Genomic DNA, 227,226 nt, shown 5'->3' with positions numbered 1-227,226 from the left:
GTGACCAACTCGATCAACAACCTCGGCGGCCTGGTCGTCGGCAAGCTGGGCCTTTAAGCTGCGCCGGATGTCCGCTCAGCGGCAACCGTGTCCGACAGCGTCGACCGAAACGCTCCAGCCCGCCGCGGGGTTGTCCTCGCGGCGTTCAAAGCCCGCCAGGCCGTGTTCCCTGGCGGGCTTCCTGCATGATAAAAACGAAGCCGGCATGAACGGGCAGACGGGCCGACGCACCGTCAACAGCACCGCCCGCGCCCATCAGCGGCCGGGCTGATCCCGCCGCGCCTTTGACTTCCCTTCCCTGCACGCGGATCCGCTTCGCCTCGTCGAGGCGATGGCGCCGCGGCGCCAGTCATGGTGCCGCGTGGTCGCATCGATGCCCCGTTGGCCGTCGGCGCGGCAGTCCCGATGCGTTGTGCCATTCCGGATGGTACGCGATAAATTCAGTGATCCGAAGTACCTCGTGACGATCGTTGCGCCAATGCCGGTTGCCGCCGACCGTCGGCGCAGTATCGCGTCGAGGGCTTTCCTGCGCAGGCGCTCACACGCTGCGGCTACCGATCGATGCCTTCGACGCGAATCGCCAGCGTCACGTCCCGTTCCTGTTGGCCGGGATAGAACAGCAGACGCGGAAACCGTCTGGAAGAACCCGACACCGCCGTGCTCCGATCTTGCCCGGCGAACCCGGTGAAATGGCGTCGAGCGGATTGAATTTCGTTTGTTTTCATGAGGTTGGATGTGTTTCCCGCGCGTATGAGCAGAGCCTGGCACGCGCCGTGCATTGATAGCTGCGAGCGCAACGAAACGTGCTCTTTCCAAACCGCAGCACACTCAAGGAGATTGACCATGTCCGCACTGATGATCAACGATCTGTCCCACGCCCACGAACTCAGCCGCAAGGAAATGGCTTCCGTCAGCGGGGGTAGCGTGTTCCAGAACGCAGGTATCAACAACATCGTGACCGGCGGCGGATTCTCGTTCGCCAGCGCCAATACCATCACGGCGCCGGTGACGCAGGTCGATGCATCGACCCACCAGGATCTCACCAGCGTGACCAACTCGATCAACAACCTCGGCGGCCAGGTCATCGCGAAGCTGGGCTTGTAAGTTTCGCGATGCTTGCAGTCGCAGTAGTGTTTCGATCGAGTCGTACCGAAGTTCCTCAGCCCGCCGCGGGTTCGTCCCGCGGCGTTTCAAGCCCGCCAGCTCCCGCTGGCGGGCTTCTTTGCATGGTCGAAAGCGCAACCGGCCTTCATGCCGCATCCACTGCCGCGCAGCGGACTGCGTCGCGCCATCCGAGATCAAGACCCGCACGCGCGTAACTCCGTGCCAACACGGATCTGCTGCGCTCGTAGCTGTGTGTCACCCAGTCGCAGTACAGCGCGGCCAGCATGCTTGCCCGTCCGGGATGACGCGAAACGTCGACGGCCATTGCGCCCGCGCGCAGGCCGGAAGCGATGGCGAAACGCAAACCGTCTCCTGTCGCGGGGTCGAGATAACCCGCCGCATCGCCGCACACGATATAGCCCGGGCCCGCGGTCCGGCGCACGCACTGCCAGCGTCTGCCCTCGCGCCACACCGGTCCGACGGGTGTCGTGTCCGCCGGCCACGCGATCTCGCCATCGCGCAGCATCGATAGCGACGTCCAGATCCGGAACGTGGACGTCGCCCTCATCCACAGCCAGCCGCCGCGCGCGATGTTCCAGTATGTGCCGGGGTGCGTGCCGGGCCCGCGCGCGTAGCCGCGGCGAAGCCAGAACAGCGAAGAGTCGGTCGCCACCTCGAGCCGCATCGCGCGACGCAGCCACCCGTTGACGCCGGTTGCATCGATCACGGTGCTTGCGCCGACATCGCCGTCGCCGTGCGTGATGCCCACGACCGCGCCGTGTTCGACACGCGCGAGAAGCCCGCCGGCGGGCGCACGTGAATAGCGAACGCCGGCAGCCAGCGCTTCGGCACGCAGGCCGTCGTCGAGCCGGCTGCGGATGACCGCACGTCCCCGCTGCGCATCGGCCACATCATCGAGCCATGTATGCGGTTGCCGCGCGAGGCTTGGCGCCAGTCGATCGAGCAGCGCGAGCGCGGCGCCGGACACGCATTCCGGCGCCGCCCGCGAACGCCCGTGGCCCAGCATCCACACGTTGCCGCCCGCTCTTGCTGCCGCGATCGCGGCAGCGCATCCGGCAGGCCCGTCGCCGACCACGAGCACGTCGATCGCATTCATCGCGGTTCCCTTCAGTAAAGCCCGAGCGCGTCCGGCCCCGGTGCGCTGCGCAGCACGGGGCCGATCACCCGGGCCTCGGTCGCATCGCAACGGACCGCCTCACCGTAGCGCACGCGCAGCCGTCCCGGCATGTGCTGCGCCGGCGTCGCATCGGCAGCAGGCAGAACGAAAAGAAAGCGATAGCGCGCGGCAACGCCCGGCGCGTCCGCAGCGTCGGCTTCGCGAAGTGCCCGTGCGGATACCAGCCACAGCTTCGTATGCGACGGCGTTTGCCCGTGGTCGCATGCGGCGACGGCATGGCGCAATGCACCGATGCGCCGGATCAGTTCGGCCGAATCGACATGCTCGAACGCGCCGTACAGCATCTCGCCGTGCAGCGCGTTGGCGACGTAGTCCGAGCGTTCGATGTCCGCGTAATCCACGCTGCCGTCGGGCGTCAGGTACGGGCCGTATTCGCCGTCCCAGCCGCGCCGCGTGTTCGACTCGTCGCCGCGCGTGACCAGCGGATGACACGGATGCAGGCCGAGTTCATGGTCGAGCATCGGGATCGCGGTCGGCGCGTCGCTCCGGTTGAAGGTTCTGGACGCATCAGGGCTCACGGCGGGCCAGAAGCTGTTGGAGGCCGCGCACAGCTTGATATCCTCGGCGAACGGGCTGCCCAGCCCGAAGGTGGCGAGGAAGATGCCCCGCCGGTTGCCCGCATAGGTGACGTCCCAGCCGGGCGCAAACACGCCCGAAGACGCGTCCGACAGAAACGAGGTCATGCGCGGCATCTGCACGTCCCGGTCCCGCCGCCGCGCCGAGCGTGCCGCCCGGCTGAACGCGACGGCGACCGTCTCGTCACGCGGCGAAAACGCCTGCGTATGGCTGAACGGATCAACGTGATGGGGATTGGCCGGCAGGCGCTCGGCGCTGAGCGATATCGGCGAGCCGCTCCTGAACTGCGACTTCGGATCGATCCGACGGTCCTTGAACCAGCGCTGCAATTCCGCCTGGTCGGCATACGGGTAGAAGTCCGGCGCGGCAACGACCGAATAGGCCGGGTGTACCGCGTGCCCCGCCAGCTCGGCGATACGGATCGTCACGACGCCTTCGCTGCAGTGATCCAGAAACAACTGCGCGCGATAGCCGCCTTTGCCGACTTCCCCGAGGAATGCCTGTCGGTCGACGGGATGCGCGCGCATATCCGTGCAGGAGCCGTCCTCATGCGCCTTGTGCCGGATGTTGATGAACTCCGGTGCATTGCGCGGTTCGGGAAATCGAAGCCAGACGGGCGCGAAATGCGGAAAATAGTGCTGCCGCACTTCGTCGACGGCGGCCAGCACCAGCTTCCACAGATTCGTGATGATTCTCATCGTCGTGAAGCGCCGGTTGGCGAGCGGGGCCAGCCGCCATCGAGCCGGCACGCCGAAGCCGTGCACGCCGAAGTTGGCGGCGTTCACCGGCTCGATCAGCGGCCGCGCGGCCGGGATCAGGAGTACGGCCGCGCCCGAACGCTTCAGTGCGACTGCCGGGGTGCTCGCGCCGGCAGGCGGTGCCGTGCCGGCGTCCTCGGAGCAGATCGCATACGGTGCGCCGCCCAGATCGCCGGATGGCGACGGCCGCACGCCCCAGCGCGCCTCGACGGCCCGCTTCAGCTTCTCACCGCGATGGCAGTGGCCATATTGCAACGTCAACCGGCGTCCGGGCAGGCATTCATCGGGAAACAGCTTGCGCACCGGTTCGACGAAGGTGCGCCGATCGTCGCCCGCTTGCCTGCCCTCGATCAGCGCGAGCGTGCCGGGGCCGGTGACCCGGCGCACGAGAAACGCGCCATAGCGCGCCGGCATCGCGCGGACATGCTCGATCCCGTCCGGCACGTGCGGCACGAAGCTGCGGGCCTGCTCGTCGTAGCTTGCGTCGACGTCGCCGTTGCGGGCAATGCCGAGTCGCGAGAACACGAGGTCCGCATGCTGCTGATGTCCGGTACGGCGCGCGGGCCGGTACTGGTAAGCCAGCACCGCGATGTCCAGCGTCTGCCAGTCGGGCGGCAACGGCGCCAGCGAATCGATGTAATTCTCCAGCAAGTCGATTGCCTCGAGGCGCACGCCGGCATCCGGCGCCGGGCACGTGGACAGCGCAAGCATGTGATAGACGAGACTGCGTGCCGGGTCGCCGGGCTCGATCGCCCGCGTGGTGTCCGGGCAGAGATCGTGAATGCGCGGATCGTCCCAGTCGATCGGCAGCGGCCGGCTCAGTCGCTTCGCCGTCTCCTCGGGCGTGCCCGAATCGGACAGGTCGAGACCGTGACGTTCGAACGCTGCTCGCCACGGTGCCGGCAACCCGAGCAGCAACGCGTGAACCTCATCGACGAGCATCGACGGCCTCCGGCGGTGGTGCGTTCGAAGCGGCCGGCTCGATGCGCTTCGCGTCCCGGAACCCCATGCATGTCGATCCGGTCGCTGCAGGCCGCCTCTTCAGCGCTTGTTTCAAACGAACCTCACATTCAGGTTCTCGGTTGCCGAGATCAGTGACTAATATAGGTGATTGCAGCTGCAATGAAATGTCGGATTGTGTTCGAAACATTGAATGCCGGAGGCGCGTGGCGTGATTCGCCGGCGGCGCCGTGACTCGATCAACACATGTCGGCGGCCACCTCATGTTGACGCGCAGAACCTTCGTGCTGGGCAGTGCGGGCGTGGCGGGCACGCTGGTGATCGGCTGGGCGTGGTGGCGCCGCGACGACCGGCTGGCCATACCCGCGCAGCTGGCGATGTCGCGCGTCGATGTGCCGCTGAACGGCTGGGTGATGATCAGTTCCGCTAACGACGTGACGATCGTCATGAGCAAATCCGAAATGGGCCAGGGGATACATACCGGCGCGGCCATGTTGCTGGCCGAAGAGCTGGATGCGGACTGGTCGCGCGTGCGCATCGTCATGTCCCCGCTCGACACGATCTACAAGGACCGCGAATCACTGGCCGACGGCCTGCCGTTTCGTCCCGATGACGACAGCCTGCTCGCGCGCGGCGCGGCGGTCCTGGTGCGCCACGGCGCACGCTATCTGGGTTCGATGGTAACGGGCGGATCGACGAGCATGATCGATCTGTGGGGGCCCATGCGCGAAGCGGGCGCCACGGCCCGCATCATGTTGCGCAGCGCCGCGGCGCAGCTTTGGCAGGTGCCCGTCGCCGAATGCGAGACGAAAGCCGGCGTGGTGCTGCATCGGTCGGGACGCTCGGCGACGTACGGCGAACTTGTCGAGCGCGCGCGGGACGTGCCGCGCCCGGCACATGTCGCTCTGAAGGACCCGAAGACTTTCATGCTGGTCGGGAAACGGCTGGGCCGAATCGAGGCGCACGCGAAGCTCGACGGCAGCGCGCGCTATGGCATCGACGTGCTTCCGGACAAGCTCCTGTATGCGAGCGTCACGATGTGCCCGACACTCGGCGGAACGGCACTGGCGGTCGACCGGTCCAGGGTCGGCGGCCTGAAGGGCGTGACCGGCGTCTTCACGATCGCGCCATACCACGGCGGAACGGGAGGCGTTGCCGTCATTGCCGACAATCCCTTCATCGCCATGCGGACGTTGTGCGGGTTGCCGGTCACGTGGGATCACGGGCAGGCTGCGGGCGTCAATACCGCGGACGTCCGCGCGGCGTTGACGCGCGCCCTCGACGGCGACGACGGGCGCCACGTGTTCTACGCCGCCGGCGACGCCGATGCGGCGCTGGGCCACGCGAAGCCGTTCGTCGCGCAGTACGAAGTGCCCTACCTGGCTCACGGGCCGCTGGAACCGATGAATTGCACGGTGCGGGTCGACGACGACGCGGCAACGATCTGGTGCGGCACGCAGGTTCCGATGGTGGCACGCCGGGCAGTCGCGGCGCTGCTGGGCCTGGACGAAGACAAGGTGGTCGTGAACCAGCAATTGATCGGCGGGGCCTTCGGCAGGCGGCTCGAGGTCGACTTCATCACGCAGGCGGCCGCCATCGCGCTTCATGCGAAGGGGCGGCCCGTCCAGACGATCTGGTCGCGCCCGCAGGACATGACGCACGACTTCTACCGCCCGGCCTGCGTGGCGAGATACAGCGGCGCCGTGGATGCGAGCGGCAGGCTGGTTGCCTGGAAAGGCGTGTCGGCGAGCCAGTCGATCAGCGCGCAGGCGATGCCGCGCACCTTCGGCATGCCGGGCCTCGCCGCGAAATGGCTGCCCGACGCCACCACGGCGGAAGGCGCATTCGACCTGCCCTATGAATGCGCGAACATTCTCGTCCAGCACAATACGGTGACGCTCCCGGTTCCGGTTGGCTATTGGCGCTCCGTCGGACACTCGCATCAGGCATTCTTCGTCGAGAGCTTCATCGACGAGATGGCGGCGCTGGCTCGCAAGGACCCGATCCAGTTTCGGCTCGACATGCTGAAGCAGCCGGCGCACCAGCGCCACGTGGCCGTGTTGCGGGCGCTCGTCGCGCTATCCAACTGGCGTTCGCCGCTGGCGTGGCGTGACGAGACCGGCGCGCGGCGCGCACGCGGCGTCGCGATGCACGAATCGTTCGGCAGCGTGGTCGCGCAAGTCGCCGAAGTCCGGCAGGACGGTGACGGCTTTCGCGTGACGCGCGTGTTCTGCGTGATCGACTGCGGGCTGGCCGTGAATCCGAACCTGGTCGAGCAGCAGATGGAGAGCGGGATCATCTTCGGATTGTCGGCCGCGCTGGAGCAGGCGATCACGATCGAGAACGGGCAAGTCGCGCAGCAGTATTTCGACAGCTATCCGCTGGTCAACATGGAGACTTGCCCCGAGATCGTCACGCAAGTCCTGGCCGGCGGGACCGAGCCGCACGGTGTCGGCGAAGCGGGCACGCCGCCGATCGCGGCGGCCGTGGCGAATGCGCTGTATGCGCTCACGGGTGTGCGTCATCGCACGCTGCCGCTCATCAAGCCGAGCCCGCCCGGGCAAGGAGACGACCGATGGTGTCAGTCCGTATCAACGGGGAAACCGCTGACCTCGATACCGAGCCCGACACGCCGCTGCTCTGGGTGATTCGGTGCGAACGGAAGCTGACCGGCACGAAGTTCGGCTGCGGTGTCGGTGTCTGCGGTGCGTGCACGGTGCTCCTGAACGATCAGGCCGTGCCCGCGTGCCAGCTGCCGGTCGGTACGCTGAACGGCGCGCGCATCACCACCATCGAAGGGCTGGACGGCGTCGAAGCGCGGGCGCTGAAGAATGCGTGGATTGCCGTCGACGTCGTGCAATGCGGCTATTGCCAGAGCGCCCAGCTGATTGCCGCCACCGCGCTGCTGATGCGCTGCCCTCGCCCCGACGACCACCAGATCGACGAAGCCATGAAGAACATCGCATGCCGGTGCGGCACGTTTCCCCGCATCCGCCGCGCCATTCACCAGGCGGCGCAAGCGCTGGGCCGCTGACCGGCGCATCGGCCCGCTCAGTGGCCGTTGGCATGCGTCGTGATCTGGATGAAATCGGCGGCAATGCGCCCCTCGCCGTATTTGGCCTCGAACAGCTTCAATTGCCGCTCGATTGCCGCGAGATAGGCGGCGCGCGGCTCGGATGAAGGCCGTAACCCGTCGAACAGCGGCGCGGGCGTGACGAGGAGCACGATCATCTCGGTGCCGAACGGCGGCCCGATCACCCACTCGCCCATGCTGCCGATCGTCGCGGCGTAATTCGGCGGCGCCTGGTTGTCGCGTTCGCGGCTGCTCGGCACGAGATGCACGACGCTGCCGTTCAGCACGTAGTAATCGACGTTCACGTACGACTCGTAACCGGGTGTCGTGATGTCGATGACGAGCGGGCTGCCTTCCGCGAGATACGCGTCCGGCGCTCGCGTACGGAGCGACGCGGCGTGTGACGATGCCTGATTCGATCGCCAGTACGGGGCCAGCGCGCTCACGACCTCGCAATCGCGGGCATCGACCGGACGCACGTCGAGCCTCGCCGCCTGCCCGCCCGCCAGGCCGCCGAGTGCGCTGCGCACGCGGCCGATGCCGACACCGGCTTCCGTATAACCGCGCACCTGCAGCACGCGATCCTGCACCGATGCAACCAGCGCCGAACACGGTACGCGCGCCAGCGCAGCCGTCACGGCCGCCAGCGAGATCGCCGGTGCGGGTGTCGGTGCCGGTGCTGCCGGCGGCGGTGCGCTGGCAGCAGCAGGCACGGCGTTCGCGGTGGCCGCGGGCGCGCTGCCGGCACCGGCGCTCGCCGTCGCGCCATTCCCGCCGCCGGCGGTCGCGTGCGCGACCGTATCCGTTGCAGGGCGCCCGTCACCGCTGCGCGAAAGCGCCTGGTAGCCGTACCAGAGCACGGCGATCGCCGCCGCCGTGCAAGCGCCCACGGCCACCCCCACGCGTACGCCCGATGCCCGGGCGGGTGGCTTGAGCACGCCCATGCCTTCCAGGAACTGGTTGACGCTGGGCGTGCGCGCCGCGCGGTCGAACGACAACGCGGCGCTCAAGGTTCGCCATTGCGTGCGATCGAGACCGGGATGACGCTCGGGCCGCAAGTGGTCGTGACGCGCCTGGGTGGCCGACAGCCGATTGAACGGATGGTGCCCGGTCAGCAATTCGTAGGTGACGCAAGCGAGCGCGTAGACGTCGTCGCGCGGATCCGGCTCGAGATGCTCGAACATCTCCGGGCTCGCATAGGCCGGCGTGATGCCGCCGAGGCTCGCCGGGTCGAACACGGTCACGTCGGGATCCTCGTCGCGCCGCTGGAATGCGCGCGCAATCCCGAAGTCGATCACCTTCACCTCACCGCGGTCGGTCAGGAACACGTTGGCGGGCTTGAAATCGCAGTGAACGAAGCCGCGCTCGTGCGCGTAGGCGAGCGCCTGGCCCATGCCGGCGATGATCGGCAACGCGGCATCGAGCGGCATGCCCTTGAAGTCCGGCGCGCGCAGCACCTTGCTGAGCGGCCTGCCCGACAGATACTCCATCGTGAGGTAGACGAGCGGACCGTCGCGATCGAAGTCGTAGACGGTGACGATGTTGCGATGGGCGAGCGTCTGCGCCTTGCGGGCCTCACGCTGAAGCGCGATCAGCGACGTCGGCTGGCCGCGAAACTGCACATTGAGCACCTTGATCGCGATGTGCGGCTTGCGATCCGACGCCTCCAGCTTGCGCAGGTCGAGCGCCTTGTACACGGTACCCATGCCGCCGACGCCCAGGCACTCCTCCAGCACGAAGCGCCCGTTCAGCGTATCGCCGATGCCTTTCACGCGCTCGCCGTCGACGGACAGTGCGTCGCCCGACGGCCCGGGCGCGATGCCCGGACGCGCGTCCGGCCGAAGCGGGCTCTCCTGGATCCGGGTCGCGTCGCCCGCGGATGCCGTTCTGTCGCGACACCGCTCGAGGCGTCTCAGCACTTCCGCATAGATATCGTCCGACAACGGCTGCGTGGTTTGCGTCTGGTCGAGCACTTCGCGCAACCGCGCGCAATCGACCTGATCGGTCGCCAGCACACGGTCGATCTCCGAGAAGAACGCTTCCTGCGACAGCGTCCCGCTCTGGAATGTCTGAATCAGCTGCGCAAAGCTCATCATTCGTATGCCGTCTACTCAGCTTCAGCTTGCCGACCCGCTTTGGCGTCCCGCGGCGCCGCCAGGGCAAGGACCGTCCACGACGTACCCGTGCAGCGCGACATGTCGTTGATGCACCGGACACCATCGAACCTGCGCACGCTGCCACGTCATCATCAGACGAATTCGGTTGCGCGCCGCACCGGCCGCAGGCCTTCTGACAGGACGTCTAACAAATCATACTAGTCTGCGGTCACGCCCTGTGCAATCGGTGCCGGAACTAGAATTCACGTCGATCGATCGCGAACCGGCTTCAGGTTTTCGCCGTCCACGCGCGCCCGCGCTGCCCGGTCGATTTTCCAGCGCGCGCGGTCGTGCGGCGAACCTATACTGGACAGATTCCCGGTACGTCGGCACATCGCACGATGCTGCATGGCTGCCCCTCTTCCATCCGATTTCGCGGAGTCAACCATGGGCGTGCTCGTCATCAACGATCTTCCCGAAAGCGTCGACCTCGACCGCCAGGCGATGGCCGCCATCAGCGGTGGCGCGCGGGTCCGTGCGCATCAGACGATGCTCGCGCCGCAGCCTTTCCCCTATCTGCACACCGACGCCCGCGGGGCTGCACTGAAGCATGCACCGGCGGCCGAAACGGTGGCGTCCCCGGCGCGCCCGACCCTGTTGCGCTGACGGCACACCACCCGGCCGCGCACGCACGGTCAGGCCGCCTGCGACATCATCGCGGGCCGCCGATCGGCCGGCGGGAACACGCACCACGAGCCGTCGTCGTGACGAAAGAAGAAGATCGCGATCGTGCCGGCCGGATGCACGGCCTCGACGCAGACGAAGCGCCGCCGTTGCGCCGGCAGGCGGCTGAAGCGCACGATGCGCGCCGGCACGCGCGCGCTCGGCGCGAGCCACTTGTCGACCTGCATGCGCAGCGAGGATTCGGTTCCGTTCATTTGAGCCCCCTGATGACGATGTCGAACGCGCCGGGACGTCGCTCATGCGGCGGCGATGGCGGCCGCGGCAGCTCGTCCGCCCGCGCGCCGCGCCGCGAGCAACGCGCGGCAGACGGACAGCGCGAACCGGACGGCCGTCCGCGGATGCATGACGCAGGTGCGAACCTGCTCGCTGTGGCCCGTCCCTTCCACGCACCACGTGCAGAAGTGCTCGCAGTTGTTCGTGAGCAGGCGATAGCGGTTTTCGCCCAGACGCGAGCGCGCGCGCAGCACTGCGGTGCGTCCCGCATAGGCGGCGTACGGATGCGGCACGACGCGCACCGCGTGACCGGCGGCGAAGCGTTCGAGCGTGACTTCCTCGATCGGGCCGCGATGCAGCGACGTGCACAGCCCCGCGTAGTGGACGACGCGCCCGTCGCCGACGTAGATGCCGTGATGGCTGTAGGCGCCGCGATCGGAAACCAGGTGCGCGCCGAGCGGCAGTGCATCGACGCCGCCGGACAGCGAAGCTGCCTGCGCGCTTGCGTCCGCAATGCTGTTCACTGGTTGAAGGTCGCGTTCCATGACGGGCTCCGTCTGCAGGTTGGCGGCCGCCCGTGTTGCTCATGGGTCAGCCGGTTGCCAACTAACCTGCATCAAGCGTGCCACTATTCGCGGCGCCCGCCGTGCAAGGCCTGGCGGGAAGCGCCCGGCGAACCGCGCACCGCGCTGTCGCCGCGCGGCCAACCGTTTGCCGGGGATTTTGTTGGTGCGGCAGCACCAGTCGGCGCGCCCGACCGCCGTCTGCATGTGCCGGAGCAGGTGTCGGTTTCGCGACCACGTTCGTGGCCCCGACTGTTGGCTCGCGTACAACCATTGCGGGACGAGGCCGCGACGCACTAGGATGCAAGCAACGCGTGTCGATCGCGCCTTGCCTTGCCGCGCGTGGCGCCCGGGCGGATCGACGCCCGCGCCCGAGCCACGCACGCGGGTCGTGTCACGCATGGCACGAGGTTTGCACGTATCGGGTACCCGGTTCGTCGGCAAGCCCCATTCGGAGACGCATCATGACCACGCTCGCAATTACCGACCTTCACATGCAGCGCGACATCGACCGCAAGACGATGTCGTTCATCCGCGGCGCAGGCGCGCCGTGGGTATTCGGCTGGATCCAGCCGTACACGCCGCCGGCGCCTGCGTTCGGGCCCGTCGTCAACCTCTATCAGACGTACAACACGTTCTACGCGAACCAGGTTCTCAACCAGATCCAGAACATCGACGTCGCGAACTCGGCGCCTGGCGCGAACATCGTGGTCGGGGTCGGCGCGGACGGCAGGAACCGGCTCGTCTAGCGCCGGTTTCAAGCCGGCCGGCAATGCGCGTTCACAAGCCCTGATCGGCATGAACCCGCCCTGAACGAAAAGGAATGGCGCGCCGTGAGCGCAGAACTGCAATGGACTTCGGCGTCACGCACCGACGTGGGCCGGGTTCGCGAGATCAACGAAGACGATTGCCTCGCGTTGCCGCACCGTGGCCTGTGGGCCGTTGCGGACGGCATGGGCGGACATTCGGCCGGCGACCTCGCGAGCCGGATGATCGTGCAGGCGCTGGATCGGCTGGCCGCCCCGGCCACGCTGGCGGACTTCATCGCGGCGGCGCGTACCGCGCTCGATGCCGTCAACGCGCAATTGCGCGAATCGGCCGCCCGGCGCGGCGTGCGCATGATCGGCAGCACGGTTGCGGTGCTGCTCGCGAGCGGCCGCCAATGCGGCTGGCTGTGGGCCGGCGACAGCCGGATCTACCTGTACCGCGACGCGCGCCTGACGCAGCTCACGCTCGATCACAGCCACGTCGCGGAACTGCAGGCGCAGGGCCACCTGAGCGCACAGCAGGCGCGCCATCACCCGTCGCAGCACGTGATCACGCGCGCGGTCGGCGCCGCCGAGCAGCTGCAGCTCGACGAACGACGCATCGATGTATGCGACGGCGACATGTTTCTGATGTGCAGCGACGGCCTGAGCAACGAGCTCGACGAAGCCGACATCTCGGCCGCCCTCGCCTGCGGCGATTGCGCGCGCGCAACGGACGAGCTCGTCGCCCTCGCGTTGCGCGCGGGCGGCCGGGACAACGTCACCGCGGTCGTGATCCGCGCGTCCGATCCCGATGCGTCGGACCGGACGCTCGCCAATCCTTCCGTGCAACGCTGAACGATCGCGCGACGCCTACGCGTCCTTGTCGGGCGTCACGGGGTCCTGATGACGGAACGCTTTCGAACGGATGCCGTGCTTCTTGAGCAGCATCTGCAGGTGCGACCGGTTCATCTCGCAACGGCGCGCCAGTTCAGCCACGGTGCCGCCGGTCTCCTGCAACCCCCGTTCGAGAAACGCGCGCTCCGCCTCGTCGCTTGCCGCACGCTTCGCGTCGCTGAGCGACATCGGCCTGCCTGACGCGCCGTCGTCGGTCGCGCGAACGGCGGCCGACCCGGTTTTCGGCCGGATGTCCTCGGGCAAGTGCTCGATATCCGCGACCTCGCCGGCGAGGCACGACAGACGGTAGACGAGGTTGCGCAGTTCGCGGATGTTGCCCGGATACGCGTACGTCAGCAGGAAGTCGCGCAGCTTCGGCGTCGTCTTGAGTGGCCTGCGCTTCAGTGCCCCTGCCGCCTCGTCGCCGAAGTAGGCGAGCAAGAGCGGGATTTCGTCGCGACGCTCGCGCAGCGCGGGCAAGGTCAGATGAATGACGCTCAGGCGATAGAACAGGTCCTCGCGAAAGAGCCCCTGCTCGCTCAATTGCCGCAAGTTCTTGTTGGTGGCCGCGACGATGCGCGTGTCGACGCTGATCGGCTCGTCCGAGCCGACCCGCTGGATCTCGTGCGATTCCAGCACGCGCAGCAGCTTGACCTGGCCCGACAGCGGCAATTCGCCGATTTCGTCGAGGAAGATCGTGCCGGTGTGCGCGCTCTCGAACTTGCCCTTGCGATCGTTCGACGCGCCGGTGAACGCGCCGCGCCGGTGCCCGAACAGCTCGGATTCGAGCAGGTTGTCGGGAATCGCGCCGCAGTTCACCGAGATGTAGGGCCGGTCGGCGCGCGCCCCGTTCGCGTGGATGACTTTCGCCATCAGCTCCTTGCCGGTCCCGCTCTCGCCGTCGATCAGCACCGGCAGATCGGTCGGCGCGGCCTTCTCGGCGATTTCGAGCGCGGCGAGCAGCTTCGGGTTGTCGCCGAAAATGCCCTCGAAGATGAAGCTGCGCTCGATCAGCGCCTGCCGCCGTCGTTGCACCGCGGGCGCGGGCGCCTCCGGCGCGTCGGCCGAATCGGCTGCGTCGGGCGCCTGCGGCGCGGCCACGGCGGCCTCGACGAAGCGCTCCTTGCGCGACATCTGCATGACTTCGTCGCGCAGCACGTTCGCCTGATTGAGCAGCTTCTCGATGTCGACACGCTCGAGCTTGGGCGCCCAGCGCAGCATCGAGCGCAGGATCTCGATCTTCTCGAGCAGGCCGGCATACGAGACCGCGGAGTTGCCGAATCCGTGCGGGTCGAAGAGTTTCATGATGCGCCCAGCTGTTTCTGCACGAGCTGGTAATACATGCCCTGAAGGGCGACCAGCTCGTCGTGCGAGCCCTGTTCGACGATCGCGCCTTCGTACAGCACGAGGATCTTGTCGGCCCGCATGATGGTGCTGAGCCGGTGCGCGATGATCACCGCCGTGCGCCCTTGCAGGATCTCGTGCATGTTCGCGAGGATGTTGCTCTCCGACTGCGTGTCGAGCGACGACGTCGCCTCGTCGAACACGAGCAGGCGCGGGTCGTGATACAGCGCGCGCGCGATGCAGAGCCGCTGGATCTGGCCGCCCGACAGGCCCACGCCGCGCTCGCCCACCACCTGCTCGTAGCCGAGCGGCAATTTGCTGATGAAGGCGTGCGCGTCGGCCATCCGGGCGACCTCCTCCATGCGGCGCCAGTCGGGGCTCGTGTCGCCGCAGGCGATGTTCTCGGCAATCGAGCCGGAAAACACCAGATTGGACTGCATCACATAGCCGATCTGCTGGCGGTAGTACGCCTTGTCGATCGCGCTCATGTCGTATCCGTCGACCACGATCTTGCCGTCCGTGGGCGCATAGAATCCCACCAGCAGCTTCGCCAGCGTGGTTTTCCCCGAACCGCTGCGCCCGACGATGGCCACCATCTCGCCGCGCTTGATCGTGCAGTTGATGTTCTCGAGCACGTAAGGCGTTTCGTTGCCGCCGTAGCGGAAATACACGCCCTCGAAGCCGATGTCGCCCTGCAGGTCGGGCAGCAGCACGCGCGAGGCCAGTCCGGACGGCTGCTGTTCGGGTTCGAGGTCGAGGACGTCGCCGAGCCGTTCCATCGCCACCGCCGCGTCGTTCATCAGGCTCCACATGCCGACGAGTCCCATCAGCGGCGCCAGCACGCTGCCCATGAACGCATTGAAGGCGATCAGTTGCCCGATGCTGAGTTCATGGGCGAGCACGAGATTCGCGCCGACCCACAGGATCACGATGGTGGTCGCCGCATTCAGCAACTGGCTGCCCAGCGCGACCAGGATGTTGAATGCCTGCGCGCGGTACTGGACGTCGAGCGCCTTCGCATACTTGCGCTCCCACTTCAGCCGTACCGAGCGCTCGATGCCCATGCCCTTCACGGTCTCGACGCCGCCGAGCGTCTCCATCAGCAGCGACTTCGCATCGGTGGACGCGGCGAACACCTCGCGCGCATAGCCTTTCAGCTTCGGCGTCGCGAGTGCAGTGAGCGCCATGATCGGGATCACGAACGCGATCAGCACCAGCGTCATCTTCACGTTGTAGAGGAACATGATCGTGAAGTAGATGAAGATCATCAGCAGATTGAGCGCGGTGGTCACGGTGGACTCCGTCAGGAACGCCCGGATCGTCTGGTTCTCCTGGAAGCGCGCGAACACGTCCCCGCTCTTGCGGCGCGCGAAGAACGAATACGGTAGCGACATCGTGTGTTTGTAGAACTGCGACATCATCGCGAAGTCGAGGCTGCGCACCATGAAGTTGGAGAGATGCGCGCGGATCGTGGTCATCAATTGCGTGAACACGTGCGAAACGACGAGCCCGGCGATCAGCAGGTGCAGCAGGCTGACGTTCTGGTGCACGACGACCCCGTCGAGGATGTTCTGGATGATGAGCGGCGGTATGACGCCGAGCATCTGGATCACGAACGTCGCGAGGAACAGGTGCGCGAGGATCTTCCGGTAAGGGCGCAGATAGCCGATGAAGCGCACCCAGGGCGAGCGCGACTCGGCCGGCGCCGCGGCCGGCCCGCTCGCGGTAAACAGCAGGCAGGTGCCGCTCCAGCCGCGCTCGAACGCCTCGACGCTCAGCTTCCTGAAGCCGAGCGCCGGATCGGCGATCCGCACCCACGACTTCGACACGCCGTACACGACGACGTAGTGGTAGCCCTCCCAGTGCACGATGAACGGCAGGTCGAACCCGAGCAGCGCCTCGTACGTGCACTGCACGCCGCGCGTCGCGAAGCCGACCGCCTCGCCGGTGCGCGCGAGACTGTCGAGCGTCGCGCCCTGGGTCGTCACGTTCGCCAGATCGCGCAGCTTGCCGAGCGTCATCGCGACGCCGTAGTGACGGCAGATCATCGCGAGGCACGCGGCCCCGCAATCCATTTCCTCCGCCTGCTCGACCAGCACGAAACGCTTGATCATGCGCTCGCCGAACGCGGCGTCGGCGCCGATGTCGATCTGCAGCGGATGGCGGCGCCGTTCGGCGAGCTTCTTCTGCCGCTGCAGCTCCTGGTCGACGAAGCGGATGCGCTCCTCGAGCACCTCGCGCAATTTCGGGTTGCGCTCGAGCATGAAATGCACGGTCTTTTCCGGAATGACGAGCAGGCGCGTATCGGTGACGGCGGTGACGGTCGCCGCCTGCTCCTGCCGCAGCAGGCACGCGCGCTCGCCGAAGATCTCGCCCGCGCCGAGCGTCGCGAGCGGATAGTCGTTGCCGTCCTCGCGGCACGAGACGCTGACCTCGCCCTGGCGCACGACGTACAGCCGCAGGTCGCCGCCCGGGCCCTGCCGGACGATCTCCTTGCCGGCCGGCACGCGCTTCACGCCGACGCTCGACACGTATTCCTCGAGCTCGGCGCGCGTCAGCTTGCCGCGCAGGTCGAACAGCCGCGTCACGAAACCGCCGGCCGAGCTGATCGCGACATAGCTCGTCACGAACGACTGCGCGGCCGGGTTGTCGCGCAGGATCGGTTCGATCGCGCTGCGCGGGATGCACAGCACCTCGGTCTTCGTCGACGCGCGCACCGACACCTCGTGCCAGTATTCGCGCAGCATCGCCATTTCGCCGAACACCTCGCGTTCCTTGCGCACGCCGACGCTGGTTTCCTTGCCGCGCTCGTCGGCGATCAGGCGCACGGACCCGCTGCGCAGCACATACAGGCCCTCGGCGAGGTCGCCGCGATTGCAGACGGTGTCGCCGAACCCATAGGTGCGCACCTGCGCATGGGCGGCCATGCGATCGAGTTCGTCGTGCGAGAAGAGCGACAGCGGCTCCACCGACGCGAGAAACGCCGCGAGCGACGGGGTGCTGGCCGGGGCGGGGGCTTGTGCGTCCATCGATGCGGTTCTCCGTGATCAGCGTGCCTCGATGATGTGTTCCTGCGCGCGCTCGGCGAGCCACTCCTCGCGCAGCAGGCGGCGCACCTCCGACGCGACGTCGGCGTCGAGCGCGGCCGGGTGTTTCGCGGTCACCGAGAAGATCTCGAAGAACGCGCCGTCGGGCGCCGCGAACGGCCCGAGCAGGTCGCCCACGTGCGCGTTGAACACCTTGGCCTCGATATCCGTCTTCAGCGAGCCGCGCAGCACCTTGCCGATCACGCCGCCGCGCTCGCTCGTGTCGGCGATCGAATGCTCGCGCGCCATGTCGCCGAAGCAGCTCGGGTCGTCCTCGAGGATCGCCATCATCTCGCGCGCCTTGCCTTCCGAGTCGAGCACGATGTGGCTGACCTCGATGCTGTCGAACTTCGGCGAATTGAGCTTGAAGTACGCGTCGACGGCCGCATCGCTGCACACCGTGTCGAGCGTCTTTTCCTGGTACAGCGTATCGGTGATGAAGCGCTCGAACTCGTCGAGACTGACGCCGAACACGTCCAGGTAGCGGTTCATGTCCGCGGCGCGGTGCAGCCCGCGCACGCGGCGAAACTGGTCGGCACGCTCCTGGATTTCTTCCGGCGTGACCTGCATGCCCATCTTCCTTGCCGCGATCACCGTCAGCCGGTCGCGAACCTGCTGTTCGACGAGGCCCTCGAACTGCCCGCTGAGCTTCAGCACGCGGATGAAGTCGTCGGTGCCGATCACCTCGTCGTCGATACGCACTATTGCCGTCATCTCGTTCCCCTTGATCCCTGTCAGCGGCGGTTCGCCCTGATGCGCCGCCGGTGCCTCGCCTCACCGCTTGCCTGCGTTCCACTACGCCGTGGCGGCGACCGTCAGCCCGCGATCTGCCTGAACGGGTCCAGCGCGAACCCGATCAGGCGGCGCTCGCGCACCACGATTTCCGCCGTGGCCGTCATGCCGTAGCGCAGCGGGTAGGTCGTGCCGGCAATCGTGTACGCGTTGCGCACGAGCGCCACCCGGCCCTCGTAGACGGGTTCCTTCGTCTGCGCCTGCGGCTTCGTCGCCGGCGAAATGTATTCGAGCGTGCCGTCGATCACGCCGTAGCGCTGATACGGAAACGCATTGAACTTGAGCTTCACGGGCAGGCCTTCGTGAAGGAACGCGCGGTCCTGCTCCGCGATCGCGACCTTCACCACCGGCCGCGCATCCGACGGCGCGATGCTGCCGAGCGGCGTGTTGGCGAGGATCTTGTCGCCGGGCTGCGTCGTGGTCACATCGGTGATCACGCCGGAGACGGGCGCCAGCACGAGCAGGAAATTGTCCTTGTCGATGTTCTCGAAGCGGATCCGCGCGGCGGCATCCGCGGCGAGGCGCGCCGTCTGCACCTGCAGACGCAGCTTCTCTTCGGTGTTCGCGATGTCGCGCACGGTCGCGTCGTACTGGATGCGCAGCCCGGCGAGCGTCTCGCCGCTGCCTTCGAGTTGCGCCTTCGCCTGCGCGAACTCGTGGCTCTGCTGCGCCTCGAGCTGCGTGAGCCGCGCCTGCGCGACGCGGTAGCTGTCCTGGGCCTGCAGGTAGGCGCTGCGCTTCTGTTCCACCTGGCTCTGCGACACGCCGCCGCCGCCCGGCAGCGCGAACAGGCGCGCGTACTTGTCCTGTTCGTCCTTCGCGAGATCGAGTGCGTGGCGGGCGTTGTCGATATTGCTGCGCGCTTCGTCGATCTGCGCGTGCTGCGACTGCGCGAGCTTGCTGGTGCCTTCGGCAATGCGGTTCTGGTGCAGGTGCTCCTCGACCTCGATCTGTTGCTTCAGCGCGTCGGCCTTGCGCTCCATCAGCTGCTTCTTGTCCGGAAACTGCTTCCATTCGCGCTCCGCGTCGTCGAGCTTGAGGCGCGCATCGAGCGCGTTGGTCGCCGCCTCGATCGCGCCGCGCGCGTTGATCCGGCCGATCACGTCGTTCTTTTCGACCGGCTGGCCTTCGGCGATGTAGATGTCCACCAGCTCGCCGTCGACGGGCGCGTAGATGCGGCGCACCTCGGACTCCGGCGCGAGCGCGCCCGGCGCCGTCACGATGACGTCGGCGCGGCCGACGAACGACCACAGCAGCGCACACACGACGAGCCCGACCATCGCGATGATGGTCGCCTGCGTGAGCCGCCACGGCCGCGCCGTCAGGATCGCGATCCCTTCGACGCTGTGATCCTCCAGCGCCTCGCCCAGCGAGCGTGGCGGCTCCGGCGGCGGCGCCTGGCGCGCGCGCTTGAGCAGACTATCGAGCTTCACTGCGCCCTCCCGACGAAGCGAGCCGCTCCAGCGTTGCGACATGGGCGGCGAATTGCGGCGTCGCGAAGCGGAACTGCTTGAGGCGATCCAGTACGGCCGGCCCGTGGCCGGCCCGCGCGTCGCTCTCGAACTGCAGGTACTGCTGCAGGTCGGCCCGCACCGCGTCGAGGCCGCCGAGGCGCGGATAGCGCTGCTCGTCGTCGGCGAGCAGCGCCGGGAGACCGTCGAGCCGGTCGTCGTCGAGCGCCGACGCGATCGCGCGCTGCAGCCGCTCGAGCGCGGCCACGTAGACGGAGTTGTCGCTTTGCAGCCGGCGCAGCTGACTGAGCGCGTCGGCATACAGCACGCCGAACGCGGGAACGTATGACGAAATCCGGTCGAGCAGCCGCTGATGCGCACCCGGGTCGTCGTTCCAGCGGCCGGTCAGCGCCTTGATCGGCGCTTCGTCGCGATAGATGCGGATCGGCGCTTCCGCCCCGCCGCGCCCGGCGACGAACGCCTGCAGTTCGCCGATCCACGCGACTTCGTCGACGAGCGGGCGGGCGTCGGCGTTGTGGCGCGCCAGCGTGCGCATGTCCTGCACGACGGCACGGGCGCGGTCGAAGGCGCGCGCGTTCATCGCGGCGATCCAGTCCGGCACTTTCGACCGGACGAGCGCCTCGGTGCCCAGCGCGACGAACGCCGGGTCGTCGGGATGGCTGGCCAGATGGCGGTCGGCGAGTTGCGCCGCCTGCGCGGCGTCGCCGCGCGCCAGCAGCGCGTGCATCTCGCGCAGCGGCGCGTCCTGGAAATACAGCGTCGCGACCAGCAGGCCGACCGCCGCGAGCAGTGCGCCGCTCCACCCGCCGAGCCGGCGCAGGTTGACGTGCCCGCTGCCGCCGAACGCCTCGCTCAGCTCCGACAGGAAGACTTCGATCCTGCCGCGCCGGCGGCGCGCGTCATGCGCGGTTTCGGCGGCGCCATGCGCGGCGTGCGGGTTGACCTCGTCGTCCGGCTGAACGGCCGGCACCGTGCAGAAGATGTCGAGGAACGAATGCGCGGTATCGACGAAGGTGGTCCGGTCGGGGTCCGCGGCGGCCGCATGCGCGGCGGCGCCGGGCGACGATGCGGCCGTCACGGTGGAGTCCGGCCCCGGCTCGCGCTGCACCCCGACGCGATAGACGAAATGATCGCCGCCGAACGCGAGCAGCGCGCCGTCGCCGAGCGGCACCGCATGCTCGTCGAGGCGCCGGCCGTCGACGAACGTGCCGTTCGTGCTGCCGAGGTCTTCCACGAAGACCTCGCCGTCCTGCACGTAGATGTGCGCATGACGCCGCGACAGGTAGTTGACTTGATGCGGATACGCGTTCCGGTAGCAGGCGAACGTGTCGTCGGTCTTGCTCACGAGGAACGGGAAGGCGGTAATGATGACCGGTTGCAGGCCGAGATCGCCGCGCTCCGGCGCCAGCGTGACGACGGCCGGCCGCGCCGGCCGATGCGTCGCGCGCGGTACGAACGCGGCGCGGTACGCGAGCGCGCCGGCGAAGCGCAGTTCGTCGCCGTCGCGCAGCAGGTGCGGCTTGTCGCCGACCTCGACACCGTTGACGGCCGTACCGTTCTTGCTGCCGAGATCGGCGACGTAGGCCGCGCTGCCTTCGAAGAAGATGCGCGCATGGCGGCGCGACAGGTCGGCCACCAGTTCGGGCCTCGCGGACGCGAACGGCGTGTTGGTGCGCCCGACGGCGAACAGCGCGTGGTCGATCCGGATCTCGCTCAGCTCCGGATGCGAAACCGGCTTGAGCACGATGTCGAACTGCCGGTCGAGCGCGGCGTGTTTCTCGGCAATCGAAGCGGCGTCTGGAACCATGATTCGGCCAACGATCGACATGCGCCCGCCAATGGAGACGCGGCGCAGGCAACGCGACGCGCTTTGGAACCACCTGAGTGAAGCCGCACCGCCAACGCACGTGGCGGCACGATCGTGAAAAAAGTTTAGGCGACGGATGGCGGTAGTCAATCGGCTGGCGCCGATCGCACGGCTGCGCAGGGCTGGCGTGTTCATTGCAGCGCGTGGCCGGTCGGCTCGCTGCCTGCATTCGAGATTTCGACCGCGCGCCAGCCGCCGCCGATCGCCTTGTAGAGCGTGACCGTGTCGCTCAGGATCTGCTGATGATTGGCGAGCAGCGCGAGTTCCGCGGATGCCACCGAACGCTCCGATTCGAGCACCTCGAGTTGCGAGACGAGCCCTTCCTTGAGCTGCGCCTCGACCTGCGCTGCGACGGTGCGCAGACGCGTGCTCTGCTGCTGAAGCTGTATGCGCTGCTGCTTGTGCGCGTCGAGATCGACGAGTGCATTTTCCACCTCCTTGAACGCGGTAAACACGGTCTGCCGGTACTGCTGCTCGGCGACCTTGGTCTGCGCCTCGGTCGTCTTGATGTGCGCGCGCACGCCCGGGTCGAACATCGGCAGGTTGATGCTCGGCAGGAAGCTGAACGTGAACGCCTTGAAGAGATCCGACAGCGCGAACGCCGCGGTGCCGCCACGCCCGGTCAGGCTGATCGACGGCAGCTGCGCCAGCTTCGCCGCGCCCACTTCGTCATACGATTCGAGCACGCGGTACTGCGCGGCGACGACATCCGGCCGGCGCGCCAGCAGTTGCGCGGGCAGCCCCATCGGCACGTCCGGCAGCTTGACGCGCTGCCGGAGATGGCCGGCAGGCATCCTGAATTCGCCGGCCGGCACGCCCAGCAGCGTCGCGAGCGCGTTCTCGGCCGTGTCGCGCGAGCGGTGCAGTTCGATCAGTTCGTTCGCCAGCCCGTTGATCTCCGCGCTCTGCCGCAGCACTTCGGTCTGCGGCGCGATGCCGTTCGCCAGCATCGACTGGTAGATCGCGAGGATCTTCCGGTTCTTGTCGAGCGTGCGCTGTTCCTGCTCGATCTGGTCGTCGAACTGGAGGATCCGGAAATACGTGCTCGACACGTCGGCGACGAGCGTCAGGTAGCCGGCGCGCCAGTCGGCCTCGGTCGCGCGGTATTCGGCCTTCTGCGCCTGCACGCCTTTCTCGACCTTGCCCCAGATGTCGATCTCCCAGTTCACCTGGCTGCCGAGGTTGTAGGACTTCGACAGCGTCTGATGCGTGTTCTTCTCGAAGTCCACGCCCGCGCCGAGATCGGCGCTCGGCAGCGCGCCCGCCTGGACTTCGCCGACCTGCGCGCCGGCCACGCCGATGCGCGCCGCCAGCACCTTGATATCGACGTTGCCCGCGATGGCCTTGTCGATGAGCGCGTCGAGCGTCGGATCGTCGAAGCTCTTCCACCACTCGGCGTTGACCGCGTCCGACGCGGATACCGGCCCGCGCGCATGCGCCCAGGTGGTCTTTGCCGGCATCTCGGGGCGCTGGTAGACGGGCACGTTCAGGTCCATGCAGCCGGACAGCAATGCCGCGCATGCGCCGGCGGAACCGGCGATGCGGGCCAGCGAACGCATGAGGCCGCGGCAGTTGCGCGTGGCAGTCGGCGACAGGCAGGTGTTCACGATCGACTCCTTGGGCGGAACGCGGCGACGATGCGGGATCGGCGGAAGTGTTGGTGTCGATGCTGCAGCGTGGCACGCTCGCGTCTCATCTCGCATGGGGCGTGCCAGCCGCTCGCGGGGGCGGCGGCAATCGTGCCGGCAGGCTTGCCGGCGCGGGTCCGGGTCACGAAGACGGGAATTGGAGCGACGTGCGCGCGGCACCCGGATCAGCGGTGCGTGATGGGGCGTCGCAGACAGTTCGGGCTCGGGATGTCGGGTGTGCGCCGACACTTGGCGCATCGGGCGGCCGCGTCGCCGTCCGGCGCCCGCCTGCTCACCTGCTCGCGTGAGCGCGAGCGCGCGTACGTCAGCGATCGCCGATCGGCGTGCGCGACGTCACTTCACGTAGATCGTGATTTTCTTCGAGTAGACGGGGGGATTGTGCGGCACGTGGTTGGCGTCGCCCATCAGGAGCTGCAGCGTGTGCTTGCCCGGCGGAAGCTCCAGCGTGGTCTCGGTCTCGCCCGCGCCGAAATGCAGGTGATTGCGGTCGGACGGAATCGGCTGGTCCATCGGCGGCAGGTCCGTATCGACCAGCAGGTGATGGTGGCCCGTGTTCGGAAACTGCACGTGCGACGGCGCGACACCCATGTCGCGCAAGCCGAACCACACGCGGAACGGACGTCCGGCCGGCATCACCTGGCCATCGTTGGGCCAGCCGATGTAGACGACGGCCTTCGGGGGATGCGTGCCGGTCTCTGCGGTCGCCGCCCCCGTCCATAGCAGCGTCACGGCAACGGCGAAGAGGATGAGCTTGTTCATGGCGGCAATTCCCGGTTCGGGCGGCAGGCGCGGGATGGCGCGCTACTTGACCGTGATCGTGATCTTCTTCGAATACACCGGCGGATCGTGCGGCACGTGGTCGTGGTCGCCCATCAGCATCTGCAGCGTGTGCTTGCCGGGTGGCAGCTCGATACGCGCCTCGGTTTGACCGGCACCGTAATGGAGGTGATTCCGGTCCGACGGTATCGGCTGGTCCAGCGGCGGGAGATCGGTATCGATGAGCAGATGATGGTGGCCCACGTTGGGCCGCTCGATGCCTTTCGGGCAGATGCCCATGTTGCGCAGGCCCATGCGCACCCAGAACTTGCCGCCCGTGATCGTTGCGCCGTCGGACGGCCAGATGATGTAGGCCTCGGCGCCGGGCGGCGAAGTCGTACGCCCGGCGGCGAACGCGATCCTCGGCGCCAGGACGGTGGCGGCCAAAGCCAACAAGGTAGCCCTTCTTCGCATCGTGTTGCTCCTCGCGTGGATGGCGGCGCGCGGCGTCGGACAGTGGAGCGTGTCTAACAGCTTAGGACGTAATCGACAGGAAGGCACATAACGATGTTCCAGGGTAACGGGCCGGCCGCGATGCGCGGATACGTATGTCCGTTTTTTGCAAGACCCGCGGGTGGATCCGGTGATCGCCGCCAGGCGCACGTGCTATCTTGAATGTGTCCCGGCCGCGCCCGTGCCTGCCGCAAGCCGGCATTGCGCTCGCCGCGACCGAACACCCGGCAATGGCTGCGCTCCGCCTTCGGCATCGGGTCCGACGGCGCACCCTAGGGGGCTCAACATGTGGCGAATACTCCTGCCCGCATGCCTGCTTGCGTCGATCTCGGTGGCATCGAGCACGTGCTCCGGCGAGGACATGCATGCTTTTCCCGCACCGCCGTCGGCGTCCGCGCGCGCCCCGTCAGCCGAACCGCGGCGCGTCGCGCTCGTGATCGGCAACGGCGCCTATCGCGATCATCCGCTCGCCAATCCCGTTCATGACGCCGATGCAATGAGCGACGCGCTGCGCGCGCTCGGCTTCGACGTCATCACGTTGCGCAACGCAACCCGGCAGCAGATGCTCGACGGGCTTGCCGCGTTCGAACGCCACGGCGCGGCCGGCGGCACCGGGCTGGTCTATTTCGCGGGCCACGGCGCCAGCGTCGGCGCAACGACATGGCTCGCGCCGGTCGATGCCGACGTCGGCGCGCCGGCCAGCCTGTCGCGAACGGGTATCGACCTGCAAACCGTGTTCGACGCGACGTCGCGGCCGCGCGGCGACCGGATTGATCTGATCATTCTGGATTCCTGTCTGATCGCGCCTCCCGGTGCCGGCCACGTGGCGGCCCCCGAGCCGCCGCCGCATACGCTCGTCGCATACGCGGCAGCGCCGGGCGCAGGTGCGGCCGACGGTACGGCGCACGGCGTCTACACGGCAGCGCTGCTGCAGACGCTCGCGGTGCCGGGGCTCGGGATCGCACAGGTCTTCGACCGTGCCGGCGCGATGGTCGAACGCGCCACCGGGCATCGGCAGACGCCGTGGATCGCGTCTTCCCTGTCCGGTGCGGCAGCGACGTTGGCGTTCACCGGGGCGCGTCGCGCTGGAATCGGCGACGCGCATGCCGGCGGCGGTACGGCGCAACGATCCGACGTGCTGGCCGACGTCGGCATCGTGGCGCTCGATAGCCGCGGCGTGATGCCGAAAGACAGCGCCGAACAGTACGAAATCACGTTCTGGGAGTCGATCAAGGACAGCAAGGAGGCGGGCGACTACGAAGCCTATCTGAAGACCTACCCGAACGGCCGCTTCGCGCAGTTGGCGCAGGCTCGTCTCGCGCGACTGCGCGCGGCCGCGCCCAAGGCGCCAGCGGCGTCCGCGCCCGCGCAGACGGCGAGCGCCGCGCCGGCCCCCGCCGCCGTTTCGGCTCCGGCTCCGGCTCCGGCACCTGCGCCGGCGCAGCCCGCGCACACGTCCGGCTCGACGCCGAAAGCGCCGCCGCCCGCTGCCGCGGCGGCCCCGTCGGCACCGCCGCAGAAAGGCGGCGCGACGGCCGCCAATGAAATCCACGATTGCCCTGCCTGCCCCGCCATGCTGGCGGTCAGTCCGGGGGCTTTCACGATGGGCAGCAATTCGGGCGATCCGTCGGAAAAGCCTGCGCATCGCGTGACGCTCGATCACGGCTTTGCGTTGGCGAAGTACGGCGTGACGGTTGCGCAGTGGAACGCATGCCGCGACGCGGGCGCCTGCCCGCGCCTGCCCAACGACAGCAACACGGCGGCGAACGCGCCGGTGCGCGACCTGAGTTGGGACGATGCGCAACTGTACGTCAAGTGGCTGTCGAAAATCAGCGGCAAGTCTTACCGGCTGCCGACCGAGGCCGAATGGGAATTCGCGGCCCGTGGCGGCACCGCGACGCGCTACTGGTGGGGCAACGAGATGCGCCCGGGCAACGCCAACTGCAAGGACTGCGGTCAGCCTTGGCATGCCGACGCACCGGACAACGTCGGCTCGTTCGCGGCCAATCCGCTCGGCTTCTACGACATGGGTGGCAGCGTATGGGAATGGGTCAGCGATTGCTGGCACAACTCGTACAGGAATGCGCCTGCCGACGGCCGCTCATGGGACGAGCCGAATTGCCAGGTCCGCGTCATCCGCGGCGGCTCGTGGCGGGATGGTGCAGGCTACATGCCCGTTTCGACACGCTTCAAGTACGACAGCAGCGTACGTTATTCGGCAAACGGGTTTCGTGTGGCGCGGGACGTGAAGTAGAACGCGCGGGCTGCCGGGCATCCGCATTCCGGCAATCGGCAACGCGCACGTCGGTGTGACGCGCGTGCGCGTGGCAGCAGGCGCACTCATGCAACGAGACTCGTCAGGTCGTCCCACACCATCACGATGTTCTGCGATCGCCAGATCGGCCCCGCATCGACGTACTCGCCGGCCAGCCGGCCGTTCAACGACGCGTAAAAGGCGATCGCGGCGTCGTTTCCCTTGACGACACTCAACGCCGCGCCCTGGTACCGCATCGTTTGCAGATGCGTTGCGAGCCGGGCGAGCAGCGTGCGGCCGATGCCGCGACGCTTGAACCCGGGATCGACGTACAGGAACTTGATCTCGCCACGGCCGCCGAAGATCGGCTCCGACGGCGCGCCGGCCGCGCCGATGCCGACGATCGTGCCGTCGGTTTCCGCCACGAGCACCAATTGGTCGCCCGCGTTCGACGCCAGCTTTTCCCGCCATGCCCTGCCGCGATGGCGCTCGTCGAGGACGGCATGCGCCTGCGCCGGCGCGAGATCGCGATAGGTATGCCGCCAGACCTTGACGTGAAAATCGGCGATCGCCTGCGCATCGTCGAGGTGGGCGATCCTGACGGATATTACGGACATGGAAGACTCTCTCGGCTGGCTTGGCACGCGCGGGCGCGGCGCACGAGCCGGATTGTCGACGATCGGGGCGACCGTGTCAGCACCCCGCGGGCATCGCGAATCAGCGCGCAACCGCTTCCGTGTTCCGGACGCTGCCCAGGAACCGCGTCAGCTCCACCGTCTGCGGCCGCTCGAAAATCTCTTCGGCCGTCCCGCTCTCCCACACCCTGCCCTGGTGCATGAACACGATCCGGTCGCTCACCGCCCGCGCGAAGTTCATCTCGTGCGTGACCATGATCAACGTCATGTCCTCGCGCGCAAGCTGCGCGACGACGCCCAGCACCTCGCCGACGAGCTCGGGATCGAGCGCGGACGTGATTTCGTCGCACAGCAGCACGCTCGGCTTCATCGCGAGCGCACGCGCGATCGCGACGCGCTGCTGCTGGCCGCCCGACAGCTGTTCCGGAAACGCGTCGAACTTGTCGCCGAGGCCGACGCGCTCGAGCATCAGTTCCGCGATCGCGCGCGCCTGCTGGCGATGCGACTTTTTCACGACCGACTGCGCGAGCATCACGTTCTGCCCGGCGCTCAGGTGCGGAAACAGGTTGTATTGCTGGAACACCATGCCGACCTTCAGCCGCAGCGCACGCAGGTCCGCGTGCCGCGCATCGACGCGTTCGCCGTCGATCGAGATCGTGCCCGCGTCGATGCTCTCGAGTCCGTTGAGCGTGCGCAGCAGCGTGCTCTTGCCCGAGCCGCTGCGGCCGATGATCGAGACGACCTGCCCGCGCTCGACGGAAAAATCGATGCCCTTGAGCACATGATGGGTGCCGAAGTTCTTTTCGAGACCACGGGTTTCAACGAGCGGCATGCCATCTCCTTTGCAACGTGCGCGCATAACGGGTAAGCGGATAACAGAGCGCGAAATAGATCAGCGCGACGAGGCCGTACACGACGAACGGCCGGAACGTCGCGTTCGAGATCGCGATGCCGACCTTCGTCAGCTCGGTGAAGCCGATGATCGACACGAGTGCCGTATCCTTCACGGCCTGCACGCCGAAGCCGACCGTCGGTGCGATCGCGATGCGCGCGGCCTGCGGCAGGATCACGTGACGCAACTGCTCGACGTAGCTCATGGCCAGGCTCGCCGACGCCTCCCACTGCCCTTTCGGCACGGCCTCGACGCAGCCGCGCCAGATCTCCGCGAGATACGCGCTGGTGAAGAACGTGAGCCCTGCGGTGGCCGCGATCCACGGCGGCACGTCGAGCCCGACGAGCGGCAGGCCGAAGAACACGATGAACAGTTGCATCAGCAACGGGGTGCCCTGGAATATCTCGATGTACAGCTTCGCGATGCCGCGCAGCAGCGTGGAGCTCGACACGCGCATCACGAGCAGCCCGAGGCCGACGACGCCGCCGGACAGGAACGACACGATCGACAGTACGATCGTCCAGCGCGCGGCCAGCAGCAGGTTCGCGAGAATCTGCCCGAACGTGAAGTCGATCATCGCGCACCTCGCACGCGACGGGAGAACAGGCGGCGCCCCATCGAGCCGAGCGTGGCACGCAGCAGCAGCGCCATCGCCAGATACGCGAGCGCGATGACGAAGTACGTCTCGAACGCGCGGAAGTTGCGCGACTGAATGTAGCCGGCCGCATAGGTCAGGTCGGCCACCGAGATCTGCGACACGACCGCCGAGCCGAGCATCGTGATCACGATCTGGCTCGACAGCGCCGGAAACACCTTGGCGAGCGCCTGCGGCAGCACGACGTGGCGCAGCATCTGCGCGCGCGACATCGCAAGCGCGGACGCCGCCTCCAGATGCCCTTTCGGGACGGCGGCGACGCCCGCGCGCACGATCTCGACCGAGTACGCGCCGAGATTGAGCGTCATCGCGAGGATCGCGGCCGTGTATTCGTCGATGTGCACGCCGAGCGCGGGCAAGCCGAAGAAGATGAAGAACAGCTGGACGACGAACGGCGTGTTGCGGATCGCCTCGACGTACGCGCCGATCAGCGGGCGCAGCCGCACGGCCGCGCGCGCGTCGGCACTGTACGCGGCCGCGCCGAGCACGCCGAGCGCCACGCCGAGCACGGTCGCGACCGCGGTGAGCGCGAGCGTGATCGCCGCGCCGCTCGCGAACACGCCGGCGTATTCGGCGAGCTCGCCGAATTGAAGCTGGTAGCTCATGACGATGGAGTAAAGTCGGGTTCGGACAACGACACCCGCCGCGCCGGCGATGCCGGCCGCGGCGATGTATCAGGCGACACTGCGATTCGTCACAGTCCGGCCGGCAACGGCTGGCCGAGCCACTTCTTCGACATCGCGCCCAGCGTGCCGTCCTGCTTCGCATGTGCGATCGTGTCGTCGATCTTCGCGAGCAGGCGCGGTTCGTTCTTGTTGACGCCGACGAAGCACGGCGAATTCTTGATCACGAACTTGACCTCGGGCCGGCGCGGCGGATTCTTCGCGAGAATCGCCGCCGCGACGATGTTGCCGGCCGCGATCAGTTGCACTTGCCCCGACAGGAACGCCTGGATCGTCGCGTTGTTGTCCTCGAAGCGCTTGATCGTCGCGTTCGGTGCGAGCTGCGACAGCGCGATCTCCTCGAGCGCGCCGCGGGTGGCGCCGACCGTCTTGCCGTTCAGGTCGGCGGGCGCGCTGACCTTCACGTCGGCCGGCCCGAACACGCCCTGGAAATACGGTGCGTACGCGCTCGAGAAGTCGATGACCTTCTCGCGCTCAGGTGTCCTGCCGAGCGACGAGATCACCATGTCGACCTTGTTGGTCGTCAGGTACGGAATCCGGTTCGCACTGTTCACGGGCACGAGCTTCAGTTTCACGCCGAGCGACTTGGCGAGGAGTTCGGCCATGTCGATGTCGTAGCCCTGCGGCTGCATGTCCGTGCCGACCGAGCCGAACGGCGGATAGTCTTCGGGCACCGCGACGCGCAGCGCGCCGTTTTTCGCGATGGTGTCGAGCGCGTCGGCATGCGCCGGCGCGGCAGCGAACAGCGCCATCACGGGGGCGGCGATCAGCGCAGCCAGCCAGGTGCGTCGGGGGAACGGTCGAGTCGTCGGGCTCACGGTGAATCTTCCTTGTCTGGTATGTCGTCGGGCAGCGCGCAACCGTTGCGCGGCCGCGGGTACTCCAGCAAAAACCGGGCCACCGGTGCGAAACGCTTGCCGTACCGGCACTCGACGGAAATTCCGGCGCACCGCATTCCCCATTTCGGTGCGTGGGCCGGCACCGGCGCCAGCGGCTGCCCTCGCAGCGCGCGCCGGCGCACCAAATTACCTAACCGGTTCATTCCGCGAAGCGGGGCCGGTGCTTGGGGCGCATGCCGGTTCCTGGGCATCGATCCGGGACGCCACGATCGGCGAATCGCAATCGGCACTGCGTCACGCGGCACGCTCCGGGGGCGCCATAAACCAGACGAATCGCCGCTCGTCGAACGTGCACCGCATCGCCGCCGCGACTGATCGAAGACGTCGACGTGACCGCATCCGGCCCCGGGGACCACGAAGACAAACGCGCTTGACGAAAGTCAAACCCGCGGAGACGACAGGTGCAAAAAATTGCGTATGCAGGATCGCCGATTGCCACCGGGAGACATTCATGAGCGCCAGCACTTCAACCTTCCAGGCGGCGCCCGCGCTCCAGCGGGTGCTGATCGCCATCGACGGTTCCACCGCATCCGATCAGGCGCTGGCGTATGCCAGGGCGTTCGTTCCACCGAATGCATCGGTACGCATCGTCAGCGTTGCGGATAGTCCGCGCACACTCGTCCCGCGCGGGTCGAGATCCGCGGCGTTTCTCGAATCGGCCCGCGACGAATTGCTGCGAGACGCATCCGACGTGCTATCGCGCGCCCGAAGCGCAATGGCGCGCGACGACATCGCGGTCGACACGGAAGTCGTCGACCTGTCCACGCACGGCGGGGATATCGCGCATGCGCTGGCCGACAGTGCGCAAGCTTGGCAGGCCGAACTCGTGATCGTCGGGGCACGCCAGCATCACGGCCTGCGCGGATGGATCGAAGGAACGGTTTCCGGCCCGCTCGGCACGCTCGTCGGCTGCCCGCTGCTCATCGTGCCGGAAGGTTTCGGGTCGGTGGCCGAGCGCCTGCCGCGGCGGATGCTGTTCGCCGTCGACGGGAGCCCGATTGCGCTTCACGCATTGCGAACGGGATTGAAATTCTCGTGGCCTGACACCGAATTTCGGGCGATATACGTGCTCGATCGCGCCACGCAGCTGGGTGATTTCGTCCCCGTCGAGACGCTGGAAAAGGCGTTGCTTGGCGAAGGCAATCACGCACTGCAAAAAGCCATGGCCCTGCTCGACGGCATCCCCGCCGGGCGCTCGCAGTCGCAGCTGATCGAAACGGATCGAACGGGCGAAGACGTGCCGCACCTGATCGTGCACGACGCGATCGAATGGAATGCGGACTTGATCGTCATGGGCACCCACGGGCGGCGCGGCGCCACGCGCTGGCTGGTCGGCAGCGTGGCCGGACGCGTTGCGCGCATCACGAAAACGCCGGTCCAGCTCGTGAGTGCGCCGCGTGCATGATGCGTCTCGGCGTCACGCATCCGCTCCGACGGCGTGGAACAGTTCCTCCTCCTGAGCGCAATGCAGGCGTACGATCGCTTCCAGCCCGTACAGCAGGCGTTGTATCGCCTGCACCTGCGTGGCGTTCCCCGCATCGCCCGGCAGGTCCGCGACCATCTGCCTGAGCGATCGAACCATCCTGAAGATCTCCCGGTGTGCGCCGCTCATCGCCGCCAGCGGGTCCTCGCCACCGAGCAGCGGGGCGAGGCGCGCGTAGACGTCCCGATCGTCGGCGCGTTCGTGCGGCAGCAGCCGTTCGTCGAGCGAGTCGATCAGGCGGACAAGCTCGCCGGCGATGGCGGCCCCGGACAGGTGCGGCAGGCGATCCGCGAGATCCCTGATCTGGTCCAGCAACGGTGACAATGCCGTGTGCTCGCGCTTGAGTTGCTCGACGTCGACATCCGCGAGCCGGGCGTCCGTCAGCCTCGGGCGAACCAGCAACACGCGCAACGCATTGACGATGACGGCGACGTCGATGACTTCCTGAATCACCGCGCCGGCAATCGGCGGCAGGAATCCGGCCGCCGCAATCATCATCGCGACGATCGACAGCGACATGCCGGTCACCACGCTCTCGAGCGCGATCCGGCGCGAGCGTCGGGCGATTCGCATCGCATCCACGAGCCGATCGAGCCGATCCACCAGCAGAACCACGTCGGCCGCTTCGGATGACGCGGCCGCGCCCCGCGCGCCCATCGCGATACCGACGTCGGCCGCCGCCAGCGCCGGCGCGTCGTTCACGCCGTCGCCGACCATGATCGTCACGCCTTCCTTGCGCGCGGCCTGGATGGCGGCGAGCTTGTCCGTCGGCGTCTGCTCGGCGCGCACGTCGGTGACGCCCAGCAACTCGCCGACGGCCTGGGCGATGTCGCGCCGATCGCCGGTCAGCATGACGAGGCGCGCGACGCCTTCGCGTTTCAACAGCCGCAGCGCCCGCGGCGTTTCCAGCCGCACCTGGTCGGCCATCTGGATCGCGCCGATCATCACACCGTCGACACCGACGAACACGGCAGCCCCGCCCTCGTTGCCGACCCGTTTCAGGAATGCGTCGCTCCACGGGGCGGCCGTCGAGCAGGCGCGGACGTACCCGAACTTGCCGATCGCGACGGCCCGGCCGTCGACCCGGCCCGTCACGCCCTCGCCCGCCGTTTCCACGACGACCGACGGCGGCGACAGCGTGATCCGGCGCTCCCGCGCGGCGACCGTCAGCGCATCCGAAATGACGTGGCCCGAAGCCTGGGCCAACGACGCGGCGAAATGCAGCACATCGTCCGTGCCGACGTCCGCGCCGCATTCGATCGCAACGATGCGGGCGCGCCCTCCCGTCAGCGTCCCGGTCTTGTCGAAGAACAGGATCGTCGCTTGCGCGAGTCGTTCCAGCGCGCCCCCGCCCTTGACCAGGATGCCGCGTTTCGAACAGCGCGACATGCCGGACACGATGGCGACCGGGACGGCGAGGATCAACGGACACGGCGTGGCCACGACGAGCACGGCGAGCGCACGTGCGACATCCCCGGCCAGCAGCCACGCGATGCCCGCGACGAGCAGCGAAGCGAGTACGAAGAACGCGGCATAGCGATCCGCGAGACGCACGGACGGGCTGCGCTCGCGCTGCGCGCGTGCGACCAGGCGGACGATACCGGCAAACGTGCTGTCACCCGCCGTCGTGCGGGCCACCATTTCGAACGGCGCGCCGGCGTTGACCACGCCGCTGCAGGCGCTTTCTCCGGAGCGTCGCCGCTGTGTGCTCGACTCGCCCGTCAACATGGATTCGTCGAGTTCCGCATCATCGGTCAAGGTGCCGTCGACCGGCACGAATTCACCGCTTCGCACGAGCAGCCTGTCACCGGGAACGAGCGTTTCCACGCCAACGGAACGCCACTCACCGTTCTCGAACCGGGTTGCCTGCCGAGGGGCACGGCCGAGCAGCGCGGTCATCTCGCGTTGCGCGCGGTCTTGCGCATACCGCTCCAGCGTCCGCCCGCTGGCCAGCATCAACGCAATGACCGCGGCGGTCAGCGTCTCGTCGAGCGCGATCGCCAGGCCAATCGCCAGCCATGCGAGCACATCGATGCCGGCTTGCCGTCTCGCCACGGCCCTGGCAACGGATACCGTCAACGCGAGCAGGACCGGCAGCGCACCGACCAGCCAGACGACGCGCGCGAACGAAGGCAGGCCGAACGCAACGCACACGCCTCCTGCGGCGAGCGTGACCGCCGCCAGAACCAGCAACACGAGATCGATCGACCAGCGGATTCGCGACATGACGATTGTTCCGATCGCCGCGCATGGCGGCGTTCGCCGCATCCGGTTCGGGTTGCGGTTGCGGACGGCGTGGCACCAGTCTAGTAAACGCCGCGGCTCGACCGTTGACATGGGTCAGCACGACGCGCCTCCCGCGACATGCCGGCACGGCGCGCGGCTTGACGTGAGTCAAGCCGTCAGCCACTTTCCTCAGCAAAATTGAATCGTGAAACCGGATGGCCCGGAGTCGATATCGTGCTGACGCTGGCGGTACTCTTTCTGCTGATTCTGCTGCTGAATCTCATGCCGGCATTCGCCCCGCCCACCTGGATGGCGATGTCGTGGGTCGGCTTCAACCTGCCGGACGGCAATCCGTTCATCTTCGCCGTCGTGGCGGCCGGCGCGGCCACGACCGGCCGCGTGATCCTGGCGACCTTCGCAAGATCGCTCGTCCGCTCCCGCTGGATACGCGAATCGGATCGCGAGAATATCGACGTCGCCACACGCTGGCTGCGAAAGCACCGAACGCTCACCGCCGGCGCGTTCTTCTTCTATGCATTGAGCCCGCTTCCGTCGAACTATCTGTTCATCGCGTACGGACTGTCCGGGTTGCCGCTCAGGATCATCGCGGCGGCCTTCTTCATCGGCCGCGCAACCACCTATGCGATCTGGGCGCATCTCGGCCGCTTCGCGTCGACCCGGCTGGACCTGGAATCCGAACTCGAAGGCACTTATCTCGGCGGATACTTCGTCGTCACGCAACTGGTGTTGCTCGGCCTCGTGTTCGTGTTGATGAAGCTCGACTGGCGCGCGCTCGTCAACGAACGTCGGGTGACGTTCCGGCGCGGCCATCGTCCGCGCGGTTCCGATTGACGTTCGCGTATGCGGCGCCCCGGGCGGGCACGTCGGCTGCCCGGTCCTGCCTGCCGGCCGCGAATGCCGCGCATGAAGTCATGCAACGCTTTCCCGCTTGCGCGGATCGACGTGCGTCATCACGTCCGGATTCGGTGTGTCCGGTGGCGAACGCGCGATCCCGGTCGCGATCGGCCGCTTCCGGAACGTCCGGCCGCCCGGCGAACGCGTGCCGTCTGACCGGCGGCGTACATGATCGATCAGCGCGCGGCCGCACCGGCTCCATCGGCTGCATCGGCAGGCGGCCACGAAACGGCCACGCGCAGTCCACCGAACGCGGGCGAACGATCCACCTGGATGTCGGCCTCGTGCGCCGCTGCGATTCGCCGCACGATCGACCAGCCGAGGCCGCTCCCGCCCGGCCGGGTTCCCGCCGGCCGAAAGAACCGTTCGCCCAGCCTGCGCAGATCGGCGTCGCCGATGCCCGGGCCGCTGTCCTCGACCCGCAGCACGGTGCGCCGGTCTCGCTGGCCAACGGAAACGGTGATGTGCGCCAGCGGCGGGCTGTAGCGGATCGCGTTGTCGACCAGATTGCGCACCATCGCCGCGAGCAAGGCTTCGTTGCCGGCGACGATGCATGGCGACGGCGCATCGAGTGCCAGCTTCTGCTGCTTCCCGATCGACTGTGGCGCGGCCTCCGCGACCACCCCTTTCGCCAGGGCCGATACATCGACCGGTGCGCGCTCCGCCAGTGCGCCCGCATCGAGACGGGAAAGCAGCAGGAGCTGGTCGACCAGACGCGCCGCGCGGTCGCACCCTTCGAGCACGCCCCGCAACGCATGGCGGCGCCGCTCGTCATGGCGCTCCGCCAATGCAACCTGCGCCTGCGCCTTGACGGCCGCGATCGGCGTGCGCAACTCGTGCGCGGCATCGGCGGTGAATCGGCGCTCCGCGTCCATCACGGCACGAATCCGCTCGAACAAGCCGTTCAGCGCATCCAGCATCGGCCGCATCTCGAGCGGCGTCCGGTCCAGCCGGATCGTGTCGAGCGCCTGCGGATTGCGCTTCGCCAGCGTTCGCCCGAAATCGCGCAGCGGTGCCGTGCCGCGACGAACCGCCCACCCGATGGCCAGCACCAGCAACGGCAACGCAGCCGCCATCGGCCAGAATGCGCTGCGCATGACGGCGCCCAGGATCGCCTTGCGTGATTCGATTCGTTCGCCCACGAATACCTGAACGTCGCCGCGCACGCCGTGCACGACGAATACCCGCCAGGCATTCCCGTCGATCACGACGGTCCAGAATCCGGAGGCCCGATCGCGCGCGGTCAGCTCGGGCGCCACCATCGGCCGCGACGGCGCGTTTTCGGAATGCAGGCCGAGCCGGCCTTCATGAAACACCTGAAAGGCAACACGGGGGCCGTATGGATGAAGGATCGGCGCGTCGATCGCATGGTCGTCGTCATCCGGCCCGCGCGCCTGTTGCGCGACGAGCAGTGCCGCCGCCTGCGCGAGGTGGCCGTCGAGCAGCCGGTCGATCTCGCGCCGCGCATCGAGCCAGGTCAGCAGCAGCGTCGACAGCCAGACAGCCAGGACCACGGCCGGCACGAGCGTCAGCAGCCGGCCGTGCAGCGAGCGAGCTGGCAACAAGGCTTTCATGCAGCGTCCCGCATGAGCACGTAACCCACGCCGCGAACCGTCCGGATCAGCTCGCTGCCGAGCTTCGCACGCAGGCGATGGATGTGCACCTCGACGGCGTTGCTTTCCACCTCCTGCCCCCAGCTGTACAGATACTGCTCGATCTGCTCGCGCGACAGGACCCGGCCTGCATTCAGCATCAGGATGTGCAGCAGGTCGAACTCGCGCGTGGACAGCGCAACGGCCACGCCGGCGCGGCGGGCGGTTCGCGACGCGGGCTCCAGCTCGACGTCCCGCGCATGGAGCCGCTCCGCCGGCCGGCCGTGGGCGCGCCGGACCAGCGCTCTCAGGCGCGCGCCGAGTTCGTACAGGTCGACGGGCTTGACCACGTAGTCGTCGGCGCCCCCGTCGAGTGCCCTGATGCGGTCGGGCACGGCATCGCGCGCGGTCAGGATCAGGACCGGCAAAGCTATGCCGTCGCGACGAATGCGCTGCAGGACGTCCATGCCGTCCACGAGCGGCAACCCGAGATCGAGGACCGCCGCGGCATGCGCATGCGCGCGCAGTTCGCGCTGGGCCGCGTCGCCGTCGCGTACCCAGTCGACCCGGAACCCTTGCTGGCGCAATCCGGCACGGATCCCGTCGCCGAGCAGGACATCGTCTTCCACGAGCAGGATGCGCACGATCGAGCACTCCGCCTGCGGCCGTCAATCGTCGTCCCGGCCCGCCCCGTATCCGGGGCGGCCGGCGTCCGTCGCGACGGGCCGGTCGGTTTGCACGGGCTGCGGCGCCGCGTGCCATTGCGTCCACCACCAGCCGAGCACCGCCGCCGTCATGACGACGGCAATCCCCCACCCGGCACGCCGGATGCCGTCGATCGGCGCGCCGCGCTTGTAGCCCGTCACCATCGCCCGGGCCAGATTCTCCCGATGCACGACGCTGCTGACGAGTACGGCAGCGACGTGTACCGCAACGAGCGCGAGCATCGCGTTCGCCGCGCCTTCATGAAGATCGCCGAACGATGCGCCGCTGCCGGTGTAGGCCGCCCAGCCGGCGACTCCGGTGACGACCGTCATCGCCAGCATGGCGACGATCGCGACCGCGCCGGCCGGATTGTGGCCGACATGGTGTTCCGGCCGGCCTTTCGCCAGGCTCAGCGCGTAGCGGAAAACGGCGGCCGGCGAACGCACGAACGACGAGAACCGCGCATGACGCGTGCCGGCCACGCCCCACACGACGCGAAACGCGACGAGCGCCAGCATCGTGTACCCGAACGCGACGTGCATCAGCCGCCACCGCTCGCTCTCGGCGGTCAGCCACGCACCGGCAAAGGAGACGGCCGTCAGCCAGTGGAATACGCGCAGCGGAGCGTCCCAGACCAGTATCCGCGCGGGACGCGAGCGCTCCGGTTCATCGTGTGCCGGGGATGCGGACGAATCGTTCATCGAAATTTCCTTTGTCTGCCTGCGTATGACATGCGGCGCAATTCGACGGCCGCTTCACGGCGGGGCTGCGCCACACGGACGCGGGAACCTCGTCGTGCGTGGCGGCGAACCATGCCGACCGGGTAATCCGGTCTTCCGGCGGACGGCGAGCCGCGGCGCCCGTCGCCGCGTGTGCCGTCAGCCAGGTTTCCAGTTGCCCGATGGTCGCCGGGTCCAGCGTCGCATCGGTGCCGAAGTGGCGATCGAGACCGTTCACGATGCGGCGCCACGACTCGGCGGGCAGCGCCCCGGGCGGATAGGCGACATGGCAGGTCGCGCACTCCTGCTGGTACCTGGGCAGCAACGGAGTCGCGACGCTCCGCATCTCGTCTTCCGCCAGTGCCGCGCGCGGCAGCAGCGACATCATCAGCATCGCGAGCAGGCTTGCCCGCACATGTCGCAGCGGGGCGATCCTGCCCGTTAAAGTGGTCGAGTCGACGTGGTTCATGATCGTTCGCCGTCAGGGTTTCAGGCTCATGAGCCAGCTCAGGACATCTGCCTTCTCGGCTGCCGAGCATTCGCGCCCGACGACGTCCTTGCAGTTTCTGCGGAACCATTTTTCGGTCCGCGCCTCGTCCGTGAACCGCGCGGGATTGAACGCGGGCGCGAGCGGCTCGATGGTCTTGCCGGTGACGACGTGCCGGCCCGGGCCGGTCGGCGTGCTTCCGTGACAAGTCGCGCAACTCCAGTCGCGCCCATGCCGGGACGTGAAGAACTGCTGTCCCCGCGATGGCGCGGCGCTCGTGCCGGCCTGCGCCGCATAGCCGCCCAGCAGCCGGGCAGGCGTTTCGGCATGGGCGCAAGCCACGACGGCGAACAGCATCGATACGGCAAGGCGCGGGTGACACAGCGTGCGAACGCAACGGGATATCCGCATCGTGATTCTCCTGGGCGATGCGTTCATGTTCGGGCCGGCTCCTTACCGCATTCTTAAGGTTCGGACGTGCGGCCACCGGCGTGCCATTGCATCAGCGCGACGACACGTGAAGTGACCATGAATCGACCGTGGAGACATCGTGCACGCGTCCCGTCGCGCTCGCGATCAGGATCCCGCCGCCGGCTCGTTCACGCTTGACTCAAATCAAGCCTGTCGGGAAAGCAGGATGCATCGGACCGGTGAATCGGGCGCCCGTCGGCGCGCGGCACGGACTCAGTACAGTAAGAACGCCGCCCGTTCGCGCGCGAACGCGGCATTTTGCGCGTCGACGACACGTTCGATCTCGTCGAGCGAGCGCCCCGCCTCCAGCATGTCCGCCACCTCGCGCGAGCCGATCGATGCACGGATCGCATCGATCCGGAACTGCGCCGGATAACGCCGGTGCAGCGCCAGCGCGAGTGCCAACCCGATCTCGCCTGGCCGCGTCGCGCCGGGCACCCGTTCGATGCGGACGCCCTCGCACATCCTGCCGCGATACGGCCCCTCCGCCGGCACGAAGCGAACCGGCGAGAACGTCACGTCCAGCCGCATCGCGCGAAGATCGTCGGCGAGGATGCGCCCGTCGATCCACGGCGCGCCGACCACGCCGAACGGTGTCGCGGTGCCGCGCCCGACACTGACCGCCGCCCCTTCGATGAGCCCCGTCTCCGGGTAGAGCGACAGCGCGGCGCCATCGCGCAGGTTCGGCGATGGCGGCACCTGGCCGAGCCCGGTGTCGCCGAAGCGCATCGCGCGCACGTAATGCGCCATCGGCACCACGGTCAGCGCCGCGCCGACATGCAGGCGGTCGTTGAACAGCCGCGCGAGCTCGCCGAGCGTCATGCCGGGCTGGAGCGGCAACGGGTAATAACCGGTAAACGTGGCCGGCCCGGCATCGGCCACGGGGCCGCCGAACGCATCGCCGCCCAGCGGGTCCGGACGGTCGAGCACCAGCACCGGGCGCTGCGCGGCGGCGCCGGCTTCGAGCGCGTAACCGAGCGTGGCCAGGTAGGTGAAGAAGCGTACGCCGGCGTCCTGCAGGTCGAGCACCAGCACGTCGACGTCGGCGAGTAGCGCGGGCGCGATCCGGCGTCGATCGCCGTAGAGACTGTGAACGACCACACCGGTCGCGGTGTCGAGCGTGTCGCCGAACGTCTCGTCGACGTCGGTGCCGAGCCCGTGCTCGGGTGCGAACAGCGCGACGAGCCGCGCGCCCGGCGCCTGTGCGAGCAGGTCGGCCGTGCGCCGGCCGAACCGGTCGAAGCCGCTGCGGTTCGTGACGAGCGCGATGCGCTTGCCCGCGACGGCCGCGAAGCCGTTCGCCGCGAGCACGTCGATGCCGGCCAGTACCGGCCCGCGCGATACCGGCAACCGGGCGGCCTGCGCGACGGCCGCCGCCATCGCGGGCACGCGCGTCGCGATCCCCGCCGGCGTCACGGGAGCGGCTTCGCTCGATACGATGCCGAGCACGAGCGAGCGCAATGGCAGCGCCGTGCCGGTTTCGTCGGGATACAGCCGGCTCGTGAGCACGACCGCGAAGCGGCGCGTCACGGGATCGATCCACAGCGCCGTGCCCGTGTAGCCGAGGTGTTGCAGCGCGCCGACCGGCGGCAACCGGTAGCGGTTCGCGACGAGCGGCGGCGCGACCGCCCAGCCGGGCGTGTGCAGGTCGCCTTCGGCGTCGAGCGTGGCCGCTGTCTCGAGCGTGGCGACGCTGCGGCGCGCCAGCACGCGCGCCGGGCCGAGCGCACCACCGTTCAGCAGCATGCGCGCGAAGCGCGCCAGATCGTCCGCACTCGCGAACAGGCCCGCATTGCCGGCCACGCCGCCCATCGCGGCCGCGACGGGATCGTGCACGCTCCCGCGGAGCGGATGGCCATCGCGCACGGCGGTGGGCGCCACGCGCGCGAGCAGCGGTGCTGGCGGCCGGAACGCGGTGCTCGCCATCCCGAGCGGCGCGAACACGTGTGCGGCGCACCACGCGTCGAGCGGCCGGTGCGACACGCGCTCGACGATCTCGCCGAGTGTCACGTAGTTGACGTCGCTGTAGCGCACCCGTGTGCCGGCCGGCGCACCGGGCGTCATCGCGACGATGTCGGCCAGCACGGCGGCACGGCTGCGCAGCGCGCGGGACGACGACACGCCGGCCGGCAGCCCCGACACGTGCGCGAGCAACTGGCGGATCGTGATGCCGGCCTTGCCGTGCGCACCGAACGCGGGCCAGTAGCGCGCGGCCGGCGCGTCGAGGCTCAGCATGCCGCGCTCCGCGAGCTGCATGACCGCAACCGCCGTCGCCACCGGCTTGGTCAGCGACGCGAGATCGAAGACGGTATCGGCCGTCATCGCCTCGGCGTGCTCGCCCGCCACGCGCAGGCCGCGCGCGACGCGTACCCGCACGCCGTCCGCATCGCCCGTCACGACCACCGCGCCGGCAAGATGGCCGTCGGCGATCTCGGCGGCGATCGCCTCGTCGATCGAGACGGCCTGCCGCTGTGTTGCGGGCATCCCGGATTCCGCGCTTGCACCGGCCGGCGCAAGCGCGAACAGCAGCGCGCCGGTCAGCGCGGCAGCGCAGCGGGATCGTAGCGATCGAGCCTGTTCCACTGCATTCATTCCTTCGTGCCGGCCGCATCGGCGGAGTCGAGCCGCGCTCGGAGAACCGCCGCGCCGATGGCGCGAGCGCCGCGCATCGCCGCCTCGCCGGTCCTGATCGAAAGCGCGACTGGCGTGCCGGTTATTGCGGCGATGCGGAACAATCCGCACACAGACGCATAGCGCCTTGCCGTTCGGGGTCGTGCCAGTAGAAGCGCACATCGACGGCGCCGCGCGCCGGTACGACGACGTGCCGGACTTCCTGGACGGCCCTGTCGTGCGCGGACACGGTATATCGCCCCGGCGGCACGCGCGCGAACAGGAACGGCCCGTTCGTGTGCGCGTCGAGAAGCGTCGCCTTGCCGGACGACAGCGTGACGTCGACATCGGAAAGATAATGGCCCCGCTTCGACGCGAACGTGATCCGCAGGTTGTAGCGAGGCGCGACATCGCGAAACGCGGTGACCTCGTCCTGGCCGATTCCGCCGGTGATATAAGCGACACCGTTGCGCATGATCGGCTCGGTCGACGTTTCAGCCAGCGCGTTCGCACCGATATTCAGCAGGCAGGTTGCGAGCAGCAGCATCTTCACGGTTCCGGTCCACATCTTCACTCTCCTGATCGAGCACGCATGGCTGCAATGCCGCCCGTCCGGTCGCGGAACGTGTCGCGTGCGGTGACGTCGCTCGTTCGAGTCGACGACGCTGTCAGCGTCGCGCGGAACGCCGATTTCCCGTTGACTCAAGTCAAGTGCGCGCCTGTGGAAGCCGGACGAAGCCGGCATGCGCACGCCCCCACCGTTTCGCCTGCGCGATCGCGATGCGGATCGCGCTGCCCTCGGCACGCCCCTGCCGCAGCAGCGCGTTGGCAATCCCGATCGCCTTGCCGCGAACCGGCAGCGGCAGATTCCGCATCGAAGGCGGATAACGTTCGTCATTCCACGGCATGATAGATTCGCGTCCTGCGCGCCATGCGCCATGCGCCTTTACGCGTTCGCGCCGCTCCGCACGTGCCGCTCAGCGCGGCAACGCGGCAGGATCGTAGCGATTGCGCGGATTCCACAGCATCCAGCCGTCGGTGCCCTCCGCGTCGGCCGCGTCGACCTGCGCGCGAATCTCGTCGGCATCGAACGGCCGGCGATCGAACGCATAGTCGCGAAACGCCTGGAGCCACGGCCGAAACCGGACACCGTCCAGTCCGGTCCGGCGCTTCGCCTCGGCCAGCGACCGCGACACGATCTCGCCCGGATGCTCGGTCGGCTTGCGGCAACCGGGCAGGCCCCACGTGAAGCCGGACGGATACAGCATCGGCGACACATAGTCGACGACCGGTCCGAGCGCGTCGAGCCGCTGCCCGATCGCGGTGTCGTCTGCATTCCAGCAGACGTACCCGAAGATGTCGGCCGACATGTACAGGTTGTACGGCCGCAGCCGTTCGCGCGCGCCGGTCAGGAATCCGGTGATCGCCGCGACCCGGTTGGCCTCGGTATTGGGCTCGCCGAACCGGAGGCCGTTGGCGTCGGGAAAACGCAGGTAGTCGAACTGGATTTCGTCGAAACCCATGCGGGCAGCCTCTTCGGCGACATCGTAATTGTGTTGCCAGGCCGCGCGCGACGTCGGGTCGATCCAGCGCTGATGCTCGCGGTCCTGCCAGATGTCGCCGGCCGCGTCGCGCACGGCCCACTCGGGATGAGCGCGCGCCAGCGCGTCGTCCTTGAACACGACGATGCGGCCAATCACGTAAAGACCGCGCGCGTGGAACGTCCGCAGCAGGTCCGGCAGATCGGGCGGATGCACGACGGCGACGGCGGCATGGTTCGCGGCACCCGAGATTTCACGCGCCAGGCTGCGATACGGCGTCACGCCGCTGTCGCCCTTCACGTCGATGACGAGCGCGTTGATCGCCGTCTTGTCCTGGAGGGACAGCGCCGCCTCGCGCAGCGTGCGATCGGCGACGCCATAGGCGGACAGATAGACCGCCTTCGGACGCACGGGCGTCATCCGGATCGTCTGCGCGACCCCGGCCGGCGCGAGCGTGACTTCGGTTCGCGCGTAGCCCGGCGCACGCACGCTCAGGCGCGTGCCCGCCGCGTCGATCTCCAGTGAAAACGCGCCGTCGCGATCCGCGGTCCGGTTCACGCCCGACGCATGCCCGATCGCGCCGGCGAGCGGGTGCCCGTTCGTGGCGTCGACGACGGTGATCGTGACGGGCGCCGCCCGGGCAGCGAAGCCGGCGAGCGACACGAGAAGACAGATGATCAGGCGTTTCATCACGGCTGACTCCCGGCGGTTCTCAGCAATCCGTTCATGCATCGTGTGTCGCAGTCGTCCGTCATCAGATAGCGCGGCAGTGCCATTGCCGGGTCGGTGGCACGAACGGGGCGCGCGTCGAGCGTGAATGCCGCGACGTAGCCTTCGCGTGCGGCCAACTGGTCGGTCTGTTCATCATGGACGCCGAACGGCCAGGCCAGCAGCCTGACCGGCTCACCGGTTTCGGCCTCGAGCCGTTCGCGGGACCGGCCCAGCTGGAACGACACGAAGCGCCGGTAGTCGTCCGGCGTGAGCCGGGCGCGCTCGGTGCGGAAATTCGGATGCCAGTATGTATGGGACTCGATGTCGAACCCGCCGGCCCGCCCGAGCGTGCGCAGCTGGTCCCAGGTCATCGCATAGCCGGCGTTGGAGATGGCGGATGGATAGATGAACAGCGTGACCGGCATCGGATGGGCGGCCAGCAACGGGCGCAGCACGTCGTAGACGGAGCGATGACCGTCGTCGACGGTGATCGCGACCGCCCGCGCCGGCACGGCATCGGCCTGGCCGTCGTGCCAGCGCACGACGTCGGCGAGCGGCACGATGCGGTAGCCGTTCGCCTCGATCGCCTGCAGCTGGTGCCGGAAGGTTTCGGTACGCACCGTCATCGAATCCAGGCGCGCGGTGGCGAACCGGTGATAGACCAGGATCAGCACACGCTGCGGGGGCGAATCGACGGTCGCGACGTCGGCGGACGAAACCGGCGACGCGGCCGACAGCAGGAGCAGGCTGGCGATCAAGGCGGTCAGGCGAACGGCCATGGCGGACCTCGTGGAATGGCTGCCCCATTTTTCGCGATGGCGGCGCGCAATCCGCTGAGCCAGATCAACGATCGATCGCGCGTCGATGCGATCGTGCATGCGTCGGGCCGCCTGGACGTCAGCTTGCCTGCGCAACCAGTTCGGCATGAATCCGCTCGACGTCGTCGCGCGTGCAGAGCGCCGTGCCCGGATGCTCGACCGAGGCGGCGGATGCCGCCAGCGCATAGCGGCACGCATCGTCGAACGGCACGCCGCGCGCCAGCGCCCAGACCATGCCGCCGACGAAACTGTCGCCGGCGCCGACCGTGCTGCATACCGCTGCCGGCCTGCCGGGCAGGCGCAGCGCGCGATCGCGCGTGACGACCCAGGCGCCGCGCGCACCGAGCGTCAACGCAACGATGTCGGCCTGCCCGCGCGCCACGAGTTCGCTCGCCTTGCGGCCGGCCGCCGTGTCGTCGAGCGGTTCGCCGGCCAGCGCACTCAGTTCGCCGAGGCTGGGCTTCACGAGATGAACGCCGGCCTCGAGGGCCGCTTGCAGCGCCCGGCCCGCCGCATCGACGACCACCCGGCTTCCTCTTGCCCTGGCCGTGCGCGCGAGCGTCGCATACAGGTCGTCGGGCGCGCCGGGCGGCAGGCTCCCGCTCAGCACGAGATAGCGCGGCGCCGGCTGCATGGCGTCGATGCGGGCCGCGCAGTCGCGCCACTCGGCCTGCGTGACCAGCGGCCCCGGCATCACGAACCGGTATTCGCGCCCGGTCGCGGTCTCGCTCACGCAGACGTTCTCGCGCGTCTCGCCGGCGATCCGGACGCGCACCGCCGGCAGGCGCTCGGCTTCGAGCAGCAGCGTCAACACGTCGCCGGTCGGCCCGCCGGCCAGGTACAGCGCGACGCAGTCGCCCCCGAGCCGGTGAATGGTTCGGGCGACGTTGATCCCGCCGCCGCCGGGGTCGCGCCGTGGCCGTGTACAGCGCAGCTTGTGGGTATCGACGATGTGCTCGACCGAGGTCGAGACATCGACGGCAGGATTCAACGTGACGGTAACGATATCGGTCATGGTGCGTCGCTCGCAGTCGATGGCAGGCGCGCCGGGTGGCCGCGTGGCGATTCGCGGCCACCGCGGCGTGCCGGCCGTGGCTCCACGTTACGTTCGACGCCGGCCGCGGCGTTGACCGCCATCAAGCGGTGCCGCGAAAGCGCCCGGTTGCGTTCGATCAACGACACGTTCGGGCAGGCGCCTACATTGAGTCATTCGTCGTCGCCGAGCCCCGCCATGGACGAGCAGCCGCTTTGCAGCACCGTGTTCGCCGAGCGCTATGCGCAGCCCGGCGACACGTCTCGCGCGGCCGTCTTCCATCGCGTCGCCCGTGCGCTGTCGCTCGCCGAGCCGGCCGAGCGCCGTGCGCAGGCGGAGCGCACGTTCTTCTTGAACCTGCAGCGCGGTGCGATCGGCGCGGGCCGCATTCTCGCGAATGCCGGCGCGGACCACGGCGGAACGATGGTCAACTGCTTCGTCCATCCGCTCGCGATTCCGGCCGACGCCCCCGTGCACGCCCTCGACACGGCGCTCGCGCATGCGCTCGACGACGCCCGGGTCACGCTGCTGATGGGCGGCGGAATCGGCTACGACTTCTCGCCGGTGCCGCCCGCCGACGCGTACGAACGGCGCCTGTCGTCCGGACGCGGCGCGTGCGCGGCGCTCGACCGCTTCGATGCGATGTGCCGGGCGCTGCCGTTCACCGGCCCGCGCCGCGGCGCGCAAATGGGCGTGCTGCGCTGCGATCATCCGGATCTCGTCGCGTTCGTCGCGGCCAAGCGCGGACGCACGCGCTGGCCGACGTTCAACCTGTCGGTCGGCGTCACGAACGCATTCATGGAGGCGGTCCGGCACGACCTGCCGTGGGCGCTCTTCCACCACGCGCCACCCGCCTGCACGTCCGGCGCGTCGCCCCGGCTGCCCGACGGACGCTACCTTTACACAACGGTGCCGGCCCGCACGCTCTGGCACGCGATCGTCACTGCCGCGCGCGACAGCGCCGAACCGGGGCTGCTGTTTCTCGACACGATCCGCGCCGCGAATCCGCTGCGCGAGCACGAGCGGATCGACGCGACGAACCCGTGCGGCGAGCAGCCGCTGCCGCCCTACGGCAGCTGCGTGCTCGGACCGATCGACCTGTCGCGGTTCGTTCTGCACCCGTTCGGTGTCGACGGCGAGCCGCGCTTCGATTTCGCGACGTTCGCCGACGCGGTGCGCATCCAGGTCCGCATGCTCGACAACGTGCTCGATCTGACCGCGTGGCCGCTCGCCGCGCACGAGCACGAAGCGCGCCGCACGCGCCGCATCGGGGTCGGCGTGACCGGGCTGGGCGACGCGCTGACGATGTTGAGGCTGCGCTACGACCGCGCGGAAGCACGCGCGCTTGCACGCAGGATCGCGCTCGCGATGCGCGAGCATGCGTTCGCCGCGTCGGCCGCGCTTGCCGCCGAGCGCGGCGTCTTTCCGGCCTACGACCCGGCCGCCTATCTGAGCGGCCCCGCGTATCGAACGCTGTTGCCGCTGAAGGTGCATCACGCGATCGCGCGGCACGGGCTGCGCAACAGCCACCTGCTGTCGTTCGCGCCGGCCGGCAGCGTGAGCCTCGCGTTCTGCGACAACTGTTCGAACGGAATCGAGCCGGCCGTCGGCTGGACGCAGCGCCGCATGGTCCGCACCGCGGACGGGCGGGTCCGGCCGTTTCGTGCGGAGAATCACGCTTACCGGCTGTTTCGCGCACTGCATGGCGACAACGTCAGGCTGCCGGGCTATTTCGTCACGGCGGCGGATATCGCGCCGGCCGATCACGTCGCGATGCTCGCGGCGCTGCAGCCGTGCGTCGACGCCGGTATCTCCAAGACGGTGACGATGCCCGGCCAGTGTTCGCTCGCGGCGGTCGACGCGCTGTTCTTCCAGGCGTGGCGCGAAGGGCTCAAGGGCATCACGATTTTCCGGCCCGATCCGCGGCTCGCGTCGGTCGTGACCGATGACGCGTCGCACGCGCGGCGCGGCGGCCCGGTCTGCATCGGCTGTTGAGCGATGTGATGGCCTGTGGCAGGCGTCCGGCGCGATCGCGGCGGTCGTGTCTTCAGGCGGAGACGCCCGTGGTCGTTTCCGCGCCGGCTTCCGCCGGCCGGGGCGGCTCGCCGTCATCGCCCGGCGGCATGATGAGCGCCACCAGCATGTCGTGATCGATCGATTCGTGCTGCAGCAAGCTGCGCGCGATCCGTTCGAGCGCGTCGCGGTGCGCGCCGAGCGTCGCCGTGACGCGCGCATGCGCGTCCTCGAGCAGCCCACGCACCTCTTCATCGATCAGTTGTGCCGTGTGCTCGCTGCAGCGGCCGTCGCCCGGCGTCCACACGCCCGGCGCCCCGCCCTGGCGTGCGCCATCGTCGAGTGTCGCCAGGCCGATCTTCTCGCTCATCCCGTACTGCATCACCATATGACGCGCCAGCGCGGTCGCGCGGTCGAGATCGTTCTGCGCGCCGGTCGACACGTCGCCGAACGCGATTTCCTCGGCCACGCGTCCGCCGAGCAACACGTCGAGCCGGTCGAGCAACTCGCTCCTGCGCAGCACGTAGCGATCCTCGGTCGGCACCTGCTGCGTATAACCGAGCGCCGCGATCCCGCGCGGGATGATCGACACCTTCTTCACCGGATCGCAGTGCGCGCGGCTTTGCGCGACGAGCGCATGCCCCGATTCGTGGTACGCGATGGTCAGCTTTTCCTGTTCGTTCATCACGCGGCTCTTGCGCTCCATGCCCGTCATCGCGCGATCGATGGCTTCGTCGAAATCAGCCATCCCGATCGCGGGCTTGCCCAGTTCCGCCGCATGCAGCGCCGCTTCGTTGACGACGTTCGCGAGATCGGCGCCGACGAAGCCCGGCGTGCGCTGCGCCAGTTCGGCCAGGTCGACTTCCGGCGCGAGCTTCACGCGCTTCGTATGCACGGCCAGGATCTGCTTGCGTCCGGTCAGGTCCGGCCGGTCGATCGCGATGTGCCGGTCGAAGCGCCCGGGGCGCAGCAGCGCGGGATCGAGGATCTCCGGCCGGTTGGTCGCGGCCATGATGATGACGCCGGAATTGGCCTGAAAGCCGTCCATCTCGACGAGCAGCTGGTTCAGCGTCTGCTCGCGCTCGTCGTTGCCCGACATCAGGCCGACGCCGCGCGCCTTGCCGAGCGCGTCGAGCTCGTCGATGAACACGATGCACGGCGCGCTCTGCTGGGCCTGCTCGAACAGATCGCGCACGCGCGCCGCGCCGACGCCGACGAACATCTCGACGAACGCCGAGCCGCTGATCGTGAAGAACGGCACCGCTGCCTCGCCGGCGACCGCGCGGGCGAGCAGCGTCTTGCCGGTGCCGGGCGCGCCGACGATCAGCACGCCCTTCGGGATCTTGCCGCCGAGCCGCTGGTAGCGTTCGGGGCTGCGCAGGAACGCGACGATCTGCTGCAGCTCGGCCTTCGCCTCGTCGATGCCCGCGATGTCGTCGAACGTGATGCCGGTTTCCTTCTGCATGTAGACGCGGGCGCGGCTTTTGCCCATGCCGCTCAGATCCCGCATCCCGCCCGGCCTTCGCATCATGAAATTCCAGATCAGGACGAAGCCGATCAACGGGAAGATCCAGGTCGCCAGCGTCCCGATCCAGCCCGTATCCGTCGCGCCGCGGTAGCGAATCCCGGCAGTCGTCAGCGCGGCGACCAGCCCTTCGTCGCTCACCCGGTTCGTCGTGAAGCGCCACGGCGCGCCGGCCTCCTTCACGCCGGCCGCGTCGGACGCGGGCAGCGCGGCGCCGGCTTGCGGCATGCGCAGCGTGCCCAAGATCGTCGCCGGGCCGATCTCGAGATCGTCGACGAGCCGTGCGTCCACCAGGCGGTGAAAATCGCTGTAGGAAATCGACGTCGACGCCGGCTGGCGCGCCAGCAGTTGAACCGCGACCAGCACGGCGAACGCGACCGGAATCAGCAACCCGGAGTAGTCGAATGATTTTTTCACGGGGTCGAACCTCTCCGGCAGGCCAGCATCCGCTCACGCATCGTCGCGCTTCCAGTGCGCACGCAGCACGTCCTCGCCGTCGCGACGGTCGAGACGACCCTTCGTATGCGGCTGCATGTGCCTGTCGCGGCGCAGATGGTTTCGCCGGGGCCGGAATGCGGACGGTTCATCGCGGCTTCTCCTGGTAACGGACCATGCAGGCAAGCCGGTCAGGCGACGGTCAATTGGTCGACGACCTGCCGAACGCCCCTCACCGACCCGGCCGCGCCGCACGCGGCGCGCCTTTCGGCCAGCGACGCGACCGTGCCCGTCAGCGTGACGATGCCGTCGGTTGCATCGATCGAGATTCCCGCGGTTTCGCGCTGCGCGCGGCGCGCAAGCGCCTCGGCGATCCGGGCGCCGACGTCGGGCACCGTATGGTCGGCACGCACCCGGATGCGGTTGGCCACGCCGACGACGCCGATCATCCGGCTCACCATCGCTTCCGCCGCGCGGCTCTGATACGCATGATCGACTTCGCCGTCGAGCGTCACGCAGCCGTGATCGACCTCGACGCTGATCTTGTGATCGCGCAACGCCTCCTGCCAGCCGAGCGCGAACGTGATCGCGATCGCCAGTTCCTGGTCCGCGCACGCGTTCTCCGGCGGGGTGACGTTCAGTTCGAGCACCAGCGCGCGCGCGTCGGCGACGTGCAGTGCCGTCTTCTGCGCCTCGAGCTTCTGCGCCCAGCTGTCGACCGTGCCGCGCAACGTCACGATCCGGTCGTGAACCTCGACGTCGATCCGGCGCGCCTCGATCGCCGGATTCCAGAACAACGCCTGCTCGACATCCTGCTTGAGTACTGCATCGGACTTCATGTCGGTCTCCCGTCGGCCCGTGCCGGCCGCATGCCTGCGAGCGAATGCGTGCCGCACCGTGTTCAGCATCGCGCACGGCCGCGCCGGCGGCTTGACGAGGATCAATCAACCGCGGGCTCGCGACGGACGTTGCCGCACCGGGCGTGCCGCCCGTGACAGGCATTGCGCGGCCCGGTCCGGCTCGCCGTCGCGAAAGCGTCCGACGCATGCTCCGGCACGCGCGTCAAGCGAGCGGCCCCTCGAAACGCATCCCCGCCCGAGTGACACAGATCAAGGGGAAACCCGGTAATCGTCGGATATAAGTGAATCCGAAGCGGCGACGCCCCGCGGGCGGCGCCATCCCGAATTCCCGCATTTCCGTATTCGACGAGGCATTCCATGCGCGCTGCCGCGCCTCCCGTTCGCTGTCATCCTGCCGTCGTGCGGCGCATGCGTGCCATTGCGCTGGCGGCAGGCATGGGGCTGCTGTCGGGCTGCCTGTCGCTTGCGCCACCGGACGAGCGTCCCGCCGCACCGATTCCCGCGTCCTTTCCGGAGCCGTCCGCCGACGCGACACCCGCGGCGCCCGTGCCCGACTGGCAGGCTTACTTCGTCGACCCGCGCCTGCGCGCACTGATCGGCCAGGCGCTCGCCGACAACCGGGATCTGCGCGCGGCGGTCGCACGCGTCGAGCAGGCTCGCGCGGTGTACGGCATCCGCGGCGCGGATCAATGGCCGACGATCGGTGCGGGCGCGGCCTACGCGCGGTTTCGCACGCCGGGCGGCTTTCTCACTCCGGTGCCCGTCATCGGGCAGGTCTATCAAGTCCAGCTGGCCGAGACGCAATGGGAGATCGATTTCTGGGGCCGCGTGCGCAACCTGAAGGAAGCAGCGCTTCAGCGCTACCTCGCGAGCGACGCAGCCAGGCAGGCGGTGACGCTGAGCGTCGTCACCGGTGTCGCGGACGCGTATCTGACCCTGTGCGAGATCGACGAACGCATCGCGCTGACCCGCGCGACGATCGACACCCGCCGCGAATCGCTGCGGATTTTCCGGCTTCGTCACGCGGCCGGCGCGATCTCGCGCCTCGATCTCACGCAATCGGAGATCCTGCTGCAGCAGGCGGAATCGCTCGGCGTGCAGTTGCAGCAGGCCCGCGCGACGGCAGCCGATGCGCTGGCGTTGCTCGTCGGTGCGCCGCCGGCGCTGGGCGCCACGCCGCTCGCGCTCGACGACGGCGCGGTGCTGCCGTCGCTAACCCCCGGCCTGCCTTCGTCGCTGCTGACCCGGCGCCCGGACGTGATTGCGGCGGAGCGCGAACTGCAGGCGAGCCGCGCGAACATCGGCGCGGCGCGCGCGGCATTCTTTCCGCGCATCGCGTTGACGAGTGCGATCGGTTCGGGAAGCAGCGCGCTGCACGACCTGCTGTCGTCGGGGGCCGGCGTGTGGTCGGTGATTCCCAACGTCACGCTGCCGCTCGTCGACGGCGGCCGCAACCGGTCGAATCTCGCACTGGCGCGCGCGCAACGCGAAGAAGCGCTCGCCCGCTACGAGCAGACGCTGCAGCGTGCGTTCCGCGACGTGTCGGATGCGCTCGCCGCGCGCCATTGGCTCGCCGACCAGGTCGCCATCGAGCGCGCCACGCAGGCGTCGCAGGCCGGGCGGGCGCGCCTCGCGAAGCTGCGCTACGACAGCGGGGCAACCCGCTTCCTCGAGGTGCTCGATGCGCAGCGGGACCTGATGAACGCCGAGCAGCAGCTGGTCACGACCCGTCGTGCGCTGCTGTCGAGCCGCGTCGCGCTGTACGGCGCGCTCGGCGGCGGCGTGATCGACACCGGCAAGACTGCCGCGGCAACGGCGCCCCTTTCGACAGACTCGGACAACACACCATGAAAACCATCCCGCGCCCTCTTCTGATCGGTGCCGGTGCGGCCGTGCTTGCGATCGGCCTCGCGTATTACGGGTGGACGCGCTGGCACGACGGCCAGGCGGATGCGGGGCTCGTCAGCGGCAACGGCCGCATCGAGGCGACCGAAATCGACGTCGCGACCAAGCTGCCGGGGCGCGTCACCGCGATGCTCGTCGACGAAGGCGACTTCGTGACGGCCGGCCAGCCGCTCGCACGCATGGACGTCGTCGTCCTGCAGGCGCAGCTCGACGAGGCACGGGCGCGCGAGCAGCAGGCGGTGAACACTGCGGCGAGCATCGACGCGCAGGTCGCGCAGCGCCGCAGCGACAAGGCCGCGGCCGCGGCCGTCGTCGTGCAGCGGGAAAGCGAGCTGGACGCGGCCACGCGGCGGCTCGCGCGGTCCGAAACGCTGTCGCGCGACGGCGCGTCGTCGATGCAGGAACTGGACGACGATCGCGCGCGCGCCGGCAGCCTGCGCGCGACCGTGAACGCCGCGCGGGCCCAGGTGCAAGCCGCTCAGGCCGCGATCGACGCCACGCAGGCCCAACTCGTCGCGGCACGCTCGGCCGTGACGGCCGCGCAGGCGACCGTGGCGCGCGTGCGGGCCGACCTTTCGGATAGCGAACTGACCTCGCCGCGCGACGGGCGCGTCCAGTACCGGATTGCCGAGTCGGGCGAAGTCCTGCCGGCAGGCGGCAAGGTGCTCAACGTCGTCGACCTGTCCGACGTGTACATGACGTTCTTCCTGCCCGAAGCGGTCGTCGGCCGGGTCCCGCTCGGCGCCGACGTGCGGATCGTGCTCGATGCGGCACCGGAATACGTGATTCCGGCCCGCGTGTCCTACGTGTCGAGCACCGCGCAGTTCACGCCGAAGACGGTCGAAACGGCCACCGAGCGGCAGAAGCTGATGTTCCGGGTGAAGGCACGCATCGATCGCGACCTGTTGCAGCGCCACCTGAAGCTCGTCAAGACCGGATTGCCGGGCGTGGCGTGGCTGAAGACCGACTCGCACGCGGGCTGGCCGGATCGCCTCGCGATCAGGGTGCCGCAATGAAAGCGGCGCCGCCCGTCGAGACGGATGCCGGCGCGACCGGCGCTGCGCCGGTGTCGGCCGATCCGGGCTGGGTCGCACGGCTGTCCGGCGTCTCGCTGCGCTACGGCGACACGGCCGCGCTCGACGACGTGACGCTCGATATCCCGGCCGGCCGCATGATCGGGCTGATCGGGCCGGACGGCGTCGGCAAGTCGAGCCTGCTCGCGCTCGTTTCCGGCGCGCGCGCGATCCAGCAGGGCCGCGTATGGACGCTCGACGGCGACCTGTCGTCGCGCCGCCATCGCGCGCGCGTGTGCCGGCGCATCGCCTACATGCCGCAAGGCCTCGGCCGCAACCTGTACGCGACGCTGTCGGTCGAGGAAAACCTGCAGTTCTTCGCGAGACTGTTCGGCCACGATGCGGCGGAGCGGCGCCGAAGGATCGACGCGCTGACGCGCAGCACCGGCCTGCAGCCGTTCCTGGACCGCCCGGCCGGCAAGTTGTCCGGCGGCATGAAGCAGAAGCTCGGCCTGTGCTGCGCGTTGATCCACGATCCCGACCTGCTGATCCTGGACGAGCCGACGACCGGCGTCGATCCGCTGTCGCGCGCGCAGTTCTGGGAGCTGATCGGCCGCATTCGCGCCGCCCGCCCGGCGATGAGCGTGCTGGTCGCCACCGCGTACATGGACGAGGCCCGCCGTTTCGACCGGCTGATCGCGATGGACGCCGGCCGCGTGCTGGCAACCGGCAGCCCCGGCGAGCTGCTCGAGCGCACCGGTTGCGACACGCTGGAAGCCGCGTTCATCGCGCTGCTCCCGGAGGCGCGCCGGCACGGACACCAGCCGGTCGTGATCGCGCCGTTCCAGGCCGATCGGGCGGCCGGCTACGCGATCGAGGCGGACGGGCTGACGATGCGGTTCGGCGATTTCGTCGCGGTCGACCACGTGAGCCTGCAGATCCGCCGCGGTGAAATCTTCGGCTTTCTCGGCTCCAACGGCTGCGGCAAGTCGACGACCATGAAGATGCTCACCGGCCTGCTGCCCGCATCCGAAGGCACCGCAACGCTGTTCGGCCGGCCGGTCGCCGCGAACGACATCGACACGCGCCGGCGCGTCGGCTACATGTCGCAAGGGTTTTCGCTCTACGGCGAACTGACCGTCCGGCAGAACCTCGTGCTGCATGCGCGCCTGTTCGGCGTGCCGGAGGCGGACGTGCCCGCGCGCGTGACCGAAATGGTCGCGCGCTTCGGGCTGGCCGACGCCCTCGACGCGCTGCCCGAGCGCCTGCCGCTCGGCATGCGGCAGCGGCTCTCGCTCGCGGTGGCGATGGTGCACAAGCCCGAACTGCTGATCCTCGACGAACCGACGTCGGGCGTGGATCCGGTCGCGCGGGACGACTTCTGGCGGCTGATGATCGAGCTCGCGCGCAACGATCGCGTCACCATCTTCATTTCGACGCACTTCATGAACGAGGCCGCGCGCTGCGACCGCATCTCGCTGATGCATGCGGGCCGCGTGCTCGCGAGCGCCGCGCCCGAGGAACTGGTGCGCCTGCGCGGCGCCGCCACGCTCGAGGACGCGTTCATCGGCTACCTGAGCGACGCGCAGAAAGCGGATGGCGCGGACGGTGCGCCGGCCGATGCGCGGTCCGACGCCGGCTGGCTCGCCGCGCCACCCGCGGCGGCCGGCGGCGGTCGTGCGGCGGCATGGTTCAGCCCGGCGCGCGCCGGCAGCTATCTGTGGCGCGAAGTGCTGGAGCTGCGACGCGACCCGTTGCGCGCGACGCTGGCGCTGTTCGGCTCGCTCGTGCTGATGTGCGTGATCAGCATCGGGATCAGTCTCGACGTCGACAACCTGACGTTCGCGGTGCTCGACCGCGATCAGTCGATCCTGAGCCAGGACTATGCGCAGAACCTCGCCGGTTCCCGCTACTTCGTGCCGCGCGCGCCGCTCGCCGACGACCGCGACATCGAGCGCCGCATGCGCAACGGCCAGCTGTCGCTCGCGCTCGAGATCCCGCCCGGTTTCGCGCGCGACGTCGCGCGCGGCCGCCGCGTGGAGATCGGCGCATGGGTCGACGGCGCGATGCCGATGCGCGCGGAGACGATCCGCGGCTACGTGGCCGGCATGCACGAAAACTGGCTGCGCGACCAGGCGAAGCGCCGGCTCGGCGTGTCGCTCGCGCCGGCCGTCGACATCGCGATCCGCTATCGCTACAACCCGGACGTCAAGAGCCTGCCGGCCATGATTCCCGCGATCATGCCGATGCTGCTGCTGATGCTGCCCGCGATGCTGACGGCGCTCGCCGTCGTGCGGGAACGGGAGCTCGGGTCGATCGTCAACCTGTACGTGACGCCCGTCACGCGGGCCGAATTCCTGCTCGGCAAGCAGGCGCCGTACGTGATGCTGGCCATGCTGAACTTCCTGCTGATGGTCGTGCTGGCCGACCTCGTGTTCGGCGTGCGGATCAAGGGCAGTTTCGCGACGCTGGCGGCCGCGGTGCTGATCTTCAACGTCGTGGCCACCGGCATCGGGCTGTTCGCCTCGACGTTTACCCGCAGCCAGATCGCCGCGATCTTCATGACGATCGTCGGCACGCTGATTCCCGTCGTGCAGTTCTCGGGCCTGCTCACGCCGCTGTCGTCGCTCGAGGGCAGCGGCAAGTGGGTCGGCACCGTCTATCCGGCCACCTACATGCTCGCGATCAGCCGCGGCGTCTACAACAAGGCGCTGGGGCTGGCCGACCTGTCGTCCCAGTTCTGGCCGATGCTCGCGGCCGCGCCGGTCATCCTGGTCATGACCGGCGTGCTGCTGCGCAAGCAGGAGCGCTGACCATGTCGCGCCTGCTCGTCATTTTCCGGCTCGGGGTCAAGGAACTGTGGAGCCTCGCCCGCGACCCGATCCTGCTCGCGCTGATCGTCTACACGTTCAGCGCGTCGATCTACGTCGCGGCCACCGCGCGCCCGGAAACGCTGCACAAGGTGCCGATCGCGATCGTCGACGAGGATGCGTCGCCGCTGTCGGCGCGCATCGCGGCGGCGTTCTTCCCGCCGCAGTTCGCGCCGCCCCCGCTCGTCGACGCCGGCGCGGCCGATCGCGGGCTCGACAACGGCGACTACACGTTCTCGCTCGACATTCCGCCCGACTTCCAGCGCGACGTGCTCGCCGGCCGTCACGCGACGGTCCAGCTGAACGTCGATGCGACCCGCATGACGCAGGCGTTCACCGGCGGCGGTTACGTGCAGCAGATCGTGTCGGGCGAGATCGATGCGTTCGTGCGGCGCCAGCGCGGCACGTCCTTGCCGCCCGTCGATCTCGCGATGCGGATGCGCTTCAACCCGAATCTCGACGAAGTCTGGTTCGGCGCGCTGATGGAACTGATCAACAACGTGACGATGCTGTCGATGATCCTCACCGGCGCCGCGCTGATTCGCGAGCGCGAGCACGGCACGATCGAGCATCTGCTCGTCATGCCGGTGACCGCGGCGGAAATCATGCTCGCGAAGGTCTGGTCGATGGGGCTCGTCGTCGCGGCGGCGGCCGTCGCGTCGCTGACGTTCGTCGTGGGCGGCGCGCTGCACGTGCCGATTCCGGGATCGGTACCGCTGTTCGTGGCCGGCATGGCGCTGCACCTGTTCGCGACGACGTCGATGGGGATCTTTCTCGCGACGCTCGTGCGCAGCATGCCGCAGTTCGGCATGCTGCTCGTCCTCGTGCTGCTGCCGCTGCAATTGTTGTCGGGCGGCCTGACGCCGCGCGAAAGCATGCCGCCCGTCGTGCAGGACATCATGCTGGCCGCGCCGACCACGCATTTCGTCGAACTCGCGCAGCGGATCCTGTATCGCGGTGCCGGGTTCGATGCGGTGTGGGCCCAGTTCGCGGCGCTGTTCGCGATCGGTTGCGTGCTGTTCCTGCTGTCGCTGACGCGGTTCCGCAAGACGATTGGTCAGATGACTTGAGCGGGACGTCGATTCCGTGATGCCGGGATTCGTCGGTTGATACAGATCAATCGCGCCGGCGCGCGGCACGCGATCATGGCACATGTCTTGCGCAACCGATGGCATGCGCCGACGGCAACGCCGTCCACGGCGGCCGCTTCCCGGGAGAACGTCATGATGGGCCTGCGATACCGAAACGCGTTCGCGACGCTCTGCGTATTCATCGCGCTCGCATCGCTGCTGGGCGTCGTGCATGCGATGCTGATCGACGAGCGGGTCGTGCCGTACGCGATCGTTGCGCTGGTGTCGGGCATCGTGGCGTTCGTCGCGCAGCTGGATCCGGCGCCGCCCGGGCGTTAGCGGCACCGCCCGGACGCATTGCATTCGGGGCATCGCAAGCGGCATCTTACGCGTCGCGTTCAAGCCGTTCGTCATCGGAATCCCGCCATTCGTGATTTCGGTCAACCGCCGCGCGCGCGTTCGGGATGTAATCGACTTACTGTTCCGTCGACTCCCGGGGAGGCAACCCATGAAACTGACTTTTCTCGGTGCGACCGAAACCGTGACCGGCTCGAAATATCTGCTCGAGCACGGCGGCCGGCGCGTCCTGGTCGATTGCGGCCTGTTCCAGGGGACCAAGAACCTGCGGCTGCGCAACTGGCGCGCGCTGCCGTTCGCGCCCGACACGCTGGACGCGGTCGTGCTCACGCACGCGCATCTCGATCACACCGGCTATCTCCCGGTGCTGGCGCGCGAAGGCTATCGCGGGCCGGTGTACTGCACGGCGGCCACGGCCGAACTCTGCGACATCATGCTGCGCGACAGCGCGCGGCTGCAGGAGGAGGAAGCCGACTTCGCGAACCGGCACGGTTATTCGAAGCATCATCCCGCGCAACCGCTCTACACGCTGGACGACGCGCAGCGCGCGCTGCGCCGGCTGCAACCCGTCGCGTTCGACGAATGCACCGCGCTGGGCGGCAGCCTGTCGTTCCGCCTGCTGCCGGCCGGGCACATCCTCGGCGCGGCGAGCGTCGTGATGCACTGGGATCACAAGGTGCTCGCGTTCTCCGGTGACCTCGGCCGGTATCACGACCCGATCATGCAACCTCCGCGCCCGCCCGCGCATGCCGACTACCTGGTGGTCGAATCGACGTACGGCGACCGGCTGCATCCGGCGTCGGATCCCGAAAACGAACTGGCCGGGATGTTCGACAAGACCTTCGCGCGCGGCGGGGTCGTTGTGATGCCCTGCTTCACCGTCGGCCGCGCGCAGGAGATCCTGCACTACATCGCGCGGCTGAAGGCGGCCGGCCGCATGGCGCGCGTCCCGGTGTTCGTCGACAGCCCGATGGCGACGGACGTGACCGAAATCTATCGCCACCATATCCTCGAACACCGGCTGACGGCCTCCGAAGCGAATGCGCTCGGCCACGCGGCCACGATGATCCGCTCGGTCGAGCAGTCCAAGGCGATCGCCGAACACCACGGCCCGATGGTCATCATCGCCGGCAGCGGGATGGCGACCGGCGGGCGCGTGCTGCATCACCTGAGCCGCCATGCGCCCGATGCGCGCAACACGATCGCGCTGGTCGGCTACCAGGCCGCCGGCACGCGCGGCGCGGCGCTCGCCGCGCACGAGCCGACGCTGAAGATTCACGGCGAGTACGTGCGCGTGCGCGCGCAGGTCGAGTCGATCACGACGCTGTCGGCCCATGCCGACTACGAAGAGATCCTGAAGTGGCTCGGCACGATGCAGGGCGCGCCCGTGCGGACCTTCGTCACGCACGGCGAACCCGCTGCCGCGGATGCGATGCGCCGGCGCATCTCGGAGCGCCTGCATTGGCCGTGCGAGGTGCCGACCTACGAGCAGTGCGTCGATCTGGACGCGATTGAATCAAACAACACGCAGGAACCCACCGCGCTGTCGTCCTGACTGCCGGCGCAGCGCCGGCCGCGCGTGACGGGCGGCGGAAGCACCCGGTTTCCGCCACGCGCGGCCCGGCATTCAGCCGATTTCGATGATGACCTTCAGCGCGTGGGTCTGCGCGGCCCGCCCGAACGTGTCGTACGCGCTTTCCACGTCGTCGAGCGAGAACCGGTGCGTGATCAGGCGCGCCGGATCGAGGCGCCCGGCGCCTACCGTCTTCAGCAGCATCGGCGTGCTGACCGTGTCGACGAGCCGCGTCGTGATCGAGATGTTGCGATCCCACAGCTTCTCGAGGTGCAGATCGGCCTTGACGCCGTGCACGCCGACGTTCGCGACGACCCCGCCAGGCGCCACGAGCGCCGTGCACATCTCGAACGTCGCCGGAATGCCGACCGCTTCGATCGCGCAATCCACGCCCACGCCGTCGGTCAGCTTCATCACTTCCGCAACCGGGTCGCCGCCGTGGCCGTCGATGCAGTCGGTCGCGCCGAAGCGCCGCGCGACCTCGAGCCGGTTGCCGTCCGGGTCGATCATGATGATCCGCGCGGGCGAATAGAACTGCGCGGTCAGCAACGCCGCCAGCCCGATCGGCCCCGCGCCGACGATCGCGACGGAGCAGCCCGGCTGCACCTTGCCGTTCAGCACGCCGCATTCGAATCCGGTCGGCAGGATGTCGGACAGCATCACGAGCGCGTCCTCGTCCGCGCCGGCCGGAATCCGGTACAGGCTGGTCGGCGCATGCGGGATGCGCACGAACTCGGCCTGCGTGCCGTCGATCCGGTTGCCGAGGATCCAGCCGCCGGTCGTGCAATGCGAATACAGTCCGCGGCGGCAGTACTCGCAGCGGCCGCACGACGAGATGCACGAAATCAGCACGTGGTCGCCCGGCTTCAGCGAATCGACCGCCGCGCCGACCTGCTCGACGATGCCCACGCCTTCATGGCCGAGAACGCGGCCCGGCTCGCACGTCGGCACGTCGCCCTTGAGGATGTGCAGATCGGTGCCGCAGATCGTCGTGCGCGTCACGCGGACGATCGCGTCGGTGGGCGACTGCAGTTCCGGTTTGGGCCGCCGTTCGAGCGCCTTGCGCCCGGGGCCGTGGTACACGAGTGCTTTCATCGCAATTCCTCCATCGAAAGGGGGGCCTGTTCAGGCATCGGGGCGGCGTCATGCCGGACTTGCGCCAGCAACACCGCGAGCGCGCAGGACGCGACCCGGACGGCGACGCCGTCGGCGCGGCTCGTCAGCACGATCGGCACGCGCGCGCCCACGACGACGCCCGCGTTCGCGGCGCCGCCCAGGTATTCGAGCTGTTTCGCGAGCATGTTGCCCGCTTCGATATCGGGCACGACGAGGATGTCCGCACGGCCGGCAACCGGCGAGTCGATCCCCTTCTCGCGTGCGGCCCGTTGCGATATCGCGTTGTCGAACGCGAGCGGGCCGTCGACGACCGCCCCCGTGATCTGCCCGCGCTCGGCCATCTTCGCGAGGGCCGCCGCGTCGAGCGTCGAACGCATCGCCGGATTGACGGTCTCGACCGCGCACAGCACCGCGACGCGCGGGCGCGCGACGCCCAGCGCATGCGCGACGTCGATCGCGTTCTGCGTGATGGCCGCCTTCTGCGCGAGATCCGGTGCGATGTTCACCGCGGCGTCGGTCAGGATGAACGGCCGCGGATACGCCGGCGCCTCGATCAGGAAGCAGTGAGACATGCGCTTGTCGGTGCGCAGGCCCGATTCCGCGGCGACGACGGCCCCCATCAGCTCGTCCGTGTGCAGGCTGCCCTTCATCAGCGCGCCGGCGCGGCCCGACGCTGCGAGTGCCACCGCGCGGGCCGCCGCGGCGTGGCTGTGGGGAACGTCCTCGATCGTCCATTTCGCGAGATCGACGCCCGCCTCGCTCGCCACGCGCAACACCTTCGCGCGCGGCGCGACGATCAGCGGTTCGATCGATGCACCCAGCGGCGACGCGTTGAGCGCGGCAAGCGCGACGAGGCTGGCCGTGTCGCACGGATGCACGACGGCCACCGTCAGCGGCGGCGCATGGCGCGCACGCGCGATCAGGGCGGGCAGTTCGCCGTCCGCGCGCGGCAACAGGCCGGGCAGGCACGCGCCGGCGGACGGATCCGGATGCAGGTTCAGGTTCATATTCAGGTCTCCAGCACGTAGCTGCCGGGCGCCGCGCCGAAGCCGGCGGCCGGCACGCGTGCGGGCACCTCGCCCGACGAATGCGCGTGCAGCCAGTCGTGCCAGCACGTCCACCACGATCCGTCGAGCGCGGGCGTTTCGCTCACGAAGTCGCGCCGGTTGCGGTAAGGCGCGCCGGGCTCGCGCGTCGCGCAGCGATAGTGGCGTCCCGGATGGCCGGGTTCGGACACGATCCCGGCATTGTGGCCGCCGGAGGTCAGCACGAACGTCAGCGCGTGGTGCGTGAGCAGATGGAGCTTGTAGACGGAACGCCAGGGCGACACGTGATCGCGCTCGGTCCCGACCACGAACGTCGGCACGTCGATATCCGACAGCGCGACCGGCCGCCCGTCGACGCAGTAGCGGCCGGCCGCGAGATCGTTGTCGAGAAAGAGGCGCGTCAGGTATTCGGTATGCATCCGGTACGGCATGCGCGTGGTGTCCTCGTTCCACGACATCAGGTCGTTCGGCTTCGTGCGCGTGCCGAGCAGGTATTCGCTCATCATGCGCGACCAGATCAGGTCGCGCGCGTTCAGCAGCTGGAACGCGGCGGACATCTGCGCGCCGTCCAGGTAGCCCTGCCGCCACATCAGCGCATCGAGCGCGGACAGTTCGCTCGCGTCGATGAAGAGGCCGAGTTCGCCGGGTTCGCTGAAATCGGTCTGGGCCGCGAGCAACGTGACGGAGCGCAACGCCTCGTGTTGGCGGCCGTCGCGCGCGAGCGCCGCCGCGCCGATCGCCAGCAGCGTGCCGCCGAGGCAGTAGCCGACCGCGTGGACCGCTTCGCCGCAGATCGAGCGGGCGGCGTCGAGCGCCGCCATGCACCCGTCGCGCAGATAATCGTCGAGCCCGAGCTCGCGCGCTTCCGCACCCGGATTGCACCACGACACGGCAAACACCGTGTAGCCGGCATCGACCAGGAAGCGGATCAGCGAATCGCGCGGCTGCAGGTCGAGGATGTAGTACTTCATGATCCACGACGGCACGATCAGGATCGGCTCGCGCGCCACGTCGGCCGTCGTCGGGTCGTATTGCAGCAGCTCGCACAACGCGTTGCGCCAGACGACGCGGCCCGGCGTGATCGCCACGTCGCGCCCCGGCAGATAGGCGCGCGTATCGCGGGCCCGCGTGCCGTGCGTGCGCTCGAGCAGCGCGTGCGCGTCTTCCAGCCAGTGCCGCCAGCCTGCCGCGAGATTCGCGCCGCCGCTGCGCATCGTCGCGTCGAGCACGACCGGGTTGGTCGCGAGGAAATTGCCCGGCGAGCACGCGTCGAGCCACTGTCGCGCGACGAATCCGACCAGTTCCTCGTGATGCCGTTCGACGCCCGGCACGCCGCGCGTCGCGTCGCGCCACCAGCGCTGGATCGACAGGAAGCCGTCGCGGTACGCGCGAAACGGCCATCCGGACCACGCGGGCGCGGCGAAGCGCGCATCGGCCTGCCCGGCGTGCACGGCCAGGCCGCCCGCGCCGGCATCGTCGGCCTCGCCCTCGCCTTCGCCTTCCGGGTTGGCCGCGGGTGCCACGGCAGCCAGCCACGCCTGCGTCGCAAGCTCGAAGCATTTCCCCGGCGACACGGCCAGATGCGCGCCCCAGTCGAGCGTGGCCAGCGCGAGCGACACGGGCGACAGCCCGAAGGTCATCGCGGCCACGTTCGCATGCGCGGCGCGGTTCCATTGTTCGGCGGGCGACAGCCGGACCGGCATGCATCCGGCCGAACTCGACGCCGGTGCGTTCGTAGCCGTTGGCCGCATCGACTCGTGCTCGATCGGCATGCGCATGACGGATGCGTTCATCGCATGTGCATGCCGCCGTTGACATCAAATTCCGCGCCGGTCGCGAACGCCCCCGCGTCGGAACACAGGAACGCGACGAGCTCGGCGATCTCGCCGGGATTGCCGAGGCGGCCGACCGGAATCTGCGGCAGGATCTTCGCGTCGAGCACGTCCTTCGGCACGGTTTCGAGCATCGCGGTCGCCAGATAGCCGGGGGCCACCGTGTTGACCGTCACGCCGTGGCGCGCGAGCTCGAGCGCCAGCGCCTTCGTGAAGCCATGGATGCCGGCCTTCGCGGCCGCGTAGTTCGCCTGCCCGTATGCGCCGCGCGAACCGTTCACCGAGCCGATGTTCACGATCCGCCCGAAGCCCGCCTCGATCATGCCCGGCACGAACGGCTTCGTCATGTTGAACATGCCGTCGAGGTTGGTGCGCAGCACCGCGTCCCACATGCTCTTGGTCATCTTCACGAAGGTGGCGTCCTGCGTGACGCCGGCGTTGTTGACGAGCACGTCGACGCGCCCGAACTCGGCCAGCACGCGTGCCGCGCAGTGCTGGCACGAATCGTAGTCGGCGACGTCGACCTCGAACGCGTGGAACGTCCGGCCCGCCTCGCGTTCGTGCGTGAGCCACGTCGCGACGTGGTCGTTGCGCTCCGTATGCGACACCGCCACCGTCATGCCTGCATCGTGCAGGCGACGGCTGATCGCGGCGCCGAGGCCCCCCATGCCGCCCGTGACGAACGCGACCCGGTCAGCGCACATGGTCGTTCTCCTGCGCGCCGGTCGTGCCGTTCAGGCGGCGGGCGGCAACTGGCGCCCCGTCGCTCGCGTCCTCGATCCCGCGCTCCAGCGCCGTCATCCAGTCGGCCCACGGCATGCTGGCTTCGTTGACCACGGCCAGTCGCCCCAGGTCGGGCAGCCAGTCGGTCTGATAACGCGACATCGCGCCCGCGCCGTATTCGCGCAACCAGGTGCGCCATGCGCCGGCGTTCTCGTATTGCGCACGCATGCACAGCTCGGCGGCATCCTGCCAGATCGCGACGCTCGCGATCGCGTAGTCGCGCATCACCTGCCGGGTCGCCTCGCCGAAGGCCGGCCACTCGTTCGTGTCAGCCAGCGCCTGCTGCAGGTGGCGAACCGCGGCGCGGTCCCGCTCGATGCGCCGCCCTGCCAGCGCATGCCATTCATGCTGCCAGTCGCTATTCAGCGCGACCATGCGCAGCGCGAGATCGCAGCCCGCGCGGCAAGCGTCGTTCGGTGTCGTCAAAGCGTACGTACTCATCGGCGTCCCTCGTTCGATCCGGTCAATGGGTTGGCATCGCGCCTCGTGCCGCCTGCCCGGGATCGGCATCGCGACCGCTTCACTGTGCGGGCATCGCGCAGGGGAGCCGTTGATCTGAGTCAAGTACGCGGAAACCCTGCTCCGTAGACTGGATTGCACTGGCGGTTCCCCCGTCGATGGAGCGATTCCGATGAGCTACAAGAGCATGCTCGTGCACCTCGATACGAGCGCCCGCGCGCATTCGCGCCTCGAGTTCGCATTGCGCCTCGCGCGGCGCTTCGGTGCGCACCTGACCGGCCTGTTCGCGGTCTACACGCCGGAACCGCATTCGTTCTACGTAATGGCCGGGTCCGCCGATTACTTCCGTGAGCGCCGCGAACAGCGCGACGAGCGGCTCGCCGCGCTGGAACGCCTGTTCCACGCCGAGACGGCCCGCGCGAAAGTGCCGGCCGCGTGGGTGCGAGCCGACGAGCGCGCGAACCTGGCCGTGCCGCGCGCCGCACGCCTGGCCGACCTCGTGATCGCGGGCCAGAGCGACCCGAACGATCCCGAGACCTACATCGACGACCAGTTTCCGGAGAACCTCGTGTTGTCCGCCGGCCGCCCGGTGCTGTTCGTGCCGTGCGCGGGCGAGTTCCCGTCGGTCGGCGAACGGGTGTTCATCGCGTGGGACGGCAGCCGGGAAGCGGCCCGCGCCGCGCACGACGCGCTGCCCTTTCTCGAACACGCGAAGCGCACGACGGTCGCGGCCGTGGTCGACGGCGCTTCGGAAGCGGCGGCCACGCGCATTCCGGCCGCCGACGCCGCGCTGATGCTGGCGCGCCACGCACGCGACGTGAACGTGCTCGATATCGATGCCGGCGCCGGCCCCGCGGTCGGCGATACGTTGCTGTCGCGTGCTTATGAAACGGGTTCCGACCTCCTCGTGATGGGCGCCTACGGCCATCCGCGCTGGCGCGAGCTGGTGATGGGCGGCGCCACCCGCACGGTGCTGGCGTCGATGACGCTGCCGGTCCTGATGTCGCACTGAGCCGGCCGATGCGTACGCTCGCCCTGCTCGTCGTCAATGCCGGTTCGTCGAGCGTGAAGTTCGCGCTCTTTGCCTGCCCGCCGCACGGCGACCCCGCGCGGCGGCCGCTGCACGAGGGCGAAGCGGTCGCGGCCGGCAACAGCGTGTCGATCCGCTTCGACGCCGAGCCGGACGGTTCGCTGCCGCTCGGCACGGCGGACGATCCCTACCGCGCCGTGCTCGCGCGGATCGCGGCGTGGATCCGCGTGAAGTTGCCGCACGTCACGCTGGGCGCGATCGCGCATCGCGTCGTGCACGGCGGCGCACGCTACGTGGAGCCGACGGTCGTCGACGACGACGTGCTGGACGCGCTGCGCACGCTGACGCCGCTCGCGCCGCTGCATCAGCCGCACAGCCTCGATGCGATCGACGTGCTGCGCGACGCGTTTCCGGACGTCCCGCAGATCGCCGTGTTCGACACGGCGTTTCATCGCACGCTGCCGCGCGTCGAGCAGCTGCTGCCGCTGCCGCATGCGTGGTTCGACCAGGGCGTGCGCCGCTACGGATTCCATGGGCTGTCGTACGAATACCTGTCCGTCGCGCTCGACGAGTCGTTCGGCGCCCGTGCGCACGGCCGCGTGATCGCCGCCCATCTCGGCAGCGGCGCGAGCCTGTGCGCGCTGCGCGACTGCCGCAGCGTCGCGACGACCATGGGCTTCTCCGCGCTCGACGGATTGATGATGAGCACCCGCTGCGGAACGCTCGATCCCGGTGTCGTCCTGCACCTGCTCGAGGCCGGCAAGCTGTCCGGCGACGAGCTGGGACACATGCTATATCACGAATCGGGGCTCAATGGCGTGTCGGGCGCGTCGGGCGACCCGCGCGTGCTGCTCGCGCGCGAGGCGGCCGGGGACGAAGCCGCCCGCGATGCGCTGGCGCTGTACGTCCATCGCATAGTGCGCGAGACGGGCGCACTGACCGCGCTGCTCGGCGGCCTCGACATGCTGGTCTTCACGGCCGGCATCGGCGAACACTCGGCGGTGTTGCGCGAGCGGATCTGCGCGTCGCTCGGCTGGCTCGGCATCGCGCTCGACGCGCGCGCGAATGCCGATCATGCGCACGTCGTGTCGTGCGCGGCGAGTGCGGTCGCGGTGGTCGTCGAGCCGACCAACGAGGCGTGGGTCGCGGCGCGCGCCGCGGTGCGCGTGCTGCGCGCCCATCGCGACGCTTGATCCAGATCAGCGCGAGCGGCGCATACGCGCCGATGATGGTTCCATCGGCATCCGTTGAAGGGAAACGTCATGTACTCGAACATTCTGGTCGCGCTCGACGGCAGCGATACGTCGTCCCGCGCACTCGACGCCGCGCTGAACCTCGCGGCGGAGACGGGTGCGCGGCTGACCCCGGTCTACGTCGTCGACTTCCTGGTGCCGGCCTACGACACGTACGGATACGATCCGTCGATCCTGATCGACGCATTCCGCGAGGAAGGACTGCGCGTCACGGATGACGCGGCACGCCGCATGAAAGCGCGCGACGTGGCCGGCACGCCGCAGATCTCCAACGTCGCGCCGGCCGGCGAAGACGTTGCGCACCGGATCGTCGGTCTCGCCGGCGAGATCGGCGCCGACCTGGTCGTGATCGGCACGCATGGCCGGCGCGGTTTCCGGCGCATGTTCCTCGGCAGCGTGGCCGAGCGCGTGCTGCGTCAGGCCACGTGCCCGGTCCTGACGATACCGGCGAGCTGCGCCGGGCAGGCGCCCGCCGAAACCACCGCGGCATCAACCGAAAAGGAGCCGTCATGAGCTACAAGACCCTGCTCGTCCATCTCGACGACAGCGAGCGCTGTGCGACGCGCGTCGACCTCGCGCTCCAGCTCGCGCGACGCTGGAACGCCCATCTGATCGGCCTCTACGTGGTCTGCCAGGACCTCCTGGAGCCGCTGCGGCGGCCGGACGAACCGCTGAAGCTGGCCGTCTACGAACGCCTGTGCGAACAGCGGCGCAAGGAGGCCGAGGAGCGATTCCTCGCGGCCGCCGAGCGCGCGGGGCACAACCAAGTCGAGTGGCAAGCGCCGGCCGGCGAGGCGACCGCCGCCGCGGTCCTGCACGCGCGCCATGCCGATCTGCTGGTGCTCGGCCAGGAAGACCCCGACGACCGGCTGACCTACGTCGCACGTCATTTCGTCGAGGACGTCGTAATGGGCAGCGGACGCCCGGCGCTCGTCGTGCCCTACGCGGGCGACGTGCGCACGCTCGGCGAGAACGTGCTGATCGGCTGGGACGGCGGGCGCGAAGCCGCCCGCGCGCTGGCCGACGCGCTGCCGCTGCTCGCCCGCGCGCGCTTCGTCAACGTCGAGACGGTCACCCGCGGGCAACCCGATCCGGACAAGACGCCGGCGGGCGTCGACGTCGCCGCGTATCTCGAACGGCACGGCATTCGCGCGTCGTTCTCGACCACGCCGCGCGAACGGCCGGTGAGCGTGGGCGCGACGCTGCTGAACCGGGTGACCGACCTGCATGCGGATCTGCTGGTGATGGGCCTGTACAGCCATGCGCGCATGCATGAACGCGTGCTGGGCGGCGCGACGCGCACGATCCTCGAAACGATGACGGTGCCGGTCCTGCTGTCTCACTGAACGAACGAAAACGGGGCAGCCGCGCGCGGCTGCCCTCGTCCCGTCACGACCGTCACAACATGCCGGCACACGCGCCCGGCCCCTCCCGTACGACCAGCACCGGCCGGTCCGCGATGCGCACCAGCGATTCGGCGACGCTGCCGACGAACATGCGCCGGAAACCGCGCCGCCCATGCGTGCCCATCACGATCAGGTCCGCGTCGCATTCGGCGGCGGCACGCGCCAGCACGTCCGATACGTTCTCTCCGCGCGCGTCGATCGTGTGCGCGATGCCGCGTACGCCGGACAGCCGGAACGCCGTTTCCGCGTCCGAGACCGCGACCGCGGCCTCGTTCGTGTCCAGCCCGGCCAGGTCGCGCTGGTCGGCCAGCCGCGGCGCATCCGACACCACGCACATGGCGATGACCAGACCGCCCGACTCGCGGGCGAGCGAGATCGCCTCGTCGAGCGCGAGGCGCGCGCCACGGCTGGCGTCGAGTGCCGCAAAGATCCTTTGGTACATGACGCCTCCCAGTTGTCGTCAGGGGTCGACCGGTTCGTGAAGCCAGTCTGATCCTCGCAGGCGACGCTCCGTTGACGCGGGTCAAACACGCGCGGCGCCGCCCCCTTGCGCGTCGGTCCCGATTGGCGAACGTCGGCAAAACGCGCACAATTCAGGGCGATATCGCAGTTGCGGCCTGCCCCGCCTTTCGTGCCCCGCGTCCGGCCCGCCGCCAGCCAGCCGTCGACGAAATCCGCCAGGATGAACGGCAATGACAGTGAATGCGCCTCCCCTCCAGGCCGGACCGGCTTCGCACCGGATTCGGCCCGCCCGATATGCAGCCGCGGCCGCGCTGCTGACGCTGGCGCTTGGCCTGGCTGCAACGTTCGCGGCATCCCGCGTACTGCAGAACGGGGCGCAGCACGCCGCCCAGGCGAGGTTCGCGCAAACCGCGACACTCGCGACGGCCGACCTCCGGCGCAGCCTCCTCGGTGCGGCTGCCGTATTGCGCGGCGCGCGCGGCTTCGCGTCGACCCTGCCCGCGCCGCAATCCGGAGCGGCGTGGCGCCGCTATCTCGCGAGCCTGAATCTGGACGAATTGCAGTCGCCGGTCCGCAGCCTCGGAAGAATCGAGCCGAGCGCGGCGGAAGACGATCAGGCGACGCGGCAGGCGCTGCAGCGCGCGGCGGAAACCGGCAAGGTCGCGCTCGCCGCGAACGCGATCCAGGACGCCACCGATGCCGCGCTCGCGCGGACGGAGCTGACGCTGTACCTGCCGATTTATGCGAACGCTGAAGACCTCGCTTCGTCCGGGACGCGGCACGCCACGGCGACCGGATACGTTTATGCCGCGCTGAATCCGGCTCGTCTCGTCGATTCATCCGTACTCGATCGGCTGCGCGTGGAAATCATGGCCGACAATCCGGCCGCGCCGGTGTATGCGGGCGGCTTCGGCGCCGGCGACTCGAGCGCCGCCGGCGACATGTTCCGGCGAACCGATTCCGTCACGTTCGGCGGCACGCCGCTCGCGCTGCGCTACTGCGCGCCGCGCGCCGACACGTCCGGTCCGACGACGGCCGTCCTGCTGGCCGGCACTGTGCTCTCGCTGACGCTGGCCGCGCTCGTGCGGCAGGTCGTCGCGAAACGCGCGCCGGCCCCCGCCGGCGACAGCCAACCCACCGAGGCGCGGATGATGGGCATCATCCGGTCGTCGATGGAGGCCGTCATCACCGTCGACGAGCGTCAGACGATCGTGATCTTCAACCCGGCCGCCGAACACGTGTTCGGCGTCAGCGCGATGGAGGCGATCGGCGCGCCGCTGTCCCGCTTCATCCCCGAGCGCTTTCGCGCCGCGCATGCGCGACACGTCGAGCAGTTCGGCGTGACGGGCGTGTCGGAGCGCCAGATGGGGCGGCAACGCGTGCTGTTCGGCTTGCGCGCCGACGGCACCGAGTTTCCGATCGAGGCGTCGATCTCGCAGATTCGCGACGGCACCGGCAAGCTGTACACGGTCATGCTGCGCGACGTGACCGAGCGGGTGCGTGCGGAAAATGCGCTCAAGCGGTCGCGCGAGGAACTGCGCGAGCTGTCCGCCAACCTGCAGAACGTGCGGGAGGAAGAGAAAACGCGGATCGCGCGCGAACTGCACGACGACCTCGGCCAGCAACTCACCGCGCTCAAGATGGATCTGTCGGCCGTCGAGCTGGGGCTCGCGGGCATCGTCGCTCCCAATACCGGCGTGCGCGAGCAACTGAACGGCATGCACCGCCTGATCGATTCGACCGTTGCGTCGGTCCGGCGCATCGCGGCCGATCTGCGGCCGGTGATGCTCGACGACCTGGGTCTCGTTCCGGCGATCGAATGGCTTGCAAACGATTTCACGCGCCGCTACCGGATCACGGTCGAGCGGGACATCGCCCCCGTCGATACCGCGTTCACCGGCGCCGGTGCGACGACGCTGTTCCGCATCGTGCAGGAGGCGCTGACCAACGTCGCGCGGCACTCGGACGCGACGAACGTGAAACTGGCATTGAAAGTGGAAGACGGTTATTGCATGCTGCGCATCGCGGACAACGGTCACGGCGCGCCGGAGCCCGCCCGCAACGGGCAGGACCGCCCGTCGTTCGGCCTGATCGGGATCCGCGAGCGCGCGCACATGCTCGACGGGACGGTGACGATCGACAACCGGCCGGGCGCGGGTTTCACGATCACCGTGGCGTTGCCGCTGCACGCCATCCAGCAAGGAGAAGTGCCTTCATGATCAGGGTACTCATTGCCGACGACCACGCGCTCGTCAGGGACGGCCTGCGGCACATCCTGCAGAGCGCGAGCGGTTTCGAGGTCGTCGGGGAAGCGCAGGACAGCGCGTCGACGATCGCGCTCATGCGCGGCACCGATGCCGACGTGCTGGTGCTCGACCTGTCGATGCCCGGCCGCAACGGCGTCGAACTCATCAAGCAGATCAAGGACGAGAAGCCGGGATTGCATGTCCTCGTGCTGACGATGCATGCCGAGCAGCAGTACGCGGTGCGGGCATTCCGCGCGGGCGCCTCGGGCTACATGACCAAGGAAAGCGCCAGCGCCGAACTGGTTGCCGCTTTGACCAAGATCGCGGCCGGCGGCGTCTACGTCAGCCTGACCATGGCCGAGCAGTTCGCGCAGAGCCTGAACGAGCCGACCGATCTCCTGCCGCACCAGCGCCTGTCCGACCGCGAGTTCGACGTGTTCCGGCGCGTCACCACCGGCGAGTCGATTTCCGAAATCGCGCAGGCGCTGTGCGTCAGCGTCAAGACCGTCAGCACGTACAAGACGCGGATCCTCGAGAAGATGCAGATGCCGAACGACACGGCACTCGTACGCTACGCGATGCGCCACAAGCTGTTCGAGGACCCGGACGAGCTCTGACGGCGGCATCGGGCGCGGTCGCGCCCCGTCAGGATGTCCCGACGGCATCGGTGACGGCGGCCGGGGCGGCGCCGCACCGTTCATCGGCGGCCGGCACCCCGCCGCGACGCTCGCGACAAGTTGCCGCACCCCTGTAGGAAACGTCCTACAAGACTTCCGTCTCACCTACCGCAACTTCAATTCCGGCTGATTTTCTTGACGCCGCGCAACATCCATACTGGCATCAGTAAAAACGAGCAAACGTGCCTCCCGGAGCAACGGCCGCATCATCGTCGAGACCGGCGTATCGGTCTCCCGGCGCGTCCGGCGGGGCTTTTCCGAGAAGAAGGCGGCAGAGACCAAAGCCGCCGGTACAACGGCCAGCGCGACCCCGCCCGACGGCGGCCCGCCGCTGTCCCCGAACTGGAGCCGATCATGCAGAGCAGTGCCGAAGCCACGACGACCATGCCGATGCGCCCGTTCATCCCGCTGCATCGCGTCGAAGCGGCAGATCAACCCAAGCGCGCCGCGTCCCGCTGTTCGACGTGCGCATTGCGTACCGTCTGCATGCCGTCCGATCTGTCGCCCGACGATTTCGCGCGCGTCGACGCAATGATCTGCACGACGCGCCACGTCAAGCGCGGCGAAACGCTGTTTCGCGCGGGCGATGCGTTCAACAGCATCTACGCAGTGAGAACCGGGTCGTTCAAGACCATCGTGATGCATCGCGACGGCGACGAGCAGATCACCGGCTTCCAGATCGTCGGCGAGTCGCTCGGGCTCGACGGCGTGTACACCGGGCACCACAACGGCGACGCGATCGCGCTCGAGGACAGCACGGTCTGCATCATCCCGTTCGGCCAGCTCGAGCAGATGTGCCGCGAAGTGCGGCCGATGCAGCACCACGTGTACCAGATGATGGGCGGCGAGATCGTGCGCGAATCCTCGCAGATGCTGCTGCTCGGCACGATGAGCGCCGAACAGCGGGTGGCCGCGTTCCTGCTGAATCTGTCCGCGCGCTTCAAGGCGCGCGGCTACTCGGCCGCGGAATTCGTGCTGCGGATGACGCGCGACGAGATCGGCGAATATCTCGGCATGAAGCTCGAAACCGTCAGCCGCATGCTGTCGAAGTTCCAGCACAAGGGGCTCGTCGCGGCGCAAGGCAAGCAGATCCGGATCGTCGATTCGGAAGGCCTGCAGCAGATCTGAGCGCGCCGCGGCGCCGTCGAGCAGCTCAACCGCGCATGCCCAGCACGGCGGCGCCCGATACGCGGCCGCCGCGCAGGTCGTCGAGTGCGCGGTTCGCGTCGGTCAGCGCATAGCGCACCGCCTCGACCCGCAGCGGCATCGCGGCCGCGATCCGCATGAATTCGACCGCATCCGCGCGTGTCAGGTTGGCCACCGACGCGATGCGGCGCTCGCCCCACAGCCACGCGTACGGAAAGCCCGGGATGTCGCTCATGTGAATGCCGCCGCACACGACGATCCCGCCCTTGTCGAGCGCGCGCAGCGCGGCCGGCACCAGCGCCCCCACCGGCGCGAAGATCAGCGCGGCATCGAGCGGCTCCGGCGGCGCTTCGTCGCTGCCGCCGGCCCACGCCGCACCCAGCGACAGCGCGAGCTGCTGCGCGGCCGTGTCGCCGGGCTTCGTCAGCGCGAACACCTTGCGTCCTTCGCAATGCGCGACCTGCGCGACGAGATGGGCCGCCGCACCGAAGCCGTAGATGCCGATGCGGCGCGCGTCGCCCGCCATCCGCAGGGTGCGATAACCGATCAGGCCCGCGCACAGGAGCGGCGCGGCTTCCAGATCGGAGTAGCGCTGCGGCAGATGCACGCAATAGCGATGGTCGGCGAGCGCGCACTCGGCGTAGCCGCCGTCGATCGTATAGCCGGTGAATCCGGGGGTGTCGCACAGATTCTCGCGGCCGGACGTGCAATATGCGCAATGCCCGCACGTCGAGCCCAGCCACGGCACGCCGACCCGGTCGCCGACGGCGAAGCCCGTCGCGCCTTCGCCCAGCCTGCGCACCGTCCCGACGATTTCGTGACCCGGAATCAGCGGCAGCTTCGGGTGCGCGAGCTCGCCGTCGACGACGTGCAGATCGGTCCGGCAGACGCCGCATGCGTGGACGTCGATCAGCAGCTGGCCCGCCGCGGGCGACGGCTCCGGCACGCGCGTTTCGCGCAAATGCGGCGTCGTGCCGTCAAACATCATCGCAAGCATGCTCGCCTCCCTGCGCGACCGGTTTCGCGCGCTTCGCCATCCAAGGCTAGTCGCTCCGCCCCGCGTGCGTTCGGCGCGATGACCGGCGCTTGACGTGGGTCAACGGCCGCCGGACGGTTGCTGACACGATGAAGTGGCACGACGCCGCCCGCGCGGCGACCTGGAGATGATCGATGATATCCGTTCCCCCGCTTGCCGCAAGCGCCCATCCCGACCAGCAGCTGAGGGAGCTGCTGGGCTACGCGGTGCTGGCGCCGTCCAGCCACAATTCCCAGCCGTGGCGCTTCCTGGTCAACGGCGCCACGATATCGGTCTGCGCGGACCGCGTGCGCGCGTTGCCGGTGGTCGATCCGTTCGATCGCGAGTTGATCATCAGCTGCGGCGCGGCGTTGCTCAACCTGCGGGTCGCGCTCAATCACGCCGGGCTCGCCCATACGATCGGCACGTTTCCTTCCGAAGTCGATCCCGATCTGCTGGCGCTCGTCCGCGTCTGCGACGACGGCTATTCCGATGCGTCCCTCGGCACGCTGTTCGATGCAATTCCGGAGCGCGTCACGACGCGCGCGCCGTTCGAATCGACGGCCGTGCCGCACGAGATCCAGCAGGCGCTGATTGCTGCCGGCGTCGCGGAAGGCGCCGACGTCGCGTGCGTCGACGCGCTCGCGCACCGTGCGCGCGTGGCCGAACTGGTTGCCGCGGCCGACCGCCAGCAGTTCGCGGACCCGCGCTTCCGGCGCGAGCTGGCGAGCTGGATCGATCCGCGCCGGCACGCCGACGGCATGCCGGCATTCGCGGCCGGCGTGCCGGCGCTGCTGGATTTCGCCGCGCCCGTCGTGACGATGGCGGTACGGACCTTCGATCTCGGCGACGGGCTGGCCGCGCTGCATCACCAGCTCGTCGGCGCATCGCCGCTGATCGTATGCATCGCGACCGTGCGCGACGATCGCGACGCGTGGCTCGCCGCCGGGCAGGCGCTCGAGCGGATCCTGCTCGTCGCGACGCGCGCCGGTTATACCGCGTCGTACCTGAACCAGCCGATCGAGACGGCCGGGTTGCGCGCCCACCTGCGCCACATGCTCGGGCTGCGCGGCGAGCCGCAGTTGCTGCTGCGCGTCGGGCGCGGCCCGCATACGCCGCATTCGCCGCGTCGCCCGCTCGACGAAGTGATCTCCTTCACCTGATCTCGACGAGGAACCGAACATGAACATCGTGCGTTGCGCCGCCCTCTGCGCGCTCGCCGCGCTCGCCGGCACGGCCGCCGCGCAGACGACCGTGCCCGAGCCGACCGAACTCGTCAATGCGCAGCACTGCATGTTCTGCCATACGCCCGACAAGACGTTCCTCGGGCCGTCGTTTCACGAGATCGCCGAGCGCTACCGCGGCGATCCGCACGCCGCCGCGCAGCTGGAACGCAAGCTGCGCGTCGGCGGCCGTGCGCACTGGGGCGACACGCCGATGCCGTCCGCCATCGATCGCGGCGGCCCGCTGTCTCGCGACGACGCGCATCGGCTCGTGCAATGGGTGTTGAGCCAGTGACCGTCGCGTGGCGCTTCCGTTCATGTCGACCCTCGTCAAACGCGCGCCCGCCGGCATGACACGCGGCCACGCACGCCGCGGCCCCGCCCCCGCCGCGACGATCGCCAAGATGCGCGGCAAACGGCTACGCGCGAGGCCCGATGCCGTCGTCGGCAAGAACGCCATCCCGCGCCGCGCGCGGCGCGTCGCCCCATCCCCGAACCGCGTCTCGGCCGAAGCAGACGCGACCCTTCTGCGGGGTTCCGGCATGCGCGGCATCCGGCTGCAATTCGATTACTGGAAAGCCGAGGAGCGCCTGCAGAACGAACGGATCGGCCATGCGGTCGTGATCTACGGCAGCACGCGCATCGTCGCGCCGTCGGTCGCGAAGGCGCGGCTGGACGAAGCGAATCGCCTGCTCGCGGAGCGTCCGTACGACCCGAGCCGGCGGCGCGCCGTCACGATCGCCAGCCGGCTCGTCGAATACAGCGTGTATTACCGCGTCGCGCGCGCGTTCGGGCGCATCGTCGCCCATGCCGACCGGTGCACGCGCACCGCGCGGCTCGCGATCGTCACCGGCGGCGGCCCCGGCATCATGGAGGCCGCCAACCGAGGGGCGTACGAGCGCGGCGCGCCGAGCATCGGCTTCAATATCGAGCTGCCGCGTGAACAGGCGCCCAATCCGTACATCACGCGGGCGCTCTGCTTCCGGTTCCACTATTTCGCGATCCGCAAGCTGCACCTGCTCGAGCGCGCGAAAGCGGCCGTCTTCTTCCCCGGCGGCTACGGCACGTTCGACGAGCTGTTCGAAGTGCTGACCCTGCTGCAGACGCGCAAGATCGCGCCGCTGCCGGTCGTCCTCGTCGGCGAGGCGTACTGGCGCCGCGCGGTCGACCTGGCGTTTCTCGCGGACGAAGGGATGATCGACCGCCGCGACCTGGAACTGTTCACGTATTGCGAATCCGCCGAGGCGATCTGGGACGCGATAGGCAGCTGGTATGCGCGGCGTCGCGAACGCGCGCCGGCACGCTGCAACGGGTCTTCGAAGCCACGTTCCGTGTAGGAATCCGCCGACGAGACGGGTGCGATTCCTACCTCGACTTCGGGGCACGCTGATTGAATCGGGAGCGCGCGGCAACGATACTGAAACCACGGATACCGGCCGACCGGCACGCCGATCGCACAACAACCAGGAGAAGCGTCATGTCACACGCCGACTATCGTTCCGATTCGGGGATGCGGGCCGCCGCATCCGACACGGCCGACACGGCCGCGCTCGACACGCTGGCACTCGTCGCGCTCGCCCGGGACGCCGGCATGCTGGTGACACTCGACGGGCAGATCGGGCGCGAGCGCTACGAAAGCGTGACGGGATCGATCGCCACACTGGCCCGCTTCGCCCAGGCGCTGCAGCTTTCCGCGCTCAAGGTGGAGTGATACGCGACGGCGTGGTGTGGCGCCTCGGCATCTGTCGCCGGTGCGACACCCGCGTCGCCGCGCGGCTTCGCGCAGCGCGCGACGGGACCGACGCCTGCGTCGCCCCGCCCCGCTCACCGGTTCAGGTCGTGAAGGTGTTCGACTTGCGCATCTCGATCCACGTCATCCCGGCTCGCAGCGCGTCGATCGCGGCTTCGCGCTCGGTCGCATGCGTCCTGCAGTGCGCGAACGTCCGCTCGCACCTGCCGTCCGGCGATTCGAGCGTGACGTGGATCCGGCAGCGGAAGGCGCCCGTTTCGGCCGCGACCGTCTCGATCGCGACCGACCAGTCCGTTTCGTGAAGTTCGCCTGAAAGCGTCATTCGACCGCCCTCCCGGATCGCCGCGAACCGCTCCTGCGCCTGCCGGACTTACTCGACCACCAGATCGTCGATCACGGCACGCACGCCGCGCGCGGACCACGCGGCACCCCGCACGGCCTTGCGCTCGGAGAACGAGCCGACCTTGCCGGACAGCCGCACGGTGCCGTCGTGCACGTCGATCGCGATGTGCCTCGCCTCGCGCTCCGCATGGCGCATGATCGCGCGCTTGATGTTGCCGCCGATGTCGGCCGAACCGACCGTCCCCTGTACCGCGATGTGGTCGGTCACGCCCGTCACGCTGCGCATCTGCGAGATCGCGCGCACGGCCAGGTGGCTCTGGTACGCCCAGTCGACCTTGCCGGACAACGTGATCCAGCCGCGTTCGACCTGCACCTTGACCGCGTCGTCATGCAGCCCGACCGTCCAGTGCAGCACCGAACGCACCGCTTTCGCGATGTCCTCGTCGGTGCGCACGTCGTCGTCCGGCAGATGCACGGTCATGTCGACGACGAGCGCCTTGACGCCGGCCACGCGGTTCGCCGCGCGCTCGATCGCCAGCTTCTCCGCGTAGCTCGGCGGGTGCCCGGAAAGCGTCACGATCCGGTCGGCCACCTCGACGCCGATGCGGGTCGAATCGATCGCCGGGTCGGACTCCAGTTCGTCCTGGACATCCTCTTTCAACTGCTTGTCGGTTTTCATCGTCTGCTCTCCTGTGAGCCCGCGGCGTGCCTGTTGGCCGCACGCAGCCAGCGTTGCACACGCGCGGCTTTCGATCGCTGATGCAGGTCAACGGATGCCGCGCGCCGCACGTCGTAGCGCGGCGAAGCGGCGCGCGGATCGCTCCGCGCGTCGGCTCCTGCCGATGGGCGACGCGTGCCTGCCTCGCCCGCTGCCCGTCGTCCGATCAGCTGATCGTGAGTTTCTTCTGCCCGACCGGCGCCTTCTTCGGCAGCGTCAGCGACAGCACGCCATCCTGATACGTCGCCGTCGCGCTCGCATCGTCGATATCGCCGGACAGCGAGAACGAGCGGCTGATCGCACCGCTGTAGCGCTCGCGCCGGATCACGCGCTCGCCTTCCTTCTGCTCGTTGTTGCGCTCGATCTTCGCGTGGATCGATACGGTATTGCCCGTCACCTGGACGTCGATATCGTCCTTGGCGACGCCGGGCAGTTCCGCATTGACGGTGTACGCCTTGTCGTTTTCGGTGACGTCGATCTTCATCGATGCAAGATCGGGCTGGTCCGCCAGCGCCATGCCGCGCAGCGGCCTGAACAGCCCCTGGAACAGGTCGGATACGGGTTCGATCGAAAACGGATCGTAACGCGTCATGTTGCTCATGATTCGTACTCCTCATATGGTGACATGCGGCCGGTGCGCTCGTCCCGACAGCAGCGGCCGCAATGAAGATCGGAGGGCGCGACACCCCATGTCGCGCATGGGACGATTGATCCTTGGAAGTCCAGCGTACCTGCGCGCCCCGGCGCGCGCTTGACGCGCGTCAAGGGCGGCGGCCAGTTACGTACAGAAGCGGAAATAGCCGCTGTGAAGCAGGACCGGCCGGCCGCCGATTTCCTCGAGCAGGCAGCGTGCCGCCCGCTCGATGGCGGGACGATGGCGCGCAAACGCGTCGACGAGATCCTGCTCGCGAGGCGACGCCGCGCGGAAGTGATCTTCCAGCGCGGCCGCAGTGATCGAACAGCGTACGCGCCGACCTTCCACGAGCGCCGGAAAGCTCAACGCCGGGTCGAATCCGCAATACGTCGGCTGTTCGGAAGGAAACGATATCTGCATGATGATCACCTGGGGAGGTAGGCGCTGGCCGACGGCGACACTAGGCCGCCGCGACCGTCGCGGGCGCGGCATCCTCACCGCGCACGAGCAGGACCGGGCAACTCGACGCGCGGAGGAAACGTTCGGCGACGCTGCCGAGCACCAGCCGCCGGACCCCGCGCCGACCGTGCGTGCCGACCACGGCCAGATCGATCGAACGATCGACGACGTAGCGCTGCAGGCGCGCCGCGACGTCCTGGCCGAAATCGGTCTCGATGAGGTCCGTCTCGCCGTTGACTGCCGCGCGCGAGATCGTCCGGTCGGCGTCTCGCAGGATCGCGGCGCCGTGGCGCCGGATTTCGTCGAGCAAGGCTTCCGGCTCCATCCGGCCGCCGTAGGCGAACAGCGTGGACTTGTCGACGACGAACACGGCGAACAGGCGGGCGCCGCACAGCCTGGCCATCCTGAGACCTTCGTCGAGCGCGCGATGCGCCGAAGGACTACCGTCCGTGGCAACCATGATATTCGTGTACATGCGAACCTCGCTGATGAACGGACGCGCCGGCGGCGTTCGGCTTCGCTTCCATCATCGGCGCTCGCCGCGGGCAGGCGTTGACCAAGGTCAACGGTCGGGAGCCGCCGCGAAACCGGCACGCGTGGCGACTGGCGCTCGTCGCGGCATGCGGGCCGAAGCGGTCGGCGGTAGGCCGTTGGCCGGCGTCCGGCCGACCGGGAGGCGAGGCGCCGCATTGCCGAAGACCGACGGCATCCGCCGCTAGCCCGGCGGGTTCTCGTCCGACCGAAAGCCTTGCTCGATTTCAAGGATCTTCCTGGCGCACGCGTCGTATTGCCATCCCGGGCCGCCGTTGCTGTCATACATGCCCTTGCACATCGCCTTGAGCCGGATCACCGAGCCGCCGCCACCCGATTCCGCGCGCGACGCCCAGAGATAGACTTCTCCGGCCACATACGGTTGCGCCGTCTCGATCCGGTCCGCACTGAATCGCGTGATTCGGGTCGACGAATGATCCTGGACGTAGCGCCGCGTGCGGCTCCACGCACGGTCGCACTCGGACGGCGTCGAACACTGCAGCGAGGTGGCCTGACGCATCTCGAGCAGTCGTGTTTCCATCGTCCTGAAGGTCCCGGTTCGCTCCGCCCCGGCACATGCGCCCAGCGCGAGCAGCACAGCCATCGCCAACGCCCGTCGTTTCATCGTCAATGCCTCGTCCGGCCGTGAATTCCGCATACGGTCACGCGCCGCTTTGCGCGGGCGCTCGAACCGACTGTATTGCCGCCCCGGGGAATGCGGTTGACCTGCGTCAAGCGTCTGATCGCGCGTCTGTCGGGCGTCCGGCTTGACCGGCATCAAGTCGCGATACGCCGTGGTCGGCTGCAATAGGGTTCGTCGCGTCGGCAATTCCGGGCCTGCCGGCCGGATCCGGCGACATCGGGCGAACGAGAACGCGCATACTCGTTTCGTATCCAACCCGCCGGGCGCGGCAACGCGTACGCGCGCCCCGTATAACCGATCCGTTCATCATGTCCCGAGCGCCACATGTCCCGTTCGCGCCGAGCCGCGGAAACGCACGACGAAAGTCGAGACAATTCGATCGCGCGTTGAGCCGGCCAGATACCTATCCCCATCCCGCCGGCCGGATCGAGCGGATCGAAACCCATCTGTCCGTCGTTTATCTGGCCGGGCGCTACGCGTACAAGCGCATCAAGCCGGTGCGCTTCGACTTCGTGGATCTCGTGCAGCCGGCGCGGCGGCGCCGCTGCGCGCTCGCGGAGTGCACGCTCAACCGCCCGTTCGCCGGCCCGCTGTACCTGGGCGTCTGGCCGCTCGTCACGCATGGCCGGCGGTGCGCGTTCGGTGCACCGGTGCCGACCGGCGGGCGCCGGCAACGGACGGCGCCGGGCGAGTACGTGGTGCGCATGCGCCGGTTCGACGCGCAGGCGATGCTGTCGGTTCGCAGCGCATCGCGCGACGACGGTCTGGCGGATGCGGAGGCCCTCGCGGATACGCTGGCCCGCCATCATCTGCACGCGTCGCGCCGTGCGCCGCGCGGCCATCCCGGCAGCGCGGCGAGCGTCGCGGCCCAGTGCCGGCCCTTGCTCGACACGCTCGACGTCGCGGTGCCTGACGAAGCCGTGCTGCACGCCTGGTACGAAGCCGAACTGACCCGCATCGCACCGCGGCTCGCCGATCGGCATGCGCTCGGTTTCGTGCGCGCATGTCACGGGGACCTGCATCTCGAGAACATCGTGCGCTGGCGGAACCGGATCCTGATGTTCGACTGCGTCGAATTCGACGACGCGCTGCGCTGGATCGACGTGGCGAGCGATCTCGCGTTCGCGCTGATGGATTTCTCCGCCCACGGACGCGAGGATTGCGCCCACCGCCTCCTTTCCGGCTGGCTGGCGCGGACGGGCGACCATGCTGCACTCGGCGTGCTGCCGTGCTACTTCGTCTACCGTGCGCTGGTGCGCGCGCTGACCGCCCGGCTGCGCGGCGACGCAGCGGCACGCGCCCGCTATCTGCGCATTGCGTCGGCGATGGCCGACGCACGACGCGTTGCACAGCCGGCGTTGCTCCTGTGTCACGGGGTTTCCGGTTCGGGCAAGTCGCTGGCGAGCCGTGCGCTGGCCGAGCGGCTCGGCGCCATCCGGCTGTCCAGCGACGTCGAGCGCAAGCGCCTGGCCGGGGCATCGGCCGGCACCCGCCTGCCCGCCGTTGCCTATTCGGATACGGCGATCGACGAGATCTACGACCGACTGCTTTCGGAGGCTCGCGTGGTCATCGACAGCGGCTGCACGGCGATCGTCGATGCGACGTTCCTGCGCCGGCGCAACCGGGCGGCGTTCATCGCGCTCGCCGCACGGCTCGGCGTGCGCGTCGCGATGCTCGATTTCACCGCGAGCCGGGCAACGCTCGCCGCGCGTGTCGCTGCCCGGGCGGCACGCGGACGCGATGCCTCCGATGCCGATGCCGCCGTGCTGGCCCGGCAGATCGAGCATGCCGATCCGCTGACCGAAGCCGAAGCAGCGATCGCGATTCGTTTCGACACCGATTGCGATACCGCGGCGTATGAAAGCGGCGCGTTCTGGGCGCCGTTGCTCGCCGCGCTGCACGCGTAGGCACGCGGCGCGAATCCCTGCGGCACGCGGCCCGGCTCGTGCGCCGGGCGGAGTATTCCGAAAGCCAGTTCATGGTCGGTCCTCCCATGAACGGACATCGACGCCGAGGTGCGGAGCTTGCCTGCCGGATCGACGCGGTCGCGTCGACGGTTCGTCCAGCGTCGCACGCCCCGCGCGCGACGCCTGATGCCGCCCAAGCACGCGACCGACCCGCGGCCCGAGCGGTCAGCGGCCGAACGTGCGGGTATGGTCGTCGTAGTCGAACAGTCCCGCGTAGCGGCCCCAGTCGATCACGACCCTCAGCGCCTGGTCGGCGCTGCGCGGATCGAGATGATCCTCCAGTTCGAGCTCGAAACGCTCGCGCGGCGCGCGATGCCCCTCGCGTTCGCCCAGCACTTCGTCGATATGCCCGGCGAGCGGCACGAACCGGACGACATGCTCGCGAAACAGACGCCGCCGGGCGTTGTCGTCGCTTTGCGCGAACACGTGACCCGCGGCACTCAGCCGGATGCTCCGGTCGTGCCATTCGGCAAACGCGAGCAGATGGAGCGCGGCCGCCGTCGAATACAACGCGTCAACCCGGAGCGCGAGCGCCGATGCGATCGTGCCGAGCTCTGCATGCCCCTCGTACGGCGCGGCCGCGAGCGTGTCGACGAATCCGGCGAGATGATGGCTCGACACGTCGGGCAGCTTCATGGCCAGCGCGCTGCCCGCCGCTTCCCGGCCTGCCGTCGCGTCGGTGATGCGTGCCGTCAGCGTCGCATAGATCTTGCCGGCGATCGCCTGAACGGCCGGATCGTGCCGACTGCGCGGACGCGGCAGCGGCACGTTCAGCGTGGCCTCGATGCGCGCCGGACCGGCGCCGAGCACCAGGATGCGATCGCACATGAGCACGGCTTCCTCGATGTTGTGCGTCACCATCAGCACCGACCGGGTCGACAGCTGGTGCGCGTCCCACAGGTCGAGAAAATCCGTGCGCAGCGTTTCCGCGGTCAGCACGTCGAGCGCCGAGAACGGTTCGTCCATCAACATCAGCGCGGGCTCGCTGACGAGCGCGCGGGCGAAACCGACCCGCTGGCGCATGCCGCCCGACAGTTCGCGGGGAAACGCCGATTCGAACCCGTCGAGCCCGATCAGTTCGATCGCGGCGGCCGCGCGTGCGCGTGCGTCGCCCGGCGCGAGGCCCAGCGCGTCGAGGCCGAGCTCGACGTTTTCGATGACGGTCAGCCACGGGTACAGCGCAAAGGTCTGGAACACCACCGCGATGCCGTCGGTCGGGCCGGCGAGCGGCGCACCGCGATACGCGACCGTGCCGGACGAGGGCTTGACGAGCCCGCCGGCGATCCTCAGCAGTGTGGACTTGCCCGAGCCGGAGCGGCCCAGCAGCCCCAGGATCTCGCCTTCGTGCAGCGCGAGATCGATATCGGCCAGCACGTGCAGCGGTTCGCCGGACGGCTTCGTGAACGATTTGCATACGGCCCGCATCTCCAGCACGACCGCCGCCGGGTCCGGAGGCGACGCAGCCGCGCCGGCGACGTTCCCTTCCGTGTATTCGCTAAGGTTCGGCACACGGATCTCCCGTGAGTAAAGGATCGGTCGAGGGCTCAGTCGAGCCGCGTGCGGCGCTCCGCGAACGCGTACATCGGGCGCCACACGAGCCGATTGGTCGCGATCACGAGCAACGACATCACGGCGACGCCGAGCGCGATGCGCGGATAGTCGCCGGCGTCGGTCATCCGCGCGATATAGGCGCCGAGTCCGCCGGCATCCAGGCGTGTGCCGCCCCAGCTCACCGCTTCGGCGACGATGCTCGCGTTCCATGCGCCGCCCGACGCGGTAATCGCGCCGGTCACGAAGTACGGCAGGACGCCCGGCAGCATGACGTGACGCCACCAGGTCGGCGGCCGCACCCGGAAGCAGGCGGCCGCTTCGCGCAGGTCGGCCGGGAACGCGCTCGCACCGGCGATCACGTTGAACAGGACGTACCATTGCGCGCCCAATATCATCAGCGGGCACAGCCAGATGTCGGGTTCGAGCCGCAGGCGCACGATCGCGAACACCGCGACCGGAAACAGCAGGTTGGCCGGAAACGCGGCGAGGAACTGCGTGACCGGCTGGATGCGGGCGGCCACGCCCGGGCGGAGGCCGATCGCGATGCCGATCGGCACCCAGATCGCCGACGCGAGGGTGACCAGCACGGTCACGCGGACGAACGTGAGCCCGCCTTCGCTTGCGACGGCGCGCAGGTCCGTCCAGGTCAGCGTCGCGCGTCCGAGCCGGAACAGTTCGAACACCGCATACGCGCATCCCGCGCCGCACGCCGCGAACCAGAGCACGTCGCCCGTGTGTCGCGGCAGCGCGATCCGGCCGCGCCATGCCGGCATGAACCCGCGCAGCCGCGCGCGCGCCGCCCGACGCAGCACCGCCCGGACCGGGCCGACCGCACGGCCGATCCATCGCGATCGGTGGAACAGGTCGAGCATCCAGCTGCGCGGCCCGACCGTGGGCGCGGCATCGCCATAGCGGAACCGTTCCGACCATGCGACCAGCGGCCTGAACAGCAACTGGTCGTACAGGACGATCGCGACGCTCATCGCGACGATCGCCCAGCCCACGGCGGCGAGGTCGCGGCTCGCGATCGCCTGCGCGACGTAGGCGCCGACGCCCGGCAGGTCGACGTGCAGGTTGCCGACCGCGATCGCCTCGGACGCGACCACGAAAAACCAGCCGCCCGACATCGACATCATCGCGTTCCAGACGAGTCCCGGCATCGCGAACGGCACGTCGAGGCGCCAGAAACGCTGCCATGCGGACAGCCGGAAGCTGCGGCTCGCCTCGTCGAGATCGAGCGGCACCGTGCGCAGCGCCTGATAGAAGCTGAACGTCATGTTCCAGGCCTGGCTGGTGAAGATCGCGAAGATCGCTGCGCACTCGGCGCCGAGGATCCGCCCCGGAAACAGCGACAGGAAGAACAGCACCGTAAACGACAGGTAGCCGAGGATCGGCACCGACTGCAGCACGTCGAGCAGCGGGATCAACACGCGCTCGGCGCGACGGCTGCGCGCGGCCGCGGTCGCATAGGCGAACGTGAAGACGATCGACGCAAGCAGTGCCGCGAACATGCGCGCGACGGTGCGCAGCGTGTAGCCCGGCAGCGCCGCGGGCGACAGCGAAATGGCCGGGGGATGCGACACCACCAGCGGGCCAGCCATCTGGTGCGCCGCGATGCCGGCCAGCAACAGGAAGCCGACCACGATCAGCATCGCGGCGAGATCCCGCCAGCCCGGCACGGGCAACGTCCAGCGCCCGCCCCGCAATACCTCAGCATGGTGCTCCACGACGCCTCTCCCGCCGATGATGGCGGTTCATCTTCCCGGGTGGGGCGGCCGGCGGGCTTGACCTGCGTCAACCGCCCTGCAACGGGTGGCGCGACGATTGCGGCGCGTCCCCCGCGCAACGGCCATCGTTCACGCGCATCCCGCCCCCGTTCCGGCGATGCCGTACCGCGCCGGCGAGCGCGGCCGCGTCGGCTCACGCGGCCGGCCACGCGTTCGCGAGCGCCCCGGCCCGGCCCGGCGGGCAGTCAGCGACACGGCTTTCACAGGCTCCGCGGCGTGCCGCACTCGCGGCATCGGGATACGACGCGCGATAAACGAACAGCGGCAGGCAGAGGTCGTGTTCGCGAATCGGCGTCGTCAGCAACGCTCCGGCCGGGCACCCACGCGCCGGCATTCCGGCGCTGTCATGCCCGCCACGCCCCCTGCGCGCACCGGATGGTCGCAGATTGCGCCTGGCCACTGGCGCACCCGGGTGCGCGGGCCGCCGCGCCGGTCGCGTGTCATGGCGTCGCGCGCGTCCGAAGGGCGCGTCGCACCGGCATCGGGGCCGCCGCCGCGTCACGCATGGCGCGACGGAAGCGGAAACCGACCGGATCAGCCACGCTGCTTCTCCTCGAAATACGGCTGGCGGGCCGCCACGAGCCGCAACTCGTCGAGCAGCGCGGCGGCCGCGCGCAGCAGATCGTCGAGCGAGACAATGCCGACCAGGTCGCCGTCCGCGCCGACGACCGGCAATCGACGGACGCCGTGCTGGCGCATCCGCTTCGCGAGCAGCCAGATGTCGTCGTCGACGTTCGCGGTCGCGACGGGCGCCGACATGATGTCGGCGACGAACAGCGAGCCGGCCTCCGCATCGGGGCTGACCACCGTCAGCACGATGTCGCGATCGGTCACCACACCGACCGGCATGCGGTGCCCCTCCTGTTCCCGCACGACGATCAGATCGCCGGCGTGCGCCTCGCGCATCATTGCCGCCGCCTCGACGACGGTTGCTCGCGCCGAGCACACGGCGACATCGCGGGTACAGAGCATCGCGGCATTCATGTTGGTTCTCCCGGCCGGTGCGAAGCGGACCATCGATCGATGTCCGCGGCTGCCCGAGCCATCATGCAGCGGTCAGTCGATCGACCACGTCGCGATGCATTTCCATGCCGGTGCGCACTGCATCGGTCGACGGGGCACGGTCGGGTTCCTGCTCGACGCCCTTCTTCGGCCCGCTGGGGCCTTTCATGCCCATCGACGCCTGTCCGCAACCGATGAAAACAACGGTAATTCCCGCTGCACCGCGTGGCATCGATACAGGTCAGCGCACGGCGTGATGCGCGATCCCGGCCGATGTCTGCGCGGCGATCGTGCGACACGCGGTCGTGACGTCGACATTGCCCCGTTGCTTGGCGCGATCGCGTCTGGCGAGCCGCGACACCATCCGGCGCCCGTCGGCCGACAGGCAGGCGGGCGACTCCGCAAGCGACGCGGCATCCAGTCGAACGAGACCGCGATCGACGAGGCAGCGCAGGTCGGCGGGGTCGCCCTGCTGGCGTCGCGGTTCGCTGGCGAGCACCATCAGGATCGCGATTTCGTGGGGACTCAGCAGCCGGTCGCCGTCGGGGTCGATCGGCTGATGCACGCGAGACGTGACGGCCGACACGCTCGGAGCCGCTGCAGAGGAACGGGAATCGATCCGGCGATTCGACGTGTTCGCGAACGAGAGGTGCATGATGGTTTCCGTATCATGAACGTGAAGGCGCAAACGGCACGGAACATGTCGATCGCGGTCGGGATCGACATGCGAGAACATCGATATTCGCGCGTGCCGGGGAGTCGTTCTTGATGCAGGTCATCCAGCAGACGCGAACGATCGAAATATTCCGCGATTCGTCCGACGCAATGCGCTTCGAAACACCGATACGCATGCGTCGCGAGACCAGGCCGGATGGCTGGACCGGTCTTCGCGTCGAACTTCCCGTCAACCGGCGCGTGGATTGCAAGGGAACACGCGGAGCATCGCGGCGATCGACGACTCAAGCAGAACACGACGAGCATGCGTCGCGGCGTGCCCATGTTCCGCGCCGTGCATCCGTCCGCGATCCGTAGACCAGCCTGCACCGGCGATCGGGGCGACGCTGATGCAGGTCAACCCGTCGCCGCGCGATCAGGCGACAGTAGGTTTGTCCGGATTTCCCGCGATTTTCTGCCGTGCGCCATGTGGTATGACCTGATCGAACAGCAACGGCAATGGTTGCGCACATGGAACGCGGCGGCGCGGTTCACGCGCGGTCTTTGGCCCGATGCCGCATCGTCGTGCTACGCCGACCTGTTCGAACCCCTGCTCGACCTGCCGGCCGACGCGCCACGGTTCGCCATCGATTCGGTCGACGTGGACGGACGGCGCGTCGACGTCGACGAGTCGATCGTCGCGCACACCCCGTTTTGCACGCTGCGCCGCTTCGCGCGCGCGGATGCGCAACGCATGATCCTGCTGTGCGTGCCGCTGGCCGGCCATGCGGCCGTGATGATGCGCGAGACGGTCGAGACCCTGCTGGCCGACGGCGACGTCTGCGTCACCGACTGGACCGATGCGCGCGACGTGTCGTGCGACGCGGGCCGATTCGGCCTCGACGAATACGTGTCGATGCTCGACCGCTTCATCGATACCCTGCTTGCGGACGCCCGGCCGGTGCACGTCGTCGCCGTCTGTCAGGCGACGTTTCCATCGCTCGGTGCCATCGCGCTGCGCGCGCAACGTGACGCCGCGCTGCCGGCGAGCCTGACGTTGATCGGCGGCCCGCTCGATGCCCGCATCAATCCGGGTGCGCTCGGCACCGCGGCCCGGTCGCATTCGCTCGACTGGTGTCGCGCCACGCTGATCGACACGGTGCCGCACGGCTTCGCCGGATACGGGCGGCAGGTATTTCCGGCCTATCTGCAGCGCGCCGAGATCGCGGTCACCTACCCGCAACGCTACATGGCGCTGGTCGATCGCTATCGACGAGCGGTGTCGGGCGCCGACGCCGACGCACTCGCAACCGCACGCCGCGCACTGCGCGAATATCTGACGCTCCTCGACATGCCCGCCGAGTATTTCCTCGATACGGTCGACATCGTGTTCCAGCGGGCTTGCCTGGCAAACCGGACGTGGCACGTTCACGGCCAGCGGGTCGAGCCCGCCGCGCTGCGCTCGATCGTGTTGCTGACCGTCGAAGGCAAGTGCGATGCCGTCACCGGTGCCGGCCAGACCCATGCCGCTCTGGCCATGTGCAGCGGCCTCGCGGCGGATGCCCGGCAACGCGTCGACATCGACGATTGCGACCACTACGGACTCTTTACCGGCGATCACTGGCACGCCGACGTGCATCCGGTGCTGCAAGCGGCGTTCGCCCGGGCCGAACGCGGCCGGCTGCGCTCGTGCGCGGCGTGATGCGCCTTCAACCCGGCGCGGAACGGTCGTGTGCCCATCCGCCCCGTTCATTCCGACGACGCACGCTCGCCTGGCTCGCCTGGCTCGCTCGGCGCCTCGGCGTCTCCCGTGACCGGCACCAGGCACAGCGCTGCATCGCCCCCAACGTCGCCCGGGGCGGCTTCCCCCCGCTGCGGTTCGTTCACTTGCTGCAAGAAATCGACCGGGTTTCCGTTCGATCGCCCGTCGCACTAATCTGCAACACACTTTCAACCAATCGAACAAGAATCGACGAAAAAATGGGCGAGCAAAATCTCCGGTTCGCCATTAAAATGCACCGCTTGGTTAATTTCTATAGCTAACCAGGCTGCACGATCAGGACCTGCGAAGCCCGCGCCCGCGCATGCATGCCGTGCGGCGCCTTCTCCACGTGTTCGAACAGGGCCACCCACGGCGCCCTCTTCCCGCCTTTCGATGCAGCCCGGCGCAAACGGATAAGAAGACACTCATGTCCAAGCAATCCCCTGCAGAGCCGATTCGTGCTTCCGCCCGCATCGGCCTGACCGCCGCGGGCGCGGTCTCGCTGCTCCTCGGCCTTTATTTCGTCATCGGCGGCGGCATGCTCGTCGCCCGTGGCGGGAGCGCGTACTACCTGCTGGCCGGGCTCGCCCTGTGCGCGACCGGCGTCCAGCTCGCCCGGCGCCGCGCCAGTGCGGTCGCGATCTACCTCGTGATGCTGATAGCCACGGCGCTGTGGGCCGTGTGGGAAGTCGGCTTCGCGTTCTGGCCGCTCAACGCGCGGATCTTCATGTTCTCGATGATCGGCATGCTGCTCGCGCCGGCCTGGCCGCTGCTGCGCCGTGCCGAAGGCAAGGCACCCGCACGCGGCATGGCATGCGGCATTGCCGCACTCCTGCTCGCCTGCAACGGCGCATTCGTCTACGGCATGTTCGTGCCGCACGGCACGTTCGGCACCGAGACGCCCGTGCCGGCGGCCGGCAATGCAGGCACCGACGACTGGACGGCCTACGGTCACTCGGACGGCGGCGACCGCTTCACGCGCTACGCGCAGATCGATCGCGACACGGTGAAGCACCTGCAGGTCGCGTGGACGTTCCGCACCGGCGACACGCCGCTCAGCCCGGACGGCGGCGGCTCGGAAGATCAGCAAACCCCGCTGCAGGTCGGCAAGACGCTGTTCCTGTGCTCGCCGCACAACACCGTGATCGCCGTGGATGCCGCGACGGGCGCGGAGAAGTGGCGCCATGCGTTCCCGACCAAGACGACGGTCTGGGTCCGCTGCCGCGGCCTCGCGTACTTCGATGCGGACAAGCCGCTCGTGCAGCCGACCGTCGCCGGATCGACGCCGGTCCTGCCGGTCGCCGCGTCCGGGGATCCGGCCGTGTGCCGCCGCCGCATTTTCATGAACACGATCGACGCGAAGCTCGTCGCGCTCGATGCGGACACCGGCAAGCTGTGCGACGGCTTCGGCGATCACGGCATCGTCGACCTGAAGGCCGGCCTCGGTAACGCGAAGAGCCCGTTGTACCAGCTCACTTCCCCGCCGACGGTCGCGGGCACGACGGTGGTCACGGGCGGCCGTGTCGCCGACAACGTGTCGCTCGACATGCCCGGCGGCGTGATCCGCGGCTTCGACGTGATGACCGGCAAGATGAAGTGGGCGTTCGATCCGGGCAATCCGGACGATCACGCGCAGCCGGCGCAAGGCAAGACCTTCGTGCGCTCGACGCCGAACGTGTGGGCGCCGATGACCTACGACGCGACGTCGAACACGGTCTACATGCCGGTGGGCAACGCGGCGATCGACCTGTGGGGCGTGAAGCGCACCGCGCTCGACGAGAAATACGGCGCTTCCCTCCTCGCGCTCGACGCCACGACGGGCGCGGAAAAGTGGCACTTCCAGACGGTCCACCACGACCTCTGGGACTACGACGTGCCGATGCAGCCGACGCTGATCGAGTTCCCCGCGGAAGGCGGCAAGCGCGTGCCGGCGCTGATCGTCGGCACCAAGATGGGCCAGCTGTTCGTGCTCGACCGCGTGACCGGCAAGCCGCTGACTCAGGTCGTCGAACATCCGGTAAAGACCGCGTCGATTCCGAACGAGCCGTATTCGAAGACCCAGCCGCTGTCCGTCGGCATGCCGCAGATCGGCGCCGACGTGCTCGAGGATTCGGACATGTGGGGCGTCACGCCGATCGACCAGCTGATGTGCCGCGTGATCTTCCGCGGCATGCGCTACGACGGCCTCTTCACCGCGCCGGACACCGATCGCTCGCTCAGCTTCCCGGGTTCGCTCGGCGGCATGAACTGGGGCGGCCTGTCGTACGATCCGAACGCGGACATGATCTACGTGAACGACATGCGCCTGGGCCTCTGGGTCCATCTGGAGCAGGAGAAGAACCGCGGCGGCGCCTCCGACGGCAACGAATCGGTGAACGCGGGCATGGGTGCCGTGCCGCTCGGCGGCACGCCGTACTCGGTGCTGAAGGACCGCTTCCTCTCGCCGATCGGCATCCCGTGCCAGAAACCGCCGTTCGGCAGCCTCACCGCGGTCGACCTGAAAACCCGCCGCATCGCATGGCAAGTCCCGCTCGGCAGCGTGAAGGACACGCGCCTTCACGGCGTGCAGATGAACATGCCGTCACCGATCGGCATGCCCACCATCGGCGGCTCGCTGACGACCGGCGGCGGTCTCGTGTTCTTCGCCGCAACGCAGGACTACTACCTGCGCGCGTTCGACAGCTCGACGGGCAAGGAACTGTGGAAGGCACGGTTGCCGGTCGGGAGCCAGGGCACGCCGATGAGCTATACAATCGGCGGCAAGCAGTACATCGTCATCTCGGCAGGCGGCGCGCGCCAGTCGCCCGATCGGGGCGACTACGTGGTGGCTTACGCCCTGCCCGACAGCAAGTAAGCGCCGGAATCGACCGGATCGCGTGCGGGACGGGGCGGCGAGGGTTGCCGCACCGTCCCGCATTCAGCGCGTCACCTCACTGTCTTGACTGCATGCTACCGTTGTCCATGAATCGTTCCTTTCCCGCTTCCCGCATCCGAAATCACGACCTCACGCCGGGACGCCGCCGATCGCGCCGGCCGGCGGCCGTCACACGTTTCGCACTGCGCATCGGTGCGGCCGCAACGGCCATTGCCGCACACGCGTCGGCGGCCCATGCGCAAAGCAGCGTGACGCTGTACGGCACGATCGACACGAGCATCGAGATCACGAATCCCGGCACGGGTTACGTCGCGCGGATGGATTCCGGCGCGTATCGCGGCTCGCGCATCGGCGTGCGCGGCGCGGAGGATATCGGCAACGGCGTGAAGATCCTGTTCGATCTCGAGAACGGCTTCGGCTCGGCGGACGGCACCCTGGCCGCCGCCAACACGTTGTTCAACCGCCAGGCCTGGATCGGCGTGAGCTCACGCTACGGCACGGTGCGGGTCGGCCGTCAGTATTCGCCGATCTACATCCCGTTCAAGGGGCAGCTCGATGCGTTCGGGGCCGGCACGATCGCGTCGGGGCTGAACAATCTGTCGAAAATCACGCCGTACGAAAGCAATGCGATCACGTACCTGTCCCCCGAGGTGCACGGCTTTTCGACCACGATCATGGCGTCGTTGCGCGACGCTAAGGACGGCGACGGCAACGGGCTGGCAGGCCACATCGAGACGTTCGCCTGGCATGACGGCCCGCTGCGCATTTCGTACGCACACCAGCAAACCCACGGCAGCGGCGCACTGCGCGCCAACCTCGGCGGCGTGTCCTATGCGTTCGGCCCGGTGACGGCCTTCCTGTCGTACTTCAATGGCGACGGCGGAACGCCGCGATATCACAGCGACGGCGTGTCGGCTTCCGCACGCTACGCGGTGAACGCGCGTTTTCGCGCGTCGCTGGGTTATACGTGGCTGCGCGACCGGTCGGGCCGCGACAACGATGCCGACCAGTTCAGCGCGGCATGCGAATACGATGTGTCGAAGCGGGTGCTGGTCTATGCGAGTGCCGCGTGGCTTCACAATCGCGGCCAGGCCGCCTACACGCTGAGAGGCGTGAACGTGACCGGCCTCACGCCTTCGTGGCCGGGTGCGTCGGTGCGCGGTATCCAGTTCGGCGTGATCGATCGCTTCTAGAAGAAGCGCATGTCCGCGGCCGATGTCGCGATCGACGCGACGCGCCCCTTTCGCTAAAAGAATTTCGCAAGCCACCCCGGCGCCGCCGCACGATCGAACACCACGTGCAGCTCCGGGCTGAACGAGCCGAATTCAAGCCCGTGCCGCGTCGCCAGCAGCGTCAGCGCCTGGCTCGTATAAAACGAAATATGCCCGTTGCGCGGCACGCAGTACCACCATTGCTCGATCCCGCGCGCGAGGATCTCCGGCGTGATCAGGGACGTCTGGAACAGCAGTGCGCCGGCAGGCGCCCGGTAGCGGATGATGTCGGCGAACAGGCTTCGCGGATCCGGATGATGCTCGAAGACCTCGAACGACAGGATCGAATCGAACTGCCCCTGCGGCGCGACGGGATGGCTGAACGGATCATACGAAGTCACATCCGCGAAGCCGCGCGCGGACAACTTCTTTTCCAGCAGCCCGAGCCCCGAGCCGAAATCGAGAATGCGGGTCTCGCGCATCGACGGAAAGCTCGTGCAGATCAGGTCGGCGTGCTGCTGCGGACGATGCTCGAGATACTCCGGATCGTGGCGCGCGTAGTCGTCGTTGTACACGTGACGCGCAAAATCGTCGTGCGTCCAGCGGTCGAAGGCCGGCGTACACGTGAATCCGCATTGCCGGCACGCGTAGTAGTAGATCGGCACGCCCACGAACGGATCGACCTTTTTCCCGGCGATCATGTCGGCGCCGCAGCGCGAAAAATCGACCACGCCGCAGATGTCCGCGTCGGCACCGCACACCTTGCAGGCGATCGTCGCCGGATGGTTGGCCGGAATGTCAATCATGTTGCAGTCCCCTGGTTGGCTTCAGGCGTACGCGCCACCCGCTCGGTCACGTCGCCCCGGCGCCCCGGCGCCGTCTGCCCGAACGGCGTGGCCGACGGCTACCGCGGCGAATCGTCCCGATCCGCGCACGATACCCGGTTTCTGGCGAACATTTGTTAAATAGCTTGAATAGCCGACAACCGGTCGACAATTTGCCTTAACATCCGGCCACACGATCGACCACGGGCTTCAGCAAGGACCGCGGTCACCATTTTCAACGGCGCGAAAACGGGCGCGGCTTTCATTCGAACGGACGGACCGACCATGTTCCAATCACCAGGAGACTCCTTCGTCGGCGGCTCGCTGCTCGGCCTGTGCGTCGAGGTGCCGCTCGCCGTGCTCGTTTCGCTGATGATGCATGGCGTCGACTGGACCGGGCCGCGCATCGCGATGCTCGTCGCGACGCCGGTACTGATCGCGTGCACCGTGCTGCTGACCCGCCCGGTGGCATTCAGCACCGTATGGAAGCACAAGCGCTCGCCGTTCGAGCTGGACGACAATGTGCGCGCGTCGATCTACGGCCGGCTGACCGGCATCGCGCTCGGCCTGGTGTTCGGCATCATGGTCGCGACGACGTTCGCCTGATTCGATCCGCGCGACAGTCACCTACCGGCGTTTGAAGCGCCGGTCGCGCATCACGCCGACGCCACCAGCGCGTTGAACGACGTATCCCAGAACGGCGCGACGTTCGCCGGCCCATCCAGCACGCCGATTCGCGCGAATACGTCCGCGACTCGTTGATGCTGCGCGATCACGTCGGGCGTGACGGGCAGCAGTGCGTAGTCGTCGCTGCGCTGCGCGAACATCGCCTCGAGATCGGCAACCGGCACGCGCGTTTCGCCGTTCTGCGCGCGCGCATACGCGCCGAAATGCCCGTTCGCCCACGCATACGCGCGCTGGAACCGCAGCAGCAGATCGCCGGTAGCCGCGCGCCGGCGCGGGTCGTCCAGCGTGCGCGGGTTCGCATAGATCGGGAAATTGCCGGACAGATAGCCCTTGCCCGTCTTCAGCACGCGCGCCCCGTAACGGTTGCGCGCGAGCTGGCCGTTGTAGCCGTAGATCGCCCACGCGTCGAGGTCGCCGCGGTCGTACGCGGACAACCCGTCGGTCGGCGACAGGTTGATCGGATGGATGTCGTCGAAACCGAGGCCGGCCTCCGCGAGCTGCCGGTACAGGAAATAGTGCGACGTCGTCGCGCGCACGTAGCCGACGCGCTTGCCCTTCAGGTCCGCGATGCCGAGGATCGGCGTGTCCTTGCGCGCGAGCGTGACCTGGTTGTTCAGATCCTCCCGCGTACGCGAGATGAACCGGACGCTGGCCTTCTGGCGTGCGGCGAACACCGCGGGAATCTCGCTGCCCGAGCCGATGTCGAGCGCATCCGCGTTCAGCGCCTCGATGTGCAGCACGCCGTTGTTGAGTTCGCGCCACTCGATCCGGTACGGCGTGTCGCTCAGGCCGGCCGCCTGCAGCAGCGCGCGCCAGCCGCCCTTGTAGGTCGCGACGCGCAGCGTGGTGCCGGCAAGATCGGCGTTGACGGTCGGCGCGGCAAGCGCGACCCGCGCGACCACGGGGCCCGCCGCGAGCGCGGCGCCGGCGAGCAGCAGGCGGCGGCGTGCCGCCGAAGTTGACGCCATCGGATACTCCTGTCGATTGAACGGTAAAGGGAAAAAGGAAGCCGCCGTGCGCGACGGCCGACGTGCGTCAATGCAGCGAAGGAAAACCGTGGCGCTCGGCCAGCAGATCGAGGATGCGGCGCGGGTCGGTGACGAAGCGCGTCGTGCCGAGCGCTTGCGCGTCGTCCGGCGCCGGTTGCGCGCTACCAAGCACGAGCACCGGCAGGCCTTGATGCGCGTCGTCGAGCACGTCGATCACCGCGTGCCGCGGCCGTTCGAAACCGACCCGGCGCACGTCGAGGCGGCCGGCCCGCTCGGGCGCGCTCGCAAGCAGGCCTTCGATCGCCAGTCCGTGAGGACAGACGAAGTGTCGGCCCGGATACTTCGGATCGGTAAAGCCCGGTTCCAGCAGAAACAACACATCCCGACTCATTTCACACGGCTCCCATATTCGTGGTTCAACCGGGCTGCACGCTGCGTGCGCTGCGCCCGGCGCTGGCCGGCTCGCGGCCGGATGCCCGACTCTACTGCCTTGCATCGCGCGGCCCTACCAACGTTTTGCGGAATCGATATGCAGGTGTGCCTAGCGCATCGGCCGCGCGGCTCACAGAGCCGCGTTGCATAAAAACATCGTCATCCGAACGGATCTCGTCGCGATATCCAACGATTTCATCGATCGATATGCGCACGACCGCGCATGGCCGTCGCGCGATGTTCGCCATCCATGCCGATACGTCCGCTGCAGCACGCGCGCCGGACGCGATCACGGCGCACGCGTCGAGCGTGCAGCGGCACGCATTGCAATTCGCTCGCGCAGCGAATTGCAAACCACGGATCGAACGTTCGTCGACCGGACCGACGTCAATAGCATCGTGATCCTCGCAGATTCACCCATAAAAAAGAGGTTATTCATGATCAAGAAGTCGGTAGTCCTGGGTTTGGTTTCGATCGGTTCCATCGGCGCGCATGCGCAGAGTTCCGTCACGCTGTACGGCGTCGTCGACGCCGGCTTTGCCTATACGAACAGCCAGGGCGGCGCGAGCAACATCCAGCAGACGAGCGGCAAGCTGAGCGGCAGCCGCTGGGGCCTGAAAGGCAACGAGGATCTCGGCGGCGGCCTGGCGGCCGTGTTCACGCTCGAAAGCGGCTTCCGGCCGAGCGACGGCGGACTCGGCCAGGGCGGGCGCCTGTTCGGCCGCTCCGCGTACGTGGGCCTGAGCAAGGCCGACCTCGGCACGCTGACGTTCGGCCGCCAGTACGAGCCGATCACCGATCTCGTCGCGCAGTACGCGGGGTCCGGTTTCTGGTCGCCGGCCACCCATGTCGGCGACAACGACAACCTGAACCAGAGCTTCCGGATCAACAACGCGGTGAAGTTCCGCAGCGCGACGATCGCCGGTTTCACCGCCGACGCGCTGTACGCGTTCAGCAACCAGGCGAACGGCGGCGCGGGCACCGGCTTCTCGAACAACAACGCATGGGGCGTGTCGGCGAACTACGTGAACGGCCCGCTGTCGGCGGGCGCCGGCTATGTTCGGCTCAACCACCCGAACGCGACGTCGAACACGAGCGGTGCGGTGGGCGGCGCGACCACGACGACCGGCAACGACTACAGCGGCGCGTTCTTCTACGGGTTGAACGGCGGCGTGCGCAAGCAGCAGATCGGCGTCGCGGGCGCGAACTACGCGCTCGGCCGCGCGACCCTCGGCTTCGCGTGGAGCCACACGCAGCTCGACTATGTCGACGGCTCGTCGCGCAAGTTCAACAACTACGACGTGAACGGGCGCTACCAGATCACGCCGGCGGCGACGCTGATCGGCGTCTACACGTTCACCGACGGACGCGCGAGCGGCTTGCCGGGCACCGGCGGCCAGACGCTGAAGCCGCGCTGGCACCAGTTCACGCTCGGGTTCGACTATGCGTTGTCGAAGCGCACCGACATTTACCTGTCCGGCATCTACCAGCTGGCCGCGGGCGATGCGAGCACCGCGACGTCCGGTGGCTATCGCCGGATCGCGGCGATCTCGAACATCGGCAGCGCATCGTCGACGAATCGGCAGCTCGCGTTCGTCAGCGGGCTGCGCGTGAAGTTCTGAGCGTTCGCGCAGCCGGCGCGGCGCGATAAGCAAAGCGGGAATCGTTGTTTGCCGCGTCGCGCCCGGTTGCCGAGAATGTCCGTTTTTCCGGATGCTGCCGCGCCCGCGCGCGGCACGGCTTCTCTCATGACCGACTCTCCTTCCCGCCCACGCCGCACCGGCCGACGCGCGGCGCTGCGCCAGCTCGCCGGCGGCTGGGCCGCCGCGATGCTGCCGGCCGGCGGCGCGCTCGCGGGCCAGCCGCTCGCCCCGCTCGCACCGCTGGACGTGCCGCCGTGGACGCGCACGCCTGGCGCGCCGCTGCTGTCGCCGCCGTATGGCCTGCCGGGCGCGCACGAACGCGACGTCATCCGTCGCAGCGCGCGCACGCCGGCGTTGCCCGGCTCCGGCTCGTCGATGACGCCGCTCGCCGACCTGTTCGGCGACATCACGCCGAACGGCCTCGTCTACGAGCGCCATCATGCGGGCGTGCCCGATATCGATGCGCAACGCCACCGCGTCGTCGTGCACGGCCTCGTGCGCGAGCCGCGCAGCTTCACGCTCGACGACCTGCTGCGCTTTCCGTCCGAATCGCGGATCCACTTCCTCGAATGCTCGGGCAATACCGGCAGCGAATGGAACGGCCCGAGCGGCCTGCCCGTCCAGTTCACGCACGGATTGCTGTCGTGCTGCGAATGGACGGGCGTGCGGCTGTCGACGCTGCTCGACGAAACGGGCGTCGATCCGGCCGCGCAGTGGCTGCTCGCCGAAGGCGCGGACGGCGCGGCGATGACGCGCAGCCTGCCGCTCGACCGGATTCTCGAACGCGCGCTCGTCGTCTATGCGCAGAACGGCGAACGGCTGCGCCCCGAGAACGGCTACCCGGTGCGGCTGATCGTGCCGGGCTTCGAAGGCAACACGAACATCAAGTGGCTGCGGCGGCTGAAGCTCGTGCGCGCGCCGGAGATGACGCGCGAGGAAACGTCGAAGTACACGAGCCTGCTGCCGAACGGCTGCGCCCGCCAGTTCGTGTTCGAGATGGACGCGAAATCGGTGATCACGCGCCCGTCGGCCGGCCACCGGCTCGCATCGCACGGCTACTACCCGATCAGCGGCTATGCGTGGTCGGGGCGCGGCCGGGTGCGCGCGGTCGACGTCTCGACCGACGGCGGCCGCACCTGGCGCGCCGCACGGCTCGCCGGCGACGTGCGCGATCGCGCGCTGATGCGCTTCGAAGCCGACTGGGTCTGGAACGGCGAGCCCGCCGACCTGCAAAGCCGCGCGACCGACGAAACGGGCTACGTGCAGCCGACCCGCGACGCGCTCGTCGCCGCGCGCGGCGTCAATTCCCAATACCACTACAACGGCATCCAGAACTGGCGCGTCGGCGCGGACGGGGAGGTGCGCAATGCGTAACACGATCGTGCGTCGGCTCGCGTCGTGTGCGGCCGTGTCGGCCACGTTCGGCGCGCTCGCGCTGTCTGCGCTACCCGCGTTCGGTGCCGGCTTCGGCCTCGGTCAGCCGGTCGACCGCGCGGCGCTCGCCGCATGGGACATCGACGTCGCGCCCGACGGCAGCGGCCTGCCGCCCGGCGCGGGCACGGTCGCGCGCGGCGCGCACGTGTTCGCCGACAAGTGCGCGATGTGCCACGGCGCCGGCGGCCAGGGCGGCGTCGGCGATCCGCTCGTCGGCGGCCTCGGCTCGCTGGCCGGCGCGAAGCCGAAAAAGACGGTCGGCAGCTACTGGCCGTATGCGACGACGCTGTTCGACTACATCCGCCGCGCGATGCCGTACAACGCGCCGCAGTCGCTGAGCGCGGACGAAGTCTATGCGGTCACGGCCTACGTGCTGCACCTGAACGGCATCGTGCCGGACGACACGACGCTCGACGCGCACACGCTGCCGCGCGTCAGGATGCCGAACCGCGACGGCTTCGTGCCCGACCCGCGACCGGGACGACTGTGACGCGACGCGATCCACCGGCCGGCACGACGCAGAACGGCCCGGCAAGACTGCCGGCATCGCGTGCCGGATTTTTTCGTTCGGCGCCAGCGCGCCGCGCAGGGAGGAGCCTACCTTGACCGACACATCCGCCGCGACCCGGGCCGACGCGCCGCTCGTGGCGTCGCCGTTCGTCGACGTCCGTTCGCCGGCCGATTTCCCCGCCAGCCCCGCGTCGCGCGTGCTCGCGCAGCCGCTGATGCTCGGGCTGTTCCTGCCGATCCAGGCCGGCGGCTGGAGCGCCTCGACGCTGCCGCGCTCGACCGACTGGACGTTCGACTACAACGCCGACCTGGTCGCGCGCGCCGAGGCGCTCGGCTTCGATCTCGTGTTCGCGCTGTCGCAGTGGTTGCCGAAAGGCGGCTACGGCGGCGTGTTCGACGGCCAGGCGCTCGACTCGTTCATGACGCTCGCGGCGCTCACCGCGCGCACCGAACGGATCATCCTCGTCGCGACGAGCCACGTGCTCTACGGGCCGTGGCATCCGCTGCATTTCGCGAAGTTCACGGCGACGCTCGATCACATCTCGCGCGGACGCTGGGGCATCAACGTCGTGACCGGCCACCGCGCGATCGAACACGAGATGTTCGGCTGGAACCGGATCGAGCACGACCGTCGTTACGAGATGGCCGCCGAGTTCGTCGACGCGGTCAGCCAGCTGTGGGCCCAGCCGGACAACTTCAGCTATGCGCCCGCGCTGTCGAGCTGGCGGCTCTCCGGCGCGTTCGTCACGCCGAAGCCGCGCTACGGCCGCCCGCTGCTGATCAACGCGACCGGCTCCGACGCCGGCATCGATTTCGCGGCCCGCTATTCGGACATCGTGTTCGTCACGAGCCCGGCCGGCCCGGACGTCGATCTCGCGCTGGACGCGCTGCCCGCGCATACGGCCCGCGTGAAGGCGGCCGCCGCCGCGCGCGGCAGGACGATCCGCACGCTGCTCAATCCGCTCGTGATCTGCCGCGAGACAGCGGCCGAGGCGCGCGCGTACCGCGACGCGATCGTCGCGCATGCGGACGAAGGCAGCTTCCACCGCTTCGACAGCGACGCCCATGCGTGGCGCGGCGGCTTCGAACAACGCGCGCAGGCGGCCGCGCGTGCGATCGGCGGCAACATCTCGATCACGGGCTCGCCCGAGGAAGTTGCCGACTACATCGTGCGGCTGCATCGCGCGGGCATCGACGGCATCCAGTTGAGCTTCTACGACTTCAGGCCGGATCTCGACTTCTTCGGCGCACGCGTGCTGCCGCTGCTGCGCGACGCCGGCCTGCGGCGCTGAACTCAGGCCGCCGCGGCGCCGGGCACGGCCGACGCGCGCCGCGCCGCGGGGCGCCGCAACCCGAGGTGATCGCGCAGCGTGCTGCCGGCGTAGTCGCTGCGGAACAGCCCGCGACGACGCAATTCGGGCAGCACGAGCGCGATGAAATCGTCGAGGCCGCCGGGCAGGGTCGGCGCCATCACGTTGTAGCCGTCCGCGCCGTAATGCACGAACCGTTCCTCGAGCGCATCGACGATCTGCTCCGGCGTGCCGACGAGCTGCCAGTGACCGCGCGCGCCCGCGATGCGCAGGTACAGCTCGCGGATCGTCAGGTTCTCGCGGCGCGCGAGCTCGAGCGTCAGCGTCTGCCGGCTCTTGCTCGCATTCGTTTCCGGCAGCGGCGGGATCGGGCCGTCGAGCGGATAGGCGGACAGGTCGACGCCGCCGGTCAGGCCCGACACCAGCGCGAGCCCGACCTTCGGGTCGATCAGCGCCTGCAGCGCGTCGAACTTCTCCTTCGCCTCGCTCTCGGTGCGACCGACCACCGGAAAGACGCCGGGCATGATCTTCAGCGTGTCGGGGTCGCGGCCGAACGCGGCGAGCTGCCCCTTCACGTCCGCGTAGAACGCGACCGCGTCGTCGAGCGTCTGCTGCGCGGTGAAGATCACCTCGGCCGTGCGCGCGGCCAGCCGCGTGCCGGCCGCCGACGAGCCGGCCTGCACGATCACCGGTTGCCCCTGCGGCGCGCGCGGCACGTTCAGCGGCCCGTCCACCCGGAAGAAGCGGCCGCGATGAGCGAGCACGTGGCGCTTGTCCGGGTCGAAGAAGCGGCCGCTGGCACGGTCGCGCACGAACGCATCGTCGTCCCAGCTGTCCCACAGTCCGCGCACGACGTCGGCGAATTCCTCCGCGCGCGCATAGCGTTCGCCGTGATCGAAATGCGCATCGCGGTTGAAGTTGCGCGCTTCGTGCGCGCTCGACGACGTGACGAGGTTCCATCCGGCGCGGCCGCCGCTGATGTGGTCGAGCGACGCGAACTTGCGCGCGATGTGGAACGGCTCGTTGAAGCTCGTCGACGCGGTGCCGACGAGGCCGATGCGTTCGGTGACGGCCGCGAGCGCCGACAGCAGCGTCAGCGGCTCGAACTGCGCGACGTAGCTGTGCGCGGTGCGGCTCAGGAATTCGACGTCGTCGCCGCGCGTGCCGACGCCGTCCGCGAGGAACACGAGGTCGAACTTCGCGGCCTCGGCCGCCTGCGCGAGCCGCACGTAATGACGAAAGTCGACACCGGCGTCCGCCTGCGAGCCGGGATGGCGCCACGCGGCGATGTGATGGCCGGTCGGATACAGGAACGCACCGAGGTGCAGGTGGCCGGTGCGGGTCGTCATCGGGGAGCTCCCGGAAAGTGGGCTGCGGGCGCAGCGGAATCAGAACACGCGTCCTTCGGTCAGGTGCGTGGTCACGCCGTTCAGGTCGTAGTCGCCGATCACCCGCGCCTTGTGCAGCAGCGGGTTGTGGCTGAAGATCGTGCGCAGGTTGCGCCAGTGCCGGTCGAGGTTGTGCACGCGCGCGGTCGCCGACGCGCCGCCCACTTCGAACAGCCGTTCGGCCGCGTACAGCGCGAGCTTGCCGACGATCAGTTGCGTGCGCGCGGTCGCGAGCGCGCTGTCGAGCACGCGTTCGTGCGCGTCCGCCGCGCCGGCCTCGATCGCGTCCGCGGAGCGGTCGAGCGCACGCGCGTTGTCGCGCACGAGCGCGTCGATCGCGTGGCTGTGCGCCGACAGCTCGCCGACGATCTGCTGGATGAAATGATCGTCGCGCGCGCTCGCCGCCGGGCTGTGCAGCACCGGCCGGCCATGCTCGAGCACGTAGCGGCGCGCGTCGGCCGCCACGTTGCGCACGATGCCCGCGCCCGTCGCGACGAGATGAAGCTGCCGCAGCGCGCCGCAATGGCGGCCGACGAGCGTCGAGCCGTCGCGGGCCGCGACTTCGTCCGCGAATACCTGCACGTCGTGCAGCAACAGGCTGCCGCTCGCGGTCATGCGCTGGCCCATGCCGTCCCAGTCGTCGAGCACCTGCACGCCGTCGCGCGCGACCGGGATGATCACGGCGAGCGCGTCGCCCTGCTCGTTCTCCACGTTGATGCGCGCGAAATCGGCAAACGCGGTGCCGGTCGAATAGTATTTGCGGCCCGTCACGCGATGGTGCGCGCCGTCGCGGCGCAGCACGGTCGTGTTCTCGCCCGGCCGCGACGTGCCGCGCTCGGTCGACGCGCCGCCGAAGATCGCGCCGGCCAGCGCGCGCTCGAGCTGCACGTCGTTGAACGGCGTGCGCGGCGACAGCCGCAGCGTCTCGGTCAGGTCGTAGTGGATGCGCAGCGCGTGCGCGAGATTCGAATCGGCGGCCGCGAGCGTCGCGATTGTCTCGAACAGGTCGACCAGCGTGCCGCCCAGGCCGCCGCGTTCGACCGGAATCCTCAGCACGCCGAGCGCGGAACGGCGAAAGAGTGCGAAGCCTTCGAACGGCAGTTCGCGACGCGCCTCGCGTTGCGCGGCGTCGCGCCCGATCGCCGTCGCGAGTTCGGGCAGTGCGGCGAGCGCGGCGCGCAACGCGTCGTGCGGTTCGGCACCATGACGGGCATTCATGCAGCGGTTCCTCATCGTCGAAAAGCGACGGCTCGCTGCACGATTGCGCAGGCCGTCGCCGCAGCCCGCAGGCAGCACCGAAAAGTATAGGGACGCATCCGGTGCGCGTGAAAAACCGATTTCAGCTTTGGTTATGCGTGCGCCGGGAATGCGCACGCACATCGATACGGTCAGTGCGGGATGCCCCAGCGGCGCACCGTCACGCGTTCGAGCGTATCGAACACGAGATGCTCGACGAGCAGGCCGATCACGATGACGGCCGCGAGGCCCGCGAACACACGGTCGGTATACAGCTCGTTGCGGTTCTGGAAGATGTACCAGCCGAGCCCGCCCTGCCCCGCGCTCGCGCCGAACACGAGTTCGGCCGCGATCAGCGTGCGCCACGCGAACGCCCAGCCGACGCGCAGCCCCGACAGGATCGACGGCAGCGCGGCCGGCACGAGAATCAGCGCGATCTGGCGCAGGCCGGTGAGGCCGTAGTTGCGCCCGGCCATCTTCAGCGTGGCCGGCACGCCGGCGAACCCCGTGTACATGCTGAGCGCGAGCGGCCAGAGCACCGCGTGCACGAGCACGAACAGCAGGCTGCCGGTGCCGAGCCCGAACCACAGCAGCGCGATCGGCAGCAACGCGATCGACGGCAGCGGATTGAACATCGACGTGAGCATCGACAGCACGTCGCGGCCGATGCGCGTCGACACCGCGAGCGAAGTCAGCACGAACGCGAGCAATACGCCGAGCGCATAGCCGCGCAGCAGCACCGACATCGAGATGCCCGTCTTCACCAGCAGTTCGCCCGACGCGATGCCCTGCACGAACGCGGCCAGCGTCGCGCCGAAGGTCGGCACGAGCAGGTCGTTCGCGACGATGCGCGCGATGATTTCCCATGCGGCGATCAGCACGAGCGCGATGACGGCGCGGCGAAACCCGCTCGCGCCGACGATGCGGCGCCACAGCGGTGCGGGCGCCGCACGTTCGGCGTCGGGCGGCGGGTCGAGCGCGCGCACGTATTCGGCGCGCACGGGCGGCAGCGGCGGCAGGACCGGATCGATCGTGCTCATGATGCGATGCCCTCCGTGGCCGGTGCTGCACGCGTTTCGTCCGCTACATCGGTATCGAACAGCAGATGATGAATGCGCGCGACGCGGTCGCGGAAGTCGCCGCTGCCGACGCTGTCGAGCGAATGATCGTGACTGTTGAGCTCCGCGCGCACGCGGCCCGGATGCGGCGACAGCAGCAGGATCCGGTTGCCGACGACGAGCGCCTCCTCGATCGAATGCGTGACGAACAGCAGCGTGAAGCGGAACTCGTCCCACAGGCGCAGCAGTTCCTCCTGCATCTTGCGGCGCGTGAGCGCGTCGAGCGCGGCGAACGGTTCGTCCATCAGCAGCACGCGCGGCTGCATCGCCAGCGCACGCGCGATCGCGACGCGCTGCTTCATGCCGCCGGACAGCGTGTGCGGATAGGCATCGGCGAACGCACCGAGGCCGACCTTGTCGAGATAGTGCAGCGCGCGCTCGCGTGCTTCGGCGCGCGACAGCTTCGCGGCCGCGCGCAACGGAAACGCGACGTTCTCGACGACCGTCTTCCACGGCGGCAACTGATCGAATTCCTGGAACACGACGATGCGGTCGGGGCCCGGCCCTTGCACGGGCCGGCCGTCGAGCGCGATCGAGCCCGACACGGGCTCGATGAAGCCGGCGATCGCCTTCAGCAACGTGGACTTGCCGCACCCCGACGGGCCGAGCAGCACGAAACGGTCGCTGCCATACACGTCGAAGCTGACCTGATGGGTCGCGCGCACGATCCGCGCGCCGCTCCGGTATTCGAGGCTCACGCGATCGATCGCCAGCAGGCGCTCGCTGTGCGCACCGGCCGGCGCGGACGCGGATGCCGGCCTGCTCGCCGCGTCGGTGTCGGTGACGGGTTGGGCGGGCGGTGCGGCGGCGCCGCGCGCCGCGTACGGCGGCAGCCCGATTCGGGGAGAAGTGGCGTTCACGATCGAAACTCTTGCGGGTAAAGCATCAACATACGGCGGCACCGCGCGCGGCCCAACCAACGATTGCACATATCGAAACCGCGTCGACGCATAAGCGTCGATCGCGGCGCCGCAGCGCCACGCCCGCTCAGCTGCCGCCGGCAGTCGCCGGATCGTCGAAGAAGTAGTCGCGCCACGACTTCGGCTCGTTGCGGATCGCGCCGGTGCGATACATGAACTGCGCGAGCTTCTGCGTGTTCTCCGGGGCCGTCTTGAACTGCACCTGCGGATTGCGCAGGATCTTCAGCAGCAACGCGCGATCGATCTTCGAGCCGTTCACGCGGATATAGGTATCGACCGCGCGCTCGGGATCTGCCGCGATCTGGTGCGCGGCGTCGGCGAGCGCGGCGACGAACGCGCGGTACGTCTTCGGGTTCTCGTCGCGGAACTTCTCCGTCGCGTACAGCACCGTCGCGGAACTCGGGCCGCCGAGCACGTCGTAGGAATTCAGCACGATGTGTGCGTTCGGATTGCCCGCGAGTTCCTGCTCCTGGAACGGCGGATTGCCGAAGTGGCCCGTGATCACGTTGCTGTTCGCGAGAATCGCGGCCGTCGCGTCGGGATGCGGGATCGCCTGCGTGAGCGGATCGAGCTTGTCGAACTGCTTGTCGCCCCACTGCTTCGCGGCCGCGTACTGCAGCACGCGCGACTGCACCGACACGCCGACGGCCGGCACCGCGATGCGGTCCTTCGCGCCCAGGTCGGCGATCGTCTTCACGTTCGGGTTGCTGCTGACGAGGTAGTACGGAAAATTGCCGAGCGACGCGACGCCCTTCACGTTCTGCCGGCCGCGCGTGCGATCCCACACGGTCAGCAGCGGCCCGACGCCCGCGCCGGCGACGTCAACCGCGCCCGACAGCAGCGCGTCGTTCACGGCCGCGCCGCCCGACAGCCGCACCCAGTCGACCTTGATGTCGAGGCCGGCCTTGCGCCCTTCCTTCTCGATCAGTTGCTGGTCGCGCGCGACGTTCAGCATCAGGTAGACCACGCCGAACTGCTCGGCGATGCGGATGCGGCCTTCCGCGTGCGCGGCTTGCGGCGTCCCGGCGGCGGCCAGTGCGAGCGCGGCGGTGAGCGTGGCGGCCAGTGCGCGGCGCGCGGCCAGGGTCGTGCGGCGCAGGGCCGGCGAAAGCGGAAACGACATCGGAACTCCAGTGAGAATGAGGCGGCGAACCGGGACGTGCCGTTCAGAACGGCGCGTCACCTTCGATCGTGGTGCGGTACAGCTTGCGGCGCAGATGGTCGGGCGTGCCGGCCGCGAGATGCATCAGCGAGCGGTTGTCCCAGAACACGAGGTCGTGCTCGCGCCAGTGGTGCCGATACAGATGCTCCGCGCGCACGCTGTGCGCGAACAGTTCGTCGAGCAGTGCGCGGATTTCGTCTTCGGGCAGATCGACGATGCGCGTCGTGAAATGCTCGCTGACGAACAACGCCTTGCGGCCCGTTTCGGGATGCGTGCGCACGACCGGATGCACCACCGCTTCGACCTGCGCGATCTGCTCGGCCGACAGGTTCGGCCGCCACGGGCTGCGCGCCTGCAGCTCCGCATAGCGGGCGAGATACGTGTGCTCGGCACGCCGCCCTTCGACCGCGCGGCGCAGGTGCGCGGGCAGCGTGTCCCACGCGAGATGCATGTTCGCGAACAGCGTGTCGCCGCCCTCGGCCGGCAGCTCCTGCGCATGCAGCAGCGAGCCGAGGCTCGGCTTTTCCTTGTACGACAGGTCGGAGTGCCAGAAATGGCCGGCGTCGCCGAGCCCGATCGGCTTGCCGTTCTCGACGATGTTCGACACGATCAGCACTTCCGGATGCGCGGGCAGCGCGAACTGGTGCAGCACGTGGATCTGCAGCGGGCCGAAACGGCGGCTGAACGCGATGTGCTCGTCCGGCGTGATGCGCTGGTCGCGAAACACCAGCACGTGATGGTCGAGATGCGCGCGATGGATGCGCGCGAAATCGGCGGCGCCGAGCGGTTGCGACAGGTCGATGCCGACGACTTCGGCGCCGAGCGGCGCATCGAACGGGACGATGTCGAATCGCTGCGCGCCGGCCTCCGGCGGCAAGGCGGGCGTCGATATTGCGGCGCGGATGGCGGAAGTCGTCACGGTACAGCCCTTGATTCGGTAAAGATGCGAATCTACGAGCGCGTGCCGCACTGCGTCAACGAAGCGATTCGGATACGTTTATCTGCTGCAGCGATAAAGATCGCTGCTCGGACGGCGGGGCCGGCAGGCGGGCGTCCGCCACCCGACGCGGGCTTTCTGCAGTATTTACAAATGCAGCGCCATCCGGCACCGCCCGCGTGGGCCGGGCCGATGCCGCGGCGTCGCCGGGCATCGGCGCCGGTCCGGCACGCAGCTTGCGCGCGCCGGACCGGATATGGCCGCGGCACGGAATCGCCGGCCGCCAACGGCATTGCCTGGTCGTGAGCGATGAAAACAGTCCCTCCCCTGCTGGAATCGGCACCAATGCGGGCCGATCACTTCGTCCAGTTCTACGAGTCCGACGCGCAGCTCATGTCGGAAGTCGCCGTGTTCGCGGCCCAGGCGCTGAGCGCCGGCGGCAGCGCGATCGTGATCGCGCGGCCCGCCTGCCTCGCCGCGGTGCACGAACGCCTGCACACGCTCGGTGCATCGGCCGGCGGCGCGGCCAGCGGCCGCATCTTCATGTCGAGCGCGCATGCACTCATCGACAGCTTCATGAATGGCGACCTGCCCGACCCCGCGCGCTTTCGCCGCTCGATCGGCACGATCGTCGAAGCGGCGATCCGCGCCGGCCGGCCCGTGCATGCGTTCGGCGAAATGGTCGCGCTGCTGTGCGCGCGCAACCGGTACGCCGCGGCGCTGCGGGTGGAAGCGCTATGGAACGCGCTGATCGAGCGGTACCGCTTCTCGCTCTACTGCGGCTATCCGCACGATGCGTTTGCGAGCGCCGAGCAGTCGGAGACGTTCCGCCACGTATGCGCGCTGCACCGCCGCATCCTGCCCGTCGCATCGCTGCGCGACGACGAAGGCGGGCTGTACCCGACGCTGGCGCTGGCGCAGCAGCGCTCGCGCGCGCTGAGCGACGAGATCCGCCGCCGCGAGGATGCCGAACAGCAACGCAACGGCGTCCTGATGCACGCGCCATTGCCGATCGCGCTGCTGTCGGGCCCCGCGCACCGGATCGTGCTCGCGAATCACCGCTTCTCGGCCTTGTGCGGCCGGACCGACATCGTCGACCAGCCGCTGACGGCGGTGCTGCCCGGCGGCGATGCGCCCGAGATCGTGCGCGCGCTGGAAGCCGCCCGCGCGCAGGGCTGCTCGACGACGATCGGCGAGCACCGCGACCGGCCCGAGCCGGACGGCGCCCGCGTGTATCGGCTGCATTTCAATCCGCAGCCGCTCGCGGACGGGCTGGGCGTGATCGTCAGTGCGGTCGAGGTGACCGAGCACGTCGCCGCGCGCGAGAAGCTCGTCGCCGCGAACGCGGAGCGCGACCGGCTGCTGGGTGAGCTGCGCGACGCGAATCAGGCCAAGGACCAGTTTCTCGCGGTGCTCGGTCATGAGCTGCGCAATCCGCTGACGCCGATCTCGCTCGCGCTGGAGCTGATCCGCAACCGCGACGGCCACGCGACGCCGAACGAGATCGCGATCATCCAGCGCCAGCTCGATCACATGGTCCGGCTGATCGACGACCTGCTCGACGTGTCGCGCATCACGCGCGGCAAGATCACGCTGAAGAAGGAAGCCGTGCGGCTCGCCGACATCGCGGACCGCGCGGTCGAGATCGCGAGCCCGCTGCTCGAGCAGCGCCGCCACCGCCTGCAGGTCGACGCCGATCCGGACGCGCGCTGCCACGGCGACCCGGTGCGGCTGTCGCAGGCCGTCGCGAACCTGCTGACCAACGCGGCGAAATACACGCTGCCGGGCGGCGACATCACGCTGCGCGCGGCGCGCGGCGCGGACGACACCGCGATCGTCGAGGTGTGCGACAACGGCGCCGGCATTCCGCGCGATCGTCTCGACAGCATCTTCGAGCCGTTCTACCGGCTCGACGGCGAAGCGAAACAGGCGCATGGCGGCCTCGGCATCGGCCTGGCGCTCGTGCGCAGCCTCGTGACGCTGCACGGCGGCACGGTGCGCGCGGACAGCGCGGGCCCCGGCTGCGGCAGCACGTTTACGATCACGCTGCCCGAATACCGGCCGAAAACGGTGGCGGTCACCGTGCCGCAGCCGCCGCCCGGCATCCGCGACCTGGCGCCGGGCCGCACCGGCCGGCGCGTGATGCTGGTCGACGACAACGAGGATGCCGCGTCGACGCTCGCGCAATGGCTGCGCGACGCCGGTCACGAGGTCGCCGTCGTGCACGACCCGGTCACCGCGCTGGCCGCGTACCGCGCCTATCGCCCCGACGTCGCGATCCTCGACATCGGGCTGCCGGTGATGGACGGCTACGAGCTGCTGCGGCGGCTGAAGGCGATCACCGAGGTCACGCCGTGCATCTTTCTCGCGCTGACCGGTTATGGCCGCAACGCGGATCGCGAACGCTGTCTCGCGACCGGGTTTCTGCAGCATTTCGTGAAACCGGTCGACCCGGCCGCGCTCCATCTCGCGATGAGCCGGCCGGGGACGGACGGCGATGCGCACGACGGCGCCGGTGCGGAAGCCGGACGCTGAACGCTGCCGGATCCTGAATGCCGAATGCGGCACGAGGCACGCAACCAGCCGACGTTCCGGCAAGCGCCGTGCGGCTCAGTTCTCCTCGGAACAGCGGATCGACGTCAGGCCGGCCGATTCGACGATCCGGATCAGTTGACGCAGCATCGCATCGGCGTCGGCCGGTTCGCGCCACGTCACGAGCAGTTCTTCCTCGCGCAACGCACGCGCGGCCGTTTCGCGAAAACCGCGCGTGCGGCACGCGAAGCCCGCATTGTGCAGCCCTGTCGTCAGGCGCTCGCGCGCCGTCGAGCCCAGTTCGTACTCGACCGTGACCAGCGCAGTCCTGACGCTGCGCACGCGCTGCTCGACCAACCGCAGCGGCCATACGACCAGGAGGGCGAGCGCGAGCCCGAGCGCGCCGAGCGACAGCTGGCCGCCGCCGATGCACAGTCCGACGACGGTGACGAACCACAGCGTCGCGGCCGTGGTCACGCCGGATACGAGGCCGTCGCGATGCAGGATCGCGCCGCCGCCGATGAAGCCCATCCCGGTCAGGATGCCGAGCGGCAGGCGCATCGGGTCGAGCACCGAGAACCCGTCCTGCGGCTTGCCGGCCTGCAGCAGCAGCGCATTGACCTGCAGCATCGCCAGGCACGCGGCGAGACAGACGAAGATCGTCGTGCGCAGCCCTGCCGTCTTGCCGGATTCGCTGCGATCGAGGCCGATCAGCCCGCCCGCGACGAGCGCCAGGACGATCCTGACGAGGACCGCATCCCACTGAAGTACGACCGGCATCGGCTCCATGCGCGCCTCCCTGCAAATCTTCTTGCGTGATGCGTCGCGGCGTGGCCGCGGACGACGCTTGCGGCGCGCAAGGTTCGGGCCCGGCTCGCGCGCCTGTCGCAGTGTCGGCGTGTCGCCGCGCGCACGGCTAGCGCCCTGACCGCTCAGTCGTCGCGCGCGCATGCGACCGGGCCGCCGTCACGGTCCCGTCCTTCTCCGCATCCGTTCGGATACGAAAATCGCCTGCGTCACGATTTCGCGCCTCCCGGTATCCGATCGGGTACGAAACGGCGCACCGGCTCCCCGGTTCGCCGCTCCGTTCCTGTACGGATACGGAATGATGCCCCGGCCGGCGAGTTGTGCAATACTGTTCCCGATCAGATACGAAGCACGGAGAACGTCATGTCGGAGTCCCAGTCCGTCGACACGATCGGCGCGCTCGCCCACCTCATCCGCGCGGCGCGGCTCCAGCAGGGGTTCACGCGCGACGAACTCGCGAACGCGACCGGGCTGTCGCCGAAATTCATCAGCCAGGTGGAAGGCGGAAAGCCGACCGCGCAAATCGGCAAGGTCATGCTGCTGCTCGGCGAACTGGGCGTGCGCCTGTACGCCGAGTCGTCGGTCGACATTTCGGAGGCCACCGCGCTGAAGGCCGCGCAACGCCGCAGGAGCAGCCATGGCGGCTAGAACGCTGATCGCGTCCGCCAACGGCGTGCGCATGGGCACGCTGACCGACGACAAGGGCATCTGGTCGTTCGCGTACGACCCGCAATGGCTCGCGTCCCCGGCCGCCTATCCGCTGTCCCCGGCGTTCGCGCTGCGCGCCGGCCCCTACACCGACACGTCGACCGATCGCCCGGTCCAGTGGTTCTTCGACAACCTGCTGCCCGAGGAAGGCATGCGCACCTCGCTCGCACGCGAGGCGAAGGTCGACGCCGCCGACGCGTGGGGCCTGCTCGCGTACTTCGGGCGCGAATCGGCCGGCGCGCTGACGCTGCTGGCCGACGGCGAACGGGAAGCGCCCGGCAGCTTGCAGCCGCTGCCGCTCGACGAGCTCGAACGCCGGATCCGGGCGATGCCCGAGCGCGCGCTGACGGCCACCGCGCCCAAGCGCATGTCGGCGGCCGGCGCGCAGCAGAAACTGCTGCTGGTGCTGCGCGGCGATGCACCCGACTACGCGCTGTACGAGCCGGTCGGCAGCGAGCCGTCGATGCACCTGCTCAAGCCGGACATGCGCGCGGCCGGCTACCCGCACTCGGCGATCAACGAATTCTTCTGCATGAAGCTCGCGCAGAAGATGGGGCTCGACGTCCCCGACGTGCACTTCCTGCGCGCGCCGTCCGCGTGCTACGTGATCGACCGGTTCGACCGCGACGTCGCGTCGGCGCCGGCCGCACGCGTGCATACGATCGACGCGATGCAGTTGCTCAACTACGACCGCGGCTTCAAGTACCAGCGCGCGAACGCGCAGGAGCTCGCCCGTGCGATCGAGCGCACCAGCACGCGCGCGCTGGCGCGCCTGTCGGTGTTCCGCTGGACCGTGTTCAACGTGGTGGTCGGCAATGCCGACGCGCACCTGAAGAACCTGTCGTTCTTCGTCGACGCGCGCGGCTACCGGCTCGCGCCGTTCTACGACATCGTCAGCACGGTCGTGTATCACACGCCGACGCACCGCCCCGACCATCGCGGCGATCACTGGCCGCACTGCGAATTGACGATGCCGCTCGGCAACGCGACGCGCTTTGTCGAAATCGATGCGGCCGCGCTGATCGCGTTCGGTCAGGCGCTCGGGCTCAGGGAGAAAGCGGCGGCAAGCGAACTGCAGCGCTTTCTCGAACCGCTCGATCGCCACGTCGCGCAGACGCTCGAGGAAGTGCGGGCAATCGCGCGCCCGGACGCCGGCGAGACGCGGCTGCTGAATTCGATCGCGGCGATGCCGATCGCGGAGATGGGGCGCGCGCTTCGGCCGACGCACGGTTGAGGACGGGCATGAAGCATGCACATGGGTGCGCCGGTCCAGGTGGATCGCCAATCCGACGTCCGGCGTCGGTCGGGTGCCCCATTCCGCGATCGTTGCCGCCGTGCCCGCCCCGCGCCGGCATGTCGGCAGACGCGAACCTGCGCCCGCCGTACGGCCGGGCGCCGAACCGCTCGGTCAGCGGATCGGCGGCGTCGAACTCAGCTTCTCCGACAGCATCCGTTCGTACACGCCGAAGTGCAGATCGACCTCCTTTTGCGTGACCGGGGTGACCGTGATGTTGATCTGCTCGGGCAACAGGCCCAGCACGACCGCGACCGCGGCTTCAAGTTGCGGTGCACAAGCCCTGTCCTCCGCCATCGTCGTGCCGACCAGCACGTCGTAGGTCTTTTCCTGCCGGCAGACGATCTCGACGAGTCGCGCCCGCGCGCTCATGTTGTTGTCGATCGCCAGCCTGACGACCTCGGTCACGGTGCGCATCGTCTCGGTCGGAAAGCCCTTCGTCGAGCGCAGCCGGATACGATGCCTGCCCAGCGTAAGCCAGTCCGTATCGAATTCCATGGCGTCCTCCGCATGCAGTTCCAAGCCGCTGCGATGATAGGTTCCAGCACCGGAATTTCAAGTGCAAAAATCTGCCGCCGCCCCTTGAAATTTTCCGCAGAGTGCCTATCTTGAGTTTCGCTCAGGCAGACGCGCGAACCGTTTCATCCCGCGCGCTGCGTGTTTCGATTTGTTTGCCGGCAGTCCGGCAGGCGAACTGGAGCGCGTAGGCCCGTTCGCCTCCCGATTGCCATCCAGGAGGATACGATCATGAGCGATCTTTACTTCGGAACCGATCTCTTCAGCGAGTTCGACCGCCTGCAGCAGCAGATGGCGCAACTCTTCGGCGGCTTCCCGTCCAGCATCCGCGCGAGCCGGCTCGGCGCATTTCCTCAGATCAACATCGGCGCGACGGACGAGTCGATCGAGATCGTCGCCTTCGCCCCGGGCGTCAACGCCGCCGAACTCGACGTGTCGATCGACAAGGGCTTGCTGACCCTCAGCGGCGAACGCAAATCGACGCAACCCGACACTGAAAGCGAGACGCGTACGTACGCGCAGGAGCGCTTCGTCGGCGCCTTCCGGCGCGTCATCGAGCTGCCCGACACCGCCGATCCGGACAAGGTCCAGGCGCGCTACGAAAATGGCTGCCTGTCGATCAGTATCGGCAAGCGCGAGTCGTCCAAGCCACGCGCCATCACTGTCCAGTAACTCGAGGAGCCGATCATGAACGACATGACCAAACTGGCTGAACGCGACCCGTCCGCAGTCACGCGCCGCGACGCGGAACAGGCCACGCGCCGGATCACCCTCACCCCGGCCGTCGACATCTACGAGAGCAATCAGGGCGTCACACTGTGGGCAGATCTGCCCGGCGTGACGAAGGACAAGCTGGACGTCAAGGTTCACGACAGCAGCCTCTCGATCGAGGCCGAGGCGGTGGTGCCGACGCCGGCCAATCTGCGCCTGCAGCATGCCGAGGTCCGGGAGCCGCACTTCGCGAGGACGTTCACGCTGTCACCGGACTTCGATACGTCGAAGATCGAGGCAAGCCTCCAGGACGGGGTGTTGAAGCTGACGATCCCGCGTCGCGACGAGGCTCGCCCACGGCGCATCGAAGTCAGGACCGGCTGACCCTGCGGCAACGGCGGGTCGGGAAGATGGGCGGCGGGAAAAGCGCCGCCGCCCGTCGCGAACCAGGCGCGGGAGGCACCGGTTTCCGATGTCGCTCAGGAGTCCTGGAAAGGGCATGCGGTCCTTGTCCGCACCGTGCCCATGCGACGATCGCGACACGCACGTCCGCACCGGATGGCTACATCGCCATCGTCCGGATCGAACGGAACGATGAGGTGTCGGTCGACCGGCATCCGCCGCGTTTCGGCGAGCGCTGGACAAGCGCGGCCGAAACGCAGCGCGATGCGCTCGAGTACGCGGTGCAACTGATCGATCGCGGCATGCCCGGCGCAGTCGAGGCTCGGGGCACGCATGCTGCCCGAGGGGCTGGCCGCCACGCTCGAAACGGATTGAAGCTGAATCGGAGGACGCCATGAATACCGATCCGAAAAAGTGGAACCCCTTCAAGTTCCTTCGCGGAACTGCCCGCAAGTCCGACGCGGAAGGCCCGGAAAACCCGCCGGCAAGCGAACAGTGGCGGGCCGCGTGGCCCGACATTCCGCGACTGTTCTCACGTGAGCCGTGGCGTGCGGTGGAGGAATTCCTTCATGACCCGCTCGCAGGCCGTGGCGCGCTCGAACGATGGTTCGGCGACTTCAGTTCATCGCGCTTCCAGCCGCGTATCGACGTCGTCGATGAAGGACCGGTGCTGCGCGTGACCGCCGAACTGCCCGGAATGGCGCGCGAAGATCTGAAGGTGAGCGTCGAGGACGGAGCAATCGTGCTGCGCGGAGAGAAAAAGCAGGACGTACGCAGCGAGGAAAACGGCTGTTACCGGCTGGAGCGCGCCCACGGAAGCTTCATCCGCACGATCCCGATGCCGGACTACGCCGACCCCGATCGCACGTTGGCAAAGTTCGATAACGGTGTACTCACGTTGACCGTGCCAAAGTCGGAGCCGACACAGACCGTGAGTCGCACGATCGAAATCCGCTAGGGCAAACACGAAAAGTGCCGTGGTGGCGGGCGGACATCGGACGAACCGGGCCGTTGGCTCAGTTGGTGGAGCGGCCGACTTTTTGTCCGTTGGTCACTGGTTCGAATCCAGTACGGCCCACAGGAAACCGAAAATCCGATGCCCCCCGACAAACGCGGCTTGCGATGGGCGACGAACGCGACGAAGCCATGGATGACGGTCAGCCAGCCAATGTGGAAGGGACGGCTGCGAACTCCCGCCAGTGGTGACCAGCGAACGAAAGCGACAAGCGGGGGAATCGGCGATGCTGAATGGATAAGACAGGATAAGTATTCTTATCACAATGCATCTGTTTCTATTAAAAACTCGAACACGAACAAATACGCCGGGTCAATCGATCCCCTGCCCGCTCGCCCGTGTTTGCCTCACACGGCATGACGAAACGCGAAGGCACGCGAAGACACAGGAACACGGCAGACGTACGCGGCAAATCACGCGAACGAAGCGCCGCTGCGGCGCGTCGCCCGCGCGCATGCCGCAATCGATTGGCCGTCGATATTCCGCGGCGGCCTCATCCGGTCGAAGCTCGGGCAGACCGCGCCGCACGCCCGATGCAACGCACGCGAGATTCAGCCGTGAAAGGCGCCCCGCCTCACCCGGCAGTCGACTGAAGCGGCAATTCAGGGCCTTTGCAGGATGTCTGTCGCCTGCTCGGCGTCGGCCAGCGAGTCGAGCGCGAGATAAGCAATGAACTGCGAACCGAGCACGGCGGCGGATACGCCGCGGAGATTGATCCCGCCGTCCGACAGTTTCTGGGTCAGCTCCGCGATGATCCCCATCTGGTCCAGCCCCATCACACGGATCGAGTGCAGGCTCGAGCTAGGACTGAATCCCGCCTGCGTGGCAGCACGGGTCTCCCGATCTCCCTGCAGCGGCGCGACGAATACCACCCCTTTGCCGGGTGCTTCCTGGGTGCGCCGGGCGACAATGAATTGCAAATCCACGCCGGCATCCCGCAACGCGTTCAGCACGCGTGCAAGACCGCCCGGCTTGTCCTCGATGGTGGCCGCCCATACGTCAACGCGTTCCACGAGCAGTTCCATGGCCCCTCCAAAAAGTCGGACCTCGATGAAGACAATCTATGTCGCGCATGACCGGCGAGCAAGGCCGCTTGTGCGAACGGCGTCATGCAGGTTCGCCTAGGAATCCGATGATTTCGCCGACGGGGGACGCAAGCCGAGCATGACCGCCTGCCGATGCCGCCATTGAAGCAGCGCGTCGCGGAACTCGTCGGATGATTGTCCGGGCGTAACCCGCCACGCTCCGGATTGAAAGGATCTCGCGGCGCGCCAGAACGACCGGGCCTCGGGCCCGTCGTCGATGGGAGTAATGGGCAACTGGTACGTTCGATGCAGATACGACAGGAAGGCGAGACCGTAGCCGCGGCGCCTCATCGTCGGGAGAATTTCCAGTCGATGGACATATACCCGATCGGTTCGCGGCGCCAGGCTGTATGTCGCCGCGCCGACGATACCGCCGGATGCCGCGAGTATCGCGACTTCCCACCCCGAATGCGGCACACCGTCGATGCCCAGATCGATCGGCGTCGATTGAAAACGAATCACGGGAAGCCGGCGAAATTTGCGTCGCGCAAAAAGTAACCGCAGGTAGGAAAGCACGTTCAGCCTTTCGTCATGTCCGCAGCGGCACGCTTGCTCATCTTCGCGCGCCACCGCAATTCGCAGCCGCCCCCTGGCGCGTTGACGCTTCCCCTGTCGAACGCAACCGCCCATGACATGAACGACCCGGCATGGATGTCCGGATCGACGCGACCGTGCGATTCGCGAGCGACGCCGACCAGAACTATTTCCGGTTCTTCAGGAACGTCTGTCCGGCTGCCGTGATCGAGACGCTTCCGCGGCCGTTCGTCGGATAGCGCACGAATCCTGCGCCGATGAGCTCGCGGGTAATGGACCAGCCAAGTGCGGGTGTATCGCGACCGTAACGAATATCAGCAAGGCGCTCCAGCGCCCAGATCGCGGATGCCGAGATGGTCGGAACGGTCGAAGCTTGGTTATCGCTCATGGCGTCTCCAGGTGTTTGATCATGATCAAGGGTGCCGCATGTATCGGACTCAATCGGCAAGGCACGCACTCAGGCGCGTCCAGTCGTAACGGGCGCCGACCTCGATGCGTACGGCGGCATCGACGAGGTCGATGCCGTGGTGGCCGCAGTGCCGATCCGCACGTTCGATGAGTGCCTCGAGCGACGGCAGCGGTGCGTCGCTCTTCCAGGCGAAGGCGATCACGTTGCCCGCACCGTCTTCCGCCGGGGCGATTGCGACGGAAGGGCCGAACGTCTCACGCAGCCTCGCGAGACAATCACCGAGTCGCGGATCGTCGCCGAGCAGATTGACGACGAGCACGCCGTCGTCGTTCAGTCGCGCGCGACAGGTATCGTAGAAGGCTGCGCTGCAGAGCTCGGACGGCGCGCCATCCGCATTGAAACCATCCTGCAACAGCGCATCGAATGTGTGCGCGGTCGTCGACAGGTGCCGCGCCGCGTCCGCGCAGATGATCGTCAGTCGTGCGTCATCGGCTGGAACGTGGAACCGGTCGCGAAGCGCGATCACTTCCGGATTGATTTCGATTGCCGTGAGACGGGTGTTCGGCAGGTTCCGATAGCAATACTTCACGAGCGAACCGCCGCCGAGCCCGATCAGGCCCACATGCGCGGGTTCCGGCTGAAACAGCAGGAACCCCATCATCGTGCGCGTGTAGCCGAGTGCGAGCGCGTTCGGAGCCTCCCGCAGCATCGTGCTTTGCATGCCACGGCCGTCGAAGCACAGCGAGACGAGGTGCTCGTTTTCCACGACGATCGGCTTGTCGGCGATCTCGGCCGGGGAAGCCGCGCGCAGGCCCAGGAACGGAAAATCGACAGGCGGCACGCGGGTCAGCCCTCTTGAAGCAAGGGCAGGAGCGCACGAAGCGCCGCCTCTTCGTCCGGACCGCTTGCAAGCACTTGCGCGGATGCGCCGCGACGCACCTGCAGCGATGACATGGCCATGCCGTCCTTGGCATTCCCGCGCCGCCCATTGGCGATCAGCAGGATGTCGCTGTCGAAACGGCGCGCCGTGACCACGAGCGCATCGCGCACGGCGGTCGCACCGTTCCGGCTCCAGGCGGGACCTGCTTCGAAATAGACGACGGTTGCCATGTTCCTCGCGTGTGGCGTGAGATGGAGCTGGTATTCAGTGGGACGGGCCGATCCGGCAGGCCATCAGGAACGCCTGGAACTCGGTTTCCCATGCCGCGTTGCGCACGTCGATTTCGAAACCGGCGAGACGCTGCATTGCGCCGCTCAGATACACGGCACGGAGCAATCGAGGCGGCACGCCCTGCGCGAAACAGCAGCCATCCGCATCGAGCAGCAGGCGCGGGTGGTGCCGGAACCGCGCACTGGCCACCGAGATGGGATCCATCACATGCCGAGCCGATTCCCGCGGATAGACGAACGCCAGATGAATACCGGCGGCCGCGAGCCGCTCGCCCACATCATGGAAGCGGTGGACCATCTGGAAGCCGCGCTCGCCGCCGCGCCCGACGCCCACCACGACAAGCCCCCGGCTCCCCGCGACCTCCGGCAGGGATATGGGCCGTCGATCGGGCAACAGCAGCATCCCATCCAGATCGAACATGTCGGCTACCTCCGCGAATCCGCCCTCAATTCCGGCGATCGGCGGCAAGGCTGAATTATAAGACAGCATTCATCGAATGTGTATTTCATTATAATGTTGTGTGCGCCCGCCCCGTGGTCGGCCCGCCTGCGAGCCGACGGCACGGCGCCCGTTCCGGCGAAGCAGGCATCCGCCCGCTTTTGCCGCCGACCGGCTCGAATCCGTCCGATGGAAGCCGCGAACGGTGCCCCCGCCTGCCCGCAATGCGCAATGGAAAACACCTGCCCGAACGGCACACTGCATCTGTGCGCGGACAGAGGTCATGAATGGTCGGCGGGCGCCGGCATCGAATCCGCTGACGAATCGGCCAAGCGAGTCGTCAAGGACGCGAACGGCAATGCTGTCGGACGGCGGCGTGGTCGCGCGGATCAAGGATCTGTGCGTGAGGGGTCCATCGATCACGCTGAGAATGGGCGCCGAGGTAAAAAGCATCCGGATCGTCTGCGGCGATCCCGAGATCGACGGCAAGACCGCCGCGGGCAGCGTCGTGCTCGCGGCGTGCTTTCGCCGGGAAGCGTGACGCCGCGCGCTTACCTACGGCGAACCCGCTTGTCGTCGCAGTGCGCTGCACGCGCTCCCCACCGACAACATATCTACCGGGATCGATCGGGCATGGAGCGCGGTTATCGGGATCTGCGCGGCGTGATCATCGATGCGATCGAAACCAATCCGGACGCGATCGCGCTACGCGATGTATTCAGGACTCCTGCAGACGATGCCCGGTTCAAGATGGCCCGTGCGGACGGCACGAAGTACGTGACACGAAAGGATGCCCATACCGCCCCTGGCATGCGCACGGCATGCGCACCGGGAAATCGACGTCCAGGCGGCTCGCGAACTCAGTCCGCGCTTCGCTTCACCCGTTTGCCGAGCGCGCTTTTCGTCTTGTAGCTCACGCCGTGTTGTTCGAGATACTCGCGAATCAACTGCCGCACGACTTGCGACGGCGTCAGGTCCTGCTCCGCGCAGAGCATGTCGAACGCCTCTTTCTTGGCGGGATCGATCAGGATGGTCAAGCGTGCGGTTTTCGTTTCCATTGCAGGGCAGAGTCGGCGATATGCTAATTTCATTATAATGCATCGGCCCTTGCGTACCACGCCGCAGAGCATTCGGCACGCGCGTATGGCCCGGGCTCGGCGACAGCGCCTCTGGCAGGATCCGCCGCCGGCAACACGCAGTCGGGTTTCGTTTCACCTTGTGCAGGCTCACGACCGGCGGTCAAGCCGATAGAGATAGTCGAGCACGTCGTCGACGACGGGCACGATCGCCAGCGTGACGAGTGCCGCGGCCAGCGGCACGGTCGACACGTAGCCGACATGCTTGAAGCCGATTGCGCCGGCCAGCCCCCCGACGAAGAACGACGCCAGCATCGTCGCGTGAATCCTGAGCTTCGCGCGGTTCGCGATCACCGTCTGCGCGTGCACGTCGGCACTTGAACGATTCCAGTAAAAGAGCTTGCCGAGTTCGATGCCGAGGTCCGTCACGATGCCCGTCATGTGCGTCGTGCGGATTTCCGCCCCCGACAGCTTGGTGATCATCGCGTTTTGCAGCCCCATGATGAAGCACAGCAGGATCACCGTGACCGGCATGAAGAACGCTTCCCACAGCGCGAGATGGCTGCCGAGGAGCCCGAACAGTAGCAGCAGCGCCGCTTCGACCAGCAGCGGCAGCACATACTGACTCTGCAGGCCGCGGCGCCGCCCCCAGTTGACGAGCACGGCCGAGCAGCCGGCACCCACCAGAAACGACGCGAGCGAACCCACCCCGGCCAGCACGAGCCGGATGTCGCCGAGCGCGGTCTGATCCGCGATCGCCGACACGATCCCGCTCATGTGCGACGTGTATTGCTTGACCGCGAGGAAACCGCCGGCATTGGTTGCGCCGGCGACGAAGGCAAGCGAAAACCCGAGCTGGCGGTTCGCGGCCGCGCTGCGGTGTTTTCCCGTCAGGCTTCGGAAGTACTGCGCTGGCATAGGATCTTCCCTCATTCGCCCGGATCGGGAGACAACGACGCCCCGAGCGGAACCCGGCGCGCCGCGGCACACCGCCACGGTCGCCCGTTCCATCCAGGGTGCCATGAGACTTTCATGATAACGGCATTATCATACCTTGTTATCCTGATTCGTCTTTCGGTGTCATAATGCGGGCAGGAACAGGTCGCGGAAGAAGCGGCCGTTCCATCACCTCGTCCAACCCGAGCGTACTGGAGACATTCCGGATGGCACCCGTGCCGGTCGTCCATTTCGTCCTGCTGGCCGTGGCCGCGTGGCTCGCGGTCGGCACGCTGGGGCTCGGGGCGCTGCGCCGCACGCGACTGGTTGCCCACGGCCTCTTTCCGCTCGGTGCGCTGGTCGGACTGCTCGTCGGCGCGACGGGCCTCGCCGGCATCCTTGCCGAACCGTCTGCCGCGGTGCTGCCGATCGGGCTTCCCGGCCTGCCCTTTCATCTGCGTCTCGATCGCCTGTCCGGCTATTTCCTGTTCGTGCTCGGCCTCGTCAGCACCGGGATCGGCGCCTTTTCAGCCGGCTATTTCCGCAAGGGTGAAGGATCCGCGCCCGGGCTGATCTGCTTCGAATACCACGTCTGCGTCGCAAGCATCGCGCTGGTGTTGATCGCGGACGACGCCTATGTATTCATGGTCGCCTGGGAGACGCTGACGCTGTCCGCGACGTTTCTCGTCATGACCAACCACCGGATCGGCGAGATCCGCCGGGCCGGTTACCTGTATTTCCTGATCTCGCACGTCGGCGCGCTGGCGCTGCTGCTCTGCTTCGGCATTCTGCAGGCGCGCACCGGCGACTACACCTTCGCCAACCTGCGCGCGCAGTCGCTGGATGCGTTGCCCGCGTCGTTCGCCTTCCTGTTCGCGCTCATCGGGTTCGGTGCAAAGGCGGGGATCTTCCCGCTGCATGTGTGGCTGCCGGAAGCGCACCCCGCGGCGCCGTCGCCGGTCTCTGCGCTCCTCAGCGGATTCGTGCTGAAAGTCGGCCTGTACGGCCTGCTGCGCGTGCTGTTCGACCTGTTGCACGTGCAGATTGCGTGGTGGGGTGTGCTGCTGCTCATGCTGGGGCTCGGCACCGCGCTGCTCGGCGTGGTGTTCAGCACCATCCAGGTCGACATGAAGCGCCTGCTCGCCTATTCGTCGATCGACAACGTCGGCCTGATGCTCGTCGCGCTCGGTCTCGCGGTGCTGTTTCGCGCGTACGGGATGACGAGTCTGTCCGCGCTCGCGCTGACCGCGATGCTGTACCAGATCGTTGCGCATGCGGCGTTCAAGAGCCTGCTGTTCCTGGGCACGGGCGCCGTGCTCCACGCCACCGGCGAGCGCAACCTCGGCCGGCTCGGCGGACTGATCCGCTTCATGCCGTGGACCGCGTGGGCCGTGCTCGCGGGCGTCGCGGCGAGCGCGGGCCTGCCGCCGCTAAGCGGTTTCGTGGCCGAGTGGCTGCTGCTGCAGGGCTTTCTGTTCGCGCCGCGGTTGCCGGATTCGGTACTCGCCATGACGGTGCCGATCGCCGCCGCGTTGATCGCGATGTCGGCCGCGCTGGCCGGCTACACGATGGTCAAGTTCTTCGGCATCGTGTTCCTCGGGCAACCGAGAGAAGCGAAGCTGAACCGCGCCCGCGACGCGAACACGTGGGAACGGCTCGCGTTCTGCTGGTTCGCGGCCGCCAGCGTGCTGCTCGGGCTGATGCCCGCCCAGTTCGTCAAGCTGCTGGATCGCGTCACGCACACGCTGGTCGGCGCCGGCGTCGGCGCGGACAATCATGGCTGGCTGCTGTTCGCACCGGTGTCGGCCGCTCGCGCGAGCTACATGCCGGCGGCGTTCATGCTGTTCTTCATCGCCTGCTGCGGGCTCGCGTGGGTGCTGGTGCGGCGTTTCTATCACGGCCGGCTGCGCCGCGCGGCCCCGTGGGGCTGCGGCTTCCCGTTCACGACCGCGCGCATGCAGGATACGGCGGAAGGATTCGGGCAGCCGATCCGCGAAATCTTCGCGCCGCTGCTGCACATCGAGCGGCAATTGCCGTCGCCGTTCGACACCCAGCCGGCCTACCGGGTGTCGGTGACCGATCGCACCTGGTCCGCGCTCTACGCGCGCGTCGCGGCGCTCACGCAACGCATCGCCGACTGGGCGGGCCGCCTGCAGACGGGCAAGATCGCGGTTTACCTGACCTACAGTTTCGTCGTGCTGATCGTGCTGCTGATGTTGGTGAGACGATGGTAACCCTGTCCGGCGTCATCTCGCAGACTCTCGAAATCGTGATAGCGATCGCGGCCGCGCCATTGCTCACGGGGTGGGTCAACCAATGCCGCGCCTGGCTTCAGAACCGGCGCGCGCCGTCCATCTGGCAGCCGTACCGGATGCTCCACAAGCTGTTCAACAAGGAATCGGTCATCGCGCACGGCGCAAGCCCCGTGTTCCGCGGCGCGCCCTATGTCGTCTGGGCCGCCATGACGCTCGCGTGCGCGATCGTGCCGACCCTGTCGACCGAGTTGCCGCTGTCGCCCGCCGCCGATGCGATCGCGCTCGTCGGCCTGTTCGCGCTCGCGCGCGTCGCGCTGTCGCTCGCGGCGATGGACGTCGGCACGGCGTTCGGCACGCTCGGCGCGCGCCGCGAAATGCTGATCGGCTTCCTCGCGGAGCCGGCATTGCTGATGGTGCTCCTGTCGGCCTCGCTGATCACGCAGTCGACGCTGCTGACGAGCATCGTCGCGACGCTCGGCCGCGGCGAGCTCACGATCTATCCGAGCCTGGCGTTCGCCGGCATCGCGTTCACGCTGGTCGCGCTGGCCGAAAATGCGCGGCTGCCGGTCGACAATCCGACCACCCACCTCGAGCTCACGATGATCCACGAGGCGCTGATCCTCGAATATTCGGGGCGGCACCTTGCGTTGATGGAATGGGCGGCAAGCCTCAAGCTGTTCGCGTATTCGTGCATCGGTCTCGCATTGTTCGTGCCCTGGGGCATCGCGAATGCGGGCGATCCGGTCGCGCTGCTGCTGGCGGTGCCGGTGCTCTTCATCAAGCTGACGGCAGGCGGTGTCGCGCTCGCCGTGGTCGAAACGGCCAACGCGAAGATGCGCATCTTCCGGGTACCGGAATTCCTGGCCACGGCCTTCCTGCTGGCCGTGATCGGCATGCTCGTCCACCTGCTGCTGGGGGCATGAATGCACGCCTACGCGACACAACTGATCAATTTCCTCGCGGCCGTGCTGCTGATGCTGTCGTTCGCGATGCTGAGCCAGCGCCGGATCCTGTCCCTGATCCATCTCTATACGCTGCAGGGCGTCGCGCTCGTGTCGGCGAACCTGATCCTCGGCTTCGTCACGGCCGACGTGCACCTGTATGTGTCCGCCGGACTGACGCTCGTGCTGAAGGTCGGCGTGATCCCGTGGTTCCTGTATCGGCTCGTGCGCAGGCTCGACGTCAAGACCGACGTCGAACCGCTCATCAACATCCCGACCACGCTGCTGATCGGCATCGTCCTCGTGATCGTCGCGTTCAACGTCGCCGCGCCGATCAGCCAGCTCGCGACCTCGGTCGCGCGCGGCACGCTCGGCATTGCGCTCGCGTGCGTGCTGCTGTCGTTCATGGCGATGATCACGCGCGCCAAGGCCATTCCACAGGTGATCGGCTTCCTGTCGATGGAAAACGGGCTGTTCTTCGCGGCGGCGGCCGCGACCAACGGCATGCCGATGATCGTCGAGCTCGGCATCGGGCTCGACGTGCTGATCGGCATCCTGATTCTGGGCGTCTTCATGTTCCAGATTCGCGAGCAGTTCGACAGCCTGGACATCCATCACCTCGAGAAACTCAAAGATGAATGACGCCCACGTCGTGCTCGCCGTGCTCGGGCTGCCGCTCGCGGGCGCCGCGTGCCTCGCCTGCGTGCGGCCGAGCCGGGTCGCGCGCCACCTGAACGTCGGCTTCAGCTTCCTGACGTTCGCGGCGACGCTGGTGCTGGCCGCGCGCACCGTCGAGCACGGCCCGTCGTTCGCATTCGGACGCGCGTTCTTCGTCGATCCGCTCAATGTCTATCTCGTTGCGCTCACGGCGTTCGTCGGCTGGACGACGTCGCTGTTTTCCCGGCCCTACATGCAGATCGAGGAAGCCCGCGGCCGGATGACGGCCGCGCGGATGCGGCTCTATCACAGCATGTATCAGCTCTTCATGTTCGCAATGCTGCTCGCGCTGCTGACCGACAACGTCGGCGTGTTGTGGGTCGCCATGGAAGCCGCCACGCTCGCCACCGTGTTGCTCGTCAGCGTCTACCGAACCGCCGCGAGCCTCGAAGCCGCATGGAAGTACTTCATCCTGTGCGGCGTGGGCATCGCCCAGGCGCTGTTCGGCACGATCCTGCTGTACCTCGCCGCGAGCCGGCAGCTGACCGACGGCGACGCGCTGCTGTGGACGAGCCTGGCCGCCGTCAAGACGCAGCTCGACCCGACGATCGTGTCGATCGCCTTCGTGTTTCTGCTGGTCGGCTACGGGACCAAGGTCGGCCTCGTGCCGATGCACAGCTGGCTGCCGGACGCGCACGCCGAAGGTCCGACGCCGATTTCGGCGGTGCTGTCCGGCCTGCTGCTGAACGTCGCGCTGTATGCGGTGCTGCGCTGCAAGGTGCTGGCCGACGGCGCGCTCGGCAATGGCCTGCCGGGGCGGCTGCTGGTCGGGTTCGGGCTCGTGTCGGTCCTGATCGCGTCGTTCTCGCTGTTCCGGCAGAAGGACGTGAAGCGCCTGTTCTCGTACTCGTCGATCGAGCACATGGGCTTGATGACGTTCGCATTCGGGCTCGGCGGCCCGATCGCGACGTTCGCCGGGCTGCTGCACATGACGGTCCATTCCCTCGTCAAGTCGGCGATCTTCTTCGCGGTCGGCCATGCCGCGCAGAAGGCCGGCACGCAGGCGATCGACGGCATTCGCGGGCTGCTGCAGGTCAGCCCGACGGTCGGCTGGGCCATGATGCTCGGGACGCTCGCGATTCTCGGCCTGCCGCCGTTCGGCGTGTTCGCGAGCGAATTCCTGATCCTGACGACGGCCATGAACACGCTCCCGTGGACCGCGCCGTTGCTGCTGCTCGGGCTCGCCGTCGCGTTCGCGGCGATCTTCGCGCGCGTGCAGCGGATGGTGTTCGGCGAAACGACGACGGCGACGCCGCTCGAACACCGGCCGGCGCTGCTGCCGGTGTTCGTACATCTGGGACTCGGCCTGATGCTGGGCCTGTACGTGCCGCCTTACCTGGCCATGTGGTACCGCCAGGCGGCGACGATGCTGGCAGGGTGAACGATGCGACTCGACTTGATTCAGGCGGACGGCTCGACGCGCCTGCGGCACGCGGCAGGCCAGGTTCCGGCTGCCGTGGTTGACGTGGACGAACCGCGCTGGCTCGACATCGCGCACGCCGCGCGGAGCGAACGAAGCCGGCTCGTCGCGATGTGGGGCGGCGAAACGCGCGCGCGCGTATTTTCGGTCAATGCGGCGTACGAATGCGACGACGGCGTCCTGTGGGTGCGTCTCGCGACCGGGCCGGAACCGCGGGCCGACGGCGACTATCCCGATCTCGCGGGCGTGTTTCCCGCCGCGACGCGGATGCAGCGCGCCATTTTCGACCTGACCGGCCTGCGCGCGCGCGATGCGCGCGACACGCGCGCGTGGCTCAATCACGGCAACTGGCCCGACGACTACTTTCCGCTGCAGAAGCAGGCAACCGGCATCGAGCGATTCGAATCGAACGAAGCGGATTATCCGTTCGTGCAGGTTGCCGGCGACGGCGTGCATGAAATCGCGGTCGGGCCGATTCACGCCGGCATCATCGAGCCGGGCCATTTCCGGTTTTCCGTCGTCGGCGAGAAGGTGCTGCGGCTCGAGGAACGGCTCGGCTATGTACATCGCGGCGTCGAACGGCTGTTCGAACGGACGGCCGCATCGAACGGCCATCGCGTTGCGGGCCGGATCGCCGGCGACTCGACCGTCGCGTTCTCGTGGGCTTATTGCATGGCGCTCGAGCAGGCCTGCGGCACAGCCGTGCCGGCGCGTGCGCTGGTGCTGCGCGCCCTCCTGCTCGAGCGCGAGCGCATCGCCAATCACCTCGGCGACCTCGGCGCGCTCGGCAACGATGCCGGATTCGCGTTCGGTCTCGCGCAGTTCTCGCGGCTCAAGGAGAACTGGATCCGGACCAACGGCGGCGTCTTCGGGCATCGCTACCTGATGGACCGGATCGTGCCGGGCGGGCTGGCCGTCGACATCGATCCGGAAGACGCGGCGATCCTCACCGAACAGTGCGAACGCATTGCACGCGACGTGCGCGTGATGCGCAAAATCTACGAGGACCAGTCCGGGCTGCAGGACCGGTTTCTCGGCACCGGCCGCCTGAATGCCGACGTCGTCGCGCATTTCGGCGTGCGCGGCATGGCCGCCCGCGCCAGCGGCCAGAGCTTCGACGTGCGCGCGAACCTGCGGCCGGCCCCGTACCACGACCTGGCCGTCCAGGCCGCAAGCGATGCGCGCGGCGACGTTGCGGCGCGGGTCGCCGTGCGGTTTGCCGAAATCGACGAATCGCTGCGCCTGATGACCGACCTGCTCGCGAATCTTCCGGAGGGGCCGATCGCCGCCGCCGTCATGCCCGCGGCGGCGCCATCCGCGGGCATCGGCTGGGTGGAAGGCTGGCGCGGCGACGTGTTCGTCGCGCTCGAGACGGCATCGGGCGATGCCATCGCGCGCTGCCATTGCCACGATCCGTCCTGGCAGAACTGGCCGGCGCTCGAGCACGCGATCATCGGCAACATCGTTCCCGATTTCCCGCTGATCAACAAGTCGTTCAACCTGAACTACGCGGGGCACGATCTCTGATGTGGCAACTCATCCGTCAATTCGCGCGCACCGACTTTCCCGACGAACCAGTGCCGGCCACCGAAGCCGCGTGGCGACACGAGGCGCAGCAGATTCGTCAGGACATACTCGACCTCCTCGGCCGCGCCTTGTGCATCCGGCAGATCGACGCGGGTTCGTGCAATGGTTGCGAGCTGGAGATCCACGCGCTGAACAACCCGTACTACAACATCGAAGGGCTCGGGATCAAATTCGTCGCCAGCCCGCGCCATGCGGACCTGCTGCTCGTGACCGGCCCCGTCACGCTGAACATGAAGGCCGCCGTGCTTGCCGCGTACGACGCCACGCCGGCGCCGAAACTCGTCGTCGCGGCCGGCGAGTGCGCATGCACGGGCGGCATCTTTGCCGACAGCTATGCGGTGTGCGGCCCCGTTTCGTCGGTCCTGCCCGTCGACGTGACCATCCCCGGATGCCCGCCCCCTCCGGTCGATTTGCTGCGCGGCATCCTGACCGCCTGCCGATCACGCGGAGCTTGAAGCGGATGCCCGCGGCAATCCTTCAGGCGGCCGATGAGGCGCGGATATCCGGATCCATGACGTCGTCTCGTTCGAACGCAAGCCGGGGCCGGCGCACAGCCACCGAACGATCCGCGTGCAAACGGAAACGCGAGGCTCACGCGCGTCGCGACGCGCGGTATCGGTATCCCTGCAACTTTTATTGAGGCGAAGGAAAACTGTATGACTGAAAAAGGAAAAGACCAGATCGTGCGTGCGTTCCGCGCGGTCTTCCTGGCGTTTCTCGGCGTCAACAAACGAAAGAATCTCGAAGCGGATGCCACGCAACTCAACCCGTTCGCGGTAGTCATTGCCGCGTTCGTTGCACTTGGCGCATTCATTGCGCTGCTGTTGATCGTCGTTCATCTGGTCGTGGGTTGACGGTTCGCCGCCACGAATGCGCGAGCTCGCCACGGCAACGCACCGGCCAGGTCGCGCGCATGCCCGATCGCTACGGTGTGAAGATCGGCAGGCCCGGTGCGATCTGGTCGCCCGGCTCGATCGGCCGGTTCTCCCTTCTCCCGTATCGGATCGGCGATCCAGATCACCGGCGCCCGGCGCGCCGGTCGACGCGCGACCGAATGCCGCGCATCACCGCCCGATCGGCAGCCCCGTCGGTTCGATCCACCCGAGCCGGTACGCAATCAGCAGCGACAGGAACAGCGTGATCGACAACCCGACGCGCGCCGCCAGCGACCACGCCATCCGCTTGCTTCCGCCGCGGTCGTGATTCATGAAATACAACGCGAAAACCAGGCTTCCGATAATCATCACGAAAGCCGCCGAAACCAGCGCAATCTTCATTGTTTGTGTTCCTCCAGACCCGAATCGGTCTTCAGCAGTTCGGCCAGCCTTTGCCGCTCGGCAGCGACGTCGGCGACGCCCGACGCCGGCCAGTCCAGCGCCACGCCATTACCCAGCGAATCGCGCACGAGCGTCTGGTAATGGCGGTCGCTGATCCGGCCCTGCTCCATCGCTTCCGATATCTCATGCCGAAACGGTAGCGGAAAGCTCGCGTATCCGCGCGACAGCGCGGCATATTGCCGCGCGTCGATCTCTTTCGACGACGGCACGACGGCCCACACCACGACGGCCACGATGGCTGCAAACGGAATCGCCGTATAGCGGAGAACGAACTTGATCGGGGTCATGAGGCGGATATCGGAGTGGCGTGTAGCGGAGTGGCGTGTAGTAATGGCGAAGCAACGGCCAGGCAGCGCCGCGGTGACGGCCCGCACGGGCCGCATGGAAACGGAAGCGGCCGGCACCCATCGCGCAAACGCCGGCGCCGCTTGGGCAGCCCGGCTGCCGGCAGCCACGTCCGACATTGTACTTAAAGCCCCATACGACCAACAGGGTATGATAATCCGGTTATCATGTCTGCCGCGCGATCGACGATCCGTTCTCAGCGCGCGAATGCCGGCGTCGCGAGTTCGCTCGCACACCACAATCGCGCATTCGGACAGAGCGGCAAAAACGGATGGATTATAATTTGATTAACATATCGACCGCGCCCGCCTCACGATGGAAACGAAAACCGCCCGCCTGACCGTCCTGATCGACCCCGCGAAGAAAGAAGCGTTCGACCTGCTCTGCGCGGAGCAGGATCTCACGCCGTCGCAAGTCGTGCGTCAGTTGATCCGCGAGTATCTCGACAAACACGGCGTCACGTACAAGACGAAGAGCACGCTCGGCAAGCGGGTGAAGTAAGCCCGGCCGAAGCCGGCGCCGTCACGCGCAGATCTCCCACCGTGCATGTTCACGCGCGCGCCACACGAGCCGCGCGGGATCGATGCCCTCCCCGGCCTTCATGCGCCGGGCGGTGGACGACAGCTTGAGCGCGCCGGCCGAACCGAACCCGAGCGCGCGTTCGAGCAGGATCCGCAGCGACGGCAACGGGTTGCCGTTCTTCCACGCGAACGCGATGAAGTTGTTGTCGTCGCCGCACGGCACCAGCGCATACGAATCGTCGAACACCGCGCGCAGTTGCTCGAGATGCCGCGGCAACGCCGGATCGTCGTCCATGAAGTTGATCGCGAGCACGCCCGTTTCGCTCAGCCGCGCACGGCACGCGTCGAGAAAGGCCACCCCCGTGCAACTGCCCGGCATGCCGTCGGCAACGAACGCGTCGTGCAGGATCACGTCCGCCCGGACCTCGGGCCTTGCCACGTAGTCGGCGCCGTCCGCGCAGACCACCGCGAAGCGCGCGTCGTCCTGCGGAATCCTGAACACGTCACGCAGCGCGATCACGTCCGGGTTGATCTCGACCGCGTCGATCGCCGTGTCGGGCAGGTGCCGATAGCAGTATTTCGCGAGCGATCCGCCGCCGAGCCCGATCATGCAGATGCGCGCCGGCACCGGCTGCAGCAGCAGGAAACCCATCATCACGCGCGTATAACCGAGTTCGAGCCTGACCGGATCCTGCAGCGACATGAAGCTCTGCGTGCCGAAGTGGTCGAAGTGCAGCGACACCGCGTGCTTCGTCTCGAGCACGAACGGCCGGCCGTCGTTCAACGGCATCGCCAGGAACTGCAGGAATGCGTCATAGGACGCTCGATCCTCGCTCATGCTCGGCAGGCCCGGTTGATCGGGGCGTCGGTCGCGCCGCGTGCGGTCATACCTTCTTCAGGTAGCAGGCCTTCAGCATGAAGCCGCCCATGTCGGTCTTGCAATCGACTTCGTGATCGCCGCCGACGAGACGGATGCTCTTCACCTTGGTGCCCATCTTCAGCGTGATCGATGAGCCCTTCACGCGCAAATCCTTGATCAGCACGACGGAATCGCCGTCCGACAGCACGTTGCCGTTCGCGTCCTTGACGACGTCGCCCGCCGGTTCGTCGCCCGCTTCGGCGCCGGCGCCGGCCGACCATTCATGGCCGCAGTCCGCGCACACGTAAAGCGTGCCGTCCGGGTAGGTGTTTTCCATCGCGCATTGCGGGCAGGCGGGGGCGGCGTTCATTGCAGCTTCCATTCGGTGGGGGTTCAGGTCAATCGAAAAAAAAAATACCGGGCACGCAAGCACGTGGCCCGGACCGCGCGCGCACCGCTGCGATCCACGGATCGGCAGGGCAGCGCAACGCGCACACGACATTATAATGCAATACACATAATCCAGTTGTCGTATTATAATCGTCAGCTTTCGATCATTCGCCGGACTTGATGGCGGTTTCGCTGAGAATGTCGACATGTTCGAGATGAATGCCGCACCGGCACCCGATGCACGGCGCGCGGCGCCCCGTCGGGAAGCCGCGCGCCGCGCGTTCGCGCCGTGCTGCCGGCCGGCCATTGCACGCCGTTCCGGCGATTTTCCCCGAGGCTGATCCGCACGTGGCAACCGTCGTCTACGTTGAAATCGGCCCCGCATGGAACCGCGGCCGTGCGGCCGCGTCCCGCGACGCGATCGTCGCGGCGGCACACCGCTTCCAAAGCGAGATCCTGCTGCTCGCCAACGGGCTCAGCGGCAGCGCGAAGGACGCAACGGCCATCGCGGCGCTGCAGATGCATGGCGGCACGTCGGCGCAGATGCTTGCCACCGGCCCCGACGAGGAAGCCGCGCTCCAGGCGCTGTTGCCATTGCTGCAGGCGGGCTGACGCCGCGGCGCGCCGCGTCGCCCGATCCCACGGCCTCGTGCCGTTCACCCTGAATCACCCCTCCCCGAGGAAGCGATGAACGAAAACGTCACGTCCAATTCCCCCAACCTGTCCGCATCCGCGCTCTGGGCGCTCGAGCGCCTCGCCGACGTGCGCTACGGCCGCGATGCGCCGGCGCTCGGCTGGTCGGTCGAGCAGGAACTCGTCGGCGCGGGCTTCGTCAGCCATGCCGCGCATGGCCGTTCCGGAGCATCGATCACCGCGCACGGCCGCAGCTTCCTGAAAAGCCGAAAGTAGGAAACAGGAAACGGCCGGCACGGGCACGCTGCCGTCACGCGGCCGCCATCCCGTGCCGACCCCGTCGGGCGACGGCTATCCCGGCGATGCGATTCGCATGCCCCGCTGCCGGCGGGGATTTGCGGCCGCGCCGCGGTTTCCGCGGTATCGTACGGGACCCAAGCGCGGCGCACCGTGCCGCCTTCGCCTTCCTTTCCTGATGGAACGCCCGATGACCTCCCGCGCCCTGCCGCCCGTCACGTCCCCACCGGTTCTCGACACGCCCCGCCTGATCCTCGAAGGCCATCCGCTCGGCGACTTCGACGCGCTCGCCGCAATGTGGACCGAGCCGACCGTCGTCGAGCACATCTTCAACGGCAAGCCGTCGGCGCCGCGCGACTCGTGGATGCGGCTGCTCGCGTATCGCGGGCTGTGGCCGCTGCTCGGCTACGGCTACTGGGCGATCCGCGAGAAGGCGTCGGGCCGCTATGTCGGCGATCTCGGCTTCGCCGACTTCCACCGCGCGGTCGAGCCGCCGATTCGCGGCGTGCCGGAAGCCGGCTGGGCGCTCGCGAGCTGGGCGCACGGCAAGGGCTATGCGACCGAGGCGCTGGCGCATGCGCTCGGCTGGCTCGATGCGCAGAACCGGTTCGAACGCAGCGTGTGCCTGATCGCACCGACCAACGTCGCGTCGATCCGCGTCGCGCAGAAGGCCGGGTATGCCGATCCGGTGCGGATCCGCTTCAACGACGCCGATTCGCTGCTGTTTTCGCGCGCGTGCCGCTAGGCACGATGCCGCTGTCGCCGCCGACGACGGAACGCGCAACGATCGCGAGCCAGCACAACCCTTGCATGCCACGGGTCGGTGCGCCCGCCGCCGTCACGTGTCCGCCGGCTTGTCGCTGAGCGCGGACGACGCCGGATTCTCCGGCTCGCGCGCGAGGCCTTGCGCGAACACCTTCAACCCTTCGAGCAGCGGCGTCAGCGCATCCCACAGCGCTTCGTCGTGCAACAGCCGGTACGCGCCGCGCACGCCGGGCGCGACGTGTTCATGCTCGGCCGGCTGCCACGCGCCGATGTGATGCAGCGCGTCGGCGGCCGCGAACACGGCCTTGCCGAACTGCTCCGGCGGAATCCGCGACAGCGCCGTCACGAGTGCCGCGAGATTCTGCATGCCGCTTTGCATGCCGGGCTTGTCGAACGCGCCGACGAAAGTCTCGGCCATCTGCGCATTCGCACTGACGACCTCGTTCGCGAAGCGCAGGAAGCCGTGCCGATGGAGGCTGCCGAGCAGGCTTTCGAGCGCGCGGTGCGCGTCGGGCTCCGGTGCCGGAGGCGTCGTGGCGGGATAGGGACGATCGGTCATCAGCGGTTCTCCGGATGAGGCGCGGCGTGACGGACGTTGCGGCCGCCACGCGTGCGCCGGATTCGTGTCGTGCTTCGTTCACCGCGCCCGCCGGCGCGCAGCCGATGTCGCCGTCAGTGCGTCGGGCCGCCGGGCGGCGCCTTGTATTCGCTGCGTGCGCCCATCGCGTCCTCGACGGTCTGCACGCCGCGCAGCGCGGCCACGCCGTCGACGACGGCATGCCGTTCCGCTTCTTCCACCTGCCCGCTCAGGCGCACGTGCCCGTGCTCGACGGTCACGTCGACGTCACGCGGACGCCCGACCAGATGGCCCAGCGCGGCACGCACGCGTTCGGTGACCAGTGCGTCGTCCGCGTCGCCGGCGAGCCAGTCGGCGCGCAGCCCCGCGATCGCGCCGCGCGCATGGTCGGCCGCGCGCTTCGCCTGCGTATTCGCGTAGTCGACCACGCCGTGGCGGCCCGCGGCAGCCTTGTCGCGCACGTACGCGCGCCGCCGCCGGCCCGACGCCGGATCGAGGAAATACATCGCCGCCGCGCCGCACGCGACGGCTACCGCGAGATTCAACAACGGGTTGTTCGAGCGTGTTCTGGAAGTCATGGGAGCACCGTGGTCGATACCCGGGACAGCCGGGCTTCGCCGACACGTGCAGCATGAGCCGTTCCTCGCCGCAACGCCGCCGCTGCGGCGGCGTTGCGCGCACGCCGGTGCGGCATCCGGGCCGCGTGGCTTACTCTGCGACGGGGCGATCGAAATGACAAGCGCTTGAAAATTCCGCGACCGGCGAGCACCGTCGGCCATGGACGGTGCCGGGCACGAAAACCGCGGCATGCGTCGTTGACGCGCGTCGAATGGCGCGGTACACGAGCCGGCCGAGGCCTGCGAGCCGGTTCATGCGTGAGCGTCGGGCGACGTGCGTTGCCGCCGCGCGTGCGTATCCGTGTCGCGGGCGGGCATGCGACTGACCGTTAGTTGCAATTGTAGGATCACCCTCCGGGGTCCTGCGGGCATGCGGCGTCCGGCGTCGGTCATGCCCACGCCCCCTGCGCGGATGCGGCCCGCCGCGACACGACCGACCGCGCCCGCTCAACCGCGTGATGGCCGGCGCTCACGGCGTCGCGCCGTGCATCTTCTGCCAGCGCTCCATCAACGCGATCTCGTCGCGCTGCGCGGCGACGATGCGGCTCGCGAGCTGCCGCAGCGTCGGGTCCTTGCCGTACTTCAGCTCGACCCGTGCCATGTCGATCGCACCCTGGTGATGCGGCGCCATCTGCGACACGAAATCGCGATCGGCGTCGCCGGAATAACGCGCGCCCTCCATCGCATCCATCATCCTGCGGTCGGCGCGCCTGTACGCCTGGGTCGAGGTGTCGGGAACGGTCACGGTGTCGGGCGGGCGCAATTGGCCCCCCGCCGGCGATACGGCTGCCGCGGCGGCGACCAGCAGTGCGCAGGCGGCGCAGTGCCGGGCCGCGCGCACCGGGCGGCGGGTGAATGCATCCATGTCACGGCTCCTCGGGAATTGAACGGTCGGTTGCCTGCTCTTCGCGTGCAACGCTTGCCTGCAACGCCCGTACCCGACGCAGCCGGCACGCCCGCACGGCACGCGCATTGCGCGACGCCCGGCAACGCCGCGCACGGCGATCGCCTGCACGCGGCGCATCGGCTCATCCCGAACCAAGGAGAAACGGCATGGCGACAGTGGCGGATTTCATCGTCGAGCGGCTGTATGACTGGGGCGTGCGCCGCATCTACGGCTACCCGGGCGACGGCATCAACGGCTTCTTCGGCGCGCTCAGCCGGGCCGAGGACAAGATCGCGTTCGTGCAGGCGCGCCACGAGGAGATGGCCGCCTTCATGGCGTCCGCGCATGCAAAATTTACAGGCGAGCTCGGCGTGTGCGTCGCGACCTCGGGCCCCGGCGCGACGCACCTCGTGACCGGCCTGTACGACGCGCGGCTCGACCACATGCCGGTGCTCGCGATCGTCGGCCAGCAGGCGCGCGCGGCGCTCGGCGGCCACTACCAGCAGGAAGTCGACCTGCCGGCGCTGTTCAAGGACGTTGCGGGCGCATTCGTCCAGCTTGCCGTCGTGCCGGGCCAGGTGCGCCACCTGGTCGACCGCGCGGTGCGCATCGCGCTCGGTGCGCGCACGGTCACCGCGCTGGTGCTGCCGAACGACCTCCAGTCGCTCGACTACGCGCCGCCGAAGCGCGCGCACGGCACCGTGCATTCGGGGATCGGCTACACGCCGCCGAAGGTGGTGCCCTATCCCGACGACCTGCAGCGCGCGGCCGACGTGCTCAATGCCGGCAAGCGCGTCGCGATGCTGGTCGGCGCGGGCGCGCTGCGTGCGACCGACGAGGTGATCGCGGTGGCCGACCGCCTCGGCGCGGGCGCGGCGAAGGCGCTGCTCGGCAAGGCGGCGCTGCCCGACGACCTGCCGTGGGTGACCGGCTCGATCGGGCTGCTCGGCACCCGGCCGAGCTACGAGCTGATGAGCGAATGCGACACGCTGCTCGTCGTGGGCTCCGGTTTCCCTTATTCGGAATTCCTGCCAAAGGAAGGCGAGGCGCGCGGCGTGCAGATCGACCTGAAGGCCGACATGCTGAGCCTGCGCTACCCGATGGAGGTCAACCTGGTCGGCGACAGCGCCGAGACGTTGCGCGCGCTGCTGCCCCTGCTGAAGGAACGGGACGACACCGGCTGGCGCGGCCGGATCGCGAAATGGAATGCGGACTGGCACGACACGCTCGCGGCACGCGCGGCCGCGCAGGCGAGCCCCGGTCGCGGCGTGAATCCGCAGCGTGCGTTCACCGAACTGTCGCCACGGCTGCCCGGCGACGTGATCCTGACGAGCGATTCGGGTTCCTGCGCAAACTGGTATGCGCGCGACCTGATGATGCGGCGCGGGATGATGGGCTCGCTGTCCGGCGGCCTCGCGTCGATGGGCGCCGCCGTGCCGTATGCGATCGCCGCCAAGTTCGCGCACCCGGCGCGCCCCGTGATCGCGATGGTCGGCGACGGCGCGATGCAGATGAACAACATGGCCGAGCTGATCACCGTCGCGAAGTACTGGCGGCAATGGCCCGATCCGCGCTGGATCTGCATGGTGCTGAACAACGAGGACCTGAACCAGGTCACGTGGGAGCAGCGCGTGATGGAAGGCGACCCGAAGTTCGACGCATCGCAGCAGATTCCGGATGTGCCGTACTACCGCTTCGCGACGCTGCTCGGGTTGAAGGGCATCTACGTCGACGACCCGGAGCAGCTCGGCGCCGCGTGGGACGAGGCGCTCGCGTCCGACCGTCCGGTCGTGCTCGAGGTCAAGAGCGATCCGGAAGTGCCGCCGTTGCCGCCGCACGTGACGCTGCAGCAGGCGAAGCACTTCGCGCAAACGCTGGTGAAGGGCGACGCGCGCGAGGCGAACGTGATCGTCGAGACCGCGCGGCAGGTTCTGTCGGCCGTGTTGCCGGGCAACGGCGAACACGGTGGCAAGGGCGGGACAAGCCGGTCGTAGCGCATCACGGGCGTGACGGCGCGGTGCGCGTGTCGTGCCGCCCCGTCGCGTGCGGCGCGGCGCAGCGCAATGCGTCAGCCGATGTCGACGTCGTCGCCGCCGTCCTGCAGCGCGAGCGCCGCGTTGACCAGGCCGACCTGCGCGAGCGCGAACGGGAAATTCCCGCACATGCGCCGCGCCTTCACGTCGTACTCCTCGGCCAGCAGACCGACGTCGTTGCGCAGGCGCAGCAGCCGCTCGAACAGCGCGTGCGCGTCGGCGTCGCGTCCCTGCATCCGGTACACCTGCACCAGCCAGAAGCCGGCCGCGACGAACGCCCCCTCGTTGCCCTCGCAACCATCGTCGAAGCGCGGCGGGCGATAGCGGAACGGCAGGCCGTCCTCGACCAGCTCGCGCTCGATCGCGGCGACCGTCGCCGCGACGCGCGGGTCGGACGCGTCGAGCATCCCCGTCAGCGGAATCAGCAGCAGGCTCACGTCGAGCCCGTCACCGTCGTAGCGGTCGACGAAGCGACCGAGTTTCGCGTGGTAGCCGTGCGCGAGGACGTCCGCATGCACGGTATCGGCCCAGCGTCGCCACGCGTCGAGCGGCGCGTGATGATCGAACGCGTGTGCGGAGCGGCACGCGCTTTCGACGGCCGCCCATACCATCACCTTCGACGACGTGAACGGGTGCCGGCCGCTGCGCACTTCCCAGATCCCTTCGTCCGGCTCGCGCCAGATCGTCGCGAGATGCTCGAGCAGCCGCCGCTCGAGCATCCATGCGTCGTCGTCGGGCGGCAGCCCGTGCCGGCGCGCCTGGTACAGCGCGGCCAGCACTTCGCCGTACACGTCGAGCTGCAGTTGTTCGGCCGCCGCGTTGCCGAAGCGCACCGGCCGCGCGCCTTCGTAACCGGTCAGGTGCGCGGCTTCCCATTCGTCCGCCCGCCGGCCGCCGTCGGCCGCGTACAGCACCTGCAATTGCGCCGGATGATCGGCGATCGCGCGCACCAGCCAGTCGCGCCAGCGCGCCGCCTCGTCGCGGTAGCCGCAGCGCACCAGCGCGCGCAGCGTGAAGCTCGCGTCGCGCAGCCAGCAGTACCGGTAGTCCCAGTTGCGCATGCCGCCGAAGGATTCGGGCAGCGAGCTCGTCGGCGCCGCGACGATGCCCCCGGTGCGCACGCTCGACAGCAGCTTCACCGTGATCAGCGCGCGCTCGATCGCGTCGCGATACGGGCCTTGCGCCGTATTGCACGTCGACCAGGCGCGCCACGACGCCAGCGTGTCGCGCAGCGACGCGTACGCATCCGGCAAGGGCGGCGGCCGGTCATATGAACGCGCGTAGCTGATGCAGAAATCCGCGCGCTCGCCCGCGGCGATCCGCTGCGTGCCGACGAGCCGGTCGTCTCGCACGTCGAGGTGCGCGTCGGTATCGAGCCACATCGCGTCGCCGCCCGTCATCATCCGCCAGCGCCGGCCGAGCCGCCGGCACCACGGCAGCGCGTGGCCGTAGTCGAAGCGCACGCCGAGATCGACGTCGAGCTCGACCGCGCCGCGCTCGCCGCGCACGCTGCGGATCAGGCACGGGTCGGGCGCCGCCCAGTTCATCCAGTCGATCACGACGACGCAGCCGGACGACGTCTCGAACGTCGTTTCGAGCACCGCGCTGCCGGGCAGGTAGCGGCGCGTCGCGCGGGCTCCCGGCTCGCGCGGCCCGATGCGGAAGCGGCCGTTGTCCGGCGTGCCGACAAGTGCGGCAAAGCATGGCGGCGAGTCGAAGTCCGGCCAGCACAGCCAGTCGATGCTGCCGTCGAGCGCGACGAGTGCGGCACTGCGGCCGTCGCCGATCAGCGCGTAGTCCTCGATTAGCATCGCGCTCACCGGTTCAGCTTGCGCGCGGCGGCGTCGCTGACGTCGACGGCGATCGGCAGCGCTTCGATGCCATGCGCGCGCACTTCGCACGCGATGTCGTGCAGCGCGCGCGGATCGCGGGCAGGCAGCGCGACGTTGGCACCGCGTCGCGCGAACGCATGAGTGGCGGCCCGGCCGCCCCCGGCACTCGCACTCGTAATCGCGACGGTCCTCACGGTCGATTCCTCCTGTTTGTTCGCGGTGACCGGCACGCCGCCGTGACATTCCCGGGATTGCCGGCCGGAACACGATCGGCGTAGCAAACTGCGTGCCGGATATCGCACGAGCCGCGGCACCCTGCCCCCGAACGATGAACCGTCGCCCGATTTACAAGCCGGCTGTAACGCGCTGCACGTTGCGTGCACAACGCCGGGCGCCTCGCCTACGCGCCGGACGCGCACGGAACTTGCTCCGCCGCGAACGGTTTGTCGTCACGCCGCCGGATCCGGCAAGGAGTCGCCTTTGCTCGTCCCGCCGTTCATGAATGCGTGCCGTATTGCCGATATCGCCGGTATTGCCGGCATCGCCGCGGCCGCGTGCATCGTCGCGCCGCGGGCAGCGCGTGCGGCCGACGCTTCTGCGTCACCCGCCGGCCCGCTGCCGCTCGCGTACGTCGCGCATGCTGCCGGCCCCGCTGCAGATCCGGTGCTCGTGCTCGGCTGGGCCTTGCTCGCGCTGTGCACGTTCGTCTGCGCGACGATCGCGGTGCTGCTGCTGATCGCGATGTTTCGCCGCCGCGCACCGGCGGGCGGCGGTCACGGCAGCGGACTCGCGATCGTGACGGTCGGCTCCGCGATCTCGATCGCGCTGCTGTTCGGCGCGCTGGTCTACATGCTGCGCGTGCTCGGCGCGGTCGCAGCGCCGCCGCGTCCGCCCACGCTCACGATCGTCGTCACCGCGCGCGACTGGTGGTGGGCCGTCCGCTATCCGGACGACGCGGGCGGCGCCGCGTTCGTCACCGCGAACGAGATCCACATCCCGGTCGGCGAACCCGTCGCGGTCGAACTGAAGAGTGCGGACGTGATCCATGCGTTCTGGGTCCCGCAACTGGCCGGCAAGACGCAGACGATCCCGGGCCAGACGAATCACCAGTGGCTGCAGGCCGACCGGCCGGGCGTCTATCGCGGACAGTGCTCGCAATACTGCGGCGCGCAGCACGCGCACATGGCGTTCGAGGTCGTGGCCGAACCGCCCGATGCGTTTCGCGCGTGGCTCGCCGCGCAGCGGCAGCCGGCGCCTGCCCCGGCGGCCGGCGCCGAGCAGCGCGGCCAGCGCCTGTTCGCCGCGCGCTGCGCGGGCTGCCATGCCGTACGTGGCACCGACGCGGCCGGCGACGCGGGCCCCGACCTGTCGCATCTCGGGTCGCGCCGGCTGCTCGCGGCCGGCACGCTCGACAACACGCCCGACAACCTGCGGCGCTGGCTCGCGCAGGCGCAGCAGATCAAGCCGCAGACGCTGATGCCGTCGTTCGCGCTCGCGCCGCGCGACGCCGACGATCTCGCCGCGTATCTCGCGACGCTGCACTGAACGGAGGATGACGATGGCCGTTGCCCGCGACCCGCCCGCCCCGCTCAGCCGCGTGCCGGACCTCGGCGAAGCGCCGCCCGGCTCCGCGCACGAGCGCGAACTGGCCGGCCTGTGGGAGTCGGAACCGGGCTGGCGCGGCTGGCTCGGCACGGTCGACCACAAGCGCATCGGGCTGCGCTACATCGTCACCGCGTTCGCGTTCCTGCTGCTCGGCGGCGTCGAGGCGCTCGTGATGCGCATCCAGCTCGCGCGGCCGGATGCGACGGTGCTCACGCCTGCGCAATACGACGCGCTGTTCACGATGCACGGCGTCACGATGATCTTCCTGTACGCGCTGCCGGTGCTGTCCGGCTTCGCGAACTACCTGTGGCCGCTGATGCTCGGCTCGCGCGACATGGCGTTCCCGCGCCTGAACGCATTCTCGTACTGGGCGTTCCTGTTCGCCGGGCTGTTCCTGTATGCGAGCTTCCCGCTCGGCGCGGTGCCGGACGGCGGCTGGTTCAATTACGTGCCGCTCACGTCGCTCGACTACAGCGCCGGCGCGAACATCGACATCTATGCGCTCGGCATGATCCTGCTCGGCATCTCGACGACAGGCGGCGCCGCAAACTTCGTCGTCACGCTGCTGCGGATGCGCGCGCACGGGATGTCGATCGACCGGCTGCCGATCATCGTGTGGGGCACGCTCACCGCATCGGTCGCGAACCTCGTCGCGGTGCCGTCCGTGAGCCTCGCGTTCCTGCTGCTGTGGCTCGACCGAAACGCCGGCACACACTTCTTCGACGTCGCGAACGGCGGGCGGCCGCTGTTGTGGCAGCACCTGTTCTGGATGTTCGCGCACCCGTGGGTGTACGTGGTCGTGCTGCCCGCGATGGGGATCGTGTCGGACGCGCTGCCGACCTTCTGCCGCCGGCCGCTCGTCGCGTACGAGGCCGTCGCGGTATCGACGGTGGCGACGATGCTGATCGGCTTCGAGGTGTGGGTCCACCACATGTTCGCGACCGGCATCGCGCCGCTCGCGCTCGCGTTCTTCGGCGCGGCGAGCATGCTGATCTCGATCCCGAGCGCGGTCGCGGTGTTCGCGTGGCTCGCGACGATCTGGACCGGCCGCCCGGTGTTCCGCACGCCGTTCCTGTATTTCGCGGGCTTCGTGCTGATGTTCGTGATCGGCGGCGTGTCCGGCGTGATGACGGCCGCGGTGCCGCTCGACTGGCAGCTGACCGACACGTATTTCGTCGTCGCGCACCTGCATTACGTGCTGCTCGGCATCAACGTGTTCCCGGTGCTCGGCGGGCTCACGTACTGGTTCCCGAAATTCACCGGGCGGATGATGAACGAGCGCTTCGGACGCCTGACGTTCTGGGTCGTGCTGGCCGGCTTCAACCTCGGCTTCTTCCCGATGCACGTCTCCGGGCTGCTCGGGATGCCGCGCCGCATCTATACCTATCCGTCCGGAATGGGCTGGGACACGTCGAACCTGCTGACGACGATCGGTTCGTTCGTGTTCGGCATCGGGATCGTGATGTTCGTCGTCAACGCGCTGGTCAGCGCGCGGCGCGGCGCGCGCGCCGGCGGCAATCCGTGGGGCGCGGCCGGGCTCGAATGGTCGGTCGCGTCGCCCGCGCCCGTGTACAACTTCGCGGTGCTGCCGCTCGTGGCGTCGCGGCACCCGCTGTGGGAAACGCACGACGACGCGAAGCGCACCAGCGTGCAGGTCGGCTACCGGCTCGCGGACGGGCGCGAGGCGCTCGCCGTCACGCCGCTCGCGGCGACGCCGAGCGCGATCCTGAAGATGCCCGAAGACAGCAGCGTGCCGTTCGTGCTCGCGCTGCTCGCGACCGCGGTGTGCGCCGCGATGCTGGCGCGCTCGCCGACGCTCGTGTGCGCGGCCGTCGCCGGCTGCGCGATCGGGACCGCCGTGTGGCTATGGCCGCGCCGCACGCTCGGGCAGCGCGCGCGCCGGCCGGCCCGCGATACCACGCAGGCGCCGTCGGCGGCCGCCGGGCTGGATCCGGAACGGCCGCCGTCGGCCGCGGTGCCGCCCGGCGCGCCGGCCGCGTGCGTCGAGCCGTTGCCGGTCGGCAGTTACGGCGAACGCGCGGGCGGCTGGTGGGGCGTCATCACGCTGATCGTGACCGAGGCCGGACTGTTCGGCTACCTGCTGTTCTGCTATTTCTACCTGCAGTCGCAAGCGGCCGCGCCGTGGCCGCCCGAAGGGATGCCGAAGCTCGGGCTCGCGGCCGGAAATACGGTCGTGCTGCTGTCGAGCAGCGGGTTCGTGTGGCTCGCCGAGCGCGCGGTGCGGGCCGGCAGGCAGCCCCGCGCGGTGGCCGCGCTCGCCGTCGCGCTGGCGCTCGGCGCCGCGTTCGCGCTCGTGCAACTGCACGAGTGGCGCGACCATCCGTACGGCCCGACCGCGCATCTGTACGGCAGCCTGTACTTCACGATCACCGGCTTCCACCTCGCACACGTGGTGGCCGGCCTCGTGATCCTCGCGCTGCTCGCCGGGTGGACCGCCGCCGGCTTCTTCGGCCGCGAGCGACGCGTCGCGCTGACGGTCGGCGGGCTCTACTGGCACTTCGTCGACATCGTGTGGCTGTTCATCTTCACCGCGCTGTACGTGTCGCCGTACTGGCTCAGGAGCCCGGGATGAACGGCGCGCGACGCTCGTGGACGCCCTTGCTCGCGATCGCGGCCGGCCTGGTCGGCGCGCCCGCGCTGTGGTTCGCGCAGATGCTCGCGTCCGAAACGCTCGCGTCGACCGCCTGCTATCCGCTCGGCGTCGCGCAGGCGGTGCCGCGCTGGGCGCACGTCGGCGTGTGGCTCGCGCTGATCGCCGCGTGCGCGTTCGCGCTGGCGGCCGTCTTCGCCACGTGGCTCGTGCGCACCTGGCAACGCCGGCATGACGCCGATGTGCAGGCCGCGACGCGCGACGACAGCACGCGATTCCTCGCGCGCTGCGGGATGCTCGCCGCGCTCGGGTTCGTGATCGGTCTCGTGTTCACGGGGATCGTCACTGCTTTCCTGGGGCCGTGCAGTCCATGGCGCTGATCTCGTTCGCTGCGCTCGCTTCGATCGTTTCGCGCCCGGCGCGTCGCGTTCCGGGGCGCCGCGCCCGCGTTGCGCTCGCCGCGTGCGCCGTGCTCGCTGCATGCGACATGCAGCGCGACGACCACGCGATGTCCGCCGGCGATACGGCCGACGCCGCGTCGGCGGCCGAAGCAGCCGAGCCCGCGTCGGGCTGGCGGTTCGTGAAGATTCGCGCGTCGGCGGCCGATGCCGGGGCGTCGATGTCGGCGCGGGTGGAAAGCGATCGGCGGCTGTCGCGGTCGCGCGATGCGACGGCGTCGGATTCGGCAGCCTCGGGGGCATCCGCCACGCCGCGCGATGCGGCATCCGCGGCCTCCGCGGCCGCCGCCCGTCGCCCGGTCGTAGCCGCCGCCGCCGCGAGCGCCGATGCCGCGACCATCGCGCGCGGCCGCTATCTCGCGTTCGCCGGCGACTGCGCGGCCTGCCACGACGCGGCCGACCACACACCGTACGCGGGCGGCCAGCCGGTGAATTCCCCGTTCGGACCGATCTATGCGCCGAACATCACGCCGGACACGGCGCACGGCATCGGCGACTACACGCTGCGGCAGTTCGACGACGCGTTGCGGCGCGGCGTGCGCGCGGACGGCAGCCGGCTCTATCCGGCGATGCCGTATCCGTCGTTCGCGCGCATGACCGACGACGACGTGCGCGCGCTGTACGCGTATTTCATGCGCGGCGTGGCGCCGTCCGCGAACGCTGCGAAGCGCACGCAACTGCCGTTTCCGTTCAACCAGCGCTGGGCGCTCGCGCTGTGGAGCCTCGCGTTCGCGAACCACGACCGTTTCGCGCCGCAGCCGTCGCAATCGTCGGAATGGAATCGCGGCGCGTATCTCGTGCAGGGGCTCGGGCACTGCGGCGCATGCCATACGCCGCGCGGCCCGGCCTACAACGAGCGCGGCTACGACGAACGCAGTCCCGCGTTCCTGACGGGCGGCATCAACGATCACTGGTTCGCGCCGAACCTGACCGGCGCGGATGCGGACGGCCTCGGGCGCTGGACCACCGACGACCTCGCCGCGTTCCTGCGCAGCGGCCACGCGGTGCGCAGTGCGGTGTTCGGCGCGATGGCACCGGTCGTCGCCGAGAGCACCGCGCGGCTGACGGATGCGGACCGCCACGCGATCGCCGTGTACCTGAAGTCGTTGCCCGCGCAACCGACCGCCGCGACGAATCCGCTCGGCGTCGGCGTCCCGCGGCTGACGGCTGCCGGGCCGCGGCCGGAAGGCGGCCAGCAAGCGCCGGGAGCCGGCGTGTATGCAGCATTCTGTGCGCGTTGCCACGGCGCCGACGGCGCGGGCGTGCCCGAGCGCGGGCCGCCGCTCGCCGGCAATTCCGCCGTGCTCGCGGCCGATCCGACCAGCGCGATCCGGATCGTCGTCGAAGGCGCACGGCCGGCGCCCGGCACGCACGGGCCCGTGCAGCGGATGCCGGCGATGCGCGGTGCGCTGACCAGCAGCGAGATCGCCGCAGTGGTCAGCTATGTGCGCGGCGCGTGGGGCAATCGCGCCGCACCGGTGTCGGAGCAGGATGTGAGACGGTTGCGGGCGGCGATCCACCGCTGAACCCCGGTCGCGATCGACATGTATGACTAATCGAACCGTACGAACCGGACCGGCCGGTTCACGCGCTCAGTGCGGCATCGCCGGCGCCGCTTCGACGTCGGACCGGCCCGGGCGCAGGCAGAGCGTGGCAAGCGCGGCGCCCGCGAGCGGCACGGCCAGCGCGAGGAAGAATCCGGACGGCCCGCCCCACGCCAGGAACGTGCCGCCGACGGCCGAGCCGGCGATCGCGCCCGCGCGGCCCATCCCGATCGCCCAGCCGGTCGCGGTCGCGCGCAGCGCGGTCGGATACGCGCCGACGATCAGGTAGTTCAGCGCGATCTGCTGCCCGCCGATGCCGAACCCGGCCGCGCCGACGAGCGCGAACACCAGCGCCCAGTTCGTGCCGGCGTAGCCGAGGGCGAGCGCGATCGCGATGCCGGACGCGAACATCGCGCCGAGCAGGTTGCGCGTATTCACGCGCGGCAGCACGATCGACAGCGGGATCGCGCAGACGATGAACACCGCATTGACGATCACGGTGCCGACCGGCGCCTGCTGCGCGGTCAGGCCGGCCGCCTTCAGCACCGTTGGCAGCCACGACAGCAGCATGAACCATGCGATCCAGTTCAGCAGGTAGATCGCCCAGATGCCGAGCGTGTTGCCCGCGTGGCCGTCGCGGAACAGCGCGGCGACGCTCGCTTTCGTCGTCGCCTCTTCGGGCACGGACAGGCGCGCGTCGGACGGCAGCGCCTGCGCGACGATCTTCGACAGCGTCGCCCGCACCCGCTGCTGCGCGCGTGCGTCGTCACGCGACGCCAGATAAAACAGCGACTCCGGCAGCAGCAGCGTGACGAGGCCGAGCACCGCGAGCGGCGCCGCGCCGCCCACGACGAAGATCCCCGGCCAGCCGATCACCGGCAGCATGCGCGCGGCGAGCAGCCCGCCGAGCATCGCGCCGGCGGGCAGGCCGAGCAGCACGCCCGTCATCACCGCGCCGCGCAGGCGGGCCGGACAGTATTCGGCCGCGAGCGCGAGCAGCACCGGCGTGCAGCCGCCCATCCCGAGCCCCGCGACGAAGCGCAGCGCGAGGATGTGGCGCGGGTCGCCGGCCCACGCGGTTGCGAGCGTCGCGCTGCCGAACAGAGCAAGGCCGATCATGATCGCCGGCCGGCGGCCGATGCGGTCGCCGACGAGGCCGAGCGTCATCGCGCCGATCGTCATGCCGACGATCCCGGCGGTCAGGATCGGGGCGAGCGCGCCGGCCGGCAGCCGGAACGACGCGAGGATCGCCGGGCCGGTAAACGCGATCGCCTGCGTGTCGAAGCCGTCGAGCAGCGCGATCAGCACGCACAGCGCGAGTACGCGAATCTGCAACGCGCCGAGCGGCGCGTCGTCGATCAACGCGGGAATCGAGCGAACGGAAGAAACAGTCATGAAAGCGTCTCCAGGATCGCGCCGTCGTTGCGGGGCGATCCGTTTATCGTTTTTGAATTACGGCGTGAAGGGGTCGCGTATCAGTCCGCCCGCACCGCGACGGCCTTGATTTCGACGATGTAACCGGGCGAGCCGCCGAGCATGTGCGCGCCGACCGCGGTCCACGCGGGCCGCGGATGCGCATGCAGATAGCGGTCGCGTACCTCCATGAACAGCGGCAGGTCGCGCATGTCGGTGTGGAAGGTCGTCAGGTCGACCACGTCGTCGAGCGATGCGCCGGCCGCCTCGAGCACCCGCTTCAGGTTCTCGAACGCCTGCACGATTTGCGCCTCGCGGCCTTCGACGAGCTGCATCGCGGCATCGCGGCCGATCTGGCCGGATACATAGACGGTATCTCCGACCTTGACCGCCGGCGCGTAGCCGATTTTTTCGTACACGGCTTCCATTCCGGCGGGGATGATCGCTTCGCGTTTGGGCATGAGTGTCTCCGGGGCCGGCACGTCGGCGCCGGCCGGTTGTTGGATGGTTGCTGGATGGTCGTTCGCGCGCACGCCGGACTGCGGCGCGCACGTGTCGGAAGAAGCGCGCCCCTCAACCCGTATCGCCACCCGCGACCGGCAGCACCGTGCCGGTGATGTAGCTCGCCTCGTCCGACGCGAGGAACAGGATCGGCGCGATCTGTTCGTCGAGCGTGCCGTAGCGTTTGAAGAACGTCGAATCGGTCACCTGCCGCACCGCTTCGGCCATCCACGCCTGCTCCTGCGCGTTGTCGCCGGCCGCATTGCGCGGCACGCGGCGCGGCGGCGCCGTGGTGCCGCCCGGCGCGGTCGCGACCACGCGGACGTTGTGCTCCGCGTATTCCATCGCGAGCGCCGCTGTCAGCGCATTGACGCCGCCTTTCGCCGCCGAGTACGGCACGCGGCGAATCCCGCGGGTCGCGTTCGACGATACGTTGACGATCGTGCCGCCGCCCGCGGCCAGCAGGTGCGGCAGCACCGCATGGCAGCTGTAGAGCGTCGGCATCAGCGAGCGGCGGATTTCGGCGTCGATCTGCTCGGGTTCGAACTCGGCGAACGGCCGCATCCGGATCGCGCCGCCGACCCCGTTGATCAGCACGTCGATCCGGCCGAACGTCGCGACCGCGCACGCCATCGCCGCGCGCGCGCCGTCGTAGGTCTCGAGATCCGCGACGAAGCCGGCCGTGTTGCCACCCGCCGCTTCGGCGGCCACCTCGGCCACGAAGTCCGCGCGGTCGACGAACAGCACCTGGCCGCCCTCGGCCGCCGCGCGCAGCGCGACGCCGCGGCCGATGCCCTGCGCCGCGCCGGTGACGACGACGACCTTTCCGGAGAATCGTTGCATGGTCATGCCGCCTTTGCCGTCACGTTCGGGGTGAACTTCTCGTAGTGGAAGCTGTTGGGCTTCACGCCTTGATCGTCGAAGTACTGGCGCACCGCGTCGACCATCGGCGGCGGGCCGCACAGATAGACGTCCACGTCGCCGTCGTTCAGCGCATCGGCCGGAATGTGCTGCGTGACCCAGCCCTTGCGTTCGTGGCTCGACGCCGGATCGGCGACGACCGTCGCAAAGCTGAAGTTCGGCAGCTTCGCCGCATACGCTTCGATCGCGTCGACCAGCACGAGGTCGAGATCGCGCGTCACGCCGTAGATCAGGTGCACCTTCTGCTGCGAACCGCTGCGCGCGAGCACCTCGAGCATCGACAGGAACGGCGCGAGACCCGTGCCGCCCGCGAGGAACAGCAGCGGCCGCGCGACGTCGCGCAGGTAGAAGCTGCCGAGCGGCCCGTTCAGTTCGAGCGTGTCGCCGGGCTTGGCCGATTCGAGCCACGTGCTCATCACGCCGCCCGGAATCTTCTTGATCAGGAATCCGACCTTCGTGTCGCCCGGCGCGGACGAGAACGAGTACGAGCGGTGCTGGCCGCTGCCCGGCACACCGATGTTCACGTACTGGCCCGGCAGGAACACCGGTGCGGCCGCGTCGACGTCGAGTTCGAGCACGATCGCCGCGTCGTTGTGCGGGTCGACCTTCGTCACGGTCGCGGCGAACGCGCTGTGGCCGGTCTTGCACGCGACCGACGAGCTCGGCACCGCGATCACGCAATCGCTGTGCGGCACCATCTGGCACGTCAGCACGAGGCCGCCGTCCTTCTCGTCCTCGGTGAGCGCGTCGTCGATGTAGTCGTCGCCGAGGTCGTAGCTGCCGCTTTCGGCGCGGCACTTGCAGGTGCCGCACACGCCGTCGGAGCAGTCCATCGGCAGGTTGATCTTCGCGCGGAACGCGGCGTCGAGCACCTTCTCGCCGGCCTTGCAGTCGATGAAGCGGGTGACCCCGTCCTCGAAGTTCAGTGCAATCTTGTAGGTGGACATGACCTCGTCTCCCTGTGTTACTGGTCGAAACAATCGGCGTCAGACGTGGTACACGTCGAGCACCTGCCGGATGTAGTCGTTCTTCAGCACGATCTTCTTGTTCGAGATCAGCAGCGCTTCGCCCACCTGGCGCAACGTGACGAACATCGTGCCGAAGAAGTGATCGGTCACGCGGTAGCGGTGGTTCAGCGTGTGGAAGTTGTAGCGCACGTCCACCTCGCCGTCGCGCTCGGCCAGCACCTCGACGTTCGTCACGTTGTGGCTGGTGCGCGGCTCGGGCGTCGACGCGCCGCTGCGCTCGGTCTTGATCCGGAACACGCGGTCCTCGAGGCCGCCGCGATCCGCGTAGTACATCAGCGAGATCTGGCTGTGCGGATCGTCGGTCGGCCGGTCGTCGTCGTCCCACGCGGGCATCCAGTACGTGACGTCTTCCGTGTAGCAGGTGAGCCACGCGTCCCACTCGCGGTCGTCGAGCAGGCGCGCTTCGCGATACAGCGCCGCGCAGATGGTCCGGTAATCGATGTTCATGCTGCCACCTCCCCGCGTTCCTGCTTCAGCGCATCGCGCATCACGTGCACCCAGTGTTCGTGCTGGCACACGAACAGCCCTTCGTCCTCGCTGCGCTCGCCCGACATGCGCGGGTTCAGCCCCATCCGTTTCGCGTTCTCGTCCGGCCCGTCGATCCACAGCGGCGCGCCGCGCGACAGATCGTTCCACATCGCCGTGATGCCCGCGTAGCCGGCCTGGCACGCGCGGAACTCCTCGAGGTCGTCGGCCGTGCCCATGCCGCTCACGTTGAAGAAGTCCTCGTACTGGCGGATCCGCGTCTCGCGGTCGGCGTCGCTCTCGCCCTTCGGCGCGAAGCAGAAGATGCTGACTTCGGTCTTGTCGACGCCGAGCGGGCGCACCACGCGGATCTGCGTGCTGAACTGGTCCATCAGGAACACGTTCGGGTACACGCACAGGTTGCGCGTCTGGTTCACGATGAAGTCGGCCTGCACTTCGCCCACGCGCGCCTTGATCTCGTCGCGGTGCTGGTACACGGGCCGCACTTCGGGGTTCATCGTCTTGGTCCACAGCAGGATGTGGCCGTGGTCGAATCCGTATACGCCCGCGACCGACTTGCTCCAGCTGTTCGCGTCGACGGCCTTGGTGCCGTCCTCCTTGCGGCGGCCCATCGTCGCCGCGTAGTTCCAGTGCACGGTGCTCACGTGATAGCCGTCGCAGCCGTTCTCCATCTGCATCTTCCAGTTGCCTTCGTAGATGTAGGAGGAGTTGCCGCGCAGCACTTCGAGGCCGTTCGGCGCCTGGTCGACGATCTGGTCGATGATCACGCGCGCCTCGCCGAGGTAGTCCTCGAGCGGCAGCACGTCGTCGCTGAGGCTGCCGAACAGGAAGCCGCGATAGTTCTGGAAGCGCGCGACCTTCTTCAGGTCGTGCGAGCCGTGCGTGTTGAACTGCACCGGATACTCGGTCGTCTTCTCGTCCTTCACCTTCAGCAGCTTGCCGGTGTTCGAGAAGGTCCAGCCGTGGAACGGGCACGTGAAGCTGCCCTTGTTGCCGTGCTTGCGGCGGCACAGCATCGCGCCCTTGTGCGCGCATGCATTGATCACCGCGTGCAGCTCGCCGGTCTTGTCGCGCGTGATGACGACCGGCTGGCGGCCGATCCACGTCGTGTAGTAATCGTTGTTGTTCGGGATCTGGCTTTCGTGCGCGAGGTACACCCAGTTGCGCTCGAAGATGTGCTTCATCTCGAGCTCGTACAGCGCCTCGTTCGTGAAGATGTCGCGGCGGCAGCGGAAGATGCCGGCCTCCTTGTCGTCCTGCACGGCGGTGGCGAGCAGGTGGTCCAGTTCGGTGGTGGGGTCGATCGTGGCGGACATGTTGGTTCCTCCTGTGCGCGTGCCGGGTCCTGCAAGCACGCTCGCATCGGTATCGATTGAATCTCGCGGGAGCCCGGCCGGCGGCGGCGCCTGCGCGCCGCCGAGCCGTCGGGCGGTTATGCCGTGGCGGAAGCGCGCAGGCGTTCGACGATCTGGTTGTCCTTGCCCTCGACGCGCGGCGTCAGGACGAAGTCGAACTCGATGTCCTGGTACGCGTCGGCCTTCAGCCCGAGCGCGGCGCCGCCGGTCTTGCCGGTGACGGGCGGGATCAGCTCCTCGCGGGTCGCATACGCGAAGTCGTCCCAGATCAGCGGGTCGCCGTCGATGTTGAACTGGGTCGTCAGCTTGCGGTGGCCGTCGCTCGTCACGAAGAAGTGCACGTGCGCCGGGCGGTTGCCGTGGCGGCCGAGGCGGTCGAGCAGCTGCTGCGTCGCGCCCTGCGGCGGGCAGCCGTAGCCGACCGGCATCAGCGTGCGGAACTCGTACTTGCCGTCCGCGCCCGTCTTCACCGCGCCGCGCAGGTTGAACTCGCTCTGCGCGCCGGTCGGGTCGAAGTGCGAATAGAAGCCGTGCGAGTTCGCGTGCCAACATTCGACCAGCGCGCCGGCCACCGGCTTGCCGTCGAGATCCTTCACGGTGCCGTGGATCACGAGCGGGCCCGCACCTTCGTCCGCGTCGAGATCGATCTTCGCGACGCCGTCGCGCACCGGCGCGCCGGCGACGTACAGCGGGCCTTCGATCGTGCGCGGCGTGCCGCCGTCCAGGCCGATCGCCTCGTCCTCGGCGTCCATCCGGATGTCGAGATACTTCTCGAGGCCGAGGCCGGCCGCGAGCAGCGCCGCTTCGCCGTCCTGGCCGAGCTTGTTCAGGTAGTTCACGCCGGCCCACACTTCGTCGGGCGTGATGTCGAGGTCGTCGATCGCCTTGAACAGGTCGCCGAGCAGCCGCAGCACGATCTGCTGCGTGCGCGCGTCGCCGCCGTTCGCGCCGTTCGCGCCCGCGTTCGACGCGGCCTTCAGCAGATCCTGCACTTCCTTGGTTTCGAAAACTTTGACGCTCATGATGGTGTCTCCACGTGTATTTGGGGAAAGGTGACCCGGGGTGCTCGCCGTTGCAGAAGCGGCGGCTCCGTGGCTCAAACGTCGCCGTCGTGTATCGACGACGGGTGGCGACACAACGGCGTCACCGAAATCTTCATGTACGGGAACAGCGGCAGGCCGGTCAGGATCTCGTGCAGCTCGGCATTGCCCGACACGTCGAACACGCTGTAGTTCGCGTATTCGCCGGCGATGCGCCAGATGTGGCGCCACTTGCCGCTGCGCTGCAGCTCCTGCGAGTACGCCTTCTCGCGGGTCTTGATCTCGTCGGCCACCGCGGGCGGCAGGTCGGCCGGGAGGTTGACGTCCATGCGTACGTGGAAAAGCATCGTGATGTCCTGGTACGTGAGCGGGTTGTCGCGGGTATTAGCCGGTCAGCGGGCGACTTTCGTCAGCCCGTCGCGGGTGAAGCGCGCGACCTTCGCTTCGTCGAGTTCGATGCCGAGGCCCGGGCCGCTCGGCACGGTCAGCTCGAAATCGCTGTAGTCGAGCGGGGTCGCGAGAATCTCTTCGGTAATCAGTAGCGGTCCGAACAGTTCGGTGCCCCACTGCAGGTTCGCGAAGCTCGCGAACAGATGCGCGGACGCGACCGTGCTGAACGCGCCTTCGAGCATCGTGCCGCCGTACAGCTCGATGCCGGCCGCATCCGCGATCGCCGCGACGCGTTGCGCCGCGAACAGGCCGCCGCTTTGCTCGATCTTGATCGCGAACACGTCCGCGCCGTGCTGCTTCGCGATCTCGAACGCGCTGTCCGGGCCCTGCAGGATTTCGTCGGCCATCAGCGCGACCGGGAAGCGGCGCATCAGCCGTGCGAGCGCCGCGGCCGACGCGACCGGCTGCTCGACCAGTTCGCAGCCGGCATCGGCCAGCGCCGGAATCGCGCGCGCGGCCTGCGTTTCGCTCCATGCCATGTTCACGTCGACGCGCACCGAGGCGCGCTCGCCCACTGCCCGCTTGATCTCGGCCACGTGCCGGATGTCCGCGTCGAGCGCCTTCGCGCCGATCTTCAGCTTGAACACGTTGTGGCGGCGCAGGTCGAGCATCCGTTCGGCTTCGGCGATATCGGTCGCGGTGTTGCCCGATGCGAGCGTCCACGCGACCGGCAGGCGATCGCGCCGGCGGCCGCCGAGCAGTTCGCTGACCGGCACGCCGAGGCGCTTGCCGTGCGCGTCGAGCAGCGCGGTTTCGAGCGCGCTCTTCGCGAAATGATTGACCTTCGCGAGCTTGCCGAGGAACGCCATCAGCGTCTGGATGCGCGTCGCGTCGCGGCCGATGATCGCGGGTGCGAGATACGCGTCGATCGCGAGCTTCATCGCCTCCGGGCTCTCCGGGCCGTAGGCCATCCCGGCGATCGTCGTGCCTTCGCCGAGGCCCGTCACGCCGTCGCTGCAGGTCACCTTCACCAGCATCAGCGTCTGGCCGTGCATCGTGGCGACCGACAGCTTGTGCGGACGGACCGTCGGCAGGTCGACGAGGCGGGTTTCAATGCGTTCGATGGTGACTGAGGACATGGGGCACGCTGCGTGTGGGGAGTTCATGGGACGGATTTATACGCGGCGGGGAAATGGAGCGTCCAATACTTTTGGTCTCGCTTTTTGATACCTGGGAGGTATTGAAAATCGCTTGAATGCGCTTGATATTGCGGCGCACCATACCTTTTTTGGCTAGGTATGCAGGCTGAGAGGCTTGCTGGAGCGCGGTCTTGCGTGTCCGGGGTGTTGCTTGGGCGGGGGTGCGGTGCGGCTGCTTTCGGTGGGGGGAAATCGGCTGAAAACCGGTGGGCTGCCTGAGCCGATCAGGGTTTTCCTGAGGGGAAACACGCGGGGTTGGCCGTCCGGTCTTCGGCTTCGGCGTCGGTTTCTGCGGACGAACGAAAAACATCGGTACGCGGATATCGACGCCCGACGCAGAGGCTCCTCATCCATCAGAAGCTGACAGTACACGCCGTAGCTGCTGCAGGAGGCGCGATGCCGTGGCATTCAGGTGTTACGTTGCCTATGGACGTCAGCATGAGCACGAGGGGTGGCGCGACCTGGGGGCCCGGCTGGCTCCAGAGGTTCCAGAAGGGCGTGCTCGACACCCACCAGTTCACTGTTTTCGGCGTGTGGCAAGCCGAAGGCGAGGTACATTGAGTGACCGCTTTCCGGGATCACCGTGGGGCCGTTCCGGGTCGGGCGCGGGCATCCGCATCGGACAGCAGCCGGGCCAGCAGGTGACGTTCGCGATCACCGTTACATGGACATGCGAGCGACGGTTCCACTCGAACAACGGCCCAATTCGGCTACTGAGCCTGTCGCCCTGCGTGCGGGAAACGCCCTCATGCCACGCGAATTCAAGGATGATCGTAATGCCGGCCACAAACGCCTACTCTGGTAAGATTCCGCTGCGCCCACACTGACATTCGCTTGTCAAAGCTCGCACATGCAACACTATCGGGGGAGAAATTGGACTGGCCGGCTTCGATTCAAGCGTTTGGAAGTATTGCTTCTTTTGCAGTTGCTGTAGCCGCCTTTTGGGTTCCGCACAAAATAAGCAAACGTGCTTTGGAGCAGACCGCTGTTGAAAAAATGGCGCGCTCTCGAATTGCCCAGGCATCACTACTACCAACCCTCTACCGGCTCCGGTCCGCTACATCGGACTTTCTCGACGAGGAGTCCGGCGAGCTATCATTCTTAGGCGTTCGGAGAGAAGCGAAAAGCTTTGACAGCAATTTCTTCGACTTAGTACCCGAGGTTGCTGGCATACTCGCGCTCGCGGTTGAAAGCGGCGCCATCCAGAAAGATGTAACTGAACTTTCGATCCTTCTATTTAAGACAAAAGAAGACCTTTCATCTATAACGAAGCTTCAGAGGGACGGCTATCACGCAGCATGGATTAACAATAAAGACGATTTCATTGACGCCGCCCTGGTGCTCAACACGTTATCTGACAAGATCATCAAAGAAATCGAAACCCAGCCGAGTAGCAAGCCCTGACATCACAATTGCATCCGGTCACTTTCTGATTATGTAGTGCGACAGGTTACCATTGAGATTCGAGACGAGGCCGACTGGCAACAGGCTAGCCGGCTCAACATCGCAGCACTCACGATAACCGCCGTTCGCCGACGGCGGCTTCTGTCGATGACTCGTCCTCAATTGAATACATCGAATGATCGTTCCGATTTGCTACTTGCCCTTGGAACCCTGACCGTTCGACCGGTAGGAACGGGTCGATAGGGTCCCCTGTCTTCCGTGCTCCAGCGGCTCGTTACCTCAAACGTTAGATGCTCGAAAACATTTATCAGACATACATCACCACTGCAAAGTGGTTAAATGAAAACCAAGGGGTTGTCGGTGTTGCTATTTTCGCGGTAACCCTCGGGCTTGGATGGATCAGTGGCATCTTCTCGGCACTTCGTCGCAAGCCGAAGTTCAAGATTCGATTGATTGATGGCCCGACTTTTGTATGTACATTTCGCACAGGTAAAAGACAAAATGAATTCGATATTCATAGAACCGGAGTTGCGCTGTATTTAAAGATTTCCAATATTGGATCGGCAGCATCGAGCATCGAACGGATATCGGTCGGGTATCACTGGCACGTAACTCCATTCACGCGATCTTGGTTCAAGTATGGGATTGGATGGTTCTGGCTACATGACCAGGCCGTCGCCATATCGGATTTTCAGACCGCGATCGGCGATAACATCAAACTCTATCCATTCTTGAATCAGAGAAGCATTCATGCACCGACTCCCGTCTCGACATATCTGGAGCCTGGTCAATCCGAAAATGGGGTTGTTTATTTCGAGCAATCAGACAGTTGGGGCGATTGCTTTCCTACGGCGAGCGCCAAAGGAACTCGAATCAAGATTTGTTTGCGAGATGTTTTTGGTGGAAAACATGTTGCTCGCTTCACGATTCCAAATGTCACACTGGAATATGCCAGAAAGTACAACCCATCATTCGGAAAAACACTCGCGGAACTCCGCAACGAACCACTACCTCACGATTTGAACATATAGCTCTTCTATCGGGAGGTGCTGTCCAGAGTATGGCCATCTAAAGCGGCCTCACAAACACCCGCACCTGAGCAGAAGCTAAGGCCGACAGCATCTAGACCAATTTTGCGGGGTAAGCGTCCGTTGTAGCCCGGAAGCAGTCATAGTGGCGTCAGAAATCGGAACGGCAGTTCCGGGTCGACAGCCGCCGTAGAGGCGAAGCTGCTCCAAGCGGTGGCATTGGGTCGGTAACTGCCAATCCGGAGAAGCTTGAGCGTAGGTCTTGGCACGGGTTGGGGCGATCAGACACAGCGCAGCTCCTACTGCACCAACAATCCCCACACCGACTGTTCAATTTCCGCACACCGAATCGCAGCCACCCACCGACCCGCGCGGCCGCGCCGGGTGGGAATAAACCCGTATAGCCCCGCCTCTCCTCACCCGCCTACCCTCGCGCGCATGCCGGTCGGGCGGCGCAACGCCCGCTCCGGCCGATCGGAATTTCGTGAGGAGACTACATGGATAGCAGCAGCAACACCGCCCTGTTCGACGCCGACATCTGGCGCGGCAAGACCTTCACCGGCCGCTGGCACGCGAGCCCGCACACGGCCGACGTAATCGAACCCGCAACGGGCAACACACTCGGCCGCATCGGTCTCGCGGATGCCGGGACAATCGCCGACGCATCGGCCACCGCCCATCGCGCACAGCCCGCCTGGTTCGCCCTGCCCTACGACGACCGCGCGGCGGTCCTGCGCCGCGCCGCAGCCGTCGCCGAAACGCACTTCGATGCGATCGTCGACTGGCTCGTGCGCGAAAGCGGCTCGACGCGCGCGAAGGCGTCGTTCGAAACCTCCGTCACGATCAAGGCACTGCACGAGTCAGCCGGGCTGCCGTCGCGCGCGGCCGGCGAAGTGCTGCCGTCGGCCGCCGGCCGGCTGTCGCTCGCGCGCCGCCGCCCGCGCGGCGTGGTCGGTGTGATCTCGCCGTTCAACTTCCCGCTGTACCTCGCGATGCGCGCGGTCGCACCGGCGCTCGCGCTCGGCAACGCAGTCGTGCTGAAACCCGACCCGCGCACGGCCGTGTGCGGCGGCGTCGCGATCGCCCGCGTGTTCGAGCTCGCCGGCCTGCCGGAAGGCGTGCTGCACGTGCTGCCCGGCGACGGTGCGGCCGGCGCGGCGCTGGTCGCCGATCCGCACGTCGCGATGATCCAGTTCACCGGCTCCACCGCGGCCGGGCGCAAGGTCGGCGAAGCGGCGGGCCGCCACCTGAAGAAGGTGTCGCTCGAACTCGGCGGCAAGAACTCGCTGATGGTGCTCGACGACGCCGATCTCGATCGCGCCGTCGCCAACACCGCATGGGGCGCGTATCTGCATCAAGGCCAGATCTGCATGGCGACCGGCCGCGTGCTCGTGCAGCGCACGATTCACGACCGCTTCGTCGCGAAGCTCGTCGAGAAGGCACAAAGCCTGCGGGTGGGCGACCCCGCGACCGCGGACGTCGGCCTCGGCCCGCTGATCAACGCCGCGCAGCGCGATCATGCGGCGCGCGTGGTCGACGCGGCCCGTCGGGCCGGCGCACGCGTCGAGACGGGCGGCGGCCATCGCGACCTGTTCTTCGAGCCGACCGTGCTGAGCGGCGTCGCGCCGGGCAACCCGGCATTCGACGAAGAGATCTTCGGGCCGGTCGCGATCGTCGTGCCGTTCGATACGGACGACGAGGCGATCGCACTCGCGAACCGGACAGAATACGGGCTGTCGATGGCGATCCTGTCCGCCGACGTCGGGCGCGCGCTCAGGATCGGCGAACGCTTGAACACCGGGCTGCTGCACATCAACGACCAGACGGTCAACGACGAAGTGATCAACCCGTTCGGCGGCGGCGGCGCATCGGGCAACGGCTCGAGCATCGGCGGCAGCGCGAACTGGGAAGAATTCACGCAGTGGCAGTGGCTGACGATCAAGGGTGAAGCGCCGCTTTACCCGCTTTGACGAGGAGACCGACCATGTACACCGAAAACGATACGCGCGCCGTCACCGCGGCCGTCGCACGTGCCGCCGGCGCGCCCTTCTCGATCGAATCCGCCCGGATCCGTGCGCCGCGCGGCGACGAGGTACTGGTGCGCGTCGTCGCGACGGGCCTGTGTCATACCGACCTGATCGTGCGCGACCAGTACTACCCGGTGCCGCTGCCGGCGGTGCTCGGTCATGAAGGCGCCGGCGTGGTCGAGGCGATCGGCCCGAACGTGAAGACGCTCGCCGCGGGTGACCACGTCGTGCTCACCTACGGCGCATGCGGCCACTGCGCGTCGTGCGTCGGCGGCCACGGTGCATATTGCCGCCAGTTCTTCGGGTTGAACTTCGGCGGCGCCGACGCCGACGGACAGACCGCGATCCGCGACGCAGCCGGGCAACCGCTGCACGATCATTTCTTCGCGCAGTCGTCGTTCGCGAGCTACGCGGTCGCCCGCGAAAACAACGCGATCAAGGTGCCGACGCAGGCGCCGCTCGAACTGCTCGGGCCGCTCGGCTGCGGGATCCAGACCGGCGCGGGCGCGGTGATCAATTCGCTCGCGGTACGCACGGGCAGCAGCTTCGCGAGCTTCGGCGCGGGCGCGGTCGGCATGAGCGCCGTGATGGCCGCGCGCGTCGCGGGCGCGACCACCATCATCGCCGTCGACATCGTGCCGTCGCGGCTCGCGCTGGCGCTGGAGCTCGGCGCGACGCACGCGATCAACAGCAAGGAAGTCGACGTCGTCGACGCGATCCGCGAGATCACCGGCGGCGGCGTCGACTACGCGCTCGAGTCGACCGGACTGCCGGCCGTGCTGTCGCAAGGGATCGATGCGCTCGGCTCGCGCGGCACGATGGGCGTGGTCGGCGCGCCGAAGCTCGGCACCAAGGCCGAATTCGACGTGAACAGCCTGCTGCTCGGCGGCCACACGATCCGCGGCATCGTCGAAGGCGACAGCGTGCCGCAGACGTTCATTCCGCAGCTCGTGCAGTTGTATCTGCAAGGACGGTTTCCGTTCGACCGGCTGGTGAAGTTCTATCCGCTCGACCAGATCAACCAGGCGGCGGAAGACAGCAGCAAAGGCATCACGCTCAAGCCGATCCTGCGTTTGCCGCATTGAGCGCGGGGGCGCCGCCGGCCAGCGGTGGCCATCGTGGCTATCGGGCGGCAATCGGGCTGCGATCGGACTGCGATCGGCGGCGCCCCTGTCGGGAAAATACCGCGCTTCGGGCGCCGGGCTATATTACGCATTCGCGCGACACGCCGGGCCGCCACGCCCGGCCCCGGACACTCGACCCCCAAATGGAGCGCAGCGTGAAGACGGCCCCCGAATCCCTTGCACGGCCGGTCGACCTCGACCGGCTCCGCGCCCGCTTCGCGGCGGGCGAGCCGCTGCCGGAAACGGCATTGCCGGCCGCCGTCGCGCGCTCGTGGCTGCGTTCGCGCGACGCCGGGCTCCGGCCGTGGCAAACCGCCCGCTACGAAATGCAGCGCGAGTTCGACGAACCGCGCGCGGACCGGCGGCTGCTGCGCTGCGTCGCGCAGGAGATCGAGCAGCTGTGGGCCGCGTTCGGCGGCAGCGAGTGGACGATCTTCTGCGTCAATCCGCGCGGCACGATCGTCCATGCGCGGCGCAGCCCGCAATGCGACGACACGCTGCTGACGCCGATCGTCGCCGGCCGCCGGATCGTCGAACCGAACATCGGCACGACCGCGCCGAGCTGCGTGATTCACGACGGCACGGAGGCCGTCGTTGCGGGCGCGCAGCACTATCTCGACGAGTTTTCGCGGGTGTTCTGTCTCGCGGTGCCGCTGGTCGGCTTCGACGGCGAGGTGATCGGCGCGCTCGACATCACCGGCATCGGCCGGCGCAATGTCGTGCAGCTGCGCGAGCAGTTCCGGCATGCGGCGCTGTCCGCCGAGCAGCGCCTGTATGCGATGCTGCGCGACTGCCATCTGCTGCAGGTGCAATACGATCCACGCTGGCTCGGCACGCCGCTCGCCGGGGTCGTCGCGCTCGACGAAGCGGGCCGCGTGCGCGCGGTGAGCCGGCTCGCGCGCCAGATGCTCGACCTCGCGCCCGAAGGGCCGGTCGCGCCGGTCGAACTCCGGCAACTGTTTCCCGATGCGACGCCCGCGCAACAGCGCCGCCTGCTGACGCCGGCGCGCACGCCGCAGCGGATCGCGCGGGACGATGGTAGCCACGTATGGGTGCGCACGGTGCGCGCGCCGCTCGATCGGGCGACGACGGCGCGCCACGCCGATGTGCTCGAAGAAGCCGCCGACGTGTGCAACGCGGCGCCGGCCGCCAGCCCTCAGGCGAGCCTGCACGAACAGTCGCTCGACGCGATTCGCAGGGCGCTCGGCGAGCACGACGGCAATGTGTCGGCGGCCGCGCGGCAGCTCGGTATTTCACGTACGACGCTTTATGCGAAGCTCAGGCAGCTCGATGCGGCGGGGCTCAGGACTGGCGGGCCGCATCGCGTAGACCAAAATGAAGTCGCCCCCGTTTGCGAAGTAAAGATGTCACTTCGTCGGTCGTCGTTGACCAAGAAATGCGGAACCCTCGGGAATTCGTGAGGTTGCACGTCGCGCATTAAGGTTGTCACTGAGCACGGCATCGCGAAGACGTGCGGACAGCGGGGACGCGGTTCGTGACTCACGGACTAGACTGCGGCGATCCGCGCGGTCGGAAACACCGTCGGTTCCTGGTCCTCGCCGGCGTCGTCCGCTCCGCGACGCGCCGCGCGCCTCCGTCGCGTCGTTATCAAAACTGCGCCGTCACCTGGAACCCGAGCGTAACCCGGGCCGTTGGAAAACCGGACGGCTTGTAGATCGGCGTTCCTGCGAACAGGTCATAGCCGAATCCACCGAAGCGCGTCCCGACGCTGCCCTTGACGCCGATCACCGCGCCGGCAAGCTGCGTTCCGACTAGCGCGACCGGCTGCGGGCCCCACACGCGGCCATAGTCCAGCCCGGCGTAAATCGCTTGGCCCGTTTGGCCGATCGGCATTTGCAACTCGTTGCGCCAATACAGGCCACGTGCTGCCGCCAACATCGTTTCACCGTCGAAACCGCGCACCGTGTAGCGGCTACCGATGGTCAAGTCATCGATGTAATACAGCGTATTACCCGTGTACTGGCCGTGAATGCTCGTCACATAGCGGAACGGCTGCTTGGCGATCGCAAACGGCACCGACAGATTCGCATCCACGACCGCCATCTTGTAGCGGTAGGTCGGGCCACCACCGGCCGCGAGTATGTCATCCCGCGCGCCGAGACCGCCGGCACCCTGGCGATAAGCGAGCGTGCCGTCGAACTGCGCGCCATCGAAGTAGTGACGATCGGTCAGGCCGAATTCGATGACGGTTGTGTTGCGGCGTTGTTGCGTGATTTCCGTGTCTTCGATGAAGCTTTCGCCGAAGCGACGCGACAGGCGGACATACCCACCGAACACATCGTTCTGACTGCGCAGCAGCACGCGCGCCAATTTGAAATCCAGCGTCTTCGAATTGCCGCTCGCGACGAACGTCTGGTTCACGCCGGCAATCTGTTGATAGTAGGTGTTCGTGTACGCCGCAACCGTGGCGGTCCAGTAGCCCCACGGAATCGAATAGAAGCCGTTCCAGCCGTGCGACCCGAGGCGCTTGTCGCCGAATTCGAGGTCTTGACTGACGCCGACGTTGAACACGTCGTTCAAGCCAAGCGGGTTGTCGATGCCGATCGACAGATTGCCCTGCAGTCTGCCTGTTGCGCGTGTGCCTGAATTATCGATCGACGCGACGACGGTCCACGGCTTGCCGCGCTTCACGTCCAGCACCACATCGCTTTCGCCCGGCTGGTCAGCAGGGACGATTTGCATCGAAACGTCCTGACTGCTGACGCGCTTCATCTGCTCCAGACCTTGTTCGAGGTCGCGCAGGTTCAGCACTTCGCCGTCGCCGGTCGGGAACGCGGTCTTCCACGTGCCCCGCAATTTCTCGTCGGCGAAACGAACGTGCCGAATCATGCCCGGAATCAATGCGACCTTCAGCGTACCGGTTGCCAAATCCTGTTCCGGCAGCATTACGCGCGTCGTGATGTAACCGCGCGCCAAGATTTCCCGAGACAACGCCTTGACGATCATATCGACGCCTTGCTTACCGACACACTGGCCCGCGTAGTGGCCGAGCCATTCACTCGCGAAGGCGAAGCGATCCATCGGCAGCGCGGACGCTCCGGCTGACTTCGCGGCATCGGGCAGTGAATCCGGCACGTCGAGCGCAAAGCGGTCAATACGGAAACACGGCTGTTCGCTCGGCAACGTCGGATAAGTTTCGACGCGCGGCACTTCCGATCGCACGGAACGGACACGAAGCGCGGCGTCGCGCTGCTGCGCGTCGCGTTGCTGCTGCGCCTGTCGATCCTGTTCCGCGTTCACACGTGCGGCGGCAGCTCGATCTTCTGCGGTGGGTGCCTGCTGTGCGTGAACCCCGAGCGATAACAAGGCCGTGATCTGTAACACCGTCAGCCGCTTAACAATTGTCATTATTATTAAATCACTTATATTTGATCGGCAATCTTGATTGCCGATCAGTCAAATATATACTTCTTAATCAACAATCCCGCGAAAATCATCCAAAATGCAGCCACAACAATCCAGTAATTTCTACGGGAACTCTTGCTCATTTTGGACCATGTCTCTTCGTCCGGACCACCTGGCGCGACCATATAAATTCCTATTTCTTCGGGTTATTCAAAGGGACGGCATGACTAAATGGCGAGACGCCAAAGGAGATTTTCCCCGGCGACGCGATTCCAAGCTCAAGCGCAGTGCTTCCGCCATAGGAATGTGTTATCGCAATGAATGCATTCACATCAAACGGCGTCGGTACGGACAAATATGCCTGAGTTGCGTCGCCGGTCATAAACGAATTAGTTGAGGTAGCGTCATGGGCGCCCCATATCCATCCCAACGTCCCGACAATACCAGGCATCGTCGTAATCGAACGAGGATTAGCTTGGGTGACCCCTCCAGATACGTATGTTGTGCCGTCATACAGGTTCATTGCAATACCCCCGCTAGCAGAAAGAGAGCCAGATCCTACAGTCGCGTAGTTGGGGCCAATGGCATTTATCGGTGACGCATCAGCATTTGCTGAGTCAGCGTTGATTGCCGCAACAACCAGAGACGGGTTGCACGGTGCAGAAGCATTACACACCTTCGAGAGCATGCTGTACTTCCGCAGATCGTTACCTTGGTTATACAACTGTACGGCGGATGCAGTTGCAGCTCCCGCTGCGCCCCCTACAATGGCACCGCCAAGCCCCGCGACAATGTTCGCAGAGATGTTGCCAAGTAGTTCGGAACCCGTTGCCGATGCTCCGCCCTTTGAAATGCTTTCAAGTTCGCCAGCCATCGCAGACGACAACCCCGCACCAGCAGCACCACCGATCGCACCGAATGCGCCGCCGCCTAAGCCACCGATAAGCGCACCACCCGCAACGTGCAGTGCAGCGCGATTTGAGCCTCCTTCATCCCACGAGTTAGCTTCGGCTTGATAGGCGGCTTGTGCCGTCTTGTCACCTGCGAGCCCGGCCGTATCGGCTGCGCGCTGGGCTTCGTCGCGCTTGGCATCTGCGTAAGCGCCGATACCTTGCGATACGACCTGGCCGGCCGCTTGCGCGGCATTCATCGTGTCGGCCTGCTTATCCAGCAGATTCTGCACGTCCGGCGTCTTCGACACCGTTCCGTTCAGGTTCGACGTGTCGCGATTCAGGTTAGCCAGGTCCTGTGTCTGGCCTGCCGGATTCGTGACATTGATCGTGCCGGCGCTAACGCCACTACGCGTGGTTGCGTTCTCATTTCCGCTGTCCGATTGCGAAATCATCGGCGTCACGCCGCCCGAACCACTTACCGAACCGGGTCCGATAGCCTTGCCGGTATTGCTCACGCCTACGCCAGCACTAAACCCATTGCTGTCCGCCGCGTAGTGCGAGTGATTTTCAATATCGCTGGTCGTCAACGTCCCGGTCGTCAACGTGTTCTTCGACGCATCAGCCGTGCTGCCGATATATGCGCCTTTCAGGTCGGTATTACCCTTTACGTTGACATCGAAACCGCCGCTGCCGGCTTGAATGCCGGCCTGTTCGTTCACGCCGGCATAGTTGCCATCCGCATGCCCGTTCTGCGCGCTGACACTTGCGGTTCCACCGCCCATCGTGCTGACACTAATACCGCCGCCCACGCTGCTTTGATGTGCCGTGCTGTACGTCGTATCCTGTATGCTCTGCACGTTCAGGTTGCCGCCAACGTCCGCCTTCACGGTGCGACCGGACACGTTGGAACCGATCACATTCGTATCGCCGCCGCCGAGAAGCGTCACGCTATTCGCACCTGTCACGTGCGAATTGTTTTGCATCGCGGCGTCGCTGTTGCCGTCGCCGTGTGCGCGCGACATGGCAGCCGACACTCCGATACCGTTCGTGCCGATCGACACACCGACGCTTGCGCTTGACGACGAATTCGAGCTGCGCGTTGAATCAGTGTTCGTGGTGTTCTGCAGGTCAATCTGATTCTTCGCGACCAGCAACACATCGTTGCCCGATACGTTCGAACCCGCCACGGTGATATTGCCGCTGCCCGGCGTGCCGTTGCCGGTCGCAATCAGGGAAGTGGTGCCACCGGCCGACACGCTCGATCCACGCTGCGTCGTCTGGTTCTCCGACGTATCGAGTCGGCTATGACTCGATCCGACACTGACTTGAACGCCGATGCTAGGCGCATTCGCCGCGCTCGATACGCCGTTCTTTGCCATATCGTATGCGCCGTAGCCGGCCATTGCCGCATCGCCACCCGCCGCGATCGCGTGCAGGGCCGTCGCACGACTGTCGCCGGCACCGCTCTTTGCCGCCTGCGCTTGCTGATAGGCTCCGTTGATCGCGTCGCCGATGCTGCCCGACAGGCCGAGCGTGACGCCGCTGCTGCTGGTTGTCTCGCTATGGGTCCTGTTGCTGGTATCCGTCGCCGAATCGATCACGACGTTCGCGGCGCTGCCCGTCAGGTTCTTTCCGGCAATCAGGTCGCTGCCTGTCACGTGCAGGGTATCGCCTGCCTTGACAGTAAGGTTGCCGTTGAGCGACCCGACCGTGCTCGCGTTGTTCGTGACGGACGAAGCATGATCCGTATCAGTCTTCTTTTGCGTGCCGATACTCACGCTCAGGCCGCTTGTACCGATACCGGAATGCGTTTCGTGGTAGTAGCTGTCCTGCGAAACCGTATCCTTGGACGTCGTGATATTGACGTTGTTCGTCGCCGCAAGACTTACATCGTTCGTACCGACGACCGTGCTGCCCTGAACGGTCAGGTCGTGGCCCGATTGAATGTTCACGGTATTGCCCGACACAGTGCTGCCGACGCCGACGTTTGCATGCGTGTCCGTCATGCCATCGGTCTTGGTGCTGCTGACGAAGCTGCCGCGCTGGACCTGCACCGACTGGTACTTGTCGTGTTCCTCGCGCGCTTCGTTCACCGTGACGTTGCCCGTTGCAACGATGTTCGCCGAACCGGTGGCGTTTTCAACACCATTCGTCATGCCAGCGGTAAGGGACGAACCCGTGAGCGTCACGTTGCCTTTCGACGCATCGGTGCTCGCCGCGCCGAGCGACGCATTGCCGCCCGCCGTGAATTGCGTACCGACGGCATATTCGTCGTAGTTGTGATCGACTTCCTTGCGCGTCTTGCTGTCCGCGGCGACATTATCGAGCTTCGCGGTATCCGTGACCGTCGTCGCTGTCAGGTTGCCGCCAGCGACCACCGCCAAATCCTTGCCAGCAGTGACCGTCGCGCCCTTGAGCGTCGTATCGTTACCGCTTTGCATCCCCAAGCTGCCGCCTGCGGTGATGCCGCTCGTGACGTTCTTCGTCGTGGATTCTTCCCAATGATGCTGATCGTTCAGATACATCGATTGGTTCGTCGTGGACTGAACCGTATCGACGTTGACATCGCGGCCTGCCGTGACCAGCGCATCGCCGCCGGCCGACAGATTCGCGCCGTGAAGCGTGAGGTCGCGACCGGCCTGAACCGACAGGGCGCCCGTTGCTGCGATCGTTCCCTGCTGGCCGATCAAGCTTGTACTGGCCTTGCTTGCCCCCGATGCACCGGTTGCGCCCACCGCATCGACCAGCGTCGTGTTGACGATATCCCGACCGGCACTGACGGCGACCCGATTACCGGTAATCATCCCCGACGAGTTGACCACATCGCTGCTGGCCGATACGACCGTCGTGCCGTTCTTGCTGTCGCTGGAAATCGTACCGCCGCGATTCAGGATGTCCGTTGCGGTGAGAACCGTCTTCGTACCGCCCTTGATGACACCCGAGTTGGTCGTGCTGCCGGTCGTATGAATTTCAACATCATCGGCCGCGATCAACGCACCGGTCGGTTGCAGGTCGTTCGCATGCGTTTGCGCCATGTAGACAACCGGAGCCAACACATGCGTCGTGCTGCCATCGGGCAGGGTCACGGTCTGGTCGACGAGCCACACGATATCGCTCGTCAGCGCATCCATTTGCGCAGCGGACAGCGCCATGCCGGGCACCAGACCGAACGACTTCGCATAGTTCGCACCATTCGTCATCAGCGCGCGATACTCGTCTTCGGCGCTCGCGTAGCCCGGCAGGAAGGTACGTCCCGTCAACTGCGTAATCTGGTTGCGCACCATCTGCTGTTCATACATGCCATCGCCCAAGCGCTTTTCGATACTCGCCGGGTTCAGGTTCAACTGGCCGAGCATGTAGTCGCTCGAAATGAAATTCGTATAGCTCGTCAGACGCGGATCGGCGACGACCAAATACGGTTGCCCCGGTGCGGAGTGGATCGAATACATGCCACTGGTCGGCAGCGTGATCGACAATGCACCGGTTGCGCTCGCAACCGATTGCAATGCGGGGACCGTGGTCGAACCGCTTGCCGCGCCGACCTTGTTCAGCGTGCTACCCGACACCCCCTGATTGGCTGAATTGTTGCCGAGCGTACCGCCCGTCGCACCGGTCGACGAATTCTGCGCGGCGACGTTCTGGTTATTGACGCTCTGGCCGGTGATCGACACCGACTGATTTGCGATGATCGTACCGCCCGTGCCGCCGATCGCGACCGGTGTATGGACAACCGTCGGTTCAACGATCGTGCCGCGATCCTGCGTCGTGTCTTCGTTCCATGCGTACATCGACACGATATTGTCGGTTTGGTACTGATACAGCGTGCGACCGACGTTGTTCACGACCGTGCCGCCATAGCTGCCGCTACCAACAGAGCCGTTCTGCTGCGTGCTGCCGATCTGAATCGACTTGCCGGCCGTGATGGCGCTGTAGTCGTTGTTGATCGTGCCGACGTTCGCCATCGTGATACTGCCGCCCGCGACGAGCTGCGCTTGTTGCGCCTGGCTCGTTACCTTGTCTTGCTGCGTCGTGGACGTGGTATCACGCCAGATTTCGACGCGTTGATAGCCGTTATGGCCGTCGCTGCGCGTCGTATATTCCGTATCCGGGACGTAGTTGATGTGTGGGTCGTAGGCGTCCCAATAGTTGACCGTAACCGACCCGTCCGGGTTGGTCGTCAGCGTGTTGTAGTAAATCGTCTGCTGCTTGCCGTTGACGTTCACGACCAGCACCTTGTCGGTCGCGTTCGGTCCGGACGATTCCGATACGATCTGCGACGGGCTATAGCTCGAAGTGAGCGGCGTCTTATAGCCGTTCACCCACATTGCCTGCGAGCAGCCGCCGTTCGGGTCCGCGTTCATCGTCGCGCACACGATGTATTTCTGGCGCTTGGTTTCGTGCTTGCTCGTCGTGCCGGTCGTTTCGGTCGTGACCGTCGGCGCGGGGCGTGTGTTGGTGAACGTACCGGCCGCGAGTTCGACGTTGCCCTGTGCTTCGATCGTGGATTGATCGTTCAGCACATTCTGCATGCGGTTCGCGAGCAAGCCGTTCGCATCGCGCTGACCGTTCGCCGCGATATTGATATCGCCAACGCTGAACAGGTTCGCACCGCCCGTATTCGACAACTGATTCGTCGCGTACAGGTTCAATTGGTTGGCGGCGGCGAAGACAGCAGCGGCTCCGGTATTGTTGATCGTGTTCGCATTCGACGTGACGTTGGCACCGATGACGGTACCCATATTGTTCAACGTGGCGCTGTTGGTCGTAACCGTATCGCCTTCGATGCGGCCTGCGTTGTCGATCGTGCCGCCGTTCGCGTTGACGGTCGTGTTCGCGGAATTCAGATCTGCGCCGCTCTGGTTGTCGACGTTCGCAGCATTCACGGTGAGCGCGCCGTTCGCATCCAGCACGCCCTGGTTCGTCAGCTTGCCTGACGTGGTGAAATTCAGGTTGCCGTTCGCGTGCAGCCTGTTCGCTGCCGTCTGCGTGTAGTCGCTCCCGAGCGTGATCGAGCCGTTACGACCCGCGACGATGGAACCGTCACCCGACAGCGTGCCGGTGATCAGCGTCAGGTCTTGATCGCTACCGATCGCGCCGCCCTGATTCGACAGGGCACCCGTCTGAATCGATACGCTGCCGCCGCTGCCGGCGTCATTGCCGATCTTGCCGGACGTGTCGTCAATCGATGCAGCCGTCAGCGACAACACGCCGTTTGCCCGCACGGATCCATACTGGTTTGAGAGCGCCGCGTTCGTACCATTGAACGTCAGATTGTTCGCGGCCGACAGCACACCGCCGGAATTGTTCGCGTTGCTGCCGACATTCAACGTCAGGTCGTGGCCGGCCAGTGTCTGACCACCTTGCGCATTCGTAAGCGTTTGCGCGGTCAGCGTCACATCGCCATTGCCGCCGATCGTGCCGGCACCGGCTTTACCGGACGCATCCGTGTTCGTGATCGACGCGCCGCCGTCGATCGTCGTCGCGCCCGTACCGATATTGGCAATTCGTCCGTCACTATTATCGACGCTCGATCCGGACAACTGGAGCGTCGCGGTTGCGCCGTTCGCCTCGATTTGCCCGCCGTTATTGAGCACCGCACCTTGCGCCGCAACCTTCAGGTTGCCGTTCGCCTGTATCAGGCCGGTCGAATTTGTGAGTTGTCCGTTCGATTGCACGGACAACGATTGTGCCGCCAGCAACGAACCGTTCGAATTGTCGACCGTGCCACTCGAAACCGACACGTCACCGTTTCCGCCGATCGTGCCGCCTGCCGCGTTCGTCAGTGCGTTCGTCGTCGTGACGGACAGCGCATCCGTGCCGAGCGCTTTAACGGCGCCGCCATCGTTCGCCAGGCTGTCGGCCGAGATCGTCAACGCGTGATTCGACTCGATCGCACCGGTTCGGTTGTTGATCGCGCCTTGGGATTTGATCGTGACGCTATCGGCACCGATGTAGCCGGACACGCTGTTGTCGAGCGACTGAACGTCGAGCCTGGCCTGCCGCTGCGCGGACAGCGTACCGGCTTGATTCGAGACAGCGGCGGCGGTCAGTGCGAGCGCACCATTGGTCGCGATGGACCCGCCGTTGTTCGACAACGCACCGGTTCCGATGGTCAGCGTACCGGTACCCGCATGCGCGATTTTGCCGTGGTCGTTAACCAGCGTCGCAGGGGTGAGGCTCAGGTCGGCGCTGTTCGTCTGTACGGTGCCTGAACTATTGTCGAGCGTGCCGGAAACAGCAATGGTGGTCGGGTTCGCGCCGGTCTGCGTGATCACGCCTGAACGGTTTTCAAGGTCGGTTGCCGTCAACGACAACTGGCTGCTCTGAATCGAACCTGAACTGTTGTCCAGATCGGCCGCGCGAACGTTTGCCAACGCGCCGGCAGAAATGCTGCCGGCTGCGTTAGCCAGGTGTGAGCCGGCATCGATCGTCGTATTTTGGCCGGCCGTCAACGAACCGCTGCTGTTGTCGATAGACTGCGCACCGACGGTCAAATCAGTAGCGGCGCTGATCGATCCTTGGTTAGCGATGCTGCCGGCCTGAACCGTGACGGCACCATCACCACCGATCACGCCGCCTTGCGCGCCGTTCGCGGTCGTGCCTGCTGCGTTCGTCAGTTGGCCGCTTGTCGTGACGGAAAGACCATCGCTATTCAGGGACGTAACGCGCCCGGCACTGTTCTGAAGCGAAGCACCGACGACCTTCATTTGGCCGGCGCTCTGAATGATGCCTTGCTGATTGTCGATCGCGCCGCCTTCCACGTCGGCGCTATTCTGCGATACCAGCGTGCCGGCCTGATTCGAAATCGCGCCGGACGTGCGCACCGTCAGCGCGCCCTGCGACGACACCGTGCCGGCTTGGTTCGACAGGCTGCCCGCCGCCAGCGTGACACCGCTTTGACTAGACAGGCTGCCGTGGTCGTTGACGATCGCGCCCGCTGCGGTCGCGGTCAACGCGCCCTGTGCGCTCGTCGTCGCGTTCGACAGGTTGATATCGCCCGCCGTCGCGTTCACATCCAGCGCGCCATTCGTCGCCGTCTTGCTGCCGGCCAGATTGACGCCGGACCCACGCAACGTCGTATTACCGCCCGCGATGTTCTGGCCGGTTGCGCTCAACTGACCCGTCGTCGTCACTTGCAGGTCACCGGCTTGCGTGACCGTCCCGTTGCTGTCGACGCCTGCGCCGATTGCGCCCGTAGAATTCAGCGAGCCGGCATTGACGCCGACGTTGTGCTGTGCGGCGAGCGTGCCGCTATTCGTCATGTCCGCGCCGGTAATCATCGACACGGATTGCTGGCTGTAGGTCGTGCCGTTGTTGTCGATGCTGCCGCCGGCCGATACCGCAACGTTACCAAGCGCGCTGATCTTGCCGGACTGCACCAACCGCCCGTCGGTCATGAGCGTCATGCCGGCCGCGTCCGCCGAAAGCGTGCCGGCATTCTGGACCCCGACAGCACTGCCTGAACTCGCCAGAAAAATGCGGTTGGCGTACATACCACCGAGCTGGCCGACGTCGATCGCAACCGCCGGAGCCGCACCGTCGCCCTGAATCGGCGTCGACGCAAGCGTGTCATGATTAACCTGATTCGAACCGGCGATTACGTTCAGATTTTTCGCATAAATGGCTGCATTCGCCTGAACGGCGCGCGCTATGATGTCGACCTGATCGATATTTGCCGCATTCAGGCCCGATCCGGATACCGTGACAAGACCTCGATTCACATTGAAACCGGCCACCGACCCATCTGCTCCATAATACGGAACGCCAGTTGTCAATACGGCACGCGAAGTATTAATAAATCCGCCACCGTCGATTTGCAAGCCGGCCGGATTGGAAATGATAAGCTCGGCTTTTTGTCCGGCAATCTCGACGAAACCGCCAATCGAGCTTGGATTATTGCTATTGACCTGGTTGACGATGATCCGCGCAGCGTCGTTCGGCCCGAAATTCGGGTTGCCGTTGATCATACCCGCTTGCTGCGTGTTAACAATCGTGGGCGAATTATTCAATATCGCGCCGGATTTCGAAACGTCGAACTGGTTATAGGTATTTAAAGATACACCCGCATTTCCGGGCTTATTAATATTGACTTGCGGCAAGCCGTTTTGCGTCTGGATCACCGAAGGCGCGTGCGCACCGCCGCCGACAATCTGCGCATTCGCCCACATGGGTGTCGCGCCTGCCGCGACCAGTACGGCAAATGCCGCGTGACGCAACGCAAATCGCGCAAATCCACGCGACACACGCGCTACGGCAGGGCCTTCGCCCCCGCCAACCTTGCCCGACGCGGTGGCGGTTTCTTCGACAGCAATCAGCATGCCGCGCACGCGGCTGAACACCAACCGATAGTTATTTTGGTTCATTGTTGTGGTCTACTCGAAAATCGCACACCCGCGTACAACCGATTATTTGATGACCACATCATCTCGCAGAACACAACCGCGCGTCTCGCACTGGCGAGTCAACAATTGTCAAACGCTCCGAAACGAGACAAATTTCGAATTTCAGACGTGACTGATTGACTTGCGCTCGAGCCTCGCTGCTCGAGTTTCCAAGATATATCTGACAGCTAATACCCCCCGGCCCATTACCGCAGCGTGGAAAGGATCTCAACGATTTGTAAATCGATCTCTTCAGCGAGGCGCGCCACAACCGCGCGATTTTCCGCTCACGCATCGCAGCATCAGGGAACGGCGCGACACCCCATGCATGGAGGCAGATCGGCGTGCACGTGCGGCGCCACGCGAAATCACGCATGCCAAGCACGCGAGCCTGAAGTCGGGCAACGATCGAGTTTGAGGCTGAAGGCGTCCAGCGGGCGCGGCATCGTGACCGGCCGCATCGCATGCCGGTAAACATCCTGTGCATTGACGCGCCTGCAGCGATCAGTGCAACGCGCCGGCGGCACGATCGCCGCCCCCGCCGGCCTAGCGGCAGCTATGCCAACGCCCGCCGCTCATGCAGCCGCAACGCGGCCCAGGCAATCCCGGCCGAGAAGATCCCGACCACGCCGCCGAACGTGCCGATCCACGGCAGGCCGAAATCCCCGGCGATATGGTTGCCGAGCAACGCACCGGCACCGATCCCGACGTTGTACAGCCCGGAAAAGATCGACACCGCGAGATCGGTCGCCTCCGGCGCCAGCTTCAGCACCCACGCCTGCATCGCGAGCCCGAAGCAGACGATCGCCCCGCCCCACACCAGCGTGTGAACCGACAGCGTGACGATGTTCAGCGCGCTCGGGAACAGGATCAGCAGACAGGCCGACAGCGCGATGATCGACGCGAGCAAAAAATCGGCCGGCCGTTCCGGAAACACGCGATTGAAGCAGAGCGCGGCCGGCATGCCGGCCACGCCGAACAGGATCAGCACGTAGGTGATCCGGCTGCTGCTCGCATGATTGACGCTCTGCACGAACGGCTCGATGTACGTGTACGACGTGAAGTGCGCGGATACGACCAGCACGGTGATCGCATACAGCGCCACGAGCGCCGGCTTCCTGAGAAACGCGCCAATGCTGGAAAGCGATCCGGCGCCCTGGCTCGGCAGCACCGGCAGCGTCATGCGCAGCATCAGCAGCGCGACGGCCGCCGCGCCGCCGATCACGAGGAACGTCACACGCCAGCCGAGCGCCTCGCCGATCACGCGCCCGAGCGGAATGCCGGCGACCATCGCGATCGCCGTGCCCATCGCGAGCAGGCTGAGCGCGCGGCTTTTCCGGTCGCTCGGCGCGAGCCGCACGGCCAGCGGAACGGAGATCGACCAGAACACCGCGTGCGCGCACGCGATGCCGAGCCGGCCGATCATCAGCACCGTGAAATTCCATGCGACGCCGGTCACGACATGGCTGCCGACGAACACCAGCAGCGCGCAGCTCAGCAGCTTGCGACGCTCGACGTGGCGCGTGACGAACGTGAGCGGCAGCGACACGACGGCGACGGCCCATGCGTAGATCGTCAGCATCAGGCCGACGTCGGTCGGCGGCATCCGCAGGCTGTCGCCGATCGCGCTCAGCAGCGCGACGGGCACGAACTCGGTGGTATTGAAGATGAAGGCAGCAAGGGCCAGGGCCAGAACGCCCCACCACGACTGTTCGGAACTGACGGCGTCCGGGGTTGCCATACGGGAATTCGACGAAGGTTGGGGGCGCGGGCAGCCGGCCCGGCGCATCGGCGCGATTGTACCAGCGGCACATGACATGCCGCGGCGGGCCGCGCCGCCGGGACATGGCGATGACACGGCCGCGCGCCGATAATGCGTCGAAGGATATTTCACGGACGATTTGCCCGAACGTCATCGGGCCGGGAGATTCACATGCGCATTGAAACGTCGTTTCTGTTCGATCTCGACGGCACGCTCGTCGACAGCGTCTATCAGCACGTGCTCGCGTGGAAGGAAGCGCTCGATGCCGAAGGCATCGAACTGTCGGTATGGCGCATCCACCGCAAGATCGGGATGAGCGGCGGCCTGTTCCTGAACCAGCTGCTGCGCGAGACGGCCGGCGACATCGACGCCGAGCGCGTCGAGCGTCTCGCGCGGCTGCACGCGGCCGCGTACCAGCGGCTGCGCGCGCAGGTCCGGCCGCTGCCGGGCGCGCGCGAGCTGCTGGCCGCGCTGTCGAACGCGGGCATCCGCTGGGCGATCGCGACCAGCGGGCGAATGGAAACGGCCGCTATCAACCTCGAGGCGCTCGGCGTCGATCCGGCGAAGAACGTGGTCGTCACGCGCGACCAGGTCAAGTATGCGAAGCCGGATCCCGACCTGTTCCTGACGGCCGCGGCGAAGCTGAACGTGCCGATCGAGCACACGGTGGTGGTCGGCGACAGCATCTGGGACATGCTCGCCGCGAGCCGCTGCCGCGCGCTGGGCGTCGGGCTGCTGTCGGGCGGTTACGGCAGCGACGAGCTGGAACGCGCGGGGGCGCTGCGCGTGTACGACGATCCGGCGGATCTGCTGTGGCATCTCGACGAGATCGCGGCACGGCCGTAGACCTCACGCGTCCCGTTCGATTCGCGGACCTTACGGTGTTTGCAGCGTGCCGTCCTTCAGCCGCGTCTGCGTCCAGGTCGTCACCGTGTTTTCGCATGGATATTTTGCTGCCTCTGCTTCATCGATATCCACGCCCAACCCGGGTTTTTCACTGGCGTACACGTACCCATTCCGGAACTCGGGAAGACCGGGGAATACGTCGAGCAACGCCGCCCTCGGCCCCTTGAGTTCCTGAATCACGAAATTGGGCGGCTCGGTACCGGACCATTCCTGCACACCGAAATTGCGCGATGCGAGATCGATATGAACGTTCGCCGCATGCCCGAGCGGCGACATGTCGCCCGGGCCGTGCCACGCCGTTCTCACGCCGAACTGCTCGGCGAATATCTGCAACTTGCGCCCAGCGGTAATGCCGCCGATCTGACTCAGGTGAACCCGGATGAAGTCGATCAACCGCTCCGTGATCAGGAAGCGCCACTCATGAGGATTGTTGAAGAGCTCGCCTTGCGCAAGCGGGGTAGACGTCTTCTCCCGCAGCTGGCGAATCCATTCGCCCTCTTCCAGCGCGATCGCATCCTCGAGGAAAAACAGGTCGAATGGCTCGAGTTCACGCGCGAAGCGAATGGCCTCGACCGGCTTCAGGCGTTCATGAACGTCGTGACACAGTTCGACTTCGAAGCCGATCTTGTTGCGGATACCATCGAACAGTTTCAGCGTATCGCGCATGTATTGCTTGCTGTCCAGATAGACACCGTCGGCCGCACCGTGCGGCGCACTCGCCGGCGCCTTGCCGTATCCGCCGCCGCCATAGCCGCCACTCTGGCAGCGGATGTGCGTGATGCCTTGCTCGCGATACCGCTGTATGTTCTCGCACAGCTCACCCAGGTCGCGCCCGTCCGCATGCCGATAGACCGGCACGCCTTCGCGACACTTGCCGCCGAAAAGCTGATGGAGCGGCATGTTCGCCATCTTGCCCTTGATGTCCCACAGCGCCATGTCGATGCCGGAAATCGCATTGTTCTCGATCGGGCCATTGCGCCAGTAAGCGTTCTGGTGCATCAACTGCCAGAGCTCCTCGATGGCCTCCGCATCGCGACCGATCAGCAGTGGCCGCAAATACGCTTCGATCACGCATTTGACGGCAACATGCCGGTATGCGAACGTCGCGCATCCTAGACCATACAAGCCCGGTTGGTTGGTCTCGATCTTCACGACGATCAGATTGATGCCTTCCGGGGCGGTCAGGATGACCTTGACATCTGTAATCGGGGTGGTCATTTCTTGTCTTCCAGAATCCAGTCAATGAATCGAACGATGCGGCAGATCATGTGCGGCGCAGCGAGATGGTCGAACCGTCCGTCGTGCGCTGCTCGGAACGTGCCGGAACCGTGATCATCAGGATCACCGATACCAGCAGCGCCAGCGCCATGAACATGTACGAAGCCGACGGGCTGCCAGTCGCACCATTCAGATATCCGACGACCCACGATCCGAGAAACGCGCCCAAGGCGCCACTCGAATTGATGATGCCGATCGCCCCACCCAGCACGTTGCTCGGAATCAGTTCGGGGACCAGCGCAAAGAACGGTCCATACGGCGCATACATCGCGGCACCGGCAATCACGAGAAGCGTGAACGAGATCCAGAAGTGCGATCCGCCAACCAGGTACGAAGCGACGAGCGCAATGGTCCCGACCAGCAGCAAAGGCCAGACGAACAGCTTGCGATTGCGCGTCTTGTCCGAGAGCCATGACGCGAGCAGCATCAGGATGATCGCAGCGAGATACGGAACGGCGGCAAGCCAGCCCACGGACACGATGTCGATTGTCGACGCGGTCTTGAGGATCGACGGCAGCCACATGATGAAGCCATAGACCCCGATGCTCCACAGTGCGTGAATCGCGCAGCATTTCAAGACGACCGACGAACGGAATGCGGCCCTGTAGTCGCGAACCGGGGCGATATGAGCCTGCTCCGCTTTCAGGCGTGCATCGAGTTCGGCCTTTTCTCCGTCCGTCATCCATGGCGCATCAGCCGGACGGTCCTTGACGGTGAACCACCAGACGACGGCCCAGGCAAGCGCGGGCAATCCTTCGATGACGAACATCTCGCGCCACCCGAAGCTGCGCACCAGATAGCCCGATACCACCGACATCCACAACACCGTCACCGGATTGCCGAGAATCAGGAACGTATTCGCGCGGGAGCGTTCGGTGCGCGTAAACCAGCGGCTGATGTACATCAGCATCGACGGCATGACGGCGGCCTCGACGACACCGAGCACGAAGCGCAGGACCATCAGCATTGGAATGTTGCTGACCATCCCGGTCGCAGCAGCACACAGGCCCCACAGAATCAGGCTGACGAAGATCAGCTTCTTCACGCTGTTTCGCTGTGCATAGATCGCGCCTGGCACCTGGAACAGGCAGTAGCCAAGGAAAAACAGCGAGCCGATCAGCGACGACATGCCGTGGGTGATGCCGAGATCCTTGTCGATCCCGGCTGCGGCGGCGAAACCGTAGTTGGCGCGATCGAGATAGGCGAGGCTGTAGGTGATGAAGATGATGGGCATCAGATACCACCATCTCTGGGGGGCTACGGGTTTGGTGCTTTCCATGATGTCTCCTGACAGGTGTGGCGCTTCGGCGCTTGACGATTGCGCGGGCGGCTTTTCGTATGGGTGTCGATCGCGTGGATCGGCTTTCAAAGGACGGCCAGCCAGCCGCCATCGACATAGATGATCTGGCCGTTCACATAGCTCGACGCCGCCGATGCCAGGTACACCGCCGTGCCGACGAGTTCCTCCGGCTTGCCCCAGCGCTGCGTCGGATTGCTGGCCTTGACCCACGCGTCGAACGCCGCGTTCTCGACGAGCGGTTTGTTCATGTCGGTCAGGATGTAGCCCGGGCCGATCGCGTTCGCCTGAATATTCGACGACGCCCACTCGGCACTCATCGCGCGGGTCAGCATCTTGATCCCGCCCTTGGCGGCTGTGTACGCGCCGACCGTCGCGCGCGCGGCTTCGCTCGTAAGCGAGCCGATATTGATGATCTTGCCGCCGGTGCCACGCACGATCATGCGTCGGGCCGCTTGCTTGGCGACGATGAATGCACTCGTCAGGTTGGTGTCGATCACCCGTTGCCAATCGCCCAGTTCGAGTTCGACGAGCGGCTTGCGAAACTGGATACCAGCGCTGTTGACGACGATGTCGATCTGCACGCCTGCCGCGTCCCAGTGCGAGAACGCATCGGCGACAGCGTGCTCGTCCGTCACATCGAATGCGCGACCCTGCGCGTCGAAGCCTTCGTCGGCGAGTTGTCGGACCGCGGCGTCGACCGTCTCGGCCTGTGTTCCGTTCAGAATCACACGCGCACCAGCCATCGTGAGTCCTTTCGCCAGCGCGAAACCGATGCCGCGCGCCGAACCGGTGACGAGCGCCGTGCGTCCGCTCAAGTCAAATAGTGAAGTCATTTGATCGCACTCCTATTGATTGTCCGAAAACGGGCGCGAATGCGCCCCTCGCGACCGTCTCCGGTCGCGATGAAGTCAACGCCGAATCTGCTGTCAGGGTTTCAGGCGCGTTCGTCGGCAGCGGCCTTGTTCAGCGCGGCGCGATCCTCGAAGTCCTGTTCGGCGCGCCTGATGAGCGTGAGCACCGCTTCTTCCGCGGCAGCCTCGTCGCCCTTTTCGATTGCGACGCAAAGCGCTTCGTGCATCGGCAACGACCGTGCCGGGCCACCGGCGATCTCCGAACTAAGCTCAAAACTCGTTTGCAGGATGGACGACAGCGCGTTCTGCATCTGCTGGACGAACTGGTTGTGACAGGCCGTGAGAATCGCACCGTGAAACGCGAGATCGGCAGGTACATATTCGCCATTGCCGGCGACCGCACGCTCCATCGCCCGGTAAGCGCGCCGAATCGCGATGCGGTCTTCATCGGTCGCGCGTTTCGCGGCGAGTCTGGCCGCGTTGGGCTCGATGATCAGGCGAAGCTCCATCAAATCCTGGATCAACCCCTCATCGACCGTGCCGGCACGCGCGCGCCAGGTAATGACGTCGGGATCGAACAATTGCCATTGCGCACGCGGCAGCACGACCGTGCCGTAGCGCCGGCGAACTTGCAGCATGCCCTTGGCGGACAGCGACTTGACCGTCTCGCGGATGGTGATGCGGCTGACCTGCAACTGTTCGGCCAGTTCGTCTTCCGACGGCAGGATGTCGCCGGGTGCGAACTGGCCGGAGCAGATCCGCTCGCCCATCTGATTCAGTACCTGCCGATGGAGGGTTGCCATAAAGACTCTCTAGATCATACGTATGATGTAGAAAGATAGGCGGACAGCGTATCTGCGGCAATCGGGGTTGACCCGAGGCAGATCTGGAAAATGCTCGGATCGTTTGTCATCCTCCCGGCGCGGCGCCGGCACGCGGTTACAAATGGCACGAACCGCGCACGGGCGCCTTGCCGATCGAATCGAGCCGTACCCGAATCAATCGTCATCGACCCGCTTGTCGATCAGATAACGCCCGCGCTCGACGCCCGCGCGCAGCGCCTCCTCCTGCGTCGACCATTCGGAGCCGGCCGGCTCCGGCACGATCAGCTCGATGCGGGCACCGTCGACATACACCTGCACCTCGTCGTCCCACGCGCCGCGTGCGTTGCGCCGCGCCCATACGCGTATCTCGTGGCCGCGATACGGGTCGCGAACCTGTGCGTCCTGTTGATGCTGCATCCTGGCCTCCTGTACTTATCTGCGATGGCGATGCAAAAAATGCGCGCCGCATGACCGCCGCGCGCGCCGTCGGCCCCGCGCGCATGCGCCGTGCCCGCTATCGGCCGCCCCGGCACGTGTCTTGCGTTCGTGCCCGGTATCGAACCGCTCCGGTCCGCCAGACAACAAAGGAGGCCGCGATGATCGGCCATATCGAACTCGTCGGACGCCTGCTGCTCGCCGCACTGCTCGGCAGCGTGATCGGGCTCGAACGCGAACGTCTGAACTGGGCCGCCGGCTTGCGTACGCACATGCTGGTGTGCGTCGGCTCGGCCCTCGTGATGCTCGTCTCCACCTTCGGCTTCGAGGACGTGCGCGGGCAATACGGCGTCGTGCTCGATCCGTCGCGGGTCGCGGCGCAAGTGGTCTCGGGCATCGGCTTTCTGGGCGCCGGCTCGATCCTGCTGCGCGGCGAAGTCGTGCGCGGGCTGACGACGGCCGCGAGCCTGTGGGCGGTGGCCGGCGTCGGCCTGGCCGCGGGCGGCGGCATGTACGTCGCGTCGATCGGCGCGACGGCGATCGTGCTCGCGATCCTGGCGGGCGTGAAGCCGCTCGAGCGCCGCTTCATCGCGCAGCGGCAGCAGCGCACGCTGCGGCTCGTCGTCGAGCGCGGCGGCCTGACGCTCGGCGTCCTGCACGACACGCTCGGCGCGGGCCGCGTGCGCGTGAAGCGGTTCATCGTCCAGCAGTCCGACGACGATCCGGAGACCGACGACATCTCGATATCGTTCTCGCGCACGAGCGGCGCGGAATTTGCGGCGATCTGCGAATCCCTGCAAGGCATCGCCGGCGTGCGGACCTGCAGTCCCGACACCTCGTCAAGGAGTTTCGCGTGACCCAGACCGACCTGCTTTCCTATCTCGTGTCGAGCCAGCTGGCCGCGCGCATGCGCGGCGGCGCCTGGCTCACCACCAGCCAGGTGGTCGGCGCGCTGCGCGCGTGGCTCGCGTGCCATCACGCCGAATGCGGCTGGCTCGACCGGATCCGGATCGCGAACGCGTCCGCGACGATCGCGCAACGCATCTACGACATCGCGGCCGCGTACGGCGAACCCGAGCACGGCGAACGCGTCCGGCTCGACGCCGGTTCGCCGGAACTGCAGGCGCTGCGCGCACGTTGCGACGCGCTGCTGCAACGCATCGACGGCGGCCTGGACGTCGACACCCGATGATCGCGCCGGACCGCAAGCCGCGCGCCGCCGTCGCGACGGCGGGCCCCGACGACGCGGCGGCCGCCCCCTCGCGCACGGACGAACCGGTGCGACACGGCCTGCTCGAATGCGGACGCAACTGCGACACGATCCGCAGCGCGGACCGCTTCGCGATGCTGGTGGACGGCGCCGCGTATTTCGCGACGCTGCGCGCCGCGCTGCGGCGGGCGCGCCATACGGTGTTCATCGTCGGCTGGGACGTCGACAGCCGGATGCGCCTCGCGCCGGCCGACGCCGCCGGCGACGGGCTGCCCGACACGCTCGGCGCGTTCCTGCACGCGCTCGCGGCCGCGCGCCACAACCTGCGCATCTACGTGCTCGCGTGGGACTTCGCGATGATCTACGCGCTGGAGCGCGACTGGCCGCCCGTCTATCGCGCCGCGTGGCGCGCGCATCGCGGCATCCGGTTCCGGCTCGACGACACCCATCCGCGCGGCGCGTCGCATCACCAGAAACTCGTCGTGATCGACGACCGGCTCGCGTTCGTCGGCGGGCTCGACCTGACGCGCGAGCGCTGGGATACGCCTGCGCACGCGGCCGACGATCCGCGCCGCCGTGACGCCCGCGGCATGCCGTACGGCCCGTTTCACGACGTGCAGGCGATGTTCGACGGCGACGCGGCCGCCGCGATCGGCGAGCAGGCGCGCACGCGCTGGCGCAATGCATGCGGGCGTCCGATCGCGATCCGCGCGCAGCGCCATCTCGAGCGCGACGAAGACGTCGATCCGTGGCCGCCCGGCGCGCGCGTCGACGTGAGCCACGTGCGGCTCGGCATCGCGTACACGGCGCCGCGCCACCGCGACCGCGAGCCGGTGCGACAGGTGCGCGCGCTCGTCGAGGACACGATTCGCGCCGCGCGGCGCCACCTGTACATCGAGAACCAGTATTTCACCGCGGCCGTGGTGCGCGAAACGTTGTCCGCGCGACTGGCCGACCCGCACGGGCCGGACGTGACGGTCGTGGCACCCCGCGTGCAGAGCGGCTGGCTGCAGGAAGCGACGATGGGCGTGCTGCGCGCGCGGCTGCACGACACGCTCAAGTCCGCCGACCGCTTCGGCCGCTACCGGCTGCTGTACCCGCACGTCGACGGCCTCGGCGACGCATGCGTGAACGTGCACAGCAAGATCGAGATCGTCGACGACGAATGCATCGTGATCGGCAGCGCGAACCTGAACAACCGGTCGATGGTGCTCGACACCGAATGCTGCATCGCGCTCGTCGCGGCGGGCGAGCCGCGCATCCGCGCCGCGATCGCCGGCCTGCGCGAGCGCCTGCTGGCCGAACATCTCGGCACGCCGCCGGCCACCGTCGCCGCTGCGTTCGCGCAAGCCGACCGGCCGAACGCCGCGCTCGACCGGCTGCGCGCGAAACCGGGCCGCACGCTGCGCGTGCTCGACCCGGTCGTGACGCCGCAGCTCGACGCGTTGGTGCCGGTCAGCGCGCGGCTCGACCCCGAGCAGCCGATCGAGCCGGACCGGTTCGTCCGCGAATTCCTGCCGCGCGAGCAGCATCGCCCGCTGACCGCGCGCTTCCTCGCGCTCGGCGCGGCCGTGCTGCTGATCGCCGCGCTCGCGTTCGCGTGGCGCTTCTCGCCGCTCGGCAAGGCGCTGAACGTCGCGGCGCTCGCGCAGGCGGCGGCCCGCGCCGCGGCACTGCCGGGCGCGCCCGCCCTGCTGCTGGCCGGCTACGTGGTCGCGGCGACGCTGTCGGTGCCGATCACGCTGCTGATCGCCGCGACGGGGCTCGTGTTCGGCGCGTGGCCGGGCTTCGCTTACGCGTCCGTCGGCTCGCTGACGGCCGCCGCCGCGACCTACGGGATCGGCCGCTGGCTCGGGCGCGACGCGGTGCGCCGATTCGCCGGCGCGCGCGCGAACCGGCTCAGCGAACACATCGGCCGGCGCGGCGTGGTCGCGATGGCCGTGCTGCGGCTGTTGCCGATCGCGCCGTTTACGATCGTGAACCTGGTCGCCGGCGCCTCGCACATCGGCCTGCGCGACTTCCTGGTCGGCACCGCGATCGGGATGCTGCCGGGCATCGTGTTGACGGTCACCTTCGCGCACCAGCTGACCGCCGCGTTCCGGCATCCGGGCCCCGGCGCATTCGCGTGGCTCGCGGCGATCGGGGTTGCGCTGGTCGGCGTGTCGGTGCTGCTCGTCAGGGTGCTGCGACGATGGTGCTGAGCCGACAGCCGGCCCCGCCGCCGGACATCGTCACGTCGGACGGCCCGCCCGCCGCCGCGCCGGGCGGGCGCGACCTGCGCATCGCGACGTACAACATCCGCGGCGGCTACGGTGCGTGGCCCGCGCGCGCGGCCGATCGAATCGCGGCGGTGATCCACGAGCTCGACGCGGACGTGATCGCGCTGCAGGAAGTGCCGCTCGGCGGCACGCGCGCGCCCGACGTGCTCGCGCACCTGCGCGACGCGACCGGCATGCACGCGGTGGCCGGCCCGACCATCGACACGCCGGAGCGCCGCTACGGCAACGCGGTGCTGTCACGCTGCCCGATCCGCGCCGCGCGCACGCTCGACCTGTCGTTCCACCCGCGCGAGCCGCGCGGCGCGCTCGATGCGGACATCGACTGCGGCGCCGACACGCTGCGCGTGGTCGCGACCCATCTCGGGCTGTCGGCGAACGAACGCAGCGCGCAGGTGCAGCGGCTGCTCGCCGCTTTCGACACCGGTGCGATGCCGGTGATCCTGATGGGCGACATCAACGAATGGTTCGTGCGCGGCCGCGCGCTGCAGGCGCTGGTCACGCGGTTCCGCCGCGCGCCGGCGCCGCGCACGTTCCCGACGCTGTACCCTGTGTTCTCGCTCGACCGGATCTGGATCCATCCAGGCGAGTTGCTGGTCGACGTGACCGTGCATCGCAGCATGCTGGCCCGGCGCGCGTCGGACCATTACCCGCTCGTCGCGCGCATGCGTGCGCGCTCCGCGCCCGGCACGCCGCCCGCGCGCGACGCGCACCGCGCCGACGAAACCTGACGGAGCAAGCCCATGCGAACCGACGAACTCGACGGAACGGCCCTCGACTACTGGTGCGCGCGCGCACTGTGCGCGGACGACGAAAACACGCTGTACTTCACGGCCATCGAGCCGCAGGTCATCGTGACCGCCGCGTGCGATGCGTTGCGGCGCCTCGACGCGCATTTCGCGCCGTCGGCGTCGTGGGCCGACGCGGGGGCGGTGCTCGATCGCGTCGGCGATCTGCGGATCGCGCGGCGCGGCGACGGCGTCGAATGCGATGCGTGCTTCATCGACGGCCCGTCGACCTGCGCGGCACGCGCGCCCGACGCGCGCACCGCGTTGCTGCGGGCGTTCGTGCGCGCGCGCTTCGGCGACGACGTCGATACCCCTCCGCCGTTTCCGCACCGGATCGAGCGCGGCGCGCCGGTGCGCTACGACCCCGGTGCGCCGCTGCCCGAAGCGGACGACGATCCGGCCACCGGCGACAGTTCGGACATTCGCTCGATTCCGCGCATGTGACGACGCCGGACGCCGAGGCATGGGCCATGCGCGCGATGCAGTGACCCTCCCGCGTTCATGTAAAAAGGACAGGGTGCCGCCCCCGGCATCGCGCCCGCACGTTGCCGCGCCGGGGGCCGCGTCGCAGGCACGCGCGTTGCGGCGCACGACCGTTACCGTTCGCCGCCGCCCGGACCCGCCATCCCATGAACGCCACCCCGCCCTTCGCTCCCCACCTCTACTTCTGCGACGCGCGCCTCGTCGGCCCGCTCGACGCGTGGCCCGACACGTTCGCGCACATCGCCGGCATGGGCTTCGATCACGTGCTGATCGGCGGCTTCTGGGCCGCCAGCGTCGCGGGTTTTCCGCGGCACGTCGCCGACTTCCACCGGCCGGCCGCGACGTTCGCGACGCGCGCCGGCGCGCTCGAAACCTTCTCGCGGCTCGCCCAGCTCGCGCACGGCCACGGGCTGCGCGTGCTGCTCGAAGTCGTGCCCGACCGCATCGCGCGCGACAATCCGCTGCGCGCCGAGCATCCGGACTGGTACGCCGAGCGTGCGCACGACGACGCGCTGATCGATCCGCGCTGCGGCGCGCATGAACTCGACGTCGCCCATGCGCGGGTCGGCGACGACGCGACGCACGACGCGCTCGCCGCATGGTGGTGCGCGCATCTCGCCGCGTTCGCGGACGCCGGCGCGGCCGGCTTCCTGATCGACGCGCCGCATCACCTGCCGGCCGCGTGGTGGCCCGGCTGGCGCGCGGCGCTGCGGCGCGCGCGCCCGGACGTCGCGGTGCTGGCCGGCGTGCCCGGCCATGCGCGCGACGCGCTCGCGCAACTCGAGGGGGCCGGCTTCGACGCGGTGTTCTCGTCGGTACGCTGGTGGGACCTGCGCTCGCCGTGGTTTGCGGACGAGCACCGGCTGCTGCGCCGCATCGGCTCGCCGATCGCGTTTCCCGACGCCTTCGACGGCCCGCGTCTCGCCGACGACTGGCACGACGCGCCGGACGAGACGCTCGCCCGCGCGTACCACCGCGCGCTGTGGACCGCGGCCGCGCTCGGCACCGGCTGGCTCGTGCCGATGGGCTTCGAGCGCGGCGTCGCGCTGCCGCTGATGGTGCGCGATGCGGACGCCGCGCGCTATCGCGCCGCGTTCGACGGCGCGCGCTTCGACCTGTCCGGCGCGATTGCCGACGCGAATGCGTGGCGCCGCGCGACGCCGCTTGCGGCCGGGCGCGGCGAAATCGCGCAACTGAGCGCGCCCGGCGCGGCCGCGACCGCGCTGCTGCGCGGCATGGGCCCATCGCTCGAGCACGACGACACGGCACTGCTGATCGCGCTGAATCCCGCTCTCGATGCCGACGCGCCGGTCGATCCCGCGACGATCCTGCCCGGTGTGCCGGGCGGCTTCACGCAGGTCGCGACGCCGGCGGGCACGCACACGCATGCACCGGTCGCGCTGGCCACGTTCACGCTCGAACCCGGCGGCTACGCGCTGCTCGACGCGCGGCGCGCGCCGCCCGCGACCACGCGCGCCGGCGCCGCGGACGAGCGCGCCGCGCTGTCCGCCGCGCTCACGGCCGACCGGATCGCGATCGAACGCGTCGAGCCGGCGGTCGACGGCGGCCGCTTCGCGATCAAGCGCGTGATCGGCGAAACGCTGGTTGTGCACGCATCGATCTTCACCGACGGCCATGCGCATCTCGCGGCCGCGCTGCAGTGGCGCGCGGACGACGAAGACGACTGGCGCGAAGTGCCGTTCGTCGCGGAACCGAACGACCGCTGGCACGCGCGCATCGCGCTCGACCGGCTCGGCCGCCACGCGTTCCGCGTGATCGCGTGGCGCGACGACTGGGCCTCGCTCGTCACCGACATCGCGAAGAAGCGCGCGGCCGGCCAGGACGTGACGCTGGAGGTGCGCGAGGCGCAGCTGCTGCTCGCGACAGCGCTGAAGCGCGCCGCGCCGGACGCTGCGCACGCGGTCCGGCAAATGGAACGGCTGGCGGCCGACTTCGACGACGCGTCGCACGAACACCGTCTCGCACTGCTCGGCGAACCCGCGCTCGCCGACGCCTACGCGGCGCTGCGCTACCGGCCGTTCGTCACGCACGACGAGACCGTCTACCCGGTCGAGGTCGAGCGCCGCGCCGCACGCTTTTCCAGCTGGTACGAGCTGTTTCCGCGCTCGGCGAGCAACGACCCGCACCGGCACGGCACGTTCGACGACGTGATCGCGCAACTGCCGCGCATTCGCGACATGGGCTTCGACGTGCTGTATTTCCCGCCGATCCACCCGATCGGCACGACCGCGCGCAAGGGCCGCAACAACACGCTGAAGGCCGGCCCCGACGACGTCGGCAGCCCGTACGCGATCGGCTCGCCGGACGGCGGCCACACGGCCGTGCATCCGCAGCTCGGCACGCTCGCGTCGTTCCGCGCGCTGATCGATGCGGCGCGCGCGCAGGGGCTCGAAATCGCGCTGGATTTCGCGATCCAGTGCTCGCCCGACCATCCGTGGCTCGCCGCCCATCCGGGCTGGTTCGCGTGGCGGCCCGACGGCTCGCTGCGCTATGCGGAAAATCCGCCGAAGCGCTACCAGGACATCGTGAATCCCGACTTCTATGCGCCCGACGCGCTGCCCGACCTGTGGCTCGCGCTGCGTGACGTGGTGTTGTTCTGGGTCGAAGCCGGCGTGCGGATCTTCCGCGTCGACAACCCGCACACGAAGCCGCTGCCGTTCTGGGCGTGGATGATCGCGGACGTGCGCGGCAAGCATCCGGACGTCGTGTTCCTGTCGGAGGCGTTCACGCGGCCCGGGATGATGTACCGGCTCGCGAAGATCGGCTTCTCGCAGTCGTATACGTACTTCACGTGGCGCGAGACGAAGCGCGAATTCATCGACTACCTGACCGAGCTGAGCGCCGGCCCCGCGCGCGAGTTCTTCCGGCCGAACTTCTTCGTGAACACGCCCGACATCAATCCGCGCCACCTGCAGAACGCGCCGCGCTCGCAGTTCGTGATCCGCGCGGCGCTCGCCGCGACGCTCGCCGGCTCGTGGGGCCTGTACTCGGGCTTCGAGATCGGCGAATCGGCACCGCTGCCCGACAGCGAGGAATACGCGGACGCGGAGAAATACGAGCTGCGCGCGCGCGACTGGGCCAAGGCCGCGCACATCGGCGGCGAAGTCGCGCGGCTGAACCGCGCGCGGCGCGAGCATCCGGCGCTGCAGACCCACCTCGGCCTCACGTTCGCCGACGCGGACAACGACCAGGTGCTCGTGTTCGTGAAGGCGACGCCCGCGCACGACAGCGTCGTCGCGGTTGCGATCAGCCTCGACCCGTGGCATCCGCAGGCCACGAACTTCATGCTCGATGCGTCGCTGTGGCGCGGCCTCGGGCTCGTCGACGGCGAACCGCTCGACGCGCTCGAACAGGATGCCGCGCGCGCCGAAACCTGGCGCGGGCATCGCCAGTACGTGTCGCTTGACCCGCACGTGCGGCCCTATGCGATCTGGCGGCTCGCGCCGTCTCCCGGCGCCGCGCGAGCGGCGGCGCCCGACCCGGGCGGTGCCCGGGGCCCTTCCGGAGCACACGCATGATGAAACGCGAAGACTCCCTCGACGACGTGCGGCGCGCGCAGTTCCCGTCGCTCGCCCCGGCCGGCACGCCGCGCCGGCGCCGTGCGCGGCGCCGCGCGCCCGCGCTCTGCGCGGACGATCCGCTGTGGTACAAGGACGCGATCATCTACCAGGTGCACGTGAAGTCGTTCTACGACTCGAACAACGACGGGATCGGCGACTTCCCCGGCCTGATCGCGAAGCTCGACTACATCGCCGAGCTCGGCGTCGACACCATCTGGCTGCTGCCGTTCTACCCGTCGCCACGCCGCGACGACGGCTACGACATCGCCGACTACCGCGACGTGCATCCCGACTACGGCACGCTCGCCGACGTGCGGCGCTTCATCCGCGAAGCGCACGCACGCGGCATCCGCGTGATCGCCGAGCTGGTGATCAACCACACGTCGGACCAGCACCCGTGGTTCCAGCGCGCGCGGCGCGCGAAACCCGGCTCGATGCATCGCGACTACTACGTGTGGTCCGACACCGACACGAAATACGCGGGCACGCGGATCATCTTCCTCGATACCGAAACGTCGAACTGGACCCACGACCCGATCGCCGGCCAGTACTACTGGCACCGCTTCTACTCGCACCAGCCGGACCTGAACTTCGACAACCCGGCCGTGGTGCGCGAGGTGATCCAGGTGATGCGCTTCTGGCTCGATCTCGGCATCGACGGGCTGCGGCTCGACGCGGTGCCGTACCTGGTCGAGCGCGAAGGCACCAACAACGAGAACCTGCCCGAGACGCATGCGATCCTGAAGCGGATCCGCGCGACGATCGACGCCGAATACCCGAACCGGATGCTGCTCGCGGAGGCGAACCAGTGGCCCGAAGACGTGCAGGAATACTTCGGCAACGAGGACGAATGCCACATGGCGTTCCACTTTCCGCTGATGCCGCGCATCTACATGTCGATCGCGAGCGAGGACCGCTTCCCGATCGTCGACATCATGCGGCAGACGCCGGCGCTCGCGCCGAGCAACCAGTGGGCCGTGTTCCTGCGCAATCACGACGAGCTGACGCTCGAGATGGTCACCGATTCGGAGCGCGACCTGCTGTGGCAGACCTATGCGAGCGACCGGCGCGCGCGGATCAATCTCGGCATCCGGCGCCGCCTCGCGCCGCTGATGGAGCGCGACCGGCGCCGCATCGAACTGATCAACTCGCTGCTGCTGTCGATGCCCGGCACGCCGGTGATCTACTACGGCGACGAGCTCGGGATGGGCGACAACATCCACCTGGGCGACCGCGACGGCGTGCGCACGCCGATGCAATGGTCGTCGGATCGCAACGGCGGCTTCTCGCGCGCGGACCCGGAACTGCTGGTGCTGCCGCCCGTGATGGGCTCGCTGTACGGCTACGACGCGATCAACGTGGAAGCGCAGACGCGCGACCCGCATTCGCTGCTGAACTGGACGCGGCGCATCCTGTCGACGCGCCGCGCGACGCAGTCGTTCGGGCGCGGCACGATCCGCTTCCTGCGCCCGGAGAACCGCAAGGTGCTCGCCTACCTGCGCGAACTCGAAGGCCACGAGACGGTGCTGTGCGTCGCGAACCTGTCGCGCGCGTCGCAGGCCGTCGAACTCGACCTGTCCGAATTCGCGGGCCGCGTGCCGATCGAAATGACGTCGGATTCACCGTTTCCGCCGGTCGGCCAGCTCCCGTATCTCCTCACCTTCCCGCCGTACGGGTTCCTGTGGTTCGTGCTGTCCGAGCATGGCCGCGAGCCGTCGTGGCGGCAGCCGCACGCGCAGCCGCTGCCCGAGTACGTGACGATCGTGATGCGGCGCGGCGACGCGCGGCCGGACGTCGGCCAGCTGCACGCGCTCGCGCACGATGCGCTCGCGTCGTGGCTCGCGCGGCGGCGCTGGTTCGCGTCGAAGGACCGCAAGATCGGCGACGCGTGGCTGAACGTCGTCACGCCGATGCCGGACGAGCCGTTCCAGTACGCGGAAGCATGGGTGTCCGCGAGCGACGGCGGGGTCGAACGCTACGTCGTGCCGCTGGCCGCCGCGTGGGGCGGCGAGACGTCGCAGCCGCTGTTCGCGCAGCTCGCGCTCGCGCGCGTGCGGCGCGGCCATACCGTCGGTTACCTGACCGACGCGTTCGCGCTGCCGTCGTTCGCGCGCGGGATGCTGCGCAAGCTGCGCGACGGCGCGACGGTGCCGACTTCCGACGGCGGCCGCCTCGACTTCCTGCCCGAGCAGGCGCTCGCCGCGCTCGATCCCGGCGACGACGCCGAAGTGCGCTGGCTCGCGGCCGAGCAGAGCAACAGCTCGCTCGTGATCGGCGATGCGATCGTGCTGAAGCTGGTGCGCAAGGTCGCGCACGGGATCCATCCGGAAGCGGAGATGAGCCGCCACCTGACGCGGATCGGCTATGCGAACACCGCGACGCTCGCCGGCGAAGTCGTGCACGTCGATCCGGACGGCACGCCGCATACGGTCGCGATCCTGCAGCGCTACGTCGACAACCAGGGCGACGCATGGACGCGTTCGTTCGACTTCCTGAGACGTGCGGTCGACGAGCTCGCGCTGCCGGCCGTCGACGAAGGCGACGCGACGGAGTCCGGCGAGGAACCGGACGCGCTGCTCGGCTACGCGGCGTTCGCCGGGATCGTCGGCACGCGGCTCGGCCAGCTGCACGTCGCGCTCGCGCAGCCGTCCGACGACCCGGCGTTCGCGCCGGAGCGCGCGACCCCGGCACGCGTCGATCACTGGCGCAGCGATGCGATCGCGTCGTTCGAGCACGCGCTCGACGTGCTGGGCACGCGGCTCGATACGCTGGCCCCCGCCGAGCGGGCCGCGGCCGACACGCTGCTCGCGTCGCGCGACGCGGCCGTGCAGGCGCTCGGCGAACTGGTGCCGCGCACCCTCGACGCGCAATGCACGCGGATCCACGGCGATTTCCATCTCGGCCAGGTGCTCGACGTGCAGGGCGATGCGCTGCTGATCGACTTCGAGGGCGAGCCCGCGCGCCCGCTGGAGCGGCGTCGCGCGAAGTCGCATCCGCTGCGCGACGTGGCCGGCTTCCTGCGCTCGCTGTCGTACGTGAGCGCGGCCGCGCAGTTCGTGATCGAGAAGGCGCCGCCGCAGGCGGCCGGCCGCAAGCGCGCGCTGTTCGACCGCTTCGGCCAGGCCGCCGCCGACCGCTTCGTCGAATGCTATCGCGCGGCCGCCGAGCAGGCGCCCGAACGCTTCGTCGACCCGCGTTATGCCGATCGCCTGCTCGCGCTGTTCCTGATCGACAAGGCGTCGTACGAGCTGTGCTACGAAGCCGCGAACCGCCCCGACTGGCTCGGCGTGCCGGTCGGCGGGCTCGCCGCGCTCGTCGAACGCCTGCTCGACACGCACGGTGAACCCGACGACGGAGGCACCCGATGACCGACACGCTGTTCGACCGCCACGATATCGATGCGCTGCTCGCCGGGCGCCATCCGGACCCGTTCGCGTGCCTCGGCCCGCACCGGGATGCCGGGCGGACCGTCGTGCGCGCGCTGCTGCCCGGCGCGCGGCGCGTGCGCGCGGTGACGCCCGACGGCGACGAACTCGGCACGCTCGCGTGCGTCGACGAAGCCGGCTGCTTCGCCGGGACGATCGCGCGCGACGGCCACTACCGGCTCGCGATCGAGTGGCCCGATACGCGGCAGGTGACCGACGATGCGTATGCGTTCGGCACGCTCCTCGACGACGCGGCGCTCGCGCGGTTCGCGGCCGGCGACCCGGCCGCCGTGCTCGAGTGCCTCGGGGCAACGCCCATGCGCGTCGACGGCATCGACGGCGTGCGCTTCGCGGTATGGGCGCCGAACGCGCAGCGCGTGTCGGTGGTCGGCGACTTCAACACCTGGGACGGCCGCCGTCATCCGATGCGGCTGCGGCGCCCGTGGGGTGTGTGGGAACTGTTCGTGCCGGACATCGGCGCCGGCGAGCACTACAAGTACGAGCTGTGCGCGAGCGACGGCCGCGTGCTGCCGCACAAGGCCGATCCGTGCGCGCGCGCGACCGAAGCGCCGCCGCGCACCGCATCGGTGGTCGCCGACACGGCGGCGCTCGACGCGTTCGCGTGGCACGACGACGGCTGGATCCACGCGCGGCCGCATCCGGAGCGCCGCTTTCGGGTGCCGTGGTCGATCTACGAGGTGCATCCGGAATCGTGGCAGCGCGTGCCCGAGGAAATGGACCGCAGTTCGACCTGGGACGAACTCGCCGAGCGGCTGATCCCGTACGTGCGCGGCATGGGCTTCACGCACGTCGAGTTCATGCCGATTTCCGAGTACCCGTTCGGCGGCTCGTGGGGCTACCAGCCGCTCGCGCAGTTCGCGCCGTCGGCGCGCTTCGGGCCGGTCGACGGCTTCGCGCGCTTCGTCGACCGCGCGCACGCGGCCGGCATCGGCGTGATCGTCGACTGGGTGCCCGCGCATTTCCCGAACGATCCGCACGGCCTCGCGCAGTTCGACGGCAGCGCGCTGTACGAGCACGCCGATCCGCGCGAGGGCATGCACCCCGACTGGAACACCTGCGTGTTCAACCTCGGGCGCAACGAGGTCGGCGCGTTCCTCGTCGCGTCGGCGCTCGCGTGGGCGCGCCGCTACCACGTCGACGGGATCCGCGTCGACGCGGTCGCGTCGATGCTGTACCGCGACTACTCGCGCCGGGAAGGCGAATGGGTGCCGAACATCCACGGCGGGCGCGAGAACCTCGAGGCGGTCGCGTTCCTGCGCACGCTGAACGACACGCTGCACGGTACGCTCGCGCCGCCGGGCATCGTCACCTTCGCGGAGGAATCGACCGCGTGGCCGGGCGTCACCGCGGCGACCGGCGACGGCGGGCTCGGCTTCGACTTCAAGTGGAACATGGGCTGGATGCACGACACGCTCGCGTATCTGCGCGAGGATCCGATCCATCGCCGCTATCACCACGACCGGATGACGTTCGGGCTCGTGTATGCGTTCTCCGAGCGCTTCGTGCTGCCGCTGTCGCACGACGAGGTCGTGCACGGCAAGGGTTCGCTCGCCGCGAAGATGCCCGGCGACGCGTGGCAGCGGCTCGCGACGCTGCGCGCATACTTCGGCTTCATGTGGGCGCATCCGGGCAAGAAGCTGCTGTTCATGGGCAGCGAATTCGCGCAATGGGCCGAGTTCGCGCACGATGCGACGCCGCACTGGGACCTGCTCGACGCGCCCGCGCATCGCGGCGTGCAGCGGCTCGTGCGCGACCTGAACCGCGCGTACGCGGCCGAACCGGCGCTGCATGCGCTCGATTGCCATGCGGCCGGCTTCGCGTGGCTGATCGGCGACGATCGCGACAACAGCGTGTTCGCGTTCGCGCGCCGCGACGACACCGGGCGTCTCGTCGTCGCGGTCTGCAACTTCACGCCGGTGCCGCGTGCCGGCTATCGCGTCGGGTTGCCCGCGCCCGGGCAGTGGCGTGAACTGATGAACACCGATGCCGCCGTGTACGGCGGCACGAATGCCGGCAACGACGGCACCGTGTCGACGGAGGCGATCCCCGCGCACGGCGAGTCGTGGTCGGCCACCTTGCGCCTGCCGCCGCTCGCGACGCTGTGGCTGAGCCCGGCCTGACACCCGGCGCCCTCGACACGGAGACGATCCCCATGCCGACCGCCCTGCCCGCCCGTCTCGAACCCGGCCGCTGCCATCCGCTCGGCGCGGCCTGGGACGGCCTCGGCACCAACTTCGCGGTGTTTTCCGCGCATGCGCAGCGTATCCAGCTGTGCGTGTTCGACCCGACCGGCCGCAAGGAGCTCGCGCGCCTCGACCTGCCCGAATGCACCGACGAGGTATGGCACGGCTACCTGCCGAACGCGCATCCGGGCACCGTGTACGGCTTTCGCGCGGACGGCCCGTACCAGCCGCAGCACGGCCATCGCTTCAATCCGACCAAGCTGCTGCTCGACCCGTACGCGCGCAAGCTGGTCGGCCACTTTCGCTGGTCCGACGCGCTGTTCGGCTATCGCGTGCATTCGAACCGCGCGGACCTGTCGATGGATCGCCGCGACTCGGCGCCCGCGATGCCGAAGGCCGTGGTGGTCGACGAGGCGTTCGACTGGAGCATGGACCGGCGCCCCGACGTGCCGTGGCGCAGCACCGTGATCTATGAGACCCACGTGCGCGGCGCGTCGATGCGCCGCGCCGGGTTGCGCGCGCCGGAGCGCGGCACGTTCGCGTCGCTCGCGCATCCGGCGTTCATCGATCACCTGCTGTCGATCGGCGTGACGACGGTCGAGCTGCTGCCGGTGCACGCGTTCCTGCAGCAGCGTGCGCTCGTGAACCGCGGGCTGCGCAACTACTGGGGCTACGACACGGCCGCGTTCTTCGCGCCGGAGCCGGCCTACCTGTCGACGCGGCGGCTCGACGAGATGCGCATCGCGATCCGGCAGCTGCACGCGGCCGGCATCGAAGTCGTGCTCGACGTCGTCTACAACCACACGTGCGAGGGCAACGAACTCGGCCCGACACTGTCGTGGCGTGGCCTCGACAACGCGAGCTACTACCGGCTGCGGCCGGACGACCCGCGCTACCACGTCGACGAGACCGGCTGCGGCAACACGCTGAACCTGTCGCATCCGCGCGTCGTGCAGATGGTGATGGATTCGCTGCGCTACTGGGCGAGCGCGTTCAACGTCGACGGCTTTCGCTTCGATCTCGGTGTGACGCTCGGCCGCGAGGATCACGGCTTCGAGCCGGGCGCGGGATTCTTCGACGCGCTGCGGCAGGACCCGCTGCTCGCGCAGCGCAAGCTGATCACCGAGCCGTGGGATCTCGGCCCCGGCGGCTATCAGCTGGGCCGCCACCCGCCCGGCTTCGCCGAATGGAACGACCGCTTTCGCGACACCGTGCGGCGCTTCTGGCGCGGCGACGCCGGGCAGCGCCCGGAACTCGCCGCGCGGCTCGCGGGCTCGGCCGACCTGTTCAATCATCACCGGCGCCGCACGTGGGCGTCGGTCAACTTCATCACCGCGCACGACGGCTTCACGCTCGCCGATCTCGTGTCGTATGCGGACAAGCACAACGAAGCGAACGGCGAGGACAACCACGACGGCCACGGCGACAACTGCAGCGCGAACTGGGGCGTCGAAGGCGCCACCGACGACGCGTCGATCCGCGACCTGCGCGCGCGGGTCGCCCGCTCGATGCTCGCCACGCTGTTTACCGCGCTCGGCACGCCGATGATCGTGGCCGGCGACGAATTCGGCAGGACGCAGCACGGCAACAACAACGCATATTGCCAGGATAACGAACTGTCCTGGCTCGACTGGGATCTCGCGCGCAGCGACGAAGGCGCGCAGATGACGCGCTTCGTGTCGCGGCTCGCCGCATTGCGCCGCATGTACCCGCTGATGTCGGCGCCGCGCTATCCGTCCGGCGACCGCGACGGTGCGCCGGGCATGCGCGAGATCGACTGGTTCGACGAGCGCGGCGACCCGCTGAGCGTGCCCGCGTGGGAGGACGGCGAGCGTCGCGCGCTGACGATGCGGCGCGTCGGCACCGGCCGCACCGGGCGCACCGAGGCGCTGCTCGTGATGCTGAATGCGTCGACCCACGTCATCACGTTCAAGCTGCCCGCCCCCGTGCTCGACTATCGTGTGCTGCTCGACACCGCGTCGCCCGACGCCGGCCCGCGCGGCTGGCCTGACGCCGGCCTCGACGTCGCCGCGCACGCGGCCGTGATCGCCGTCGCGGCCGTGCCACCCGCCCCGCCCTCGTGAGGAGCCGCCATGACGTCACGCACCGCCCATCCGCCCGGCACGCACGCATTCGCGTCGTCGTTCGGCGCGACCTGCCTCGACACGGAACACACGCGCTTCCGGTTGTGGGCGCCCGCGAGCCGCACGGCCGCGGTCGAACTGCACGGCGAACGGCGCGTCGCGATGCTGCCGGCGGGGGACGGCTGGTTCGAGGTCGTCGCGCCGTGCGGTCCCGGCACGCTGTACCGCTTCCTGCTCGACGACGGTCTCGTGGCACCCGATCCCGCATCGCGCTTCCAGCCGCATGACGTGCACGGCCCGAGCCAGGTCGTCGACCCGGCCGCGTACCGCTGGCGCAACGACGCGTGGCGCGGGCGGCCGTGGCACGAGACGGTGCTGTACGAACTGCACGTCGGCGCATGCGGCGGCTATGCGAACGTCGAGCGGCGCCTGGCCGAGCTTGCCGCGCTCGGCGTGACCGCGATCGAGTTGATGCCCGTCAACGCGTTCCCGGGCGCGCGCAACTGGGGCTACGACGGCGTGCTGCCGTTCGCGCCCGCGGCGTCGTACGGACGGCCCGAGGAACTGAAGGCACTCGTCGACGCCGCGCACGGGCTCGGGCTGCAGGTGCTGCTCGACGTCGTCTACAACCACTTCGGCCCCGAAGGCAACCTGCTGCCGCGCTATGCACCGGGATTTTTCCGCGCGGACCGGCAGACCGCCTGGGGGCCCGCGATCGACTTCTCGTGTGCGCGGACGAGCGCGTTCTTCATCGACAACGCGCTGTACTGGCTCGACGAATTCCGCTTCGACGGCCTGCGCATCGACGCCGCGCATGCGATCGACGACGATGCATGGCTGCGCGAGCTCGCCCGCCGCGTGCGCGCGTATGCGGGCGACGCGCGCCACGTGCATCTGGTGCTCGAGGACGAGCGCAATCTGGCGAGCCTGCTCGGCCCCGGCGGTTTCGACGCGCAGTGGAACGACGACTTCCACAACAGCGCGCACGTGCTGCTCACCGGCGAGCGCGAAGGCTACTACCGCGCGTACGCCGATGCGCCGCTGCGCCATCTCGCGCGCACGCTCGGCGAAGGGTTCGCGTACCAGGGCGAGCCGTCGCCGCTGCACGACGGCGCGCCGCGCGGCGAGCCGAGCGCGCACCTGCCGCCGACCGCGTTCGTCACGTTCCTGCAGAACCACGACCAGATCGGCAACCGCGCCTTCGGCGAGCGGCTGCGCGCGCTCGCGAACGACGACGCGGTGCGTGCGGCAACTGCCCTGATGCTGCTCGCGCCGCAGGTGCCGCTGCTGTTCATGGGCGAGGAAATCGGCAGCACGCAGCCGTTCCAGTTCTTCACCGACTATCGCGGCGCGCTCGCCGACGCGGTGCGCGAGGGCCGGCGCCGCGAGTTCGCCGCGTTTTCCGCGTTCGCCGATCCCGCGCATCGCGACGCGATTCCCGATCCGAATGACATCGGCACGTTCATGCGCTCGTCGCCCGGTCATGCCGGTGCGGACACGTGGCCCGACGCCGACGCGTGGCGGCGCTTCTACCGCAGCGCGCTGGCCGTGCGCGCGGCGCTCGTGACGCCGCACCTGCCGGGCGCCCGCGCGCTCGGCGTCGAGCTGCTGTCCGCTATCGGCAGCGGCAGCGGCAACCGCGACGGCGACGGCAACGCGGACGCGCTCGTCGCGCGCTGGCGGCTCGGCGACGGCAGCACGCTCACGCTCGCATTCAATCCCGGCTCGCGCGACGCGCTGCTGCCGATGCTGCCGGTCGGCAAGATCGTGTTCGAGACGCCGCCGCGCGCGCGCGACCGGCTGGCCGAGCGGCGGCTGCCCGCGCGCACCTGCATCGCGTGGCGCGACGGTGCGGTCAACCGCGATGCGCTCCATCACCGCACGAACGGGCACACACGGCAATGACGACCGACGTGCCGATCGCAGACCTCGCGCGTGCGGCCGGGCTGGCGCCCGACTGGATCGACTCGGGTGGCGTCGCGCGGCGGGTGGGCGACGACGCGCTCGTCGCGCTCGTCGATGCACTCGGCTGGCCATGCGGCACGCCGAACGAGCGGGTCGACAGCGCGGCCGCGCTGACCGATGACCGGGACACAACGCCGCGGGTCGTCACCGGCGACGCCGGCGTGCCGCTGACGCTCCCGCGCAGCGTCGCGCCGCCGGGCGCGCGCTTGCGGATCGCGCTCGAAACGGGCGAGCACGTCGACGCGCGCGTGGCCGACGCGGGCGAATCCGGCGCACTGCCGCCGCTCGCGGTGCCCGGCTATCACGCGCTCGAGATCGGCGAGCAACGCATCGGGCTCGCCATCGCGCCGCCGCGTATGCGGCCGTTCACTGCCGACGACGGCGTGGCAGGTGCGCAGCGCCGCTGGGGCATCGCGGCCCAGTTGTACAGCCTGCGCCGCACGGGCGACGACGGCGCGGGCGACTACACCGCGCTCGCCGGCCTCGCCGCGCATGCGGCGCGGCACGGTGCGCACGCGGTCGCGATCAGCCCGACGCATGCCGGCTATCCGGCACTGCCCGAGCACGACAGCCCGTATTCGCCGTCGTCGCGGCGCTGGCACAACGTCGCGTATCTCGACTGCGACGCGGTGCCGGGCGCCGATATCGTGCAGCGGATGCACGGCGCGGCGGCACATGGCGCTCCCGCGCCCGATACGCCGCTGATCGACTGGCCGCACGTGCTGCCGCTGAAGCTGCGCCGCTTGCGCGCGTGCTTCGATGCGTGGCGCGCGAACGGCGGGCCGTTGCGCGACGCGTTCGAGCAATTCCGTACGGCAGGCGGCGCGGCGCTCGACGCACACGCGCGCTTCGACGCGCTGCAGGCGTTCTGCATCGAACACGGAATCGGCGCGGACTGGCGGCAATGGCCCGCGCCGTGGCGCATGCCGGCCTCGGCCGAGGTCGACGCCTTCGCACACGCGCATGCCGAGACGATCGCGTTCCATGCGTTCCTGCAATGGTGCGCGTCGGACGCGCTCGGCAACGCACAGCATGCGGCGCGCGAGGCCGGGATGGCGATCGGGCTGATCGCCGATCTCGCGGTCGGCGCCGATCGCGCGGGCAGCGACGCATGGGCGCACGGCACGACGCTGCTGCGCGGCGTGTCGGTCGGCGCGCCGCCCGACCTGTTCAATGCGGACGGCCAGGCCTGGGGCGTGACGACGTGGACGCCCGCCGCGCTGCGCGCGAGCGGCTTCGCGCCGTTCGTCGACCTGTTGCGCGCGGCCTTCGCGCAGGCGGGCGGGGTTCGTATCGACCACGTGCTCGGCTTCGCGCGGATGTGGATCGTGCCGGACGGCGGCTCGCCGCGCGACGGCGCGTACTTGCGCTATCCGCTCGACGATCTCGTGCGGCTGGTCGCGCTGGAGGCGGCACGGCATCGCGCGGTCGCGATCGGCGAGGATCTCGGCACGGTGCCGCCCGGGTTTCGCGAGCGGCTCGGCGCGCGGGGGATCGCGGGAATGCGCGTGCTGTGGTTCGAGCGTGAGGCGGATGGCGCGTTTCGGTCGCCGTCGGAGTGGGATCGCGACACGATCGCGATGACGTCGACGCACGATCTGCCGACCGTGGCGGGTTGGTGGCGTGGTGTCGATCTCGAGTGGCGGCGGAGGTTAGGTGATGCAGATGCAGATGCCTCCGAGGATGCACGCACCGACGACGGGAGTGGCCAAACGCAACGCACCGCGAGCGCGCGTAATGTCGGTGACGACATCGGTCGCGCCGCGGCCGCACACCGAGCGGGACGTTACGAACGAAACAAACCTGCTTTGCGTGACGAGCATCCCGCCAAGGATGTCGGTCACGGCGTGCCAGCCAAACGCGACACGCCGCCGCCCGCCCCCGACCTCGCCCTCACCGCGGCCCGGGCCGAACGCGCGACCGAGCGCGCGGCACTATGGCGCGCGTTGCAGCAAGCGGGCTGCGCGCCGCCCGGTGATCCGGTACCGCCCGCCGACACGCCACCCGTCGATGCAGTCCTCGCGTATGTCGCGCACAGCCCGTCGCCGCTCGCGATCGTGCCGCTCGAGGATCTGCTCGCACTGGACGCCCAACCGAATCTCCCCGGCCCGCCGCGCGGCCATCCGAACTGGCTGCGCCGGCTGCCGCGCGCGGTCGACGCGCTGTTCGACGCCGACGTGCGCAGACGCATCGCGGCGCTCGAGCGCGCGCGCCGCGCCCGGGAGCAGGACACATGACACCGCGCGCGACGCTGCGACTGCAACTGCACGCCGGCTTCACGTTCGACGACGCGGCCGCGCATGCCGACTATTTCGCGCGGCTCGGCGTGAGCCACCTGTACCTGTCGCCGATCGCGACGGCCGAGCCCGGTTCGCTACACGGCTACGACACCGTCGACCATCACACGATCAGCGCGGAACTCGGCGGCGCAGCCGGCTTCCGCCGCCTCGTCGACGCGTTGCACGCGCGCGGCCTCGGCGTGATCGCCGACATCGTGCCGAACCACATGGGCGTCGGCGGCGCATCGAACGGCTGGTGGAACGACGTGCTCGAATGGGGGCCGGCGAGCCCGTACGCGCACTACTTCGACATCGACTGGCATCCGCCTGACGCGACGCTCCACGGCAAGGTGCTGCTGCCCTGCCTCGGCGCGCCCTACGGCGACGCGCTCGCCGCCGGCGACGTCGCGCTCGGCGCCGAGCCGTCGAGCGGGCGTTTCTTCATCGCGTGCCCGGGCAGGACGCTGCCGGTCGCCGCCGCGACCTACGCCGAGATCCTGCGCATCGCCAACCGTGCGGACCTGAACGCGCTCGCCGAACGGTTCGCCGCCGCACCGGTGCGCGGCAGCGCGCGCCTCGCGGACGCGCATACGGCACTGCGCGACTACGCCGCCGCCCAGGGCCCGCATGCGTTCGACGCGATACTGCGCGGCGCCGATCCGCGCCGCGCACGCTCGCGCGCGTGCCTGCATCGATTGCTCGAACGCCAGCACTACCGGCTCGCGTGGTGGCGCACGGCCGCCGACGAGCTGAACTGGCGGCGCTTCTTCGACATCGCGACCCTCGCGGCCGTGCGCGTCGAAGACGAAGCGGTGTTCGACGCGGTGCACGCTCTGCCGCTGGCGCTTCATGCGGCCGGCTGCCTCGACGGCCTGCGCGTCGATCACGTCGACGGCCTCGCCGACCCGGGCGCGTACTGCCGCCGCCTCCAGGCGCGGCTCGCCGCGCAGCGCGACGAGCAGCCTTATCTCGTCGTCGAGAAGATCCTCGCGCCGGGCGAGACGCTGCGTGAAGACTGGCGCGTCGACGGCACGACCGGCTACGACTTCATGAACGACGTCGCCGCGCTGCTGCACGATCCGGCCGGCGCGGCGCCGCTCGCCGCGCACTGGGCAGCCGTGTCGGGATCGGCACGGTCGTTCGCGCAGGAGGCGGTGGACGGCAAGCGGCGCGTGCTGAAGCGGCAGCTCGCCGGCGAGCACGAACGCGTCGCGCGGGCGTTGCACCGCATTGCGCGCGCGGCACCCGCGACGCGCGACCTCAGCCGGATCGCGATTCATCGCGTGCTGGGCGAACTCGCCGTGCACCTTCCCGTGTACCGGATGTACCCGACACCCGGCAACGAGCCGACCGGCGCCGATCGTCGCGTGCTGGCGCACGCGTACGACGCGGCGTGCGCGACGATCGATCCGTCCGACCGCTACGCGCTCGATCGCGTCGCCGGCTGGCTCGGGCTGCCGGGCCTGCGCGCGCCGCGCGCGGATGCCGAGGCGCTGCACGCGGCGCGCGTCGCGTTCGCGCAGCTCACCGCGCCGCTCGCCGCGAAGGGCGTCGAGGATACCGCCAACTATCGCTACGGCCGGCTGCTGTCGCGCAACGAGGTCGGTGCCGATGCGGGCGATTTCAGTCTGTCGCGCGGGGCGTTCCATGCGCGCAACCGCCGTCGCGCGCGCACCGTTCCGCACACGCTCGTCGCGACCGCGACCCACGATCACAAGCGCGGCGAAGATGCGCGCGCGCGGCTCGCGGTGCTCAGCGAAGTGCCGGACCTGTGGCGCGCGGTGTCGCTCGACTGGTCCGCGCTGAATCAGCCGCGGCGCGGCGGCGCGCATCGCGATCTCGCGTGGGCGCCGGGGCCGGCTGCGGAAGCGCTGCTGTACCAGACGCTCGTCGGCTGCTGGCCGCCGGCGCTCGCGCCCGACGATTCGGACGGGCTGGCGACGCTTGCCGAGCGCGTGGTGCGCTGGCAGACGAAGGCGCTGCGCGAAGCGAAACAGCATACGGACTGGCTCGCACCCGACGCGGACTACGAGCGCGACTGCGAACGGTTCGTCCGCGCGATCCTGACGCCGCATGGCGCGGGCGATTTCGTGCACCGGCTGCATGGGTTCGTCGCGCGGATCGCGCCGGCCGGTGTCGTCAACAGCCTCGCGCAGGCGGCGCTGCGGATCGCGTCGCCGGGTGTGCCCGATCTGTATCAAGGTACCGAGTCATGGGATCACTCGCTCGTCGATCCGGACAACCGGCGCGACGTGCCGTTCGCACAGCTCGCGGCCGAGCGGGTCGACGAACCGGTCGCCGCGTACCTGCGGGACTGGCCCGACGCAAGCGTGAAGCGCGCACTTGTCGAGCGGATGCTCGCGCTGCGCGCCCGCTGGCCGGCGACGTTCTCGGATGGCGCGTATGTGCCGCTGCGCGTGCGCGGCAGGCTCGGGCGGCATGCGCTCGCGTTCGCGCGCTGCGACGCGACGGCGACGGTCGTGGTCGTCGTGACGCGGCTCGCGTGCCGGTTGCTCGGCGAAGTGCCGGGGTTGCCGCGCATCGCGCCTCGGGAATGGGGCGATACCGCGATCGTGTTGCCGCGCGGCGCGAGCGCGCGGTGGATCGACTGGCTGAACGACGGGCGCGAAGTCGAGGCGCCGGACGGCATGCTGCGGCTCAATCGTTGTCTTGCCGCGTTGCCGGTCGCGGCGCTGGTGGCAGCCGATACGATGAGCCGGTAGCGGTAATCGGATTGGTGCAAAGACGGTCGGCGCCCCGAGGCGAACCATCTCACCGCGTTCCAGCATTTCCGCTCAACACGCCAACAACATGGCAGTGGCGGCGTCCGGACACACGCCTTGAAACTGGCTGGACGCCAGCAACGCGCGCGGTACATCCTCGCGGGCGACGCGCACGAAACCAAAACCGGCGAAATAGTCCTCCGCGGTCGTCGTCAGCAACCCGATCGCATGGACCGAGCGTGCGCGGCACGTCGCGATCAGCCGCGCAACGATCGCGCGGCCGACGCCGCTCCCTTGCGCGCGCGGTGCGACGGCGATCGACCGGATCAGCGCGAAGTCTCCGTGGTATTCCATACCGCCGCATCCGGTCAACGCGGGCGGATCGGCGAGCACGATGAAGTTTTCCAGATGCTCCGCGACACCCGCAGTCGGCAGGTTCGACGCGCGAAGCAATGCCTCGATCGCGGCCAGGTCGGATAACGCTGCAGAACGAAGTTGCATGACATCGATTCCCGATTGGATGAGCGGTACCCGTACGGTTCAAATCCCCCGCTGATTCACCCGCTTCGACAACGCCTCCGCGCTTTCCTTCCGTTCGCTGTACCGGTCGACCAGATACGGGCCGATGTCGCGCGTCAGCAGCGTGATCTTGACCAGTTCCTCCATCACGTCGACGACGCGATCGAAATAGGCCGACGGCTTCATCCGCCCCGCTTCGTCGAATTCCATGAACGCCTTGGCCACCGACGACTGGTTCGGGATCGTCAGCATGCGCATCCAGCGTCCGAGCACACGCATCTGGTTCACCGCATTGAACGACTGCGATCCGCCGCTGACCTGCATCACCGCGAGCGTCTTGCCCTGCGTCGGCCGCACCGCGCCGACCGACAGCGGAATCCAGTCGATTTGGGACTTCATGATGCCGGTCATCGCGCCATGTCGTTCCGGCGAGCACCAGACCATCCCCTCCGACCACATCACCAGCTCGCGCAATTCGACCACCTTCGGGTGACTTTCGGGCGCATCGTCGGGCAGCGGCAGGCCGCTCGGATTGAACACGCGCACCTCGGCGCCCATCGCCGTGAGCAAGCGCTCGGCCTCCTCGACCAGCAGGCGGCTGAACGAACGCTCGCGCAGCGAGCCGTACAGCAGCAGAAAACGCGGCGGATGCGTCGACGGCGACGCCGGCCGCAAGCGGCTCGCGTCCGGTACGCGAAAGAGTTCGGCGTCGAGTTGCGGCAGGTCGGTCAGTCGGTCGGTCATGGATGGATTCCGTGGTTTGCTCAAGTGCGCTCGTACCAGCCCTTCGACCGGTTCACGATGCGCACCACCAGCAGCATGACCGGCACTTCGATCAGCACGCCGACGACGGTCGCGAGCGCCGCGCCGGAGTGGAAACCGAACAGGCTGATCGCGGCCGCGACGGCCAGCTCGAAGAAATTGGATGCGCCGATCAGCGCCGACGGGCATGCAATATTGTGCTTCTCGCCCACGGCACGATTGAGCCAGTATGCGAGCGCGGCGTTGAAGAACACCTGGATCAGGATCGGCACCGCGAGCAGCGCGATCACCAGCGGCTGCTTCAGGATCGCTTCGCCCTGGAACGCGAACAGCAGCACGAGCGTGGCCAGCAGTGCGGCGATCGACCACGGGCCGATCTTCGCCATCGCGGCGTCGAACGCAGCTTGCCCGTTCGCGAGCAACACCTTGCGCCAGATCTGCGCGAGGATTACCGGAATCACGATGTAGAGCACGACCGACGTGAGCAGCGTCGCCCACGGCACCGTGATCGCGGACATGCCGAGCAGCAGCCCGACCAGCGGCGCGAACGCGATCACCATGATGCTGTCGTTCAGCGCGACCTGCGACAGCGTGAACAGCGGATCGCCGCCGGTCAGCCGGCTCCACACGAACACCATCGCCGTGCACGGCGCGGCGGCCAGCAGGATCAAACCGGCGATGTAGCTGTCGAGCTGGTCCGCCGGCAGCATCGGCGCGAACAGATGCCGGATGAACAGCCAGCCGAGAAACGCCATCGAGAACGGCTTGACCAGCCAGTTCACGACGAGCGTGACGCCGATGCCTTTGACGTGCTGACGCACTTCATGCAACGCCCCGAAGTCGACCTTCACCAGCATCGGGATGATCATCACCCAGATCAGCAGCCCGACCGGCAGATTGACCTGCGCGTACTCCATGCGGCCGATCTGCTGGAACAGGCCGGGCAGCATCTGGCCGAGCGCGATGCCGGCGACGATACACAGCGCGACCCAGACCGTCAGGTAGCGTTCGAAGAAATTGATCGCGGGCTTCGCAATGGCATGGCGAGGCGGGATCGCGTTGGACGTGTTCATCGAAGAGGATTCCGTGCGGGAGCAACACACGCGGCACGCCGTTTCACGCGCGCCGCCGTGCGAGTGCTCAGTTTCGCGAGATGGCGGTCAACGCCGCCTGCAGTTCGGCGTCGCTCATGCGCTCGAGCGGCAGCGCCAGCAGTTGCAGCATCCGGTAGCCGAGCGCCTCGCGCGTCAGCTCGAACGCGAGCCGCTTGCCGGCATCGCCGCCCTCGGCGTTCGACGGATCGGCGTAGCCCCAATGCACTTTCACCGGGCTGCCGGGCCAGTACGGACAAGCCTCCGCGGCCGCGCTGTCGCATACCGTGATGACGATGCGCAGGTGCGGCGCGCCGTCGCCGACGAATTCGTCCCAGCTCTTGCTGCGGTATCCGGTGACGTCGACACCGGCGCGCGTGAGCGCATCCAGCGCGAACGGATTGAGCCGGCCGCTCGGCGCGCTGCCGGCGCTGTAGGCGCGCACGTCGCGGCCGAGTTTCCCGGCCCAGTGGTTGAGCATTCCCTCCGCGAGCACGCTGCGCGCGGAGTTGTGGGTACAGAGAATCAGGACGTTGGTGGTCATCGGCGGGCGGGTGAATGCATGCTCAGGTTTGGTCGGAGCAGGAAGTCGAACAGGCGGACACCGGCGTGCACGGATTGCCGCCGCAGCAGTTCTCGGTGAGGTAGCCGATCAGCCCGTTCATCGTCGCGAAGTTCGCGCAATAGAACACGAAGCGGCCTTCCTGGCGGCTCGTGACGAGCTGCGCATGGGCCAGTTCCTTCAGATGAAACGACAGCGACGACGGCGGCACGTCGAGCAGCGTCGCGATTTGCCCGGCCGGCAAGCCTGACGGGCCGGCCTGCACGAGCGCGCGGAAGACGGCGAGGCGCGACTCATGCGCGAGTGCCGCCAGCGCGGCGATGGTCTGGTTCGTTTCCATGTTTCGATAATACTCGAAATATGGAAACGATGGCAGGAATGCGTCGCTTCCCGCCGCCGCGCGTCACACCGTCACGACCATTCTTCGGGCGGCATCGCGCCGCCGTCATCCTCCCACTGCGGCTCGCCCGCCCCTTCCTTGCGGGTCGGCGCCACCGGCCCGTTCCCGGTGCTGCGTTCGTTTCGCCGCGTGTCGCGGGAGGTCGCCGCGCGCACGCGCGCCCGCGTGCGGGTCGGTGCGACGGTCCGCTGTTCGCTGCCGCGGGGCTCGTCGGTCGACGCCGCGTCCTCGGTCTGTCGCGCATTCGAAGCTGCGTTCATGTGTGCCCTCCCGGCTCATTGAAAGAGACCTTCGTTGAAACGCGCAGCAATTCGGGTGCCGCCTGTCGGGCAAGCGCCTTGCTCCCCCGTTTCGTACCGCAACCCTTTCCGGAGCCGACCATGCCGATCGACCGCAGCACGCCGCCCGCAACGCGTCACCGTCTCGGCGAATGGATGGCCCGCGAGGAATCGCAGATGGCCGGGTACCGCGCGAACATCGCGAACGCAGCGCGCGCGCAGGCCGGCGAACAGCTGCGCACGCCGGCCGTGCAGGCGCTCGCGCGGCTGTTCGACGACCACGCGGTGCTGCGCATGAGCCTCACCCGCGCGATCGACGAGGCGCTCGAAGCGGGCCGCATGCTCGGCTACGCATCGATCGGCGAACTGATGACCGTGATCGACCACCTGATGACCTACACGCCGCCGTTCAGCGAAACGAGCCTGGTCGTGTGCCCGCTGAACGCGTTTCTCGACTGGCCGATGTGCATGCCGTCGGGCCACGCGGTGTTTCGCGACGCGGCGGTCAACGCGCACCTGAAGCAGGTGCTGAACGTGTGGTGCGACTTCCTCGGCGGCCCGCATTCGCGCGCGCATCTCGACACGTCGTCGCCCGACGGCTGGTTCTGCGATGCAGCGCGCACGCGCGTCGGCCTGTCGCAGTTCCAGTATCGCGAGGACCAGCCGTACTGGGGCTTCGACTCGTGGAACGACTTCTTCACGCGGCGCTTTCGCGCGGGTGCGCGGCCGGTCGCGGCGCCGGACGATCCGCACGTGATCGTCAGCGCGTGCGAGGCCGCGCCGTATCACACCGAATCCAGCGTGAAGATCCGCGACAGGTTCTGGATCAAGGGGCAGCCGTATTCGCTGCGCGACATCTTCACGCCCGCGCGGCTGCCGCTTGCCGAGCGCTTCGTCGGCGGCGACCTCTACCAGGCGTACCTGAGCGCGTACAACTATCACCGCTGGCACGCGCCGGTGCGCGGCACCGTCACGCACGCGTACCGGGTCGACGGCACCTACTACTCGGTCGCGGAAGCGGAAGGCCCGGACCCGGCCGGGCTCAACGACTCGCAGGGCTACATGACGGCCGTCGCCGCGCGCGCGGTGGTCGCGATCGACTGCGACGACCCGGGGATCGGGACGGTCGCCGCGGTGTTCGTCGGGATGGGCGACGTGTCGTCGTGCGTGATCGAGGTCGTGCCGGGGCAGCGGATCGACAAGGGCGACGAGATCGGCTATTTCCAGTACGGCGGCTCGACCTGCTGCCTGCTGTTCGAGCCGGGTGTGATCGACCGCTTCCAGTGCGCGCCGCCGTTCGACGGCGATACGCCGGCCGTGCAGGTCAACGCACCGGTCGCGATCGCGCACTGAGCCGCGCGGTTCGGCATCACGCGTCGGCACTGCCGAACTCGCGCCCGGCGTGCCGCAGCATGCGCTGCACGATCGACAGCCCGTCCGGCGTCAGCGCGAGCCGGCTCGCGCCCGATGCGTCGGCGCGCATCTCGATCAGGTGTTGTTCCACCAACGCGACGATATCTTCGCGGTCGGCCTGGATCTGTTCCGGCGCGCGATGGACCAGGAATAGTGCGGCAAATTCATGTGCGGTCAGCATGTTGTCTCCCCCATTTGACGGCTTGGCGCGATACGACGATGGCATCGCGCCGGCGCAGGCGCGAATCGTGCGCCGCGATCTGAGGAGACATGCAGGGAGTGTGCCAGTATCTGGGACGGAGCGGCCCGGCGCCCGGCCGGCGCGCGGCGTGATGTGTCACTTCAAGGCGCTCGGGGGCCGCTGCAAAGTTTTCAACGGCGTGTAATGGCGCCCAATGGTGCGAATGGAACGGCACGGGCGTACTGCGGCACGGCAGCGGCACGCGCCGGATGCCCCACGGACTCACGCCTTCCGCGAACGGAACATCCCGGCGCGGGCGGTTTTGCCCGCCGCCTTGTCGCGCACGCGGAAGTAGCCGCTGTGGAGTTCCACGCCGCCCTTGCCGTCGACCAGCACGTCCGCGCACGCGGCCTCGATGCGCGCACGGCCGCGCTCGAACGCGTCGCGCAAGTCGGCTTCGAGCGCGGAGCGCGCGCCGAAATGATCCTCGAGCGCTTCGACCGTGATCGTGCAGGTTTGCGGCTTCCCGTCGACCTCGACGACGAAACGCATCAGCAGCGCCGCGCCGTCGAACTCGGGCGGCGCGTCGGTCAGCGTCACGTGGCGAACGGGTTCGGCCGGCATCGCTCAGGGCCCCCGCGACGCGAGGCACTGCACCAGCGCGCCGTTGAATGCGGGCAGGTCGGCGGGCTTGCGGCTCGTGATCAGGTTGCCGTCGCGCACGACCTCCTGGTCGACCCACTTGCCGCCCGCATTGCGGATGTCGTCCTGCAGGCTCGGCCAGCTCGTCATCGTGCGGCCGTCCACCAGCCCGGACGACACCAGCAGCCAGCCGCCGTGACAGATCGCGGCAATCGGCTTGCCCGCGCCGACGGCCGCGGTCACGAATTCGCGCGCGGCCGGCAGCATCCGGATCGCGTCGCCGTTGACCACGCCGCCCGGCAGCACGACCGCGTCGTAATCGCCTTCGCGCGCATCGTCGAACGTGCGGTCGACCTTCACGCGATCGCCCTTGTCGACGTGCCTGAACCCCTGTATCTCGCCGCGCTTCTGCGAAATCACGTCGACCTGCGCGCCCTCTGCCGTCAGCGCCCGCTGCGGTTCGACGAGCTCGGCTTCCTCGAAGCCGTCGACCGCGAGTATCGCTACCTTGCAATGATCCAGTTTGCCGATCATGGATCGCTCCCTATCGTGTTGTGGCACCGGATGTGCCGTACCCTGCCGTATCCATCGACGCAGCAATGGGCGTGCCGCGCCCGTCGGGATGGCGGCCGGCGCGGTGCCGCCTTGAAGGGGCGCGACCCGCGATCGGCGGTTGGCGATCGGCGGCGCGCATGCGCGTCGCGGCGTGATGCGTGCGCCTATTGGACAGCGCCGCGCGGCGCCTGCAAAGATTTCAACGACGGATGTAACGTGACGCCGGCAATACCCGCGACTATCGGCGGCAGCCGCCCGGTGGCCTGCATGCGGGGCCGTACCCGCCGCCGGCCGGTGCCGGCCCCGCGCTCACTGCAGGTGCCGCGCGGCGTCGAGCATCGCGTCGGTCAGCTCGATCGTCAGCGTCAGGTCCTCGGTGACGTCGGGCAGCGCGTCGAGCGTGGCCTGCACGCTGTCGTGCAGCATCGCGTGCACGCGCATCCGCGCGGGCTCGTCGAGGTCCGCATAGCGCTCCATCGTGTCGCAGTCGAGCGCGAGCACGACCGCGTGCCGCGCGGTATCGCGCGGCGCATCGGGCGCGAGCGCCCACGCCGCATGAAACATGATCCTGCCGGTCGCGACGTCGACATGAACCGTCGTATCGAGACCCTCGGTCTCGGCGGCGTCGGCATCCAGCGCATCGTCGTCGAGCGAGATCCGGGAATTCGATTGCATGTTGTCCTCCTGCGTGGTGGCGACCGGCCGGCCTCGCGCGCGGCGTCCGCCAGCGCGCCGCGCCGGGCGCCGGCGCGACGCCGTGATCGTCAATAGCCGCTGGAACCCGCGCTGCCCGTGCCGCCGCCGCCCGAGCCGGTCGCCCCCGGCAAGCGGCTAGTGCCAGCGCCCGCGCCGGTTCCGCCCGGGGCCGCACCGGCACCGCCCATGCCCGCGCTGCCGCCGGCACCGCTCGTACCGGTGCTGCCCGTACCGGGGGTGCCCATTCCGGTGCTACCGGTACCGCTGCCGGTACTGCCCATTCCGGTGCTGCCGGTGCCGCCCGTCGCGCCGCCGCCCATGCTGCCGGCCCCGGCGCCAGTCATGCCGCCGGGCTTGCTGCGCACGTCCGGTTGACCGCGCGGACCCGCGCCGCGCGGCGCCTGCATGCGGGTCGCGGGCGGCGGCGCCGCCGTGTTGCCGTTCGACAGGTTGCCGCCGCTGCCCTGCGCCGACGTGTCCGGCGGCGACAGGATCGGCGCGCCGGTGCCCTCGTCGGAACGTTGCGAATTCTGTGCCCATGCGGCCGGTGCGGCCGCGACGAGCGCGACGGCCGCGCACGCGAGGATCCGGCGCGCGGCAGATTTCGATTCGGATGCTGGCTTCATGGAGCGCTCTCCCTCAATGGAACCGCCGTAGTGGAATGGCCTGCGCCTTCGATTCAGCAAGGCCCGTGCCGCCACCGACAGGCGGCACGCGAATTGCGGCACCACCCGGACACCCGAGACCCGCGATCCATCCCGATTCCATAGGGAGAGCCCTGCCATGCCTTCAGCTTCCGCTTCCCATCCGCACGGCAAACGCGCGACGCGCCGCCCGGGCCGTGCGCGCAGCAACGATCCGCAGCACCGCAAGCGCTGGTCCGCCGACGTCATGCAACGAAGCGATGCGCTCGACATCGAGCCCGAGATCTTCAAGTCAGACGACCCGGGCAAGATCGCCGCGTCGCTCAAGCGCTCGGCCGAACACAGCCGCCGCCGCAAGGGGACGCCGTTCCAGTCGGCGATGTCGATGCTGAACTTCTACGTGAACCGCGCGGGCCGCAACCTGCCGAAAACGCGCCGCGCGACGCTCGAACGTGCGAAGCGCAAACTGCGCGAGGCGTTCGGCCGCAAGCCGTGACGGCCCCCGCCGGTTCACCGTCGACCTGCCCGGCCTGCCCGCATGCATGAAACGCTGTGGTATCTGATCATCGGCGCGGTGCTGATGGGCATGGGCATCGTGACGTCGGCGCTGCGTCATCTGCCGTGCAGCAGCGCGATGATCTATCTTGCTCTCGGTGTCGCGCTCGGTCCGTCCGGCGCCGGGCTCCTGCATCTCGACATCCAGCGCGACGCGCCGCTGCTGCGCGAGATCGTCGAGGTCGCGCTGCTGGTATCGCTGTTCGCGATCGGGCTGCGGCTGCGCGTGCCGCTGTCCGACCCGCTGTGGCGCGTGCCGTGCCGGCTCGGCCTGCTCGCGATGATCGTCACGGTGCCGCTGCTCGCCGGCTGCGCTGTACTGAGGCTCGGGCTCGGCTGGGGCCCCGCGCTGCTGCTCGCGGCGATCCTCGCGCCGACCGACCCGGTGCTCGCGCACGACGTGCAGGTGCATGATCCCGGCGACCGCGACCTGGTGCGCTTCGCGCTGTCCGGCGAAGGCGGGCTGAACGACGGCATCGCGCTGCCGTTCGCGCTCGCGGGCCTCGCGCTGTGCGGCGCGTCCGATGCGCCGCATGGGCCGCCGCCGCTGTCGGGCGCGTTCGCGCTGGCCGCGCTGTGGGGCATCGCGGGCGCCGCCGCGATCGGCGGCATGCTCGGCGCGGCGACCACCACCGCGATCGGCTGGCTGCGCACCCGTCATGCGCAGGCACTCGGCTTCGAAGGCTTCTTCGCGCTCGCGTTGATCGTGCTGTCGTTCGGTGCCGCGCAGCTCGCGCATACGTTCGGCTTCATCGCGACGTTCGCCGCGGGCGTCGCGATGCGCCGCGTCGAGCATCGCGCGAGCGGTGACCGTCGGCCGCGCGAAGTGATCGGCCGGGTCGATTCGGAAGACGTGGTCGCGACCGAGAAGCACCCGGAGAAAGCGCACGCGTTCATGACCGAATCGGTGCTCGACTTCACGATCGAGCTCGAGCGGATCGCCGAGGCGCTCGTGATGACGATGATCGGCGGCGTGCTCGCCACGCTGACGACGCCGCTCTTCACGTGGGGCTCGGCCGCGCTCGCCGTCGCGCTGTTCGTCGCCGTGCGGCCGCTCGCGGTGCTGCCGGCGCTCGCCGGCTCGCGCGCGACGCCGGCGCAGCGCCGGCTGCTGGCATGGTTCGGGATACGCGGGATCGGCTCGTTCTACTACCTGCTGTTCGCGCTCGAGCACGGGCCGTCCAGCGCGGTGCGGCCGCTCGCGGCGCCGGTGCTCGCCGTCGTGTCGGCGTCGGTGATCGCGCACGGCGTGTCCGCGACGCCGCTGATGGACTGGTATCACCGCCTGCAGCAGCGTCGGCGCTGACGGCGCGGTCACGACATGCCGAGACGCGCACGCATCTGCGCGGTGATCCGCTGCCGCGTACCGGCATAGTCTTCCCAAGGGTCGCGCTTGAGCCGGTCGAGCCGCTCGTGCAGCGTGTCGATCGTCCATTGCGCGCCGCCCGTGGTGGTTGGCACCTCGTCCCAGCGCAGCGGCACCGACACGCCCAGCCCGGGCCGCGCACGCACCGAATACGCGGCGATTGTGCTCGCACCGCGGCCGTTGCGCAGGTAGTCGATGAAGATCTTGCCGCGCCGGTGACGCGCGCCCATCGTCGCGGTGAAACGGTCGGGCAGCGCGCCCGCGACATGCCGCGCGAGCGCGCGCGAGAAGTCCTTCGCGTCGTCCCAGCCCAGGTGCCGCGCGATCGGCACGACGACGTGCAGCCCCTTGCCGCCGCTCGTCTTGCAGAACGACGCGAGGCCCAGCTCGTCGAGCAGCCCGCGCACGAGCTGCGCGGCGTCGGTCATCGCGCTCCACGGCAGCGCCGGATCGGGATCGAGGTCGAACACGATCCGGTCCGGCCGCTCGATGTTCGACGCGTGCGCGTTCCATGTATGCAGCTCGATCGTGCCCATCTGCGCGGCGCCGAGCAGCGCGTCGACGCTGTCGAGCGACAGCAGCGGACCGTGGCCCGGATCGAGTCCTGCGTGCTGCGTGACGAACGGGATCTCGCGACGCTCCGCATGCTTCTGGAAGAACAGCTCGCCCGCGATGTCGCCGGGCGCGCGCACGAGCGCCACGGGCCGGCCTTTCAGGTCCGGTAGCAGCCACGGCGCGACCCATTGCCAGTAATGCGCGAGATCGATCTTGCGCGTGCCGCTCTGCGGATCGAGCACGCGCTCGGGATGGGTGATGCGGACGCGGCCGAGCACGTCGGAACCGGTATCGTCGCGTGCTGCGTGGGGGGACGGGCGTGAACGTGCGTGGTGCTTGCGGCCGCTTGCATCGTGCTCGGCGAGATCTGCGTGATCGGCGTGCGACGTATGCGACGTATGCGACGTATGCGACGTATGCGACGTGCGATCGACGTGCGCCGCGTGCTTGCGTTCGCGCTTTTCGTGATGCGTGGTCTGGCGTCGCTCCATCACCCCCTCCGTTTCCGGTTGCTTCGGCACTTCGCGGACGATCTGCGACGCCGGCTTGTCCTCGCGCAGCGCGATGAACGCGGCCTGCCGCACGATGCCGTCGCCGGTCCACTCGGCGAATTCGCATTCGGCGACGAGCGTCGGCTCGATCCAGTGCACGCGCGTGCGCGAGCGTTCGCGCGGCGGCGGATCGAACGGCGTCGTGTCGCGTTGCTGCTTGCGCAGGATCGGTGCGAGCCGGTCGAGCATCCGCGTGTCGAAGCCGGTGCCGACGCGGCCGACGTAGCGCAGCGGCGCAGGCCCGCGCCGCCGCTTGCCGGCCGCTGCCGGCTCGTGCACGCCGAGCAGCAGCGCGCCGAAGCCGTGCCGGCTGCCCGACGGCTCGGTGTAACCGCCGATCACGAACTCCTGCCGGCGCCGGCATTTGAGCTTGATCCACGCGGGCGAGCGCCCGCCGCGATAGCGCGATTCCGCGCGCTTGCCGATCAGCCCTTCGAGGCCGGTATCGCAGGCGCTCGCGATCAGCGATGCGACGTCGTCGCCGAGATCCGGCGAAAAGCGCAGCCGCGCGGGGTCGCTGTCGGCGAGCAGCGCTTCGAGCAGGCCGCGGCGCGCGGTGAGCGGTGCGTCGCGCAAGTCGTAACCATCGAGACAAGGCAGGTCGAACACGAACAGCGTGATCGCATCCGAGTGTCCGGCGCCGATCGCGTTCTGCAGCGCCTGGAAGTCGGGGAGGCCGTTCCTGCCGAGCACGACGGCCTCGCCGTCGAGCCAGGCGTCGTCGACGTCGAGCGCCGCGAGCGCGTCGCGCTGCGCGCGCAGCTTCGCGGTCCAGTCGCGGCCTTCGCGCGTCATCAGCTTCACGTGTCGGCGGGCGCCCTTGCCCGCAATGCGCGCGAGGATCCGGTAGCCGTCGAATTTCAGTTCGTAGCGCCAGTCGCCCTGCGTCGGCGGGCCGTCGACCAGCGTCGCGAGTTGCGGCGCGACGCGCTCGGGCAGCGGCGCGCGTACCGCACCGTCGATCTCGGACGGATCGGCGGGCCGGCGGGCGCGGCTGTCGCGGCTGTCGCGGCTTTCTCGGCTTTCTCGGCTGTCGCGGCCATCACGGCCATCACGGCCATCGCGGCCATCGCGGCCATCGCGGCCATGATCGTCGTGCGCTGCGGCACGCGTGTCGGTCGAGTCGCGCCGGCCGCGTTGCGCTCCGCGCGCGCGCGTCGAGCGGCCCGCGGCATCCGCACGCGTCGCCGACGCCGCCCCGTCATGCACACTCCCCGGCAGTTCGCCGACGACGTCGAATTCGGCCTCGCTGCGCGCGTCGTCGTCGCGCTCCTTGATCAGTAGCCACTGCACCTGCCGCCCCTCCTGCCGTCCGCTGCGCACGAGCGCCCAGCCGCCGTGCAGCTTTTCTCCGTCGAGCCGGAACGTCAGCTTGCCCGCGCGATAGCCGTCGCGTGCCTGGGCGACGCCGCCGTCGGGCGTCCAGGTGCCTTCGTCCCATACGATGACCGCCCCCGCGCCGTAATGCCCGGCCGGAATCTCGCCTTCGAACGACGCGTATTCGAGCGGATGATCCTCGACCTGCACGGCGAGGCGCTTCACCGACGGATCGACGCTCGGCCCCTTCGGCACGGCCCACGACTTCAGCGTGCCGTCGAGTTCGAGCCGGAAGTCGTAATGCAGGCGCCGCGCGTGGTGCTCCTGGATCACGAAGCGCAGCGGGTGGCCGGCACGCCGGGTCGCCCGCCCGGAAGGTGTCGCGTTCGCCTTTGCGCGCCGCCGCCCGTGCGCGCCTTCGGGTTCCGGCGTCGCGTCGAAGCGGCGTTTGCGGCGATAGGGATCGAGCTTGCCGGCCATCGTGTCACCTCGCGTCGCCGCGCATCATGCGGCGTGCTTGCGGCGCGCGGCGGTTTTCTTCGCCGCATGCTCGCCGGTCGCGGCACGTTTCGCGGCCGGCCGCTTCGCCGCCGGCGTCTTCTCGGCGGAGCCCTTCGGCACGGCCTTCGAAGCCGGCTTGCGGCGCGCGCCACCGCGCGACGACGCAGAAGAAGACGACGCGGAGGAAGACGACGCTTCCGCCTCCGCGCCCTCGTCGTCGCCCGCATTGCGCGGGCCCGCCGCGCGCGCGCCGTCGCCACCGCCGCCCTTCAGGCTGCGTTTCAGCAGCTCGGTCAGGTCGACCACGTTGGTCGCCGCGCGGCCCGTCTGCGCAGGCCGCTCCTCGATCTCCTCGATCTTGCCCGCGCGCACCTTGCGCTCGACCAGCTCGAGAATGTCGTCGCGAAACGTGTCGTGATACTCGTCCGGCGTCCACTTGCCCGCCATCTCGTCGATCAGCTTCTTCGCCATCCCGAGTTCGCGCGCGGTCACGCCCGCGTGTTTCGCGTCGTCGGCCGGCACCGTCAGTTCGTCGAGCGGCCGCAGTTCTTCCTGCCAGCGCAGCGTGTCGAGCGCGAGCAGCGGCCCGACCGGAATCAGCGCGCCGAGATGCTGGCGGTCGCGCATCACCACGAGCGCGATGCCGATCTTGCCGCTGTCCTTCAGCGCGTCGCGCAGCAGCGCATAGACCTTCTCGCCCTTGCGGTCCGGCACGAGGTAGTAGGGTGTGTCGAGATACAGGAACGATACCGCGTCCGCGTCGACGAACGTCAGGATGTCGACGGTTTGCGTCGATTCCGGATTGGCCGCGCGAATCTCCTCGTCGGTCAGCACGACGTAGCGTTCCTTCTCGTACTCGTAGCCGCGCACGATGTCCTCGCGCGCGACCTCCCTGCCGGTGCGCTTGTTGATCTGCCGATAGCCGACCGGGTCCATCGAGCGCTTGTCGAGCAGCCGGAACGACGGCTTCACGGTGCGCGTCGCGGGAAACAGCTGCACGGGCACGTGAACGAGCCCGAAGCTGATCGCGCCTTTCCAGATCATCCGCGATGCCATGCGTGTTCTCCTTTGCCGGGTGCGCGAGCGCGTGGCGGCACACACCAGAAGCCGTCACGGGCATGGACGCGCCGCACGGCGCGTGTCGCGACGGCGGCTAAAGCGTCGATGCGGGTCGCGTCGGTCAGGGCGCGCGCAACGCGCGGTCGAGTTCGGCGCGCGTCACGTCGAGCGCGACGCTGCATTCGATCTCGGCGTCCTCGACGCGCGGCTTGTGCTCGTCGACCGCGCGCCGCGCGAGGTCGCACAGCTGCGTGCGCACGCGCAGCCGGTCGGCCGCGCCGAGCGACGCATAGCGCGTGAGCACGTCCGGATCGAAGCGCAGGTCGACCGCGCAGCGCCATTGACGCGCGTCTTCATCGGACGGCACGCGCACCCACGACACCTGGATCGTCAGCCGCCCGGACGCGTCGTCCGCATGCACGACGACGGTCGACTGCGACGGAAAGCCGTTCGCGAGCGCATGCTCGATTTCCGCGATGCGCTGCGAACGGTCGGGGGCGGTCGTCATCGCCTGACAACCCCCAGCAGCAGCGTGACCAGGAAGATCACGACGAAGATGTAGAACAGGATCTTCGCGATCTCGGCCGCGCCGGCCGCGATGCCGCCGAAGCCGAACAAGGCGGCGACGAGCGCGATGATGAGGAAGATGATGGCGTAACGAAGCATGAATGCCTCCTGGAGTCCTGAAGAACGGTGATCGCCGATGCGTGTCGCCGTCGATCACGAATCGTGCTTGTGCCTGGGTTTGCCGTGGACCGGCGTCGAAGCCATTTTTTCGAGTTCCTTTTCGCTCATCGACTTGGCCATCGACTTCGCAGGCGGCTTCAGGTCCTTCATTTTCGTGTCGCCGCGCTTGGCCGACAGGGCGGCTCCTGCGGCGCGTTGCTGTGCCTGGGACTTGGCTGGCATGGCTTTCCTCCTCTCGGTGGCGCGCGACGTCCGTGTGGCTCACGGGCGGGCCGCGCGCGGTTCGGACGGTATCGTCATGCGGCGTCGCGCCGGCGCAGGTCGGCCGGCGGAATCTTCATCGCCTGGCGATACTTCGTGACGGTACGACGCGCAAGAAGGATGCCGCGGCCCGCGAGGTTCTGCGCGAGCGCGACGTCGGACAGCGGATCGTTATGGCGCTCGGCGGCGATCATGTCGCGGATCAGCACCTTCGCGGCGGACGCCGAGCACACGCCCTTGCCGGCCGCCTCCAGCTTGCGCGGGAAGAAATGCTTGAACTCGAACGTGCCGTGCGGCGTGGCCATGTACTTGTTGCCCGTCGCGCGCGAGACCGTCGATTCGTGCAGGTCGAGCTCCTCGGCAATGTCGCGCAGCACGAGCGGCTTCATCGCGATCTCGCCGTAGCGGAAGAAGTCGCGCTGCCGGGCGACGATGCATTCGCCGACCCGCTGGATCGTGTCGAAGCGCTTCTGCACGTTGCGGATCAGCCAGCGCGCTTCCTGCAGCTGCTGGCCCAGCGGCGAATCGCGCTCGCCGCTCGACTGCGCGAACAGCGTCGCGTAGCGTTCGTGCAGCCGCGCGCGCGGCAGCACGGCCGGGTTGATCGTCACGATCCATTCGTCGCGCACCTGGCGCACGATCACGTCGGGTATCACGTAGTCGCCGCGCGTGCTGCCGTAGTGATTGCCGGGGCGCGGATCGAGCGCGCGCACCAGCGCGCAGGCGGCCTGCATCGTCGCCTGGTTGCAGCCGAGGCGCCGCTGGATCTCCGCCGTCTCGCGGCGCGCGAGCCGTTCGAGATGGTCGCGCGCGATGGCCTTCGCTTCCGCGAGCGCCGGCGTGCCGGCCGGAATCGCGTTGAGCTGCAGCAGCAGGCATTCGGACAGCGAGCGCGCGGCGATGCCCGGCCGGTCCAGCATCTGCACGAGCCGCAGCGCGACCGTGAGATCCTGTTCCGACAGCAGCCGCGCCGGATCGGCCGCGATCAGCAGCTCGCCCAGCTCCTGACGCAGGTAGCCGTCTTCGTCGAGCGCGTCGATCACGATGCGCGCGGCCTCGCGGTCGCGCCGGTTCAGCGGATAGAGCCGCAACGCGTCGTGCAGCTGCTGGTGCAGCGACGGCTCGGCGGCCATCCACTCGCCGGGCGACTGGTCGCCCGCGTCGTCGGCCTGTCGCCCGGTGCCTCGCGTCGTCGGCGCGGCCGTGTACGACACGTCGCCGTCCGGGGGGCGCACTTCCTCGTGCTCGGGTGGCGGCTCGGGCGGTGCGGCTTCGGCCTCGGGTTCGGGCGCCTCGGCGGCTTCTTCGTCGCCCTGCCCGTCTTCGAGAAACGGATTCGAGTCGAGCGCCTGTCGCAATTCCTGCTGGAATTCGAGCGAAGACAACTGCAGCAGGCGAAGCGACTGCTGAAGCCTCGGCGTGAGTGCCAGATGCTGTCGCATCTGGAGCGCAAGCGTGACGGACATCGATGCCCTCCTGACGGTGTGCGGAATGCGTATATGCGAATCCATGCAGCTACCGTGCCAGGAAGGCGAAGCGCCGTCCGGCGGGGCTCCCGCGGGTTCGTACCCTGTCGGCGGCGGCGCCGGGCGCCCCCTTTTTTACAAGCGCCAGCAAGTTAGGGGGCACGGCATTCGCTCCGCGCGGATATGCCGTCGCCGTCGCGCGAATATGTCCTCGCAGGCAGTATCGTTGCGCGGCATCCGTGCAGGATGCCGCGGTCAGTACTGCATCGGCGGCGGCGTGCCCGGCAGCGTTTGACCGCCCTGCACGCCGTTCGGCCCCGGCGGCGGCACGTCGACCGGCTCGCCGCCGGTCGCGCCCGGCGGCAGCGTGTTGTACGGCGACGGGCGCGTGTCGTAACGCGTATTCGCGTCCGGCATCGTCGTGGTCGGCGACGCGCCGTGGCCGTCCGGCGGCGCCGGCGGTGCGCCACGCGTGCCGTAGGGGCCCTGCGGTTGCGTGCATGCGCCCAGCGCGCACGCAGCGGCGAACGCACAGGCGCACACGCGTATCGTCTGGATCGGTTTCATCGGAACCTCCTCCGTGAAGTGCGGTGCGCGGCACCGGGCCGGCCGTGACGGCACGGCTCAGAGCCGGTTGAAATGGAAATCGCCCGCATACGCGTTCGGTGCGCGACGGGCCATCATCGTGTCGAATTCGGCCGCGACGCGCATCAGTGCGCCGCGTTGCCGCTCGATACCGGCCCGCTCGAGCGCCGCGAACGCGTCGGCGTCGAAGGTCACGGTCAGCGACGCCGGATGACCGTCGACGCGAAAGCCGAAATGCAGCGCGCCGGCCGGCTGCTCCTCGGCATGGAACGGCATCGCGCGCGCCTCGAAATGACGGCCGAGCGTCTCGGCCACGTCGCGCAGCATGCCGGGTTTCACGCTGATGCTCATCGTGGGCTCTCCGTGGGTAGGATGGACGCAATCGGCGGCACGCTGGTCGGCGGCGTGTGGATCGGCGGCGCGTGAATGGGCCACACATGAATCGGCAGCGCAGGAATCGGCCGCACATGAATTGGCAGCCCGTGGTTCGACCGCGCGTGAATCGGCGGCCCCCGCGTCGGCGGCTCGCGCTCCGGAGGCGGATGCCCGGGCGGGTCGCCTTCCGGATCCTGATAAGGCTCCGGCGTGCCGGGCGGCAGGTCATCCGGCGCGGGCGGCTCGGGGTCCGGTTCGACGTCGGGTATCGGCGGTTCGGGCCGGTGCAGCGACTGGGCGGGGTCTCGGTTCATTGGGGCATTCGATCGTTGCGTCGTCCTCGCGGGGCTCGATCGATTGGCGCGGCGTGCGCCGCACGATCGTCCACGACAGGCAGGGCCGCAAGCTGCGTGCCGTCTGCGTGCCGGCGTGCACGCCACCTTTCCGCGCGCCGGCGCGCGGCCGCGCGCGCCACCCCGCCGTACGCCGTGCCTTCGCTACACCGCGCGCTGCAATTCTTTCAAGGGCAGCGCGCTACGAGTCGTACGCAGCCATTACGAGCCACAGCTCGTGGTCGTCGTCGCGCACCCGCGCGGCGAGCGCATACGGATCGGCCGGCTCGCACGCGCGCTGCAGCGCGAACCGCGCCGGCTCGGTCGAGCCGAACGTCTCGTCGCCGAGCGGCCGCACGTCGGCCTTGCCTTCGAACATCCGGCGATCGGGCCGGTAGATCAGCGGCTCCTGTTTCCACGCGCTGAAATGGCTCTTCACCGACTCGAACCCGCCGCCGCATACGTTGATTTCATAGCGCACCCCTGGCCGCCGTTTGGGAATCGTCATCGTGCCTCCCGCTTGATTTGCGTGTGTGTGTGCGGAGCATTGCACCGCGCGTTGTGGCCGGCATCCTGCGTCGTCGTCCTGCGTGGTCATCCATCGAAGAAGCGGCAAGTCCCGTGCCGCGCGGTCGCGACAGGCACGGCCGTTGCGCGATCACCGCGTCATCGTCACCGCCTCGGAGCCCAGCCATGAAGGAATCGACCCGAACCGGCCGCGACGCGCCGCACCAACCGCAGCGCGATCCGTCGCCGCCGTTGAAGAACCAGGATCAAACGAAGACGCGCCACTCGGAGCGCCATATCGACAAGCAGCTCGAGGACACGTTCCCCGCGAGCGATCCGCCCGCGACCGGCGGCGTCACGCGCATCGAGCCCGACACGCCGCCGGGCACGCACGACGACGGCCCGTGGCAGGACCCCGCCCGACGCCGCGACGAATGACGGCCGCCGCTCGACGGACACCGCTGCCGAACGGCACGCCGCTTGCTGCCCCGCTTGTTGCCCCGTACGGCCCGGATTCAACCCGCAAGGAGGACTTCATGCAACGCGTCAACGAAATCATGTCGCAGGACGTCGTGCGCATCGCGCCGACCGACTCGATCCGTCATGCAGCGCAATTGATGGAGCGCTATGACATCGGCGCGCTGCCCGTATGTGACAACAACCGGCTGATCGGCATGGTCACGGACCGCGATCTCGCGGTGCGCGCGATCTCGGCCGGCAAGCCGCCGGAAACGCGGATCCACGAAGTCGCGTCGGGTCCGATCGAATGGTGTTTCGAGGACGATTCGCTGGAAGAGATCCAGCACTACATGGCCGACGCGCAACTGCGCCGCCTGCCCGTCGTCGATCACGACAAGCGGCTCGTCGGCATGCTGTCGCTCGCGGACATCGCGACGCGCACGGCCGGCCCCGCACGCGACGACGTCGCGAACACGCTCGAAGGCGTGTCGCAACCGAAGCAGACGTGACGGGGCCATTCGCGCCCCGCCCCGACTACCCGCGCGACCCGCAGGGCCCATCCCGGGCACGGTCGCGCTCCACGCAGCCAGGAGGACAACCATGCAGACTCAAGGACAGACCCGCATCGTCGGCAAGGGGGCCGCGACCGCGGCCGGGCCCGGCCCGGACGTGATGGCAGCCGACACGCTGGAAGGCGACAAGGTCTACACGACCGATGGCGACGACGTCGGCAAGATCAAGGACATCATGCTCGATGTGCGCTCGGGCCGCGTCGCGTACGCCGTGCTGTCGAGCGGCGGCCTGCTCGGCATCGGCGACAAGCTGCTTGCGATTCCGTGGAGCGCGCTCACGCTCGATACCGAGCGCAAGTGTTTCCTGCTGTCGGTCTCATCCGAGCGAATCCGCAACGCGCCGGGCTTCGACAAGGATCACTGGCCGGCGATGGCCGACCCGCAATGGGCCGAGCCGCTGCACGAGTACTACGGCAGCACGCCGTACTGGAGCGCGGGCGACGAGCTCGGGCTGACCGATCCGACCGAGGACCTGAACGATCCGCGCGCGCGCGACCAGCATTGATCGCTCTCGATTTGCCGGTGTATTAGCCGACGTGCCCCGCGAAAGCGGGGCTTTTTTTGGCTTTGTGACGGAACGCCGGCCCGGCCCGGTCCCGTGAAGCCGGCGTCGCAGGCCGCCGGCCGGGCGCACCACAGTCACGGCGCGCCGCACGATTGATAACCAGACAACATCAATCCTTCCAAAATTCGCACTTAACGTTTCCCCGTCTCCGGGCGAACATTGCCAAAACGACAATCGGTCGCGCCCCGCGTCATTCCCGCATTCTCTGGAGACACCCTGATGCACCCCTCGCCCAGCCTTTCGACCGGACGTTCGAAGGCCGCCGCGGTATTCCGCGTGACGGCCGGCAACTTCCTCGAGCAGTTCGACTTCTTCCTGTTCGGCTTCTACGCGACGCAGATCGCCGCCGTGTTCTTTCCCACCGCGAACGAGTTCGCCTCGCTGATGATGACCTTCGCGGTCTTCGGCGCCGGCTTCCTGATGCGGCCGCTGGGCGCGATCGTGCTGGGCGCGTACATCGACGACGTCGGCCGCCGCAAGGGCCTGATCGTCACGCTGGCGATCATGGCGAGCGGCACCATCCTGATCGCGTTCGTCCCCGGTTATGCGACGATCGGCCTGCTCGCGCCCGCGCTCGTGCTGATCGGGCGACTGCTGCAGGGCTTTTCGGCAGGCGCGGAACTGGGCGGCGTGTCGGTCTACCTCGCCGAAATGGCCACGCCCGGCCGCAAGGGCTTCTTCACGAGCTGGCAGTCGGCCAGCCAGCAGGTCGCGATCGTCGTCGCGGCCGGCCTCGGCTTCGCGCTCAATCAATGGCTGAGCGCATCGGCGATCGCCGCGTGGGGATGGCGCGTGCCGTTCTTCGTCGGCTGCATGATCGTGCCGTTCATCTTCATGCTGCGCCGCAAGCTCGAGGAAACGCAGGAGTTCAAGGCGCGCCGGCACCGTCCGAGCATGAAGGAAGTGTTCGGCACGCTGGCGCACAACTGGGGGGTCGTGGTCGCCGGCATGATGCTGGTCGCGATGACGACCACGAGCTTCTACCTGATCACCGTCTACGCGCCGACGTTCGGCAAGACGGTCCTGCACCTGAGCACCGCCGACAGCCTGCTCGTCACGCTGTGCGTCGGCGTGTCGAACTTCGTGTGGCTGCCGATCGGCGGCGCGCTGTCCGATCGCATCGGCCGCCGGCCGCTGCTGGTCGGCATGACGGTCCTCGCGATCGCCACCGCGTACCCCGCGCTGTCGCTGCTCGCGCATGCGCCGTCGTTCATCAACATGCTGCTCGTGCTGCTGTGGCTGTCGTTCATGTACGGGATCTACAACGGCGCGATGGTCGTCGCGCTGACGGAGGTGATGCCCGTCGAGGTGCGCGTGGCTGGCTTCTCGCTCGCCTACAGCCTCGCGACGGCCGTGTTCGGCGGCTTCACGCCCGCCATCTCCACGGCGCTGATTCACATGACCGGCGACAAGGCCGCACCCGGTTACTGGATGAGCCTCGCCGCGGTGTGCGCGCTGCTCGCGACGTTCGTACTCTATCGCCGCCATCCGGCGACGCTGACACCGGCGCACTGACGCCGCATTCCGAACCCCTGCCCCGACTTCGCACGACCCAGGCCACGACCACGACCATGAAGAACCTGCTCCTGAAACTGTGCGCGACCGCACTCGTCGCCACCTCCGCAATCGCCGCGAACGTACAGGCCGCCGAGCTGCACGTGATGAGCTCGGGCGGCTTCACCGCCGCCTACAATCGGCTCGGCCCGCAGTTCGCGGCCCGCACGGGCAACACGCTCGACACGGCGCTCGGCCCGTCGATGGGCAAGTCGCCCGAAGCGATTCCGAACCGGCTGGCGCGCGGCGAGCCGGCCGACGCGGTGATCATGGTCGGCTACGCGCTCGACGACCTGATCAAGCAAGGCAAGGTGATCCCCGGATCGCGCGTCGAGCTGGCCGATTCGCGGATCGGCATGGTCGTGCGCGACGGCGCGGCGAAACCCGACATCAGCTCGGCCGACGGCCTCAGGGAAGTGCTGCTGCATGCGAAGTCGATCGCGTACTCGGACAGCGCGAGCGGCGTCTACATCGAGCGGGAATTGTTCAAGAAGCTCGGCATCGAAGACCAGGTGAAATCGAAGGCGAAGATGATCCCGCGGATCCCGGTCGCCTCCGTGGTCGCGAACGGCGACTACGAAATCGGCTTTCAGCAGGTGAGCGAACTGCTGCCCGTGAAGGGCGCGACCTTCGTCGGCAAGATTCCCGAAGCGCTGCAGTCCGTCACGCGCTTCGCGGCCGGCATCCCGGTCGGCGCGCAGCATCCGGAGGAAGCGAAGGCGCTCCTCGACTATCTCGCGTCGCCCGACGTGCAGGCGGAAGTCAAATCGACCGGGCTGGATTCCGTCTCCGCGCATTGAGCCCGCAACCCGGGAAGGCGCGCGTCAGACCGCCTTCCCGTCGCGCCCGGCGCCGGCCCCGGCATCGTCGGTGCCATTCGGGCCTTCCGGCCCGGCCGCGTTCAGCACCCGCACGAGACGCGCACGATCGCACGCCCCTTCCCACGACGATACGAAGATCACCGCGCACGCATTGCTGATCACGCTCGTCAGCGCACGCGCCTCGGACATGAAGCGATCGATGCCGACCAGCAGCGCGACCCCGGCAACGGGCAGGTCGGGCATCACGGCAAGCGTCGCGACGAGCGCGACGAGCCCGCTGCCCGACACGCCGGCCGCGCCCTTCGACGTCAGCAGCATGACGGCCAGCATCGCCGCGAGCTGCGGCGCGGACAGCGGCACGTCGCACGCCTGCGCAATGAACAATGCCGCGAGCGTCAGATAGATCGCGGTGCCGTCCAGGTTGAACGAGTAGCCGGCCGGCAGCACGAGCCCCACCACGCCCTTGTCGCAACCGAGCGACTCCAGCTTGACGATCAGCCGCGGCAACACGGGCTCCGTGGACGAGGTCGCGAGGACGATCAGCAGCTCCTCGCGCAGGTAGCGCAGCAGCCGCCACAACGCGAATCCGTGCAACCGCGCGAGCGGTGCGAGCACCAGCGCGACGAACAGCCCGCAGGCCACGTAGAACGACAACATCAGCCGCGCGAGCGAGCCGACCGAGCCGATGCCGAAGCGGCCCACCGTGAAGGCCATCGCGCCGAATGCGCCGAGCGGGGCGAGCCGCATGATCATCGCGAGCACGCGAAACACGATCTGCGCGACGCCGTCGATCAGCGCCAGCACGGGCCGGCCCGCCTGCGGAGCCGCATTGAGCGAAAAGCCGAACAGCAGCGCCAGCAGCAGCACCGGCAGCACCTCGCCCTGCTGGAACGCGCCGAGCATCGTGTCCGGGATCACGCTCAACGCAAACTCGACCAAGCCGCGCGGCGGCGCATGCCGCGTATAGGGCGCAAGGACGCTCGCGTCGAGATGGCGCACGTCCACGTGCATGCCGGCGCCCGGCTGCAGCACGAACGCGGCGACGAGCCCGAAGGCGAGCGCGGCGGCGGTCAGCAGATAGAACAGCACCAGCGCGCGGACGATCGTGCGCACGATGGCCGATCCGTTCGCCAGCGACGTGATGCCCGACACGATCGTGCAGAACACGACCGGCGCGATCATCATCCGCACGAGGCCGACGAAGGCATCGCCGAGCGGCTTGAGCATCGCGCCCGCCGACGGCCAGAAATGGCCGACGCTCACGCCGAGCACCATCGCCAGCAGAACCTGCACGTAGAGCGAACGAAGCGGTCTTGCCAGCGTCACGATGCGGTCTTGCCCGATGTTCCGGCCGTATTCGCCGCATGCGCCACCTGTTTCGATCCATCGCCGCGCTTCGCATCGACGACCGCCTGGTGGAACGCTTCCGCGGCCGGTGTGAGCGGGCGTCCGCGCCGTTTCACGATGCCCACGCGGCGCTTGACCGCCGGCTCGACGAGCGGCACGCTCGTGAGCAGCGGATGGTCGTGCCCGGGCATCGCCATCGACGGTACAGCGGCAACGCCGAGCCCTGCCTCGACCAGCCCGAGCATGGTCGTCACGTGGCGCGTCTCGCACACGCTCGGCGCCCGCGGCGCGACGCTCGTCAGCGCCTGGTCGAGCAACAGGCGGTTGCCGGACGTCTTGTCCACCGACACATACTCGTACTCGTAAAGCTCGTTCCAGGTCACGCGCTTCTTGCGCGCGAGCGGATGGTCGCGCCGGCACGCGGCGACGAACCGCTCCTGCAGCAGCAGCTTGAATTCGACCTCGGGCTCCTGGCTGCCCATGAAGCTCACGCCGAAATCGGCCTCGCCGCTGATGACGGCGCTCAGCACCTCGTTCGCGCTCGCGTCCAGCAGCTTGACCCTGATGCGCGGAAAGCGGCGGTGATAGCTCGCGATCACGTTCGGCAGAAAGTAGTAGGCGACCGACGGCACGCACGCGATCGTCACGTGACCGAGCCGGCTCGACGAAACGTCGCGAATGCCGAGCAGCGCGACGTCGAGATCGTCCAGCAACTGCTCGGCGCTCGGCGCGAACACGCGGCCGACGGTGGTCAGCGAGACGCTGCGCGTGGTGCGCTCGAACAGACGCACGCCGAGCGCTTCCTCCAGTTTGTCGATCCGGCGGCTCAACGCGGGCTGCGAAATGCTGATCGCCTCGGCGGCCTTCCGGAAGCTGCCCAGCTCCACCACCGCGCGAAACGCCTGCAAATCGGTCAAATCGAAGTTGATTCCCACGGGCCGTGTCTCCGCATCTCGAATGCCCGGTATTTTGCATGATTCGGGCAGCCACACCCAGCCCGGAGATGCCCGGCGCCGCCGCCCCGCTACGCGCGATGCCGCAACGCATCGATCACGATCGAAAACGCGCGCGACGCCTGGCGGCGGCTCGGGTAGTACGCGTGATAGCCGGGAAAGACCGGGCACCAGTCCGGCATCACGATGCGCAGCCTGCCGGCGTGCACGTGGTCGAGCACGATGTCCTCGGTGACGAACGCGATGCCGAATCCGTCGAGCGCCGCCTGCAGCATCTGCGGCTGCGTATTGCAGGTGATCCGCCCGTTCACGCGCGCCTGGATCTCGTTCCTGCCCTTCTTCAACTCCCATGCGTAGATGCCCTTCGCGGTCGCGAGCCGCAGCGTCACGCAATCGTGATCGAGCAGGTCCTGCGGCGTCTTCGGCGGCTTGCGGCCGTCGAGATAGGCCGGCGACGCAACCATCGCCATCCGGATGTCCGGGCTGATGCGCACCGCGATCATGTCCTTCGCTACCTGGTTGCCGTAGCGCACGCCGATGTCGTAGCGCTCCTCGACGATGTTCGACAGCCCGTAGTCGACCGAGAACTCGACGCGGATGTCGGGGTAGTCGGGCAGCACCTTCCTGAGCTTCGGCCAGATGATCGTGTCGATCGGATGCTCGGTGGCCGTGATCCGCACGACGCCGGCCGGCTTGTCGCGGAAATCGGCCACGGCGGCGAGCTTCGTTTCGATCTCGTCGATGCGCGGTGCGACGGTCCGGAACAGTTCCTCG

At 68.3% G+C, this 227,226-nt stretch carries 205 protein-coding genes, 1 tRNA gene and 3 pseudogenes (2 of these 209 running past the window's edge); 89 read left to right on the top strand and 120 right to left on the bottom strand.

Translation table 11 applies throughout. From position 1 onward, the window contains the following. On the top strand, positions 1-57 hold the 3' portion of the coding sequence (locus tag U4Z64_RS13345) for a hypothetical protein (protein WP_044848681.1). The gene continues 204 nt to the left of window position 1, outside the view; only the last 57 of its 261 coding nucleotides appear in the window; its start codon lies off the left edge, out of view; it ends in the stop codon at positions 55-57. 494 nt (positions 58-551) lie between these two features. Here U4Z64_RS13345 and U4Z64_RS13340 read toward each other — a convergent pair whose 3' ends face one another. Beyond that, positions 552-725 carry a hypothetical protein gene (locus U4Z64_RS13340; RefSeq protein WP_321820199.1) on the bottom strand — a complete coding sequence of 58 codons (174 nt, stop codon included), beginning with the start codon at positions 723-725 and terminating at the stop codon, positions 552-554. 118 nt (positions 726-843) lie between these two features. Between U4Z64_RS13340 and U4Z64_RS13335 the strand changes: the two genes are divergently transcribed. Then, positions 844-1,104: a hypothetical protein gene (locus U4Z64_RS13335; protein ID WP_044848682.1), complete on the top strand. Its 261-nt coding sequence runs from the start codon at positions 844-846 to the stop codon at positions 1,102-1,104. A 145-nt stretch (positions 1,105-1,249) separates the two neighbouring features. Here U4Z64_RS13335 and U4Z64_RS13330 read toward each other — a convergent pair whose 3' ends face one another. After that, positions 1,250-2,206 (bottom strand): hypothetical protein, encoded by a 957-nt coding sequence (locus U4Z64_RS13330; RefSeq protein WP_321820198.1) that lies wholly within the window; start codon positions 2,204-2,206, stop codon positions 1,250-1,252. Between the two features lie 26 nt (positions 2,207-2,232). Next, positions 2,233-4,578, bottom strand: coding sequence for a hypothetical protein (locus U4Z64_RS13325; protein WP_321820197.1), 2,346 nt, complete (start codon positions 4,576-4,578; stop codon positions 2,233-2,235). Positions 4,579-4,859: 281 nt separating this feature from the next. Here U4Z64_RS13325 and U4Z64_RS13320 point away from each other — a divergent pair, with 281 nt between their 5' ends. Further along, positions 4,860-7,244 (top strand): xanthine dehydrogenase family protein molybdopterin-binding subunit, encoded by a 2,385-nt coding sequence (locus U4Z64_RS13320; protein WP_321820196.1) that lies wholly within the window; start codon positions 4,860-4,862, stop codon positions 7,242-7,244. Then, positions 7,172-7,630 (top strand): (2Fe-2S)-binding protein, encoded by a 459-nt coding sequence (locus U4Z64_RS13315; protein ID WP_044848690.1) that lies wholly within the window; start codon positions 7,172-7,174, stop codon positions 7,628-7,630. Before U4Z64_RS13320 ends, U4Z64_RS13315 begins: the two co-directional genes overlap by 73 nt. A 17-nt stretch (positions 7,631-7,647) precedes the next feature. Here U4Z64_RS13315 and U4Z64_RS13310 read toward each other — a convergent pair whose 3' ends face one another. Next, positions 7,648-9,765, bottom strand: a complete 2,118-nt coding sequence (locus U4Z64_RS13310) for a serine/threonine protein kinase (RefSeq protein WP_321820195.1) — start codon at positions 9,763-9,765, stop codon at positions 7,648-7,650. Between the two features lie 447 nt (positions 9,766-10,212). Between U4Z64_RS13310 and U4Z64_RS13305 the strand changes: the two genes are divergently transcribed. Beyond that, the gene (locus tag U4Z64_RS13305) at positions 10,213-10,431 is read left to right on the top strand and encodes a hypothetical protein (protein WP_124485927.1); all 219 of its coding nucleotides are present in this window, start codon (positions 10,213-10,215) and stop codon (positions 10,429-10,431) included. Between the two features lie 29 nt (positions 10,432-10,460). Here U4Z64_RS13305 and U4Z64_RS13300 read toward each other — a convergent pair whose 3' ends face one another. Together U4Z64_RS13300 and U4Z64_RS13295 are read right to left on the bottom strand one after the other, a co-directional pair. Further along, a complete protein-coding gene (locus tag U4Z64_RS13300) occupies positions 10,461-10,703 on the bottom strand; it encodes a hypothetical protein (RefSeq protein WP_044846567.1) in 243 nt (80 codons plus the stop codon). Between the two features lie 42 nt (positions 10,704-10,745). Continuing rightward, entirely contained in the window at positions 10,746-11,267 is a 522-nt protein-coding gene (locus U4Z64_RS13295; protein ID WP_321820194.1) for a lecithin retinol acyltransferase family protein, read from the bottom strand. 482 nt (positions 11,268-11,749) lie between these two features. Here U4Z64_RS13295 and U4Z64_RS13290 point away from each other — a divergent pair, with 482 nt between their 5' ends. Both U4Z64_RS13290 and U4Z64_RS13285 read left to right on the top strand, forming a co-directional pair. Continuing rightward, the gene (locus U4Z64_RS13290; RefSeq protein ID WP_044846565.1) at positions 11,750-12,034 is read left to right on the top strand and encodes a hypothetical protein; all 285 of its coding nucleotides are present in this window, start codon (positions 11,750-11,752) and stop codon (positions 12,032-12,034) included. An 84-nt stretch (positions 12,035-12,118) separates the two neighbouring features. Beyond that, a complete protein-coding gene (locus U4Z64_RS13285) occupies positions 12,119-12,889 on the top strand; it encodes a PP2C family protein-serine/threonine phosphatase (protein WP_321820193.1) in 771 nt (256 codons plus the stop codon). A gap of 15 nt (positions 12,890-12,904) precedes the next feature. On the opposite strand, the gene U4Z64_RS13280 is transcribed toward U4Z64_RS13285, so the two are convergent. The 8 genes from U4Z64_RS13280 to U4Z64_RS13245 all read right to left on the bottom strand — a co-directional run bounded on the left by U4Z64_RS13280 (position 12,905) and on the right by U4Z64_RS13245 (position 24,368). After that, positions 12,905-14,233, bottom strand: a complete 1,329-nt coding sequence (locus U4Z64_RS13280) for a sigma-54 interaction domain-containing protein (protein ID WP_124519828.1) — start codon at positions 14,231-14,233, stop codon at positions 12,905-12,907. Continuing rightward, a complete protein-coding gene (locus U4Z64_RS13275; RefSeq protein WP_321820192.1) occupies positions 14,230-17,301 on the bottom strand; it encodes a peptidase domain-containing ABC transporter in 3,072 nt (1,023 codons plus the stop codon). The genes U4Z64_RS13280 and U4Z64_RS13275 overlap by 4 nt, the downstream gene beginning before the upstream one ends. Before the next feature lie 18 nt (positions 17,302-17,319). Then, on the bottom strand, positions 17,320-18,072 hold the full coding sequence (locus U4Z64_RS13270; protein WP_044846561.1) for a peptidylprolyl isomerase: 753 nt from the start codon (positions 18,070-18,072) through the stop codon (positions 17,320-17,322). 101 nt (positions 18,073-18,173) lie between these two features. Next, positions 18,174-19,583, bottom strand: a complete 1,410-nt coding sequence (locus U4Z64_RS13265) for an HlyD family secretion protein (protein ID WP_082088613.1) — start codon at positions 19,581-19,583, stop codon at positions 18,174-18,176. Next, positions 19,570-21,429, bottom strand: a complete 1,860-nt coding sequence (locus tag U4Z64_RS13260) for an FHA domain-containing protein (protein ID WP_321820191.1) — start codon at positions 21,427-21,429, stop codon at positions 19,570-19,572. Before U4Z64_RS13260 ends, U4Z64_RS13265 begins: the two co-directional genes overlap by 14 nt. Before the next feature lie 191 nt (positions 21,430-21,620). Then, positions 21,621-23,048 carry an efflux transporter outer membrane subunit gene (locus tag U4Z64_RS13255; RefSeq protein ID WP_321820231.1) on the bottom strand — a complete coding sequence of 476 codons (1,428 nt, stop codon included), beginning with the start codon at positions 23,046-23,048 and terminating at the stop codon, positions 21,621-21,623. A gap of 423 nt (positions 23,049-23,471) precedes the next feature. After that, positions 23,472-23,897, bottom strand: coding sequence for a DUF4399 domain-containing protein (locus tag U4Z64_RS13250; RefSeq protein ID WP_124485920.1), 426 nt, complete (start codon positions 23,895-23,897; stop codon positions 23,472-23,474). 42 nt (positions 23,898-23,939) lie between these two features. Continuing rightward, positions 23,940-24,368, bottom strand: a complete 429-nt coding sequence (locus U4Z64_RS13245) for a DUF4399 domain-containing protein (protein ID WP_257772328.1) — start codon at positions 24,366-24,368, stop codon at positions 23,940-23,942. Positions 24,369-24,693: 325 nt separating this feature from the next. On the opposite strand from U4Z64_RS13245, the pseudogene U4Z64_RS37615 reads away from it, so the two are divergent. Together U4Z64_RS37615 and U4Z64_RS37610 are read left to right on the top strand one after the other, a co-directional pair. Continuing rightward, positions 24,694-25,392 (top strand): annotated as a pseudogene (locus tag U4Z64_RS37615) (caspase family protein); the annotation flags it as partial. Between the two features lie 3 nt (positions 25,393-25,395). Continuing rightward, positions 25,396-26,661, top strand: a complete 1,266-nt coding sequence (locus U4Z64_RS37610) for a formylglycine-generating enzyme family protein (protein ID WP_415750573.1) — start codon at positions 25,396-25,398, stop codon at positions 26,659-26,661. Between the two features lie 86 nt (positions 26,662-26,747). Here the strand turns inward: U4Z64_RS37610 and U4Z64_RS13235 are convergent, their stop codons facing one another. The 5 genes from U4Z64_RS13235 to U4Z64_RS13215 form a co-directional block, all read right to left on the bottom strand. Further along, positions 26,748-27,278, bottom strand: a complete 531-nt coding sequence (locus tag U4Z64_RS13235; RefSeq protein ID WP_321820189.1) for a GNAT family N-acetyltransferase — start codon at positions 27,276-27,278, stop codon at positions 26,748-26,750. Between the two features lie 100 nt (positions 27,279-27,378). Continuing rightward, positions 27,379-28,128 carry an amino acid ABC transporter ATP-binding protein gene (locus U4Z64_RS13230; protein ID WP_044846549.1) on the bottom strand — a complete coding sequence of 250 codons (750 nt, stop codon included), beginning with the start codon at positions 28,126-28,128 and terminating at the stop codon, positions 27,379-27,381. Next, positions 28,115-28,765 (bottom strand): amino acid ABC transporter permease, encoded by a 651-nt coding sequence (locus U4Z64_RS13225; protein WP_321820188.1) that lies wholly within the window; start codon positions 28,763-28,765, stop codon positions 28,115-28,117. The genes U4Z64_RS13230 and U4Z64_RS13225 overlap by 14 nt, the downstream gene beginning before the upstream one ends. Beyond that, positions 28,762-29,448, bottom strand: a complete 687-nt coding sequence (locus U4Z64_RS13220) for an amino acid ABC transporter permease (RefSeq protein WP_044846547.1) — start codon at positions 29,446-29,448, stop codon at positions 28,762-28,764. The genes U4Z64_RS13225 and U4Z64_RS13220 overlap by 4 nt, the downstream gene beginning before the upstream one ends. A gap of 89 nt (positions 29,449-29,537) precedes the next feature. Continuing rightward, positions 29,538-30,344 (bottom strand): transporter substrate-binding domain-containing protein, encoded by an 807-nt coding sequence (locus tag U4Z64_RS13215; RefSeq protein ID WP_044846546.1) that lies wholly within the window; start codon positions 30,342-30,344, stop codon positions 29,538-29,540. A gap of 532 nt (positions 30,345-30,876) precedes the next feature. Here U4Z64_RS13215 and U4Z64_RS13210 point away from each other — a divergent pair. Continuing rightward, positions 30,877-31,830: a universal stress protein gene (locus U4Z64_RS13210; RefSeq protein WP_321820187.1), complete on the top strand. Its 954-nt coding sequence runs from the start codon at positions 30,877-30,879 to the stop codon at positions 31,828-31,830. Positions 31,831-31,842: 12 nt separating this feature from the next. Here U4Z64_RS13210 and U4Z64_RS13205 read toward each other — a convergent pair whose 3' ends face one another. Continuing rightward, positions 31,843-34,134, bottom strand: coding sequence for a heavy metal translocating P-type ATPase (locus U4Z64_RS13205; protein ID WP_321820230.1), 2,292 nt, complete (start codon positions 34,132-34,134; stop codon positions 31,843-31,845). 234 nt (positions 34,135-34,368) lie between these two features. Between U4Z64_RS13205 and U4Z64_RS13200 the strand changes: the two genes are divergently transcribed. Continuing rightward, on the top strand, positions 34,369-34,986 hold the full coding sequence (locus U4Z64_RS13200; RefSeq protein WP_321809706.1) for a VTT domain-containing protein: 618 nt from the start codon (positions 34,369-34,371) through the stop codon (positions 34,984-34,986). A gap of 239 nt (positions 34,987-35,225) precedes the next feature. Here the strand turns inward: U4Z64_RS13200 and U4Z64_RS13195 are convergent, their stop codons facing one another. From U4Z64_RS13195 to U4Z64_RS13145, 11 genes are all read right to left on the bottom strand, one after another. Next, positions 35,226-36,623, bottom strand: a complete 1,398-nt coding sequence (locus tag U4Z64_RS13195; RefSeq protein WP_321820186.1) for an ATP-binding protein — start codon at positions 36,621-36,623, stop codon at positions 35,226-35,228. After that, on the bottom strand, positions 36,620-37,285 hold the full coding sequence (locus U4Z64_RS13190) for a response regulator (protein ID WP_321820185.1): 666 nt from the start codon (positions 37,283-37,285) through the stop codon (positions 36,620-36,622). The genes U4Z64_RS13195 and U4Z64_RS13190 overlap by 4 nt, the downstream gene beginning before the upstream one ends. A gap of 24 nt (positions 37,286-37,309) precedes the next feature. Next, positions 37,310-38,047, bottom strand: coding sequence for a cytochrome b/b6 domain-containing protein (locus U4Z64_RS13185; protein ID WP_321809703.1), 738 nt, complete (start codon positions 38,045-38,047; stop codon positions 37,310-37,312). Next, a complete protein-coding gene (locus U4Z64_RS13180; RefSeq protein WP_124485903.1) occupies positions 38,013-38,534 on the bottom strand; it encodes a diheme cytochrome c in 522 nt (173 codons plus the stop codon). Before U4Z64_RS13180 ends, U4Z64_RS13185 begins: the two co-directional genes overlap by 35 nt. A 12-nt stretch (positions 38,535-38,546) precedes the next feature. Continuing rightward, positions 38,547-38,909 (bottom strand): DUF1924 domain-containing protein, encoded by a 363-nt coding sequence (locus tag U4Z64_RS13175; protein ID WP_409362223.1) that lies wholly within the window; start codon positions 38,907-38,909, stop codon positions 38,547-38,549. Between the two features lie 327 nt (positions 38,910-39,236). Continuing rightward, complete coding sequence (locus U4Z64_RS13170; protein ID WP_415750572.1) at positions 39,237-41,615, bottom strand: serine hydrolase; 2,379 nt, start codon at positions 41,613-41,615, stop codon at positions 39,237-39,239. Positions 41,616-41,736: 121 nt separating this feature from the next. Continuing rightward, positions 41,737-42,201 carry a carboxypeptidase regulatory-like domain-containing protein gene (locus tag U4Z64_RS13165; RefSeq protein ID WP_124485953.1) on the bottom strand — a complete coding sequence of 155 codons (465 nt, stop codon included), beginning with the start codon at positions 42,199-42,201 and terminating at the stop codon, positions 41,737-41,739. A gap of 139 nt (positions 42,202-42,340) precedes the next feature. Continuing rightward, positions 42,341-42,541, bottom strand: coding sequence for a hypothetical protein (locus tag U4Z64_RS13160; RefSeq protein WP_124485901.1), 201 nt, complete (start codon positions 42,539-42,541; stop codon positions 42,341-42,343). A gap of 69 nt (positions 42,542-42,610) precedes the next feature. Beyond that, positions 42,611-43,867, bottom strand: a complete 1,257-nt coding sequence (locus U4Z64_RS13155) for a putative glycoside hydrolase (protein WP_321820183.1) — start codon at positions 43,865-43,867, stop codon at positions 42,611-42,613. Next, positions 43,864-44,664, bottom strand: coding sequence for a polysaccharide deacetylase family protein (locus U4Z64_RS13150; RefSeq protein ID WP_321820229.1), 801 nt, complete (start codon positions 44,662-44,664; stop codon positions 43,864-43,866). The genes U4Z64_RS13155 and U4Z64_RS13150 overlap by 4 nt, the downstream gene beginning before the upstream one ends. A gap of 118 nt (positions 44,665-44,782) precedes the next feature. Further along, positions 44,783-45,718, bottom strand: a complete 936-nt coding sequence (locus U4Z64_RS13145) for a 1-phosphofructokinase family hexose kinase (protein WP_124570394.1) — start codon at positions 45,716-45,718, stop codon at positions 44,783-44,785. Positions 45,719-45,934: 216 nt separating this feature from the next. Here U4Z64_RS13145 and U4Z64_RS13140 point away from each other — a divergent pair, with 216 nt between their 5' ends. Next, on the top strand, positions 45,935-47,731 hold the full coding sequence (locus U4Z64_RS13140) for an adenosylcobalamin-dependent ribonucleoside-diphosphate reductase (protein WP_321820182.1): 1,797 nt from the start codon (positions 45,935-45,937) through the stop codon (positions 47,729-47,731). Between the two features lie 52 nt (positions 47,732-47,783). Here U4Z64_RS13140 and ftsH read toward each other — a convergent pair whose 3' ends face one another. Both ftsH and U4Z64_RS13130 read right to left on the bottom strand, forming a co-directional pair. Continuing rightward, positions 47,784-49,691 (bottom strand): ATP-dependent zinc metalloprotease FtsH, encoded by a 1,908-nt coding sequence (ftsH, locus tag U4Z64_RS13135; protein WP_321820181.1) that lies wholly within the window; start codon positions 49,689-49,691, stop codon positions 47,784-47,786. Positions 49,692-49,900: 209 nt separating this feature from the next. Further along, complete coding sequence (locus U4Z64_RS13130) at positions 49,901-50,548, bottom strand: BON domain-containing protein (protein ID WP_257772294.1); 648 nt, start codon at positions 50,546-50,548, stop codon at positions 49,901-49,903. Between the two features lie 378 nt (positions 50,549-50,926). Here U4Z64_RS13130 and U4Z64_RS13125 point away from each other — a divergent pair, with 378 nt between their 5' ends. The 6 genes from U4Z64_RS13125 to U4Z64_RS13100 all read left to right on the top strand — a co-directional run bounded on the left by U4Z64_RS13125 (position 50,927) and on the right by U4Z64_RS13100 (position 59,339). After that, on the top strand, positions 50,927-52,420 hold the full coding sequence (locus tag U4Z64_RS13125) for an efflux transporter outer membrane subunit (RefSeq protein WP_415750571.1): 1,494 nt from the start codon (positions 50,927-50,929) through the stop codon (positions 52,418-52,420). Further along, positions 52,417-53,490, top strand: a complete 1,074-nt coding sequence (locus U4Z64_RS13120; RefSeq protein WP_321820179.1) for an HlyD family secretion protein — start codon at positions 52,417-52,419, stop codon at positions 53,488-53,490. Before U4Z64_RS13125 ends, U4Z64_RS13120 begins: the two co-directional genes overlap by 4 nt. Next, a complete protein-coding gene (gene rbbA, locus U4Z64_RS13115; RefSeq protein ID WP_321820178.1) occupies positions 53,487-56,300 on the top strand; it encodes a ribosome-associated ATPase/putative transporter RbbA in 2,814 nt (937 codons plus the stop codon). The genes U4Z64_RS13120 and rbbA overlap by 4 nt, the downstream gene beginning before the upstream one ends. 2 nt (positions 56,301-56,302) lie before the next feature. Further along, complete coding sequence (locus tag U4Z64_RS13110; protein ID WP_124485894.1) at positions 56,303-57,427, top strand: ABC transporter permease; 1,125 nt, start codon at positions 56,303-56,305, stop codon at positions 57,425-57,427. Positions 57,428-57,580: 153 nt separating this feature from the next. Further along, positions 57,581-57,766: a DUF2964 family protein gene (locus U4Z64_RS13105; RefSeq protein WP_044846572.1), complete on the top strand. Its 186-nt coding sequence runs from the start codon at positions 57,581-57,583 to the stop codon at positions 57,764-57,766. Between the two features lie 169 nt (positions 57,767-57,935). Continuing rightward, a complete protein-coding gene (locus U4Z64_RS13100) occupies positions 57,936-59,339 on the top strand; it encodes an MBL fold metallo-hydrolase (RefSeq protein ID WP_321820177.1) in 1,404 nt (467 codons plus the stop codon). A 72-nt stretch (positions 59,340-59,411) separates the two neighbouring features. On the opposite strand, the gene U4Z64_RS13095 is transcribed toward U4Z64_RS13100, so the two are convergent. Genes U4Z64_RS13095 through U4Z64_RS13075 form a run of 5 tightly spaced genes read right to left on the bottom strand, consistent with a single transcriptional unit; the run spans position 59,412 to position 64,575 of the window. Further along, positions 59,412-60,452, bottom strand: a complete 1,041-nt coding sequence (locus tag U4Z64_RS13095; RefSeq protein WP_124645760.1) for a zinc-dependent alcohol dehydrogenase family protein — start codon at positions 60,450-60,452, stop codon at positions 59,412-59,414. Further along, positions 60,449-61,480, bottom strand: a complete 1,032-nt coding sequence (locus U4Z64_RS13090) for a bifunctional enoyl-CoA hydratase/phosphate acetyltransferase (RefSeq protein WP_124485950.1) — start codon at positions 61,478-61,480, stop codon at positions 60,449-60,451. Before U4Z64_RS13090 ends, U4Z64_RS13095 begins: the two co-directional genes overlap by 4 nt. A 2-nt stretch (positions 61,481-61,482) precedes the next feature. Continuing rightward, positions 61,483-63,312, bottom strand: a complete 1,830-nt coding sequence (locus tag U4Z64_RS13085) for a PHA/PHB synthase family protein (RefSeq protein ID WP_321820176.1) — start codon at positions 63,310-63,312, stop codon at positions 61,483-61,485. Continuing rightward, entirely contained in the window at positions 63,309-64,055 is a 747-nt protein-coding gene (locus tag U4Z64_RS13080; RefSeq protein WP_321820175.1) for a beta-ketoacyl-ACP reductase, read from the bottom strand. Before U4Z64_RS13080 ends, U4Z64_RS13085 begins: the two co-directional genes overlap by 4 nt. Beyond that, positions 64,045-64,575 (bottom strand): hypothetical protein, encoded by a 531-nt coding sequence (locus U4Z64_RS13075; RefSeq protein WP_321797227.1) that lies wholly within the window; start codon positions 64,573-64,575, stop codon positions 64,045-64,047. The genes U4Z64_RS13080 and U4Z64_RS13075 overlap by 11 nt, the downstream gene beginning before the upstream one ends. A gap of 190 nt (positions 64,576-64,765) precedes the next feature. Here U4Z64_RS13075 and U4Z64_RS13070 point away from each other — a divergent pair, with 190 nt between their 5' ends. From U4Z64_RS13070 to U4Z64_RS13055, 4 genes are all read left to right on the top strand, one after another. Next, complete coding sequence (locus tag U4Z64_RS13070) at positions 64,766-65,605, top strand: universal stress protein (RefSeq protein WP_321809691.1); 840 nt, start codon at positions 64,766-64,768, stop codon at positions 65,603-65,605. Positions 65,606-65,613: 8 nt separating this feature from the next. After that, positions 65,614-66,816: an acetate/propionate family kinase gene (locus tag U4Z64_RS13065; protein ID WP_321820174.1), complete on the top strand. Its 1,203-nt coding sequence runs from the start codon at positions 65,614-65,616 to the stop codon at positions 66,814-66,816. A gap of 69 nt (positions 66,817-66,885) precedes the next feature. Next, a complete protein-coding gene (locus tag U4Z64_RS13060) occupies positions 66,886-67,389 on the top strand; it encodes a universal stress protein (RefSeq protein WP_124485885.1) in 504 nt (167 codons plus the stop codon). Continuing rightward, on the top strand, positions 67,386-68,222 hold the full coding sequence (locus U4Z64_RS13055; RefSeq protein ID WP_321809690.1) for a universal stress protein: 837 nt from the start codon (positions 67,386-67,388) through the stop codon (positions 68,220-68,222). Before U4Z64_RS13060 ends, U4Z64_RS13055 begins: the two co-directional genes overlap by 4 nt. A 52-nt stretch (positions 68,223-68,274) precedes the next feature. Here U4Z64_RS13055 and U4Z64_RS13050 read toward each other — a convergent pair whose 3' ends face one another. Continuing rightward, complete coding sequence (locus tag U4Z64_RS13050; protein ID WP_044846531.1) at positions 68,275-68,724, bottom strand: universal stress protein; 450 nt, start codon at positions 68,722-68,724, stop codon at positions 68,275-68,277. 250 nt (positions 68,725-68,974) lie between these two features. On the opposite strand from U4Z64_RS13050, the gene U4Z64_RS13045 reads away from it, so the two are divergent. The 3 genes from U4Z64_RS13045 (at position 68,975) to fnr (ending at position 72,795) form a co-directional block, all read left to right on the top strand. After that, positions 68,975-70,963 carry a PAS domain S-box protein gene (locus tag U4Z64_RS13045; RefSeq protein ID WP_321820173.1) on the top strand — a complete coding sequence of 663 codons (1,989 nt, stop codon included), beginning with the start codon at positions 68,975-68,977 and terminating at the stop codon, positions 70,961-70,963. Beyond that, entirely contained in the window at positions 70,960-71,607 is a 648-nt protein-coding gene (locus tag U4Z64_RS13040) for a response regulator transcription factor (RefSeq protein ID WP_044846529.1), read from the top strand. The genes U4Z64_RS13045 and U4Z64_RS13040 overlap by 4 nt, the downstream gene beginning before the upstream one ends. 414 nt (positions 71,608-72,021) lie before the next feature. Beyond that, a complete protein-coding gene (gene fnr / locus U4Z64_RS13035; RefSeq protein WP_044846528.1) occupies positions 72,022-72,795 on the top strand; it encodes a fumarate/nitrate reduction transcriptional regulator Fnr in 774 nt (257 codons plus the stop codon). A 25-nt stretch (positions 72,796-72,820) separates the two neighbouring features. Here fnr and U4Z64_RS13030 read toward each other — a convergent pair whose 3' ends face one another. Next, positions 72,821-73,810, bottom strand: a complete 990-nt coding sequence (locus U4Z64_RS13030) for a zinc-dependent alcohol dehydrogenase family protein (RefSeq protein WP_321820172.1) — start codon at positions 73,808-73,810, stop codon at positions 72,821-72,823. Positions 73,811-73,983: 173 nt separating this feature from the next. Here U4Z64_RS13030 and U4Z64_RS13025 point away from each other — a divergent pair, with 173 nt between their 5' ends. The 4 genes from U4Z64_RS13025 (at position 73,984) to U4Z64_RS13010 (ending at position 76,762) form a co-directional block, all read left to right on the top strand. Next, positions 73,984-74,991: an Acg family FMN-binding oxidoreductase gene (locus U4Z64_RS13025; protein WP_321820171.1), complete on the top strand. Its 1,008-nt coding sequence runs from the start codon at positions 73,984-73,986 to the stop codon at positions 74,989-74,991. Positions 74,992-75,010: 19 nt separating this feature from the next. Continuing rightward, positions 75,011-75,346 carry a c-type cytochrome gene (locus U4Z64_RS13020; protein ID WP_124485880.1) on the top strand — a complete coding sequence of 112 codons (336 nt, stop codon included), beginning with the start codon at positions 75,011-75,013 and terminating at the stop codon, positions 75,344-75,346. Positions 75,347-75,368: 22 nt separating this feature from the next. Further along, positions 75,369-76,388: an LOG family protein gene (locus U4Z64_RS13015; protein ID WP_321820170.1), complete on the top strand. Its 1,020-nt coding sequence runs from the start codon at positions 75,369-75,371 to the stop codon at positions 76,386-76,388. A 140-nt stretch (positions 76,389-76,528) separates the two neighbouring features. Beyond that, a complete protein-coding gene (locus U4Z64_RS13010) occupies positions 76,529-76,762 on the top strand; it encodes a hypothetical protein (RefSeq protein ID WP_124485878.1) in 234 nt (77 codons plus the stop codon). 121 nt (positions 76,763-76,883) lie between these two features. Here the strand turns inward: U4Z64_RS13010 and U4Z64_RS13005 are convergent, their stop codons facing one another. The 6 genes from U4Z64_RS13005 to U4Z64_RS12980 form a co-directional block, all read right to left on the bottom strand. Beyond that, positions 76,884-77,123 carry a hypothetical protein gene (locus U4Z64_RS13005; protein ID WP_321797252.1) on the bottom strand — a complete coding sequence of 80 codons (240 nt, stop codon included), beginning with the start codon at positions 77,121-77,123 and terminating at the stop codon, positions 76,884-76,886. A 48-nt stretch (positions 77,124-77,171) separates the two neighbouring features. Then, the gene (locus U4Z64_RS13000; protein WP_044846525.1) at positions 77,172-77,822 is read right to left on the bottom strand and encodes a BON domain-containing protein; all 651 of its coding nucleotides are present in this window, start codon (positions 77,820-77,822) and stop codon (positions 77,172-77,174) included. A gap of 205 nt (positions 77,823-78,027) precedes the next feature. Then, complete coding sequence (locus U4Z64_RS12995; RefSeq protein ID WP_044846524.1) at positions 78,028-78,462, bottom strand: Hsp20/alpha crystallin family protein; 435 nt, start codon at positions 78,460-78,462, stop codon at positions 78,028-78,030. Between the two features lie 177 nt (positions 78,463-78,639). Next, the gene (locus U4Z64_RS12990; RefSeq protein WP_044846571.1) at positions 78,640-78,915 is read right to left on the bottom strand and encodes a DUF1488 domain-containing protein; all 276 of its coding nucleotides are present in this window, start codon (positions 78,913-78,915) and stop codon (positions 78,640-78,642) included. 40 nt (positions 78,916-78,955) lie between these two features. Beyond that, positions 78,956-79,429 carry a universal stress protein gene (locus tag U4Z64_RS12985; RefSeq protein ID WP_124485876.1) on the bottom strand — a complete coding sequence of 158 codons (474 nt, stop codon included), beginning with the start codon at positions 79,427-79,429 and terminating at the stop codon, positions 78,956-78,958. A gap of 240 nt (positions 79,430-79,669) precedes the next feature. Beyond that, positions 79,670-80,293, bottom strand: a complete 624-nt coding sequence (locus U4Z64_RS12980; RefSeq protein ID WP_260427268.1) for a hypothetical protein — start codon at positions 80,291-80,293, stop codon at positions 79,670-79,672. Between the two features lie 143 nt (positions 80,294-80,436). Here U4Z64_RS12980 and U4Z64_RS12975 point away from each other — a divergent pair, with 143 nt between their 5' ends. Continuing rightward, complete coding sequence (locus U4Z64_RS12975) at positions 80,437-82,035, top strand: AAA family ATPase (protein WP_415750570.1); 1,599 nt, start codon at positions 80,437-80,439, stop codon at positions 82,033-82,035. Positions 82,036-82,260: 225 nt separating this feature from the next. On the opposite strand, the gene U4Z64_RS12970 is transcribed toward U4Z64_RS12975, so the two are convergent. The 5 genes from U4Z64_RS12970 to U4Z64_RS12950 all read right to left on the bottom strand — a co-directional run bounded on the left by U4Z64_RS12970 (position 82,261) and on the right by U4Z64_RS12950 (position 87,090). Continuing rightward, on the bottom strand, positions 82,261-83,520 hold the full coding sequence (locus U4Z64_RS12970) for a nitrate/sulfonate/bicarbonate ABC transporter ATP-binding protein (protein WP_185715738.1): 1,260 nt from the start codon (positions 83,518-83,520) through the stop codon (positions 82,261-82,263). Between the two features lie 119 nt (positions 83,521-83,639). After that, on the bottom strand, positions 83,640-85,373 hold the full coding sequence (locus tag U4Z64_RS12965) for an ABC transporter permease (protein WP_124485873.1): 1,734 nt from the start codon (positions 85,371-85,373) through the stop codon (positions 83,640-83,642). Between the two features lie 594 nt (positions 85,374-85,967). After that, positions 85,968-86,417, bottom strand: coding sequence for a CBS domain-containing protein (locus tag U4Z64_RS12960; RefSeq protein ID WP_321820168.1), 450 nt, complete (start codon positions 86,415-86,417; stop codon positions 85,968-85,970). Between the two features lie 61 nt (positions 86,418-86,478). Continuing rightward, positions 86,479-86,604 carry a hypothetical protein gene (locus tag U4Z64_RS12955; protein WP_321820167.1) on the bottom strand — a complete coding sequence of 42 codons (126 nt, stop codon included), beginning with the start codon at positions 86,602-86,604 and terminating at the stop codon, positions 86,479-86,481. A gap of 72 nt (positions 86,605-86,676) precedes the next feature. Continuing rightward, complete coding sequence (locus tag U4Z64_RS12950; protein WP_321820166.1) at positions 86,677-87,090, bottom strand: hypothetical protein; 414 nt, start codon at positions 87,088-87,090, stop codon at positions 86,677-86,679. Positions 87,091-87,576: 486 nt separating this feature from the next. Between U4Z64_RS12950 and phaZ the strand changes: the two genes are divergently transcribed. The 3 genes from phaZ (at position 87,577) to U4Z64_RS12935 (ending at position 92,919) form a co-directional block, all read left to right on the top strand. Next, entirely contained in the window at positions 87,577-88,791 is a 1,215-nt protein-coding gene (gene phaZ, locus U4Z64_RS12945) for a polyhydroxyalkanoate depolymerase (protein ID WP_321820228.1), read from the top strand. Positions 88,792-89,278: 487 nt separating this feature from the next. Continuing rightward, the gene (locus U4Z64_RS12940) at positions 89,279-91,705 is read left to right on the top strand and encodes a membrane-bound PQQ-dependent dehydrogenase, glucose/quinate/shikimate family (protein WP_321820165.1); all 2,427 of its coding nucleotides are present in this window, start codon (positions 89,279-89,281) and stop codon (positions 91,703-91,705) included. A 107-nt stretch (positions 91,706-91,812) separates the two neighbouring features. Then, positions 91,813-92,919, top strand: a complete 1,107-nt coding sequence (locus U4Z64_RS12935; protein ID WP_321820164.1) for a porin — start codon at positions 91,813-91,815, stop codon at positions 92,917-92,919. A gap of 53 nt (positions 92,920-92,972) precedes the next feature. On the opposite strand, the gene U4Z64_RS12930 is transcribed toward U4Z64_RS12935, so the two are convergent. After that, on the bottom strand, positions 92,973-93,743 hold the full coding sequence (locus U4Z64_RS12930; RefSeq protein ID WP_044846519.1) for a class I SAM-dependent methyltransferase: 771 nt from the start codon (positions 93,741-93,743) through the stop codon (positions 92,973-92,975). Positions 93,744-94,046: 303 nt separating this feature from the next. Here U4Z64_RS12930 and U4Z64_RS12925 point away from each other — a divergent pair, with 303 nt between their 5' ends. Continuing rightward, positions 94,047-94,367, top strand: a complete 321-nt coding sequence (locus U4Z64_RS12925) for a hypothetical protein (RefSeq protein ID WP_044846518.1) — start codon at positions 94,047-94,049, stop codon at positions 94,365-94,367. Positions 94,368-94,417: 50 nt separating this feature from the next. Here U4Z64_RS12925 and U4Z64_RS12920 read toward each other — a convergent pair whose 3' ends face one another. Together U4Z64_RS12920 and U4Z64_RS12915 are read right to left on the bottom strand one after the other, a co-directional pair. After that, positions 94,418-95,416 carry an ABC transporter substrate-binding protein gene (locus tag U4Z64_RS12920; protein ID WP_321820163.1) on the bottom strand — a complete coding sequence of 333 codons (999 nt, stop codon included), beginning with the start codon at positions 95,414-95,416 and terminating at the stop codon, positions 94,418-94,420. Positions 95,417-95,483: 67 nt separating this feature from the next. Next, a complete protein-coding gene (locus tag U4Z64_RS12915; protein WP_321820162.1) occupies positions 95,484-95,828 on the bottom strand; it encodes a DUF3088 domain-containing protein in 345 nt (114 codons plus the stop codon). 478 nt (positions 95,829-96,306) lie between these two features. Here U4Z64_RS12915 and U4Z64_RS12910 point away from each other — a divergent pair, with 478 nt between their 5' ends. From U4Z64_RS12910 to U4Z64_RS12895, 4 genes are all read left to right on the top strand, one after another. Continuing rightward, positions 96,307-97,491 (top strand): porin, encoded by a 1,185-nt coding sequence (locus U4Z64_RS12910; RefSeq protein WP_044846514.1) that lies wholly within the window; start codon positions 96,307-96,309, stop codon positions 97,489-97,491. Between the two features lie 126 nt (positions 97,492-97,617). Beyond that, complete coding sequence (soxC, locus tag U4Z64_RS12905) at positions 97,618-98,886, top strand: sulfite dehydrogenase (RefSeq protein WP_321820161.1); 1,269 nt, start codon at positions 97,618-97,620, stop codon at positions 98,884-98,886. Then, the gene (locus tag U4Z64_RS12900; RefSeq protein WP_321809671.1) at positions 98,879-99,436 is read left to right on the top strand and encodes a cytochrome c; all 558 of its coding nucleotides are present in this window, start codon (positions 98,879-98,881) and stop codon (positions 99,434-99,436) included. Before soxC ends, U4Z64_RS12900 begins: the two co-directional genes overlap by 8 nt. 112 nt (positions 99,437-99,548) lie before the next feature. Beyond that, the gene (locus U4Z64_RS12895) at positions 99,549-100,748 is read left to right on the top strand and encodes an LLM class flavin-dependent oxidoreductase (RefSeq protein ID WP_321809670.1); all 1,200 of its coding nucleotides are present in this window, start codon (positions 99,549-99,551) and stop codon (positions 100,746-100,748) included. 2 nt (positions 100,749-100,750) lie between these two features. On the opposite strand, the gene U4Z64_RS12890 is transcribed toward U4Z64_RS12895, so the two are convergent. From U4Z64_RS12890 to U4Z64_RS12865, 6 genes are all read right to left on the bottom strand, one after another. Further along, on the bottom strand, positions 100,751-102,115 hold the full coding sequence (locus U4Z64_RS12890) for an LLM class flavin-dependent oxidoreductase (RefSeq protein ID WP_044843485.1): 1,365 nt from the start codon (positions 102,113-102,115) through the stop codon (positions 100,751-100,753). 39 nt (positions 102,116-102,154) lie between these two features. Next, positions 102,155-103,372 carry an acyl-CoA dehydrogenase family protein gene (locus U4Z64_RS12885; protein ID WP_124485861.1) on the bottom strand — a complete coding sequence of 406 codons (1,218 nt, stop codon included), beginning with the start codon at positions 103,370-103,372 and terminating at the stop codon, positions 102,155-102,157. A 170-nt stretch (positions 103,373-103,542) separates the two neighbouring features. Next, positions 103,543-104,430 carry an ABC transporter permease gene (locus tag U4Z64_RS12880; RefSeq protein ID WP_124666190.1) on the bottom strand — a complete coding sequence of 296 codons (888 nt, stop codon included), beginning with the start codon at positions 104,428-104,430 and terminating at the stop codon, positions 103,543-103,545. Beyond that, a complete protein-coding gene (locus tag U4Z64_RS12875) occupies positions 104,427-105,368 on the bottom strand; it encodes an ABC transporter ATP-binding protein (protein ID WP_415750569.1) in 942 nt (313 codons plus the stop codon). The genes U4Z64_RS12880 and U4Z64_RS12875 overlap by 4 nt, the downstream gene beginning before the upstream one ends. A gap of 127 nt (positions 105,369-105,495) precedes the next feature. Beyond that, positions 105,496-106,551 (bottom strand): ABC transporter substrate-binding protein, encoded by a 1,056-nt coding sequence (locus U4Z64_RS12870; protein ID WP_321820160.1) that lies wholly within the window; start codon positions 106,549-106,551, stop codon positions 105,496-105,498. Positions 106,552-106,594: 43 nt separating this feature from the next. Continuing rightward, positions 106,595-107,509: a TauD/TfdA family dioxygenase gene (locus U4Z64_RS12865; protein WP_321820159.1), complete on the bottom strand. Its 915-nt coding sequence runs from the start codon at positions 107,507-107,509 to the stop codon at positions 106,595-106,597. A 363-nt stretch (positions 107,510-107,872) separates the two neighbouring features. Here U4Z64_RS12865 and U4Z64_RS12860 point away from each other — a divergent pair, with 363 nt between their 5' ends. Continuing rightward, entirely contained in the window at positions 107,873-110,062 is a 2,190-nt protein-coding gene (locus U4Z64_RS12860) for an ATP-binding protein (RefSeq protein WP_321820158.1), read from the top strand. Positions 110,063-110,137: 75 nt separating this feature from the next. Here U4Z64_RS12860 and U4Z64_RS12855 read toward each other — a convergent pair whose 3' ends face one another. After that, a complete protein-coding gene (locus U4Z64_RS12855; protein WP_321820157.1) occupies positions 110,138-110,848 on the bottom strand; it encodes an MgtC/SapB family protein in 711 nt (236 codons plus the stop codon). Between the two features lie 381 nt (positions 110,849-111,229). On the opposite strand from U4Z64_RS12855, the gene U4Z64_RS12850 reads away from it, so the two are divergent. Together U4Z64_RS12850 and U4Z64_RS12845 are read left to right on the top strand one after the other, a co-directional pair. Next, positions 111,230-111,514: a helix-turn-helix domain-containing protein gene (locus tag U4Z64_RS12850; protein ID WP_321820156.1), complete on the top strand. Its 285-nt coding sequence runs from the start codon at positions 111,230-111,232 to the stop codon at positions 111,512-111,514. Then, positions 111,504-112,808, top strand: a complete 1,305-nt coding sequence (locus U4Z64_RS12845) for a HipA domain-containing protein (RefSeq protein ID WP_044843466.1) — start codon at positions 111,504-111,506, stop codon at positions 112,806-112,808. The genes U4Z64_RS12850 and U4Z64_RS12845 overlap by 11 nt, the downstream gene beginning before the upstream one ends. Positions 112,809-112,982: 174 nt before the next feature. Here the strand turns inward: U4Z64_RS12845 and U4Z64_RS12840 are convergent, their stop codons facing one another. Beyond that, the gene (locus U4Z64_RS12840) at positions 112,983-113,366 is read right to left on the bottom strand and encodes a hypothetical protein (RefSeq protein ID WP_321809667.1); all 384 of its coding nucleotides are present in this window, start codon (positions 113,364-113,366) and stop codon (positions 112,983-112,985) included. 249 nt (positions 113,367-113,615) lie between these two features. Between U4Z64_RS12840 and U4Z64_RS12835 the strand changes: the two genes are divergently transcribed. The 4 genes from U4Z64_RS12835 (at position 113,616) to U4Z64_RS12815 (ending at position 115,575) form a co-directional block, all read left to right on the top strand. Then, positions 113,616-114,056 carry an Hsp20/alpha crystallin family protein gene (locus U4Z64_RS12835; protein WP_321820155.1) on the top strand — a complete coding sequence of 147 codons (441 nt, stop codon included), beginning with the start codon at positions 113,616-113,618 and terminating at the stop codon, positions 114,054-114,056. A 15-nt stretch (positions 114,057-114,071) separates the two neighbouring features. After that, positions 114,072-114,479: an Hsp20/alpha crystallin family protein gene (locus U4Z64_RS12830; RefSeq protein WP_044843463.1), complete on the top strand. Its 408-nt coding sequence runs from the start codon at positions 114,072-114,074 to the stop codon at positions 114,477-114,479. A gap of 412 nt (positions 114,480-114,891) precedes the next feature. Further along, the gene (locus U4Z64_RS12820; protein ID WP_321820153.1) at positions 114,892-115,455 is read left to right on the top strand and encodes an Hsp20/alpha crystallin family protein; all 564 of its coding nucleotides are present in this window, start codon (positions 114,892-114,894) and stop codon (positions 115,453-115,455) included. 47 nt (positions 115,456-115,502) lie between these two features. Then, positions 115,503-115,575 (top strand) — tRNA-Lys (locus U4Z64_RS12815). 539 nt (positions 115,576-116,114) lie between these two features. Here U4Z64_RS12815 and U4Z64_RS12810 read toward each other — a convergent pair. The 6 genes from U4Z64_RS12810 to U4Z64_RS12785 form a co-directional block, all read right to left on the bottom strand. Then, positions 116,115-116,537: an ACT domain-containing protein gene (locus U4Z64_RS12810; protein ID WP_257772179.1), complete on the bottom strand. Its 423-nt coding sequence runs from the start codon at positions 116,535-116,537 to the stop codon at positions 116,115-116,117. A gap of 96 nt (positions 116,538-116,633) precedes the next feature. After that, positions 116,634-117,113 (bottom strand): hypothetical protein, encoded by a 480-nt coding sequence (locus tag U4Z64_RS12805; protein WP_321820152.1) that lies wholly within the window; start codon positions 117,111-117,113, stop codon positions 116,634-116,636. Positions 117,114-117,297: 184 nt separating this feature from the next. After that, positions 117,298-117,519, bottom strand: a complete 222-nt coding sequence (locus U4Z64_RS12800; protein WP_124485847.1) for a hypothetical protein — start codon at positions 117,517-117,519, stop codon at positions 117,298-117,300. Positions 117,520-117,568: 49 nt separating this feature from the next. Beyond that, positions 117,569-118,381 (bottom strand): fused MFS/spermidine synthase, encoded by an 813-nt coding sequence (locus U4Z64_RS12795; RefSeq protein WP_321820151.1) that lies wholly within the window; start codon positions 118,379-118,381, stop codon positions 117,569-117,571. A gap of 5 nt (positions 118,382-118,386) precedes the next feature. Further along, a complete protein-coding gene (locus U4Z64_RS12790; RefSeq protein WP_044843459.1) occupies positions 118,387-118,650 on the bottom strand; it encodes an HPr family phosphocarrier protein in 264 nt (87 codons plus the stop codon). 34 nt (positions 118,651-118,684) lie between these two features. Next, complete coding sequence (locus tag U4Z64_RS12785) at positions 118,685-119,131, bottom strand: hypothetical protein (RefSeq protein ID WP_044843496.1); 447 nt, start codon at positions 119,129-119,131, stop codon at positions 118,685-118,687. Between the two features lie 207 nt (positions 119,132-119,338). Here U4Z64_RS12785 and U4Z64_RS12780 point away from each other — a divergent pair. Beyond that, positions 119,339-119,690 (top strand): annotated as a pseudogene (locus tag U4Z64_RS12780) (alkylphosphonate utilization protein). A 319-nt stretch (positions 119,691-120,009) separates the two neighbouring features. On the opposite strand, the gene U4Z64_RS12770 reads toward U4Z64_RS12780, so the two are convergent. Next, positions 120,010-120,207 (bottom strand): ribbon-helix-helix protein, CopG family, encoded by a 198-nt coding sequence (locus U4Z64_RS12770; protein WP_044843458.1) that lies wholly within the window; start codon positions 120,205-120,207, stop codon positions 120,010-120,012. Between the two features lie 168 nt (positions 120,208-120,375). Continuing rightward, on the bottom strand, positions 120,376-121,143 hold the full coding sequence (locus U4Z64_RS12765; RefSeq protein ID WP_044843457.1) for a YoaK family protein: 768 nt from the start codon (positions 121,141-121,143) through the stop codon (positions 120,376-120,378). 245 nt (positions 121,144-121,388) lie between these two features. Between U4Z64_RS12765 and hyfB the strand changes: the two genes are divergently transcribed. From hyfB to U4Z64_RS12730, 7 genes are all read left to right on the top strand, one after another. Continuing rightward, complete coding sequence (gene hyfB, locus U4Z64_RS12760; protein WP_321820150.1) at positions 121,389-123,395, top strand: hydrogenase 4 subunit B; 2,007 nt, start codon at positions 121,389-121,391, stop codon at positions 123,393-123,395. Continuing rightward, positions 123,389-124,339 carry a respiratory chain complex I subunit 1 family protein gene (locus U4Z64_RS12755; RefSeq protein ID WP_044843455.1) on the top strand — a complete coding sequence of 317 codons (951 nt, stop codon included), beginning with the start codon at positions 123,389-123,391 and terminating at the stop codon, positions 124,337-124,339. The genes hyfB and U4Z64_RS12755 overlap by 7 nt, the downstream gene beginning before the upstream one ends. Beyond that, positions 124,340-124,999, top strand: coding sequence for a formate hydrogenlyase (locus U4Z64_RS12750; RefSeq protein ID WP_044843454.1), 660 nt, complete (start codon positions 124,340-124,342; stop codon positions 124,997-124,999). Continuing rightward, on the top strand, positions 124,992-126,455 hold the full coding sequence (locus tag U4Z64_RS12745; RefSeq protein ID WP_044843453.1) for a hydrogenase 4 subunit F: 1,464 nt from the start codon (positions 124,992-124,994) through the stop codon (positions 126,453-126,455). Before U4Z64_RS12750 ends, U4Z64_RS12745 begins: the two co-directional genes overlap by 8 nt. 3 nt (positions 126,456-126,458) lie before the next feature. Then, positions 126,459-128,021 (top strand): NADH-quinone oxidoreductase subunit C, encoded by a 1,563-nt coding sequence (locus U4Z64_RS12740; RefSeq protein ID WP_321820149.1) that lies wholly within the window; start codon positions 126,459-126,461, stop codon positions 128,019-128,021. After that, positions 128,021-128,536 carry an NADH-quinone oxidoreductase subunit B family protein gene (locus tag U4Z64_RS12735; RefSeq protein ID WP_044843451.1) on the top strand — a complete coding sequence of 172 codons (516 nt, stop codon included), beginning with the start codon at positions 128,021-128,023 and terminating at the stop codon, positions 128,534-128,536. Before U4Z64_RS12740 ends, U4Z64_RS12735 begins: the two co-directional genes overlap by 1 nt. Positions 128,537-128,737: 201 nt before the next feature. Beyond that, positions 128,738-128,935 carry a DUF2970 domain-containing protein gene (locus tag U4Z64_RS12730; RefSeq protein ID WP_044843450.1) on the top strand — a complete coding sequence of 66 codons (198 nt, stop codon included), beginning with the start codon at positions 128,738-128,740 and terminating at the stop codon, positions 128,933-128,935. Between the two features lie 210 nt (positions 128,936-129,145). Here the strand turns inward: U4Z64_RS12730 and U4Z64_RS12725 are convergent, their stop codons facing one another. Both U4Z64_RS12725 and U4Z64_RS12720 read right to left on the bottom strand, forming a co-directional pair. Continuing rightward, entirely contained in the window at positions 129,146-129,358 is a 213-nt protein-coding gene (locus U4Z64_RS12725; RefSeq protein WP_044843449.1) for a DUF2909 domain-containing protein, read from the bottom strand. Next, positions 129,355-129,705: a hypothetical protein gene (locus U4Z64_RS12720; RefSeq protein ID WP_044843448.1), complete on the bottom strand. Its 351-nt coding sequence runs from the start codon at positions 129,703-129,705 to the stop codon at positions 129,355-129,357. The genes U4Z64_RS12725 and U4Z64_RS12720 overlap by 4 nt, the downstream gene beginning before the upstream one ends. Before the next feature lie 373 nt (positions 129,706-130,078). Here U4Z64_RS12720 and U4Z64_RS12715 point away from each other — a divergent pair, with 373 nt between their 5' ends. Further along, positions 130,079-130,264 (top strand): ribbon-helix-helix protein, CopG family, encoded by a 186-nt coding sequence (locus U4Z64_RS12715; RefSeq protein ID WP_044843447.1) that lies wholly within the window; start codon positions 130,079-130,081, stop codon positions 130,262-130,264. 21 nt (positions 130,265-130,285) lie between these two features. On the opposite strand, the gene U4Z64_RS12710 is transcribed toward U4Z64_RS12715, so the two are convergent. Together U4Z64_RS12710 and U4Z64_RS12705 are read right to left on the bottom strand one after the other, a co-directional pair. Further along, on the bottom strand, positions 130,286-131,122 hold the full coding sequence (locus U4Z64_RS12710; protein WP_124528647.1) for a spermidine synthase: 837 nt from the start codon (positions 131,120-131,122) through the stop codon (positions 130,286-130,288). 46 nt (positions 131,123-131,168) lie between these two features. Beyond that, on the bottom strand, positions 131,169-131,513 hold the full coding sequence (locus U4Z64_RS12705) for a zinc ribbon domain-containing protein YjdM (RefSeq protein ID WP_044843445.1): 345 nt from the start codon (positions 131,511-131,513) through the stop codon (positions 131,169-131,171). 368 nt (positions 131,514-131,881) lie between these two features. Between U4Z64_RS12705 and U4Z64_RS12700 the strand changes: the two genes are divergently transcribed. From U4Z64_RS12700 to U4Z64_RS12690, 3 genes are all read left to right on the top strand, one after another. Then, a complete protein-coding gene (locus U4Z64_RS12700) occupies positions 131,882-132,145 on the top strand; it encodes an HPr family phosphocarrier protein (protein ID WP_044843495.1) in 264 nt (87 codons plus the stop codon). A 75-nt stretch (positions 132,146-132,220) separates the two neighbouring features. Continuing rightward, positions 132,221-132,442 (top strand): hypothetical protein, encoded by a 222-nt coding sequence (locus tag U4Z64_RS12695; RefSeq protein ID WP_321820148.1) that lies wholly within the window; start codon positions 132,221-132,223, stop codon positions 132,440-132,442. Positions 132,443-132,653: 211 nt separating this feature from the next. Continuing rightward, positions 132,654-133,208, top strand: coding sequence for a GNAT family N-acetyltransferase (locus tag U4Z64_RS12690; RefSeq protein ID WP_257772146.1), 555 nt, complete (start codon positions 132,654-132,656; stop codon positions 133,206-133,208). 93 nt (positions 133,209-133,301) lie between these two features. On the opposite strand, the gene U4Z64_RS12685 is transcribed toward U4Z64_RS12690, so the two are convergent. From U4Z64_RS12685 to U4Z64_RS12675, 3 genes are all read right to left on the bottom strand, one after another. Beyond that, complete coding sequence (locus U4Z64_RS12685; RefSeq protein WP_321820147.1) at positions 133,302-133,787, bottom strand: DUF1641 domain-containing protein; 486 nt, start codon at positions 133,785-133,787, stop codon at positions 133,302-133,304. Positions 133,788-133,900: 113 nt separating this feature from the next. Then, on the bottom strand, positions 133,901-134,383 hold the full coding sequence (locus tag U4Z64_RS12680) for a BON domain-containing protein (RefSeq protein ID WP_044843441.1): 483 nt from the start codon (positions 134,381-134,383) through the stop codon (positions 133,901-133,903). 508 nt (positions 134,384-134,891) lie between these two features. After that, complete coding sequence (locus U4Z64_RS12675; RefSeq protein ID WP_321820146.1) at positions 134,892-135,287, bottom strand: DUF305 domain-containing protein; 396 nt, start codon at positions 135,285-135,287, stop codon at positions 134,892-134,894. 188 nt (positions 135,288-135,475) lie between these two features. Between U4Z64_RS12675 and U4Z64_RS12670 the strand changes: the two genes are divergently transcribed. Beyond that, positions 135,476-137,302 (top strand): thiamine pyrophosphate-requiring protein, encoded by a 1,827-nt coding sequence (locus U4Z64_RS12670; RefSeq protein ID WP_321820145.1) that lies wholly within the window; start codon positions 135,476-135,478, stop codon positions 137,300-137,302. 74 nt (positions 137,303-137,376) lie between these two features. Here U4Z64_RS12670 and U4Z64_RS12665 read toward each other — a convergent pair whose 3' ends face one another. Beyond that, complete coding sequence (locus U4Z64_RS12665) at positions 137,377-139,152, bottom strand: glycoside hydrolase family 15 protein (protein WP_321820144.1); 1,776 nt, start codon at positions 139,150-139,152, stop codon at positions 137,377-137,379. A 23-nt stretch (positions 139,153-139,175) separates the two neighbouring features. Continuing rightward, a pseudogene (locus tag U4Z64_RS12660) lies at positions 139,176-139,367 on the bottom strand (SDR family NAD(P)-dependent oxidoreductase); the annotation flags it as partial. 286 nt (positions 139,368-139,653) lie between these two features. Here U4Z64_RS12660 and coxB point away from each other — a divergent pair. The 4 genes from coxB to U4Z64_RS12640 are packed head-to-tail and all read left to right on the top strand — an operon-like array spanning position 139,654 to position 145,373. Further along, positions 139,654-140,718, top strand: a complete 1,065-nt coding sequence (coxB, locus tag U4Z64_RS12655) for a cytochrome c oxidase subunit II (protein WP_415750568.1) — start codon at positions 139,654-139,656, stop codon at positions 140,716-140,718. Positions 140,719-140,731: 13 nt separating this feature from the next. Further along, positions 140,732-143,371: a cytochrome c oxidase subunit I gene (gene ctaD, locus U4Z64_RS12650; protein WP_321820143.1), complete on the top strand. Its 2,640-nt coding sequence runs from the start codon at positions 140,732-140,734 to the stop codon at positions 143,369-143,371. After that, positions 143,368-143,769: a cytochrome C oxidase subunit I gene (locus U4Z64_RS12645; RefSeq protein ID WP_321797346.1), complete on the top strand. Its 402-nt coding sequence runs from the start codon at positions 143,368-143,370 to the stop codon at positions 143,767-143,769. Before ctaD ends, U4Z64_RS12645 begins: the two co-directional genes overlap by 4 nt. After that, positions 143,760-145,373 carry a cytochrome c gene (locus tag U4Z64_RS12640; protein ID WP_321820142.1) on the top strand — a complete coding sequence of 538 codons (1,614 nt, stop codon included), beginning with the start codon at positions 143,760-143,762 and terminating at the stop codon, positions 145,371-145,373. The genes U4Z64_RS12645 and U4Z64_RS12640 overlap by 10 nt, the downstream gene beginning before the upstream one ends. Positions 145,374-145,439: 66 nt before the next feature. On the opposite strand, the gene U4Z64_RS12635 is transcribed toward U4Z64_RS12640, so the two are convergent. The 9 genes from U4Z64_RS12635 to U4Z64_RS12595 form a co-directional block, all read right to left on the bottom strand. After that, positions 145,440-146,786 carry an MFS transporter gene (locus tag U4Z64_RS12635; protein ID WP_321820141.1) on the bottom strand — a complete coding sequence of 449 codons (1,347 nt, stop codon included), beginning with the start codon at positions 146,784-146,786 and terminating at the stop codon, positions 145,440-145,442. A gap of 80 nt (positions 146,787-146,866) precedes the next feature. Beyond that, positions 146,867-147,265, bottom strand: a complete 399-nt coding sequence (locus U4Z64_RS12630) for a RidA family protein (RefSeq protein ID WP_321820140.1) — start codon at positions 147,263-147,265, stop codon at positions 146,867-146,869. 112 nt (positions 147,266-147,377) lie between these two features. Further along, positions 147,378-148,154: a benzoate diol dehydrogenase BenD gene (benD, locus tag U4Z64_RS12625; RefSeq protein ID WP_044843432.1), complete on the bottom strand. Its 777-nt coding sequence runs from the start codon at positions 148,152-148,154 to the stop codon at positions 147,378-147,380. Beyond that, positions 148,151-149,173 (bottom strand): benzoate 1,2-dioxygenase electron transfer component BenC, encoded by a 1,023-nt coding sequence (gene benC / locus U4Z64_RS12620; protein WP_044843431.1) that lies wholly within the window; start codon positions 149,171-149,173, stop codon positions 148,151-148,153. Before benC ends, benD begins: the two co-directional genes overlap by 4 nt. Before the next feature lie 39 nt (positions 149,174-149,212). Then, positions 149,213-149,701 (bottom strand): benzoate 1,2-dioxygenase small subunit, encoded by a 489-nt coding sequence (gene benB / locus U4Z64_RS12615; protein ID WP_321820139.1) that lies wholly within the window; start codon positions 149,699-149,701, stop codon positions 149,213-149,215. After that, the gene (locus U4Z64_RS12610; RefSeq protein WP_321820138.1) at positions 149,698-151,056 is read right to left on the bottom strand and encodes a Rieske 2Fe-2S domain-containing protein; all 1,359 of its coding nucleotides are present in this window, start codon (positions 151,054-151,056) and stop codon (positions 149,698-149,700) included. Before U4Z64_RS12610 ends, benB begins: the two co-directional genes overlap by 4 nt. Positions 151,057-151,172: 116 nt before the next feature. Next, complete coding sequence (gene catA, locus U4Z64_RS12605) at positions 151,173-152,117, bottom strand: catechol 1,2-dioxygenase (RefSeq protein WP_321820137.1); 945 nt, start codon at positions 152,115-152,117, stop codon at positions 151,173-151,175. A gap of 74 nt (positions 152,118-152,191) precedes the next feature. Further along, the gene (catC, locus tag U4Z64_RS12600) at positions 152,192-152,482 is read right to left on the bottom strand and encodes a muconolactone Delta-isomerase (protein WP_321820136.1); all 291 of its coding nucleotides are present in this window, start codon (positions 152,480-152,482) and stop codon (positions 152,192-152,194) included. Positions 152,483-152,527: 45 nt separating this feature from the next. Continuing rightward, positions 152,528-153,664, bottom strand: coding sequence for a muconate/chloromuconate family cycloisomerase (locus U4Z64_RS12595; RefSeq protein ID WP_321820135.1), 1,137 nt, complete (start codon positions 153,662-153,664; stop codon positions 152,528-152,530). 498 nt (positions 153,665-154,162) lie between these two features. On the opposite strand from U4Z64_RS12595, the gene U4Z64_RS12590 reads away from it, so the two are divergent. From U4Z64_RS12590 to U4Z64_RS12565, 6 genes are all read left to right on the top strand, one after another. Next, a complete protein-coding gene (locus U4Z64_RS12590) occupies positions 154,163-154,285 on the top strand; it encodes a hypothetical protein (RefSeq protein WP_321797366.1) in 123 nt (40 codons plus the stop codon). A gap of 273 nt (positions 154,286-154,558) precedes the next feature. Next, the gene (locus U4Z64_RS12585) at positions 154,559-155,128 is read left to right on the top strand and encodes a hypothetical protein (protein WP_321820134.1); all 570 of its coding nucleotides are present in this window, start codon (positions 154,559-154,561) and stop codon (positions 155,126-155,128) included. A 290-nt stretch (positions 155,129-155,418) separates the two neighbouring features. After that, positions 155,419-156,159 carry a hypothetical protein gene (locus U4Z64_RS12580; RefSeq protein ID WP_321820133.1) on the top strand — a complete coding sequence of 247 codons (741 nt, stop codon included), beginning with the start codon at positions 155,419-155,421 and terminating at the stop codon, positions 156,157-156,159. 494 nt (positions 156,160-156,653) lie between these two features. After that, complete coding sequence (locus tag U4Z64_RS12575) at positions 156,654-158,126, top strand: benzaldehyde dehydrogenase (RefSeq protein WP_321820132.1); 1,473 nt, start codon at positions 156,654-156,656, stop codon at positions 158,124-158,126. A 14-nt stretch (positions 158,127-158,140) separates the two neighbouring features. Then, positions 158,141-159,268, top strand: coding sequence for an NAD(P)-dependent alcohol dehydrogenase (locus U4Z64_RS12570; protein WP_321820131.1), 1,128 nt, complete (start codon positions 158,141-158,143; stop codon positions 159,266-159,268). Positions 159,269-159,462: 194 nt separating this feature from the next. Continuing rightward, the gene (locus U4Z64_RS12565; RefSeq protein ID WP_321820130.1) at positions 159,463-160,728 is read left to right on the top strand and encodes a helix-turn-helix domain-containing protein; all 1,266 of its coding nucleotides are present in this window, start codon (positions 159,463-159,465) and stop codon (positions 160,726-160,728) included. Between the two features lie 187 nt (positions 160,729-160,915). On the opposite strand, the gene U4Z64_RS12560 is transcribed toward U4Z64_RS12565, so the two are convergent. The 3 genes from U4Z64_RS12560 to U4Z64_RS12550 all read right to left on the bottom strand — a co-directional run bounded on the left by U4Z64_RS12560 (position 160,916) and on the right by U4Z64_RS12550 (position 173,688). Further along, positions 160,916-162,676 (bottom strand): ShlB/FhaC/HecB family hemolysin secretion/activation protein, encoded by a 1,761-nt coding sequence (locus tag U4Z64_RS12560; protein ID WP_321820129.1) that lies wholly within the window; start codon positions 162,674-162,676, stop codon positions 160,916-160,918. A gap of 190 nt (positions 162,677-162,866) precedes the next feature. Continuing rightward, a complete protein-coding gene (locus U4Z64_RS12555) occupies positions 162,867-171,929 on the bottom strand; it encodes a hemagglutinin repeat-containing protein (protein ID WP_321820128.1) in 9,063 nt (3,020 codons plus the stop codon). A gap of 574 nt (positions 171,930-172,503) precedes the next feature. After that, positions 172,504-173,688 carry a sugar transporter gene (locus U4Z64_RS12550; protein WP_044843420.1) on the bottom strand — a complete coding sequence of 395 codons (1,185 nt, stop codon included), beginning with the start codon at positions 173,686-173,688 and terminating at the stop codon, positions 172,504-172,506. A 192-nt stretch (positions 173,689-173,880) separates the two neighbouring features. Between U4Z64_RS12550 and U4Z64_RS12545 the strand changes: the two genes are divergently transcribed. Further along, complete coding sequence (locus U4Z64_RS12545) at positions 173,881-174,555, top strand: HAD family hydrolase (protein WP_044843419.1); 675 nt, start codon at positions 173,881-173,883, stop codon at positions 174,553-174,555. 30 nt (positions 174,556-174,585) lie between these two features. On the opposite strand, the gene U4Z64_RS12540 is transcribed toward U4Z64_RS12545, so the two are convergent. From U4Z64_RS12540 to U4Z64_RS12520, 5 genes are all read right to left on the bottom strand, one after another. Next, the gene (locus U4Z64_RS12540) at positions 174,586-175,833 is read right to left on the bottom strand and encodes an enolase C-terminal domain-like protein (RefSeq protein WP_321820127.1); all 1,248 of its coding nucleotides are present in this window, start codon (positions 175,831-175,833) and stop codon (positions 174,586-174,588) included. 46 nt (positions 175,834-175,879) lie between these two features. Further along, complete coding sequence (locus tag U4Z64_RS12535) at positions 175,880-177,172, bottom strand: MFS transporter (protein WP_321820126.1); 1,293 nt, start codon at positions 177,170-177,172, stop codon at positions 175,880-175,882. Positions 177,173-177,258: 86 nt separating this feature from the next. Next, positions 177,259-178,026, bottom strand: a complete 768-nt coding sequence (locus U4Z64_RS12530; protein ID WP_321820125.1) for an SDR family oxidoreductase — start codon at positions 178,024-178,026, stop codon at positions 177,259-177,261. Positions 178,027-178,127: 101 nt separating this feature from the next. Continuing rightward, positions 178,128-178,847 (bottom strand): FadR/GntR family transcriptional regulator, encoded by a 720-nt coding sequence (locus U4Z64_RS12525; protein ID WP_321803672.1) that lies wholly within the window; start codon positions 178,845-178,847, stop codon positions 178,128-178,130. Positions 178,848-179,042: 195 nt separating this feature from the next. Further along, positions 179,043-179,285, bottom strand: coding sequence for a DUF6566 family protein (locus tag U4Z64_RS12520; RefSeq protein ID WP_124521841.1), 243 nt, complete (start codon positions 179,283-179,285; stop codon positions 179,043-179,045). A 179-nt stretch (positions 179,286-179,464) separates the two neighbouring features. Here U4Z64_RS12520 and U4Z64_RS12515 point away from each other — a divergent pair, with 179 nt between their 5' ends. From U4Z64_RS12515 to treY, 12 genes are all read left to right on the top strand, one after another. Then, the gene (locus U4Z64_RS12515) at positions 179,465-180,160 is read left to right on the top strand and encodes an MgtC/SapB family protein (protein WP_124528698.1); all 696 of its coding nucleotides are present in this window, start codon (positions 179,465-179,467) and stop codon (positions 180,158-180,160) included. Then, positions 180,157-180,495: a hypothetical protein gene (locus U4Z64_RS12510; protein ID WP_321820124.1), complete on the top strand. Its 339-nt coding sequence runs from the start codon at positions 180,157-180,159 to the stop codon at positions 180,493-180,495. Before U4Z64_RS12515 ends, U4Z64_RS12510 begins: the two co-directional genes overlap by 4 nt. Beyond that, positions 180,492-182,714: a VTT domain-containing protein gene (locus tag U4Z64_RS12505; RefSeq protein ID WP_321820123.1), complete on the top strand. Its 2,223-nt coding sequence runs from the start codon at positions 180,492-180,494 to the stop codon at positions 182,712-182,714. Before U4Z64_RS12510 ends, U4Z64_RS12505 begins: the two co-directional genes overlap by 4 nt. Beyond that, positions 182,705-183,520 carry an endonuclease/exonuclease/phosphatase family protein gene (locus tag U4Z64_RS12500; protein ID WP_321820122.1) on the top strand — a complete coding sequence of 272 codons (816 nt, stop codon included), beginning with the start codon at positions 182,705-182,707 and terminating at the stop codon, positions 183,518-183,520. The genes U4Z64_RS12505 and U4Z64_RS12500 overlap by 10 nt, the downstream gene beginning before the upstream one ends. Before the next feature lie 12 nt (positions 183,521-183,532). Then, positions 183,533-184,021 (top strand): phage protein NinX family protein, encoded by a 489-nt coding sequence (locus U4Z64_RS12495; protein WP_321820121.1) that lies wholly within the window; start codon positions 183,533-183,535, stop codon positions 184,019-184,021. Positions 184,022-184,206: 185 nt separating this feature from the next. Beyond that, entirely contained in the window at positions 184,207-187,599 is a 3,393-nt protein-coding gene (locus U4Z64_RS12490; RefSeq protein WP_321820120.1) for a maltotransferase domain-containing protein, read from the top strand. After that, a complete protein-coding gene (gene treS / locus U4Z64_RS12485) occupies positions 187,599-191,009 on the top strand; it encodes a maltose alpha-D-glucosyltransferase (protein ID WP_257772378.1) in 3,411 nt (1,136 codons plus the stop codon). Before U4Z64_RS12490 ends, treS begins: the two co-directional genes overlap by 1 nt. Continuing rightward, complete coding sequence (gene glgB / locus U4Z64_RS12480; RefSeq protein WP_321820119.1) at positions 191,006-193,207, top strand: 1,4-alpha-glucan branching protein GlgB; 2,202 nt, start codon at positions 191,006-191,008, stop codon at positions 193,205-193,207. Before treS ends, glgB begins: the two co-directional genes overlap by 4 nt. Before the next feature lie 32 nt (positions 193,208-193,239). After that, positions 193,240-195,354 carry a glycogen debranching protein GlgX gene (glgX, locus tag U4Z64_RS12475; protein ID WP_321820118.1) on the top strand — a complete coding sequence of 705 codons (2,115 nt, stop codon included), beginning with the start codon at positions 193,240-193,242 and terminating at the stop codon, positions 195,352-195,354. A gap of 9 nt (positions 195,355-195,363) precedes the next feature. Continuing rightward, positions 195,364-197,259, top strand: coding sequence for a malto-oligosyltrehalose trehalohydrolase (treZ, locus tag U4Z64_RS12470; RefSeq protein WP_321820117.1), 1,896 nt, complete (start codon positions 195,364-195,366; stop codon positions 197,257-197,259). Further along, positions 197,256-199,556 carry a 4-alpha-glucanotransferase gene (malQ, locus tag U4Z64_RS12465; RefSeq protein WP_321820116.1) on the top strand — a complete coding sequence of 767 codons (2,301 nt, stop codon included), beginning with the start codon at positions 197,256-197,258 and terminating at the stop codon, positions 199,554-199,556. The genes treZ and malQ overlap by 4 nt, the downstream gene beginning before the upstream one ends. After that, complete coding sequence (treY, locus tag U4Z64_RS12460; protein ID WP_321820115.1) at positions 199,553-202,321, top strand: malto-oligosyltrehalose synthase; 2,769 nt, start codon at positions 199,553-199,555, stop codon at positions 202,319-202,321. The genes malQ and treY overlap by 4 nt, the downstream gene beginning before the upstream one ends. Positions 202,322-202,393: 72 nt before the next feature. On the opposite strand, the gene arsN2 is transcribed toward treY, so the two are convergent. The 6 genes from arsN2 to U4Z64_RS12430 form a co-directional block, all read right to left on the bottom strand. Beyond that, on the bottom strand, positions 202,394-202,822 hold the full coding sequence (gene arsN2, locus U4Z64_RS12455) for an arsenic resistance N-acetyltransferase ArsN2 (protein ID WP_321820114.1): 429 nt from the start codon (positions 202,820-202,822) through the stop codon (positions 202,394-202,396). A gap of 39 nt (positions 202,823-202,861) precedes the next feature. Then, positions 202,862-203,584, bottom strand: a complete 723-nt coding sequence (arsH, locus tag U4Z64_RS12450) for an arsenical resistance protein ArsH (protein ID WP_321820113.1) — start codon at positions 203,582-203,584, stop codon at positions 202,862-202,864. A 20-nt stretch (positions 203,585-203,604) separates the two neighbouring features. Continuing rightward, entirely contained in the window at positions 203,605-204,675 is a 1,071-nt protein-coding gene (arsB, locus tag U4Z64_RS12445) for an ACR3 family arsenite efflux transporter (RefSeq protein WP_321820112.1), read from the bottom strand. A 67-nt stretch (positions 204,676-204,742) separates the two neighbouring features. Further along, positions 204,743-205,237 (bottom strand): arsenate reductase ArsC, encoded by a 495-nt coding sequence (locus U4Z64_RS12440; protein ID WP_321820111.1) that lies wholly within the window; start codon positions 205,235-205,237, stop codon positions 204,743-204,745. 22 nt (positions 205,238-205,259) lie between these two features. After that, on the bottom strand, positions 205,260-205,595 hold the full coding sequence (locus U4Z64_RS12435; RefSeq protein ID WP_124485807.1) for an ArsR/SmtB family transcription factor: 336 nt from the start codon (positions 205,593-205,595) through the stop codon (positions 205,260-205,262). A 71-nt stretch (positions 205,596-205,666) separates the two neighbouring features. Further along, a complete protein-coding gene (locus tag U4Z64_RS12430) occupies positions 205,667-205,915 on the bottom strand; it encodes a hypothetical protein (RefSeq protein WP_321820110.1) in 249 nt (82 codons plus the stop codon). A 120-nt stretch (positions 205,916-206,035) separates the two neighbouring features. Here U4Z64_RS12430 and U4Z64_RS12425 point away from each other — a divergent pair, with 120 nt between their 5' ends. Continuing rightward, entirely contained in the window at positions 206,036-207,286 is a 1,251-nt protein-coding gene (locus U4Z64_RS12425; RefSeq protein WP_321820109.1) for a phosphatidylserine decarboxylase family protein, read from the top strand. A gap of 16 nt (positions 207,287-207,302) precedes the next feature. On the opposite strand, the gene U4Z64_RS12420 is transcribed toward U4Z64_RS12425, so the two are convergent. From U4Z64_RS12420 to U4Z64_RS12400, 5 genes are all read right to left on the bottom strand, one after another. Continuing rightward, positions 207,303-207,527, bottom strand: coding sequence for a hypothetical protein (locus tag U4Z64_RS12420; protein WP_321797431.1), 225 nt, complete (start codon positions 207,525-207,527; stop codon positions 207,303-207,305). A gap of 282 nt (positions 207,528-207,809) precedes the next feature. After that, a complete protein-coding gene (locus U4Z64_RS12415; RefSeq protein WP_321820108.1) occupies positions 207,810-208,151 on the bottom strand; it encodes a DUF1488 domain-containing protein in 342 nt (113 codons plus the stop codon). 3 nt (positions 208,152-208,154) lie between these two features. Further along, positions 208,155-208,703 carry a type 1 glutamine amidotransferase domain-containing protein gene (locus U4Z64_RS12410; protein WP_044843395.1) on the bottom strand — a complete coding sequence of 183 codons (549 nt, stop codon included), beginning with the start codon at positions 208,701-208,703 and terminating at the stop codon, positions 208,155-208,157. Between the two features lie 330 nt (positions 208,704-209,033). Beyond that, positions 209,034-209,399, bottom strand: a complete 366-nt coding sequence (locus U4Z64_RS12405) for a DUF3022 domain-containing protein (protein ID WP_124485804.1) — start codon at positions 209,397-209,399, stop codon at positions 209,034-209,036. An 89-nt stretch (positions 209,400-209,488) separates the two neighbouring features. Next, entirely contained in the window at positions 209,489-210,046 is a 558-nt protein-coding gene (locus U4Z64_RS12400) for a hypothetical protein (RefSeq protein WP_321820107.1), read from the bottom strand. 157 nt (positions 210,047-210,203) lie between these two features. On the opposite strand from U4Z64_RS12400, the gene U4Z64_RS12395 reads away from it, so the two are divergent. Together U4Z64_RS12395 and U4Z64_RS12390 are read left to right on the top strand one after the other, a co-directional pair. Continuing rightward, positions 210,204-210,560 (top strand): DUF3175 domain-containing protein, encoded by a 357-nt coding sequence (locus tag U4Z64_RS12395; RefSeq protein WP_044843392.1) that lies wholly within the window; start codon positions 210,204-210,206, stop codon positions 210,558-210,560. A 42-nt stretch (positions 210,561-210,602) separates the two neighbouring features. Then, on the top strand, positions 210,603-211,925 hold the full coding sequence (locus tag U4Z64_RS12390) for a cation:proton antiporter (RefSeq protein WP_321820106.1): 1,323 nt from the start codon (positions 210,603-210,605) through the stop codon (positions 211,923-211,925). A gap of 8 nt (positions 211,926-211,933) precedes the next feature. Here U4Z64_RS12390 and ligD read toward each other — a convergent pair whose 3' ends face one another. The 10 genes from ligD to U4Z64_RS12340 all read right to left on the bottom strand — a co-directional run bounded on the left by ligD (position 211,934) and on the right by U4Z64_RS12340 (position 220,182). Next, on the bottom strand, positions 211,934-214,888 hold the full coding sequence (ligD, locus tag U4Z64_RS12385; protein WP_321820105.1) for a DNA ligase D: 2,955 nt from the start codon (positions 214,886-214,888) through the stop codon (positions 211,934-211,936). Positions 214,889-214,912: 24 nt separating this feature from the next. Beyond that, the gene (locus U4Z64_RS12380; protein ID WP_321820104.1) at positions 214,913-215,965 is read right to left on the bottom strand and encodes a Ku protein; all 1,053 of its coding nucleotides are present in this window, start codon (positions 215,963-215,965) and stop codon (positions 214,913-214,915) included. Between the two features lie 124 nt (positions 215,966-216,089). Continuing rightward, the gene (locus U4Z64_RS12375) at positions 216,090-216,476 is read right to left on the bottom strand and encodes a DUF3022 domain-containing protein (protein WP_044843388.1); all 387 of its coding nucleotides are present in this window, start codon (positions 216,474-216,476) and stop codon (positions 216,090-216,092) included. Then, the gene (locus U4Z64_RS12370; protein WP_044843387.1) at positions 216,473-216,634 is read right to left on the bottom strand and encodes a DUF1328 domain-containing protein; all 162 of its coding nucleotides are present in this window, start codon (positions 216,632-216,634) and stop codon (positions 216,473-216,475) included. The genes U4Z64_RS12375 and U4Z64_RS12370 overlap by 4 nt, the downstream gene beginning before the upstream one ends. A 54-nt stretch (positions 216,635-216,688) precedes the next feature. Beyond that, on the bottom strand, positions 216,689-216,877 hold the full coding sequence (locus U4Z64_RS12365) for a DUF3008 family protein (RefSeq protein WP_044843386.1): 189 nt from the start codon (positions 216,875-216,877) through the stop codon (positions 216,689-216,691). Between the two features lie 74 nt (positions 216,878-216,951). After that, positions 216,952-218,382 (bottom strand): RNA polymerase factor sigma-54, encoded by a 1,431-nt coding sequence (locus tag U4Z64_RS12360; RefSeq protein WP_321820103.1) that lies wholly within the window; start codon positions 218,380-218,382, stop codon positions 216,952-216,954. Positions 218,383-218,637: 255 nt separating this feature from the next. Further along, a complete protein-coding gene (locus tag U4Z64_RS12355) occupies positions 218,638-218,949 on the bottom strand; it encodes a hypothetical protein (protein WP_124485798.1) in 312 nt (103 codons plus the stop codon). Between the two features lie 57 nt (positions 218,950-219,006). Further along, the gene (locus tag U4Z64_RS12350; RefSeq protein WP_124485797.1) at positions 219,007-219,318 is read right to left on the bottom strand and encodes a hypothetical protein; all 312 of its coding nucleotides are present in this window, start codon (positions 219,316-219,318) and stop codon (positions 219,007-219,009) included. Continuing rightward, the gene (locus tag U4Z64_RS12345) at positions 219,315-219,656 is read right to left on the bottom strand and encodes a hypothetical protein (protein ID WP_321820234.1); all 342 of its coding nucleotides are present in this window, start codon (positions 219,654-219,656) and stop codon (positions 219,315-219,317) included. The genes U4Z64_RS12350 and U4Z64_RS12345 overlap by 4 nt, the downstream gene beginning before the upstream one ends. A gap of 220 nt (positions 219,657-219,876) precedes the next feature. Beyond that, a complete protein-coding gene (locus tag U4Z64_RS12340; RefSeq protein WP_321820102.1) occupies positions 219,877-220,182 on the bottom strand; it encodes a hypothetical protein in 306 nt (101 codons plus the stop codon). 185 nt (positions 220,183-220,367) lie between these two features. Between U4Z64_RS12340 and U4Z64_RS12335 the strand changes: the two genes are divergently transcribed. The 5 genes from U4Z64_RS12335 (at position 220,368) to U4Z64_RS12315 (ending at position 224,131) form a co-directional block, all read left to right on the top strand. Continuing rightward, positions 220,368-220,619, top strand: a complete 252-nt coding sequence (locus tag U4Z64_RS12335; RefSeq protein WP_044843381.1) for a hypothetical protein — start codon at positions 220,368-220,370, stop codon at positions 220,617-220,619. Between the two features lie 98 nt (positions 220,620-220,717). Further along, positions 220,718-221,149 carry a CBS domain-containing protein gene (locus U4Z64_RS12330; RefSeq protein ID WP_044843380.1) on the top strand — a complete coding sequence of 144 codons (432 nt, stop codon included), beginning with the start codon at positions 220,718-220,720 and terminating at the stop codon, positions 221,147-221,149. Between the two features lie 91 nt (positions 221,150-221,240). Continuing rightward, positions 221,241-221,717: a PRC-barrel domain-containing protein gene (locus U4Z64_RS12325; RefSeq protein WP_044843379.1), complete on the top strand. Its 477-nt coding sequence runs from the start codon at positions 221,241-221,243 to the stop codon at positions 221,715-221,717. 279 nt (positions 221,718-221,996) lie between these two features. Continuing rightward, positions 221,997-223,292 carry an MFS transporter gene (locus tag U4Z64_RS12320; RefSeq protein WP_044843378.1) on the top strand — a complete coding sequence of 432 codons (1,296 nt, stop codon included), beginning with the start codon at positions 221,997-221,999 and terminating at the stop codon, positions 223,290-223,292. A 56-nt stretch (positions 223,293-223,348) separates the two neighbouring features. Then, the gene (locus tag U4Z64_RS12315) at positions 223,349-224,131 is read left to right on the top strand and encodes a substrate-binding domain-containing protein (protein WP_321820101.1); all 783 of its coding nucleotides are present in this window, start codon (positions 223,349-223,351) and stop codon (positions 224,129-224,131) included. 24 nt (positions 224,132-224,155) lie between these two features. On the opposite strand, the gene dctA is transcribed toward U4Z64_RS12315, so the two are convergent. The 3 genes from dctA to U4Z64_RS12300 all read right to left on the bottom strand — a co-directional run. Then, positions 224,156-225,478 (bottom strand): C4-dicarboxylate transporter DctA, encoded by a 1,323-nt coding sequence (gene dctA, locus U4Z64_RS12310; protein WP_321820100.1) that lies wholly within the window; start codon positions 225,476-225,478, stop codon positions 224,156-224,158. Then, on the bottom strand, positions 225,475-226,434 hold the full coding sequence (locus tag U4Z64_RS12305) for a LysR family transcriptional regulator (protein ID WP_044843375.1): 960 nt from the start codon (positions 226,432-226,434) through the stop codon (positions 225,475-225,477). Before U4Z64_RS12305 ends, dctA begins: the two co-directional genes overlap by 4 nt. Before the next feature lie 89 nt (positions 226,435-226,523). Next, positions 226,524-227,226, bottom strand: the 3' portion of a protein-coding gene (locus U4Z64_RS12300; protein WP_321809616.1) for a LysR family transcriptional regulator. The gene runs 191 nt beyond the window's last position; the window shows 703 of its 894 coding nt (coding positions 192-894); its start codon lies off the right edge, out of view; it ends in the stop codon at positions 226,524-226,526.

Source organism: Burkholderia sp. BCC1996 (genome assembly GCF_905339955.1).
Taxonomy (GTDB): domain Bacteria; phylum Pseudomonadota; class Gammaproteobacteria; order Burkholderiales; family Burkholderiaceae; genus Burkholderia.
Note: the sequence above shows the minus strand (reverse complement) of the source record. Positions and strands in the feature narration are given on the sequence as shown.

Excerpts from the sequence above, each read along its gene's own strand:
- U4Z64_RS13145 (WP_124570394.1), bottom strand. The coding sequence starts at position 45,718 with ATGACCGATATCGTTACCGTCACGTTGAATCCTGCCGTCGATGTCTCG.
- U4Z64_RS13325 (WP_321820197.1), bottom strand. The coding sequence starts at position 4,578 with ATGCTCGTCGATGAGGTTCACGCGTTGCTGCTCGGGTTGCCGGCACCG.
- U4Z64_RS13055 (WP_321809690.1), top strand. The coding sequence starts at position 67,386 with ATGAGCTACAAGACCCTGCTCGTCCATCTCGACGACAGCGAGCGCTGT.
- benB (WP_321820139.1), bottom strand. The coding sequence starts at position 149,701 with ATGAACATCGATTACCGGACCATCTGCGCGGCGCTGTATCGCGAAGCG.
- U4Z64_RS12665 (WP_321820144.1), bottom strand. The coding sequence starts at position 139,152 with ATGCTAATCGAGGACTACGCGCTGATCGGCGACGGCCGCAGTGCCGCA.
- U4Z64_RS37610 (WP_415750573.1), top strand. The coding sequence starts at position 25,396 with ATGGTCGAACGCGCCACCGGGCATCGGCAGACGCCGTGGATCGCGTCT.
- U4Z64_RS12855 (WP_321820157.1), bottom strand. The coding sequence starts at position 110,848 with ATGGAGCCGATGCCGGTCGTACTTCAGTGGGATGCGGTCCTCGTCAGG.
- U4Z64_RS12420 (WP_321797431.1), bottom strand. The coding sequence starts at position 207,527 with ATGCTGACCGCACATGAATTTGCCGCACTATTCCTGGTCCATCGCGCG.
- U4Z64_RS12635 (WP_321820141.1), bottom strand. The coding sequence starts at position 146,786 with ATGACTGTTTCTTCCGTTCGCTCGATTCCCGCGTTGATCGACGACGCG.
- U4Z64_RS12610 (WP_321820138.1), bottom strand. The coding sequence starts at position 151,056 with ATGTCCGCCACGATCGACCCCACCACCGAACTGGACCACCTGCTCGCC.
- U4Z64_RS12810 (WP_257772179.1), bottom strand. The coding sequence starts at position 116,537 with ATGGAACTGCTCGTGGAACGCGTTGACGTATGGGCGGCCACCATCGAG.
- ligD (WP_321820105.1), bottom strand. The coding sequence starts at position 214,888 with ATGGCCGGCAAGCTCGATCCCTATCGCCGCAAACGCCGCTTCGACGCG.
- U4Z64_RS13070 (WP_321809691.1), top strand. The coding sequence starts at position 64,766 with ATGAGCTACAAGAGCATGCTCGTGCACCTCGATACGAGCGCCCGCGCG.
- U4Z64_RS13005 (WP_321797252.1), bottom strand. The coding sequence starts at position 77,123 with ATGACGCTTTCAGGCGAACTTCACGAAACGGACTGGTCGGTCGCGATC.
- U4Z64_RS12395 (WP_044843392.1), top strand. The coding sequence starts at position 210,204 with ATGCCTTCAGCTTCCGCTTCCCATCCGCACGGCAAACGCGCGACGCGC.
- U4Z64_RS12370 (WP_044843387.1), bottom strand. The coding sequence starts at position 216,634 with ATGCTTCGTTACGCCATCATCTTCCTCATCATCGCGCTCGTCGCCGCC.
- U4Z64_RS12495 (WP_321820121.1), top strand. The coding sequence starts at position 183,533 with ATGCGAACCGACGAACTCGACGGAACGGCCCTCGACTACTGGTGCGCG.
- U4Z64_RS13000 (WP_044846525.1), bottom strand. The coding sequence starts at position 77,822 with ATGAAAACCGACAAGCAGTTGAAAGAGGATGTCCAGGACGAACTGGAG.
- U4Z64_RS12350 (WP_124485797.1), bottom strand. The coding sequence starts at position 219,318 with ATGAGCATCAGCGTGAAACCCGGCATGCTGCGCGACGTGGCCGAGACG.
- U4Z64_RS12570 (WP_321820131.1), top strand. The coding sequence starts at position 158,141 with ATGTACACCGAAAACGATACGCGCGCCGTCACCGCGGCCGTCGCACGT.
- U4Z64_RS13175 (WP_409362223.1), bottom strand. The coding sequence starts at position 38,909 with ATGCTGTTCGCCGTCGTGGCTTGCGCCCATGCCGAAACGCCTGCCCGG.
- U4Z64_RS12535 (WP_321820126.1), bottom strand. The coding sequence starts at position 177,172 with ATGGAAAGCACCAAACCCGTAGCCCCCCAGAGATGGTGGTATCTGATG.
- U4Z64_RS12390 (WP_321820106.1), top strand. The coding sequence starts at position 210,603 with ATGCATGAAACGCTGTGGTATCTGATCATCGGCGCGGTGCTGATGGGC.
- U4Z64_RS13230 (WP_044846549.1), bottom strand. The coding sequence starts at position 28,128 with ATGCCGCTCGTTGAAACCCGTGGTCTCGAAAAGAACTTCGGCACCCAT.
- U4Z64_RS12315 (WP_321820101.1), top strand. The coding sequence starts at position 223,349 with ATGAAGAACCTGCTCCTGAAACTGTGCGCGACCGCACTCGTCGCCACC.
- U4Z64_RS13095 (WP_124645760.1), bottom strand. The coding sequence starts at position 60,452 with ATGAAAGCACTCGTGTACCACGGCCCCGGGCGCAAGGCGCTCGAACGG.
- U4Z64_RS13310 (WP_321820195.1), bottom strand. The coding sequence starts at position 9,765 with ATGATGAGCTTTGCGCAGCTGATTCAGACATTCCAGAGCGGGACGCTG.
- U4Z64_RS13260 (WP_321820191.1), bottom strand. The coding sequence starts at position 21,429 with ATGGTTCCAGACGCCGCTTCGATTGCCGAGAAACACGCCGCGCTCGAC.
- arsB (WP_321820112.1), bottom strand. The coding sequence starts at position 204,675 with ATGAACACGTCCAACGCGATCCCGCCTCGCCATGCCATTGCGAAGCCC.
- U4Z64_RS12630 (WP_321820140.1), bottom strand. The coding sequence starts at position 147,265 with ATGCCCAAACGCGAAGCGATCATCCCCGCCGGAATGGAAGCCGTGTAC.
- U4Z64_RS13225 (WP_321820188.1), bottom strand. The coding sequence starts at position 28,765 with ATGATCGACTTCACGTTCGGGCAGATTCTCGCGAACCTGCTGCTGGCC.
- U4Z64_RS12790 (WP_044843459.1), bottom strand. The coding sequence starts at position 118,650 with ATGGCAACCGTCGTCTATTTCGAAGCAGGTCCCGCCTGGAGCCGGAAC.
- rbbA (WP_321820178.1), top strand. The coding sequence starts at position 53,487 with ATGAAAGCGGCGCCGCCCGTCGAGACGGATGCCGGCGCGACCGGCGCT.
- U4Z64_RS12520 (WP_124521841.1), bottom strand. The coding sequence starts at position 179,285 with ATGCAGCATCAACAGGACGCACAGGTTCGCGACCCGTATCGCGGCCAC.
- U4Z64_RS12550 (WP_044843420.1), bottom strand. The coding sequence starts at position 173,688 with ATGGCAACCCCGGACGCCGTCAGTTCCGAACAGTCGTGGTGGGGCGTT.
- U4Z64_RS12740 (WP_321820149.1), top strand. The coding sequence starts at position 126,459 with ATGCGACTCGACTTGATTCAGGCGGACGGCTCGACGCGCCTGCGGCAC.
- U4Z64_RS13015 (WP_321820170.1), top strand. The coding sequence starts at position 75,369 with ATGTCGACCCTCGTCAAACGCGCGCCCGCCGGCATGACACGCGGCCAC.
- U4Z64_RS12870 (WP_321820160.1), bottom strand. The coding sequence starts at position 106,551 with ATGTCGTTTCCGCTTTCGCCGGCCCTGCGCCGCACGACCCTGGCCGCG.
- treZ (WP_321820117.1), top strand. The coding sequence starts at position 195,364 with ATGACGTCACGCACCGCCCATCCGCCCGGCACGCACGCATTCGCGTCG.
- U4Z64_RS12345 (WP_321820234.1), bottom strand. The coding sequence starts at position 219,656 with ATGAACCGAGACCCCGCCCAGTCGCTGCACCGGCCCGAACCGCCGATA.
- glgB (WP_321820119.1), top strand. The coding sequence starts at position 191,006 with ATGACCGACACGCTGTTCGACCGCCACGATATCGATGCGCTGCTCGCC.
- U4Z64_RS12595 (WP_321820135.1), bottom strand. The coding sequence starts at position 153,664 with ATGTCCTCAGTCACCATCGAACGCATTGAAACCCGCCTCGTCGACCTG.
- U4Z64_RS12885 (WP_124485861.1), bottom strand. The coding sequence starts at position 103,372 with ATGAATGCCCGTCATGGTGCCGAACCGCACGACGCGTTGCGCGCCGCG.
- U4Z64_RS13245 (WP_257772328.1), bottom strand. The coding sequence starts at position 24,368 with ATGCGAAGAAGGGCTACCTTGTTGGCTTTGGCCGCCACCGTCCTGGCG.
- U4Z64_RS12820 (WP_321820153.1), top strand. The coding sequence starts at position 114,892 with ATGAATACCGATCCGAAAAAGTGGAACCCCTTCAAGTTCCTTCGCGGA.
- U4Z64_RS12335 (WP_044843381.1), top strand. The coding sequence starts at position 220,368 with ATGAAGGAATCGACCCGAACCGGCCGCGACGCGCCGCACCAACCGCAG.
- phaZ (WP_321820228.1), top strand. The coding sequence starts at position 87,577 with ATGTGGTATGACCTGATCGAACAGCAACGGCAATGGTTGCGCACATGG.
- arsN2 (WP_321820114.1), bottom strand. The coding sequence starts at position 202,822 with ATGCAACTTCGTTCTGCAGCGTTATCCGACCTGGCCGCGATCGAGGCA.
- U4Z64_RS12950 (WP_321820166.1), bottom strand. The coding sequence starts at position 87,090 with ATGCACCTCTCGTTCGCGAACACGTCGAATCGCCGGATCGATTCCCGT.
- treS (WP_257772378.1), top strand. The coding sequence starts at position 187,599 with ATGAAACGCGAAGACTCCCTCGACGACGTGCGGCGCGCGCAGTTCCCG.
- U4Z64_RS12755 (WP_044843455.1), top strand. The coding sequence starts at position 123,389 with ATGGTAACCCTGTCCGGCGTCATCTCGCAGACTCTCGAAATCGTGATA.
- U4Z64_RS13315 (WP_044848690.1), top strand. The coding sequence starts at position 7,172 with ATGGTGTCAGTCCGTATCAACGGGGAAACCGCTGACCTCGATACCGAG.
- U4Z64_RS12415 (WP_321820108.1), bottom strand. The coding sequence starts at position 208,151 with ATGCCGGCCGAACCCGTTCGCCACGTGACGCTGACCGACGCGCCGCCC.
- U4Z64_RS12900 (WP_321809671.1), top strand. The coding sequence starts at position 98,879 with ATGCGTAACACGATCGTGCGTCGGCTCGCGTCGTGTGCGGCCGTGTCG.
- U4Z64_RS13290 (WP_044846565.1), top strand. The coding sequence starts at position 11,750 with ATGACCACGCTCGCAATTACCGACCTTCACATGCAGCGCGACATCGAC.
- U4Z64_RS12515 (WP_124528698.1), top strand. The coding sequence starts at position 179,465 with ATGATCGGCCATATCGAACTCGTCGGACGCCTGCTGCTCGCCGCACTG.
- U4Z64_RS13170 (WP_415750572.1), bottom strand. The coding sequence starts at position 41,615 with ATGAATGCAGTGGAACAGGCTCGATCGCTACGATCCCGCTGCGCTGCC.
- U4Z64_RS12840 (WP_321809667.1), bottom strand. The coding sequence starts at position 113,366 with ATGGAATTCGATACGGACTGGCTTACGCTGGGCAGGCATCGTATCCGG.
- U4Z64_RS12675 (WP_321820146.1), bottom strand. The coding sequence starts at position 135,287 with ATGGATGCATTCACCCGCCGCCCGGTGCGCGCGGCCCGGCACTGCGCC.
- glgX (WP_321820118.1), top strand. The coding sequence starts at position 193,240 with ATGCCGACCGCCCTGCCCGCCCGTCTCGAACCCGGCCGCTGCCATCCG.
- U4Z64_RS12845 (WP_044843466.1), top strand. The coding sequence starts at position 111,504 with ATGGCGGCTAGAACGCTGATCGCGTCCGCCAACGGCGTGCGCATGGGC.
- U4Z64_RS12590 (WP_321797366.1), top strand. The coding sequence starts at position 154,163 with ATGAGCACGAGGGGTGGCGCGACCTGGGGGCCCGGCTGGCTCCAGAGG.
- U4Z64_RS12850 (WP_321820156.1), top strand. The coding sequence starts at position 111,230 with ATGTCGGAGTCCCAGTCCGTCGACACGATCGGCGCGCTCGCCCACCTC.
- U4Z64_RS13340 (WP_321820199.1), bottom strand. The coding sequence starts at position 725 with ATGAAAACAAACGAAATTCAATCCGCTCGACGCCATTTCACCGGGTTC.
- U4Z64_RS12750 (WP_044843454.1), top strand. The coding sequence starts at position 124,340 with ATGCACGCCTACGCGACACAACTGATCAATTTCCTCGCGGCCGTGCTG.
- U4Z64_RS13090 (WP_124485950.1), bottom strand. The coding sequence starts at position 61,480 with ATGAACCTGAACCTGCATCCGGATCCGTCCGCCGGCGCGTGCCTGCCC.
- U4Z64_RS13030 (WP_321820172.1), bottom strand. The coding sequence starts at position 73,810 with ATGCTTGCGATGATGTTTGACGGCACGACGCCGCATTTGCGCGAAACG.
- U4Z64_RS13060 (WP_124485885.1), top strand. The coding sequence starts at position 66,886 with ATGTACTCGAACATTCTGGTCGCGCTCGACGGCAGCGATACGTCGTCC.
- hyfB (WP_321820150.1), top strand. The coding sequence starts at position 121,389 with ATGGCACCCGTGCCGGTCGTCCATTTCGTCCTGCTGGCCGTGGCCGCG.
- U4Z64_RS13210 (WP_321820187.1), top strand. The coding sequence starts at position 30,877 with ATGAGCGCCAGCACTTCAACCTTCCAGGCGGCGCCCGCGCTCCAGCGG.
- U4Z64_RS12985 (WP_124485876.1), bottom strand. The coding sequence starts at position 79,429 with ATGTACACGAATATCATGGTTGCCACGGACGGTAGTCCTTCGGCGCAT.
- U4Z64_RS13020 (WP_124485880.1), top strand. The coding sequence starts at position 75,011 with ATGAACATCGTGCGTTGCGCCGCCCTCTGCGCGCTCGCCGCGCTCGCC.
- U4Z64_RS13065 (WP_321820174.1), top strand. The coding sequence starts at position 65,614 with ATGCGTACGCTCGCCCTGCTCGTCGTCAATGCCGGTTCGTCGAGCGTG.
- U4Z64_RS12860 (WP_321820158.1), top strand. The coding sequence starts at position 107,873 with ATGCGGGCCGATCACTTCGTCCAGTTCTACGAGTCCGACGCGCAGCTC.
- U4Z64_RS12830 (WP_044843463.1), top strand. The coding sequence starts at position 114,072 with ATGAACGACATGACCAAACTGGCTGAACGCGACCCGTCCGCAGTCACG.
- U4Z64_RS13205 (WP_321820230.1), bottom strand. The coding sequence starts at position 34,134 with ATGTCGCGAATCCGCTGGTCGATCGATCTCGTGTTGCTGGTTCTGGCG.
- U4Z64_RS13220 (WP_044846547.1), bottom strand. The coding sequence starts at position 29,448 with ATGAGCTACCAGCTTCAATTCGGCGAGCTCGCCGAATACGCCGGCGTG.
- U4Z64_RS13195 (WP_321820186.1), bottom strand. The coding sequence starts at position 36,623 with ATGAAAGCCTTGTTGCCAGCTCGCTCGCTGCACGGCCGGCTGCTGACG.
- U4Z64_RS13165 (WP_124485953.1), bottom strand. The coding sequence starts at position 42,201 with ATGTGGACCGGAACCGTGAAGATGCTGCTGCTCGCAACCTGCCTGCTG.
- U4Z64_RS12925 (WP_044846518.1), top strand. The coding sequence starts at position 94,047 with ATGTTCCAATCACCAGGAGACTCCTTCGTCGGCGGCTCGCTGCTCGGC.
- U4Z64_RS13050 (WP_044846531.1), bottom strand. The coding sequence starts at position 68,724 with ATGTACCAAAGGATCTTTGCGGCACTCGACGCCAGCCGTGGCGCGCGC.
- fnr (WP_044846528.1), top strand. The coding sequence starts at position 72,022 with ATGCAGAGCAGTGCCGAAGCCACGACGACCATGCCGATGCGCCCGTTC.
- U4Z64_RS12725 (WP_044843449.1), bottom strand. The coding sequence starts at position 129,358 with ATGAAGATTGCGCTGGTTTCGGCGGCTTTCGTGATGATTATCGGAAGC.
- U4Z64_RS12430 (WP_321820110.1), bottom strand. The coding sequence starts at position 205,915 with ATGAACGCAGCTTCGAATGCGCGACAGACCGAGGACGCGGCGTCGACC.
- benD (WP_044843432.1), bottom strand. The coding sequence starts at position 148,154 with ATGACCATGCAACGATTCTCCGGAAAGGTCGTCGTCGTCACCGGCGCG.
- U4Z64_RS12365 (WP_044843386.1), bottom strand. The coding sequence starts at position 216,877 with ATGCCAGCCAAGTCCCAGGCACAGCAACGCGCCGCAGGAGCCGCCCTG.
- U4Z64_RS12640 (WP_321820142.1), top strand. The coding sequence starts at position 143,760 with ATGGCGCTGATCTCGTTCGCTGCGCTCGCTTCGATCGTTTCGCGCCCG.
- malQ (WP_321820116.1), top strand. The coding sequence starts at position 197,256 with ATGACGACCGACGTGCCGATCGCAGACCTCGCGCGTGCGGCCGGGCTG.
- U4Z64_RS12685 (WP_321820147.1), bottom strand. The coding sequence starts at position 133,787 with ATGACCGATCGTCCCTATCCCGCCACGACGCCTCCGGCACCGGAGCCC.
- U4Z64_RS13105 (WP_044846572.1), top strand. The coding sequence starts at position 57,581 with ATGATGGGCCTGCGATACCGAAACGCGTTCGCGACGCTCTGCGTATTC.
- U4Z64_RS12560 (WP_321820129.1), bottom strand. The coding sequence starts at position 162,676 with ATGACAATTGTTAAGCGGCTGACGGTGTTACAGATCACGGCCTTGTTA.
- U4Z64_RS13255 (WP_321820231.1), bottom strand. The coding sequence starts at position 23,048 with ATGCGTTCGCTGGCCCGCATCGCCGGTTCCGCCGGCGCATGCGCGGCA.
- U4Z64_RS12680 (WP_044843441.1), bottom strand. The coding sequence starts at position 134,383 with ATGACTTCCAGAACACGCTCGAACAACCCGTTGTTGAATCTCGCGGTA.
- U4Z64_RS12500 (WP_321820122.1), top strand. The coding sequence starts at position 182,705 with ATGGTGCTGAGCCGACAGCCGGCCCCGCCGCCGGACATCGTCACGTCG.
- U4Z64_RS13040 (WP_044846529.1), top strand. The coding sequence starts at position 70,960 with ATGATCAGGGTACTCATTGCCGACGACCACGCGCTCGTCAGGGACGGC.
- U4Z64_RS13320 (WP_321820196.1), top strand. The coding sequence starts at position 4,860 with ATGTTGACGCGCAGAACCTTCGTGCTGGGCAGTGCGGGCGTGGCGGGC.
- U4Z64_RS13270 (WP_044846561.1), bottom strand. The coding sequence starts at position 18,072 with ATGACGGCAATAGTGCGTATCGACGACGAGGTGATCGGCACCGACGAC.
- U4Z64_RS12540 (WP_321820127.1), bottom strand. The coding sequence starts at position 175,833 with ATGACCACCCCGATTACAGATGTCAAGGTCATCCTGACCGCCCCGGAA.
- U4Z64_RS12910 (WP_044846514.1), top strand. The coding sequence starts at position 96,307 with ATGATCAAGAAGTCGGTAGTCCTGGGTTTGGTTTCGATCGGTTCCATC.
- U4Z64_RS12730 (WP_044843450.1), top strand. The coding sequence starts at position 128,738 with ATGACTGAAAAAGGAAAAGACCAGATCGTGCGTGCGTTCCGCGCGGTC.
- U4Z64_RS12955 (WP_321820167.1), bottom strand. The coding sequence starts at position 86,604 with ATGAAAGGCCCCAGCGGGCCGAAGAAGGGCGTCGAGCAGGAACCCGAC.
- U4Z64_RS13120 (WP_321820179.1), top strand. The coding sequence starts at position 52,417 with ATGAAAACCATCCCGCGCCCTCTTCTGATCGGTGCCGGTGCGGCCGTG.
- U4Z64_RS12490 (WP_321820120.1), top strand. The coding sequence starts at position 184,207 with ATGAACGCCACCCCGCCCTTCGCTCCCCACCTCTACTTCTGCGACGCG.
- ctaD (WP_321820143.1), top strand. The coding sequence starts at position 140,732 with ATGGCCGTTGCCCGCGACCCGCCCGCCCCGCTCAGCCGCGTGCCGGAC.
- U4Z64_RS12930 (WP_044846519.1), bottom strand. The coding sequence starts at position 93,743 with ATGATTGACATTCCGGCCAACCATCCGGCGACGATCGCCTGCAAGGTG.
- U4Z64_RS13075 (WP_321797227.1), bottom strand. The coding sequence starts at position 64,575 with ATGAGTACGTACGCTTTGACGACACCGAACGACGCTTGCCGCGCGGGC.
- U4Z64_RS12690 (WP_257772146.1), top strand. The coding sequence starts at position 132,654 with ATGACCTCCCGCGCCCTGCCGCCCGTCACGTCCCCACCGGTTCTCGAC.
- U4Z64_RS12705 (WP_044843445.1), bottom strand. The coding sequence starts at position 131,513 with ATGAACGCCGCCCCCGCCTGCCCGCAATGCGCGATGGAAAACACCTAC.
- U4Z64_RS13180 (WP_124485903.1), bottom strand. The coding sequence starts at position 38,534 with ATGAACCACGTCGACTCGACCACTTTAACGGGCAGGATCGCCCCGCTG.
- U4Z64_RS12880 (WP_124666190.1), bottom strand. The coding sequence starts at position 104,430 with ATGAGCACGATCGATCCGGTCCTGCCGCCGCTGCCGCCCGTGCGCGCC.
- U4Z64_RS12935 (WP_321820164.1), top strand. The coding sequence starts at position 91,813 with ATGAATCGTTCCTTTCCCGCTTCCCGCATCCGAAATCACGACCTCACG.
- U4Z64_RS12580 (WP_321820133.1), top strand. The coding sequence starts at position 155,419 with ATGCTCGAAAACATTTATCAGACATACATCACCACTGCAAAGTGGTTA.
- soxC (WP_321820161.1), top strand. The coding sequence starts at position 97,618 with ATGACCGACTCTCCTTCCCGCCCACGCCGCACCGGCCGACGCGCGGCG.
- benC (WP_044843431.1), bottom strand. The coding sequence starts at position 149,173 with ATGTCCACCTACAAGATTGCACTGAACTTCGAGGACGGGGTCACCCGC.
- U4Z64_RS12695 (WP_321820148.1), top strand. The coding sequence starts at position 132,221 with ATGAACGAAAACGTCACGTCCAATTCCCCCAACCTGTCCGCATCCGCG.
- U4Z64_RS12710 (WP_124528647.1), bottom strand. The coding sequence starts at position 131,122 with ATGAGCGAGGATCGAGCGTCCTATGACGCATTCCTGCAGTTCCTGGCG.
- U4Z64_RS12555 (WP_321820128.1), bottom strand. The coding sequence starts at position 171,929 with ATGAACCAAAATAACTATCGGTTGGTGTTCAGCCGCGTGCGCGGCATG.
- U4Z64_RS12960 (WP_321820168.1), bottom strand. The coding sequence starts at position 86,417 with ATGAATGCCGCGATGCTCTGTACCCGCGATGTCGCCGTGTGCTCGGCG.
- U4Z64_RS12505 (WP_321820123.1), top strand. The coding sequence starts at position 180,492 with ATGATCGCGCCGGACCGCAAGCCGCGCGCCGCCGTCGCGACGGCGGGC.
- U4Z64_RS12720 (WP_044843448.1), bottom strand. The coding sequence starts at position 129,705 with ATGACCCCGATCAAGTTCGTTCTCCGCTATACGGCGATTCCGTTTGCA.
- U4Z64_RS13335 (WP_044848682.1), top strand. The coding sequence starts at position 844 with ATGTCCGCACTGATGATCAACGATCTGTCCCACGCCCACGAACTCAGC.
- U4Z64_RS12410 (WP_044843395.1), bottom strand. The coding sequence starts at position 208,703 with ATGATCGGCAAACTGGATCATTGCAAGGTAGCGATACTCGCGGTCGAC.
- U4Z64_RS13235 (WP_321820189.1), bottom strand. The coding sequence starts at position 27,278 with ATGTCCGTAATATCCGTCAGGATCGCCCACCTCGACGATGCGCAGGCG.
- U4Z64_RS12735 (WP_044843451.1), top strand. The coding sequence starts at position 128,021 with ATGTGGCAACTCATCCGTCAATTCGCGCGCACCGACTTTCCCGACGAA.
- U4Z64_RS12890 (WP_044843485.1), bottom strand. The coding sequence starts at position 102,115 with ATGACGACCCGCACCGGCCACCTGCACCTCGGTGCGTTCCTGTATCCG.
- U4Z64_RS12765 (WP_044843457.1), bottom strand. The coding sequence starts at position 121,143 with ATGCCAGCGCAGTACTTCCGAAGCCTGACGGGAAAACACCGCAGCGCG.
- U4Z64_RS12360 (WP_321820103.1), bottom strand. The coding sequence starts at position 218,382 with ATGTCCGTCACGCTTGCGCTCCAGATGCGACAGCATCTGGCACTCACG.
- U4Z64_RS13130 (WP_257772294.1), bottom strand. The coding sequence starts at position 50,548 with ATGAAGTCCGATGCAGTACTCAAGCAGGATGTCGAGCAGGCGTTGTTC.
- U4Z64_RS12990 (WP_044846571.1), bottom strand. The coding sequence starts at position 78,915 with ATGCAGATATCGTTTCCTTCCGAACAGCCGACGTATTGCGGATTCGAC.
- U4Z64_RS12380 (WP_321820104.1), bottom strand. The coding sequence starts at position 215,965 with ATGGCATCGCGGATGATCTGGAAAGGCGCGATCAGCTTCGGGCTCGTT.
- U4Z64_RS12715 (WP_044843447.1), top strand. The coding sequence starts at position 130,079 with ATGGAAACGAAAACCGCCCGCCTGACCGTCCTGATCGACCCCGCGAAG.
- U4Z64_RS12440 (WP_321820111.1), bottom strand. The coding sequence starts at position 205,237 with ATGACCACCAACGTCCTGATTCTCTGTACCCACAACTCCGCGCGCAGC.
- U4Z64_RS13295 (WP_321820194.1), bottom strand. The coding sequence starts at position 11,267 with ATGGAACGCGACCTTCAACCAGTGAACAGCATTGCGGACGCAAGCGCG.
- U4Z64_RS13280 (WP_124519828.1), bottom strand. The coding sequence starts at position 14,233 with ATGAAACTCTTCGACCCGCACGGATTCGGCAACTCCGCGGTCTCGTAT.
- U4Z64_RS12340 (WP_321820102.1), bottom strand. The coding sequence starts at position 220,182 with ATGACGATTCCCAAACGGCGGCCAGGGGTGCGCTATGAAATCAACGTA.
- U4Z64_RS12575 (WP_321820132.1), top strand. The coding sequence starts at position 156,654 with ATGGATAGCAGCAGCAACACCGCCCTGTTCGACGCCGACATCTGGCGC.
- U4Z64_RS12995 (WP_044846524.1), bottom strand. The coding sequence starts at position 78,462 with ATGAGCAACATGACGCGTTACGATCCGTTTTCGATCGAACCCGTATCC.
- U4Z64_RS12670 (WP_321820145.1), top strand. The coding sequence starts at position 135,476 with ATGGCGACAGTGGCGGATTTCATCGTCGAGCGGCTGTATGACTGGGGC.
- U4Z64_RS13305 (WP_124485927.1), top strand. The coding sequence starts at position 10,213 with ATGGGCGTGCTCGTCATCAACGATCTTCCCGAAAGCGTCGACCTCGAC.
- U4Z64_RS12375 (WP_044843388.1), bottom strand. The coding sequence starts at position 216,476 with ATGACGACCGCCCCCGACCGTTCGCAGCGCATCGCGGAAATCGAGCAT.
- U4Z64_RS13300 (WP_044846567.1), bottom strand. The coding sequence starts at position 10,703 with ATGAACGGAACCGAATCCTCGCTGCGCATGCAGGTCGACAAGTGGCTC.
- U4Z64_RS12770 (WP_044843458.1), bottom strand. The coding sequence starts at position 120,207 with ATGGAAACGAAAACCGCACGCTTGACCATCCTGATCGATCCCGCCAAG.
- U4Z64_RS12330 (WP_044843380.1), top strand. The coding sequence starts at position 220,718 with ATGCAACGCGTCAACGAAATCATGTCGCAGGACGTCGTGCGCATCGCG.
- U4Z64_RS12525 (WP_321803672.1), bottom strand. The coding sequence starts at position 178,847 with ATGGCAACCCTCCATCGGCAGGTACTGAATCAGATGGGCGAGCGGATC.
- U4Z64_RS13025 (WP_321820171.1), top strand. The coding sequence starts at position 73,984 with ATGATATCCGTTCCCCCGCTTGCCGCAAGCGCCCATCCCGACCAGCAG.
- U4Z64_RS13045 (WP_321820173.1), top strand. The coding sequence starts at position 68,975 with ATGACAGTGAATGCGCCTCCCCTCCAGGCCGGACCGGCTTCGCACCGG.
- U4Z64_RS12835 (WP_321820155.1), top strand. The coding sequence starts at position 113,616 with ATGAGCGATCTTTACTTCGGAACCGATCTCTTCAGCGAGTTCGACCGC.
- U4Z64_RS12435 (WP_124485807.1), bottom strand. The coding sequence starts at position 205,595 with ATGGAAACGAACCAGACCATCGCCGCGCTGGCGGCACTCGCGCATGAG.
- U4Z64_RS12355 (WP_124485798.1), bottom strand. The coding sequence starts at position 218,949 with ATGAAACCGATCCAGACGATACGCGTGTGCGCCTGTGCGTTCGCCGCT.
- U4Z64_RS12920 (WP_321820163.1), bottom strand. The coding sequence starts at position 95,416 with ATGGCGTCAACTTCGGCGGCACGCCGCCGCCTGCTGCTCGCCGGCGCC.
- U4Z64_RS12325 (WP_044843379.1), top strand. The coding sequence starts at position 221,241 with ATGCAGACTCAAGGACAGACCCGCATCGTCGGCAAGGGGGCCGCGACC.
- U4Z64_RS12800 (WP_124485847.1), bottom strand. The coding sequence starts at position 117,519 with ATGAGCGATAACCAAGCTTCGACCGTTCCGACCATCTCGGCATCCGCG.
- U4Z64_RS13085 (WP_321820176.1), bottom strand. The coding sequence starts at position 63,312 with ATGAACGCATCCGTCATGCGCATGCCGATCGAGCACGAGTCGATGCGG.
- U4Z64_RS12320 (WP_044843378.1), top strand. The coding sequence starts at position 221,997 with ATGCACCCCTCGCCCAGCCTTTCGACCGGACGTTCGAAGGCCGCCGCG.
- U4Z64_RS13010 (WP_124485878.1), top strand. The coding sequence starts at position 76,529 with ATGTCACACGCCGACTATCGTTCCGATTCGGGGATGCGGGCCGCCGCA.
- U4Z64_RS12975 (WP_415750570.1), top strand. The coding sequence starts at position 80,437 with ATGTCCCGAGCGCCACATGTCCCGTTCGCGCCGAGCCGCGGAAACGCA.
- U4Z64_RS12530 (WP_321820125.1), bottom strand. The coding sequence starts at position 178,026 with ATGACTTCACTATTTGACTTGAGCGGACGCACGGCGCTCGTCACCGGT.
- U4Z64_RS12405 (WP_124485804.1), bottom strand. The coding sequence starts at position 209,399 with ATGCAATCGAATTCCCGGATCTCGCTCGACGACGATGCGCTGGATGCC.
- catA (WP_321820137.1), bottom strand. The coding sequence starts at position 152,117 with ATGAGCGTCAAAGTTTTCGAAACCAAGGAAGTGCAGGATCTGCTGAAG.
- U4Z64_RS12545 (WP_044843419.1), top strand. The coding sequence starts at position 173,881 with ATGCGCATTGAAACGTCGTTTCTGTTCGATCTCGACGGCACGCTCGTC.
- U4Z64_RS13150 (WP_321820229.1), bottom strand. The coding sequence starts at position 44,664 with ATGGCCGTTCGCCTGACCGCCTTGATCGCCAGCCTGCTCCTGCTGTCG.
- U4Z64_RS13080 (WP_321820175.1), bottom strand. The coding sequence starts at position 64,055 with ATGTGCGCTGACCGGGTCGCGTTCGTCACGGGCGGCATGGGGGGCCTC.
- U4Z64_RS13185 (WP_321809703.1), bottom strand. The coding sequence starts at position 38,047 with ATGAACGATTCGTCCGCATCCCCGGCACACGATGAACCGGAGCGCTCG.
- U4Z64_RS12940 (WP_321820165.1), top strand. The coding sequence starts at position 89,279 with ATGTCCAAGCAATCCCCTGCAGAGCCGATTCGTGCTTCCGCCCGCATC.
- U4Z64_RS12785 (WP_044843496.1), bottom strand. The coding sequence starts at position 119,131 with ATGTTCGATCTGGATGGGATGCTGCTGTTGCCCGATCGACGGCCCATA.
- treY (WP_321820115.1), top strand. The coding sequence starts at position 199,553 with ATGACACCGCGCGCGACGCTGCGACTGCAACTGCACGCCGGCTTCACG.
- U4Z64_RS12645 (WP_321797346.1), top strand. The coding sequence starts at position 143,368 with ATGAACGGCGCGCGACGCTCGTGGACGCCCTTGCTCGCGATCGCGGCC.
- catC (WP_321820136.1), bottom strand. The coding sequence starts at position 152,482 with ATGCTTTTCCACGTACGCATGGACGTCAACCTCCCGGCCGACCTGCCG.
- U4Z64_RS13100 (WP_321820177.1), top strand. The coding sequence starts at position 57,936 with ATGAAACTGACTTTTCTCGGTGCGACCGAAACCGTGACCGGCTCGAAA.
- U4Z64_RS13160 (WP_124485901.1), bottom strand. The coding sequence starts at position 42,541 with ATGCCGTGGAATGACGAACGTTATCCGCCTTCGATGCGGAATCTGCCG.
- U4Z64_RS12425 (WP_321820109.1), top strand. The coding sequence starts at position 206,036 with ATGCCGATCGACCGCAGCACGCCGCCCGCAACGCGTCACCGTCTCGGC.
- U4Z64_RS12400 (WP_321820107.1), bottom strand. The coding sequence starts at position 210,046 with ATGAAGCCAGCATCCGAATCGAAATCTGCCGCGCGCCGGATCCTCGCG.
- U4Z64_RS12915 (WP_321820162.1), bottom strand. The coding sequence starts at position 95,828 with ATGAGTCGGGATGTGTTGTTTCTGCTGGAACCGGGCTTTACCGATCCG.
- U4Z64_RS13110 (WP_124485894.1), top strand. The coding sequence starts at position 56,303 with ATGTCGCGCCTGCTCGTCATTTTCCGGCTCGGGGTCAAGGAACTGTGG.
- U4Z64_RS13275 (WP_321820192.1), bottom strand. The coding sequence starts at position 17,301 with ATGGACGCACAAGCCCCCGCCCCGGCCAGCACCCCGTCGCTCGCGGCG.
- arsH (WP_321820113.1), bottom strand. The coding sequence starts at position 203,584 with ATGACCGACCGACTGACCGACCTGCCGCAACTCGACGCCGAACTCTTT.
- U4Z64_RS13125 (WP_415750571.1), top strand. The coding sequence starts at position 50,927 with ATGCGCGCTGCCGCGCCTCCCGTTCGCTGTCATCCTGCCGTCGTGCGG.
- U4Z64_RS13140 (WP_321820182.1), top strand. The coding sequence starts at position 45,935 with ATGGACGAGCAGCCGCTTTGCAGCACCGTGTTCGCCGAGCGCTATGCG.
- U4Z64_RS13250 (WP_124485920.1), bottom strand. The coding sequence starts at position 23,897 with ATGAACAAGCTCATCCTCTTCGCCGTTGCCGTGACGCTGCTATGGACG.
- U4Z64_RS12745 (WP_044843453.1), top strand. The coding sequence starts at position 124,992 with ATGAATGACGCCCACGTCGTGCTCGCCGTGCTCGGGCTGCCGCTCGCG.
- U4Z64_RS12970 (WP_185715738.1), bottom strand. The coding sequence starts at position 83,520 with ATGCGGGCCGTATGCAAATCGTTCACGAAGCCGTCCGGCGAACCGCTG.